This is a genomic window from Nocardia sp. NPDC004340 (assembly GCF_053602575.1).
In genome coordinates this window covers 677,118-903,340 of the sequence record NZ_JBSGDW010000003.1, presented here as the reverse complement: position 1 = coordinate 903,340, position 226,223 = coordinate 677,118, and the positions used below count along the sequence as shown (strand labels likewise).

The following is a 226,223-nucleotide window of genomic DNA, read 5'->3' as shown; positions in this document are numbered from 1 at the left end:
CGTGCGCAAGTATCTGGGCGACGTGGTCCGCGCGGTCGCCGAGATTCCCTACGACACGCACCTGGGCTCGGGCGGCCCGGTCACCTGGCGGCGGCTGGCCCCGCCGACCCGCGCCGCCTACCGGCAATTGGTCAATCTACTTCGCTAGCCGCACAAGACCATTCGGTTCGTTTGCCGGGTCGGCCCGCGGCGCGAGGGTTGCTGGCAAGATTGCCCCATGAATGCCTACGACGTGACGGTGGGTGGCCCGCGCATCTCGACCGCCGGGGCCTCCGCGCAGGAAGCGTTCGACCTCTGGGCGTCCATCCTGAGCGAATCGATGATGAAATGCTCGATGGAACCGCTCGCCGACGACCCGTTCCACGGCGTCCTCGAGCCCTGCGTGCGCTCGGAACCGATATCGATTGCCCGAGTGGCGAATTCGGACACCCTGGCGCGCCGCACCCAGCGCCACATCGCGGCCTCCGGCGAGCCGTACGTGCTGGCCTGCCTGACCACCGCGGGCGTCTGCGACGTCCGTTGCGGCGGAACATATCTGCGCTCCCCGGTGGGCACCATGTTCCTGGTCGACGGCGAGCGGCCGCAGGAGGCCATCACCACCGGGTACGAGGGCATCCTGATCCGGGTCCGGCGCGACCTGCTGCTGAGCGCCGCGGGGTTGCGTGACGACCAATTCCCGCTCGCCAGACGATTGCAGCCGATCGGGCACGAAGCCCTGGTGATCGACTTCTTCCGGCGGCTGGTGCACCTGTCGCCCGCGGCGCTGGGCAATACGGCCATGTTGAACTCCGGCATCGGACTGCTCGCGGCCGGACTGGCCCTGGGCGGCGACCACCTGCCCGACGAATCGGCCGCGAACGCTCTCCTACGCCAGCGGGTGATCGCCTTCCTGAGGGCGCACCTGGGCAACCCGGAGCTGACACCCGACCGGATCGCCGTCGCCTGCGGACTCTCGCGGCGCAAGCTGTTCCGGCTCTTCGCCGATATCGACGGCGGGCCCATGATGCTGCTGCGCCGCATGCGCGCCGAGCGCGCCCGCGAACTGCTGGTCGCGGCCCCCGACCGCACCATCGCGGCGATCGCCGTCGCCTGCGGCTTCACCGGCGACCGCAACTTCTATCGCGTGTTCCGTGCCGAGACCGGTCTGACTCCTCGCGAATACCGCGACCACGTGCTGTCCGTGCGCCCGGCGGTGCATCCGCCGGTGGGTGTGCCGCTGGGTAGCTTCTCGGCGTAATGGCCTGTCGCCGATCGCATGTCACTCGTCGGCGTTGGCGTGTCACCCATTGGAGGTAGGGATGACCGCTAGATTGCTGTGGGACTGCTGAAAGATTGCGGAGTATTAGCGTGACTCCTATTTCGTGCGGCATCAGAATGAACGGACACGAGTAACCGCGGGAGTGCTGATTTGCTGAAGCTCGGCAGGACGACGACGGCCCCGATCGCGACCGTGCGGGCCCGGGTGCCCGTGGCACTGCGCCGCGGAGTCGACTGTGTGGCAGAGGTCGTCACGTTCGATCACCTCGAGGATCCCGGCGAGCACGTGGCCTTCGTCGTCGAACCCCCGGCCGGGGCGGTGGGAATTCCCTTGGTGCGGGTGCACAGTGAATGATCTGGGTGTCCGAATGGTCCGTTAGCATCGAATGGTTGCTCGGGTACGCGCCATCCGTTCGATCGTCGGGATTCGGCAGGTAGGTGGGATGCGGGTGAGTTCAGGTGCGAAATCGTGTATCCGCGCGGGCGGCGCTGCGCAATTCCGCCGAGCTGCCCCGGCTGCGCACCCTGGCGCTGCTGCGATTGGCGCACGGGCACGCGGGGCGAATGGAGGGCAGCGAATCCGATCGGGCCATCGGACAGGCCTGGGAGGCCACCGCCGATTGCGTGGCGGGGGACGGTGATCTGGCCGGCTATTGCACACCGGAGTTCCTTCGCATGGAAGCCGCGAACAGCTGGGTGCACCTGGGCAAGCCGGAAGCGGCGGTGGAGACGTTGCTGAAAGCGCTGCCGCTGTGGCAGATCGAGGATCGCCGCGATCTGGGGCGGGGTCTGGCCCTGCTGGCGGTGGCGCAGGCGCGGACCGGTCAGGCCGATAGGCGCTGGAGGCGGCCCGGCACGCGCTCGTGATCGCCTCAGAGACGCACTCCAGCCGGACCCTGCGGCAATTGCACCGGCTGCCCGAGGATTTGACCGGTGCCGGGGGCGCCGACCAAGCGCGGGAGTTGCGCACTATTCTCCATCGCACGCTGCGTGCGCAGCGCTGATAATGCGAGGATAATTTGCTGAAAATTAGCAGAATGTCGGACTCGGGTGTCACCCGAGGTCGCACCGGCTGTCGCCAGATGTCGGTCGAAGCGACCTTTGCGTTTCGGTGGCTACTCTGACATGCAGAAACTGTTAGCGTTGATCTTGTTCGAATGCATCTCACGAGACATGGATTCGAGGACAGATGAAGAATGCCGGTAAGTTGCCAACCCTGGGTATCGCCGCCCTGCTGCTGACCTTCATCGGGCTGCTGCTCATCGGGCCCGTCGCCGCCGGATTCCTGATCCAGGCGAGCGCCGGGGGACCCGCCGACCTCACGACGTTCGTCCCGCTGATCGCGATGGCGCTCGTGGTGGCCTTCGCGCTGGGTGCGGGCGGGTGGATGTTCTGGACGCTGCTACGACGCTGAGATCGATTGCGGGATCACGGATCCGCCGTCACCACGGCCACCACAGCGGCCACGGTGGGGACCGCCAGGCAACCGTGGAGGACGACCACCCGGATCGGGAGGTCGGCCTCCCGGTTCGCCCGGCGAGATCGCCTCAGGCGAAGTTCTTTTCGATCAACTGGGTGACCACCGAGGGGTAGCGGTCGGGGAAGTCCATGGGCACGATGCCGTAGTGCGCGGCCTGGCCGCGGTGCGCGGTGAGGTAGGCGTCGACCTTCGGCATGATGGCCGCGGCATTGTCCTTGGGCCAGGCGTTGTCGGCGAAACTGGTGAAGTTGATGTATTCGACGGTGTTGGCGGGATCGCCGGCGGCTTTGTCGAAACAGTCGCGGACGTAGTCGAATTTGTCGCCGCCGGAGGAACCGAAGTTCGAGGAGCCCGAATCCAGTCCGGCCAGTCCGCGGTCCTTGTACCGGTCCTGCAAATAGATGCGATCGGTGCTGAACACGCCGTTGTCGCCACCCGGCCACTGCAGACAGCCCAGGGAGTTCGCGAACTGCGCGATGAGCACGATCCGGCCGCGCGCCTCGCCGAGTGTGGGGAAGCGGTTCTCCAGCCAGAACAGCGAGCGGTAGCCCTTGGCGTCCAGGTATCCGTTGAAGATTCGCTCGAAGTTCGAGCCCACGTCGTTATTGGTGCCGTCCTCCTTCTTGACCCGCATGATCAGGACCTCGCCCGGATTGCGGGCCAGGAAGGTCCGGCACTGATCGAGCACGGTGTCGAAGGTGATGCCCTGGTAGAAGCCGCTGTGGTAGACGCCGAAGGAATCGGCGGTGTGGTCCTGCAGGCCGTTGCAGCGCATGTCGAGGAACCGGATGCCGTGGGAGAACTGGTCGGGCAGCGACCAGTTCTGGGTGTGCGACCATTCGGTGCCGTTGGCCGGATCGGTGGCGCAGGAGTCGTGGGTGCCGGGAATGGTGAGACGCAGCAGCGGGGTGGTGTCGGCCAGCGCCGCCATCCACGCCTGCGGGGCTGCCGCCACGGTCCGGGCGTGCGGAATCGCCTGGGCCGCAGCGCCGGTCAGGCCGGTGGCGACCGTGCCGGCGACGGCGGCCAGGGTGGTGCGGGCGAAGTCTCGGCGCGTCAGGCTCATAGAGCGGGGAGCCTAACCTGGACGACGGTCCAAGATCACCGAATTGCTCGAATCGGTGTGGGTCAGCCTTGTTCCGTGCTCAACGTGATGGTCGTCCAGCCGCCCACATGGATGCGATCGCCGTCCCGCAGGGGAATGGCGGTCTTGGGCGCGATCGGGGTCGGACTCTCGTTGATGCAGGTGCCGTTGGTGGACCCGAGATCGGTGACGGTCAGCGTGCCGCCACTGATATGGAGGATCGCGTGCGACCGCGACACCGCGATATCGGCGGGCGCGACCGACAGATCGATATCCGGGTGCACGCCCTGCGAGACACTGCGCTTCCCGATCAGGATATTGGGCCCCCGCAACGGGATTCGGCGATCGGGGTAGTAGTCGGGGAAGTCGACCCGGTCCAGGTCCGGACCCTTCTGAGCCTGCATGCGCGCGTAGTGCCCCGGATCGGCGGTCACCGTCGCCACCCAGACCGGCCCGCCGTTCGGGTTCTCCCGGGTCTCGCCCTCGGTTTGCGCGGTCGACCCCTCGGGCTCCCCGACGGTCCCCGCCGACTGCTCGTCCCCGCTCGACGCGGTCGGCGCGGGCGGTGGCGGCGGCAGCGCCGAATCGTGCCCGCAGTTCTCACAGAACCGCCCCTCGGCGGGCACCCCGCAGGACGGGCACAGCGCCGGAGGCGGTGCGGCGGTGGCCGGCCCGTCCCCGACCGGTGCGCCACAGGTGTCGCAATAGTCGCTGGCGGTGGTCTCGTGCCCGTCGGTGCAGAACGCCATCACGGCTCCTTGCGGACGCGGGCCGTCTTCGTGGAGCGCACGTCGAGGGCCATCTCGTCGGCGGGATCGACCTTGTTGCGCAGCCGGATGGTGCCGGTGCGCTCGTCGACCACGTCGACCACACTGAGCAGCAGCTTGGCGGTGTTCTCATTGCCGGACTCGGTGGCCAGGTGGTACGCGCGCTGGAGTTTGGCGGTGGCCGTGGCGAAGTCGCCCTGCTTGCGCGCGGCCAGGCCCTCCTGCACGGTCTGAGCCAGTTCGGCCTGCCCGGTGTAGTGGGCGACGCGGCGGCTGATGATCGCCGACTTGTCGGTGTCGGTGGTCCAGGCCGCCTTGACCAGACCCTGCCCGAGGATCTCGCCGTCGGCCAGCACGCTCACCCGCGCGGTCAGCTTCTCCCGACCGGCTGCGGCGGGCTCCACATCGAGCTGCACGTGGTAGTCGCGATCCTCCGCGCCCCACGAACCCAGCGCGTACTCGCCGATCTGCGGACCCGCCTCGACGCGGCGCGCGGTGAGGTCCTCGATGAACGGCGCGACCTGCTTGATGAACGCGATCCGCGCGCCCACCGGCGTCCACACCCGCAGCGTGAGCTCCGGAATCGCCTTCTCCATGGAGGTTTCCATCATGGCCGCGAAATCCTGGGCCAGCTGGTCCGCGGTCTTCACGATGTCGACGGTGCCGTGCAGCGCGGAGGCGATGGCGCGCAGCTCGTTCACCTCCCAGTCCGCGCCGACGCCGCGGCAGTCGCAGGTGAAGACGCCCGTCGACAACCGGATCTCCTCGGCCAGCCGCTCCGGCGTCTCGTGCTCGTTGCGGCCGTCGGTGAGCAGGATGGCGTGCACCATCGCGTCCGGATGCTGCTTGGCGATCAGCCGCGACAGGCCCAGCCAGGTGCCGATGGCGGTGCCGCCGTGCGGGGACAGCTTGTCCAGGGCGCGACGGGCATTGGCGCGCTCCTGCCGGCTCGCCACCGCGGACGCGCCGCTGTGCGGGTACACCACCTGCGCCTTGTCGGTGCCCTCCACGATCGCGAACCGGGTGCCGTCGGGCATGACGTCCAGGGCGGCCAGGGTGGCCTGGCGCGCGCCCGCGAACTTGCCCGCGCCGCCCATCGAGCCCGAGGTGTCGATGATCAGGATCTCGACCCGGGGCGCGGGCGCCACCGATACCACCAGATCGTCGGTGGCCTCCACGGTCACGATGGCGTCGACCGTGCGCGCGCCCTCGGCGAGGAATTCGTTCTGATCGACGGCGACCGAAAGGCCTTGGTTCTCAGCGGAAGTCACGGGGTGTCTCCTGACGGTGCGAGGGAGGGGACGGGGACGAGCGCGACGGTGATGTTGTCCTTGCCGCCCGCGCCGAGCGCGTGCTCCACCAGGGCGCGCGCCGCGAGCAGGGCGGGCTGCGAGCTGGTGAAGCGGGACAGGGCCGCCGCCTCGGGGAGGTAGTTCCACAGGCCGTCGCTGCACAGCAGCAGAACGCCGGGTTCGCTGGTGCGCAGGGTGCGCACGCAGCTGGGGGACCACTGGTGCTCGGAATCGGCGCCGAGCCAGCGGGTGAGCACGTGCGCGTGCGGGCCGTCCATCGCGGTGGCCGCGTCCAGCAGGCCGTTGTCCACCATGGCCTGGGCCAGGGTGTCGTCGACGGTGAGGCGTTCGGAGTCGTCACCCGGGCGCAGCCAATAGGCCCGGCTGTCACCGACGTTCGCGACCGTGACGGCCGCGCCGCCGTCGGGCTGGAACTGCACGATCGCCGAGACGTAGGTGCAGGATGGGGACTTGCCGTCCGGGGTGCCCACGGCCTTGACCGCGTCGGCGGCGGCGGTGAGCCCGACCAGGGCGCAGTCCTCGGCGGACCGGCCGGCCGCGAGCGCGGCCAGGGTGGCGTCCAGGCCCGCGCGGACCGCCGCGCCCGAGGCCGCCTGCGGATCCTCGGAGGTGGACACCCCGTCGCAGACCGCGATCACCGCGGTGGCGGGACGATCCGGCGACGCGCTGTCGAGCACGGCCGCGGCGACCGCGTCCTCGTTGCGGGCATGCAGCAGACCACGATCGGTGACCAGGCACGCCGTGCCCAGATCCGCCTCGAAGCGATCGCGCTCCGGGCCCAGCTCACCGCAACTGGCGCAGTACCCGTCCGGATCGAAAGCCGTGCCCCCGCAGCCGTGGCAGTCGGGCGCGGGACCCGCCGCGAAACCGGTGCCGTCGCCGCCCTCGCGGCGCGCGTTGCGGGCCGCGTCGGCCACCGGCACCGTGGAGCCGGACCCGGGCCGGAACTCCGTGGGCGGCAGCGCGATCAGCCGGACCCCGAGTTTGCTCCCACACGCCTCGCAGAAGCGGTCGGTGTCCGCGGCGAAGGTGCCGCAGCGCGGGCAGCGGGCCGTCACAGCAGCGTCCTCGGGCGCACGGCATTGGCCTGTTCCACCAGGGCGATGCGCTCCCACATGTCGTCGGTCTCGTGCGCGAGATCGCGATAGCAGCGTTCCAAACCGGTCCGTACCCCTTGTTGATCGAGCGCCACCCCCAGCAGCGGGGAGTGGTCGGTGGGCACCCTGCCCAGGCGCAGCCAGCGCAGCGCCGCGTCCAGGACTCGCAGCCGGGCCTGGGCGGCACGGCGTTTCGAGTCCAGGGTCAGCTTGCCGATCCGGGTTCCGGCGTCGCGCACCAGTTGTTCGGTGAGCTCGGCGGGATCGTTCACGGCCAGCAAGGTCTCGACGGCGGTGACACCCGCCTCGGTGTGCACCGCCGAAGCGGCGTCGACCTGGTCCAGCACCGCGACCGCGCCCGGGCCGTCACCGGCCGTGCGGCGCGAGCGGGCGGCGCCGAAGGCCGCGCTGGTGAAGGTGCGGTCGGTACGCCACACCAGGTCGTAATAGGTTTCCGCGCGGGCGGCTTCGGCTTCGGCGCCGTCGGCGGCCAGCAGCTCGGCGGTGACGGCCAGGGCCAGCTTCGGGGCGGCCTCACCCGGCAGCGCGCTGTAGAGGGCGTCGAATTCGGCGGTGGCGGTGGCCCAATCGCGTTGCAGCAGGCGGGCCTGACCCGCGAACCAGGTCAGCCGCCAGTCCCCGGCGAGGGTGGACTCCACCTCGTCGAGGCGGCGCAGGGCGTCGTCGGCGTCACCGAATTCCAGTGCGGCGCGGATCAATCGGAGCGGGATCTCGACCGACTCGGACTGGCCGGTGACCACCGACTGCAGGCCCGCGTTGATCTCGCGCTCCAGGTCCTCGGGGGTGACCGCGCTGGTCGAGGCGAGCAGGGCGGCGCCGCTGTCACCCGGATCGATCAGCGGGACCGGCAGCGCGGCGATGATGTCGCGCGGGTCGTCGGGCAGCCGATCACCGACGCCGAACACCCCGCGCGGCGGGCCGAACCGGGTGGACAGGCCCGGCCGGGGCCGTCCGTCCTCGCGGGCCAGCACCTCGCGCAGCACGCCGGTGAGCTGATCGCCCATCTCGGTCATCGAGGTGAACCGCGCGTCGGGGTCGATGTCGGTGGCGCGCAGCAGGAATCGGTAGAGCGATTCGTGGCGGGCCATCAGCGGTTCGGCGTCCGGACCGGGCAGCGGGCCCAGCTCGTTGTTCACCGGCGGGATCCGCATGATCAGCGCCGCCAGTGTGCGGCCCACCGTGTACACCTCGGAGGCCACGGTCGGCCCGGTCCGGGCGATCTCCTTGGCCTGATAACCCGGTGTGCCGTAGATGGTTTCGGTCTGATCGTGCAGGCCGATCACCGCGCCCAGGTCGATGAGCTTGAGCTGCTCCTCGGTCTGCATCACGTTGTCGGGCTTGAAATCGCAGTAGGCCAGGCCGCGATCGTGCAGGTACTCCAGGGCGGGCAGCATCTCCAGGATGTAGGCGATGGCGCGCGCGGGCCGCAGGTACTGCTGATCGGCTGTGCGCTGCTCGCGCAGGATCTGCTTGAGCGACTTGCCGCCCACGTACTCCATGACGATGTAGCCGACCGGCTTGCCGTCGGGACCGGTGTCCTCGGCGAAGTTGTAGATCCGCACGATGTTCGGGTGATCGACCTGCGCGAGGAACCGCTTCTCGGCCACCGCCGCCCGCATGGCGTCGGCGTCACCGGTATTGAGCAGGCCCTTGAGCACCACCGGGCGGTTGTCGACCTTGTGGTCCACCGCCAGGTAGATCCAGCCCAGGCCGCCGTGCGCGAGCGGGCCCAGCACCTGGTACTGGCCGCCGACCAGATCGGCGCTCGACAGCTTCGGGGTGAAGGAGAAGCGGGTGCCGCAGTGCGCGCAGAACCCCTCGGCGCGGCCCGGCTCGCCATTGCGGCTGCGGCCCACCGGGCGGCCGCACTTGCCGCAGTCACGGTGGTGCTCGGGCACTTCCGGGTCGGCGAGGACCGCTTCGGTGGGATCGCGGCGGGGGACCGAGGGGACCTTCACCATGCCCGCGCCCAGGCGGCCGCGGCTCGCGCCGGAGGAACCGGAGCGGCCGGTGCGGACCGAACGCCCGCTGCGGGAGGCCCGGCTGGTGGCGGTGGATCCGGTGCCGGTGGTCGCGCTACTGGCCTGCGCGGTGGTGGCGAGCGCCGAGACCGGGGCGGGAGCGCTGCCGCAGACATCGCAGTAGCCGTCGAGAATCGTTCCCGTGCAACCGGGTTCGGTGCAGCTGTCGGACGCCGCGCCGCTCGCGCCGGCCGGGATGCCCGTGCTCGTGACCGGGCTGCCGGTCGCCGCACCCCCGGTGCTCGGTGTGGCCGCCCCCGGGCTCGGGGCGGTGCCGCAGACGGTGCAGTACCCGTCCTCGATGGTCCCGGTGCAGCCGGGCTCGGTGCAGTTCATGATCGCCTCCCCGATTTCTGCGCGATGAGCTGGCGGTAGTCCGTGATGGCGCGGGTGACCGCGGCCAGGTCGCAGGGCCGGCGCGCCAGCAGTCCGGCGGCGATGCGACTCGAGGCCAGCACATCCTGTTGCTCGCTGACCCCCAGGCGCGCGGCCTTGGCACGATAGGAGCTGAAGCGTCCCTTCAGTTCCAGTCGCCGGTCGAGCAGCCCCTGGGCCAGTTGCTCGTTGTGGGTCGCGGTGTCGAGGGCGGCGGCGATGCGCTGGCGCAGCTCCCACAGCGCGGCCGGGGTGGGCTGCTCGGCGTCGAGCGCGGTCAATTCCGCGCTGTAGACGGAGCTGTCGTCGGCGTGGCGGGGCAGGGGCGCGGCCAGGATGATGCTCTCCACTTCGGCGCGCGCGTGGTCGGCGCGCTCATAGGTCTTGCGCAGCACGTCGATCAGCGTCCGCACGCGTTCGACCGCGGTGTCCCAATCCGCGGACATGGCCCGCAGATCGGCCAGGACGGCCGCAGCCTCGCGCATGCGGCGCGACAGCTCGGTCAACCGGCGGTCCAGGGCGTCCGGCGCCAGCGCGAGCGGATCGGTGGCGACCTGGACCGACAGTTCGTCGAGATCGACGGCCAGCGAACGCAATTGCGGCATCGCCGAGCCGGCCCGATCCAGTTCCGCGCGCAGCGGCGCGACCTCGGCCATCACCCGATCGTTGACCGCCTCCACGGCCTCGAGCACCCGCACCACGACCGGGAAGGCCGCGTGCATGCGCTCGAGCAGTTCGGCGATCCCGATCAGCTGGACCTGTTCGCGGGGCCCGCCCAGCGCGCGCTGCGACATGGGTATCGCGGTGCGCGCCAGCTCGATCGGCTGCCCGCGCAGCAGCCGGGTCAGCTCCTCGCGGTCGAGGGCGTCCAGTCGCCGCCGGGCCCGCGCGGACCGCGCGCGATCCAGCACCGTGCCCAGGCGGCCGAAGTCCTCCCACAGCAGTTCCAGCGCCGCGCGGGCCGGAGCCCAGCGCTGCTCGGTCACGCCGGTGGGCGGGAACCGCCGCAGCAGGACCAGACCGGGATGCTTGTCCAGTTCCACCAGGGTCGCGGCGATGATCTCGATCTCGCGGGCGCGCTCGGCGATGTCGCGATCGATCTCGGCGACGCTGAGAATGTGCCCCGGATTCGGTTGCATGGCCGAGCTCAATCGCTGTACTTGGGCGCCGGGGGACCGTTGGACGGCCCGAGCACGCTCAGCCGCTTGTTGTAGAGCCGCTGCCAGGTGCCGTCATTGCGCACCCGTTCCAGGACGCCGTTGACGAAGCGCACGAAATCGGTGGCCTGCTGCTGGATCCCGATGGCGTAGTTGTCCGAGGCCATGGCGTCGCCGACCACCTCGAGATTCGGGTCCTGGATCTTCAGGCCGTACAGCAGCGGCAGGTCGGTGCTGGCGGCGTCGACCTCGCCCTGTTGCAGCGCGGTCAGGCAGTCCAGCCAGTTGTCGATGCCGATCACGATGGGGCGCTGCGGGAGTGCGAAGACCGCGTCGAGGGTGGTCGAGTTGGGGATGCCGCACACCTTCTTGCCGCCCAGGTCGGCGGCCGAGCGGATACCCGAGCCCTTGGTCACCAGAACCCGCTGGTCGGTCTCGAAGTAGACCGTGGAGAATTGGATGTCCTTGCGGCGCGCGCAGGTCGCGGTGAAGCTCTGCACCACCATGTCGACCTGACCCTTGGTCAGTGCCTGCACCCGGTTCGCGGTCTCGATGGGCTTGAGCTCCACCCGGTCAGGATCGCCGAACAGGTCCCGGGCCACCTCGTGCGCCAGATCGATATCGAAGCCCTCGATCTCGCCGGTCGCCGGATTGCGGTAGCCGAACAGGAATTCGTTCTGGTTCACCCCGACCCGGACCTTGCCGTTGGCGACGATGGCCGCCATGGTCGATCCGGCCGGCATGGAACCCGGCTGCGGCTGCGCGCCCTGCGGCCGCAGGCTCGCGGTCGGGTTGCAGGACTGGTCGATCCGCTGGTTGGGGCCGGCGGTCAGCACCTTCGCCCCGGCGGGCAGCCGGTTGTCGGGAGGCAGCTGGAAGGGTGGGGCCTCCGGCGTCGAACCGCACGCGGCGGCCAGCAGCGCCACCGCCGCCAGCACCATGATCCGCATCCGCTTCACAAGAACTCCTTCAACCGTGGCCACACCCCGACGACGATCGAGCCCGCCGCCGCCAGCAGCAGCGCCAGCGTGCCCAGGGGACTCAGGGTGAGAGCATTTCCGGCCGTGTTCACATCGTCGCGCACTTCCTGGCGCGTGCGCTCGAGTTCGGTCTTCAAGGCGGCATCGAGCGCGGCGAACTGCGCGGCGGATCCGGTGCCGTCGGCCTTCACGGTCTGGTCCACCGCGCCTCGATAGTTATTGCTCAAATAGGCGGCCACTTCTTTCTGATGGCCGTCCTGCCAGCCGGAGAAGGCCTTGGACGCGGGTGAGTCCGCGCTCACCAGATCACCCAGATCGGCGCGCAGTTTCGCGCTGCCCGCGGCGAAGCGGTCCTCGCTGGACTTGCTGTCGCTGCGGGTGATCAGCTGCAGGGTCTCCTCGGTGCGGGCCTGCTGGGCCAGAATCCGGGCCTGCGCGATCTTCTCGAAGCGGGCGGTCGCGCCGGTGTTGATCGACGCGGAGGCCGCGATGGTGGTGGTCAGAATCCAGAGCAGGGCGATCGTCGTGAGGCCCGCGGCGGCGACCACGCCCGGATTGATCCAGCGGTTGGTGCGGTTCACCAGCAGCCAGGAGCCGTAGCCGCAGGCCGCCAGCAAGAGAACCAGCAGGCCCACGCTCCACAGCGGCAGGCCGGTGATGGCGCGCTGGTCGCGGTGCAGTTGATCGAGGCGGATGCCCTCCAGCTCGGCCGCGTTCGTCAGCAGCGAGCCCTGCATGAGGGCCGAGGCCTGGCGCAGGTAGGCGGAACCGACCGGCAGGCCCTGGCGGTTATTGGCGCGGGCCGCCTCGACATAGCCGGTGTAACTGGGCAATTCGGACGAGATCTTGGCGAGGATGGTGCGCGTCTCGTTGTCCGAGGCGCCGGTGGTGGCCTCGGCCAGCGCGGCCGCCGCGTCGGTGAGCGCGTTCTCGTAGCGCATCCGGACCTCGGGCGACTCGATGCCGCCGGACAGGTACGCGGTGGAGGCCGCAGCGTCGGCGGTCGACAGCGCCACATAGAGGCGTTGCGCGGCATTCGCCAGCGGCTCGGTGTGCGCCAGCACGGTGTCGTGGCGAGAGAGCTTGGCGCTCTGCTGATTCGCCGTCACCAGGCCGCCGATCAAGGCGAGCAGGGCGAGGGCCGCGCCCACCGCGCCGATGACACCCGGTGCGGTGCGCGCCAGGCGTCGCGTCCATTCCGCGGCATTGCGAATGGTCGCCGGTAAGCGACTCCTCAACTCCGATTCCCCCGTTCGACGGGCCGGTACTCCCCGTATGGCCAGATCGTACGGGAGCGATCGCATGCTGTCGATCGAGTTCCGAACGGTTGGAATTCGATTGTTCGGGAGCCGATTTCGAATGTCCGCGCATTCGTGACCGGACCGTGAAATCCAGATTTCACCGCTGGTAATCGCCGGGAAACGTTCCGGCGCAACGGGCGATTCACTTGGTGTGACTCAGACACCTTATGTCACAACGTCATCAGTTCCGGACTGATGCCACCGTATCCCAATTCCCGCAATCCGAGACTTCGAATATCGGGAAGCGGATGAGTTTCGGGGTGTGGCCGACTTTCGGGCCGCTGATGCCGACGCCGCTGCCCGGCGCGGCATGCCGGTTCAGGCCGGAAGGGCGATGTGCGGGTCGTTCGAGCGATAGGGCTCGGCGTCGGGGCCGGTGGCCAGGCCGCGCAGGATGGTGGCGATCGCGTGGTGGATGGCCGCCTCCCGGTCGGCGTCGGTGGCATCGGCCAGGGGGGCGTCGATGAGGAGCGTCGCCAGGCCGTGGACCGCCGCCCAGGCGGTGAATTCGGCGCCGGGGCGTTGGCGGGGATCCATGAAGCCCACGGTGACCAGGGCGTCCAGGCCGACGCCGATCAGCAGGAAGATCGGGTCCTCGGTGACGTCCTTGTCGATGTCGATGTCGGTGGTGCAGAAGGCGGTTCGGAACAGGCCGCGTTCGCGGTCGGCGTACTCGATGTAGGCGCGGCCGGCGGTCGCCAGCCGGGCGATGGCGGTGGCGGTCGGGTCCGGTTGTTGCGGAACGTCTTTCATCGCCGTGTCGAGGGCCTCGAACAGCGCCTCGGCCGCCCGATCGTGGACCGCGGCCAGCAGCTCCTCCTGCCCCTTGAAATGGCGGTAGGCGGCCGTGGCCGTCACGCCGACCGCACGGGCCGCGGCGCGGACGGTGACGGCGGTGGGCCCGCCGATCTCGGCGAGCTCCGCGCTGGCGCGAACGAGGGCGTTGCGCAGGTCCCCGTGGTGATAGGGGGCCTCGCGACCGGGTCGTTGCGGCGCGTCTTCAGTGATGGCCACGACATTGATGTTGACACCTGTACAGATTCGGTGGCAAGTTAACACCCATAAAGTTCACACCCGTCAACATTCGTGTCTGCACGAGGGGAAGCAACCATGAGCGCAGTGCTGGGGAGGATCGGCGACTTCGCCTTCCGACGCCGTGGCCTGGTCGTCTCGATCTGGATCGCGCTGCTGATCGCCGTGATCGGTGGCGCCGCCGTCGGCGGTGGCCACCTCGACGACCGGTTCACCGTGCCGGGGGCCGAATCGCAGCACGCGCTGGACACCCTGGCCGAGACCGCGCCGGGCGCGGCCGGGGCCACGGCCCAACTGGTCTTCACCGCGCCGCCGGGTCACCTCATCTCGGAAGCGCCCTACCGCGCGGCCATCGCGCACACCCTGGAGGCCGCCGGCACCGCGCCGGGCGCGGTCGGGGTCACGACGCCGCAGCAGGCGGGAACGATCTCACCCGATCAGCGGACCGCCATCGGGATGGTGTCCTTCACCGGTGATCGCTCCCAGGTGAGCGAGGACGCCCGCACCACCGTCGAGCGGTCGGCGGACTCGGCGCGGGACGCCGGACTGGACGTGTCGGTCGGCGGCACCGTGTACGGCGTCGGCCAGATGCAACCGGGAATCACCGAAGTCCTCGGCCTGGGTGTGGCCGTGCTGGTCCTGCTCATCACCTTCGGATCGCTGCTGGCGGCCGGGATGCCGTTGCTGTCGGCGATCTTCGGCATCGCCGTCACGGTGGGCGGGCTGCTCGGGGTGGCCGCGGTCGTGCCGGTGTCCTCGACCGCCCTGACACTGGCGCTCATGCTCGGGCTGGCGGTCGGGATCGACTACGCGTTGTTCATCCTGTCGCGGCATCGGTCGCAACTGGCCGCGGGGCTCTCGCCCCGGGACTCGGTCGTGCGGGCCAATCAGACCGCGGGCAGCGCGGTCGTGTTCGCCGGAACCACGGTGATCATCGCGCTGGCGGCGCTGAGCGTCATCGGGATTCCGTTCCTGACCGTCATGGGCCTGGCCGCCTCGGGCGCGGTGCTGGTCGCCGTCGCGGTGGCGATCACGCTGCTCCCCGCGCTGGCCGGATTCGCTGGTCCTCGGCTGGCGCCGCGCACCGGGTCGCGGGCCGAGCGCCGGGCCGCGGCCACCGGCGCGGACAGCATGGGCGCGCGCTGGGCTCGTCTGGTCACCGCGCGGCCGATCCTGACGGTGGTGGCGGTGGCGGGTGCGCTGATCGTGCTGGCGATTCCCGCGGCATCCCTGCGAATGGCGCTGCCCGACAATGGATCCGCGGCCGCCGTGACCGGACAGCGACAGGCCTACGACACCATTGCCGAGAAGTTCGGTCCCGGATTCAACGGCCCGCTCGTGGTGGTCGTCGACGCTGGCGGTGATACCGGAGCGGCGGCCGCGCGGGTGGCCGAGACCGTGCGTGGGCTGCCGGATGTCGCCTTCGTGGCGCCGCCGCAGCCGACGCAGCGGACCGGGCAGTCGCTGCTCATGGTCGTTCCGGCGAGTGCGCCGGAATCCCGGCACACCGCCGACCTCGTGCACGCGATCCGCGGCCAGGCGCCCGCCGCGGTCCCCGACGCCCGGGTTGCCGTCACCGGTGACACGGCGGTCACCATCGATGTCTCGCAACGGCTTTCGGCGTCGCTGCTCCCGTTCCTCGGCGTCGTGGTCGGGTTGAGTCTCCTGCTGCTGGTCGTGGTGTTCCGCTCGATCGCGGTGCCGGTGAAGGCGGCGCTGACCTTCCTGCTGTCGGTCGTGGCCGCGCTCGGGGTGACGGTGGCGGTGTTCCAATGGGGTTGGGCGGCGGATCTTCTCGGTGTCGCCAAGACCGGTCCGGTGGTGGCGTTCCTGCCGATCATCCTGGTGGGCGTGCTGTTCGGGCTGGCCATGGACTACGAGGTGTTCCTGGTCTCCGGGATCCGCGAACAGTGGCTGCGCGAGGGCGACGCGACGGCGTCGATCGTGGAGGGCACCCGGCACAATGCCCGGGTGGTCACCGCGGCGGCCACCATCATGGTCGTGGTCTTCGCCTCGTTCGTGCCCACCGATGACGCCATGATCAAGCCGATCGCCTTCGCGCTGGCGGTGGGCGTGCTGGTGGACGCGTTCGCGGTGCGGCTGACCCTGGTCCCCGCCGTGCTGGCCCTGCTGGGCCGGGCCGCGTGGTGGCTGCCGCGCCGCCTCGACCGGATCCTGCCGGAACTGAATATCGAAGGGCCGCAGGAGGAACAGCCGGTGCGGCGTGCGGAAGAGCGCCTGCCCGAGCCGGTCTCGGTCTGACCGGGCGGAGGGTCAGGCCGGCTGCCACAACTCGATTCGATGGCCTTCGGGATCGGTGACCCAGCCGAATCGGCCCACACCCTCCATGTCCTCGGTCCCCTCGGCGACGTTCGCGCCCTGGGCCCGCAATTGCGCGAGCATGGCGTCCAGGTCGCGGACCCGGAAGTTGAGCATGGTCTGCTGGTCACGGGAGCCGAAGTAATCGGTGTCGGCCGGGAAGGTGGAGAAGACGGTCATGCCGGGTTCCTGCCGCCACAGGCCGTGCTCGTCGGCGTCGAGGCCGAGGTTCTCCCGATACCAGGCGCCTAGGGCCTCGGGGTCCTTCGCGCGCAGGAAGTAACCGCCGATGCCGAGCACTCGTTCCATGAGGCCATCTTGCCGGGCCGGGGGCAGGGGAGGCGACTGCCACTCCGGGCGATTCGGTGCATCAGTGTGCGAGCGGGGAGGCTTCGAAGGCATGGAGGAGGGGACCGGCGAGCAGGCCGACGACGACGGAGCCCGCTGCGGCGAGGTAGGCCGTGACGCGGGGGATCGGTGCGGAGTCGGGCAGGTCCGCAGGTCCCTTCAGCGCCGGGATGATCCAGCGGAGGTAATAGAAGAGGCTGGCCACCGCATTGAGGACGGCGATCACCACCAGCCAGCCCAGGCCCGCGTCGAACGCGGCGGTGAAGACGGTGAGCTTGCCGAGGAAGACGCCCGTCGGCGGCGTGCCCACCAGGCCGAGCAGACAGACCACCAGCGCGACGAGAAGTCCGGGCCGGGCGCGCAGCAACCCGGTGTAGTCGGAGAGCGTGCGCAGCTGGGGGAGTGCGCAGACGACCGCGAACGCACCGAGATTGGTGAGCGCGTACGCGGCGAGATAGAGGAGGACGCCGCCGAGGGCCAGGGTGGAGCGGTTCGCGGCGGCGACACCGACCAGCAGATAGCCGACCTGGGAGATGGTCGAATAGCCGAGCAGGCGGCGGACATCGGTTTGGAAGAAGGCCGCGAAATTGCCGAGCGTCATGGTGGCGGCCGCGATCACCGCGATCAGGATGCGCCAGTCCAGGTCCCCGGCGTCGAGGACTTCGGCGGCGAGCCGGTAGATGGCCACCACCGCACCGAGTTTCGGCACCGTGGTGACGAGGGCCGCGACCTCCGGGCGGGTGCCCTGGGTGACATCGGGAACCCAGAAGTGGGCCGGGACCGCGCCCGCCTTGAACAGCAGTCCGCCCAGCACCGCGACCGCGCCGATCCCCAGCGCGGCGCGCGGCGCGGCGGCGGCCGTCTGCGCGATCATCGGGTAGGCGGTCGCGCCGCCCGCGCCCAGGACCAGGACCGCGCCGAAGAGCATGGTGGTGCCGAACAGCGCGCCGAACAGGTAGAACTTCAGGGCCGCCTCGGTCCCCAGCGCGTCCTTGCCGAAGCCGGTGAGCGCGTACAGCGGAATGCTGGCCAGCAGGTATGCGCTGACGAGAATCAGCAGGTCGGTGGCTCCGGCGAGCAGGATTGTGCCGACCCCGGTCAGGGTGAGCAGCACGATGAACTCGGATTCCCTTGCGGCGGCGCGAGTTCCGGGTAGCGACAGGGCGAGCAGGATCAGCAGGGAGGCCGCGACGGTCACGCGGATGGCATCGGTGCCGACGTCGATGCTGTAGCTGCCGTCGAAGATGATCTTCGCCGGGTCGTTCCAGACCTTCACCGTCAGGACGATCGCGGTCACCGCGCCCGCCACGGCCAGCAGGCGCACCGGCCATTGCCTGTCCCGGGGCAGGAAGGAACCCAGGACCAGTCCCAGGACCGCGGAAAGCGCCAGCGCCGCTTCGGGAATCAGGGTGAGCAGGTCCTGGACCATCATGTCCTCGGACATCGGTCCGATCCCGCCCATGTCAGCGCACCACCAGGACACCGAGGGTGCGGGCGGCGGGTTCCACCACATCCAGCAGCACGCGCGGCGTGATGCCGATCGCCACCGACAGCACCATCAGGGGAATGGCCGAGATCGCCTCGGGCGCGGTGAAATCGGTGAAGCTCGCCTCCGTGCGCGGGACGCCGAGGAACAGGCGCTGATAGGCGCGCAACAGCAGCGCCGCCGTGATCAGGATGCCCGGGAACGCCAGCGCCGTGAACACCGGTGCGGGAGCGAAGGATCCGACGAAGATCTGGAACTCGGCGATGAATCCGGAGAAGCCCGGCAGGCCCAGCGAAGCGAAGAACGCGGCCGCGGTGACGGCGGCGAACACCGGCGCCTGCCCGGCGAGTCCACCGAACGCGTCGAGGTCGTAGGTGTGTCGGCGTTCGTAGAGGACTCCGGCGAGCAGGAACAGCGCGCCGGTGATCAGGCCGTGGCTGACCATCTGCGTGACCGCCCCGGTGATCGCGAGGGTGCGCGCGTGCTCGGAATTGCCCGCCACCAGACCCGCCGCGCCGACGGCCAGCACCACGTACCCCATGTGATTGACCGAGGTGTAGGCGATCATGCGTTTGACATTGCGCTGCGCCATCGCGACGAGCGCCCCGTAGAGCACGCTGATCACGCCGATGACCACCAGGACCAGGGCATAGCGCCGCCACGCCTCGGGCAGCAGCGGCATGGCGATCCGCAGGAAACCGTAGGTGCCCAGCTTGAGCAGGACGCCCGCCAGGATGGCCGAGCCCTCGGAAGGAGCCTCGGTGTGCGCGAGCGGCAGCCAGGTGTGGAACGGGAACGTGGGCGTCTTGATCGCCAGGCCCACGACGATGGCGGCCAGCGCCACCGCCCCGCGAGCCGTATTGCCCGCCAGCGGATTCGCCGCGGTCAACTCGACCATGTCGAAGGTGTGCGGGTCCGCGGCCAGGTACAGCACGATGAAACCCAGCAGCAGGGCCAGTGAACCGATGAAGGTGTAGAGGAAGAACTGCAACGCGGCCTGCCGGGCCCGCTCGTGACCCCAGCCATTGATCACGAAGTACATGCCGACGATCGTCAGATCGAAGAACACGAAGAACAGCACCAGGTCCAGCGACACGAACACGCCCAGGCACACCGACTCCAGGAACAGGAACAGGGCCGCGAACCAGCGCAGTCGATCCCGGCGACGCCAGGCGTAGCTCGCGCAGGCCAGGAACAACACGGTGGTGAGCGAGACCAGCGGGAGGCTGAGGCCGTCGACGCCGATGTGGTAGCCGGAGCGCAGCGTGGGGATCCAGGTGTGGTGCGCCTCGTCGGCGAATTCGCCCGCGGTGGGCGGGTTCCGGGTGAACCCGATCCACAGCGCCACCGTCAGCGCGACCTCGATGACGCCGACACCCACCCACGCGGCGTGGACGACGCCGTCACTCAGCCGGGGCACGGCGAGCAGGGTCGCGCCCGCCAGCAGCGGCAGGAACACCAGAACGCTGAGCACGTTCACCTCGTCTCTCGTCGGGGCGGGGTCACCGCAGCACCATCAGCACGACCGCCAGCACCATGAGGGCGACCACCGCCTGCGCGTAGTACTGGTGCACCAGACCGGTTTCCGGGCGGCGCGCCCAGCGGCCCAGGTCGCGGGAGGCGGTGGCGATGCCGGACACCGTGGCCTCGATCGCGCCCTCGACGCGGCGGTCGACGGTGCGGGCGGCGGCCAGGCCGGAGGTCGCGGCGAGCTGGATGCCGCGGGCGAGGACGCGGTCGTCGAAGGCGGCGAGGAGCTTCGCGAGCGCGAGAGTCGGTGTGGCCACCAGTTTCCGGGCGGCGGCTTCCAGACCGAGCCAGTTCGCCGGCGCGGCGGGGGCGGGCAGGTCGCCGCGGCGGCGGATCAGCGTGGCGACGACGGCCACCGTCAGGATCGCGACCGCGCCGGACAGGACGAGTTCGGACCACGTGGTGGCCGGGGCCGCGCCGGTGTGCACGATGCGGGCGAACCGGTCGTGCACGCGGGGCGCGACGGCGACGCCGCCCGCGATCACGGCGATCGCCAGCGCCGCCAGCGGCAGCCACTCGGCCGGATTCACCGTGCGGGTACCGGGTTCCTCGGTGTCCCAAGCCTTCTCGCTGTCGGGGGTTTTCGGCAGCCACACCAGGGTGAGGGCTCGGGCGGCGTAGACCGCCCCCAGGATGGTGGCGGCGAACCCCGCCACAGAGAGCGGAGTCGAGATCTCGCGGCACACCGCGAGCACGGCGTCCTTCGTCGGCCACAGGGCGAACGGCGGCACGCCGGCCAGACCGAGTGCGCCGATCGTGAAGGGCACGCCCACAAGGGGATACGCGCGGGCCGCGCCACGCAGCCCGGCGAGCTGCTTGGTGCCCAGGGCCGTCAGCCATGCGCCCGCCGCCAGGAACAGCAGGCTCTTCACTGCCGCGTGCGCGACCAGATGACCACTGCCCGCGGCGATTCCGCCACCGTCGGCCGTCACGTCGGCGGCCCCGCGCGCGACCATCGCTCCCGACCCGGCGGCCAGCACCATCAAGCCGACCTGGGCGCAGGTGGAGGCGGCGAGCAACTGCTTGAGATCCCGCTGGCACACCGCGACCGCGCCGAGGGCCACCGCCGTCAGCGCACCCACCCACGCGGTCACCGGACCGGCCCAGCCGGTCGAGGCCAGCAGCGGTTCCAGGCGAATCAGCAGGTACGCGCCCGCCGCGACCATGGTCGCCGAATGCAGCAGGGCCGACACCGGACTCGGGCCCGCCATGGCCCGCGACAACCAGAAGCTGAACGGCAGTTGCGCCGATTTGCCCAGCGCCGCCAGCACGATGCCCGCCGCCGCGGCGTCACGCCAGCCGTGTGGCAGGGCGGGCAGGGCGTCCAGCGCGAGCGCCGCGGAACCGCCCGCGAGGGTCGCGCCGGCGGCCAGGTACATGCCGAGATCGCCGGTGCGGGTGGTCAGGAACGCCACCAGACCCGAGGCCGCGCGCTGTTCGTCGCGCCAATGGAAACCGATGAGGGCGTAGGAGGCCGCGCCCATGAGCTCCCAGGCGAACAGCAGGGTGAGCAGGGTCTGCGCGGTCACCGTGGCGAGCATGGCGGCGGCGAACATCAGCATCAGGCCGTGGAATCGAGCCCGGGGTTCGTGCGGGGCAAGATCACCCGCGGCGAAGAGCAGGACGCAGAGCACGACCGCGGCCACGGTGACGATCAGGACCGCCGACAGCCCGTCCACGCCCAGGCGGATCGGTGCGCCCGTCAGGAACGGGGCCGAGACCTCCTCGCGGTGAACGGCATTCGTGATGGCCAGGCCCAGTGTCGCTACGGCGACCGTCACCGCCGCCGCGGGGGCGATCCGGTCCGCGCGGCGGCCGCACAGCAGCAGCGAGACTCCGCTCAGCACTGGAACCGCGATCAGTCCCCACAGCACGGGCTCAGCCCTTCAGATCAGCGGCCGAGTCGACCATGTCGACATCGCGGGCCCGGAAGATGGCCGTGGTCACCGCGAAACCCGCCGCCATCTCCACCGCCATGGCGGTGACCGCGACCAGCACCAGGACCTGGGCGTCGGCGGTGGGCCAGGCGAAGTACCAGAACGCGGCCGCGGCCACGATGACCGCGTTGATCATGAGTTCCAGGCCCATCATGATCATGACGATGGACTGCTGGGACAGCACTCCGAACAGTCCGACACTGAACAGAGCGGCCGCCAGGACCAGGAATTCGGGCAGATTCACCGGCCGACACCTCCGTCGACGGGATCGTCGGGGACCCGGCGGTCGAGCCGATCGCCGAACCGGTCGTAGCGGCCGCGATGGGTGGCCAGCACCACGGTGGCCACGATCGTGGTGAACAGCACCAGACCGACGATGATCATCACCAGCATCTCGGAACCCATGATCGCCTCGCCCAGCGACGCGGTCGGGTCCGGCGGGAGTGGGCGGTCGCGGGTCGGCCAGTCGACCAGCAGTGCCACCGCGGTCAATGCGGCGAAGACGGTGGCCGAGATGGCCAGCGCGCCTGTGCGGTTGTGCACCATGGTCATGGGCATCAGACCCGCCGGGTTCATCATGTACATGATCATGAAGACCACCATGATCAGCATTTCCATGATCATCATCAGGATGATCAGGACGCCCAGGTAGGCCAGATCCACCAGCAGCACCGTGCCCGCCACGAACACGAACGACAACAGCAGCGCGAAGGTCGCGCGCGCCATGGAATCCACCCGGAACACCGCGATCCCCGAAGCCACCGCGCCCGCCGCGCACAGCCAGAAGATCACCTGGGACCACACGTCGCGCCCTCCCGTCTCACAAGGCCAGGACCGAAACGACCAGGGCCTGCAGCAGAATCAGCGGCAGCAGCACGATCCACGCGACCTCCATGTAGCGCGACATCCGCATCGCGGGGAACCGGCGTCCCACCCACAGCAGCACCGCCAGCACGGCCACCGTCTTCACCAGCGACCACAACCAGCCCGGCAGCCACGGCCCCGCGCCGCCACCCAGGAACAACGGCACCGCCATGGCCGACCCGGCGACGAAAAGCGCCCGGCGGGACAGGGTCACGAGCAGCCGATCCGGACCCGACAACTCGGCCACCGCGCCACCGGCGATATCCCGGCCCAGCGCGCCGGCGAACGGCGGACTGAACGACATCGCGGGCACCGACAGCAGATAGACCAGGAACGCCACCGGCATGGTCACCACGAACCACTGATCCTGTTGCGCGGCAACGATATCGGCGACGCTCAGCGACCCGGCCCCGACCGCCGCGCAGATCAGCGCGAACATGTGCGGCAACTCGTAAGCCAGCCCCTGCGCGACGAACCGATACCCGCCGACCAGTGAGAACGCCGAATTCGCACCCCACCCGGCCAGCCACACCGCCGCCCACGACCCGATCTCGAGCGTATTGAACCACGCCAGGCTCACCGTGGAATCCAGCACCACACGATCGCCGATCGGGACCAGCGCCGCAGCGCCGATGGCAGCCACGAGCAAGACGAAACCAGCGGCGCGCCCCAGCAATACATCCGACCCGACGATCCGCCTCCGCTGCTGGACCAGGCGCAATGCCACCGACCGCAGCGGTGCGACGGCCGCGACCGCAGCGTCCGCGCCGGAGACTCTCGCCCGAGCCAACGCCTCCGCGGTCTCCACACCCCATACGAGCACCAGCACCAGCACCGGCAGAACCGCGGCCATCCACCACGGCGCGAGCTCAACCATGCGCGACCCCCGCCCCGGCCGCGTCCCACACGGCCACATCGACATCCACCCCGAGCCCCGCCACGATCAACCGCGCTTCCCCCAACTCCGCCCCGGTCAGCAGACGCGGGAGGTGTTCCACGATCCACCGATTGCGCGCCCGTTCAACCGTGACGAATTCCTTTGCCTCCGAAGAGAAATCGGCGACCCGCCCACCCCCGGCCGCCTCGGCCACCCAGGCCAGCAGCCGATCATGGGTATCACCCACCAACCCCGGCGGAACCCCCTCGCCCCCATCGACCTGCCCGACATCCCGCAACGACCATCGCAGCACCCGAGATCGGGCAACCCGCCGCGCCCACCGATCCAGCCCCGCATCGACCGCGAACAGATTGCTGTCCAACGACTCCGGCGACTGATCCATCGCCCCGTGCCCGTGCTGGTGCGCGCCCGGACTCCCCAAACCCGCCAGCACGTCATCCCGGAACCGCCGCCCCGCGGCCGCGGCGTCCTCCCACCCGGCCACCTCCAGCAACGTCGCCACCACATCCAACGCCCGCGCGGCCCGCCACCCCCGCAACTCCCGTTCCCCCACCGCCTCCCCACCCTCGGCGCGCAACCACGGACGGAGCCAATACGGCTCACCCCCGTGCCCCGCCCCCACCACCGAAACCGTCACCCCCGAAACCACATCCCCCTGCAGCCGCGCCCCCACCACCAACCCACCCGGCCAATCCACCAATACCGGCCCCAGCGAAACCGTCAACACATCCAGCGCGAGACCGTCCCGATCGGCCTCCCGATCCGCCATCGCCAACCCACCCGGCAGTGGCATCCCACCCCCATGTCCGCCATGTGACTCGTGTCCACTGTGGTCCGCATGCCCGCCGTGGTCCATATCGCCACCGTGCGCGCCATGGTCGTCGGCCCCACCCATGGCCATCGAATGCCTGGCGTGCGCGTCGGGCATGTCATGTGCGGAGTGCTGTTGGTGGGAGGCGTGCTCGTCGTGCTCCGCATGCGCACTGTGGTCGGCCATATCCCCGGGCGGCTCGTGGCCATGGTGTTCGCCGTGCTCACCCGGTGATGCCGCGCGGAGCGAGCGTAGGTCTGTCGCCGCTGTGGTGAGAGCGGCTGCGGCCGAGGCCGGGTCGGTGATGTCGATGCGTAGTCGAGGCAGCGGCATGGCCTCGTGGATTCGCGCCACCGCAGCCTCGAACTCACCCCCGCCACTTCCGGAGACGACCAGAAGATCTGCGGCAGCCGGGCTTTCGGCCTGCCGCCACCCGTTCTCGCGCAGCGCCCGCTCGATCGCGAGCCGAGTCTCCGTGCCCCCGGGCGCGACCGCCACCAGCGGAACCACCGCGATCCGCCGCCGAAGCCACCCGTTCACGTCCATCGCAGCGCCCCCTCCCGCCACGCGTACAGCACCGCGACCATCAGCACCGCCAGGAACCCGAACATCTCCACCACGGCGGAGGCCCCGATCTCGCCCACGACCACGGCCCACGGATACATGAACGCCATTTCCATGTCGAACGCCAGGAAGACCATCGTGATCGTGTACCAGCGCACATGAAATCGCGACACCGCGTGTTCGACAGCCGCGGCCCCCGACAGATAGGGCATCTGTTCGACAGCCTCCGGGGCAACCCGCACCGCCCGAGCGCCCGCGAACAAGACCCCGGCCGACACCGCCACCACACCGATCAGAACAGCCAGATTCGCCACCACGCGCCCGACCACCTTCCGTGCCCGTCGCGAAGCAGACTACTAGCCGACTACGTAGTTATCCGGCATTGACGAGGGTGGATCGCGGCCGGGTCGCCAGGGTGGCCGGCTCACCGGATGGGCAGGGCGGCGAGGATTTCCTCGGTCGTGGCGGTGACTCCGAGGCGGGGGAAGATCTTCTCCACCGAGTGGGCGTGGGAGGCGGGGTCGCGGTCGGAGGTGGCGTCGGTGGCGATCACGACGTTGTAGGCGTGCTCGTGGGCGGCGCGGGCGGTGGATTCGACGCCGATGCTGGTGGCGATGCCGCCCAGGACGATGGTGGTGATGCCGCGGCGGCGCAGTTGGAGGTCGAGGTCGGTGCCGTGGAAGGCGCCCCACTGGTGCTTGGTGATTCGGATGTCGGGTCCAGGAGAGTGTCCGTCACAGCGGGATCCTTCGGTGGGAGTGGGGGATGGGTTCAGTCCTCGACGAGGCGGGCCAGCAGGGGGATCGCGGCGATCAGCGAATCCTGTTCGGCGGGGGAGAGTTTGGTGGTGATGGCGGTCGCCAGCCAGTCCTCCTTGGCGTGGTGGGCCAGGCGCAGCAGGCGTTCACCCTCGGCCGACAGGGACAGCAGGATCTGTCGTTGATCGGTGGGGTGCGGGGCGCGGGTGACCAGGCCGCGGTCTTCGAGGGCGGCCAGGGTGGTGCGCATGGACTGCGGGCGCACCCGCTCGGCGCGGGCCAGGTCGGCGACCGAGAGGGGGCCCTCGTGGCCCAGGCGGCTCAGCGCCACGGCCTGGGAGGGTGTCATCTCGAAACCGGCTCGCGCCGAGCGGAGTTGGCGCAGCAGCCGACTGGCCACGACGCGGAGTTCGCCCGCGGCGGCCGCGACGTCGGCCGATGGACCGGCCTCTGCGTTCGAGCTCACCCTCCCAGGGTGGCGCAAGGCAGGAAGACTGGCAAGTTTACCTGTCGAGTTTACTGCGGGTGATCGAGTCGGACAGACGGGTGCGGAGGAACGCGGTGATGTCGGTGCGAGCCGCCTTGGCTTGCGGCACCAGGCCGGGCAAGGCGATGAAGGCATGCGGCGCGCCCGGGTATTCGGACAGCTGGACGGGGATGCCGAAGTCGTGGAGGCGTTCGGCGTAGCGGCGGCCCTGGTCGGCCAGCGGGTCGAGGGTCGGGATCACGACCAGGGCGGGCGGCTGGCCGGTGAGGTCGGCGTACAGCGGCGAGAGCGGGTGCGGGTCCTCGCCCGGCGGGACGGCCAAGCGCCGGAACAGTTTCAGTCGCGGCAGATTCAAGGTCGGGGTCTCGGCGTAGCGGGTCATCGTCGGGTAGTCGAACATGGTGTCGGTCAGGTCGAAGGCCGGGTTGATCAGCACCTGCGCCAGCAGGGGCAGGCCGCTCGCGGCGGCGCGGATCGCCGTCAGGGCGCTGATCAAGGCGCCGCCGCTCTCGCCCGCGAGTATGACGCGCGCCGGGTCGATGCCCCATTCGCCGGGGTGATCCAGGATGTGCCGCAACACATCCCAGTCGTCGTCGACGGCGGCGGTCAGCGGGGTGTCCGGCGCGATCAGGCGATGCTCGACGGAGACGATCACGGCGGGCAGCTCGGCGGCGAGATGGCTGTTGCCCCAATCGCATTGGGCCGCGGTTCCCGCGAAGCCGCCGCCGTGGACATGGAGGACGAGCGGCAGGGCGTTGGCGTGCTCTCCGACCGGACGGTAGACCCGGATCGGGACCACGCGATCGGGGAACGTCACCTGCTGCCATTCGATGCTGACGCCGCGCGCCGGTAGCCCGGTGACCACGCGCATGAACTTCGATCCCGCCAGCCGATTCGCCCCCGCCACGTGGGCGGTCAGCTCCTCGGGCGTGAGGGACTCCCAGTCCGGGTCCTTGCGCAATGAGTGCAGGATGCGGATTCCGCGCGGTGGCTGGTCGTATTTGCCGGGCCGGGTCTGGTTTTCACCGTCGTGTCTGGACATGGATCCCAGCATCGGCGGGCGTCGCCGGGGTGTATTGAAGAAATGTTCCCGGCGCGACTCAGCGCGCGCCCGCCCGCCCACGCGACCGGGTCGACCGCCAGCCACGGCGCGTCCGCGAGGGCCGTCGGCGTCAGTCCCGCGAAGGTCATCGTCTCCCGGCTGAAATGCGATTGATCGGCGTACCCGCTCTCCGCCGATACCCGCGCGGCGCTGCTCCCCGCGGCTAGTCGGTGGGTGGCGTCGTCGAATCGGACCAGCTGCGCGGCCCGCTTGGGCGTCAGGCCGATCTGGGTTCGGAAGCGCGACCACAATCGCTTCCGGCTCCACCCGATCTCGTCGGCCAGCGCTTCGACGCGAATCTGACCGCCGCTGAGGATGATTCGCCGCCAGGCGTAGCGCACCTCAGGGTCGACCGCCGGTCCGCTCCGGTGCCGCGTGGTCAGGGCGTCGTCCAGGATCGCGAATCTCTCGTCCCAGGAACGGCTCTCGTGCATGCGCTCGCGCAGCAGTTCGACCTCATGCCCCCACAGCTCGTCGAGCCCGATCACGCCACCGGATACCTCCGGCGAGCCGCCCAGCGTCGCGTACGCCACCACCGGCGACAGCCGCACCTGCAGCAGATCCACGGTCTGCGCCTGCCCGTACACCCCGATCGGGCACAGGCCCACCACACCGCTGCCCGCGACCCGGCTCCCGCCGGCATCCTCGACCATCGCCATGTCCCCGAGATCGATGAACATCGTCACCGCCGGGAACGGCACCACCGGCAGATGGTCCGGGCCCGCCGCGCGCCCCTGGAACCCGGCCATGCTGACCCCGGGGCAGCGGCCCGGCAGTGTCGGCACGGTGACATCCACCAAGGTCCCGGCGACAACGACCGAATCGGCAGCCATGGCCCCATGGTACGAGCCGCCCGCGCCGAGGCCGGAAACGCGATGGCCGATTCCCGCCGGTCATCGCCGATCGGCTGCGACAGAGTAGGGAGCGGAAACGAACGAGACGACACAGGAGGAAGCGATGAGCGTGTACACGACAATGGCCAGCCCGGTCGGCGAGCTGCTGCTCGCGGGCGAGCGGCGCGGGACCGGGGTGGAGCTGACCGCGGTATCGATGGCGGGCAGCAAAAGCCTTCTGGTGGAAGGCGACTGGGAGGCCGACCCGGATGCCTTCGCCGACGTCGTCGACCAGCTGACGGCCTACTTCGCCGGGGAGCGGGACAGTTTCGACCTCCGGATGGGCGGCCGCGGCACCGATTTCCAGCGCCGGGTGTGGCAGGTCCTCGACCAGATCCCGTACGGCGTCACCGTCACCTACGGGGAGATCGCGAACCGGATCGGGGCGTCCCGGGCGGCGGTGCGCGCGGTGGGCTCGGCCATCGGGGCGAACCCGCTGCTCATCGTGCGGCCCTGCCACCGCGTGATCGGGGCCGACGGGTCGCTGACCGGCTACGCCGGCGGCATCGAACGCAAGCAGCTGCTGCTGGAGCTCGAGCGGGCCGCGTGATGACCGCCGTCCTCCGCGGTATCGCGTCCGGGGTCGCCGACCAGGACTGGGCGGCCCTGGCCGGTGAGCTCGACGCGTACGGGCACGCGCTCACCGGGCCACTGCTCACCGGAGACGAATGCCGCACGCTCGCGGCGCTGTACGACGTGGACGACCACTTCCGGTCGACGGTCGACATGGCCCGGCACCGGTTCGGCTCCGGCGAGTACCGCTACTTCACCCACGACCTGCCCGAGCCCGTGGCGGAACTGCGGGCCGCCCTCTATCCGATGCTGCTGCCCATCGCCCGGGACTGGGCCGCCCGGCTGGGACGGCCCGGCACCTGGCCGGACCGGCTCGAGGACTGGATCGCCCAGTGCCACCGGGCCGGGCAGACGAAGGGTTCGCAGATCCTGCTGCGCTACGGATCCGGCGACTGGAACGCCCTGCACCGGGACCTGTTCGGGGACATGGTGTTTCCGCTCCAGGTCGTGATCGGGCTGGATGTCCCGGGTGTGGACTACACCGGCGGGGAGTTCCTCATGGTCGAGCAGCGGCCCCGCGCCCAATCCCGTGGCGCGGCAATGGCCTTGCCGCAGGGGCACGGTCTGGTCTTCACCACCCGCGACCGTCCGGTCCGCGGCTCCAGAGGCTGGTCGACCGCGCCCACGCGTCACGGCGTGAGCCTGGTGCGATCCGGGCGGCGGAGAACCCTCGGCCTCGTCTTCCACGACGCCTGACCATGGGCGACACGGAGTACGTCCTGCTCGGCGCGGACGGCCGCCCCTACCGCAGCCGCACGCCCGGCGCTCTGGGCGGCCACCGCCGCCTGAAGATCTACGGCCGCCTCGACTGCCCGGCTGCCCTGCGCGCCCTGGCCCGCGGCGGCTACGTCTCGCATCGCGTGTTCTTCGCCGACGAGCCGACCGCGATCGCGGCCGGTTACCGCCCGTGCGCGGTGTGCTCCCGGCCTGCCTACCGGGAATGGCGCGCCGGCCGGGCCGGGTGAGCCCGTCCACCTCGACCAACAATCAAGACCGGTCGGTACCTATACGCTGGACCCCATGCCTGCCACCGTCGTCCGACAGGGAATCATGGACGAACCGCTGTGGTATCGGCCGGACCGTTAGTCGCTCGGTGACGTGGAAACCTATTCTGGGGACGTGAGTGTGGAAACCATCGGTGAACCGGGACCCTTGCCGCGTGGCCGGCACGGGCTGACCCGCGAGCAGGTGGAGGCCTCGCAATACCGGCGCTTGTGCACCGCCGTCCTGGAAGCGGTGGGCGAGCTCGGCTTCGCGGCCACCACCGTCGCCGATATCGTGACCCGCGCCCAGGTGGCGCGCCGCACCTTCTACTCCGTCTTCGGCGGCAAGGACGAATGTTTCGCCGCCGCCTACGATCTCGCGGTCGGGGCCGCGCTGGAACAGCTGAAGGAAACCGTCACCGGGCTCGAAGGCGTCACCTTCGCGGACCGGGTGCGGATCTCCTTCGAGATCTATCTCGGCTTCCTCGCCGTCCAGCCCGGCGCGGCCCGCGCGCTGTATGTCGAAACCCTCGCGGCCGGACCGGGACTGGTGGCCCACCGGCTGCGCGTGCACGAGCGGTTCGCCGACTACATCATGGCGGTGGCGCAGGTCGGGGTACGCGACGGCGATCTGGTGGCGGAACCGGATCGGGAGATGGTGGACATGCTGCTCGGCGGGATCGACGACCGGGTGCGCGCCTGCCTGCACACCAAGGGCGCGCAGGCGCTGCCGGAACTGGTGCCGCTGTTCACCCGCACCGCGGTCACCATCGCGAGCACCCCGGCGCCCTGACGGCTGTTCCCCGCCACAATCCTCGGGCAGCCCGGACGGCACACGCTGTCACCTGGCACAACGCCGGTGACACGGGCGGTGGCCCGCTCTTACGGTCGCAAGGGAATTCGACGCGTTCGGTCGGGTTCGAACCGTAGGGGAGAGTTCATGAGACCGACCATCCGTACCCGCGGGAGCGCCGTGTTCGCCACGGTCACCGCGTTCGCCGTGGCCTTCGCCACCGGTGTGGCCAGCTCCGAACCCGAGGCCGTGCCCGATGCGGGCAGCTCCTCGGGCTCGGCGGTGGTCAGCACCGCCACCGACACCGTGGGCGTGGGTCCGGAGATGTCGGCCTATCTGGCCGCTTTCGCGTACGGCCTGACCCACCCCGACGCCGCGCCGCCCGGCGCCAACGACTGGAACTGCAAGCCGAGCGTCGAACATCCGCGGCCGGTGGTGCTGGTGCACGGCACCTGGCTCAATACCTACGACAGCTTCGCGTTCCTGTCGCCGCGGGTCGCGCGGGCCGGATTCTGTGTCTTCGCCTTCAATTTCGGCCGGGAGACGCCCCTCGGGGGCGGCGGCATCGGGCCGATCCTGCCGGGCCGCTTCGGCGTCGGGCCGATGGGGGATTCGGCGAAGCAGCTCGCGGGGTTCGTGGATCGCGTCCTGGCCGCCACCGGCGCGCCCGCGGTGGACGTGATCGCGCATTCGCAGGGCGGGCCGGTCACCAGCCAGTACCTGAAATTCGAAGGCGGCCAAGGCAAGGTGCGCAAGGTCGTCAGCTTCGGCGCAACCAGCCACGGCACCTCGCTGCTCGGTATCGCCACGCTGGGCCGGGTGATCACCAACCTCGGGGTGAACATTCTCGGCTTCTATCAGCCGCTGATCGGCCAGGCCAATACCGAGCAGGTCGTCGGCTCGCCGTTCTACGCCAGGCTCAATGCCGACGGCGACACCGTGCCCGGGGTCGAGTACACCGCCGTCGGCACCCGCCACGACGAGATCTCCAACCCCTACGAGTGGACCTTCCTCACCCCGGGCCCCGAGGTGAGCGTGGAAAACATCACGCTGCAACAGGATTGCCCCGAGGACGTCTCCGACCACCTGACCGTCATGTACTCGCCGCGGGCGGCGTCGATCGCCCTGCGCGCCCTCGACCCGGCCGCGCACCCGGCCCTGGTCTGCACCTTCAACCCCTGGATGATCGGCGGCAGCGGCCACATCTAGCCGCTGCGGTACGGAAAGGACGACGATGACGATCGGCGATGCGGTCGAAACGAGCAGTGTCACAACAGAACCGGAGGCGATCGGCGGACGACCGCTGCTGCCGGGGGAGGATCCGTTCTATCGATCGCCGATCGACCCGGCGTCCGTCGCGCCGGGCACCATCCTGCGGTCGCGGCCGGTACGGCTGGCCCTGTTCGGACGCATTCCGCAGCGCGTCCGAGCCTGGCAACTGCTCTACCGCAGCACCGATCTCGACGGCGCGCCCGAGGCGACGGTCACCACCGTCCTGCTGCCCTGGGACGCCGATCCGGCTGTGGACCGGCCCCTGGTTTCGTTCCAATGCGCCATCGACGCGGTCGCCCCGAAATGCTTCCCCTCCTACGCTTTACGGCACCGCGCCCGCGCGCTCGGCGCCATCCCGCAGGTGGAGTTCCCGCTCATCGCCGCGGCCCTGGCCCGCGGGTGGGCGGTGTCGGTGCCCGACCACGAGGGCCTGAACGGCCACTTCGGCGCGGCCCGCGAACCCGGCCACCGCGCCCTCGACGGCCTGCGCGCGGCCCTGCGCTTCGAGCCGCTGGGCCTGGGGCCGCGGACCCGAATCGGGTTGTGGGGCTACTCCGGTGGCGGACTGGCCACCGTGTGGGCCGCGGAGCTGGCGGCGAGCTACGCGCCCGAACTCGACATCGTCGGCGCGGTCGCGGGATCACCGGTGGGCGATCCGGCCGAGGCGTTCGTCCGGCTGAACGGCTCACCCTTCGCCGGGTTCGCCATGGTGTTCACCTCCGGCCTGCGTCGCGCCTACCCGGAACTCGACGGCTGCGTGCGCGGCCTGGTGTCGCAGGAGTACCTGAGTCTGCTCGACGACGCCGAATCCATCGCCACCTTCCCGCTGCTGGCCCGCTACGCCGGGCGAAACGCCAACCGGCACATCCGCGGCGGGCTCGGCGCGCTGCTGACCCGCCCCGAGATGCGGGCCGTCCTCGACGACATCCGCCCCGGCGCCCAGGCTCCGGCCATGCCGCTGCTGGTCGTGCAGGGCGTCAACGACGAGGTGATCGCGGTCGCCGACGTCGACGCCCACGTGCGGCGCTACCACGAGCGCGGCGCCCACGTGCGCTACCTGCGCGACCGGCTCAGCACCCATCTGCCGTTGCAGTTCATCTCCATTCCGGTGATGGTGGAATGGCTGGCCGACCGCCTCGCCGATCGCCCGCTACCGCCGTCCGAGGTGCGCACGGTGTGGTCGGTCGCCGCCTCCCGCCGCGCCGCGCGCGAGCACGGTCATTTGGCGGCGCTGGTCGCGACCATGGTCTCGGGCCGCCCGATCCGCACCCGATCGGACTTCCGATAACTGCGCGCCACCAGCGCCGACCGCAGATACCACAGCCCCGACGGCTGCGCCGGATCGAATCCGGTCAGCTGCCCGATCCGCTTGAGCCGATTGTCGACGGTATTGGTGTGCACGCCCAGCAAACGCGCCGTATGCCGTCGACTCAGGTCGTTGCCGATATGGCGGCGCAAGGTTTCCAGCAGTTCCGGATGCGCGTCCAGCGGGTCGAGCAGGGTGCCGAGGTATTCGCGAGCCGGGCCGGGGCGGGTCAGCTGGTATTCCATGGCCAGGTCGTCGAAGCGGTGGAGACCGGGCACGCATTCCAGGCGGTGCACCATGTCGAGCAGTTCGTGCGCCTGCTCGGCGGCCTCGGGGATGCGTGGCGTCTCGGCGTGGATCACCGTGGCGGTCACCGGAACCTGTGCGGCCGTGGACAATCCGGAGATCAGGTCGGCCAGTTCGTCGCCGGTCGCGGCGGAGGCGGGGAGCAGCACAGTGCCGCCGTCGGCGCTGAGCAGCGACAGCGCCCGGCCGTCGCCGCGGCGGGCCAGCTCGGACTGGATGCGCCGCAGCTTGCGCCGCGCTACCACCTCGCCGTCCACGCGGGTGTCGGATTCCCCCGGATGCGGCGGAATGCTCAGGGCCAGCACGTGATACGACTCGTCGATCTCGATGCCGCCCGCGCGCGCCATGGTGGAGGCGGGATGTCCGGCCAGCAGCGCGGAGGCCACGGTGTGCACCGCCGTGTGGTGTTCGGCCACCACCGCGCGGTGCTCGCGCACATAGGCCACCGCGAAGGTCGAATCCACCATGGCCAGCACCTCGAACAGCCGGCGCGCGGTCACCGCGAGCCGGGCGTAGTCCTCGGGGCCGGTGGCGTCGACGATGAGATCGAAGCCCAGGGCGAAGCCGTCGTGCACCGCCCGGTGGATGGTGCCGATCGGAATGCCCTCGCGCGCCCAGTCCGCGCCCGCGCGTTGCAGCCGTTCGATCTTGGCGCTCACGTCCCGGCCCTCGAGGACGCCGGCGGCCAGTTCCAGGCAGGTGCGGGTGACGGTGGTGACCTCACCGCGCAGCGCGTCCCCGGGCAGGGTGCCGCAGCGGGCCACGTGTTCGGCGAAATGCGCGACGAGGGTGGCCGAGAGACCGCGCGCGTCACGCAAGGGTCCGGAAATCGGTGCCGCCGTGAGGGGTTGCGTTGCCTTGATCATGCGCGTTGCCTCCACAGCAGTCTGGGAACGCTGGCGTTCCTACTGGACCGTAACTGTAGCCGGGGTCACGTTTCGCGGCAATATGCGTGACCGGTCCTCACAACGGCGAATACCGCACTGCGCGTTGGGGCGACAGTGCGGTCATCGCGGCGGCGGTGTGGCCGTAGGTGTCTCGCCGCTACCGGATCAGCTGGTCAGGCCCGCGAAGAAGGCTCGGATGTCCCCCGCGAGCAGGTCGGGCACCTCGAGTGCGGGGAAGTGGCCGCCGGAGTAGAACTCCGACCAGTGCACGACATGGTGGGCCTGCTCCGCGAAGCGCCGAATCGCGTAGTCGCCGTTGGCGAACACCGCGACGCCGGTCGGCACCGTGCCCCTCGGCTTGGGCATGAACATGGTGTGGTCGTGGAAGCGCTCGAAGTAGTAGTCGGCGACGCTGCGCGCGGTGTCGGTGAGCCAGTAGACGGCCACGGTGGTCAGGATCCGGTCGCGGTCGATGGCCTGCTCGGGCAGCTCGTGACGTTCGTCGGTCCACTCCTGGTACTTCTCCACGATCCAGCCCAGCTGTCCCACGGGCGAATCCGCCAGCAGCTGCGCCAGCGTGTGCGGGCGGGAACCGGCCAGGTTCATGTACGCCGAGCCGTCGTCCTGGAACCGCTTCATGCCCGCGAGTCGTTTCCGGTCGGCCTCGCCGAGCGCGGCCATATCCGCCGGATCGCCGGTCGGGAAGGTGACCAGGGCGTTCACGTGCACACCGATCACGTGGTCGGCGTGCTCGCGGGCCAGACGCGGGGCCACGAACGCGCCGTGATCGCCGCCCTGCACGCCGTACCGGTCGTAGCCGAGACGCGCCATCAGCTCGGCCAGGGCGGCGGCGACTTTACCGTCGTGCCAACCGGTTTCGGTGAGCGGGCCGGAGAAGCCGTGACCGGGCAGGGTCGGGATGACCAGGTGGAAGGCCGGGGCGTCGGGGTCGCCGTGGGCGGCCGGATCGGTCAGCGGGCCGATCAGGTCCAGGAAGTCGGCGGGGGTGCCGGGCCAGCCGTGGATCAGCAGCAGCGGGGTCGCGTCCGGGCGGGCCGAGCGGATGTGCAGGAAGTGCAGGCGCTGGCCGTCGATCGTGGTGGTGAATTGCGGGTGCGCGTTGAGGGCGGCCTCCACCGCGCGCCAATCGAACTTCTCGGCCCAGTAGGCGGCGAGCTCGCGCAGGTAGGCGGTGGGCACGCCGCGCTCCCAGCCGGTGCCGGGGACCTCGTCGATCCAGCGGGTGCGGGTCAGGCGGTCGCGCAGGTCGTCGAGATCGGCCTGCGGGATGTCGATGCGGAAGGGGTGGATGGCGCGGTTCTCGGTGTCGCTCATGCCATCGAGTTTTCCGATAAAGACCGGGTGGCCACATCACGATAATTCGTTATTTTGTGTCCCGGCTGGGCGAAATGCGAAGGTGCGGCATGATCGTGGCGTGGTGAGTGTCCCCGGCAGCAGTGTCCTGGTCGGTCGCGCCGCGGAGGTGTCCGCGGTGGTCGAGGCGGTCGGTGATGCCGGCACGCAGACCGTGCTCATCGCGGGCGAGGCCGGGATCGGGAAGTCCCGCCTGGTCGCGGAGTTCACCGAACGACTCGGCGGCGACGCGCTGGTACTGCTGGGCCGATGTCCCGAACTCGGCGCCGCGGGTGTCGCCTACGCGCCGTTCCTGACCGTGCTGCGCGGACTCGTCAAACGACTCGGCGGCGAGGCCGTGGCGACGCTGCTGCCGCCACATCCGGCGCTCGCCAACTGGCTGCCGCAGCTGGCCGTCCACACCGGCGGCGCGGCGCCCGAGGCCGATCGGATCCGGCTGTTCGGCGAAATCCTCACGCTGCTGGAGCAATTGGCGATGGCGCGGCCGGTGGTGCTGGTGCTCGAGGACCTGCACTGGGCCGACGACGCCAGCCGGGAACTGCTCACCTTCCTGGCCGCCAATCTCGCCGACGCCAATGCCCTGCTGGTGGGCACCTACCGGCCGGGCGAGGCGGGGCCGCTGCGCGGACTGGTCGCCGAACTGCGCCGCAACCCGGGCGTGCGGGTGCTGGAACTGCACCCGCTGACCCGGCACGAGGTCGGCCGCCAGCTCGCCGCCCTGCTCGGGCGCGAACCCGGAAGCGAGCTCATCACCAAGGTTTTCGACCGCAGCGGCGGCAACCCGCTGTTCGTCGAGGCGCTGGGCCAGTGCCCCGACGAACTCCCGGCCGACCTCGCCGACCTGCTGCTGGGATTCCAGACCGGGCTGTCCGCGCAGGCGCTCGCCGTGGTCGCCCCCGCCGCCGTCCTCGGCTCGCCGATCCACCACGACCTGCTCGCCGCGACGGTCGACCTACCCCCGGACGAACTACCCGGAGCGCTACACGAACTCGTCGACCGGCATCTGCTGCTCACCACCGACACCGGCTACGAATTCCGCCACGGCCTCATCCGCCAGGCCATCTACGACCACCTGCTCCCCATAGAGCGCACCCGCCTGCACACCCGCGCCGCCGCGGCCCTGCACGCCCGCGGCGACGCCCTCGACCCCGAATCCCACGCCGACCTCGCCCGCCACGCCCGCGCCGCCGGAGACCTCGACCGCGCTCTGCGCGCCTACTGGTCCGCCATCGCCGGAGTCCCCGCCACCCACCCCGAACGCCTCCGCCTCCTCGAACAAATCCTCGCCCTCTGGGACCGAGTCCCCGCCCCCACCGAAATCCTCCCCACCACCAAACTGTCGGTCCTGGAACAGATCGTCGACGTCGCCGTCGCCTGCGGAGCCACCGAGCGCGGCATCGCCGCCGCCGACGCGGCCCTCGCCCTCCTGGCCCCCGCGGCCGCCGCCGCACCCGCCACGCTGCCGGTGTGGAGCCAGGACGACCCGGTCGGCGAGCTCTCGGCAGCCCTGGACCGTGTGACCGTCTCCGGCGGCAACGGCGAAATCGACTATGCCGGTGCCGATCCCGAGCGGTCGGCCCGAATGTACCGGCGACGGGCCTACCTGCGTGCGACGACCGGGGCCGGGCCGGGAGCGGACCTCGAGCGGGCGCTGGCGCTCATGTCGGACGCGCCGGACAGCGTGGAACGAGCCGAGGCGCTGGTGCAGTCGGCGGCCGCGCGAGTCTTCCAGGGAGACGCGGCCGGGTCGGCGGCCCACGCGCGAGAGGCATTGGCCATCGCGCGGCGAATCGGCGCGGACGCGCTGGTCGCGCGAGCACACGCGCATCTGGGACTGGCGGGCGCTGCCGCCGCCGGCGGCTCGCTGGAAGCGGAATCGACCGAGGATTGGGCAGATTTCGGGTCCGGAGAGCACACGCGGAGTGGTGGCGCGGACAGCGAAACCGAATGGGCGCTGGAGCATTTCGCGCAGGCGCATCGGGCGGCGGCGCTGGCGGGGGATGCGCGGATCGTGGTGGATGTGGCCACGTGGGAGTCGGCGGTGCTGGTGGGGGCGGGGCGGTACGAGGCGGCGATCGCGGCGGTGCGGCAGGGGTTGCGGGCGGCGCACGAGTCGTTCCGGTTCGCGGAGTCGGCGCCGATTCTGTTCGTGAAGTGGGGGCAGGCGCTGGCGGCCTTGGGTCGGTGGGACGAGGCGCGGGCGGTGGTCGACGAGACGCAGCTCGAGCAACTGCCGCCATTGAGCCGGGCGGCGTTGCTGGTGTGCTTCGGACGGATCTCCTTGGCCACCGGGGATTTCGGGGCGGCTAGGGAGGGAGCCGTCACGGCCGCGCGGCTGCTGGGAGACAGTCGATGGGCGGCGCAGTATCGATTCGAACTGGCGGCATTGAACTCCACACTGGCGTTGGTGGGAGACGACGAGGGCACGGCGGCGACGGAGTTGATCCGGGTACTCGAAGGCGGCGACGGGGTCGGCACGCTGTTCGCGCATCCGCACGAGGCGTGGCCGCTGGTGGTGCTCGGCGCTCGAATCACCGGAGCGCCACCGGAACTGCTCGCACTGGGGGACACGCTGCCCACGGCGTCGCCGGTCGATGCCGCCCAGCGTGCCGCGTTCACGGCGCACCTGGCGGGCACCGCGGCCCGCTGGTCGGAGGCCGTCGCGGCCTGGCGCGGCGTCGGACGTCCCTACGATGTGGCCATCGCGCTGCTGGGTCTCGCGGAAGCGGCTGCGGCCGAATGCAATCGGGTCGAGGCGGTGTCGGCGCTGCGGGAGTCGCTCGATATCGCCGCCGCGCTGGGCGCGGTCCCGCTGGCCGCGGCCGCCACGGCGGTGGCCGAGCGAGCTCGCCTTCCGCTCGACGGATCCACCGAGCGGGCCCCGAAAGCCAAGAGCGGCACCATGTCCGGCCGCTACGGCCTGACCGCGCGTGAGCTGGACGTCCTGCACCTGGTCGCCAAGGGCCTGAGCAATCGCGCGCTGGCGGCGGAACTGTTCATCAGCGCCAATACCGCCGGCGTGCACGTCTCGCGGATCCTCACCAAGCTGGGCGTCGCCAGCCGGACCGAGGCCGCCGCCTTCGCCCACGAGCACGGTCTGCTGACCGCCGGTGAGAACGACTGAGGGTCAGGGCAGCCGGGGCGGCATGCCGAACAGATCGAAGATCTCGTCGAGCTGGTAGACGATCAGATTGGTGATGAGTCCGTCGCGCACGGTGAAGACCTGCAACGTGTGCCGCTCGTACCCGTCGCCGTCGCGGGAGTAGGCCGCCAACCCGGGCTGGCCGTTGGCCCACACCGGCTCCAATCGCCAATCGGAGCCCTTCCACTCGAACACCCGCGCCATGAACCCGACATACGCCGCGCGGCCCAGGTACCAATTGAGCATGGGCGGCATCTCCATGATCACGTCATGGGACAGCAGCTTCTCGAGGGCGCTGAGGTCGGCGTTGCGGAAGGCGGTGACGTAGTTGTCCACCACGGCCCGCTGTTCAGCCCGCTCGGTCACCTCGTCCTCGCGAATACCGTTCTGGCCGAGAGTCTTCCGCGCTCGCTGCAAGGCGCTGTTGACGGCCGCCGGAGTCATGTCGAGAGCCTGTGCCACATCCGCGGCGGGCCAGTCCAGCACCTCGCGCAGCACCAGCACCGCCCGCTGCCGCGCGGGCAGCTGCTGCATGGCGGCGACCAGGGCGAGCCGCAGACTGCCCTGCGCCACCGCGGCGTCGGAGGGATCGCCGAGCAGCACATCCGGAATCGGTTGCAGCCAAGGGATTTCCCCGCCGTGCACGAGCTCCTCGCGCGGATCGTCGCCCGGTGCGTGCCCGAGCCCCGACGGCATGGGCCGCCGCCCGCGCTGTTCGAGCGCGGTCAGGCAGGCATTGGTGGCGATCCGGTACAGCCAGGTCCGCATTCCGGCCCGGGTCTCGTCGTAGCTGTCGCGGGAGCGCCAGGCCCGCAGATAGGTTTCCTGCACCAGATCCTCGGCGTCCTGCACCGACCCGAGCATGCGGTAGCAATGGGCCAGCAATTCGCGCCGATATCGGTCGGTGCGCGCCGCGAAGTCGGTGTCCGCCATGCTCTCACTCCTCGAAACCCGGCCCCCACCGGTCGAAACAGGGCCCTGCGGAACTTTCTACACCGCGAGCGATGAATCGGGCACACCTCGCCGGTAGGTACTCGTGAGCCGCCATACCGGGCGGCCGTCGACCGAGGAGTAACCATGAACGACACCGCCGTCCGCGAGACCACCGACCGCGACGCCGTCCTGACCGTCCTGAAGGACCTCTACGTCGCCTGGGCCGCCAATGACGCCGACGCCTTCGTCGCCGACTACGACCCCGACGCCACCTCGATCCTGCCGGGCGTGTTCCGCAGCGGCCGCGCGGCGGTGTGGGACGGCATGGCCGCCGGATTCGCGGGCCCGCTGCGCGGCTCCAGCGTCCTGGACGAACCCCAGCAGGTGCGGTTCCCGGCGCCGGACACCGCCGTGGTGGTCAGCCGCGCCGCCATTCTCATGGCCGGTGAGACCGAGGCTCCGGCCGACCGCTGGGTGCTCGCGACCTGGACCTTGGTCCGGCGGGAGGACCGCTGGCTGATCACGGCGTACCACAACTGCGCCGCCTGATCCGTCGCCGAAAACACCGGTGGCACATCGGCACGGGAGGTTCCGTGTCGATGTGCCACCGGAAGGTGTTGCTACGGAACCACTTCCACGATGTCGCCGGGGTTCAGGTAGTTGAAGAACTCCCGCGCGCCGTCCGGGGTCATGCGGATACACCCGTGCGACTTCTTGTCGACCGGTCCGATGTGGAAGGCGATGTCGCCGTTGAAGAAGACCGCGTACTCCATCGGGGCGTTGTGCATGGTGCTCCAGTGGAACGGCTTCTTGAACGCGACGTGGAAGACGCCCGGCGGAGTCTCGTAACCGGGCATGCCGTGGGAGATGGGGGTGGGGCCGAAGATGACCTTGCCGTTGTCCATCAGCCACGCCTCGTTGGTGCTGAGCTTGAGGCAGGCGCGCGCGCCGGCCGTCGCACACGGCGCGTTGACATCGCCGGGGGCGATGCCGGGGATGATCGCCGGAATACCGGGCACATCCGGTCCACCGGGCCACAATGGTTCGGCCTGCGCGGGCGCCGCCGCGAGTCCTGCGGCCGCCACACCGGCGAAGACCGCCGATCGCGCCGCCAAACCGAGGGAACTTCTGCTGCTCATCGCGTTCGACCCTCTCCTAGCCTTGCCCACCGCCCTGTTCGAACTCGCCTGCCAGGGCGAAGGGACGCTTCCGTTGACACAAGCACGGGACCAAGGGGTACCGGTAGATCATTCTGACTGGTGCCGCGGGCGATTCGCGGGATAAACCGCGTCAGGCACGCCGACACGCCCGTCCGAAATGCACGGCACGCCGAATCCGCCCCGCTCCCGGGTGTGGCGGCGGGGTCATTTGACCGGCGGCAGAGTGCGTTCCTTCGGGTCGACGCCGGTCGGCCGGTGCGCGCCATTGTTGGGAATGTTCGGGCGCGGCGCGTTGGCTGATCCGCGAATCTGCTGGTCGTCGGGCGGATTGTTGCAGTAGTTCCAGCGTCCGAAGGTGCGGTCGGTGGCGAGGAACGCCGCCACCGCCGGGACCGGGTACTGGCACCACGGCCGGGTCCAGATGTCGACGATGGTGTAGAACTCGCCGTCGTGCGCGGGCACGCCCATGGCGGAGGTGCCGATGACCAGGGCCGGGAACAGTGCCCGCACCGCGGGCAGCCGCAGCAGCGCCGCCTGCACGATGGCCTGCATGGTGGTGGCCAGGCTCTGGATCGGATCCAGGTTCCGGTCCAGGGTGCGGTCCAGGACGGCGATCTGCTCGGGCGCGCGATCGAGCAGCCCGCGCAGTTCGCGGTCGGCGGCGCGGGCCTGTTCGACCAGGATCGACGAATTGCGGGTCAGCGTGCCCAGATCCGGCTGCGCGAGCGAGGTGGTTCCGGCGATGACCTGCAGGTTCTGCAAGAGGCTGACGGTCTGCGGCAGTCGGTTGTCCAATCCGGTGGTGGCCACGCTCAAGCCCTCGATGAGCCCGCGCAGCTGATCGGGTCCGCCGCCGAGCGCGATATCCAGCTGATCGAGGATCACGCCCACTTTGTCCGGATCGATCGAGGCGATGAGTTCATTGCTGTTGGTCAGCGTCTGCCACACCGGCGTCGGGGTGGTGATCTTGCTCGGGTCGAACCGCACCACCTGCCCGTCGTGCAGGAACGGCGGCGCGTCGGTGTGCGGTCGGAAATCGATGTACTGCTCGCCCGCGGCGGACAACGCCGCCACCGCGATCTCGGTGTCGGCCGGAATCTGGTATTTCCTGTCGATGTCCGCCGTCGCCGCGATCCCGGCCCCGCCGTCGATGATGTCGACCGATCGGACCGAACCGACCCGGAACCCGCGCCAGGTCACATCGTTACCGGCCTGCAAACCGCCGGAGCGATCCAGTTGCACGGTGACCGAGTAGGTGTTGCCCGGTCTGTGCACCCGGGCCACCGAGATCAACAGATATCCGGCTCCGACCGCGAGTAGCACGATCAGAGCCAGATTCGAGTAGAGCAGTTTATGTCCGCGCAGCACGCTCAAGAGGCCCGCCTCCACCGCTGAATAGCAGCCAATAGGGTTCGATGCACAGCAACTACCAGGCGAAACTGCGCGCTATCTAACCACAGTCGGGCCGCTGAACCCGGCGGGGCGGGTGGTCCGGGCGGGGCGAGTTACAACCTCACCCCTTTCGCAGCGCGCCCAGGTGCGCCTCGATGGCCTTCACGGCCTGGCCGACCCCGTCCTCGGCGGCGATCCGGGCGGCCACCCGAGTCGCGTTGTCGCGCAGCGCGGTATCGGTGGTGGCGCGCCGGAGGGCGTCGGTGAGCCGGTCCTCGGACATCTTCGAGTACGGAATGGTCGCCGGGCTCACGCCCAGATCGATGAGGCGCTGCGCCCAGAACGGCTGATCGGCGTAGACGGGCGCGCCGATGGCCGGGACGCCGGCGCGCAGGCCCGCGGCGGTGGTGCCCGCGCCGCAGTGGTGAACCACCGCGGCCATGCGCGGGAACAGCCAATCGTGCGGGGCCTCACCGATGGTCAGCACGTCGTCGCCGCTGACGTCGAGGTTGAGCCAGCCGCTCTGCACGACGCCGCGTACCCCCGCCCGGCGCAGGGCCCCGGCGATGATCCGGCCGGTGCGGGCGGTGCCTTCCTTGCTGTCGGCCATGCTGCCGAATCCGATGAACACCGGCGGTGGACCGGCGGCCAGGAATTCGGTCAGTTCGGCGGGGGGTTCCCAGCCGTCGGGGCGCGGCGGCCACCAGTAGCCGGTGACCTCCAGCCCGGCCCGCCAATCGGCCGGGCGCGGTACGACACTGGGGGAGTAGCCGTTGAGCATCGGCCAGCCCGCCGCGGTCCGGGCCCGGCGCAGGTCGTACACCGAGATCGGCGGCAGCCCGAGTTCGCGTCGGAAGAAGGCGACGGTGCCGGCGTAGAAGCGGTCGTTGAACCAGGCCCCGAAATCGGCGGCCAGCCGGTTGCCGTGCGCGCCGAAATCGTAAGCGCCGTAGCCGGACGGCGCGTGTTCGGCGGTGGCGGACAACGGCTGGAACCGCAGCCCGATCGAGGGGATGCCCTTGGCTTCGGCCAGTGCCAGGCCCGCGTATTCCGTCGGCGGCGGCAGCAGCAGGACATCCGCGGGCTCGTCGAGCAGCGCCCGGATCATGCCCAGTCCGAGACTGCGAACTCCCTTGGGGGAGGAGAACTTCCAGCCCGCGGAGAGTCGATTGACATCCGGATCGGTCATGTCGATGTCGATATCGTGGGTCATCTCCCGGAACTCGAGCCCGCATCCGGTGATCTGCTCCGCGAACAGGGTGTGCGCGGCCACCACCACCTCGTGCCCCGCGTCGCGCAGCCCCACACCCAGCCCGGTCAGCGGCGCGATATCGCCGCGACTGCCGATGCCGACCAGAATGATCCTGCTCATCGGACCTCCACACTCTCGATAATGGTCAGCCAGCGGGTGACGATGGCCCGCATCCGATCCGCGCCGATGCCGCCGTCGGGGGAGTGCACCGAATAGTGCACCTGTTCCACGCCTTCGGGCTTGCTGGTGCCCAGGAACAGGCTCATGTCGAACATCCTCAGCCGGGCCTGCTCCCGCGAATGCGCGTCCGGAATCCACACGCCCACGTCACCGAGGAAGTTGAAGTAGAACTTCGGCGAGTTGAAGGTCAGGAAATGCGACCAGCTTTCGGGGTGATGCCAGCGCAGCAGCGTGAAATCCTCGGGATGCGTGGGATATCCGTCGAGGGCGTCGTGCAGCCGGTCACCGAGGGTGCCGGTGGCGGGGCGCAACAGCCACGGGTAATCGTCGGAGATCCAGGCCACCGTCCGCGACAGGTCGGTGCCGGGCCGCAGGCGACTGTAGCGGCCGTGCTTCTGCACGGTGATGGGCCGGGCCACGCCGGTCGCGTCCTCGATGGCCAAACCCAGTGTGACGAGCAGGATCCGGGTGTAGCTGGCCCCCAGCGCTTCGGGCAGTTCGACCAGCAGGCGCTGTGCCAGCGCGCCGTCGATGACGCCGTCGAAGTGCGCCGACTTGGGGGTGGCGGGCCGGTCCAGGGTGGTCGGTTCGATGTCCGAGGCGGCCAGCCAGTAGTCACGCTCGCCGACCCGGGTCTTCGCGTACTCGTCGAGGAATTCCGCCCACTCAGATCCGGTGATCGGTTCCGGCGGCAGCGCGATCTCCTCGCCCGCTTCCCATTGCCGGGCGTAGGTGGCGATGTCCTCCCACAGCACCCACATGGAGATGCCGTCGATGGCGATGTGGTGGGCGGTGAACAGCAGGATGTTCACGTCGAAGGAGCGGGTGAGCAGCACCGCGGTGACGATCTTCCCGGCGGTGGGGTCCAGCCGCAGATTGGCGGCGGCGGACTGCTCCTGGATGAGGGTGGTGAGCGCCTCGGCGTCGAGGTCCTCGATGTCGATGGCCCGCACGTCGACGCGGGCGGGGTCGATGACGCCGCCGGATTCGGGCTCGATCTCGCAGGACGCGTTCTCGCCGTAGCTGTATCGGCTGCGCAGCGATTCGTGGGTGTCGATCAGGGTGTTGATCAGCTTCTGCGCGTCCTCGAGGCCCATGCCGACCGGAACCGGGCAGGGGATGGTGACACCGAAGACGGCGGGATTCTCGTCCCAGGTCAGGAACTTCTTGGCGGCGGCCGTCAGCCGCCCGGGGCGCAGATCTGTCATGAACTTCCTCTTGCCGGTTGTCGGGTCATCGAACGGTGGTGAGGGACAGCACGTCCTCGCCCAGCAGGCGCAGGCTGTCCCAGCCCGCCTCGATCGGCAGGCCGCCGATCAGCGGGTTCATCAGGATCTCGGTGCGCCCGGCCGCGATCTGGTCGCGCAGCTGCGCCGGGGTCAGGATCTCCAGATAGCCGTGGGCGCGCAGGGACTCGACCGAATCCGGCACGGCGTCGTGCGGGCGGTGAATGCCCTCGCGACCCCACGACGCGTACTCGCGGATCTCGGTGAGAATGTGCGGGGCGAAGTCGTGCCAGGCCCGATCCGGGTCCTTGTGTAGCAGGGTGTGGCGGCTGTCGGGCTCGGGCTTGTGGATGTAACCGCTTGTGCCGCAGCGGATCAGCTCCCGCTCGTAGAGCTCTTCGACCTCCGGTGCGGGCAAGGGCAGCGCCAGTCCGAGCCCGAAGCGCGCGGCCCGCCGGGCGGTCGCCGGGCTCATTCCGGCGATGAGCAGATGCGGATGCGGCTTGCTGAACGGCTTGGGCGTGACATCGAAGGACTGCCCGCCTCGGTGGACAGGCTCGTCGCGCCAGGCCGCGAGCATGATCTCCAGCGCCTCGTCCATGAGCTTGCCGCGGCGCGTGAAATCCCTTCCGAGCGAGGCGTATTCGGCCGGTCGATACCCGATCGCGGCGAGAATGGTCAGCCGCCCGCCCGCGAGATTGTCGAGCACCGCCAGATCCTCGGCCAGCCGCACCGGGTCGTACAGCGGCACGATCAACGCCCCGATGCTGATCCGGATCCGCTCGGTGCGAGCCGCCACCGCCGCCGCCATCAGCAGCGGGGCGGGCAACCACCCGGTGCCCGACCCGTGATGCTCCTCGACATTCACCACCGCGAACCCGACCCGCTCGGCGTACTCGGCCATCTCGAGCGCGGCCCGATACCGCTCGTGATTCCCGGCCCGAGGGTCGTCGACATTGGTCATATTGAGCTTGAGCGCCGCCACCACGTTCATGCCAAGCAATATCGAATGACCCAGTGCCCCAGGACAACCTGCGGAGAAGCCCCAGTCAAGTGCCGTGCCCGGGGGTGCCACCACCGGCAGAGGTGCGCGGCGTGGCGCTGCCACCGATGGGGGTACTCGCCGGTGTGGCGACTACTCCCGGGGTTCGTCGAGCAGGCCGAGTTGCGCTGCGCGCGCCCCGATCTGGAAGCGACTGCGCACGTCGAGGCGGATCATGAGGTCGGCGATGTGGCGGCGGTAGGTGCGCAGGGACATATCGAGGCGGCGGGCGGCGGTCTCGTCGATCAGGCCCAGGTTGAGGGTGTTGAGGACCCTTCGGGCGGTGGGGCTCAGGTCGATGGGGTCGGTGTGGACGCGGCCGGCGAGGCCGTGGCCGGATTGCCAGCTGAGCAGGGCGAATTGGTGCAGGGCACGGAGCAGGGCCGGTTCGCGGACCAGGTAGGCGTAGGGGTGGTCGGCTCCGGCGCCGCTCCACAGCACCGCGACGGTGCGGTCGAGGATCAGGACGTTGTGGAAGTCGTTGTCGGTGACGCGGATCTGCGCGCCGAGCGAGGATTGGCGCAGCAGCGGTTGGTGGTCGCGGATCTCCAGATAGTCGGGGGAGTAGAGGAGCCGGACCTCCTTGCCCGCGGCCAGCAGGTCGTCGACGACCACCTGACCCAGGCGGAGATGATCGGTGGAGTGGGTGGGGTTCGAGACCGCCACCACCGCCTCGCGCCGGGCGCAGCGGAGCAGGTGGTGGACGTCCTGGTCCCAGTGCCCGTCCTGGCTGAACCGGACGATCCCGGTGGCTGGCTGCCCGGTCACGCCGGTCGGCTGTCGCTGCATCACTTCCCCGATCCTGGCAGGTGACCGGGGGCTTCCCTGGAATCTGGCAGCTTCCTGCCAGCGGGGCGGATCCGGCCCGGCCGATTCCTACCTTCCATTTATGCACATCAGTTTGAGCGAAGAACAGCACCGCCTGCGCAAGCGGCTGCGCGAGTATTTCGCCGACCTCGCCACCCCCGACGTGCGGGCGGCGCTGCGGTCGGGGCCGGGCGGGGAGCACGGCGACGGAACCGTCTACAAGGAGGTGGTGCGCCGGCTGGGCGCGGACGGCTGGCTGGTGCTGGGGTGGCCGGAAGAGCATGGCGGACAAGGACGTTCGATGCTCGACCAGCTCATCTTCCTGGACGAGGCCGCGGCCGCCGGCGTGCCGCTGCCGTACCTGACCGTGAACACCGTCGGGCCGACCATCATGCGCTACGGCACCGAGGAACAGAAGGCCTACTTCCTGCCGCGGATCGCGCGGGGCGACCTGCATTTCTCCATCGGCTATTCGGAGCCGAACGCGGGCACCGACCTGGCCTCGCTGCGCACCCGCGCGGTGCGTGACGGCGACGAGTGGGTGGTCAACGGCGAGAAGATGTGGACCAGCCTCATCGAATACGCCGACTACATCTGGCTGGCCGCGCGCACCGACCCGGCGGCGGGCAAGCACGCCGGGCTGTCGATCTTCATCGTTCCGACCACCGCGCCGGGGTTCTCGTGGACGAAGGTGCACACCATGGCCGGTGTCGGCACCAGCGCCACCTACTACTCCGATGTGCGGGTGCCCGCGGCGAACCTGGTGCACGGGGAGAACCGGGGCTGGGCGCTGATCACCAATCAGCTCAATCACGAACGGGTGGCGCTGGCCTCGGCCGCACCGCTGGAGGAGTCGCTGCGGCAGGTCGTCGCGTGGGCGCGCGCCACCACGCTGCCGGACGGGACCCGGGTCATGGACGCCGAATGGGTGTGTCTGCACCTGGCCCGCGTGCACGCCCATACCGAGTACCTGAAGCTGCGGAACTGGCGGACCGCGTGGGCCGCCGATCGCGGCGAGCTCGGTCCGGCGGACGCCTCGGCCACCAAGGTGTTCGGCACCGAATTCGCCATCGAGGGCTACCGCCTGCTCATGGAGGTGCTCGGGGCCGCGGCCGTGGTGCGCGCGGATTCCCCGGGCGCACTGCTGCTCGGACGACTCGAACGGTTCCATCGCACCGCGCTCATCCTGACCTTCGGCGGCGGGATCAACGAGGTGCAGCGCGACATCATCGCCAAGAACGCCCTCGGGCTGCCCGTCACCCGCTGAGCCGAACACAGGAGCAGGACAATGGATTTCGAATACACCGAGGCGCAGCGGGACCTGTCGGGACTGGCCCGCGAACTGCTCACCGACTGGGCCGGACGGCATCCCCGCCCCGATGACACCGGGTTCGACGCGGAGCTGTGGGGCGCCATGGCCGGCGCGGGACTGCTGGACGCGGCGCTGCCCGAGAAGGCGGGCGGCGGCGGGTACGGGCTGCTCGAACAGTGCAGCGTGCTGATCGAGATCGGCCGGACCGTCGCGCCCGCACCGTATGCCACGAGCATCGCCGTGGTCGCGGCGGCGCTGGCCGAATTCGGCGACCACTCGCAGGTGCGGCGCCGGCTGCGGCCGATATTGCGGGGTGAGAGCACGCTCGCGCCCGCACTCGCCCGGGACGTCGCGTCGTTCGAGGCCGAGCGCGGCGAGAAGGGCTGGCGGGTGCGGGGTTCCCACTCGGTGGTCGCGGCGGGAGCCTTCGCCGACGGCTACCTGATCGAGGCTCGAAGCGGGGCGGACTCGGTTCTGCTCCTGGTGGATCGGGAGGCCGAGGGCGTCACGGTCACCCGGCAGCACGCGGTCAACGGCACCGACGCGGCCCTGCTGGAACTGGATGCCGTCCTGATCCCGCGGGCCGACGCGATCTCAGCGCCCGAAGCGCCCGCGTGGGCCCGTCGCCGCGCGGCCCTGGCTGTCTGCGCCCACCAGTTGGGCGTCCTCGAACGGGCGCTGGAGATGACGGCCGAATACGCCCGCACCAGACAGCAATTCGACAAGCCGATCGGCGCGTTCCAGGCGGTGCGTCAGCGCCTGGCCGACGCCTACATCGATGTCGAGGCCGTCCGCCTGACCCTGTGGCAGGCCGCCTGGCGGGAATCGCACGGCCTGGCAGCGGAATCCGAGATCGACGTGGCGAAGTTCTGGGCGTCCGAGGCGGGTCACCGCGTCGCGCACACCGCCGTCCATGTGCACGCCAGCACCGGCATCTACCTCGACTATCCGATGCAGCGCTATTTCACGGCCGCCAAACGAGCCGAGTTCGAATCGGGGACGGCCACCGCGCACCTGCGCGGCCTCGGTCTGGCCCTGGATGTCCCGGTGTGATCGCGGGTGATGCGGTGGAGCCGTCGCCGCGGTGGGCGACGGCCGTCCGACCCGCATGAACCGAATGCGCACCCCTCGTGACGCACGCGGACATGACCTCATCGCGCGCGGGAACCCCGGAGGTTGCAGCTCCGGGGCGCCCGCGTGGATGCAGGTTCCCACGGGCCGATAAAAAGCGAATAAACGTTCTCTATGAGGGGTCGGGCCCTGGTGAGAACAGGGTCGCGGGGGTCGGGGCGGGCAGTCCGGCGCGGCGGAAGATCTCGGCGGCGTCGGCGTGCTCACGGGCGGCGACCTCGGCGTCGCCGGTGCGGGCGGTGGCGCGCAGGAACAGGGCGCGGGCCCGGTCGAGGGGGTCGGCCGCCTTGCTCAGCAGTCGCAGGGCCTGGGTCGCCTCGGATTCCGCGGCGGCGTCGTGCCCGGCGCGCAGGTGGATCTGGGCCAGCCGGGTCCGCGCCCAGCCCTCCCACAGGCGCACGCCGTTGCGGTGGGTCATGTGCACCGCGTCGGCCGCCAGCTCGAGCGCGAGCTCGTGGTCGCCGAGCATGGAACGGGTGGCCGCCAATTCGTGGGTGGCCCAGCCCAGTGCGACCGCGTTGGACGACTCCTGGGCCAGCGCGATGGCCCGCTCGGCCACCGCCACCGCCTCGGCGTACTGCCCGGATTCGCACAGGGTGCGGGTGGCCAGCGCCAGGATCCAGGCTTCCAGCGAGCGGTCGTCGAGCGCCCGGGTCCAGGCGATGGCATTGGCGTAGTGCCGGTGCGAGTCCTTGGTATTGCCGACGCGCCGATCCGCCACCCCGAGCAGGATCTCGGCCAGCACCTGCAACCGCCGCTCGGCGTCGTCGGCGGGCTGCGAGATGGGTTGCAGGAATTCGAGACTGGCCTCGACCTCGCCGAGCCCGATCTGCATCATGGCGCCCAGCGCCACCCGCAGCCGCCGGGAGCTGGCGTGGTCGTCGTCCCGGACCGCGGTGTCCAGCAGGGCTTTCAGGCCGTCGGCGAGTTCGCGGGCGCGGCTGCCGGTGTCCATCAGCTCGGCCATCACCCAGGCCAGATCCGCGGCCAGCGCCACCGCCCGGCCGCCCAGCCGGGCCGCCTGCCGGTACAGGGCGATGATCACCGGGCGCTCGATATCGTTCCAGGACTGGCCTTCCGCGCCGCCGGCGAAGGTGTGGCCCGGGACGGTGGTGGGCACCAGCAGCAGGGTGGTGTTGCTGTAATCCAGTGCGCCGAGCAGGTTCTTGGTGCTGGCCAGGTAGTAGTCCAGCAGGCGGGCCACGATCTCGGCCTCGCCCTCACCGGCGTCGTGGCTGCCCGCCAGGCGTGCGGCGAACAGTCGCAGCAGGTCGTGGAAGCGGTAGCGGCCGGGCGCGGGAGTCTCCAGCAGGCTCAGATCGACCAGGGATTCGCACACCAGCTCGGCCTGGGGCACCGGGACACCGAGCAGCGCGGCGGCACCATCTACCGGGAAGTCGGGTACATCAGCGCGCGCGAGGGTGCGGAAAGCTCTGGCCTGCTCGGTGTTCAGCTGGCCGTAGCCGAGCCGGAAGGCGGCCTCCAGGGTGAGGTCGCCGGTCTGGAGCACCTCCAGCCGCTGGTTCTCGTCGGCCAGCCGCGCGACCAGGGAGGCGATGGTCCACTGCGGCCGCACCGCGAGCCGCGCGCCGACGATCCGCACCGCCAGTGGCAGGCACGCGCACTGCTCGATCACCGCGAACGCCGCGTCCTGTTCGGCGGCAACGCGTTCGGCGCCGAGGATGCGGGTCAGCAGGGTCATGGCCTCGACGGGTTCGAGGACGTCGAGGCGGGTGCGGCGGACCGCGGGCAGCTCGGTGAGCGCGGAGCGGCTGGTGATCAGGACCGCGGTGCCGGGCGTGCCGGGCAGCAGCGGCGACACCTGGGCGACGTCGCGGGCATTGTCGAGGACCATGAGAATCCGCTTGTCGCTCAACAGGGTTCGCAGGTGCGCGGCCCGATCGTCGACGGCGGGCGGGATATCGCCCTCGGCGACCCCGAGGCCGCGCAGGAATCCGCCCAGGGCGTCGCCGGTGGGCAGCGGGTCGGGGTCCACGCCGCGCAGGTTCACATACAGCTGGCCGTCGGGGAATCGGTCGCGCACCTGGTGGGCGACGTGCAGGGCCAGGGTGGTCTTGCCGACCCCGCCCATGCCGCCGACCGCGGAGATGGCCACCGCCGGCCCGCCGCCGGTGAGCTGGGCCGCGATCTGCTCGGCCACCCGGGAACGACCGGTGAAATCGGCGATGTCGGGCGGCAATTGGGCCGGGGCGAGCCGGGCGGGGGCCGGGCGCGCCACGCTCGGCAGGTCGGCGCGCAGGATGCGGGCGTGCACCTCGCTCAGTTCCGGGCCGGGCTCCACACCGACGCCGTCGACCAAAGCGCGGCGGGCGCGGCCGTATTCGTCGAGCGCCTCGGCCTGTCGGCCGCAGTGGTAGAGCGCGGTCATGAGCAGCGCGCGGAAGCGTTCCCGCAGCGGATGCTCCTCGATGAGCGGGCCCAGTTCGGCGACCGCCTCGGCGCTGCGGCCGGTTTCGATGTCGAGGGCGAGCCGGTCCTCGAGGATGGACAGCCGCCACTGCTCGAGCCGGGCGCGCTGGCGTTCGGCGTACGGGCCGGGCAGACCGCCGAGAGCCGCGCCCTGCCAGCGGGACAGCGCCGAATCGAGGGTGCCGCGGGCGCTGTCGGGGTCCTCGTGCCGCAGTCGTTCGGCGGCCGCGACCTGGCCCGCGACGTCGTGAATGTCGGTGCGGCCGGGCGGTAGTCGCAGCACGTAGCCGTCGCCGACGGAGACCAGCAGGCTGGAGGGTCCGCGATTGGCGCGGTCGGGTTCGAGTTCGCGGCGGAGTTTGGCGACGTGGGTGCGCAGCGCGGGGACGGCGCGCAGCACCGGGTCCTCGCCCCAGATGCCCTCGACGAGTTCGGCGGCCGTGACCGCCTTGCCCTCGCGCAGCAACAGTGCGGCGAGCACCGCCCGCCGTTGTGGCGGGCCCAGATCCAGGGGCGTGTCCCCGCGCCATGCGCGGACCTCGCCCAGTACCGAGAACCTCAGCAAACCGACCTCCCCGTTCGGCAGTCTAGAGGGGCCGAGCCGCCGTCGATCAGCCGCCTGTCCTGCACCGATCCTCACCTTTCGTCGCTCCGGAACCGGGCCCGCCGCCGCAGACCGCCTACATCCTGCGCGCCACCGGGCCGATTGGTGGGCCATTGGCCGGTTCCAAGCCGCCGGACCGACTCTGATCGTGGGCGACGAACCGGACGCCCCCGAATCCCTGGAGGCATCCCATGCGGTTGAAGTCCGCCGCCGTCATCGCCGTCTGCGCCCTGTCGCTGGGCATGGCCGCCTGCGAGGCAGGGCACACGTCCACCGGTCCCGGCGGCGTCGGCACGCCCGCGGTGACCGGTGACCCGATGGTCGACCAGCAGCGCGGCCGCTAGCACTCGTGGCCACCACCGAGTGATCGACTGTCGCCGAACCGATATCGCGCGGTCGTCCGCCACGCCGATCGAAACCGGACGGCCCCTATCGGTGCCCCGTAATCTGGGGAGGTGGCAATCGGTGACACGTCGCGCGGTGCGGCGCGGCCCGGAATCGCGTTGGCCACGGTCACCGCGGTCCTGTTCGTGACCTTCCTCGACACGACCGTCGTCAGCGTGGCGCTGGCCGACATCCGCTCGGATCTGAGCACCGATGTCCAGCTGCTGCAATGGGTCGTCAACGCCTACACGCTGGTGTTCGCGAGCCTGATGCTCGCCGCCGGATCACTCGGCGACCGGTGGGGCCGCAAACGGGTGATGGTGATCGGCCTGGTGATCTTCGGTGCGGGATCGGTGATTTCGGCGCTCGCCACGAGCGTGCCGGTGCTGATTCTCGGGCGGGCGGTCATGGGCGTGGGGGCGGCCGCGTCCGAGCCGGGCACGTTGTCGGTGCTGCGGCAGGTGTTCCCCGACGCCCGAATCCGCGCGAAGGCGCTGGGAGTGTGGGCGGCGGTGTCCGGGCTGGCGCTGGCCGCGGGGCCGGTGCTCGGCGGGGCGCTCGTCGGGGCGTGGGGGTGGCGGTCGATCTTCTGGTTCAACCTGATCATCGGGGTCGTGGTGCTGGCGGCCGCGCTGCGGTACGTGCCCGAGAGCGCGGATCCGCAACCGGGGCAGATGGATTGGCTCGGATCGCTGCTCGGCGCGATCTTCCTGAGCGCGGTGATCTTCGCGGCGATCACGGGGGAGAGCCAAGGGTATGACGCGCCGTCGGTCATCGCGCTGTTCGTGGTGGGGGCGGTCGCGTTCGTGGCGTTCCTGATCGTCGAGACACGAGTCCGCAACCCGGTCTTCGATTTCCGGTATCTGCGGCTGCCGCCGGTGCGTAGTGCGCTGGTGGTCGCGTTCGCGGTGTACTTCGGGGTCTTCTCGATCTTCTTCTTCACCGCGCTCTATCTGCAGGTGATGATCCACTATTCGGCCGGGCGCACGGCGGCGGTGTTCGCGCCGATGGCGGTCGCCATCGTGGCGGGGTCGCTGGCGGCGGGGTTCTGGGTGGCGCGCAGCGGGGCGCGGATGCCGATGATCGTGGGGTGCGTGCTGGGGGCGGGCGGGATTCTGCTGACCCGGCATTCGCTGGACGGCACGGTCGAATTCACGCCGCTCGCGATCACGCTGGCGGTGGCCGGGCTCGGGTTCGGGATCGCGGTGGTGCCGTTGACCTCGGCTGTGTTGACCGGGGTTCCCGCCGAGCATTCGGGGATGGCTGCTGCGGCCACCAACACCATGCGGCAGGTAGGCGCGGCCGTGGGGGTCGCGGTACTCGGGTCACTGGTCAACGGGTTCCTCACCGCCGACCTCCGCGCTCGTATGACCGAGCTGGGGCTGCCGGACAACCTGCAGCCGATCGCCATCGACGCGGTGGAACGTGGGCGCATCCCCGCAGGCGTCGACCTGGCCACAGCGCTGAAATACGCCCCGCACGTGAACGAGGTTCTGCAGACGGCGACGGTCGCCTTCCATCACGGACTGGATGTGGCACTGCTGGTTTCGGCCGTGATGATCCTGGTCGCGGCGGTCTTCGTAGCCGTCAGCCGCTTCGGTCCGGTACGAAAATAACTGGCGCGAGACAGCTTCCGCCGGGCAGCATGTCTCGCATGTTCCCGCAGTCCATCGCCGCATACCCCGCAGTCGCGGGTGCGATGGCTGCTGCCCTGGTGGCATCCGCATTCGACGGCGCACGACGCTGACCTTCTCCGGGACGTCCCGGGACCTCAGACGGGGAAGGTCGGCTCGCTGCTGAGGTCCCCTCGAACATCCCGGATGGAGAATTCATCATGGCCAAGCAGGCCTATGTCCGCACCAAGCCGCACCTGAACATCGGCACCATGGGTCACGTCGACCACGGCAAGACCACGCTGACCGCCGCCATCACCAAGGTGCTGGCGGAGCGCGGCGGCACCGCCTTCGTGCCCTTCGACCGCATCGACCGGGCGCCGGAAGAGATCGAGCGCGGCATCACCATCAATATCGCCCACGTCGAATACGAGACGGCGACACGGCATTACGCGCACGTGGACATGCCGGGGCACGCCGACTTCGTGAAGAACATGATCACCGGCGCGGCCCAGCTCGACGGGGCCATCCTGGTGGTGTCGGCGGACGACGGCGTGATGCCGCAGACCGCCGAGCATGTGCTGCTGGCGCGGCAGGTGGGCGTCGAGCACATCGTCGTCGCGCTCAACAAGTCCGACGTCGCCGACGGCGAGCTGCTGGAGCTGATCGAGCTGGAGGTGCGAGAGCTGTTGTCCGCCAACGGCTACGACGGCGACGGCGTACCCGTGGTGCCGGTATCCGGGCTGCGGGCGCTGGAGGGCGACCCGCACTGGTCCGACCAGCTGGTGCGGCTGCTCGACGCCGTCGACGAGTACGTGCCCATGCCGGAGCGCTACCTCGACGCGCCGTTCCTCATGCCCGTGGAGAACGTCCTCACCATCACCGGCCGCGGCACCGTGGTGACGGGGGCGGTGGAGCGCGGCGTGGTCCGGATGGGCGACAAGGTCGCGGTGCTGGGCTACGGCGGCGCGATCGAGGCCGTGGTCACCGGCGTCGAAACCTTCGGCCGCACCATGGAATCGGCCGAGGCCGGCGACAATGTGGCGCTGCTGCTGCGCGGTGTACAGCGTGGTCAGGTGGCGCGCGGCCAGGTGGTCGCGGCGGTGGGCAGCATCGCCGTGCACACCGGGTTCACCGCGCGCGTCCGGCTGCTGACCGCCGCGCAGGGCGGCCGGCGCACGCCCATCGCCAGCGGCTACCGCCCGCAGTTCTTCGTCCGCACGGGCGACGTCTCCGGGCAGGTGACGCTGCCGGAGGGGCGCGCCATGCCGGGCGACACCGTCGAGTTGGCGGTGACCCTGGACCGCGCGGTCCCGCTGGAACCGGGGCTGGGATTCGCTGTGCGCGAGGGCAACCTGACGGTCGCCGCGGGCACGGTGCTCACGGTCGACGGGTAGGCGGCGCGTGAGAGTGGTCGAGGGCGGATCGAATCCGTCCTCGACCACGATCACCCGATGTGGATGTGCGCCTCGTTCCACTGGGAGCAGTCCGAGGACCCGTACCAGTGGGTTGTGCAGCCCTGAACCTTCACCGTGTACGTGGTGTTGCTGTGGGCGTTGTTGATCGTGGTGGAACCGTAGCGGCCGCTGCCGCGCTCGTACTGCGACTCCGCGCGGCCCGGGCGACCCCAGCGGAAGTTGTAGACGTCGTAGCTGTGATCGCCCTTCCAGGCGACGTGGATCACCCCGTCGCGAGCCCACAGCTCGGTGATGCACGGCCGGTCGTACGGGCAGCCGATGACATCGCCCTCGAACGTGCCGGGACCGGCCGAAGCCGTCGCCGGCAGCATGGTCATACCCAGCGCCGCGATCGGGACCGCGGCCGCCATCAGGAACTTCTGCTTCATACCGCGAGGGTCCGCGCACCCGCCAACCCGCGACCAACGAACCACTAACGGCCGAGGAATGGCCGGGATTCTCTGGTCCGGCGCCGCGATCGTCCACAACCATGGGTCCATGGAACGAGGGCACTACGGTGACGATCATCTGGCATTCGCCGAGCTGGCGAGGGGATTCGTGCGCAAGGAAGTCGCGCCGCACTACCTGGGATGGGAAGAGGCCGGGATCGTGCCGCGGTCGGTGTTCGCGCGGGCCGGAGACCTGGGTCTGATCGGGTTCGCGGTGCCGCAGAGCTACGGCGGGCTGGGCGTCGCGGACTTCCGGTTCAACCAGATCCTCATCGAGGAATTCATGGAGGCCGACTGCGCGGGAGTCGGCCTGAACTTCGCGCTGCACAACGACATCTGCACGCCGTACCTGGTGGATCTGACGACCGAGGAACAGCGGGAGCGGTGGCTGCCGGGGTTCGTGGCGGGAACCCGGATCGCGGCCATCGGCATGACCGAACCGGGCGCGGGATCGGATGTCGCCGGAATCCGCACGGCGGCAGTCGATATGGGCGATCACTTCGTGGTGAACGGTGCGAAGACGTTCATCACCAACGGCATCAACGCGGATCTGGTGATCACGGCGGTCCGGACCTCCGCCGAACGCCACGCGGGGGTGACCGTGATGGTGCTCGAGCGCGGCATGGAGGGCTTCGAGCGTGGCCGCAACCTCGACAAGCTCGGTTTGCACTCGCAGGACACGGCCGAGCTCAGCTTCACCGATGTCCGGGTGCCCAAGGAGAACGTGCTCGGGGAGGTGGGGCGCGGATTCACTTACCTGATGCGGAACCTCCCGCAGGAACGGATGCAGATCGCCGTCGCCTGTCTGGCGCGAGCCCGGGTCGCTTTGCGGAGGACTATCGAATATGTCGGGGAGCGTGAGGCTTTCGGGCAGCAGATCGGGGCGTTCCAGAACACCAAGTTCACGCTCGCCGACGTGGCTACCGAGGTTTCGGTGGCGGAAGCGTTCATCGACAAGTGCGTGCTGGAGTTGAATGCGGGGCGGTTGACGCCTGCTGATGCCGCCAAGGCCAAACTGTGGGCCTCGGAGATGGAATTCCGGTGCATCGACCGGTGCCAGCAGCTGTTCGGAGGCTATGGGTACATGCGCGAGTACCCGATCGCGCGGATGGCTGCGGATGCGCGGATCACTCGGGTGTACGGCGGGACTTCCGAAATCATGCGGGAGATTATCGGACGGGATTTGCGGCTTACCGAACGGTCGTAATATTTCGTTGGAGATCTGAAAAGACTTGCTACACATGGTAATTCGATGACGGGTGAAGGGTGCAATTGATAGAATAGAGGCATGAAATTGGGCGGGCCGAATCTCAGCGAGGACATCACGGTGGGCGATGCCACCGGTGTGGTGTTCGATGCTGTGGACGTCCTGCTCAATGACTCCCTGGATCCGATCTCGGATGAGGATCTCGTGGAATTGATGCGGGATTGGGAGACCACACGCCGTCGGATGGCCGCGTTCGAGCACAAGCTGGTTCGGGAGATCGAGACTCGGAACCTGCCCGAGAAGGCGGGGGTGAAAAGGGTTTCGAAGTACCTCGAACAGACTCTGCGCCTCGGCCACGCCGAAGCGTGCGCGCGGGTGCGTGCCGCGGAACAGCTCGGGATGCGGCAGACCGGCGGCGAGGTGTTGGAGCCCCGGCTGCCGTGGACTGCCGCCTATCAGCAGATGGGCATGGTGTCGGTGGATTCCGCGCGGCGGATCGTGCAGATCATGGACCGCATTCCCGCCGAAATCGACGTCGAGGACCGGGATCTCGCCGAATTCGAGTTGGCGAGCTTCGCCGCGCAGTCCACGCCGGATGACCTGCCCAAGATCGGTGACCGGATCCTCGGGTACCTCGACCCGGATGGCCGGTTCACCCGGGAGGTGGATCGGCAGCGGCGTCGTGGGCTGACGCTCGGCAAGCAGGGTGTGGACGGGATGTCGGTGATCAGCGCGCAAGTGACGCCCGCGCTGCGTGCTGTGCTGGACCCGATCTTCGCCAGCCTGGCCCGGCCGGGCATGTGCAATGGTGATGATGCTGAAAGCCCTTGGACCACAGAAGGGCTCGACGACGAAGCCCTTGCTGGGTTGGAGCGTGCCGCACGGCGAGATCCTCGTACGGCCGCTCAGCGCAACCACGATGCGCTGCTGGCGTTCCTGCGCCCCGAAATGGGTCCGGAGAACACCGGTCAGCACCGGGGCCTGCCCGTCTCCACGATCATCACCATGTCGCTCGCGGAGGTCGAGGCCGCCGCGGGTGTTGCCACCACCGCCTCGGGCGGGACTGTTCCGCTGGAAGAGGCTTTGCAGCTCGCCCAGAAGTCCAAGCCGTTCCTGGCGATCTTCGATCACGCCGGACGCCCCCTGCACCTGGGCCGCGCCAAGCGCCTCGCCAACGCCGCCCAGCGCATGGCCCTGATCGCCACCGAACGCGGTTGCACCCGCCCGGGCTGCAGTGCCCCCGCCACCTTGACCCAGGTTCACCACGTCACCGAATGGAACAAGGGCGGCAAGACCGACATCGAAAACCTGACCCTGGCCTGCGATGCCTGCCACGCCCTGATCCACGACGGACCGGGCGGATGGAAAACCGTTGCCATGCCCAAGGATTCAGAACACGCGGGCCGCACCGGCTGGATACCGCCAGCTCACATCGATCCCAGCCGAACCCCGCAGGTCAACGACCGCCACCACGCGGGCGAGCTGATGGCCGCCTCCCTCGCGCGCCTCCGCGACCGCACCCGCCCACCGGTCAAATGGTGGTCACGCCGCTGATGCCAGTCCGAGCCTCACCAAAGGTGGGGCCCTTCGGGCTGCGTCCACCAACCCATCCCTTCGTTTTCCCCGGGATGACGCGCGGCTGAGCCGTGAGTGGGGCTGGTAGGTGAGGGGGCCTCGCAAGCTCGGCCACCCTCTTCCTTCTCCAGGCGTCTTTTGTCTTTGGTCTCTTTTGTCTTTGGTCTCTTACCGTTTGAGCCCTTGAGCCGCTGCAATCACACGCTCCATAACGCCCCGCGGAAGCACCCGACGAATCGCGAACATCAATGGCGCATTGCTTCCCACCGCGTACAGCGGCTTCGGCCGATCGGAGTTCACCGCCGCCACAATGGTTTCCGCCACCTGGGCAGGCGCAATGCCTTTGCTCATCTGAGCATCGAGGCGAGCCATGAATTTCGTGAAGTCCGCGGCATGCGGCGACCCATCGGCGATGTACTTGGCCCGACGCTCACTCAGCCCGGTATCGATCTGACCGGGTTCGACGGTAGTGATCCAAACACCGAACGGAGACTCCTCGAACCGCGCGGCGGTCGCGAACCCACGCACGGCCGCTTTGGTCGCCACGTAGGACGAGCGGTACGGCATCGGAAAGCTCCCGAGCATGGAGCCGACCATGACGATCCGCCCATATCCACGCTCACGCATGCCGGGCAACACCGCCTGGGTCAACGCCACAGGCCCGAAAACATTGAGCTGGAACAGTCTTTCGATCGCTTCACGGGGCAGGTCGGACAGCGGCCCGGCCTGACTCTCCCCGGCATTGTTGATCAGCACATCGATCGCCCCGAGCTCGGCCGCGAACCGCTCGATCGACTCCAGGTCGGTGATATCGAGCGCGCGGTACTCGACGCCCGGCGCCCGGTCGGCCTCGGCGAGGTTGTCGGGATTGCGGCTGGTGCCGATTACCTTGTGTCCGCGGGCCGCGAAGGCCGCGGCGGTGGCCTTGCCGATGCCGGAGGACGCGCCGGTGACGACCACGGTGCGGGTCGATGAGCTGCTCATACCGTGCACGTTATCGGGTGCGTCGGCAGCGTGCTTGGCGGCGTTCGGAGGCGCATTCGTCGGTAACCGAGCGAATGCCGAGCCAGATGCCGACGCCGAAGGCGGGGGCCGCGAGCATGGGTAGTAGCAGGATCGCGGTGGAACTCATGGTGGGCAGACCTCGATTGCTGGTCGTCGTCCGAACCGGTTGTGGGTGAATCGCACCGGCGCATCGGCTGTTACGTGACGAATCGTGTTCCGCGCGTCGCGCGCATCACCGCTGTGCGATCAAAAATGTCGGATGCGCCACACCGGGCGGTCTCTCGTTGATATGTTGCGCCAACCCGATGGGGAACAGACATTTGGGTCGGGAGTAGTCGAAGAGGACAAAGCGCACATGCTCGACTGGGATCTAGCCAGGCACACGGCCGGCGTGCACATTTTGACCCGGCTCGCCAATGAGAGAGGGATGCCGGCGGGGGAGTGCCTCGCCGGAGCGGGACTGGCGCCTGAATCGGTGGTCGAACAGACCACGGAAGTGACGGCGCGGCAAGAACTTGCGGTGGTGCGGAATCTCCTCGCCCGGTTCGGCCGGGAATCGGGACTGGGCGTGGAGGCGGGGACGCGATATCACGTGTCGCTGTCGGGGCCCTGGGGTCTGGCCCTGCTGGCCAGCCGGACCATGCGGGACGCGATCGTGGTGGCGCCGGGATACGTCGAGCTGGCCTTCGCGTTCGGGCAGGTGACCTTCGAGGAAGTGGATGGTGAAGGGCGGCTGCGGTTCGACGACCGGGACGTTCCCGAGGACGTGCGCGGCTTCCTGGCCGAACGGGTCCTGGCCGGAATCCAGATGCTCGGCCGTGAGCTGTACTCGGTGAACGTACCGGTACGCCGCGTCAGTTTCCGGCACGCCGCACCGCCCGATACCAGCCGCTACCGGTCGGTTTTCGGCGTCGAGCCGCTGTTCGGAACCAGCGTCGACGAACTCGCCTTCGACTCGTCGTTCCTGGACGTCGTCCTGCCGCAACCGACCGAACAGGCCCGCAGCACCTGCGAGCAGATGTGCCAGGAACTGCTGGCGCGCCGCTACGTCCGGTCCGGTTTCGCGGCCGTCGTACGCGGCGTCCTCATCCGCGATCCGGGCGTGATCCCGGATCAGTCGGCCGTCGCGGCTGGGCTGTTCGTCAGCCCGCGCACCCTGTCGCGTCGGCTCAACGAGGAGGGCACCTCGTTCCGCGCCCTGCTCGACGAGGTGCGCCAAGCCCTCTCGGAGGAACTGCTGGACCGCACCGACATGACCACCGAACAGGTGGCGGCCCGCCTGGGCTACGCCGAGGCGGCGTCCTTCATCCGCGCCTTCCGGCGCTGGCAGGGCTGCCCACCGCAGGAGTACCGCGCGCGAGGGCGCACCCCGGAACTCGTCTAAGGCCTCACCCCTGCGCGGGCAGGAAGCTGCCCGCGTGCAGGGTGGTGCCGAATCCCGGTGCGAATTCACCGTATTCGTAGACGACGCGGCCGCCGACCACGGTGGCCGCGACCGCCCGGTCATTGCGATTGACCATGCGCTGCAACCCCGTGACCCCGGGGAACGGCGCCTCGGCGTACGCGCTGGACGTGCCGTCGAACCCCGCCGGATCGACGACCGCGATATCGGCGCGCCCGCCGACCCGCAGGCGCCCGGCGTCCAGGCTGTACCAATCGGCGAGCTCGCCGGTGAGCCGGTGGATCGCGGTCTCGATCGGCAGGAACCCGCGCTGCTGCGCCCGCTCCAGCATCCGCACCCCGAAGTTGTAGAACGCCATATTCCGCAGGTGCGCACCGGAATCGGCGAACCCGACCTGCATCATGGGCGAGCGCTGCAACCGGTCGAGCACCTCCTCGCGGTCATTGGCGATGACGGTGCGCCACCGCAAGGCCGGGCCGTGCTCGACCGTCAGATCCAGCATGGCGTCGGCCGGATCGATGCCGCGTTCGTCGGCGACCGCGCCGAACGACTTCCCGACCACGTCCGCGTCGGGGCAGGCGACGATCACGGCGTCATAGAGGTCGCGGTTCCAGACCCGCGGCCCGTACTTCTTGGCCAGGTCCTTGCGGAACCGTCGGCGGTAGTCCTCGTCGGCCAGGAGTTCGCCGCGCTTCATGGCGTCCCGGATATTGAGCGCGGCGCTGCCGGAGCCGAACTCCTCGAACACCACCAGATCCACCCCGTCGGCGTACACCTCGAACGGCACCGGCAGATGCTGCCACCGGAACCGCGCTCCGCCAACGGTATTCGCGATCCACGCCGACGCCATGGCGGCCCGCGCGGTGGTGCGGTCGGCCTTCACGTCCATGCCCGCGATGAGCGTCGTCTTGAGCGGCGCGCGGAACCGGCCCGCGCTCTGCGCGAAGTAGTTCACCAGTTCGGCGCGGCTGGTCAGGTTCGGGGTGCTCTGATGCACCCGGCCGCGCCGCCGCAGCACGGCGTTCAACGCCCGGTACTCCCGCCACGTCGCGTACGTGGACGGCAGCTGCCGGGTCGGGAACCGTACGCCCTCCAGCTTCGAGAACGAGCTGCGGATCGTGGACAGCCCCAGGAATCCGGCATCCAGCGCCGCCTCCAGCATGGCGCACATGCGGTGCAGCTCAGCGGGCGTCGGGCGGACTTGCGCGTCCACGGACCGGCCCAGGCCCATGACCGCCACGCGCATATCCGAATGTCCCAGGAAGGCGGCGACATTCGCGCCGAGCGGCCGGTCGGCGAGCGACTTCCGGTACGACTGCGGATCGTCCCAGTCCTTGTGCTCCTTGACCGCCGAGTGCACCGCGTCCCACGGCAGCGCCTCGACGCGCGCGAACAGGTCGGCGCAGTCCTCGGCCTCGGAGTACACCGTCGACAGCGAGCAGTTGCCGAACACCACCGTGGTGACACCGTGCCGCACCGATTCACCCAGGCCGGGACTGCCCAGCACCTCGGCGTCGTAGTGGGTGTGGACGTCCAGCATGCCGGGCATCACCCATTTGCCGGTGGCGTCGACCGTCCGCTCCCCGTCGGGCAGTCCGCCGCCGCCCTCGATGACGGTCACCTTGCCGTCGGTCACCCCGACATCGGCCCGCACCCCGGGCCCGCCCGTCCCGTCGTACACCGTGCCCCCGCGAATCACCAGATCGAACCGTGTCATCGCAGTTCACCCCCGTGGATCGGTCCCGCCCCGTGGCGGGTGGCTTGTACACGTTATAAGTGCAGTATCCGCCTGTGGCAGGTCACCGTGGCGAGAACGCGACGGTGGCCGTGGGCGCGCGGTGGTCGGGGCCGGGGAGACGGAGTACGGACGCGGACGCCGGGGTGAGGCCGCGGACCAGGAGGTGGTCCAGGCGGGCCAGAGGTCGTGACGTGGGCCAGGTGAAGCCGGGACCCGCGCCTGGCAGTGACTGTGCGTCGATGAAGCCGGGGGCGAAGGAGCGCCAGTTGCGATCGGTCGACGCGGTATTGAAGTCGCCCGCCACCAGAATCCGCGCGGCCGGGTCGGCCACCAGCCGGCGGGAGAGTCCGGCCAGCCCGGCGTCGCGGGTCCGTGTGTCACCAGGGCGGAGCGACGGGAGATGGACGACATAGACCACCAGCTCGCCGTACGGGGTGTCGACCGTGGTGCGCAGGCCACGCTGCCAGCCGATCCCGACATCGGCGACCGTGGTCCCCGACGTCGGGTAGCGGCTCCACAGGGCGACCGTGCCACGCTCCTCGCTGTACGGGTAGGACAGGTCGAGGATCCGATGCACGGCGGCACGGTCCGCGCCCGCGAGCTCCTGCACCGCCACCAGGTCCGCACCGGTCGCGGCCAGCGCGCGGGCTGTGGTCAGCGGGGTGGTGTTCCCGGCGTACAGGTTCTGCGAGACGACGCCGAGGGTGTCCGCCGTCGGTGTGGCAGCCGAGGCCGTCGGGGCCCACCAGGAGCCGAAGGTATAGGCCCACACCAGGATCGGGGCGATCGTCGCGGCGGCTCCCGCCGGGCAGCGGCAGATCAGCGCGAGGGCGGCCAGGACCGGTGCGAGCAGGATCAGCCAAGGTGCCGCAGTGTCGAGCAGGACACCCGACCCCATGATGTCGGGCACCCGGTCGTGCGCTTTCACCAGCAGGGTGAGAAGCGCTGCGGCGGTGACGAAAACAGTGGTGCGGATAGGTTTCATCGGCCGGGGCACAATCTGCGCGGGCTGATGTCACCCTTCAGCTGAGCGTCGACGCAGCCGCCCGGCAAGCCGTCGACCTCCCTCGTGCCGAAATTGGCGGTGACGGTGAGTTCGTCCTTGCCGAAGACCGTGCGCTGCACGAGATGGTCATCGGTCACCCAGCGGAAGTCGGTCATCGGCAGCGTCGCGGCACGGTCGTGCAAGGGCGCGAAGAACTGCTGCAGCCGTGCGATCTCGGGGCCGTGCTCGGTGAGCGTGGCGCGGTCCAGCACGAAGTTGAGCGGCGTGTTGTCGAGGATCGCGGTCAGCGCGCGCATCGTCTGCTGTTGCGGCAGTTTGTAATACGACAGCTCCCATCGGTCCACATTGACCAGCGAGTCGTGCAGGACCGTCTCGTAGAGCGGCACCCGGTAGACCGGATCGAACATGGCGATCGCCAGGTCGGCGGGCAGGTCGACCGGTTGGAAGAACATCTTCGGCGCGTTGTCCGGGTACCAGGCACCCCAGGTCTGTTTGTCGCGCTGCGCGCGCCACAGGTTGTCCGACACCGGGGTCTGGGCGCCGTGGTCGAAGGCGAGCACCGGCGCGGACCAGGCGGCGGCCGACTCCGAGCCGAGCACGGTCTTGCGGTTTTCGGCCAGCCAGCGCATCCGCGCGAGGCGATACTCCCGGTCTTGGCTCTGGGTCATGGGGTGCGCAGGGGAGTGGTCGTCGAAGAACTCGCCGGCGGCGTCGACGTCGAGGAAGTACGTGTCGGCCCCATTCGCGGTCATCGCCGCGTACCGGCTCTCGTACAGGTGCGGATTCTCCGCCAGCACTCGCGAACTCAGATAGCAGCCGCGACCGCCGAATCCGGTCTCCGGCGTGCCCTGTTCGTCCCGGACGCAGCCGTCGGGCCACAGGGTGCCCGGCCAGCGTGAGGACGGGTTGTCCGCGGTGGCGGGGTCCTGCGCATTGGCCCACGAATCGTAAGGGCCCGCAAGGTATCCGGCGTCCCTGGCCGCGGTGATGGCCGTCGAGGACATGGGGTCGTCGCCGGCGTCGTAGCCGAGCCACATGCGCGACAGGCCGAGGTTCTTCATCTGCTGTACCGCCTCGGGCGTGCGGCCGTCACCCCACAGGTAGGCGTGGAAAGCGCCCTCGAGCTTGGCGACCTCGGGATTGATGGCGATCTTGTCACGCAGGGAACGGAATTCGCCGTGCCGCAGGAGCCAGCCGCGATAGTCGCGGGCCGCGGCGACCGGGGACGCGTCGGTGAGCGCGAAATCCACCGTGTAGTCGCGGGTACCCGCGTGATCGGCGAAATCGTGGGCGCCGCGAGCGATCAATCGTCCCTGGTCGGAGGCGACTGTGAGCGTGCTGCCGATGTCGGTGGGCACGATGTAGCCGACGCCGCGGTCGCCGACGCTGTAGCCCCAGAACGGCATGGTCAATCCGGAAGTCAGCGGCAGTGATTCACCGATCAGGCCGGTGTCGGGGCCGTTCCAGAAGGTGTCGCGCACCGGCAGTGACAGGCCCTCACCGCGCGGGATCTGCACCGCGGCCGCCGCCGAATCCGTACCCGTGATCGGCCACCGCAGCGAGCCGTCCCGGTCGCTGTGCACGGTGACCCGCAGCCGTCCGTCCTCGGCCGTCGCCGACACCGCGAGCGCGCGATCCGGATAGGTCCAGGTCGCCGTCGATCCGTCGACCTCGACCGGACCGGTGGTCCCGAGCGTGTCCTCCGCAGGCGCGGACAGCGTGTACGTCGTGCCGTCGGCCCGTGCGGTGACGGTCAGATTCGTGGTGTCCACCTCGGCCGATCCGCCGTCGATCGAGATAACCACACTATTGCCCTTCACCTGCGGTGCGGGGATTGTGGCGGCCTTCCCGCAGGCGGTGAGCCCGGTGGCAGCGACCCCGAGCACAGCCAGCGCGGCGGGCGCACGAGGGGGAATCCGAAATCTCATGGTCCCCACGCTCACGGACAGGGATGAGAGTCCGATGAGAAAGCCCTGGTGGCGGTCGTCCGTATGATCCGTGGGATGCGGGTACTGGTGGTCGAAGACGAAGCCGCGGTCCGGGACGCGCTGGTCCGCGCCCTCGCCACCGAGGGCTACGACAGTCGCGGCGCCGCCGACGGCGCGACCGCGCTCACCGAGGTTGCCCGCTGGCAACCGGCCGTCGTCGTCCTGGATGTGCTCATGCCGTTCATGGACGGGCTCACCACCTGCCGCACCCTGCGCGGACGCGGCGACCGCACCCCCATCCTCATGCTCACCGCCCGCGACGCGGTCGCCGACCGGATCGAGGGCCTCGACGCGGGCGCGGACGACTACCTGGTCAAACCCTTCGACCTGGACGAACTGCTCGCGCGGGTGCGGGCTCTGGTGCGGCGCACCTACCCCGACGACGGTGCGGTGCTCTCGACAGCAGACCTGGTACTGGACACCACCGCACAGCGAGTTCGGCGCGGAGACCGCGAAATCGAGCTCAGCAGAACCGAATTCGCGTTGCTGGAGGTCTTGCTGCGCAATGCCGGGCAGGCGCTGCCCCGTGAGACGCTCATCGATCGCGTGTGGGGGCGGCAGTCGTCGAACTCGCTCGAGGTCTACATCCGATACCTGCGACGCAAGATCGAGGCGGACGGGGAGCCCGCGCTGATCCACACCGTGCGCGGCGTGGGATACCGGCTGGGCCCGTCGTGACCCGGCCCGGGCACGGAGTGTGGGCACGACTCGGGTTGCGCGGGCGGATCGCCGTATTCTTCGTGCTGGCAATGGGTTTGGCCCTGGCGGGGATGGCCGCGGCCGCCTATGTAGTGGCAGGCCACGAGCTGAACAGCACCCTCGATGTAGGCCTGCGCCGCCAAGCCACCCGCATCGTGCGGCAGTTTCCGGTGGAGCCGACCGTCGCGGCGGTGTCCGGCCCCTGCGAGTATCTGGCGGCTCCGAGCTGCGTGCAGGTGGTCGGAGCGGACGGGCAGATCCGATCCGAGCATCTGCCGGGCAGCTCTCTCCCCGTGGACGACGAAGTTCGCGCTGTCGCAGCGGGTTCCGAGGGCGCGTTCTTCCGGGACCTCACCCTCGACGGCTATCCCATGCGGATGTACACCACCCAGCTCGAACCCGGCGCCGCCGTGCAGGTGGCGCAACGCTCCGATTTCGTCGACAACGGCCGCCGGCGCGTCGGCCTCGCCCTACTCGCCGCGGCGGCCGCCGGGCTGCTGCTGGCCGGCGCGATCGGCACCGTGCTGGCCCGGCGCGCCCTCGCACCGGTGGCCGCGCTGACCGAGGCGGCGGAAGAGGTGGCCAGAACCCGGGATCCGAGTCACCACATCGCCGTCACCGGCTCCGATGAGTTGTCCCGGCTGGCCGTCAGCGTCAACACCATGCTCGACGAACTCGACGGCGCGCTCACCGCCGAACGTCACTCCCGCACCGCGCAACAGCGACTCGTCGCGGACGCCTCGCACGAATTGCGGACCCCGCTCACGGCCTTGCGCACCAATATCGACCTACTGGGCCGCGCCGACCGCCTGACCCCCGAGCAACTGGACGAGACCGTGTCCGCGCTGAGCGTGCAGTCCACCGAATTGTCGGGACTGGTCACCGATCTCATCGATCTGGCGCGGGCCGACGACCCCGACGCCGTTCCCGAATCACTGGAAGACCTGCGCCTCGATTTGCTGACCGCAGACTGTGTGGCAACGGCTCGAAAGCATTGGCCCGGAATAATATTCGCTGATGATCTGCGTCCCGTGACCGTGCAGGGTGCCCCGGCGCGACTGGTCCGGGCGGTCACCAATCTCCTCGACAATGCCGCCAAGTTCAGCCCGCCCGGTGGCACCGTCAGCGTGACTGTCGCCGCGAACCGAATCTCGGTGCGGGACAACGGTCCCGGCATCCAGCCCGATGATCTGCCGCACGTCTTCGACCGCTTCTACCGGTCCTCCGCGGCACGTTCCACTCCCGGCCACGGCCTCGGGCTGGCGATCGTGGCACAGGTGGCGGCGCTGCACGGCGCGAGGCCCGAGATCGAGTCCTCGCCCGGCAGCACCGTTGTCACTCTGTCGTTCCCGTCGGACGACCAGGCCTAGGCCTTGGTCACCTTCGGCGGGGTCCAGCTGCCATCCGAGATGGCCTGCTCGGGCCAGTAGGTCCGCAGGATCATCTCGAAATCACCGGGGGGAGTGGGGAGCCAGTTGGCCTCCTTGTCCGCGCCGGGCGACGTCTGCTGGAGGTAGAGCGTGATCCCGCCGTCCGGGTTGCGCACCAGGTTCGGCAGCATCGGCGAATTGATCAGGTAGCGATTGATCGGATTCTCCACCAGCAGGATCTCCGGCAGCTTGTACATGGTCACCGACCAGAACGCCTTCACCGGCGGGAGCTTCCCGTCGGGGAAGGTGAGGGTGTAGTTGTCGGCGCCGTTCAGCTTCGCGCCCGTGGTGTCGTTGGTGAGCGGGAAGTACATGGCCTCCGCGCCCGGCAGACCCAGGATGCCCATGACCGCACCGGCGAAGCGGTACAGGTAGTTCCCCTTCAGCTGCTCGGCGGACCCGAACAGCTGACCGGAGTTCACCTTGCCCGTCTCCAGCTCGTTCTTCTGGAAGTTGTGCAGGTCCGACCAGGCGTCGGCCATACCGTCCTGGAACGCCTTGCGGTCATCGGCGCTCAGCTTCGCGGGATCGAAATCGCCGTCCGGGCCGATGCCGATCTTCGCGAACCGCTCGCGCATCTCCTTCTCGTTCGGCTGGACCGGCGCGTACTTCAGGGTGAAGTTGAGGACTTTGAAGAAGTCGAGCGAGGTCTGCTCCTCCTCCGGAGTCAGCGGCTTGATGAAGTCGACCGTCGGCGCGGCGGCCGGCACCGCCTTGTTCTCGAACGACGACAGCGGCTTGACCTGGTACTCGGACTGGATCTTCTTGACGTTGTCCAGATCGGCCGGATCGAACAACTGGGTCCGGTACAGCACCATCGAGAAGTCGGTCGCCGAGGTGATGACCTTGTCCACCCCGGCGGGCTTGTCGCCCTTCCAGCCGGGACCGGCGAGCAGGTAAGTGCCGCCGCCGTTCCCGGTGGTCCGGCTCCCGAGCAGGTCATAGACGTAGGTGTAGTTGTCGATGAACTGGACCGAGTAGTAGCGCTTCTCCTCGATCGGGGGCACGGTCAGCACCAGCGGCTCGGTTCGCAGGTCAGCGACCAGGAACGAGTACGGCGTGTCCGAATTGGGCGTTTGGACCGCCGTGTCCGCCGGGGTGAAAACCCGGGCGATGCTGTGCAGCTGGTTCCAGTCGCCCATGTACTGGCTGCTGTTCTTGTCCACCACATACGAATTCTCGATGCGGTACATGTCGACCATCGGAAAGCCGTAGGTATAGGCCTCCTTGGCTATCGCGCGCACCTCGTCCGAACCGGTAGCGTTATCGTCAGACTTGGTTCCGCAACCGGCGGCCACCGCGGTGACCGCCGCGACGAGACAAACGGCTGAGACCTTCCAGAACCTCATTCGCTCTCCCACATGTCATGACTCCATTTCGCCGGAGCCGACTCCGGCATGTGGAGACGCTACCGATCGGAATGACAGGGGAGTTGAACATTTGTGGGCGTGGCGCGGCAACCACTCTAGGGTGTCGATGCGCCGCAGAACGGTTCACAGGATGCCGGAGCCTCCGGCACGGTGCTGGTGGGCTCGTCGAAATAGGCGAGGCTCACCAACATTGCGACAGTGATCCCGAAGAACAGGACTGTCGCGGAAGCGATCGCCACCCATGCCCAATTGAGTCTCGGGAATGTGATGACCGGGGTCCCGTCATCGGCCACGACGAACAGCACCGCCGCGCTTGCCGGGGATCGACGCAGTTGTAGCAAAACGGTGTTACGCCACCAGTTTCCGACCATGGCAGCACACGACCTCCGCAGAAGTTTCGGTGTGATATTGCCGTGAGTACAGCAACCACCAGGCTACGCCCAAAAGGTCTTGATAGCCATAGGCTATTTCTCGAAATACGCGGTTGCGGCTGAGTAGTTCTGCGGTGTTCTCCGATCGGTCACCGAACGAGGATGAAAACCGTTGTCACAACCATTGATCCGGGAGGGCCATGAACCCCGATGCGCGACGACCCCGTGGACTGGGCAAACGGGCTTGGCTCACAACGCAATTGGTCCGCCGGACGCTGCGCGCCCTGGCCTGGTCCCGCTTCGTCCAAGTCACCGTGCTCAACCGCGATCGGGTGCCCGTGACCGGTCCGGTGATCATCGCGAGCAACCACATCTCCCTGCTCGACGCGGTCTTCCTGTGGGGTGCGCTGCGGCGGCGCGCGGTGGCCATCGCCATGGCCGAGCTGTGGACCTGGCCGGTCGTCGGATGGTTGGTGCGGCTGCTGGGCCATATTCCGGTGGTCCGGCGCGACCCCGACTCCGGGCGCACCGCGGTGAGCCGCGCGGCGCAGGTGCTGCGCTTCGGGGGTGTGCTCATCATCTACCCGGAGGGTCGCCTGGTCCCGGCCGGCGAGCGAGAACCGTACAAATCGGGCGTTGCGACGCTGGCCATGGCGACCGGTGTTCCGATCATCCCGGTCGCCACGACCGGCACCGACGGGGTGCTACCGATGCGCCGCGGGAACACCGGCCAGCGATTCAACCGCCACCATCCAGTTACCATCCACTTCGGAACACCCATCGACCCAGCGGAATTCGATAACCCCGAGAAACTCCTGGATGTTCTGCGGCACGAAATCGAGAGCCTGCGCGGCTGAAAAACGATGCGCTCGAGCGTTTTACGGCACGATCGCGTCGGCCTCGATTTCGACCAGCAGCGCGGGATCGATCAGGCTGCTCACTTCGACCATTGTCGCCGCCGGGCGGATCGCCGCGAAGACTTCACCGTGCGCCTTGCCGACCTCTTCCCAGCGGGAGATATCGGTGACGAAAATACGGGTGCGCACGACATTCTCGGGTGTCGCACCGACTTCCGCCAGCGCGGCCACAATTCGGCGCAAGGCTTCCCGGGTCTGCTCGGCGATATCGTTTCCGCCCACCGCGCCGCCGTCCGGATCGACCGCGGTGGTTCCCGCGACCGAGATCCACGGGCCGACCCGGACCGCGCGCGAATAACCCACGATCGGTTCCCACTGCGCGCCGGAGGAGACATTCTGTCGCTGCGTCATGCGCCCCATTGTGCATCGATGATCGCCGGAAGTTGTTGCCGCCGTAACTTGCCCGCGGTGGTGCGCGGCAGTTCCGGGACGAAGACGATGTCCCGCGGCACCTTGTAGCCGGCCAGCGTCGTCTTGATGTGCCGTTGCAAGGTGCGGGCGTTCACCCGCGCGCCCGGCTCCAGCACGACGGCCGCGACGAGCCGCTGCCCGAAATCGTCGTCGGGCACCCCGACCGCACCCGCGTCGGCCACCGCCGGATGCGCCAGCAGCGCCTCCTCGACCTCCTGCGGGAAGACGTTCTCCCCGCCGGAGACGATCATGTCGTCGGAACGGCCGTCCACGAACAGCCTGCCCTCGGCATCGAAATGGCCGAGATCGCCGGAGTCCATGTGCTGTCCGACCATCTCCTTGGTCCGGCCGTCGCTGTAGCCGTGGAACAGGCTCGGGTTCTTGTTGACGATCCGGCCGGTGACGCCGGCGGGCAGTTCACGGCCGTCGCCGTCGACGATGCGGATATCCACGATCCCGGCGAGCGGGCGGCCCACGGTGCCGGGCGCGGCCCGCAGATCCGCGGGCGTGGCGAAGGTTCCGGCACCGGTCTCGGTGGAGGCGTAGCCATTGAACAGCACCTCGCCGAACTCGTCCTGGAACGCGGTGGCCAGCCACGGCGGCAGGGGAGCGGCCCCGCACACCATCATGCGCAGGCTCGACAGATCGTGGCCGCCGCGCACCTCGGGCGGCAGCGCCATCACGCGGCCGAGCATGGTCGGCACCACGCACACGATCTGCGCGCGATGCCGCTCGATATCGGCGAGCAGGGTCGCGGCATCGAAACGCTCGTGCACGACCACGGTCGAACCCAGCAGGAACGCACCGGCGGTGGCCAGGAACCCGTAGGTGTGATGCAGCGGCGGCGCGATCACCATGGGCTGACCCAGACGCGGGATCGGCGCGACCCTCGCGAGATCGCCGATGGCCAGCAGTATGCGCGGGCTCATCGATCCGGCCGGGCCTCCGCCGAAGGTGCGCGGCGCGCCTTTGGGCACCCCGGTCGTTCCGCCGGTGAGCAGGATCAGCGTGCCCCCGGACGCGGGCTCGCGCACCGGCGGCCCACCCGCCGCCACCAATTCCGCCACCGTCGGCAGGCCACCGGCCGCGCCCCGGACCACCACGCGCCGCCCGCCGTACCCGGACTTCTCGATCTCGTCGTGGAATTCGCCGTCGTAGAGCAGCAATTCGACGCGCTCGCGATCGAGCACCTCGCCGATCTGCGGCCCGGCGAAACCGTAGTTCAACGGCACCAGATCCGCCGAGAGCCGCGCGGCCGCATAGGCCGCCAGTACGAATCCGCGATGGTTGCGGCACAGCACCCCGACCCGCTGGCCGCGCCCGATCTTCCAGCGCGCCCGCAGCGCCGCCGCCAGTTGCCGCACCTGCCGATCCAGCTCGGCCGCGGTGATCGGGCCGTCGTCGTCGACCATGGCGGGCCGGTCCGGGAACCGCGCCGCGAACAATGACAGCGCCGTGGCCAATCCGACCCCGTCGCGTAATGCCATGGCCAGCTGTGGAATCCGGGTCGGAGGCAGCTGTTCCAGCACGCCACTGGCCGGAATCCACCCGGCCACCGTGACCGCGTCGTCGAGCAGATTGACCGTGCGTTCCAGGCGGCCGAGCGGACCGGCCCAATCCACCGGACGGTTGTTCCAGTTCCCGGCCTTCGCGTACAGCGTCAGCATGCGTTGCGCTGCCGGGGAACTGTCGAGCGCGTACGACAGGGGCGCGCCCACCCGCTCCCACCACGGGCGAATCGCCAAGGGGCGGTCCACGATCGCCCGGCACACCAGGCTCGCCGCCTCCTCGGTCGACATGCTCGGGGTGTAGCGGTAGATCCGATAGGGGCCCAGCATCTCCGAGCGCACCAATTGCAGGTGGACCGTGGTGACGTCGATGCCGTCGGCCCGCAATTCCGGTGCGGCGCCGCGCATCCAGGAATTGAACGCCGACTTCGACGCGATATAGGCGGTCCAGCCCACGCCGGGGCCGTGCACTCCGGCGGTGCTGATGTTGACGATGTGGCCCTGCCGCCGGGCCCGCATGGACGGCAGCAGGCTCATGACCAGCCGCGCGGGGCCGAGGAAGTTGATGCGGGCGGTGTCGTCGATATTGTCCCAGCGGTCCAGGGAATCGGAGAGCCAGCGGCGAATCGACTTGCCCGCGTTGTTGACGAAGACGTCCACCCGCCCGTGATCGGCGAGCACCCGCTCGATCAACGCGGCGCAGGCATCGGTGTCGGACAGGTCCGCTGGATAGGCGTAGACCCGGCCCGGGAAATCCGCTGTCTCCATGCGCAGTTCCTCGAGCAGGGCCGCCCTGCGGGCCACCGCGAGCACGGTCGCCCCATTCGCGGCCAGCCGCAGCGCGGTGGCGCGCCCGACACCCGAGGAGGCCCCGGTCACCAGGATCACCGAACCGGTGACGGCCGGTGCGAGACGGCGGTCGCTGATGCCGTAGCCGGCCGCGCCGAGCGCGATCCGGACCGATTTCGGCAGTTCGATCATGGGCACGGATCCTCGAGAGCGGGAACGGTCAGGCGGGCAGACGGCCGAAGTCGTAGTCCGAGAACGGGAATCGGTGATGCGCCCGGCGCGCCGAGAAGAACCCGGTGGGCCGGATGTACGTCGAGTCGCCCTGCGAATTGCGGTAGTAGGTCGGCACGTGCGCGTTCAGTTCGGCCAGGTAGTAGCGCATGGCCGCGCCGTGCCGGTAGACGCGGCGGTGATAGGCGTCGTGCGCGTCCTGGCGCACCGTCACACAGGTCGCGCCGCGCCGCCTTGCCTCGGAGATGGCGCGCACCGCGTGGGCCGCGGTCATCTCCACGAAGGCGTGCCAGCCGCTGCCGGTCCACGAATACGGGCCGACCAGGGTCCACCGATTGGGCAGGCCGGGCAGCGCCACGCTCTCGTAGGCCTGCAGGCCGTTCTCGGTGAAGTACTTGCCCAGATCCAGGCCGTCGCGGCCCACCACCAGACCGGGCGTGTAGGTCTCCGGATCGGAGAAGACGTGATAGCCGGTGGCCAGCACGATCATGTCGAACTCGCGCTCGACGCCGTCGGTGGTGCGCAGGCCGTGCGCGGTGAACCGCTCGATCGGCGTGGTCACCAGGTCGACATTGTCGCGATTGAAGGCGAGCAGGTAGCCGGTGTTGAGGGTCGGGCGCTTGGCGATCGGGCCGTAGTCCGGGGCCAGGCGTTCGCGAATCTCCGGATCCCGCACCATGAGTCGCAGCAGGCCGCGATAACCGCGGATGGCGGTGGCGTCGATGGCGCGGAGCGCGGGGCGGACCACGGGCAGCGGCGCGCTGGACATGGTCCGGAGGGCGGCGTCGACCGCCACCAGCGCCGCACCGTGCACGCCCGCCTGCACGCCCGGGACGCGCAGCGCGAGCCGCACCGCGCGCGGGATCCGCGGGTTCGGTTTGGGCAGGCACCAGACCGGGGTGCGCTGGAAGACCGCGAGGCTGCCGACCTCACCCGCGATGGCGGGGGTGATCTGGACCGAACTCGCCCCGGTGCCGATGATGGCGACCCGCTGCCCGGCCGGGTCGTAGCCGTCGTCCCAGTCCGAGGGGCGCTGGATGCGGCCGCGGTAGTCGGCGAGTCCGGGAATCCCGGGATCCACCTTGGGGCTGATGAACGCGCCCACCGCGCTGACCACGAACCGCGCGGACAGCACGCTGCCGTCGGCGAGCCGCAGCGACCAGCAGTGCCGGTCCTCGTCCCACTCCTCGGCGGCCACCTCGGTCCCGAACCGCACATGCGGGTACAGCCCGAAGCGGCGGGCCACCGCGAGGTGATACCGCTTCACCTCCGCGCCCGAGGCGAACAGCCTGCTCCAGTCCGGATTTCGCGCGAACGAGTACTGGTAGGCCAGCGACGGGATATCGACTTCCAGTCCGGGGTAATGGTTTTCGTGCCAGCTGCCGCCGACCTCGTCGGCGCGCTCCAGGATCACGAAGTCGCGCACCCCCGCCCGCTTCAGCTCGACCCCGGCGGCGATCCCGCCCGGGCCCGCACCGATCACCACGACCTCGTGGTCCGGAGCCGAAAGCCGCTCTGCGCCCATCACTCCAGCGTAGATCTGTCTGGGACAGTGATCAAGGGGTGGGTGCGCAGCGATCCATCACCGCGCTCAATTCCGGTGACCAGCGCAGGATCTCCGCGCGCATCGGACCCGTGGTGCCCAGTTGCGCGACCAGCCCGAGCAGCGTGATCAGCGCGCGCTGGAACGGCATCAGATACGCGGGGACGCCGAGCTGCCGGTAGGCATTGTCGAGCTTGGGGCTGAGGGCATCCCGGGTGCGGCCACGCAACCAGTCGGTATCCACCCGGAACGTCTCGTGGCGCAGCAGTTCGGTGAACGGCAGCAGCTTCGCTGCCAGCGCCGCGCTGTCCAGGCCTCGCTCCGCGTCGGTGAAACCGTGCCGCTGGGTCACGGCGTCCAGGTCGGCCGGGCCGCCGTGGATGAGCGCGTCGGCCAGATCGTGCACCAGCGCCGGGAACTGCGCGGGCGGCCAGACCGGGCACGCCCCGAAATCCACCACACCCAGACGGCCGTCGGGCAGGGCCCGGAAATTGCCCGGATGCGGGTCGCCGTAGAGCAGGCCCGACTTCGGCGCGGACGACCAGAAGAACCGGACGGCCAGCATGCCCACCCGATCCCGCTCGGCCCGCGAACCGGTGGTGATCAAGCGCGACAGCGGAATCCCGTCCAGCCACTCCGAGACGATCACGTCCCCGCGCTGGGCCACGACCCGCGGCACCACGAAATCGGGATCACCGGCGTACGCGTCCGCGAAACGCCGCTGGTTCCGGGCCTCGGCCTCGAAATCCATTTCCGCGCGCAGCGATTCGGCGAGCTCGTCGACCACCGCGTGGCCGTCGACGTGCGGGGCGAACACCGATGTCAGCCATGCCAATCCGCGCAACTGCCGCAGATCGCTGTCGATCGCGGCCCGCGCGCCCGGATACATCACCTTCACCGCCACCGGGCGGCCGTCGTGCCAGACCGCGCGATGCACCTGCCCGATACTGGCCGAGGCCGACCGGCGATCGTCGAACTCGCGGAAATTGTCGCGCCAGTCCGGGCCGAACGACTCCGCCAGCACCAGGTGCACCGTGCGCGGCAGCATGGCGGGCGCGGCATCCTGCAGACGGCCGAGCGCGATCCGGTACGGCTCGGCCAGTTCGGCGGGCAGCGCCAGCTCGTAGACGCCCAGGATCTGCCCCAATTTGGCGGCGCAGCCCTTCAATTCGCCGAGTACGTCGGCCATGTGCTCGGCGGTGCGGAGCTGGATCTCGCGATCGATCTCGCCGGCGGGCCGGCCCAGTACGCGCCGGCCGGCTCCGGCCACCTGCCGTCCGGCGAACGACAGCGGGACCGCCGCCAGTTTGGCGGTGCGAACCGCCTTGCGGGCGGGCGGATTCCCGCCGATATCGATCCCTGCCCGTCGAACGCTCATCGATCAACCAACCCCTCGAGCGCGTTTCGAGCGAACGCGCACGAGCGAGTCTGCCACGAAGTGAAACCGTGTGGTGTGAAAATCGGAACGGCTCGGTTCGAGTGGTCGAAAGCTGGATCGCGCGATGGAAATCCGCAGGTCGAGACGGTTACGGCTGACGGGAAGCGACCACCGCGAGGTCGATGAGCCGATGCGCGCGGGCCACCTCGGCGGGCGTGAACGGCTCCCCGGTACGCAGAAAGGTCATGGCCGCACGGTCGGATTCGGCCTCGACTTCGAGCAGCGTGCCACCGGGCACGCGGGCCGGATCGGGATCCGGAAGGTATTGCGCGCCCAGCAGTTCCGCGATGGCCAGCGGCAGCTCACCCGGATCGGCGGCCACCCGCCCGGCCAGGCCCAGCGCCCGGGTCTGGCCGTCGACCAGGGTCAGCGCCGACGCGGGCCAGATGCCGATCGCCACGCCACCCGCCTTGGCGACCGCGTGGGTCAGGCGCTGCGGCAGCACCTCCGCGGGGGTGGAGACCACCAGTTCGTCGAGCACGCCGTTCTCGAGATGGTGCACGTGCATCGCGAGGATATTGGCCCGCCGATCGGCCAGCTGCTTGGCCAGCAGTTCCAATCGCCCGGGCTTGTTGTCCAGGCGCACGCGGATGCGCCAGAGTCGCTCGGCGCTGTCGAGGCGGTGCCGGTGCCGCAGTTCCGGGGCGTGCAGCCAGCGGCTCAGGTACCGCATCGCCCCCGGCTCGACCACCCAGATGACCAGGATGGTCGCGGTCACCGCCAGAATCGCCACCGTCGCCAGGTACGGCAGCTCGAGATGGATGACCAGGGCGTGCAGGGCCAGTTCGACGGGAAAGACCGCGGCGAGCTTGGCCAGGGCCAGCCGGGTGCGCGTGGGATGGGGCAGACGACCACAGACCTCGCATGCCAGTGCATGTATCTCGGTTTGCCTCATGTTCACCACAGTGCGCGACGCAGGTTTCCGCACTGTGGTGCGGTGTAAAGACGGCATGACAAGTCGCGGCGAAGCTGTTGTGGCAGCTCACAATTGGGTGAAGCCGGACACAGCGGCATTCGCGCTGTGCCGCGCGGCACAGATTTGCCTCGCGGCTATTTCGGCGGCAGCGTCTTGGCGTAGCCGACCCCGAGGCGCACCCACTCGTCGAGCGCGTCGTCGTCGGTGACCGTCTCGGCGGTGACGCGTAGCCACCCGGTCATCTTCTTGCCGCCCATCTCCATGGGCTCGACCGCACCGGCCCGCAGGAGGTCCCCGGCGGTGTCCGGGTCGGCGCGCACCAGCAGCCCGCCCTTGCCGCTGGCCGCGACGGCCATATTGCCGCCCACCAGAAACGCCAGGCCGCCGAACATCTTCTTCTCGATCACATGGGCCACCTCGGGCCCGAGGGCGTCGCGGATCCGGTCGGCCAGCTCCTCGTCGTATGCCATGACCACAGTGTGACCCCACCCACCGACAATTCTGGGGACCCGACCCGCCGATGACCGGGGCGAAGTCCGGGCGGACCCGGAGAGACCGCTCCGGTAGGTGTGGAGTCGCGCCGGGGAGGTATACCGCCGATGTGGAAGCCCCTCCTACAGTCGGTGTCGAAGAGGAGTTCCTCCTCGTGGATCCGCGCACCGGCGCGCCGGTCGGCAAGAATGCCGACGTCGCCCGGACCGCGGCGGATCTGGGCATGGACCTGCAACTGGAGATCATGCGCTGCCAGGTCGAGACCACCACCCGCGTGCACACCACCACCGACGACCTGCTCCGGGAGCTGCGGGAGCTCCGCCGCGCCGCGGCCGTCTGTGCCGAGAAGAACGACGCGTTGCTGCTGGCCGCCGCGGTACCGCCCTCGGTCCCCGAGGAGCTGGCCATCACCAGCACCCCGCGCTACAGCCGCATCGCCGAACGATTCGGCAGGCTCGCCCGCGAACAGGGCCTGTGCGGCTGCCACGTGCACGTCGCCGTCCCCGGCCGCGCCGAAGCCCTGCGGGTCAGCAACTTCCTGCGCCCCTGGCTGCCGGTCCTGCTGGCCCTGACCGCCAACTCCGCCATCTACCGCGGCTGCGAGACCGGTTACGCCAGCTGGCGCAACATCATGTGGCGGCGCTGGCCCAGCGCCGGTCCGCCGCCCTACTTCGCGTCGGTCGCGGAGTACGAGGCGGCGGTGGAATCCATGCTGGCGCTCGGCGTGATCCTCGACCGCAAGATGATCTACTGGGACGTCCGCCCCTCCTGCACGTTCCCGACGGTCGAGGTGCGGGTCAGCGACGTCCCCGCCACCGTCGAGGAATCAGCCCTGTTGGCGACCCTGGTCCGAGCCGCCGCCATGACCGCCGATACCGCCGAACCCCGGCCCCCGGTCCCGGAACCCGCACTCCGCGCGGCCTATTGGCGCGCCGCACACGAGGGCCTGGACGGCACCGTGATCGACCCCGTGACCGGCCGCCCGATCCAGGTCCCCGAACTGCTGGACCACTTCGTCACCCTCATCCGGCCCGCCCTCGAACACCTGGGCGACCTCCCCTTCGTCACCGACACGATCACCGCCCTCCTGTCCCGCGGCAATGGAGCGCGACGGCAGCTCAACGCCTTTCGCGCCCGCGGCGACGTCTCGGACGTCGTGGCCGAACTCGCCGACGCGACCCTGTACACGTGCCGGTAGACCCGACGGACGACCGGCGTTCGGGTACGAGTGCTGGGATCGATTCGGATGTCGGGGATTACGGGAGGGGCTGGTCGTCGACGATCATGTCGTAGTTGACCTTGGTGCCCTCCACATTGGTGGTCTTGGCGGTGAAACCCCAGCGGGTGCCGTCGTTCTCGGTGACGACGCAGCGGATGGAGGCGCCGGTGGCGCCGCGTAGCAGGCCGTTGCAGGTGGAGGACTGGGGCGACATGCCGAACTTCTGGCGGTAGGTGTCGGCGATGGTGGACGCCACGTCGTCGGGGGCGACATAGGCGTCGGCGAAGGTCAGGTCGTAGAAGACGTCGCTGCCGTCGACCTTGGTGACCTTGGTGTCGATCACCCAGTTCTGGCCGTCGGCCGCGGTGACGGTGCAGGTCTGGGTGGCGTCGACCTTCGCGGCCAGACTTCCGTCGCAGGCCACCGATTTCGCGTCCTCGTGCGCCTTGTCCTTGTAGAAGCTCGAGGCCTTGGTCTGGACATCGCTCTTGTTCACGGACGAGGAACCGGCGGACACGGAACAGCCCACCGCGAGCAGGGGAAGGGAGGCCAGCGCCAGAACGGCTGTCAGTTTTCTCATGGACAACTCTAGGCGCGGAATCGTCCGGAAAATCCTGGAAACGAGAAGCGCTCCGCCGCTTTGGGGGACGGATTAGGGGCTCCGGCAGTGATCCGGTCCGGTCTGCGCGGGTGACCGGCTCGGACCACTGCCGAAGGATCAGCCGACCCGGGAGCGCCACTCCTCCAGCTGCGGGAGCTCCGCGCCGATGGTGGTGGATTCGCCGTGGCCGGTGTGCACCAGGGTCTCCGGCGGCAGGGTCAGCAGCCGGTCCGCGATCGACTCCACGATGGTGCCGAAATCGGAGTACGACCGGCCCGTCGCACCCGGACCGCCGTGGAACAGCGTGTCACCGGTGAACACCGCACCCAGGTCGGGGGAGTAGAAGCAGACCGAACCGGGCGCGTGGCCCGGCGTGTGCAGCACGTGCAGCTCGGTGCCGCCGACCGCGATGATCTGCTTGTCCGCCAGCTCGCCGTCGGGGCTGACCTGCGGGTGGGTCTGCTGCCACAGCACCATGTCCTCGGGGTGCATGAGGATCGGAGCGCCGGTGGCCCTGGCCAAATCGGGCGCGACCCGGACGTGGTCGTCGTGCGCGTGGGTGACCAGGATGGCCTTCACCTCGCGGGTGCCGATCACGTCGAGAATGGCCTCGACATTGTGCGGGGCGTCGATGACGACGCATTCCAGATCGTCGCCCACCACCCACACATTGTTGTCGACGTCGAAGGTCTCGCCGTCGAGGGAGAAGGTGCCGACGGTCACCGCGTGGTCGATGTGCGCCATCAGAACACCACCACCGAGCGCAGCACGTCACCGTGATGCATCTTGGTGAAGGCGGCCTCCACCTCGTCGAGCGCGATGGTCTCCGAGACGAAACCGTCCAGGTCCAGGCGGCCCTGCTTGTAGAGCTCGATCAGGTACGGGAAGTCGCGCGAGGGCAGGCAGTCGCCGTACCACGAGGACTTCAACGACCCACCGCGCGAGAAGAAGTCGATGAGCGGCATCTCGAGCGTCATGTCCGGGGTCGGCACGCCGACCAGCACCACGGTGCCGGCCAGGTCGCGCGCGTAGAACGCCTGCTTCCAGGTCTCCGGGCGGCCCACGGCGTCGATCACCACGTCCGCGCCGAAGCTGTCGGTGAGTTCCTGAACCCGTTCGACCGCATCCTCTTTGGCGGCATTGACGGTGTGGGTGGCGCCGAAACCGGTGGCCCACTCCAGCTTCCGCTCGTCGATGTCGACCGCGATGATGGTGGTCGCGCCCGCCAGCTTGGCGCCCGCGATCGCGGCATTGCCGACACCGCCGCAGCCGATGACCGCGACCGAGTCACCGCGGCTCACGCCGCCGGTGTTGATGGCCGCGCCCAGGCCGGCCATCACGCCGCAGCCCAGCAGGCCCGCGGCGGCGGGGGACACGCTCGGGTCCACCTTCGTGCACTGCCCGGCGTGGACCAGGGTCTTCTCGGCGAACGCGCCGATGCCCAGGGCCGGGGTGAGCGGGGTGCCGTCGGTCAGCGTCATCGGCTGAGCGGCATTGAAGGTGTCGAAACAATACTGGGGCTTGCCCTTCCGGCAGGCGCGGCACGAACCGCAGACCGCGCGCCAGTTCAGGATGACGAAATCGCCGGGCTCCACATCGGTGACGCCCTCGCCCACCGATTCCACGATGCCGGCGGCCTCGTGCCCCAGCAGGAACGGGAATTCGTCGTTGATGCCGCCCTCGCGGTAATGCAGGTCGGTGTGGCAGACACCGCAGGCCTGCACCCGGACCACGGCTTCGCCGGGACCCGGGTCCGGGATCACGATCTCGGTGACTTCGACGGGCGCGTTCTTCGAGCGAGCGACAACGCCGCGCACAATTTGGGACAACGAAATTCCTTCCTGGCTAAACGCAATGCCTCCGACTATTGCATCCGGTTCCGCCCACGTCATCTATTACCCCGGGTCACGCACAATGAATCCCCTTGTGTCCGATCACAAGAACAGTGTCCTATCACAGCAGCGATTGCTCCGCGGCCTCGGCTATGGTCGCGGCGACGACTGTCAGGGCGGGTGAATCCAGTCGCCATTGCTGCCAGTACAGCGGCACGTCCACGAAGACCTTGTCGTCCAGCGGAACCAGGCCGTCCTCGGGACGGATCATCAGGTCGGGGATCATGCCCCAGCCCAGTCCCACACGCACGGCGTCGTTGAACGCGGCCGAGGACGGGATGTAATGACGCGGCGGATCCACCGGCTTGCGAGTGTAGTGGCGGACCAGGCGGAACTGCAGATCGTCCTTGCGATCGAAGAGCACTACGGGCGCGTGTGCGAACGCCTTCGCGTTCGCGCCGTCGGGAAACCAGGTGCGGGCGTACTCGGGATGGGCCATCGGGCGATAGCGCATGGCTCCCAGACGCCGCACGGTACAGCCCTGTACGGGTGCGGCGGTGGAGGTGATGGCCGCCATCACGGTGCCGTCGCGCAGCAGGCGGGTGGTGTGCTCCTCGTCCTCGCGATGGATCTCGAACGAGAGTCCGGTCGCGCCGGGCTGGAGCGCGTTGGCCCGGCCGAGCGCGGCCACCACCCAGGTGTGCAGTGAGTCGGCGTTCACGGCGATGGGAATGACCACCGGCCGATCGGCGGGCTGATGCGCCTCGCCGAGTTCGCGGGCGGTGTCGCCGGTGAGCAACTGGATCTGCCGGGCCAGGCGCAGTACGGCCAGCCCGGATTCGGTGGGCTGCACCGGTTTGGTGCGTTGCACCAGGATGCGGCCCGCCGCGTCCTCCAGCGCCTTGATGCGCTGGCTGATTGCCGAGGGTGTGACACTGAGTTTGCGGGCGGCCGCGTCGAAGGTGCCTTCCCCGATGACCGCGTCGAGGGCGCGCAGTTGGTCGAGCTGCAGATCCACGGTAAGAGATTCTAATGGCACCTCAGAATCTTTAGCTGGCCTGGTGCTGGACGGTTGCCTACTTTCGAAGGGTGAACGCATCATCGGCGGCCCTGGCGGCCATCTCGGGACTCGGCTTCGGACTCTCCCTCATCATGGCGATCGGCGCGCAGAACGCCTTCGTCCTACGACAGGGGATCCGCGGCGAACACGTCCTGCCGGTGGTCGCGGTGTGCATCGGCTCCGATGTGGTGCTCATGACGCTCGGCGTCGCGGGCTTCGGCGCGATCGTGAACTCCGCGCCGATGGTCATGACCGTCGCGAAGTACGCGGGCGCGGCCTTCCTGCTCGGCTACGCGGCGCTCGCCGCCAAGCGCGCGCTGTCCGCGTCGGCGCTGTCGGCGGGTGGCGGCGCCCCGATCGCGCTGGGCGCGGCCATCGCCACCTGCCTGGCCGTCACCTGGCTCAACCCGCACGCCTACCTGGACACGGTGGTGCTGCTGGGCTCCTTCGCCAATACCTACGCCACCCCGGACCGCTGGTTCCTGACCGCGGGCGCCATCGCGGGCAGCCTGATCTGGTTCCTGTCGCTGGGTTTCGGTGCGCGCCTGCTGGCCCCGGTCTTCGCGAAGCCGAAGGCGTGGCGGGTGCTGGACTCGCTGATCGCGCTCGTGATGACCGGGCTCGCCGTCGGTTTGCTGGTGAGCTGACCGCCGCGGTCAGTACACCTGCTTCCACACCCCGATCGGGCTGTTGCTGTTGTCGGCGGGCAGGCAGTAGACGGCCCGGCCGCTCGAGGACTGGGCGATGCCGTCCTTCTTGAGATTGCAGACCTGGCCGGGCTCGTGCTTGCCCGAGGTCAGGGTGCCGGGGCTGTCCCACACGTACGACGGGGTCGAGCTGCCGCCGGGGCGGCGGGTGCAGACCAGCTGGCTGCCGCCGCTGGTGTAGCCGAAGCTGCCGGCTTCGCCCGCGTTGCACGGGGATCCGATCGCGGGCCGGGTGATGGGCAGCCAGTGCGGGCTCGCCCCGCCGGTGGCGTCGCAGGTCAGGACGGTGCCGTCGGAGGTCGTGGCGGTCATGCCGACCTGCTCGCAGGGCATCTGGATGCCGACGACCGGACTGACCGTGGTGGTTGTCGTCGAGGTCGTGGTGGTCGTGGTCGAGCTCGTCGTCGTCGTGGTGGTGGTCCGCTCGGGCGCGGTCGTGACGTCGGCTTCCTGGGCGGCGGTGGTCGGGGTCGGCCGCACGGAGGTGGTGACCAGGACCCGGGCCGGGGCGGTGGTCTTGGCGGCGTTCGGGGCGGCCTCCCAGCTGCTGTGGCCGGAGACGAGCAGGCCCACGATGGCGAGCAACGACACCGCAATTGTCGCGGTCAGACCGATGATCACGTACCGCGTGGTCTGGGTTCCGCCCAGCAATCCGGCCAGTCCGCCGGGGCGGTTCGCGGGCAGTTCTACCTGGTCGTCCTGCACCGCGTCGAAGACCACCGTGTCCTGCGTCCACAGCTCGTCCTGTGGGTGATAGCCCGGTGGTATCGAATTGCCGCTCATGCCAATAACTCTCGTTCGGTGGTCCCGCTGTGATCACCGGGCACACAGAGGGTAAACGGCGAGTGGGCCCGCGCGATAGCCGAAGTTTTGGCGGCGGCGCCCGATCAGCGACGGATGTCGGCCAGCCGCACCGGGGTGCCTCGATGCCGGGACAGTTCGCAGGCCTCGGCGATATAGAAGGCCTCCAGGGCGTCCGCGGGCGGGCACGGATTGGGCACCTTCCCGGTGACCACATCCACGAAGGTCGCGAGCTCTTCGACGTAGGCGCCGTGGAAGCGGTCCATGAACCCCGGATAGACCGGCAGCGCCGAGGGCGGGTAGCCGGGTTCCACCGAATGCAGCGGGGCGCGCTCGTCGAGGCCGACGATGGCGTTGCCGGTCGAGCCGAGCACCTCCAGCCGCACGTCGTAGCCCGCGCCGTTGTAGCGGCTGAGCGAGACATTGGCCAGGCAGCCGTCGTCGAGGCGCAGCACCACCGCGGCGGTGTCGACGTCGCCGGACTCGGCGAAGAACGCCTCCCCGCGATTGGCGCCGGTGGCGAAGACCTCCACCACCTCGCGCCCGGTGACCCAGCGGATGATGTCGAAATCGTGGACGCCGCAATCACGGAACAGCCCGCCCGAGCGCGGAATATAGTCCGCGGGCGGGGGCGCGGGGTCCAGGGTGGTGGCCCGCAGCGTGTGGATCCAGCCCAGGTTCCCGGCGGCGATGGCGGCGCGGGCGGCCCGGTATCCGGCGTCGAAGCGCCGTTGGAAGCCGATCTGGACTGGGACCTCGGAGCGCTCGAGGTGCTCGACCACGCGCAGCGTGCCCAGAATGTCGGCGGCGATGGGCTTTTCGCAGAAGACCGGGATGCCGCGGTCGACGGCGGCGGTGATCAGGGCCGGATGCGAGTCGGTGGCGGTGGCGACGACCAGGCCGTCGATGCCGGCGTCGAACAGCGCGTCGATATCGGGCGCGTATTCCAGCCCGAGCTTGTCGGCGGTGGCGCGGGCGCGCTCGGCGTCGGCGTCGGTGACGATGACCCGGGCCACGCCTGGCAGGGTCGCGAGGGTCTCGGCGTGGGAGGTTCCGATGCGGCCGGTGCCGGCGAGGCCCACAGTGATCGGGGACATGGCGAAGCTCCTGTCAGTCGCGGTGCGGGGTCAGACTCGGGGTGGTGCGGTGGTGGAGCGGACGACCAGGGACGGCTCGAGGCGCTGGCGCACCGGCTCGGTCCGGCCTTCGCGCAGGCGTTCGGTCAGTGCCGTGAGGGCCAGCCGCCCGATGCGATTGCGCGGCTGGTCGATGGTGGTGAGCGCGACGTGCCGCAGCGCCGCGAGCGAGGTGTTGTCGTAGCCGACGATCGAAACGTCCTCGGGCACACGCAGACCCGCCTCTTCGAGCGCGGCGGCCGCGCCCACGGCGTTGAAGTCGTTGCCGCACACCAGTGCGGTGGGAAAGGTGCTGGGGGAGAAGATGTTCAGCAGTTTGCGGACGGCGGCCGCGCCCGCGGTGTCGGTGTGCTCGCTCGGGATCACCATGGGTTCGAGGCCGTAGCGGGCCATGGCGGCGGTATAGCCCTTGCGGCGCGGCGGGGCCGCGAAGGCCGCCCCACCGTCCAAATGCACGATGCGCCGATGGCCCAGTGTGACAAGGTGATCCACGGCCAGCGCCGCGCCGAGTTCGCCGTCGTCGTTGACGGTGTCGACCGCGGTGCTGGTGGAGGTGCGCGAGACCAGCACCACCGGGCAGCGCGCGGCCGCGTCGCGGATGGCGGCGGCGGGCAGCACCGGTGACAGCAGGATCACCCCGCCCGGGCGGAAGGCGAGCAGGCTCTCCAGAGCGGCGCGTTCGCGGCCCGCGCTGCGGCGGCCGGTATTGAGGATGAGTTCGAGCCCGTCCTCCTGGGCGGCCTGGTCCATGCCCTCGACCACGTCGGCGAAGAAGGGATTGCGCAGGTCCGACACCATGACGCCGACGATATTGGAGGTGCGGCTGGCCAGCGAGCGGGCCATGGCGTGCGGCTGGTAGCCGAGTTCGGCCGCGGCCGCCAGCACCGCGTCGCGGCGGTGGGCGCTGACCTTGGGGGAGTTGCGCATGACCAGCGACACCAGGGCCCGGGAGACGCCGGCGCGGGCGGCGACATCCTCCATGGTGGGTCGGGTCATGCGACGCACGCTACCGCGTGGTCGCGGGCCGGGGCAATAGAGCGCTCTAATCGGACTTTTCAGCCACCGCCGGTTCTCGTGATTCTCCCTGCAAGGCAGTGTTTTCCGAGCGTGCTCGCTACTTTTCGGCGCATGTCGGGATCTTGACACCCGAGTGAGCCGGGTTACATTGTTGGAGCGCTCCAATCGCGAGCCTCACGATGGCCAACGACGGGTCTGGGAAGTGCCGATGACCGAACCGCTCCATCCCTTGCGTCCATTACGAATCGCCGCCGCGCCGATCTCCTGGGGAGTCTGCGAGGTCCCCGGCTGGGGGCATGTCCTCGACCCGGCCACCGTCCTGGCGCAGATGTCGGGCCTCGGCCTGTCCGCCACCGAATTCGGGCCGCCCGGATACCTACCGGACGATCCGCTCGAACTACGGAAGACCCTGCGCGACTACGGTATTGCGCCGGTCGGTGGCTTCCTCGCCCTCACCCTGCATCGCGAACCGAGCCATGCTCTGGAGATCGCGCGCTCGGCCGCCGCACGGTTCGAGGCCGCCGGTGCCGAGGTGCTGGTGCTGGCCGCCGCGACCGGGGAGCACGGCTACGACGCCCGCACACCCCTCGACGATCGCGAGTGGCGCACACTCCTCGAGACCGCGGCCGCCGTCGGCGACATCGTCGTCGAACACGGCCTGCGCCCGGTGCTGCACCCGCACGTGGGCACCCACGTCGAGACGTCGGCCGAGGTGGAGCGCTTTCTCGCCGACTCCGATCTGGACCTCTGCCTCGACACCGGGCACCTGCTCATCGGCGGCACCGACCCGGTCGGACTGGTCCGCCGCCACCCCGATCGCATCGGGCACATTCACCTCAAGGACGTCCGCGCGACGATGGCCGCCGAAGTACGCGGCGGCACAGTGGAATACAGCGAGGCGGTCAAGCGAGGTCTCTACGTTCCGCTCGGCGCGGGCGATGTCGATATCACCGCCCTGATCCGCGAGGCGCACGCCGGTGGCTACCGCGGCTGGTACGTGATCGAGCAGGACACCGCGCTGGACCCCGGCGAGACCGCCGAGGGCCCGACGGCGGCCGCTCGGCAAAGTCTGCGACACCTGGCCGAGATCGCCGCCGGTCTCGCCTCGGCTCGGATCTAGTGGGAGGTGACGACGATGATGTCCGCATTCTCCCGCCTCCGCCGCCTCCGCCGGCTGCGTCTGACGCCGTGGCTGGCCGCCGCGGCCGTGCTCGCCGCCTGTAGCGGCCCGGGTTCCGACGCCACCGGTCCCGGCGCGGCGCCCGTCACGGTCGGCACCGTGCGATCGGTGGCGGTGGTGACGCACGGCTCGCCCGGCGACGCTTTCTGGAACGTGGTGAAGAACGGCGCGGAGGCCGCCGGGAAGGATCTCGGCATCCGGGTCGAGTACAACTCGGCGGGCGATCCGACCCAGCAGGCCAAGCTCATCGACAATGCCGTCGCGCAGGGCGTCGACGGGCTGGTGGTGTCCATGGCCAATCCGGACGCGCTGCGGCCCTCGGTGGAGAAGGCGGTGGCGGCGGGCATTCCGGTGGTGACCATCAACTCCGGTGAGGCCGAGAGTGCGAAGTTCGGGGCCATCGGGCATGTCGGCCAGAGCGAACGCCAGGCCGGTGAGGCCGCGGGCAAACGCCTCGCCGACGCCGGAAAACACAAGATGCTGTGCGTGATTCACGAGGCGGGCAATGTCGGGGCCAATGAGCGGTGCGCGGGCGCGATCCAGGGCTTCGGGTCGGCCACCACGCTGCAGGTCGACATCAACAATCCCACCGATGTGCAGTCCCGCATCAAAGGCGCGCTCGAAGCCGATCGTTCCATCGACGCGGTGCTGACGCTGAACTCGCAGATCGCCGCCCGCGCGGTGGACGCGGTGAAGGAGTCGAAGGCGAGCACTACCGTGGCCACCTTCGACCTGAATTCCGATGTGGTGAGCGCGATCCGGTCCGGAAACCTCTTGTTCGCGGTGGACCAGCAGCAGTACGAGCAGGGCTATCTGCCCGTGGTCATGCTGAAGCTGTACAAGTCGAACCTCAATACCGTGGGCGGCGGGCATCCGGTGCAGACCGGGCCGGCGTTCGTGGACAAGACCACCGTCGATGCCGTCGCCGCGCTGGTCGGCCGGGGTACGCGGTGAACGGGCCGGGAGACGCCGACATGACTACGACGACAACGACATCCGAGACCTCGGGGACCGCGGTGGCCCCGCCCGACCGGCTCGCCATCCTCAACCGGCTGGTGGCCCGCCCCGAGGTGGGCGCGTTGCTGGGCGCGGTGGTGGTGTTCGTGTTCTTCACCATCGTCACCACCAAATTCCTGAAGCCCCTGGGCATTTCGACGTGGCTGGACGACGCCTCCACGCTCGGCATCATGGCGGTGGCCGTCGCGCTGCTCATGATCGGCGGGGAGTTCGACCTGTCCACCGGCGTGATGACCGCCTCCACCGCGCTGATCACCGGACTGCTCGCGGTGCACGCGGGCTGGAACGTGTGGCTCGCGCTGGCGGTGTCGCTGGTGTTCGCGCTCGCGGTGGGGGCGCTCAACGGCTGGGTGGTGATGCGCACCGGGCTGCCGAGCTTCATCGTCACGCTGGGCACCTTCCTGGCCTTGCAGGGCCTGAACCTCGGCGTGACCCGCTGGGCCACCGGTACCGTGCAGGTGTCGGGGGTGCGGTCGGCGGACGGATATCAGTCCGCCGGTTGGGTTTTCGCCTCCACCACCAAGATCGGCAGCGCCAGTGTCCAGGCATCGGTGGTGTGGTGGATCGTGGTGACCGCGGTCGCGGCGATCGTGCTGACCCGCACCCGGTTCGGGAACTGGATCTTCGCGGTCGGCGGCTCGCTGCCCACCGCCCGCGCGGTCGGCGTGCCCGCCACCCGCACCAAGATCCTGCTGTTCATGACCACCGCGTTCGCGGGCTGGATCGTGGGCGCGTGCAACCTGATGCGGTTCGCCAGCGTGCAGGCCAATCAGGGTGTGGGCCTGGAGTTCCAGTACATCATCGCCGCCGTGATCGGGGGCTGTCTGCTCACCGGTGGCTTCGGGTCGGTGGTGGGTGCGGCCGTGGGCGCGCTCATCTTCGGCATGGCGCGGCAGGGCATCGTGCTGGCGGGCTGGAACAGCGACTGGTTCATGTTGTTCCTCGGCGTGCTGCTGTTCTCGGCGGTGCTGGTCAACAACGCATTCAAGAAGCGAGCCGAAAGGGTACGCCGATGACCGTGCCATTGATCGAAACCGTCGGCATCGGAAAGAGTTACGGCGGCGTGGTCGCGCTGCGCGAGGTGTCGACGGTGGTGAACGCGGGCGAGGTCACCTGCGTGCTGGGCGACAACGGCGCGGGCAAGTCGACGCTGATCAAGATTCTGGCGGGCGTGCACCAGCACGACAGCGGGGAACTGCGGATCGAGGGCCGCGAGCTGCGATTGTCCTCGCCCCGTGAGGCTTTGGACCTCGGCATCGCCACCGTGTACCAGGATCTGGCGGTCGTGCCGCTGATGAGCGTGTGGCGCAATTTCGTGCTCGGCTCCGAACCGGTCACCCGTTACGGGCCGTTCGAGCTGCTGGATCGCAAACGCGCCCAGGACATCGCCCGAAAAGGGCTGGCGGACATGGGGATCGACATTCCCGATCTGGAACAGCCGGTCGGAACGCTCTCCGGCGGGCAGCGGCAGTGCGTGGCCATCGCCCGCGCGGTGCACTACGGGGCCAAGGTGCTGATCCTCGACGAGCCGACCGCGGCGCTGGGCGTGAAGCAGGCCGGGGTGGTGCTGCGGTATGTGGTGCAGGCCCGCGACCGTGGGCTGGGGGTCGTGCTGATCACCCACAATCCGCATCACGCCTACCCGGTCGGGGATCGGTTCCTGCTGCTCAAACGCGGGTCCGCGCTGGGCAGCTACGAGAAGTCGCAGATCGACCTCACCGAGCTGACCCGGTTGATGGCGGGCGGCGCGGAACTCGAGGCGCTGCAACACGAATTGGAGCGGGTGGTGCCGTGACCGAGCTCGAGGCCCTGACGATCGGCCGGGTCGGCGTCGACCTGTATCCCGAGCAGAGCGGGGTGCCGCTCGCGCAGGTGCGGACCTTCGCCAAGTTCCTCGGCGGCACCGCCACCAATGTGGCGGTGGCCGCGGCCCGGCTGGGGCGGCGGACCGCGGTGCTGACCAAGGTCGGGCCGGACGGGTTCGGCGACTTCGTCCGCGACGCGCTGGAGGGGTTCGGCGTCATGTCCCGGTATGTCGGGACGGCGGACGGGCTCCAGACGCCGGTGGTGTTCTGCGAACTGAACCCGCCCGCCGACCCGCCGCTCATGTTCTATCGGTCGCCCATCGCGCCCGACCTCACCCTCACCGAGGATGAGATCCCCTGGGATGTGGTGGATTCCGTGCCGCTGCTGTGGGTGACCGGCACCGGCGTCAGCGCCGAACCCGGTCGCACCACCCAGCGCGCGATCCTCGAACGCCGGGCCCGGCGCGGGCACACCGTGCTGGATCTCGACTATCGGCCCATGTTCTGGCCGGACGTGGACACCGCGCGCGCCGAGATCGGCTGGATGGTCGATCACGTGAACGTGGTGGTGGGCAATCGAACCGAGGTGCAGGTGGCGGTCGGCACCGCCGATCCCGACGAGGCCGCCGACCGGCTGCTGGCGCGCGGGGTGCGGCTGGCCGTGGTGAAGCGCGGCGCGGAGGGCGTGCTCATCGCCATCGAATCCGAGCGCTGGACGGTGCCGCCGTGCCCGGTGCGGGTGCTGTGCGGACTCGGCGCGGGCGACGGCTTCGGGGGCGCGCTGATCCACGGGCTGCTCGCGGGCTGGGACCCGCACCGGGTCGCCGCCTACGCCAATGCCGCCGGCGCGCTGGTGGCGTCCCGGCTGGCCTGCGCGGACGCCATGCCGACCGACGCCGAGATCGAGGAGATGCTGTGCACCTGAACGACGCGCGCTGGTACGACCTGCTGCGCACCCGCGCCACCGACCCCGAGGCCATCCGCCGCGCCTACGCCGACCGGCGCCGCCGCCCGAACCTGCTGTCGGGCACCGGGACCCTGTTCCTGGTCGCCGCCGACCACCCGGCTCGGGGAGCGCTGGGCGTCGGCGCGGACCGCACCGCCATGGCCGACCGCCGCATGCTGCTGGAACGCCTGCTCATCGCGCTGGCCGATCCGGCCGTGGACGGGGTGCTCGGGTCGCCCGACATCGTGGAAGAGCTGCTGCTGCTCGACGCCGTCCACGACAAGATCGTCATCGGGTCCATGAACCGGGGTGGGCTGGCCGGAGCGGACTGGGAGATCGACGACCGATTCACCGGGTACGACGCCGAATCCTTGGTGAAGTATCGCCTCGACGGCGGGAAAATGCTGCTGCGCCTGGTGGATTCGGATCCCGGCACCATCCCGACCTTGGAAGCGTGCGCCCGCGCGGTGTCCGAACTGGCCGAGCACGGGCTCATGGCCATGGTGGAGCCGCTGCCGTACGCCCGGGACCACAGCGGGGCGCTGGCCATGCACAAGGATTCGGCCTCCCTGCAACGCGCGATCACGGTCGCCTCGGGGCTGGGCGTGACATCCGCGTACACGTGGCTGAAAATCCCCGCGCCCGACGATGTGTCGGTCTTCGACGCCACCACACTGCCGGTGCTGGTGCTCGGTGGCGCGCCATCCGGGGAGCTGGAAGCGGACCTGGCGTCCTGGGGTGCGGCATTGCGTCACGATGTGGCGCGCGGCCTGGTGATCGGGCGTAGCCTGCTGTACCCGCCCGACGGGGATGTCGCGGGTGCGGTGCGGGCGGCGGCGCGGGTACTGGAGGCGGCGCGATGAGCGGCCACGCCCGGGCGGCCACGCACGGCGGGAGGGGAGATGACTGATCTCCATCGGCGGGCGGGAGCATTGGCTGACGCGGGTGATCCCGTGTTGTTGACGCCCGAGGTCGCGGGGTGGTCTTACGCCGGGCTCCGTGTGCTGCGGCTGGCGGCGGGGGAGCGGCGGATGATCTCCACCGGGGAGTTCGAGGCGTTCGTGCTGCCGCTGGCCGGGGCGTGCACGGTGCGGGTGGACGGGATGACCTTCGAACTGGCCGGGCGGGATTCGGTGTTCACGCGGGTGACCGACTTCGCCTATGTGCCGCGCGACGCCGAGGTGGAGCTGTCCACGGTGGACGGTTTGGAGGTCGCGCTACCGATGGCGCGCTGCGGCAGGCGGCTGGAGCCGAAATACGGTCCGGCCGAGCAGGTTCCGGTCGAGGTGCGCGGCGCCGGTCCCGCTACCCGGCAGGTCACCAACTTCGGCACGCCCGGCGTGTGGGATCACGCCGACAAGCTCAATGCTTGTGAACTGATCACCCCGGACGGGAACTGGTCCTCCTATCCACCGCACAAGCACGACGAAGCCTCCGAGTGCGAGGTCGTGAACGAGGAGATCTACTACTTCCGCATCGCGGGGCGCGACGGAATCACCACGAGCCCTGAAGGTTTCGGATTCCACCGCACCTACACCCCTGACGGTGCGCTCGACGAGAACGTGGCCGTCCGTGACGGCGATGTCTTCCTGGTGCCGCACGGCTACCACGGTCCCTGCGTGGCCGCGCCCGGCTACCCCATGTACTACCTCAACGTGCTGGCCGGCCCCGCGCCCGAACGGTCCATGGCCTTCTGCGACGACCCCGCGCACGCCTGGGTGCGGGCGAGTTGGGCGTCGGAAGCGGCGGACCCGCGGTGCCCGGTCACCTCCCACGAAGGACGGCTCGGATGAAGCTCACGACCGCGCAGGCGCTGGTGGCCTGGCTCGTCGCTCAGCGCTCGGAAACCCTCGAAGGCGTCGAAGTGCCGTTGTTCCCGGCGGCTTTCGGCATCTTCGGGCACGGCAATGTGCTGGGGTTGGGGACCGCGCTGGCCGAGCATCGCGACGCGCTGCCGTTGTGGCGCGGGCACACCGAGGAGGGCATGGCGCTGGCCGCTGTCGGGCTGGCCAAGGCCACGCAGCGGCGACAGGTCGGGGTCGCGACCTCCTCGATCGGGCCGGGCGCGCTGAACATGGTGACGGCCGCCGGTGTGGCGCACGCGAATCGGCTGCCGGTCCTACTGCTGCCCGGTGACACCTTCGTCAGCCGGGCCCCCGATCCGGTGTTGCAGCAGGTGGAGCATTTCGGCGATCCGACCGCCACCGTGAACGACGCGTTCCGGCCGGTGAGTCGCTACTTCGACCGCATCACCCGGCCCGAGCAGCTGATCGCGACACTGCCGCAGGTGGCGCGGGTGCTCACCGATCCCGCCGACACCGGGCCGGTGGTCCTGGCCCTGCCGCAGGATGTGCAGGCCGAGACCTACGACTTCCCCGACGCGCTGTTCGAGCCTGTGGTGCACCATGTTCCGCGCCCGCGACCCGATCGGCGCGGTGTCACCGAGGCCGCGCGCGTACTGCGGGCCGCTGAGCGTCCGCTGCTGATTCTCGGCGGTGGCGTTCGGTATTCGGGGGCGGGTGGTCAAGCGCTGGAATTCGCTGAGCGGCACGGGATTCCGGTGACCGAGACCACCGCCGGGCGCACGCTGGTGCCGCACGACCATCCGCTGTTCGCCGGTCCGCTCGGGATCACGGGCGCGGCCTCGGCGAATACGCTGGCCGCGGCGGCGGACGTGGTGCTGGCCGTCGGTACTCGCCTGCAGGACTTCACCACCGCGTCGTGGACGGTGTTCGCGCCGGAAGTCCGTTTCGTGCACATCAATACGGCGCGGTTCGACGCGGTCAAGCACGGGGCGCTGGCGGTGGTCGGAGACGCCGACGCGACTCTGCGGGATCTCGGACCCGAACTGGGGGAGTGGTCTGCCGATCCCGACTGGACCGCGCGCGCTGCGGCGGTTCGATCGGACTGGGACGCGCGTATCGACAAACTGCGCGCGCCCACGCCCGGGACGCCCAGCTACGCGCAGATCGTCGGCGTGGTGAACGAACTCAGCGAGGCGTCGGACTATGTCATGACCGCCTCGGGTGGCCTGCCCGGCGAACTCGTCGGCGGCTGGCGCGCGACCGGTGGGCTGCCGACGATGGACGTCGAATACGGCTTCTCCTGCATGGGATACGAGCTGGCCGGAGCCTGGGGCGCGGCGATCGCGCGGACAGACGCCGAGGGCCTGGTCACCACCCTGCTCGGCGACGGCTCCTACCTGATGCTCAACTCCGAACTGTTCTCCGCCGCCTTCGCCGGCCACCCGCTGGTCGCGGTGGTGTGCGACAACGACGGGTATGCGGTGATCGGCCGTTTGCAGGAAGGTCAGGGCGGCACGGCGTTCAACAACTTCTACGCCGACTGCCGCACCAATCACGCCACCCCGCCGCGCGTGGACTTCGCCGCGCACGCTCGTGCGCTGGGCTGTTCGGTCTTCACCGCCGTCGAACTCGGCGACTTCCGCGACGCCTATTCCGCCGCCAGAGCAGCCGCACGGACGGAGTCCCGGCCGGCCGTCGTCGTGGTCCGCACCCAGCCCTCCGCGTGGACCGAGGCGGGCGCGTGGTGGGAAGTCGGTGTGCCGCAGCACCTCTCGGGCCGCGCCGAGTACGATCGCGCGAAACCGGGGCAGCTGCGCTACACGCATCCGGCCTGATCGCGGGCGCGACGCGCCGGTCGCCCGAAATCCGGGCATACCGGCGGACGCCCGACCCGCACGCGCGATTTATGGCAGACTCGGCGCAAACACGCGGTCGGTCGATGGGCGATCAACGGTTGTATTGATCGAGGTAGTACGGGGTATGAGAGTTTGAAGGTCGCAATGGATCTCAGCGCCATCGAGCGGCAAGTGGCCGCGGATCGCGGGGCAGCACGGGATCGGACGCTCGAGACGGAGTTGGCCCTGGCCACCTCGCTGTGCGAGCTGGCCCGGGCGCTGATGGCGACCAAGACCGATCCGGATTCGCGGGACCGGTCCGCATCGGCGCTGGAACCCGCGCAGGAAGCCGTGCTCCTCCGTCTGCGCTGGCTCACCAGCGGTCACGTGACCGCCCCGTTCGCCGCCGAGGTGACCGAGGCGCTGCGCCTGTTCGAGCAGGCGGCCCGCACCATCGGCCACCGTGAGCTGGCCACTTCCACCATCCGCAATGCCTGTCAGGCGTATCGGCATGTGGCGCAGACCTATCCTCTCGCCGCGGGCGCGTCGGCCGACGCGCTGTCCAAGTGCAGTGTGTGGCTGTGCCGCCTCGACCCCAAGGCCGCCGTCGCGGCGGGCGAGGACGCGGTGCGGATCCGGGCGAGCCTGTTCGCCGCCGATCCCGACCAGGCCAACCGCTACCTGTCGACCCTGAACACCCTGCTGCGCACCCTCATGGTGGGCCGTCAGCGCAAGCAGGCCCTGGCCATGTACCGCGAGTGCTACGCCAAGGTCACCTCCACGGGTATGACGCAGCGGTTGCGCGAAATCCGGGTCGAGGACATCGGTTTCACCGGCAAGACCGTCACCGCCCTGCGCAAACTCGAATGCGCGACCCTCGAACGCGCGGGTTATCTGACGCAGCAGCAGATCCTCTACCAGACGGCCGGTGACCTGGCGACCATCGAGGAGATCAACTGGCAGCTCGCCTTGGTCGGCCTCAAGCCGATCGCCGCGGGCGCCCTCCCCGACCAGCCCTCCAAGCCGGTCGAGATCAGCACCTCGTTCGGCGCGTTGAGCGTCCGCTGTTCCTCCCGCAATGCCGTCACCCTGGTCCGCGCCGCCATCCTGGCCGCCTACACCGCCGACGGCGCCGAACCGGTCCAGAGCTCCGCCTACCTCGGCGTCGACAAGAAGCACTGGAGCACACCCGAACCCGAACCCAACCGCGCAGAGCGTCTCGGCGAGGACGTCGTCCTCATCGAGAAGGTCTCCGAACACTGGGTCTCGGTCAAAAGCCTCAATTGGGAAGTGGCCCCCGTAGGCCGCCACCCCCTCGCCCTGCGCCTCTCCCAGGAATGGCCGGTGGTCAGCGTCACCACCACCGAGCAAATGTCCTACGAGTTGTGCTGGTACGAGGGCGGCGCCGCCACCCAATACGCCTGCCTCGGCCTCCCCGCCGCCCAAATCCCCTTGGAAAAGCCCCTGGCCCCCTTGGACTTCAAGGCCCTCTCCGACTACGGCGCCGACTACGCCTCCGAAACCCAGGTCCGCTCCGCCTTCGGCAACACCACCATGTTCACCAAACTCACCTGCCTCCCCGGCAGCGGCATCCGCCAAGCCGCCGAAGCAGCCCCCCTCTCCGCCCACGGCACCAACACCCTCTACTTCCGCAACCCCACCGAATCGTGAGATCCACCTGACCTGAGCTGCCGGAGTTCTCGTAGTGGGGCAGACTGTGGCGCATGGTGGCAGATCCGATCGAGCTCGAAGGTAAGCGCGGACACCTACTGGCGCAGCTGACCGAGCTGCGCCGCGCGGTCGCGGAACTGTCCGATGGATACGCAGCCCTCCCGGAGTCAGGTCTGATCATCGACACCGTCGGGACCGGAGCGCTCACCACTCCCGGCTACTGCGTCGCCGGCGCACGGGAAGTACTGGAAGAAGCGCTGATCGAGCTGGACGCTGCCGGTGACGCAATGGAGCGGGCAGCCCAATACACCGCTCGCTTGCGCAGCGTGGTGTTCGACTGAAGAGGCACGCGAGGGAGTAAATCCAGCCGGAGCGGACTAGCCGGAGTTATTTCGGCGGTGTGGCAGACCCGCTGGCTGGAACCGTGGTCGGTGGGGGTACCTGCGGCAGGGGATTGATCAGAACCGGGAACACCATGCGACTCCCGATCGGCTCGGGTGAGGGATCGTCGGGAAACAGCACGAGGCCCACAATGATCAGCACTACTGCTGCGGTAGCGCCGGCGATTGGTCGCACGACGCTTGACCACAGTTCCCACGCCGACTGCGCCAACGAGCCGGATACGTCAGGCATGTCCGCCCCCTACCGCGCTGGAGCCTTCAACGATCAGTCGGCGGGCAGACGTCGTCCGTTACAGGCGGAGCTGAGTCGGCCCTGCGTAAATCGCGACAACCGACACCTGGATTCGAGCTCCAGAACCGGTCGAGGCAGCAGTGGATAGACTTGGCCGTGCCGCTTACCTTTCCATCGCATGCGTTGGCAGTAATCCCGTTGAAGCTCCGGTGGCCTCGCCATCTGGATGGTGTCGCAATGGTGGTCGGTGCGGCGGTGCCGGATGCCTCGTATCCGGTGGCAGGGTTCTTTTCGATGCCGGAGACGCACACACTTCTCGCGCTGCTGTGGTGGTGTCTGCCGATGGGAATCATCGCAACGGTGGTGATTCGCTGGGGTGCCGCGGATATTGCCGCCCATCTGCCACGGCTCGGAGCGTTCGATCTGCCCGCCTATGGCGTGCTCAGCACCGTGCGATATCGGTGGTATGTCACCGGATACTCGATTCTGATCGGCGCAGTCACTCATATCTTCTGGGACGGGTTCACGCATGATCCAGCTGGTGGGCACGGCTGGGGCGTAGCCCGATTCCCTGTGCTGTTGCAGCCAGGCCTGCTCGGTAGGCCCTGGTGGTACTTGCTGCAGCAGACATCGACACTGCTCGGTGGGGTACTGGTGGTCGGGTTGTTCTACTACATCGGTCGGCGTGGATTGCTTCGGGCCTGGCACGGTGACCCGCCGGCCACCCGGCGCGCACCGAAGCGGTTCTGGCTGGCGGCCGGACTGGTCGCCGTATTGAGCTTGTCGCTTCTTCCACTGATGCCTTTGGCATTTCAGCCGTTCGTGGTGGGCGTCCGGCTGCTCTATGTCGGGGCGCTGTCGTTGCTGGCAGGGGCAGCGTCGATGCGTCTGTTCGGTCCAGAATCAGGCAACGATTCCCCGTCGAGTCCAGGGCTGACCGAGTCCCCCGGCACGGGAAGTGGACGATCAACCCGCTGAGGTATCGCCCATGCCCTTTGTCGATCTTGTATGGTGGCCCATCGAGTAGCACACCGACTCGGGGGAATTGTCGTGGAACGCAGGGGATTACGTCGGCATGTCATTGCCGTAGCCGCAGTATCGATGGCGGCCACTGCTGTCGCCGGTCTCGCAGAGGCAAGCCCCGGCATACCGCCGGATACGGCTGTGACCATCAATCTGCCCGCTCCGACCGGTCCCGATGCGGTTGGCGTGACCGAATGGCATCTCATCGATGTCAATCGTGCTGATCCATGGGACACCAGCCGCCGACGCGAACTGATGGTGCAGATCTGGTATCCGGCTGACGATGCCGATCCCGCACCCATGGCACCGTGGATGCCGCCGGGCGGCCTGGAAGAACAGCGCTTCGGTCTCACCCAGGCTGGTGTTGCCTCTGACAGCTGGGCGCTCGCGCCCAGTCATAGTCGTAGCGAAGCGCAGGCACGGGTAGGCCGCGGGAAGTTTCCGATCCTGCTGTATTCCCCGGGGCTGGACGACACGACCGGGCTGAGCACTGCTCAAGCCGAGGATCTCGCCAGCCACGGCTACGTGGTGGTTGCGATCAACCACACCCACGAAGCGTTCGCGGTTCAATTCCCTGATGGACGTACCGAACGTAGTGCAGTACCGCTGGATTCGGCGTTGAACGTCCTGTCCGACATGTTGGTTCCGATCCGCGTCGCCGATGCACGATTCGTTCTCGATCAACTCTCTGCCACAGCCGGGCACTCCACCGATGCGGGTCCTGCACTGCCGCAACACCTCGCCGACGATCTGGACCTGACAAAGGTCGGCATGTTCGGCCATTCTCTCGGCGGGTCGACCACCGCTCAAACCATGCACGACGATTCGAGGATCGCCGCAGGCGTCAATCTCGACGGCCCAATCCTCGGCTCCGTTTCCACCGACGGCCTCGCTCGGCCGCTCCTGATGCTCGCCAGCGACACGTCACCCTGGTTCGGGAACCCGGGCTGGGAACCGTACTGGGCCACCAACACCGGTTTGAAACTGCCCCTTCGCATCGCGGGCACCCGGCACATGTCCTTCACCGATGAACAGGTGATCGTGGCCCGACTGGACACGGCGGGCCTGCTGAACGATGAAGTGAAGAACGTCGCGATCGGCTCGATCGACGCAATCCGCTCGGTCGATCTCCAACGCTCCTACCTCCTGGCCTACTTCGACGCGGTCTTCGGCCGCAGCGACACCAGCCCCGCGGAAACCATCAAGCGGCTCGCGCAGCCCGAAATGCTCCCACATCTCTGACCGTCATTCGTGGCTCGACAGATCCCTCCGACTGGCAAGAAGTACACGAGGTCAGACGGGTGGGGACAGGTCGCTGTCGCTGACGGTGTATGTCAGTGCGGGGTAGGCGAAGTCGGTTTCGTTGTTCTCGCGTCGGCGTAGTTGGAAGAATTCGTGCTGCTGATGTTCGTCGGCTGATGTGAGGCGGGTGCCCTGCGGGAGGTATGGGTGGCCGTCGCGGAAGTGGATGAAGGTCTTCGACGTTCGGAAAGTTACGCCGAGCCATTCGTTCTCGGCTGTATGGGCGGGGTTGTCCAGCACGATTTTGTGCTTGAGCTGCCGGTTCGAGGCGACCGAGAAGATGATGACGCTGTGGTTGGCGAGAGGAATCTCGAACTTCTCGCTGGACCCCTTTCGCTCGAAGATCAACTTCCTTGGTGGGATCGGTTCGGGGTGCCGGTAGGTGGAGAAGAGTGCGATGAACGACTCGTCGGCCAGGTCGAGGGCTTGGTCGGAATGGCTGCCCATCTTGGCGTATGTGTTCGTGTAGGTCTCGATGAGGGCGTTGTTGAACGGTTGCGGGATTCCGGCTCGGGTCTGGATCTGTTGTGCCAGGCGGTCGTGCACCGGCCGGAAGTGCTGCGTCGGGGTGGCGTAGCGGGTGGTGGTGCGGACCAGCGGCACACGGCCTGCCTCGTCGGCCTTGGTGAGTGTTGCGCCTCGCCTGCCCTTTCCGACGTCTTCGAAGAGGGCTGATGTCGAGAGCTGCGCGAATAGGTCCTCCTCGAACGGCAAAGTGTACGAGAGGATTTCGTTCGAGATCTCAGGCCTGAGGGGCAACGTAGTCTCCGGTGTTCATGCTGAAGAGGAATCGGTCGCCGTAGTCGATGAAGGACGAGGTCCTGTTCTCCTCGGCGTACAGCCTCCGCAGTTCGTCCATGCCCTCTTGTGTGGGTGGCTCGAGCTGCACCAAGTCTCCGGCTCTGTCGAGGAATGTCCGGCCGTTCTTGTGAACGGCTTCGGTGTTCGAGCAGCGCACCACGTATCCGAGGCGGGTCGGCAGCAATTCGGCGTCCAATACCGAGGGCCGGATCTCGTGGGTGTACAGGCGGTTGGTGGACAGCGGCATGAAGAAGACGGAGCCCGGGTAGAGCGTCAGGTCGAACTGCGCGGGCAGGCCGGTGCGCGCTTCGGCCGAATCCTTGAGGCGGAAGCGAAGACTGGTCAGCCCGCTGGCATTCTTCACGCCATGGTCGAAGGGGTCTTCAGCCAAGGGTCGCAGCTTGTCGAGTCCTTCGTAGAAGGTGCAGAAGGCCATGATCCCGTTGACGGGCATGTCCTTGGTCTTGTCGGCGTGCGCCGAGATCTTGGCCTTGGACTGCTTCCGCTCCGCTGTGGCGTAAGTGTTGTGGTAGATCTGGGCCAGAACGTGATTCAGCGGTGCCGGGTCTCGAAAGATGGTGGCGGCCTCGCGATTCAGGGCCTCGACGATGCTCGTGTCGGTCGCACGGAAGTTCTCGGTCGGGCCCGAGAGGTTCGTGGAGCAGCGGAGCAGGTGGAAGCGTAGTTCGTCACCGCTGCGGGTTACAGGCGTCAAGTAGATGCCACTCCGATGAGCTGTCCCGGGTTTGGTGGACTCGGTCAGAGTTTGGAACGCGTGCTCCGCGCGGATCCGCCCGAAGTAGTCGTCGTCGAGGTCGAAGAAGCGACGGTAGTACACGCCGACTCCGTGAACGTGCACAGGAATCCGGCCGAGGTCGATGAGGGGCCACGAGTCATCGACATCCTCGCGGTGACCCTCCGCCAACTCCCGGATCATGAACACCCGAGCAGCATCCCGCAGTTGCCGGTCGCTGATCGCTGACACGTCACCACACAGGTAGACACTCTTCCGTACGAGATCAGGTGATCCGGAAACCAGGTCCTCCGGCGTGATCGTGCACCCGAAGAAATCCCTCAGCAAGTCGTTGTCCTGCAATCCGGCAGGCGCGACCAGGATATTGCCCGCATCTTCGATGCGAGCTTCTGTCGTGTCCATCAAGCGATTCCCCCACGGCCCTTCGACGTGACTGCTGATCCGAGTCACCACTCGAACCTAACCGCAAAGTCCGCGTGATCGGTCAGGGGCGGGGTGGTTCGACGCGGACCAGGCCGGATTGGAAGGCGAGGACTACGAGTTGGGCTCGGTTCTGGACGCCGAGTTTCGACATGGCGCGTTGGACGTGGGTGCGGACCGTGAGGGGGCTGACGTACATCTTTTCGGCGATCTCCTCGTTGGAGAGGCCTTCGGCGACCATGGCGACGACCTCGCGTTCGCGGGCGGTGAGGACGTCCAGGGAATCGGCTGCGGTGATGCGGCTTTCGGGGCGGGAGAGGTAGCGGGCGATGAGGGTGCGGGTCGCGGTGGGGGAGAGGAGGGCGTCGCCAGCGGCTACCGCGCGGATGGAGCGGAGGAGTTCTTCGGGGCCGACGTCCTTGCCGAGGAAGCCGCTGGCTCCGGCGCGGAGGGCTTGGGCCACGTACTCGTCGAGTTCGAAGGTGGTGAGGATCATGACGCGGGTGTCGCGCAGGGCGGGGTCGGCGCAGATCTCCTGGGTGGCGGTGAGGCCGTCGGTGCCGGGCATGCGGATGTCCATCACGACCACGTCGGGGGTGGTGGCTCGAGCGAGTTCGACGGCCTCCCGGCCGTTTCCGGCGATGCCGACCACCTCCATGTCCTCGGCCGAATCGATCAGCAGGCGGAAGGTGCCGGCCAGCAGGGCTTGATCGTCGGCGAGCAGTACCCGGATGGTCATGGCGTCTCGTCCTCGTCGTCGGGGGTTTTCGGGGGTTCGAGGGGAAGTTCGGTGGTGACTTCGAAACCGCCGCCTGGCTTGCGGCCGGCGCGCAGGTGGCCGCCGACCGAGACGGCGCGCTCGTTCATGCCGATCAGGCCGTAGCCTTGCGTATTCGATTCCCGGTCGACCGAATCCTGTTCACCGCGAACAGTGTCGGGACCGTCGCCGCCGTCGTCGCTGACGCTGATGGTCAGCAGCAGGCGCGAGTAGACCAGGCGCACGGTCGCGGTCGCGGTGCTCGCGTGCTTGGTGACATTGGTGAGCGCCTCCTGGATGATCCGGTACGCCGTCAGATCCGCGCCCGGCGAGAGCGGTCTCGGCACACCGGTGATCGACAGCGACAGCGTCAAACCGGTTCGCTCGAAAGACGTGAGCAGTTCCGACAGCTGAGCCAGACCAGGCGTCGGTTCGAGCGGGGCATCGGAATCGTCCTCCCGCAGCAGGCCCACCGTGGCCTTGAGTTCGCGCAGCGCCGCGGAGGTGGTGCCGGCCAGCTCGTCGAGCATCTCCTGCGCCTGGTCGGGCTGGCTGCGCAACAGGTATGCGGCAGTGGAGGCTTGCGCGTGCGCCAAGGCCATGTGGTGGGCGACGATATCGTGCAGCTCCCGCGCGATCCGGACCCGCTCCTCGCCGACCCGCTGCCGCGCCTCCTCCTCCCGCGTCCGTTCGGCCAGCTCGGCGCGCGCGTGCAGGGCCGCCAGATAGTTGCGCCGATTGCGCCCGGCCTCGGCGAACGCACCGGCCAGCAGGTCACCGGCGACCAGCGTGATGCGTCCGCCGGTCAGCAGCGGACTGAAGTCGTGCACCAGCGAGGTGAGCAGCAGCGCGGCGCCCGCGATCACCGGCGCGAGCTTGGCCGTGCGCGCATCGGGATACCACAGGCCCAGCGAGTACATGGCGACGAACGCCGCACCCGCGGTGAACACCGACACCTCGAAACCCAAGGCGCCGATCCCGATACCGCAGGCCGTCGTGATCGCCAGGACCGCGCGCGGATACGCCCGGCGCCACAGCAAGGCGATCGAGGCCGCCGCCGACAGCGCGAACACCCCGGGCGAAATCGGCCGGACCGCCACTGGACCCTGTCCGTTCGCGGTGTCGATGAACCGGCTCGCGTAGGTGGCCAGCGCGCACAGCAGGATGGCCACCACCACATCGACCGCCCGGCTGTGCCGGCGCGGCCATTGCGACCATTCGGCGGTCATCGGCGCTCCTTCTCGTCGTCGAGAACAGTATTCGGCAGGTCCCGAACCGACCGGTAGGCCGCCCGCTCGGGACGGCCTACCGATACCTGTCGCAGATCCGGCCCGCGGCTCAGGCGCGCGCGGATTCGAGCTCCCGCTCCGGTTCGGTGGCCACCGGACGATTCAGGCTCTCGCCCTCCACGTCCACGTTGGGCAGGATCTTGGCCAGCCACCCCGGCAGCCACCACGCCTTGTCGCCGAGCAGCGCGAGCACCGCCGGGACCAGCGTCATACGGACGATGAAGGCGTCGAAGAACACCGCCGCGGCGAGCCCGAGGCCCATCATCTTGATCATCGGTTCCCCGCCGCCGATGAATCCGGCGAACACCGCGATCATGATGGCGGCCGCGGCCACCACCACCCGGCCGCTGTGCCGGAATCCGGTGACGATGGCCTCGCGGGCGCTCTCGCCGTGCGCGAAGGCCTCCCGCATCCGGGTGACGAGGAAGACCTCGTAATCCATGGCGAGACCGAACACCACGCCGATCAGGAAGATCGGCATCATGCTCATCACCGGTCCGGTCTGGTGCACGCCGATCAGACCGGCCAGCCAACCCCACTGGAAGACCGCGACGATCACACCGAAGGCCGCGCCCACCGACAACAGGAAGCCCAGGGCCGCCTTGATCGGCACGGCGATCGAACGGAACACGACCATCAGCAGCAGGATCGCGAGCCCGACCACCACGGCGAGATAGGGGAGCAGTGCGTCCGACATCTTCTGCGAGACATCGATATTCATCGCGGTCGCACCCGTGACGAGCATGGTCGCGCCGGTCGCCGCCCGCAGACCGCCGGCCTCACCGCGCAGGGTGTGCACGAGGTCCTTGGTGGCGGTGGTCGAGGGACCGGTGGCGGGCACCACGGTGATCATGGCCGCGTCACCGGCCTGATTGAACATCGCGGGCGACACCGACACGACACCCTTGGTCGCGGCCAGCGTGCTGGTCGCCTGTTCCACCGCGGCCTGCGGGTCACCGACGCCCTTGACATCCAGTGCGACCGTGAGCGGCCCGTTGAAGCCGGGCCCGAAGCCCTCGGCGAGGGCGTCGTAGGCGCGGCGCTGCGTCGTGGACGTCGGCTGCGATTCCTCACCCGGCATCCCGAGTTCCAGGCTCGTCATCGGCAGCGCGAGCGCGCCCATGCCGACCAGCCCGATCAACAGCACGGCCACCGGACGGCGGACGACGAATCGCGCCCAGCGCGTGCCCATCCCGGGCCTGTCCTCCTGCATCGACGCGGCGGGCAGACTGTCGCGATCCGGCTGCTTACGGAAAGCCTTGGGTAGCACCGCGTTCTGGAAGAAGCCCAGCAGTGCGGGCAGCAGCGTCAACGCGATGGTCACGGCGACGGCGACGGTGCCCGCAGCGGCCAATCCCATCTTGGTGAGGGCCGGAATCCCGACCACGGCCAGTCCGGCGAGCGCGATCACCACGGTGAGCCCGGCGAAAACCACCGCGGATCCGGCGGTTCCGACAGCCCGTCCCGCGGCCTCCGCCGCGCTGTACCCCTCGGCGCGTTCGGTGCGGTAGCGGGACACGATGAACAGCGCGTAGTCGATGCCGACCGCGAGTCCGAGCATCATCGCCAGGGTCGTTGTGGTGGTGGACATCCCGATCGCCACGATCGCGGCGATCCCGACGCCGATCCCGACCAGCGCGGTGATCAGCGGCAAGCCCGCCGCCGCGAACGCGCCGAACGTGATCATCAGCACGACGGCCGCGATGGCGATGCCGATGGCCTCGGTCGCCCCGGCCATCTCCGGCTTCGCCTGGAGCGCGGACCCGCCGATCTCCACGGTGACCCCGGCGGCCTTACCGGTGTCCATCGCGTCGGTCAGCGCGGCCTTCGTCGCATCGGTGAGGTTGTCACCGGTGGCGCCGTAGCTGACGGTCGCGTACGCGGTGGTGCCGCTCTTGCTGACCGCGCCCGTCTGGAACGGGTCGAGCACGCCCTTCACCTGCGTGCCGCCCGCGACGTCGGCGACGATCCGCTCCACCACCGCCTTGTTGGCGTCGGAACCGATCTGCTGCCCCTCGGGCGCGACGAACACGATCCGCGCCTGCGCCCCATCGGATTTGGTGCCCGGGAACCGTTGCTCCAGCAGATCGAACGCCTGCTGGGACTCGGTCCCCGGAATCGAGAACGTATCCGGTGGCGCGGGCGGCGCGCTGGCGGCTCCCACCACCAGCGCGGCCATCAGCCCCACCCACAGCAGCACGACGAGCCGCCGCTTCTCGAACGCGAACCGGCCGACCCGGTACAGGAATTTCGCCATGTAGCCATGCTGGTTCGACGCCTTTGTAGTCGGCATCGTCCCGGTGACGGCAGTCCGGTGTACTGCGAACGCAGTACCCGCGCCCGCTCGCTACTCGATTGGCAGAACCTCGGCCGGACCCGCATGGGGCGGGTGGGCTGGATCAGGCGCAGGGCTGGGTTCCGGCGGCTGCTACCTGGAGCCAGATGTCGCCCGCGTAGCCGGGCAGGACGATGCCGTCGGGGAAGCCGGCCAGGGCGCCGGTGTCGTACTGGCCGCTCAGGTGGTGGTAGCCGGTGGTGGTGGGGGTCCACTTCATGGTGACGGAACTGCCGTTGATCGTCGTGGTGCCGGTGGCCGTGTTGTTGTCGTCGAACCAGGCGTTGCGGGTCGGGACGCCCGAGCTGAGGGTTTGCAGGACGCCCGAGCCCGACGAGGTGACCAGGGAGGCCGGAATACCGGACATGGTCACGGTCAGGGTGCAGCCGACCTCGGGGGTGCCGTGGACCGTGGTGCAGGGCGAGGAGGAGGCGCCGCAGGCCTGCGGGTCGGTGCTGCCGGTGCCGCTGACCTGGACGGTGGCGGAGCCCATGTTGGTGTACGGCGGGAGGGTCGTATCGCCGTTGCCGTAGCCGAAGCCGAGGACGTGGGTGCCGGGGGTCCGCGGGGTCCACTGGAAGGTCCAGGTGGAGGTTGTGCCCATGCAGGGTTGGCCCGCGATGCTCGACTTGCCGTTCCAGCTGGAGCGGACGGTGACGCCGTTGGAAGTGTCGGAGAGATCACCGCCTGTGCAGTCGGAGACCGGGACGACGACATTGTAGGTCTGGCCGACCTGGAAGTTGCTGCCCTGCACGGTCATTCCCGTGCCGGTGACGTCGGCGTGGGCGGCCGGTCCGGCGGAGAGCGCGGTCAGGGCGGAGGCGGTGGCGGTGATTCCGGCCGCGGCGAGGGTGCGGACTGAAGTACGCATGATGCGGGGGTTCTCGATTCGGCAACGCTGATTAGAGCGGGATGATCCTTTGCGAATAGCACTGTTCACCGATCGGCGACGGGCCGCATGCCCCGGGTTTTCGGGGCCGTGATTCGGGCCCGCGACCGGGACGCGCGGGTTATGGATCGGCGGTCGTGGCTATGGTTCGGCTACCGGCGTAGATTCTGATGAACGCTGCTCAGCCCGTCTTCTTCGGCGAAGGGACCCGGTGATGAGTGTGTCTGCTCGATGGCGCGCAGGTGCGGAGCTGATGGTCGCGCTGAGCCTGGTCGTCGGCGGGTGCGGGTCGGATCGGGGTTCGGGCTCCGGCAGTCCGGCTCCGCTGTCGAAGGAAGCCGAGCAGATCACCGATATCGTTCGCGCGAAGCTCGGCGAGCTCGATCTCACCGCGGCGGTGTTCGGCGCCTGGCGTGACGGTAAGGAAGTGGTCGTCGGCGCGGTGGGCGACTCGCCGCTCGGTGTTCCGGCGACCACCGATATGCAGTTGCGGGTGGGTCAGCCGATGGAACCGATGGTGTCGACCGTGCTCTGGCGGCTGGACGAGAACGGCACGCTGAAGATGGACGAGCCGATTGCCCGATGGCTGCCGAATTTTCCACGCGCCGAACGCATTACTCCGAGAATGCTCGCCAGCAGCACCTCCGGAATCTCCGACTATGTCACCGATCCGGAATTCCTGAAACGATTCGGCGACAACCCGTTTCACACCTGGAACGCCCAGGAGTTGTTCGACCTGGCCAATGCCCGCCCACCGCTGTTCGATCCGGGCACGAGTTTCGCCTACGCCCACAGCGATCTGGTCGTGCTCGGCGAAGTTCTGCAGAAGGCATCGGGAAAACCCTTGGGCGAGCTGATATCCGACTACGTCCTGGTCCCGCTCGACATGAAGAAGAGCAAGGTCATGCTCACCGCCCAGGTGGACGAGCCGATCCTGCACGGCTACACCGATGAGCGAAAGATCTTCGAGGACGCCACCTTCTGGAATCCGACCGCATTCCTGCACAGCGGCAATATGAACTCCACCGTCACCGACGTCGGCCGCTGGGTCCGCGCCCTGGGCAAGGGAGAAATGCTCCCCGCGGACCGGTTTCAGCAGATGATGGCTCCCTCGACCGCCGGACTCGGTCCGCTCACCGCGCAGAAGTACTTCGCGTTCGGCGTTCCGCACATGGGCGACTGGCTGTTCATGAACCCGTCCTACGGCGGCTACAACGGAGTCGCGTTCTACGACACCAGGACCGCCACCACCGTCGTCGTCTACGCCACCCTGGGCGCCACCGCGAACGCCGACACGAACAACGCGATTCCCATCGGCACTGCCCTTGCGACCCTTCTGGTCCCGGACCGCCCGCCCCCGATTCCCTGATCGAACAGTGCAATTCCGAATAAAGGACAACCCTCCGAAATAATCAATTGTTTTGTTTTCCGTAACAAGTAGCGCCAGAATGCGATTTGCTCGAGGACAACACCAATTCAGGAGGTCGGAATGCAGTCTGCGAAGCGGCTTGCTGCCAGTGCCGTCGTCGCCACCGCAGCCGCGGGCATGGTGCTCGCCGGTGGCGGAACGGCCCAGGCCGACGATGTGCCGGTGTGGCAGGCGAATTGCCACCTGTACAACATCTTCAATACCGGCGGAATGTCCAATTGCGAGTTGCCGACCTGGCATCAGGTGAAGCTCACCTGTGTCGCCTGGCCCGTCCCCTTCACCTACTGGAAGTACGGGCCCATGCAGTACGGGCAGAACCAGTCGTGGGCCAGCTGCGACTCGTTCAACGCCTTGGTGAACGTCGAGATCGTTCAGGCCTACCCCTGATCGAACGAAAGACCTCGGGATCGCGTCAGGCGATCCCGAGGTCTTTGTCGTCGCGGTCCGGTGATCAGCGACCGGTGCGCAGGCGGTACTCGATCGCGTAGCCGAGCTTGCCGGGCTTGGCGTCGGAGTACGGCTTGGAGATCTTGCCGAACTCGCCCTTGTCCTCGGCGCTGCCGCCGTTCCACGCCGGGAGCACATCCAGCTGCGAGGCGGTCTTGCCCTCGGCCACCACGGTGTTCGGGCCGAGCGCGACCTGCGCCTGGGTGACGGTCTTCAGCGCGGCCAGGTAGGCGGCGAAGTCGTTGCGGTTCCAGTCGCCGCCGACCTTGTTGTCGCGCATCCACGCGCCCCAGTAGAACTCCTCGAAGGGCAGGGTGCCCTCGTGGAAGCCGATGTCGCGGGCGAAGTACATCATGCTGCGGTACTTGTCATCGGCGAAGTTGGCCAGGCCCACCGACTTGGGGAGCTGGTGCTCCTTGATGGCGTTGCCGTTGACGTCCTTCAGCCACGTCCAGCCGTTGGCCTTCATGGTGTCCCAGAACTTGCCGTCGGGCAGGGTGCTCAGGTTGCCGAGCACGCGCAGGCGCACGTGAGTGTCCGCGCCGCCGTCCGGGGTCTCGAAGAACGAGGTCAGGGTGTGGTGGCCGTCGGTGAGGTACAGCCGGCCCTGGGGGCCGATCACCACGGTCTTCATCGGCGCGATGGAGTCGGCGGTCTCGGAGCCGATCGCCACCTTGCAGGTGAACGAGGACGAATCCTTCAGCTGCGCGCCCGGGTTCACGGTGGCGGCGGCGACCTGGCCGTTGGCCTCGCACCAGTCGTCGAACTTCTTGTTCACCGCGTCCTTGCCGAGCGTGTAGCGGCCCAGCTTGTAGAACACCTCGTCGTAGCCCAGCGACGGCTGGGTCGGTAGCACATCGCCGATGCGGACGTCGACCAGATCGTCGGTCTTGGCGCACAGGTAGGCCGCGCCGGGGGTGGACCGCTGGTCGTGGTCGCAGAAGGAGGGCCGCTCGCCCGGATCTCCGGGAGCGGCGACCGCGACGGCACTGGTCAGGGCCATCAGCGCGCCCGCGAACGCGGCGACCAGGCGGCCCCGCGCGACGGTGGTGTTCGACATCGAATCCTCGAATTCATGCGGTGATACAAGCCGCATTACGGTGACCAGCGCCGATGACCGGCCCACGATGTCCCGACGGCCAGATGCTGTTGTCTCGGCCAACAATTGGTGAACGGGCGCGACGCGGGTGTGCGGGCGCTGAGTCCGATAACAGTGATCTGAGTCACTCATGGCCGCTACCCTGTTGTCACCCGGTTGCTCGCGCCGCGAACCAAGGGCCTGTGGCTGCGCGAAACGCCGTGGGAGAAAGGCGTCTCGAACATGAGCAGCACACCGACCGCGGTGCCTCCGGCCGCGGAATTCCCCCCGCCGACGCTGGTCACCGGACTCTGGCAGCGCAAGCTCCCGCACTATCCGGAAACGCCCGCCCGGTCCTGGTATCTCTTCCTCGTCGTCGTGGTCTCCGTCGCGCTGTACTACCAGCTGTTCGTGTCGGGAGCCGTCGGCAACCAGCTGATCGCCGATTTCCACCTGACCTTCCGCTACTTCGTCGGGATCTTCATCATCGGCGCGGCCTTCGGCGCCGTGGCCTCGGTGGTGACCGGCGTCCTGGACCGCTGGGGCCGCGCCAATATCGTCGCCTACGGCACCGTCCTGACCTCGCTGCTGACCCTGTTCGCGCAGCCGCAGTGCACGACCAAGGAATCGTTCCTGGCCATCTACTGCGTCATCAGCATCGTCGAGGGCGCCGTGCTGGTGGCGACGCCCGCGCTGGTGCGCGACTTCTCCCCGCAGCTGGACCGCGCCTCGGCCATGGGCTTCTGGACCCTCGGGCCGGTGCTGGGCGCGCTCGTCACCACCGAGATCTCCACCCACACCCTCGACGCGCACCCGGACTGGCAGTACCACTACCGGCTAGCGGGTGTCATCTGCCTCGCGATCTCGCTCGTCGGCCTGGTCGGGCTGCGTGAGCTCAGCCCCCGGCTGCGGGATCAGATCATGGTGTCGCTGCGGGACAAGGCGCTGATCGAGGCGCGGGCGCGCGGGCTGGATGTCGATGCGCTGGAACGCAATCAGTGGAAGCAGATGATGCAACTCGACATCGTCGGCTCGGCGCTGGCCATCTCGATCTTCCTGGCGTTCTTCTACACGATCGTGTCGTTCCTGCCGGTCTACATGGCGACCAATTTCGGGTTCACCGCCGCCCAGGCCAACGCGCTGGGCAACTGGTATTGGATCGCGAGCGCCTTCTCGCTGGTGATCACCGGCATCGTGTCGGACAAGATGAAGGTCCGCAAACCGTTCATGGTGTTCGGCGCGATCATCAGCATCATCGGGACCTTCGTATTCCTCGGCTACACCGACAAACCCGGCACCGACTACTACACCTTCGCCATCGTCATGAGTTTCACCGCGGTCGGTACCGGCATCGCCTACTCGACCTGGATGGCCAGCTTCACCGAGACCGTGGAGAAGCGGAATCCGGCGGCCACGGCGGTCGGGCTCGCGGTGTGGGGCGGCGTGCTGCGCACGGTGGTGACATTCGTGCTGCTGGGGCTGCTGCTGGTGGTGACCGCGGCGGGCACGCTGGTCAACTACGGGCCGCGGTTGCAGGCCATCAACGCCAAGTACCACGAGGAGATCGCGACCATTCAGACCGTCGGCGAGGACACGCTCACCGCCCTCGGCAAGAACCCGAACGACGTCGGCGCGCAGGTCGCCGCGCTGGTGAAGCTGACCGGGGATTCCCCGGCCGATATCAAGACCACGGTCGAGCTCAACGCCAAGTACCCCGAGGAACTGGCCACCCTGCAGGCCATCGATCAGAAGGTGCTGGTCAAACTCCTGACCGACCCCAATGACAAGGCCGCCCAGGCTACCGCGGTCGGGCAGGTCGCCCAGAAGTTCGGCATCCCGCCGGATCAGGCCGGAGCCCGGATCGCGGCGGCCGGGAAGGTGCCCGTCGATCAGCTGGCCGTGGCCTCCCAGACCGGCCCGGCCCTGACCGCCGCGAGCGCCAAGCTCAAGGCCGTGAGCGCGATCCCCGCCGACGACCTGGCCTACCTGTCCGAGCACGGCAAGGAAGTCCAGCAGGCGCAGAAGGATTCACCGCAGCAGTGGAAGACCTGGTGGTGGATCTGCCTGATCGCCCAGATCTGCTTCATCCCGTTCGTGTTCATCATGGCCGGGCACTGGAGCCCTCAGAAGGCCGCGGAGGAGGCAGCCGAACACGACGCGGCAGTCCAGCGCGAGCTGGCCACGCTGCCGCAGTGATGTCGGCCGGGGAGTGATGCGGATTCTCGCACCGCTCCCCATGGCCGCCGCGCTCGCCGACCTCCCGGTCCGAGGCTTACCCCCGGTCCCTGATCACAGCGGCGCGGGTTCGGTCGAGGCGATGCGATCGACCAGCGCCGCCAGGGTTTTCGTGGAGGTGGTGTTCGCGATCTCGGTCAGCCCGCTGGCCGTCAGCGTCTGATCCATCACCTTGCGGGTCAGCAGGCCGCGGCGGGTGGGGAAGACGAGCACGCGGCGGCGATCGGTTTCGTCGACCTTGCGGAGCACCAGGTTGTCGGCGATCATGGCGTCGATCAGGCGGGTCAGAGTGGCGGCGTTGAGCAGGGTGGCATCGACGAGTTGCGACATGGACAGGCCCTCCGCGCCGGCCACCGCGGTGAGGACATGCCAGCGCGCGGCCGAGGATTCGCCCAGGCACGTCGCGATCGCCCGGTCCAGTTCCTGTGATGCCCGTCGGACGAGCCGGGCGAGATCGTCCAGAGCGGCGAGGGCGGTGCTGTCGTCCACACCCAGCACTCTACAGCGTCACCTGAAATGTTTTCACCTGCAAATACTGGGAGGGTTCGCTCGGCGCCGGTCGATTACCGAAAGCGGCGGCAGGCGAACCGATTATGGTCCCGCCTGCCGCCGGTACCGGTCAGTCGACGGCTCTCGCGGGGATCAAATTCAGTTCGACCGCGCCGACCGTGTCGTCGTATGCCGGTTTCTGGCATTGCTCGGCACAGTTCTTGGTCAGGGTGCAGCTCAGGGAGGACACCGGCCCGCCGTGGAAGGGGCAGTCGTGCACCATGTCGGGGAGTTCGTAGCGCTTGCCGTCCACCACGTCCAGCAGCGTCTGTCCGGCCCACAACGGTTCCTTCTCGATCTCCTCGCGCAGTGGATTCGGCCGAGCCAGATAGTATTTGCCGCCGGTGACCAGGGCGATGATCGGGGTCAGCGCCATGGCCACGGCCAGGGCCAGGTAGGGCGACCAGGCCTGCAGCAACGCGCCGAACCCGCCGAAGTAGGCCACGATCGACAGACCGGACCCGGCGAGCATGGATACGAATCCGACCGGGTTGATCGGACACAGGTAGGCCCGCTTGAATTCGATGTAGGGCGGACTGATCTTCAGAATCCCCTTGTTGATCACCAGATCCGCCACGATCGCGCCCACCCAGGCGATGGCCACGTTCGAATAGAACCCGAGAATGGTGTTGAGCACGGTGAACATATTGCCGAGCATGAGCGCCAGCGCGATGGCGATGTGCAGGGCCAGCCACACCACGCGCCCCGGGTGCAGGTGCAGTACCCGGCTGAAGAAGTTCGACCACGACAGCGAGCCCGAATAGGCGTTGGTGACATTGATTTTGATCTGCGACAGCAGCACCATCACCGTCGCGATGGTCAAGGCCACGGCGTGATTGTGGATGAGTGCGCCGTACCCGCCGAGGAACTGCTCGATCGGTTCGGTCGCCCGCGCGAAGCCGACCTGCCCGGCCACATAGAACGCCAGGAACGCGCCGCACAGCTGCTTGGCCGCGCCCAGGATCACCCAGCCCGGGCCCGCCGCCAGCACCGCCGACCACCAGCGCCACGCGGAGGTCTCCGACTTCTCGGGCATGAATCGCAGGTAGTCGACCTGTTCGCCGATCTGCGCGATCAGCGACAGGGCCACGCCCGCACCGGCTCCCACTCCGATCGCGGTCACCCGGGCGGTGCCGCCGTCGCCGGCCCAGGACACGAAGCCGTCGAACCCGGACGGGTCGCCGACGGCGATGGTCACCAGTGGCGCGGCGAACAGGATCAGCCACAGCGGCTGGGTCCACACCTGGAACTTCGCCAGCGCCGACATGCCGTACAGCACGAGCGGGATGATGATCAGCGACCCGATCACATAGCCCAGCGGTAGCGGTATGTGGAAGGCGAGCTTCATGGCCTGCGCCATGATCGAGCCCTCCAGTGCGAAGAAGATGAAGCAGAAGCTGGCGTAGATGAGGCTGGTCAGGGTCGAGCCGAAGTATCCGAAACCGGCTCCGCGCGTGAGCAGGTCCATGTCCAGGTTGTATTTGGCGGCGTAGTAGGCGATCGGGATGCCGGTCAGGAAGATGGTCGCCGCCGCGACCAGGATGGCGACGATCGCGCTGGCCGAGCCGTGGGTCACCGCGATGGACGCGCCGATCGAATAGTCGGCGAGATAGGCGATGCCGCCCAGGGCGGTGATCGAGCACGCCATCGGACTCCAGCGGCGGAAGGACTTGGGCGCGTAGCGCAGTGAGTAGTCCTCGATGTCGTCGCGCGCGGCCCAGGTCTGGAACCGCTGCCATCGGGTTGTGCTCATGTGTCGTTCTCCTCGGTGTCGAGGCTCCTCGGGGCCTCGGGTACGCAACGAGAACAGACCATATGTCGAATAGTTTCATTTGAAGATAGTGCAAATGAAACTTAACATCCCGGATACCGGCGGGATATCCCGTAACTACCAGTTAACCCAGTGGTTTCGCCGCCGCGATCCGCAGCGCTCCGTATCGTGGTCAACTGAAATAGCTACATATGAAAACAAAATCCGGCGTGGCCGCCGGAGAGAAAGGAGCGCCCGCGTGCCCAGTTACGAGTTCGCCTGCCGCGACTGCGGCGCCTTCGACCGCGTGCACTCCATGGCCGACGTGCCGGCCGAGTCGCCCTGTCCGCACTGCGGCCGGCCGGCGCGGCGGCGGATCGGCGGCGGTGTGCTGTTGCACGGCTCGACACCGGCCATGCGGTTGCTCGACGCCACCGCGGCCACCGCGTCGCGACCGCCGGTGGTGTCGGCCCCGCCCGGCGGCGGCCGCACCCCGGTCAGCCGAAACCCCCTGCACCGCAAGCTTCCCCGTCCCTGACACCGAGGAGTCCACCCATGCCCGAACTGCAGTACCCGCTCGATTCCACCAAGAAGTTCACCGACCAGAAGTTCGTCGGCCACAACCGCTGGCATCCCGACATCCCGCCCGTCGTCACCGTCACCCCCGGCACGGAGTTCCGGGTGCATGTGCGCGAATGGTTCGACGGCGCGATCCGCAACGACGACTCCGCCGACGACGTCCGCGACGCCCCACTGAGCACCGTGCACTGCCTGTCGGGCCCGTTCGCGATCGAGGGCGCGGAACCGGGCGACCTGCTCATCGTCGACATCCTCGATATCGGCCCGATCCCGCAGGAGGACGCGGGCCCGCTGGCCGGGCAGGGCTGGGGCTACACCGGCATCTTCCCGACCGACAACGGTGGCGGCTTCCTCACCGAGCATTTCCCCGACGCGTACAAGGCCATCTGGGATTTCAGTGGCCACACCACCACCTCGCGGCACATTCCGCGCGTGAAGTTCACCGGTATCATGCATCCCGGGCTGATGGGTACCGCGCCCTCGGCGGGGCTGCTGTCCACCTGGAATTCTCGCGAGGCCGCCCTCATCGCCACCGACCCTGAACGCGTGCCCCCGCTGGCTCTGCCGCCCGAACCGCGTGACGCCGTCCTGGGCGCCCTGTTCGGAGCCGAATACGACCGTGTCGCACGGGAAGCCGCCCGCACCGCCCCGCCCCGCGAGAACGGCGGCAATCAGGACATCAAGAACCTCACCCGCGGCAGCCGCGTCTTCTATCCCGTCTTCGTGCCCGGCGCGAACCTATCGGTGGGGGACCTGCACTTCTCCCAGGGCGACGGCGAGATCACCTTCTGCGGCGCGATCGAAATGGGCGGGTTCATCGACCTGCGCGTGGACGTCATCAAGAACGGGATGCAGCTGTACGGCGTCACCGAGAACGCGGTGTTCCTGCCCGGCAACGAAGGACCGGTCTACTCCGAATTCCTCGCCTTCTCCGGCACTTCGGTGACCCTCGACGGCGAACAGCGGTACCTGGACTCGCAATTGGCGTTCGAACGGGCCTGCCTGCATGCGATCGACTACCTGACGAACTTCGGCTACTCGCGGGAGCAGGCGTACCTGCTGCTCGGCGCCGCTCCCGTGGAAGGCCGATTCTCCGGCGTGGTCGACATCCCCAACTCGTGTGCCACCGTCTACATCCCGACCGCGATCTTCGACTTCCCGATCACTCCCAACGCCGCCGGGCCCGCCCGCATCGACCCCGGTATCGGAGCCCCCCGCTCCACCCGCTGATCGCCCAGCGGGTGGAGCTGCCGCAGTGCGGGCTCAGCCGGGGAGCAGCGTGGTGTCGCGCACCGCTCCCCGGTCCGCCGAGGTGGCCAGCAGCGCATAGGTTCTGAGGGCGGGGGAGACCTGCCGTTCGCGGTGCCGCGGCCGGTAGCCGCCGGTCGCCTCCAGTTCCGCGCGCCGCCTGGCCAATTCGGCGTCGGGCACGTCCATGGTGAGGGTGCGGGACGGGATGTCGATCGTGATCGAGTCGCCGTCGCGCACCAGCGCCAGCGGGCCGCCCGCCGCCGCCTCGGGGGAGATGTGGCCGATCGAGCAGCCCGAGGAGCCGCCCGAGAAGCGGCCGTCGGTGATCAGCGCGCATTCCCCGGCCAGGCCCAGGCCCTTCAGATACGACGTCGGGTACAGCATCTCCTGCATGCCCGGCCCGCCGCTGGGACCCTCGTAGCGGATGACCAGCACGTCACCGGACTTGATGCGGCGCGACAGGATCGCCTCGACGGCGTCCTCCTGCGACTCCACCACCAGGGCCGGACCGGTGAAGGTGTGCATGTGCGCGGCCACGCCCGCCGACTTCACCACCGCGCCGTCGGGGGACAGGTTGCCGCGCAACACCGCCAGCCCGCCGTCGCGGGAGAAGGCGTGCGCCACATCGTGAATGCACCCCTGGGCCGCGTCCAGGTCCAGGGAATGCCACCGCTCGGACTGGGAGAAGGCGGTGGCGGACCGCTTACCGCCCGGCGCGGCGTGGAACAGGTCGAGCGCCGCCGCGGACGGCCGGCCCCCGCGCACGTCCCAGTCGTTCAGCCACGTGACGAGTGAATCCGCGTGCACCGCACGCACATCGCGGTGCAGCAGCCCCGCTCGGTCGAGCTCGCCCAGCAGCGCGGGGATGCCGCCCGCCCGGTGCACGTCCTCCATCAGGTACTCGCCGTTGGGCGCGACCTTGCACAGGCAGGGCACCTGCAGCGACATCTTCTCGATCTCGGTGAGGGTGTAGTCCAGACCCGCCTCGTGCGCGGCGGCGAGCAGGTGCAGGACGGTGTTGGTGGAGCCGCCCATGGCCAGATCCAGGGCCATGGCGTTGTCGAAGGCGTCGCGGGAGGCGATGTTCCGGGGCAGGACCCCGGCGTCGTCCTCGTCGTAGTAGCGGCGGGTCAGCTCCATCACCGTGCGCCCGGCGTCGCGGTACAGCTCGGCGCGGGCGGTGTGGGTGGCCAGGGTGGTGCCGTTGCCGGGCAGGGCCAGGCCGAGTGCCTCGGTCAGGCAGTTCATCGAATTGGCGGTGAACATGCCCGCGCAGGAGCCGCAAGTGGGGCAGGCGTTCTCCTCGATGAGGGCGAGGTCGGCGTCGGAGACGTCGGGGGAGACCGCGTCGGCCATGGTGGTGATGAGATCCAGGCGGCTGCGCACGGTGCCGTCGACCAGCACCGCGCTACCGCCCTCCATGGGGCCGCCGGAGACGAACACGGTCGGGATGTTCAGCCGCAGCGCGGCCATCAGCATGCCCGGGGTGATCTTGTCGCAGTTGGAGATGCACACCAGAGCGTCGGCGCAGTGCGCGTTCACCATGTATTCGATCGAGTCCGCGATCAGGTCCCGCGACGGCAGCGAGTACAGCATTCCGCTGTGCCCCATGGCGATTCCGTCGTCGACGGCGATGGTGTTGAACTCGCGCGGGATGCCGCCCGCGGCGCGCACCGCTTCGGACACCATCCGCCCGACCGGCTGTAGATGGGTGTGGCCGGGCACGAACTCGGTGAAGCTGTTCGCGATCGCGACCACCGGCTTGCGGCCGATATCGGCCGACGGGACTCCGCTGGCGCGCATGAGCGCGCGGGCCCCCGCCATGTTCCGACCGTGCGTGACCGTGCGTGAGCGCAACTCGGGCACGACGCCACCTCCTGCTTCGCCTCGACCATCCGCAACCAAACGGTTGCAACTGAATGGTTGGAGTTTGCCACAGCCGCGAGCCCAACCGCAACCATCCGGTTGGAGATGGTTGGATGGACCCCATGGCGTGGGATACCGAGAGAACCAGACGACTGCTGCTCGAGGCGGCCGTCCACGAGTTCGCCGAACGCGGGCCCGACGGCGCCCGGGTCAATGCCATCGCGACCCGCGCCGGCATCAACAAGGAACGCATCTACCAGTACTTCGGCGACAAACGCGGCCTGTTCGAAGCCGTCCTCACCGACCAGCTGGAACAGCTCGCCGCGGCCAGCCCGCTCTCCGCCGGCACCGCCGGGGACCTCGCCGAGTACGCCGGCCACGTCTTCGACTTCCACCACACCCACCCGCAGTTCCTGCGGCTCATGTACTGGGAGGGCCTACAGCCACAGGCCGGCGAGCTGCCCGCGGAGTCGGCCCGGGCCTCGCACTACGCCGACAAGGTCGCCGCGTTGGCATCCGCGCAACGGGCCGGGACGCTGCCCGACGATGTCGCGCCCGGCTATCTGCTCTACGCCGTCGCGGCGCTGGCGGCCTGGTGGTTCGCCGCGCCGCAGGTGGTCCGGATGATCCTGGGCGCGGACACCGACAATCCCGAGACCCTGCGCGCCGCGCTGGTCGCGCTGGTCCGCCGCCTCGAGGTCCGGGACTAGCGTCGCATCAGATCACGCAGCTCGCGCACGATGTCGTCGGGCGCTTCCTCGGCCATGAAATGGCCGCAACCGACGGTGCCGTGACGTAGGTCCGGTGCCCAGGCGCGCCACAGGGCGGCGGCGTCGAAGCCGAGGAAGGAACCCCAGTCCTGCTGCAGCACGGTCACCGGCATGCGCAGGGTGCGGCCCGCCTCGCGGTCGGTCCGGTCGTGCGCGAGATCGATATTCGCCGAGGCGCGACAGTCGGCCACGATCGACGGGACCGCCGCGCGGCAGGCGGCGAGGTAGGCCGCGCGGATCTCGCCGGGAATGGCGTCGGGGCGCTGGGTCCAGCTGTCGAGGAAGTGGCCGAAGAAGGCGTCCGGGCTCGCGCCGATGAGCTGTTCGGGCAGTCCGGCCGGTTGGGCCATCAGGTAGAGATGGAAACCGATGGCGCCGGTCACGCCGTGCAGGACATCCCACATGTCGAGGGTCGGCAGCACATCCAGCGACGCCAGGTGGGTGACGTGCCCGGGATGATCGAGCGCGGTGCGGATGGCGACCAACGCGCCCCGGTCGTGCCCGGCCAGCGCGAAGGTCTCGTGGCCGAAAGCCTGTGCCAGGGCGACGATGTCATTGCCCATGGTGCGCTTCGAGTACGTGTCGCCATCACTGTCAAGGGGTTTGTCGCTGTCGCCGTAGCCCCGCAGATCCGGGCAGATGACGGTGTGGTCGGCGGCCAGGTCCGCGGCCACGTGCCGCCACATGAGATGGGTCTGCGGGAAGCCGTGCAGCAGCACGATGGGGCTGCCGGATCCGGCGACCGCCGCATGCAGTGCGACTCCGTCGGCGACGGTGACGCGCTGGTAGTCGAATCCGGGGATGCGCGGGCTCATGGTGGTCCTTTCCAGGTGGTGCTCGGTACCGGCCGAGCTTGTCGCGACCCGCTCAGCAGCCGGTCAGCATCGGCTCAGTGCCGGGTTCGCCGGACCCGGCGATAGAGTCGGCGGACGTGGTGACCTTCGGGGTTCTCGGACCGCTCCGGGCCGAGAACGCGCACGGACCGCTGGCCCTCAAGGGCCCGCGGCACCGAGCCCTGCTGGCTCGGCTGCTGATCGCGCACGGCCGCGTGGTCCCGGTCTCGCAACTCGTCGGCGATCTCTGGGAGCGGCCGCCTCGCGACCCGACCGGAACCATTCAGACCTTCGTCTCCGACCTGCGCCGCGTCCTCGAACCGGAGCGCCCGCCCCGCGCGCCCGCCCGGCTGCTGGTCACCTCGGCGCCCGGGTACGCGCTGCGAACCACCGACGGCCAGGTGGACGCCGATCGCTTCGCGGCACTGACCCGCGCCGCCGCCGCGAACGCGCCCGCCGACCCGGCCGCGGCACTATCGGATCTCGAAACGGCCCTGGGTCTCTGGCGGGGCCCGGCGTACGCCGAACTCGCGGACCGGTCCTGGGCGCGGGCCGAGATCGTCCGGCTCGGCGAAGCGCGTTCCCAGGCAGTCGAACTCCGCGCCCGGGCTTTGAGCGACCTCGGCCGCCAGACCGAGGCGGTGCTCGCGCTCGAAGCGCACCTGCACGAGCATCCGCTGCGTGAACCGGCCTGGCACACTGTGGCATTGGCGCACTACCGGTCGGGTCGCCAGGCCGACGCGCTCGCCGCGCTGCGCGCTGTCCGCCGCGACCTCCGCGACGAACTCGGCGTGGATCCGGGTCCGGCCCTGCGTCGCCTGGAAGCCGACATCCTCGCGCAGGCACCGCATCTCGATGCCCAGGCATCACATCTCACCGCTCGGGCAACGCAGATCGACGCTGCGGACACATATCTCGGCGATGCGGCTTCTGTCGAACAGCACCGTGCCGCCGCCGCATCCGTGGGAACAGCTGTCGGCGGATCGGTGCTCGGCGGCGCGAGTGCGGCCCAGGCGAGCCCAGGCGCTCGGGGGATCTTCGTGGGACGCTCGGACGAACGGCGGCGGATCGCGGAGACGGCGGCACGGATCGTGACGACCGGCCGCGCGGAGCTGGTGCTGGTTTCGGGGATCGAGGGCGCTGGGAAAACCGCTCTCGCCGAGACGGTTTCGGCGGTGCTGGCCGAGCGCGGCTGGATCGTCGCGTGGGGATCGAGTCCCGCGGATCGCGGCGCGCCACCGAACTGGCCGTGGATCCGGATCGCGGCCCGGCTCGCCGCGGCGGGGTATGCGGCGACGGTGTCTACGACGGACACGGCGTCGAATGCCGAGACGCCAGCCGAGATCGCCGGCGCGAACAGCGGGATCGCGGACCCGGCGGTGGAGCGCTTCCGGGCCCGGCACGCGGCCGTCGACCAGCTGGGCATGGTCGCCCGCAACGCGCCGGTGCTGGTCGTCTTCGACGACCTGCACTGGGCGGGGGAGGAGACCCTGGAACTGCTCACGGCGTTGGCGACCACACCGGTCTCGGGTCCTGTGCTGCTGGTCGCCACGTATCGCGGCACCGATGTGGAGCCGGGGCTGGCGGCGGCGTTGGCGCGCCTGGCCCGGGCTGAGCCGGTACGCGTGCAACTGGGCGGACTGGACCGGGAAGCGGTCGCGGAGTTGGTCCGCGAGGTCGCGGGACCCGGGATCGACGCCGGTGCGTTGCGCCGGATCGACGCTCGCGGACAAGGAAATCCGTTCTACCTCCGGGAGCTGGCGCGGCTGTGGCGCGACGAGGGCGCGACCGCTCTGGCCGCGGTCCCCGCCGGAGTCCGGGATGTGGTGCGGCACCGGGTACAGCGACTGGCGGAGCCGCACCGGGCGGTGCTCGAGCAAGCCGCGGTCGCCGGGCCCGAGCTCGACTTCGAGGTGCTGACGGCGCTGACCGGTGACGAGCAGCTCACCGATGTGGCTGTCACCGCGGCCCTGCGTGCAGGCTTCCTCGACGAATCCGAGACGGCGGGAACATCTTTCGCGCACGCCCTGGTACGGGAGGTCGTCTACGGCGATATCCCCGGACCCCGCCGCTCGGCATGGCACGCCAGGATCGCGACGCTGCTCGAAGCGACCGGCACGGCCGATCCCGCCGTCCTGGCACACCATTTCGGCCGCGCGGCGACCCGCGCGACCGCCGCCCGCGCCGGACAGTACGCGCGCCGCGCCGCCTCCGCCGCCGAGCGGGTGTTCGCCCCGCACGAGGCGGCCCGGCTCTGGTCGGACGCGGTGACCGGGTACCGGCGCGCCGGGGATGTGCGGGCCGGACTCGAGGCGACCATGGGCCTGGTGCGCGCGCTGGCGGTGATCGGCCGGCTTCCGGAGGCGGGCAGCTCACGGGCCGAGGCGATTCGATCTGCGGCCGAACTCGGTGATCCCGAACTGACCGCGCGGGTGATCGTCGCCTTCGACGTCCCGACCGTCTGGACCGAGCCCGACGACCCGGAGCTCACCCGCACCGTGGTCGCCGCCGCCGAACGAGTCTTGCGCGAGATGCCCACCGCCGACCCGGAACTGCGCTGCCGGCTGTTCACCACCATCGCCCTCGAACTACGCGCCACCGACCCGGCCCGGGGCCGCGCCGCCGCGGAGTCCGCCGTAGCACTCGCGGCCCACCTGAACAACCCCACGCTGCGTGCCCTGACCCTGAACGCCCGCTTCCTGAACACCTTCGACCGCGCGGGCCTCGCTCCCGAACGCGCCGCCCTCGGCGCGGAACTGATCGCCGTGTCCCAGGCCGCGGGTCTGGTCACCTTCGAAGTCCTGGGCCACCTCGTGCGCATCCAGGCCCTCAGCGCCACCGCCGATTTCGACGCCGCCGACCAGCACGCCGAGGCCGCCGACGCCCTCGCCGACCGCTACGAACTCCCGCTGGTGCCCTTCTTCACCCGCTGGTACGCGGCCCTGCGCACCTCGATCACCGCAACCCTGCAGGAGGCCGAAGCCGCCTACCGCTCGGCCAGCGCCGCCCATTCCGGCACCGCCATGCCGGGCGTCCAGCGCGGCCTGCTCCCCTTGGCCCTCCTCTGCCTGCGCCTGCGCCACGGCGAACCGATCGCCCGCGAGGATCTCTCCGACCTGGGCGCGCACGCCCCGTGGGTCCGCCCCTTGGTCCTGCTCGACCGGGGCGACTCCGCCGCGGCCCGGGCCGCCCTGCTGGCCTTGCCCGCGCCGCCCCGCGATCTCTTGTTCGAACTGCGCCTGTGCCTGCTCGCCCGAGCCGCCGTCGCCCTCGGCGAGCAACCGTTGATCGCGCGTCTGCGCGACCAATTGGCGCCGGCCGCGACCGAATTGGCGGGAGCGGGCACCGGCCTGCTCACCCTCGAACCGGTGTTCTACTACCTGGCCCTGCTCGATCGGCACCTCACCTGAGGCAGGGCCCGGCTTCAGGCGACCAGGGCGTCGGCGAGGGCGGTGAGGACCGGGGCGCAACCGGTGTCGAGGGTCAGGGCCGCGAGATCGTCGGCGCGGGTGCGGCCGCGATTGACGATGACGACCGGGCGGCCGGACTTGGCGGTACGGCGGGCGAACCGCAGGCCCGACATGACCGTGAGCGAGGAGCCCACGACCAGCAGGGCGTCGGCGTCGTCCACCAGCTCGAACGAGGCGGCGACGCGCGGCTTGGGCACGGATTCGCCGAAGTAGACGATGTCGGGCTTGAGGAGCCCGCCGCAGGTCAGGCAGTCGACCATGCGGAAGGAGGAGGTGTCTGCCACCACGGCGTCGGCGTCGGGGGCGACCTCGAGGCCGTCGAGCGGAACCGATTCGGCGAAGCCGGGATTGGCGGCCTCGAGGCGGTCGGCCAGGGTCATGCGCGAGGTCAGCGCCTCGCACGACAGGCAGCGGACGCGGGCGTAGACGCCGTGCAGGTCGATCACCCGGCGATGCCCGGCCTTGGTGTGCAGCAGATCCACGTTCTGGGTGAGCAGCCCGGTCACGATGCCCGCGCGCTCCAGCCGGGCCAGCGCGTGATGCGAGGGGTTCGGCCGGGCCGCGTCCATGCGCCGCCAGCCGACGTGGTTGCGGGCCCAATACCGTTGGCGGAACACCGGATCGCCGACGAACTGCTGATAGGTCATCGGGGTCCGCGGCGGCGCGCCGGGGCTGCGGTAGTCGGGGATGCCGCTGTCGGTGGAGATGCCCGCGCCGGTCAGCACCGCGACGCGGCGGCCGGAGACCAGCTCCAGCAGTCGCTCGAACCGCTGCGGGGAACCGGGATCGGGCATGTGGCCAGCCTACGACCCGCCCGCGCTGTGCCGCCGGTCACGTCGTGTCACACCCGCGGGGCCCGCGTCGTCATCAAGGCAGGACGCCACCGCAGCGGCGGCGCGAGACGAAGGAGATGGTCATCATGGCGAAGACGGTTCTGGTCACCGGCGGCACGGGCACCCTGGGCAGCCTGGTCACTCCGCTGCTGCGGCAGGCCGGACTGGATGTGCGGGTGCTCAGCCGCAGCGCGCACGAGGCGAAGGACGGCATCGAGTTCGTGGCCGGCGACCTGGAGACCGGCGCGGGCATCGCCGAGGCGGTCGCGGGCGTGGACACTGTGCTGCACCTGGCGGGCACCACCAAGGGCGACGGCGACAAGACCCGCGTCCTGGTCGACGCCATCAATGCCGCCGGGGCGTTCCCGCACCTGGTCTACATCTCGGTGGTCGGCGCGGAGCGGGTCCCGGTGGAGAGCGCCATCGACCGGCAGGTGATGGGCTACATGGCCTCGAAGCGCGACGCCGAACTGGTGGTGGAGAACTCGGGCCTGCCCTGGACCACGCTGCGCGCCACCCAGTTCCACGATCTGCTCTTCACCATGGTGTCGGCCATGGGCAGGATGCCGGTGGTGCCCGCGTTCGATTTCCGCTTCCAGCCCATCGAAACCGGTGAGGTGGCAGCGCGATTGGTGGAACTGGTGCAGGGCGAGCCCGCCGGACTGGTCGAGGAGATCGGCGGCCCGCGCATCTACACCATGAAGGAACTCGAGCGCAGCTATCTGGCGGCCACCGGCCGTCGCCGCCCGGTGTTCACCGTGAAGGCCCCCGGCAAGGCGGCCCGGGTGTACGCGACGGGCGCGAACCTGACCCCCGAGCACGCCGTGGGGCAGCGCACCTGGGAGGACTTCCTGGCCGCCAAGCTGGCGACCGCGTGAGGGACGCGAAATCCGGTGTCAGCGCGGTCCGTTGGTGTTGAGATACACCACCGGACCGTCGCCGAACCGGCCGTGCGCGTTCATGTCCAGCAGCGCGGCCATGGCCTTGGCGGTGTAGACCGGCTCCAGGGTCATGTGCTCCCGATCGGCAGAGAGCGCCTGTGCGGTAGCGGCTTCCGGCATCGGATAGCCGTAGCCCGGGCCCAGATACTCGGTCACGATATCCAGATTGCCCGCGGGGGAGATGTTCTCGGGGATCCGCGCGCCGCGTGCGCGCAGCAGCTTCGCGCATCGCCCGGCCAGCCCGGTCAGCGTCGGCTCGTCCAGCCGCAGGGTGTCGTTGACGACCACGCCCACCACGTGGGTCTGCAGCCCCGCCAGCCGCAATCCCAGCGACAGCCCCGCCGCCGTCCCGCCCGAACCGACCGGGATCACGATGTGACTCGGTTCCGGCAGTTCCCCGGCCCGGACCTGCTCGGCCAATTCCAGTGCCGCCTCGACGTATCCGATCGCACCCACCGCCGACGACCCGCCCGCCGGCAGGAAGTACGGCGGCCGGAATCCGGTGAAATGCCGCGCCAGCAGGTACGGCGCGCTCAGGATGGTCCGGGCCTTGGAGTGGGTGAAGTGCAGCTCCGCGCCCGAGTCCCGCAGTCGCTTCAGCTGGGCGCGCACATGGTCGTCCTCGGGCTGATCGATCAGTGCCAGAACGGTTTTCAGTCCGTGCTCGCGCCCGTAGAGCGCGGTGGCCAGCCCCCAGTTGGTGCCGAGCCCGCCCACGGTGACGATGGTGGTGCGGCGCTGCCGCAGCGCGTCGGGCAGCAGCCATTCCAGCTTGCGCACCTTGTTGCCGCCCCAGCCGCCGTCGCCGAACACGCTGTCGTCCTTGAGCCAGATCTCCGCGCCGCCCTTGCAGGCGGTGTCGAGGGCGTCCAGTCGTCGCACCGGTGTGGGGCTCGTGCCCAGTGCCAGGTGCGGCAGATTCGCCTCGAGTTCGGGATGGAGGCGGTACAGGTGCGGCATCACCACTCCAACCTATCGATTGTCCAGTTACTCGACGAGTGTGGCGGGTAGCACAGGGACGGAGCATCCCTGCTGCTAACTTCTGAAAAGCTATTAGATACGGCAAGGAGAATTCATGCCTGGTGTAACCGATCGCGTCATCATTGTCACCGGAGCCGGTGGCGGTCTGGGTCGCGAGTACGCGCTGCTGCTCGCCCGCGAAGGCGCTCAGGTCGTGGTCAACGACCTCGGCGGCGCGCGCGACGGCTCGGGATCCGGGCACAATATGGCCGACGCCGTGGTCGAGGAGATCCGCGCGGCCGGCGGCACCGCGGTCGCCAACTACGACAGCGTCGCCACCGAAGAGGGCGCGAAGGCGCTGGTGCAGACCGCGATCGACAGCTTCGGCGCGGTGCACGGCATCGTGAACAACGCGGGCATCCTGCGCGACATGAGCTTCGTGAAGATGACCCCCGAGGCCTTCGAATCCGTGCAGCGAGTGCACCTGTTCGGCTCGTTCTACGTCACCCACGCCGCCTGGCCGCACTTCCGTGAGCAGGGCTTCGGCCGCGTCGTCATGGCCACCTCCACCTCGGGCCTGTACGGCAACTTCGGTCAGGCCAACTACGGCGCCGCCAAGATGGGCCTGGTCGGCATGATGAACACCCTCGCCATCGAGGGCCGCAAGTACGACATCACCGTCAATGCCGTGGCGCCCATGGCCGCCACCCGCATGACCGCCGACATCGCCTCGGAGGCCATGCTCGAGAAGCTGCCGCCCGCCCAGGTCGCCCCGATCGTGGCGCACCTGATGGGCGAGGACTGCACCGACTCCGGCATGGTGCTGGTGGTCGGCGGCGGCTCGGTGCAACGCGCCCAGTTGTTCGCGAACAAGCCCGTGTTCTTCAGTGAGGTCCCGAGCGTGGATCAGGTGCGAGAGAATTGGAGCCGTATTACTGATATGTCCGACGCTCAGCCCGGGGTGAACCCAGCGGGCTGAGCCTGCTCTGAGGAGCCTCGCCATGAGCGAGAACGCGTGGGACGCACTGGTTGTCGGAGCCGGAGCGGGCGGGCTGTGCGCGGCCGCCCGGCTCTCGCACCGGGGCTATCGGACCCTGGTGGCCGAACGTCTCGACCGAGTCGGCGGGCGGGCTTCCACCGCCGAGTTCGACGGATTCACCATCAACACCGGCGCTGTCGTCATCGAACTCGGCGGCATCACCGAACAGACCTTCGAGGAGGTCGGGGCGAAATTCGAAGTGCGCCCGGCGGATCCGCCGATCCTCTACCGGATCAACGGCCGCGACGTGGACATCGCCACCGGCGGCTGGGGACTGCTCATCTCCCAGCTGACCCGCCACGGCGCCCAGCTGCTCGGCGGGTCGGCCCGCGCGGAGGGGGAGTTGCCGGATCGGGAGCTGTCCACCGCCGACTGGGTGCGCCGCTACACCAAAAACGATGCGGTGCAAGGCATCTTCCGCAATATGTGCGGTTCCATCTTCGCGGTCGGCTCCGAGGAGCTGCCCGCGCGGGTGTTCCTCACCTACTTCACGCGGAAGGCGGCGTTCAAGAAGTTCGGCTTCTGCCCCGAGGGCACCATCGGCATCTGGAAGGCCCTCGCCGAGGTGGTGGAGCGCAATGGGGGAGAGGTCCGGCTCGGCAGCGAGGTGCGGCAACTGCACGTCGAGGGCGATCGGATCACCGGGGCGCGGATCAGCCACGACGGCGAAATCTCGGACATCACTTGCGCTTTCGCGGTGAGTGACATCGGGCCGTCGGCCACCATGGATCTGGTCGGCCCGGAGCACTTCCCGTCGGACTACGTGGGCAGCGTGCTCCAGCGCGACCTGCCCTGCGCCATGATCTCGGTCAACTTCGCCAGCCGCGAACCGCTGATCGACGCGCCCGGGCTGCTCAGCTTCGCCCGCACCCGGCGGCTGTGCTACGTCGCGAACTTCACCGCGACCTGCCCGGAGATGGCGCCCGAGGGCTGGCATCTCTACGTCGGCGCCGGCGTGCCCAAACCCTCGGTCGGCACCTTCGACGCCGAGGCCGAGACCGCGCTCGTGCTCCAGGATCTGCGCGAGGAGATCCCGGGTTTCGAGCGGGCCCGCATCCTGTCCATCGCCGTCACCCGCGACGACTGGCCACCCCAGCGGGCCGTCGCCGGATACGACCTGCCCCACGACACCCCGATCGCCAATCTCTGGAATGTCGGCGACGCGGTCAAGGAGTACGCCAACGGCGGCATCACCGCCTGTATGGAGACGGCGAAGATCGTCGTCGAGGAGATAGCGGACAGCGGAATCGGTCGTTCCGGAACCTGACGGTTCTCAGTCCGGCGCTGAAGTCTCGGGGAGGCGGGACCGCATGCCGGGCAGTCGATCCACCATGGCCACAACGTAATCCGCGACGATGCCGATGAGTACCGGTCGCTCGACCTTCAGGCCGCCGTCGAGCCACACCAGGATCAGCTCCGCCGCGCCGCCGGTGATGAGCTGGGCCAAGGCGGTCAGTGCGGTGTCGTCGCCTTCGGGAATGTCGAGCAGCACGCGGGTCTGCTCGATGAGCAGCTCGGCCACCCGCCGCATGCCCTCGAAGCGGCGGCGCATGAGCAGTTCGGACCCGTAGGCCTGGGCGAAGGCGATATTGGCGCGGCGCGGGTCGTCGGTGACGCCGATGATCAGCGCCGCCACCCCGGCGCGCAGTTTGGCCTCCGGGTCGCCGGGGGTGTCGGTCATGGCGGCGCGGGCCTGTTCCAGGGCCTCGCCCTGCACCTCGTCGAGCAGGGCGGTGGCCAGCGCGTCCAGGTCGGTGAACGATTCGTAGAAAAAACGCGGCCCCACCTTCGCCTGTTCGCACACCCCGCGCACCGTGAGTGCGGCCAGCCCCTGCGTGCCGACGATGTCGAGGGCCGCGTCCAGCAGCCGTCGGCGGCGCTGTTCGCGCCGCTCGTCGGTGGTGGTGCCGCGATAGGTCCCATTGGCAGCTCGCGTCACCCTGTCAGCTTGGCACAGAAATCGGGAAACGACCGTTTACGGAAACTAACGTTTCCGCTACCGTGGAGGCATGGCTGTACGAAAAGCCGTGGTGAATCATCGAATTCAATGCCGGGCCGCCGGGGTGCTGCAGCGGTACCCCACCGTGCCGCGACCGCTGGCCGCGCCGCCACCCGGCAGCGGGCTGAAACCGGTGATGGGCGATTACGGTCCGCCCGGCATCGGCTACGTGGTGAGCACCCTCGCCGATCCGCTGACCTTCAGCCGGGAGCGCATGCGCCGCTACGGCCCGGTCCAGTGGATGGGCGTGTTCGGCCGGCAGGTGGTCGGCATCGGCAGCCCCGCCGCCACCGAGGAGGTGCTGCTCGACCGCAAGCATGTGCTGTCCGCGCAACGCGGCTGGGAGTTCCTGATCGGCCCGTTCTTCCGCGGCGGAATCCTGTTGCGCGACTTCGACGATCACAGCTACCACCGGCGGATCCTGCAGCAGGCGTTCACCCGGCCCCGGCTGATCGGCTACCTGGAGCTGACCACGCCCCGCATCGTGCGCGGCGTCGACTCCTGGCTGCCCGCCCCCGACTTCCCGCTCTACGACCACGTCAAGCGGATGCTGCTGGAACAGGCCACCGTGGTGTTCGCGGGCGCGGAACTCGGCCCCGAGGCCACCGCCCTCTCCCACGCCTTCGAGGACGCGGTACACGGCGGCAAGGCCATCGTCCGCACGAATATGCCCGGCGGCGTGTGGAATCGGGGCCTGCGCGGCCGCCGGCTGCTCGAGGACTACTTCCGCCGCGAGCTGCCCGCCAAGCGGGCCGGTGACGGCCAGGACCTGTTCAGCGTGCTCTGCCACGCCGAGACCGAGGACGGCGAGTCCTTCACCGACGCCGACATCGTCGACCACATGATCTTCGTGATGATGGCCGCCCACGACACCAGCACCCTGGCCATCTCCATGCTGGCCTACGAGCTGGGCCGCCACCCGGAGTGGCAGGAGCGGCTGCGCGCGGAGTCGACGGCGCTGGGCAAGCAGACCCTCGACTACGCCGACCTGGACCGGCTGCCCGCCCTGGAGATGGCCTTCCGCGAGACGCTGCGCATGTACGCCCCGGTCGGGCAGATGGTGCGAGAAGCCCTGGAGGACACCGAGATCGCGGGCTATTTCATCCCCAAGGGCGCGCTGCTCATGGTCGGTCCGTACTCCATGATGCGCAATGCGGAGTATTGGCACGATCCGGACATCTTCGACCCCGAGCGCTTCGATCCCGCGCGCGCCGAGGACAAGTCGCACCGCTTCGCCTGGCCGCCCTTCGGCGGCGGCGCGCACAAGTGCATCGGCCGGTACTTCGGCGGCATGACGGTCAAGGCGACCATGCACCGGATGCTGCTCGGGTACCGCTGGAGCGTGCCGTCCGGCTACGAGGTGCCCCTCATCGCCGGAACCGGACCGACACCCGCGGACGGACTGCCGATCCACCTGCGTCGCCTCTGAGGCCGTCCCCGGGCCGCCCCTGACACGATGCCGCGCGGCTCACCGCACGTCGCGCGGAATCCCGAGTTCGATATCCAGATAACGTAATTCCGGATCCCGGCGGCGACCGTTGCGGAAGGCCCGGAACACCAGATCCTGCGGATGCCCGACGGTGAACACCTCGGTGAAGGTCTTCACCGTCCGCCGCGGCGCGCCGCACAGGCTCGGATTGAATCCGGCCTTGGCCAGCGGCCCCTCCCAGATGAGCGCCGCCCCGCCGGGCACGCTGTGCGGGGCGAAGCTCCAGCCCAGCTCGCGCATGCGGCGGTCGAACTCGCTCGCGCCGAGTCCGGCCACGTCCCAGCCGCTGGCCTCGTTGAAAAGCTGCCTGCCGTGCAGGAATTGGACGAAGCACGGGTCCGGGCCGGGGTGCGGGGTGCTGAGGTTGATGACGCCGTCCCAGGGCAGGGTGGTCAGCGCCCAGGCCAGCCGCGCCTCGAAATCGTCCCAGTCCGTGCACACCACGGGCTTGCCGCGTTCGCTGGGCCGGTCGGCGGGCAGGCCGTAGCTGCCGGTGCCGGGCGCGTCCATGCTCCAGGTGGCGAAGCGCAACCGGCCGCCGTCCATCCCGAGCCCGTCGCGCAGCACGGTGACCACGGATTCGGCGACGCCGCGGCGGTGGTCGACCGATTCCTCGCGCTGCCAGCCGGTGCTCCACTCCCGCGCCAGGCGGGGCTGCTGGTGCACGCGCTGCATGGCCCGCCACTGCGGATCCGGTGCGGTGGCATCGGATTCGGACGGCAGCGGGACCGGATCCCAGGTGCCGTCGGACTGCTCGCCGATCACGCGGAGCAACCGGTCGGCCTCGTCGGCGTTCTCCGGGACCGCGACCAGCACCTCGATCTCGGTGCCCTGTTGCGCGAAATGCGCTCGGCGGCCGGTGAGTTCGTCACGGACCTGAATGAAACGGGGATTCCAGCCGAGTCCCGATTCGTCCGCGTCCTCGTCCTCCTCGAGAAAAAACGGCATCCACTGAATCAGCACATCCCATCCCTGCGAACCCACCTTGCCTCCCTCCGGGGTTCTCGCCAACCTACCCGCCGGTCACCGTCCACGCCCGCCGTTGGGTACCGGTCGGGCTCGGGCTGTGGTAGAACCTGTTCTAGTTTTTCACCTGAAGGGCCACGAATGAACTGGTACACCGGCAATACCGTCTACGACACCGTGCTGACGATCGCCTTCGGTTTCGCTGCCTTCGTCCTGATCGGGGGCCTGTTCCAGCAGAGCCCGTACGGTCGGTTCGCCACCGCCAAGCTCGGACTGAACCTGAACCCGAAACTCGGCTGGTGGTTGATGGAGATTCCGGCCACCGTGGTCTTCGCGGTCGCGTACCTGAGCGGGCCGCACCGTTTCGAGCCGACTTCCCTGGTGCTGGCGGCCATCTGGATTCTCCACTACGCCAACCGCGGCTGGTTCTTCCCCCTTTCCATTCGCCAAGTGCCCGGCAAGACCAGCAGTTTCAACATCTCGGTGCTCGGCATGGGCATGTTCGTCACCGCCATGCACGGCTACCTCAACGGCGCGCTGTTCAGCCACGACTACTTCGGTCAGTACGGCACCGGCTGGTTGACCGACCCGCGATTCATCATCGGATCGATCATCTACCTCAGCGGTTTCGCGCTGCTCACCAGTTCCGAGTGGATCGTGCGGAATCTTCGCGATAAGAACAATCCGGGCGCAACGGAATACAAGATTCCGTTCGGTCTGGGCTTCCGATTCGTCACCAGCCCCACGTATCTCGGCGAGCTCATCGCGTGGGCCGGGTTCGCCATCCTCACCTGGGCGCTGCCGGGCGTGGTCATCTTCCTGATCACCTTCGGCAATCTGGTGCCCCGGGCCTTCGCCACCCACACCTGGTACCGCGAGAAGTTCTCCGACTACCCCGCGGAGCGAAAGGCCCTGGTGCCGTTCGTGATCTAGCGGCCGTGCGGCGCGGTCTCACCGACCGTGCCGCAGCGCCTTGTCGCGGTACATGGCGGTGTCCACGGCGTGCATGAGCTCGTCGACGGCGGTGGAGTCGGTGTCCACCAGCGCGGTCCCGATACTCGCGCCCACCCGCACCGACAGTCCCGCCACATCGAAGGGGTCGCGCAGCGCGGCCAGCAGGTCCTCGGACACCGAGTCCAATTCCTCCGGGCCCGAGCAGCTTTCGACCAGCACGATGAACTCGTCGCCGCCCAGCCGGGCCGCCACCCCGTGCGGCGGCACGGCCTGGCGCAGCCGCTGGGCCACCTCGCACAGCACCTGATCGCCCGCGGTGTGGCCGCGGCGGTCGTTGACCTCCTTGAAGCCGTCCAGGTCCAGGTAGCAGACGCCCACCTGGCCGGTGGCGGCCGCGAGCCGGTCGAAGAACAGCAGCCGGTTCGGCAGACCGGTCAGCGAGTCGTGGTGGGCGTCGTACCAGAGCCGGTCGGCCAGTTCCTTGCGGTCGGTGACGTCCACGGTGACCCCGACCAGGAAGCGCGGCTTGCCATCGCTGTCGCGGACCACCGTCATGGACAGGTCGATGATGGTGTGCGAACCGTCGGGTTTGGTGTGTTCGGTCTCGAAGCGGAAGCGGTCGATCTCGCCGGACAGTAAACGCTGGAAGAGACCGAACGCCTCGCCGATATTGATCGGGCCCAGTATGTCGGCCACCGGACGGCCCGGCATCTGCCCGGCCGGGACGCCCAGGGTCTCGGCCATGGCGTTGTTGACGTCGACCACCTGCCCGGTGGTGATGTCGACCGTGCCAATGCCCACCGACGCGCCCTCGAAGATGGCCTGGAAGCGGGCCTCGGACAGCTGCCTGCGGGCGTCGGCCTCGCGCGCGGCGGTCAGCGCCGCGGTCAGGGTCTTCTCCTGTTCCGACAACGCCACATTGCGCAGTCCGGCGGTGAACTCGGCCGCGAACTCGGCGGCCAGCTCGATCGCGCGATCGCGCACCGGCCAGTAGTCCTCGCAGCCGGGGTCCGGGCAGGCGTCGGTGACCAGGTCCTTGCACAGCACCAGGACCGACCGGTGCACGGTCAACGGATCCCGGTAGTTGGCGCCCACCAGGGCGCGGGCGGCGTCCCGGGCCACCGACATGTCCTCGGTGCCGCGCACCGCCGCGATCAGCCGGTCGCCGAACCCGTCGAGCAACTGCTCGACCTGCGACCGGGTGATCGTCGGCGCCACCGCGCCCTCGAGAGCGTCGGCCCATCGGACCGCCAGCTCGTGTGCTCCCACCGCCTACCCCCTGCCCCTGCCTCGTGCCCCTGCTCAGGCCTTGCGGCCCACACCCGCCAGACCGAGTGATCGGCCGGGCGCCTCGTGCTGGTCACGGTCGGATTCCGGCCGCCACAACGGCAATTCCACCACACCCGGCTCGATCGGCTCCCACTTGCCGAACAGGGCCGCGATTTGCTCGCGGGTCCGGAACTGCAGGCCGATCCTGCTGACGTCGCGCGAGTTCTCCACCAGTTTGGCGGCGTCGTCGGGGCGAGTGGCCGAGGTGAGGTGCGACAGGGCCAGGTAGCTGCCGGCCGGCACCGCGTCGTAGAGGGCGTCGACCTTGTCGGCGGGGGCGTAGTCGTCGCTCATCAGGTGCAGGACCGCGATGAGGAGAACTCCGACCGGCTGGTCGAAATCGATGATGCCGGTCCCGCGGGCCTGGGCGAGCAGCGCCTCGGGCTCGCGCAGATCGGCCTCGATCGCGGCGGTCCGGTCATTGCCCTTCAGGATGGCGCGCGCGTGCGCCACGGCCACGGGGTCGATATCGGCGTAGAGCACCCGGCACTCCGGGTCGATCGCCTGCGCCACCTCGTGCACATTGCCCGCGGTCGGGATGCCCGACCCGATGTCGAGGAACTGCCGCACGCCCTGGTCCACCAGGTACCGCACCGCGCGGCGCAGGAATGCGCGATTGCTCAAGGCCAGTCGCGGCAGGTCCGGGACCAGCGCTTTACCCGCCTCCGCGGCCTGCCGGTCGACCTCGAAGTTGTGCGAGCCGCCCAGCAGCGCGTCGTACATGCGCGCCGGGCTCGCCCGGTTCATGTCGACGCCTTCCGGTGCCCATTCCGGTCTGTCCATCCCCAAACCCTCCTAGCCGCAACGGTCGAACGCCCGCCGGTGGTACGAGCGGGCCGAGATCCGGGCAAATCCGGTGTTTCCGATCACCCGGACGGTGCAAACCGAATGGTAGTCCCCGTTGGCCAGAATCCTTGCAGCGATACCACTCTCGCCCTGAGGTGGGACAATGCTCACCCGGCGGTTGACGCCGCGCAGGTGCTGTGCGTGAGCGGCGGCACACACACCCCCGACACGTCGGCCAGCAGCAGGCGCGCCCCGAGGACCAGCGAGCACAGCGCAATCGCGCCGAAGGCCAGCACCCACAGCAGGCCCGGGATCCTGGTCAGGTGGGCCAGCTGGTCGGCGTCGGAATTCGGCTCGTGCGCGCGATTGCGCTGCAACTCGATCACCGGGCGCACCGCGGCCAGCAGCAGGAACCAGGACGCCGCGTACGCCAGCGCCGCCTGGGTGGTGTCGCTGCCGAACCAGGACACCGCGAACACCACGCCGCCGGTCACCAGCAGCGACAGCAGGCCGTACCAGTTGCGGATCTTGAGTAGCAGCACCAGCAGCAGCGCGATGGTCAACCACAGCATGAGGGTGATGCGGTGCGCGCCCAGCAGCGCGGCGTAGGCCAGCCCCAGCAGCGCCGGCGCCGGATACCCGGCCGCCATGGTCAGGATCATGCCGAGCCCATAGGGTTTGCCGCTCGACACGGTGAGTCCCGAAGTGTCGGAATGCAATCGGATGCCATTGAGGCGGCGGCCGGTCAGCAGCGCGGTGAACGCGTGCCCGCCCTCGTGGGCGATGGTGACCGCATTGCGCAGAATGCGCCACGTCGGGCGGAACGCCACCAGTATCAGCGCCACCACGCCGGTGCCCACCACCAGCTGCCACGGCGGCGGGGTCTGCGTCGTGGACAACCGGTCCACGATGGTGCTGCCGCGCTGAACGAATTCCGCTGTATCCACGGCCGCACCCTACCGATTCGGCGCGGACCTGGCGATCCGGTCCCAAATCATCGCGTATGCGACAGACTTGCTGTGGGCCGGGGCCGGAGCGAATCGATTGTCAGGGGAGCGTGAGATGTCCGAGTCAGTGCAGAGTTACCCGAGTGCGGCGCCGGTTGGGGTGGACACCACACGCGCCAGCATTGCCCGCGTCTACGACGCCGCATTGAACGGTAAGGACAATTTCGAAGTCGACCGCGCGGTCCTGGACCAGGTGCGCGAGGTCGCGCCCGGGGTCGCCGAATTGGCCTGGGCGAACCGGGATTTCCTGATCCGCGTATGCCGCTTCCTGGCCAAGGAGGCGGGCATCGACCAATATCTGGACCTCGGTTCGGGGCTGCCCACCGCGGAGAACACCCACCAGGTCGTGCAGCGCGTGGACCCGGGTTCCTCGGTGGTCTACGTGGACAACGACCCCATGGTGCTGGCGCACGCGCGCGCCCTGCTGGCGGGCAATCCGCGCACCACTATCGTCGAAGCCGACATCTTCCGTCCGTTCGAGGTGGTCAAACACCCCGATATCCGTGAGGAACTGGACTTCAGCCGTCCGATCGCGCTGTTCCAGATCGGCACCCTTCACCACTACGCCGCCGACGATGTCGCCGCCGTGATGCGCAGCTACCTCGATGTGCTGCCCTCCGGCTCGTATGTGGCCATCGCCCATTTCCTCGACCCGGAGACCGCCGAACACAGCGACTTGGCGCGCAAGATGGAGGAGAAGTTCGTGCACAGCCCCATGGGCTCGGGCCGCTTCCGCACCCGCGACGAGATCCACGCCCTGTTCGGCAATCTCACCATGATCGAACCCGGCCTCGTCCTATGCGACGAATGGTGGCCCGACGGTCCGCAACTCACGCCGCTGAGCCCGGTCCGCCACTGCATCGCCGGCGGCGTCGGCTTCAAGCCCTAGACGGCCGCGAGGCGGTCGGCGAGGATGCCCGCGCGGGCGAGCTGGACCTTGCGGGCCTGACCGGAGGCGAAGGCCATGAGGCCGATGGGGGTTCGCAGGCGCAGCTCGTCGTCGACGCGGGTGCCCTCGGCGGTGGGGGTCAGGTCGAAGCGGTAGCCCATGCGGACGCCGCCGGGGCTGTCGACCTCGCCCCAGACCGCTGTCCCGGGTGTGCCGAGCAGGGCGACGCGAATGCGGTTGTCGTGCTTCAGGCCCAGGAAGCGGAAGCGTTCGACGGCGAGGTAGGAACCGTCCTGGACGTCCTCGACGGCGACGACCAGCGGGGAGAGACCGATGTAGTTCTCGGGCCGGATCAGGTGGTCGTAGACGGCCTCGGGGGAGGCGGGGACGGTGAACGTGTTACGGATGATCTTTTCCGGCATGTCCGCACTCTAGCGGTCACCCGCGGCGGGGGGATCGGGGCCGGAACCGGTCGTGCGGCATCACGATTCGGCGGGGCCGGTCTGGGCCAGCAGGCCGTCGACACAGGCGCGCAAGCCCTGGCCGTAGGTGTCGCGGGCGGCCAGGGCGGGCCAGCGTTCGCCGATCGCGGCCAGCCGGGGAACGCGATCGGGATCGAGATCGCCGAAGGCGGCGCGGCCGGAGGCGGCCGGGCCGCCGCGGCGCTGGGAGTGGGTGCGGACCAGGATCTCGCCGACGGTGTAGTACCAGATCGAGCGGAAGATGTAGGCGGCCTGCTCGGGGGTGCGGCCGCTGGATTCGGCGGCCGCGAGGATGGATTCGACCGTCCACAGCGCGGATTCGTCGAGCAGGCCGACGAAACCGTCCACGGTGAGGACCTCCGCGGCCCAGGGCCAGCTCGCCAGCAGATCGTGCATGGCGGTGGCGGCCGCGACGATCCGGTCCCGCGGATCCTCGGGCAGCTCCGGGCGTTCGGTCTGATCGGCGTAGTGGTTGAGCAGCAGGACCAGCAGATCCTCCTTGTCCTGGACGTGGCGGTAGACCGTGGTCGCGCCGATTCCGGCCTCGGCGGCCAGGCCGCGAATGGTGAGCCGCTCCCAGCCGTCGCGGTCGATCAACCGGCGGGCCGCGGTCAGGATCTCCGTGCGGGACGTGACGGGCGGGCGGCCGGTGCGGCCGGAGGAGGCGGTCGGTCGGGACATGTCTGCCATCATGCCCTGTTCCGCTCTCGACAGCGTGACCTGCGGATGCTACTTTCGGAACGTGTTCGCAAAGTCGTCGACGGGCGTCGGCGGCTCGTCCCGGAGGAGCTTCCCGTGCGATACCTGATCCTGGCGGCGATCGCCGCCCTGTCCTCGGCCGCGGCGACCGGATCGGCTGTGGCGCAACCGGATACCGGAGGAGCGCCGGGCGCGGTCGTATCGTCACGGCCCCTTGACGCCGGCGAACTGATTCCCGGCGCGGCGAGCGGGTATCGCATCACGTACCGGACGACCGGCCAGAACGGCGAGGCGGAGGTCAGTGGCGGCACGATCTATGTGCCCGAAGGCGCGACCCCGGCGGGCGGTCGGCCGATGGTGTCGTGGGCGCACGGGACCAGCGGCATGACGGCCGGCTGCGCGCCTACCATCAATGGCGGCATGGCGGACAAGTTCGACGAGACACCGCAGCTGTCAACGTATCTGGCGCGCGGCTACGTGGTGGCCGCGAGCGACTACATCGGCCTGGGCGCGGACGGCGTCTACGAGTATCTGGCCGGGCGCGCGGCGGGCCACGCGGTCCTCGACATCGTGCGCGCGGGCCACGCCGTGGATGCCGGGTTGTCCGAATCCTTCGTGCTGGCCGGGCATTCCATCGGCGGGCAGTCGGTGCTCGCCGCGGCCGGGATGGCCGCGGGCTACGCGCCGGACCTCGATCTGCGCGGCACCCTCGCCTACGCGCCGACCAGCAATGTCGAGGACATCATCGCCGTGCTGAGCCGTCCGGGCGTGCCCGTGCTCCCCGGCCTCGACGGCCTGCACGCCCGGCTCGTCATGATCCTCGCGGGCCTCGATCACGCCCGCCCCGAACTCGGCGTCACCCACTACCTGTCACCGCACGGCCACGAAGTCCTCGCCATCGCGCGGGCCGGAAACGATTGCCTGGCTTCCCTGGAGGCGGCCGTCACGGGCAAGTCGGTCGGCCAGTTGTTCACCACCTCCCTGCCCGATTCGGTCATTTCGGCGCTGCGGGACTACCTGTCGGTGCCCGCCACCGGGTACTGCGGTCCGGTCGTCCTGCTGCAGGGCGGATCCGACACCATTCAGCCCGTTCCGACCACCGTGCTGCTGCAACAACAGCTCCGGTCGGCCGGTACGGACAGTCAATTGGTGCTGCACGCCCCCGCCACCCACTTCACCATCCTGAAATTCGCCGACTCCGAGGCTCAGGACTTCTTGAACCGCGTGCTCCCGCTCCGATAATCCTGACTTTTGGGCGGTTTCCCTCCGGCAGCATCGGGTAAGCGAACATTGCGGGGGAAAGATCGCGATGGGGGCTGGATGGGTGGTGAGTGATGAGTGAATCGCCACTGGGTGATGGCAAGGCGCGCATACGCACCGACAACGCGGAGCCGGAATCACCGCGATTGTCCGGTGACGTGGGGGTACGGGTGCGTGCCGACGCCGGACACCTGGAAATGTTGCGCGCGATAGCCGAAACCGTCATGCTCACAGCCGATTTCACCATCGACGTGGCCATCGACATGCGGGTCGCGCTGGATCAGGTGGCGACCGCGATGATCCTGGCGGCCGTGCCGTCGGCCGGACTCGACTGCGAATTCCGTTACGACGAGCAGCGGGTCCGGATTCGGGTGACGTCGGTGATCGGCACCGGTGGCGGCCTGATCGAGCACAGTTTCGGCTGGCACTTCGTGGAATCCCTGACCGATTCGATAACTGTCGACACCGACGAGTTCGACGTCGTACAACGCGGATACCCGGTGGTCGTGGAATTCACCCGGCAACGGAAGGACGACGCGGAGCCGGAATGAGGCGATACACCGTGAGGCGCCCGGCCACCGTCATGTGAATCCGGGTGGCCGTGCCGATCACCTCGCCGTCGGCGGCGAGGGGTTCGCGCGTGGTGAGCCGGACGGTCAGCTCGGGCCGGCGGCATTCGCCGTACAGGCGGGTGCGACCCAGGGCCGCGAGCCCGGCCGCCAGGATGATCCGGGGACGGGACCACGGCCCGTCGGCGCGTAGCCATCGGATGTCGAGCAGCCCCGCCGCGAGATGGTCGCGAACGGCCGGGGTGGAGCGCCGCGGATGATAGGAACCGTTGCCGAAGAACAGGACCCACACCCGGCGGCGCTCACCGTCGACCTCCACCGTGAGGGGCCGGGCCCGGCCCACCGCGGCCACCGACGCGGCCGCGAAGGCCAGCCGCCGACCCCATCGCGAACGCCATCTCCGCCGCAGCCGCACCATGTCCGGGTAGGCGCCCACACTCGCCACGTTGAGCACGTGCCGGGTGCGCTCTCCGTCCTCGTCGTCGAAGCGGACGCGCGCGATGTCGACGTCCACGGCATCGCCGGATTCGACGGCCGCGGCCGCCTCGGCCGTGTCGCGCACACCCAGATCGCGGGCGAAATGATTGCGGGTGCCCGTGGGGAACACCGCCAGGGGCAGACCGCGCCGCAGGGCGACCGTGGCCGCCGCGGCGAGGGTGCCGTCACCGCCCGCGACACCCAGTGCCATCGGCCGCGGAACGCAGGCGCGGAACGCCAGTTCCAGCCGCCGGGCGGGATCGTCGCCCGGTTCGGTGCGGACGAGGGTGGCCGCGGGCAACAGCGCCGCGAGATCCTCGCACGGATCGACGGACGGATCACCCGCTGCCGGGTTGACCAGCACCAGCAGGCCGTTCCCGTCGGCAAGCGCGGGCGTGCCCTGGTGCCGCTCGCGGGCGGTCGCCGGTGCCGGGGCCGGCCACCAGTGCCGGGTGGCCAGGGCGATGGTCGAACCGATCACCGCGCCCGCGAGCACATCACTGCCCCAGTGCACGCCGGTATGCACCCGCGAGTAGGCGACGAGTCCCGCCAGCGGGACGAGACCCGCTGCGGCCCGGGGACTCTCGACCGCGACCGCCGTGGCGAACGCGGCCGCCGCGGCACTGTGGCCCGAGGGGAACGACGACGAGACGGGCCGCGGGTCCAATCGCCGAGATGCGGGCAGCAGCTCGGCGGCGGGGCGGCGGCGCGTGATGATCGGCTTGAGACCGCCGTTCACGATCGCCTCCGTGGCGGCGAGGGCGGCGACGCCACGGATCGCGGCCCGCCGGTACTCGCCGCCACGGGTTCCCAACGTGAGGGCGATGACCAGCCAGAGCGCGCCGAAATCCGCGCCGCGGGTCAGCCGCAGCAGGCCCGAATCCAGCGCGGAGGCGGGTATGCGCGCGACCGCGGCGGTGACGGCGCGATCGATGCGGCCGACGCGGTGGAACCGTCGCGCGAGTCCTGCCATCGGCGAGGACAATTCGCCGGCCGCTCCGGAAAACGGCTGCGGCCGGCCCACTGTCGTGTGACGGGTGAAATGCATGCTGGTGTAGGGGAGTTCACCAATCGCTGACCGGATCACCAATAGTGGGAGCGTCGGCCGATCGGGCGTCCGGCCGCGCCGAGGAGCCAGGCGACCGCGCCGATCAGCATCAGGATGACCCCGATGGTGGTGAGGATATGGATGCCGAAGATAATTCCCAGGATCAGTATTACGAGGCCCAGGACGATCATGATTATTCCTTTGTGGGGAGCGATTGTGACATTCCCGCAGTTCCCGCTGAATCGGCCGTCAAACGCCCCTGGAGCACGGTGAGGCGTCGCATGGGTCCGTGCGAATCATTCTGTGGCAATACGTCTCTGACCTGGCGGATCGCGCGATGATGCGGTGAACGCCGCAGTCGGCCGGTGAAAACGGGTTCCCCAGCGGCCGAAATGGGTACACCATTGTTATGCAGTTCAGCCGAATACGGGGTGATACCGATGACGGGTGACAGCTATGACGATATCGAGCCGCTGCTGAAACAGCTTGCCGTCGCCGTGGAAACCGATGCTCCCGAGCGAAAGGCCTTGCGCGAAGAGGCGATCGACCGGTGTCTGCCACTGGCCGACCACATCGCGCGCAAGTTCTCCGGGCGCGGCGAGGCGTTCGAGGACCTGGTGCAGGTGGCCCGGCTCGGGCTGGTGCAATCCATCGACCGGTTCGACGTCGAGCGTGGTTCGCGGTTCCTGTCCTTCGCGGTGCCCACCATCATGGGCGAGGTCAGACGGTACTTCCGCGACAGCACGTGGGCCGTGCGCGTACCGCGCCGGGTCAAGGAGACCCAGATCCGCGTCGGCGCCGCCGTCGAAATCCTCGCCCAGCGCCTGGGCCGCATGCCCAAGGCGCGCGAACTGGCCGCCGAACTGGAGGTGGACCAGTCCGAGCTGACCCAGGCCTTGCTGGCCGCCAACGCCTACCAGAGCTCGTCGCTGGAAGCCGCCTGTCCCGATGACGGGGAAAACACTCCGCTGGCCATGCTGGACGCGCTGGGGGCCGAAGAGCCCGGCTTCGAACACGTCGACCAGTACCTCGCCGTCTGCCCGCTCATCGCGGAACTGCCCGAACGGGAGCGGCGGGTGCTCACCATGCGCTTCTTCGACTCGATGACCCAGAACCAGATCGCGCAGCGGCTGGGGGTCTCGCAGATGCAGGTGTCACGCATCCTGGCGAAGACCCTCGGCCGGCTGCGCGCCGAGGCGCTGGCCATCTGATCAGAATCCCGCCAGACCCGAGGCCAGATCCGGCATCCGGATCGCCTGCACCGCCGCGTCCCGCACATCCGGGCACGCGGCGGTGGTGGTCTGGTCGATGACCGAGCGATTGCGCATCACCGCGATATTCACGCCATTGTTGCGCAGCGCCCAATCCTGCACGGTGATATTGAATTTCAGCCGGGCCTCGGTGGGGCCCTCGGCGCGCCACTTGTCGACTTCGGGCCGCATCATGTCGCACAGCTGCTTGGCGGCGTTCGCGGAGATGGTCGGTGACCCGGAGCCCTGCTGCGGCGAACCGGTTCCCGGCACACCGGGTTCGGTGCTGTTCGAGCAACCCACGGCGAGCGCGGCCGCCGTCACGGCCACGACCGCCCAGCGGGCGCGAGAATGCTGAGATGCCATGACGGAGGCCCCTTTCAGTGCGCTCGGTTGTCTTCAGCGTCGGTGGTCGGCGGCGGTGCGGGCCGCGTCCGCGAGCCGCTCACCGCGCCGCTTGGCCTTCTCGGCGAGGTGGCCGCCCTGGTCGCGGGCGGTGTCGAGGAGATGACCACCACGGTCGGCGGCGACGTCGCCCCATTGTGCGCCGAGTTCCCTGGCCGAACCCGCGAGTTGGGTGCCGCGATGCTGGGCCGCCTCGGCCAGTCGCTCGCCACGATCGTGCAGTGCCGCAACGAGTTCGGGTCCGTGCTCGCGGGCGGATTCCGCGAGCTGCGCGCCGCGGTGCTGGGCAGCGTCGGCCAGTCGCTCGCTGCGATCGTGCAGCGCCGCGGCCAGTTCGGGTCCGCGTTCGCGGGCGGTCTCCGCCAGGTGCTCACCGCGGGTCCGCACCGCCGCGGCGAGTTCGGGTCCGTGGACCTTCGCGGCGTCGGCGAGCCGGGTGGGGGCGGAGTCGTCGGCCTGCAGCTTCTCCAGGGCCCGGCGGCCACGCCAGCCGAGCGACGGTTTGCCCTGCCGATCGGTCGAGGCGATGAGCAGTCCGCCGAGCAGGCTCACGTCCTTGAGCAGCGCGTTGCGCCGGGCCGAACGCCGTTCGGGGTCCTCCTCGGTCCAGAACCCCGGTTCGGTCAGGGCCGCCGGGATCACGGTCGCGGCGAGCACGGCGGTGGACAGCCGGGGCAGTTTGCCCAGGGCCAGCAGCGCGCCGCCGCCGACGCGGACCGCCGCGTTGATCCGGACCAGTGTGGCCGGATCGTCGGGCAGATAGGCCGCGAGCTTGGCCGGCAACCGCTGCTCGCCCTGCCGCACCGCCTCGTTCGCGGTCTTGATCCGGGGATCGGGGTGGGTGAGCGTGTCGATTCCGTCGGCGACGAAAGCGGTCGCCAGCAGGGGGTGGGCAATGCGTCGCAGCATGGTGATTCCTTTCCGGAAGGCTGTCTCAGCAGGCGCTGATGTCGTCGCTGTTCCCGGCGTCCTCGTCCTCAAACGCGAGGTCGCGCGCCGCGAGCCGGGGGATGAGGCCACCGGCCAGGACGTCTCGCACCTGACGCGGCGAAAGCCGGTGTCGCACGGTGAAAGTGGATTCCTTGCTCATATCGAGCACCTCGAGCGTGGTGACGCGGGCGATGGCGTGCAGATCGAGCAGTCGCAGCACGTCATCGCGGTCGATACGGTCGTAGTCGGTGGGATCCTCGAATTCGAGGGCCAGGACACCGAAGTTGGCCAGGTTCTGCCAATGGATGCGGGCGAAGGATTTGGCGATGACCACCCGCAGACCGAGGTAGCGGGGTGCGATGGCCGCGTGCTCGCGTGAGGAACCCTGACCGTAGTTCTCGCCCGCGACGACGATGTGCCCGGTGTCGGAAACCCGCTGCGCCCGTTCGGGATAGGTCTCGTCGATCGGGGTGAAGGCGAACATCGCCAGCTTGGGGATGTTGGATCGGTAGGGCAGGGCGCGGGCTCCGGCGGGGGAGATCGCGTCGGTGGAGATATCGTCGCCGACCTTCAACAACACGGGCGCGATGATCCGGTCCGGCAGCGGTGTCAATTCCGGCAGGCCGGAGATATTGGGCCCTTTCACCGGCCGCACCAGCCGTGCCCGCTCCGGCTCGAGCGGGGGGACCAGCATCGCCGTATTGACCGAGGCCCGCACGGGCAGTTCGAGTTTCGGGTAGTCCATGCCGACCGTGCGCGCCCACTCCCGCGGATCGGTGATCACACCGGTGAGCGCTGAGGCGGCCGCCGTCTCCGGCGAGCACAGCCAGACCGAGTCCTCCTTGGTGCCCGAACGGCCCGGGAAATTGCGCGGCATGGTGCGCAGCGAATTGCGGCCCACCGCGGGGGCCTGGCCCATGCCGATGCAGCCCAGGCATCCGGCCTGGTGGATGCGCGCACCCGCCTCGATCAGGTCGGTGACCGCGCCCATCCGGGTCAGATCCGTGAGGATCTCCCGGGAGGTGGGGTTCACGTCGAAACTGACCTGCGGCACGGTCTGCCGCCCGGCCACCATGGCCGCCGCCATGGCGAAGTCACGCAGTCCCGGATTGGCGCTGGACCCGATCACCGCTTGCGCGATCTCGGTGCCCGCCACCTCGCGCACCGGCACCACCGCGCCCGGCGACGACGGTTGCGCGATGAGGGGTTCGAGCGTGGACAGGTCGATGGTCTCCTCGATGTCGTATTCGGCGTCGGTGTCGGCGGCCAGTTCGACCCAGTCGTCCTCGCGGCCCTCCGCGCGCAGGAAGGCGTGGACGGCCTCGTCGCTCGGGAAAACCGTGGTGGTGGCGCCGAGTTCGGCGCCCATGTTCGCGATCACATGCCGGTCCATCGCGGACAGTCCCGCCAGGCCCGGCCCGTGGTATTCGATGATGCGCTCGATCCCGCCGCTGACGCCGTGCCGGCGCAGCATCTCCAGGATCACGTCCTTGGCCGAACACCACTGCGGCAGTTCGCCTTCGAGCCGGATACCCCAGATCTTCGGCATCCGCAGGCGCAGCGGCTGACCCGAGATGGCCAGCGCCACTTCCAATCCGCCCACGCCGATGGCGAGCATGCCCAGCGAGCCCGCCGCCGGCGTGTGCGAATCAGATCCCGCGAGCGTCTTGCCCGGCACCCCGAAACGCTGCATATGGGTGGGGTGGGAGACGCCGTTGCCCGCCTTGGAGAACCACAGGCCGAAGCGCTGGGCGGCCGTGCGGAGATACTCGTGGTCCTCGGCGTTCTTCTCGTCGGTCTGCAACAGATTGTGGTCGACGTACTGGACGCTCACCTCGGTGCGTGAGCGATCGAGGGCCAGGGCCTCGAGCTCCTGCATCACCACGGTGCCGGTGGCGTCCTGGGTCAGCGTCTGATCGATCCGGATCGCGATCTCGGTGCCCGGCGTCATCGCACCCGACACCAGGTGCGAGGCGATCAGCGTGCGCGCCAGATTGCCGGGCATGACGTGTGACTAGCCGCTGGTGGCCTGCGGGCCGACGACGAAGGTGGCGTTGCCCGTCGCATCCAGGCCCGCGTCGAGAATCTTGTCGTCGAAGAATTCCGCGGACCGGCGGTCCATGTAGACCCGCGCGCCTTCGGCGGTCAGGACCGCGTCGTCCTCGGACGGCCCGTCCGTCACCGCGAGCTGGAAACTCTCGGCGTCATCCGGCGTGGTGATCCGCAGTCCGGCGTCGCGCGGGGCGCCTTCCCCGGAGGTGATACCGCGTACCGCCTCGACGGCAGTGGGGGTGAGCATCAGCATAGGTCTTCCTTCCGCTGTCGTGAGTGCCGGACGGACTGCCGGCAGTCGGTCGAATAACCGGCTGCGCCGGACCGAAACGTCTCAGCGGTGGCTGCGGGTCCGGAATCGGATCCGGGGGGCGGGGGATCGGCGGGCCTGGTGTCGGCAGGGGCAGGGGCGGAACGGGCTCCGGGACAGGTTCGCCCGGCTCCAGCGGTGGGACCGGTTCCGGCGGTCGCACCGGAGGAACCGGGGTTCCGTCCGACCCGATACCGGATCCGACGTTCTGAGGTTCCATACCGCCCGCATACCCGGCGACGCCCGAGGTATTCGGTTCCGGACATGCTCGCGGAATCATGGCGATCACCGGGGATTCATCCGATAATCCGACAAAGGGCCCATTCTTGGTAGGAGGCCGGGCATGACCACGGAAACTTCTCGGGGGCATCGCCGCCGGACCCTCCTCGCGATGGCCGCAATTCCGGCGGCGGTCGTGCTGGTGTCCTGTTCCAGCGGAGGCGGGCCCTCGGCCACCACCACCGCCGCGCCGGGCGGCGCGTCCACGACCACCGCACCGGGCAGTTCCGCGCCGGCGAGCAGCGGGTCGGGCGCCCCCACGACCTCCCCGGCCGCGGACTTTCCCTACCAACCGCTGTGGCCGTTCCGCGACAGCGCCGAAGCCGCGGCCTGGCAGCGGGACGCCGGGTCCGGGCATCAACCCTGGCATCTCGACCCCGCCGCCACCGCGCAGTCCTTCACCCAGCACTACCTCGGGTTCTCGAGCTTGGACAAGATCGTGAAGGTGGCCACCGACGGGGACCAGTCGCGGGTCAGCGTCGGGTTCGACAATCCGAACGGTGTGCCCGTTGTCGCGGCCGTCGTGCATCTGGCCCGGATGGGGCACGGTGACACCGCGCCGTGGGAGGTCGTCGGCACCGACGACACCACCTTCCAGCTGACCACGCCGCGCTACGGCGGCGCGGTCTCGTCGCCGGTGGCCGTGGGCGGGACCATTACCGGCGTGGACGAGAGCATCCGGGTCCGGATTCTGCGCTCGGATCGGGATCAGCCCGTCGGTCGATCCGCTCCGATTCCCGCGGGCGGTACCGAATCACCCTGGAGTGCCACGGTGTCCGTGTCCGATGCTTGTCCGGCCACGCTCACCATCGTCGCGGCCACCGGAGGTCACGTCACCGACGTCGAACGGTTCACCATCACTGGCGTTCGCTGCTGATTCGCCACGGAATTAGCTGTCGGAGAACCGGACTCGGGGAACTAATCGGGCGTCGCTGTGCCACCGGGGCCGACTTTGCGTGCCTAAGTTGATCTTTCGCGCCACATTTGCGCCGCGGGTGTACCAGAATTGGTGGTCCCTCTTCGAAAGGTTGACTCGTGCCCAAGCACTTGATCACGGTGGCGGCGATAGCGATGGTGGCGGCGGCGATCACGGGATGCGGCGATCACCGCAGCACCCCACTGGTCCCGCCGTCCCCGACCAGCGCGGTACCCGTCCTCGGCGGCGGTCGCTTGCCGGACGTGATCGACATGCCGACGACGACCCCGGCATCGACCGGCCGGACCACCACGACCCCCAAGGCCGGCTGACGGTCCGGTTCCCGCCGCTCGGCTATTTCTGGTAGCCGAGCGCGGTGCTGCGCACTTGATCGACGTATACGGCGGAGTGGTTGTACGCCAGGATGGCCTGCCGCCAGCCGCGCGCCGTGGCCAGATCGCCGCCCGCCGCGCACAGGTATCGACCGGCCGCGAGGGCCGCATCGTCGATATTGTCCGGGCTGCCCGAAAGGCCGCTGGTGGCAGCCGGTTTGGCGGCCTTCAGCGTGGGGGCGAGGGTGTTGTAGCCTACGGCCGCGTGGACGCCCCAGCGTTTCCAGGTGTCGGGGATGAACTGGAACGGGCCCATCGCGCGCGCGTACACCGTATGACCGGCTCGGGTGGTGGCATTGAGGTCGACGATCTGCGCATTGCCACCGGTGCCGTCCAGCGCGATCCCTCGGATCGGCGGGCGCACCGATCCATCGGCGGCGATGGTCGCGCCGCCGAAACGGGCGTGATTGCTTTCCACGCGGGCGATACCGGCCAGGGTCACCCAGCCGAGATGGCAACCGGGCTGGGCCTTCGACATGGCCACTGTCGCATAGCCGTACGCCTGTAGGGCCCGCATCGGGATGCCGCTCGTTTCGGAACGCGCACGCGCCCACTCGCGGAGCTGGTCGATCGGAGACTCGGCCGCGTCGAGGCGGATCGCCGGAATCGACTCGCTCGCACGCGGCGGCAGCGGATCGGACGATTCGCCGGAGACACCGCAGCCCGCGAGGACTGCCGCGACCGCGGCCACCAGCAGCGCCGGACGCGCTGTCATCGCCATCGGTGCTACTTGGCCGGGAGGGGCTTGGGCGTGGTGGGAGCCACTGTCGTGGTCGTCGCCGCCGGGCGGTGCGTCGTGGTCGGCGGTTGCGCGACCGTCGGGCGGGCCGAGGACGGAACCGGCTTGGGCGCGGTCGTTTTGGTGGCCGTGGTCGACGGCGGGGTGCTGCGGCGCGGTGTCGTCGGCTTGGCGGACGGGGTGGTCGTGCGGACCGTGGTCGGGGTCGTCGTCGCCTTGGCCGGTGTCGGTGCGGGCGGGACGGTGGTGGTCGTCGTGGTCGCAGGAACCGGGGTCGTGGTGATGGTCGTCGTCGGTGCCCCAGGGACAGGGGCTGTCGTGGTCGTCACGGCGGCGGCAGGGACCGGGGTGGTCGTGGTGGTAGTCGTTGCCGCGACGGGCATCGGCGTAGCCGGGTCGGTGGTCGTGGTGGTCGGCGTGGGAGTCGTCGTCACCGTGGTGAGGCCGGGCGTCAGTGTCGTGACGACGTCGGTCGGCGGGGAGACCTGCGCCGAAATCCCGAGACTCGCACTCACATTCACATTGATGGTCGGACCCGACGACGGGCTCGTGGTCGGAGTGTCGGTCGTCGTCGTGACCGGCGTGCTGGTAGCGGGGTCGGTGGTGTCGGGACTCGGTGTCTCGGTCCCGGGCACGTCTCCGCCGTCGGGAGTGTCCGCGACCGGCATGTCGTCCGGCACGGTCCCGTCCTCCGGCGTCTCGGTCACGTCCGCGAGCTCGGTGACCGGCCCGGTCTCGGTGGCCGGGTCCGCCTCGGTGGAGGTATCGGAGACCTTCGACGACGCCACGACTGTGCCCGCCCGGTCGTTCTGCGGCGAATCCGCCGTGATCGCGACCCCGCCGACCGCGAGCGCGATCAACGCCATGGTGGCCGCTGTATTGGGCAGATACCGGCGCGCGTCGCGCATCGTCACCACGAATCCTCCTGGAACATCACCGACCTGGCCTCTGCCAGGACCGGCATATCCTGGAGGCGCCTCGTAGCGCCGAACCCAATGTTCCGGAGCTACAGGATGTTCCACGGGTGAACAGATCGACACATGTCGAATGATCAGGCGCGCGAATGCATCTGACTTAAACCTGTTCCACCTTGATCCACCAGGTCTTCGCCGCCGAACCCGTCGAGCGAGCCATGGGAATTGATGTGCGAGCGAAAACCGTGGTGGATTGGGCGCTCTGGGGAATTGCTACCCGGCGGTGGCGTCGCCGCCCTCACGGGCGGCGGCCACGGCGGCCTGGTGGACGGCCTCGGCGAGTTCCTTCGAGTTGGCGGGGACGGGGCTGCCCGCCACCGTGTACCACTCGCGGATTTCATTGTGTTGCACCGTGACCAGTGCGAGGTTGTCGGTGTCGGACCAGAAGGTGCGGAGGGTGATCTCACCGTCGAGGGTTCCGGCTTCCTCGGTGCGGATGCCGCCGGGGCCGGTTGTCACGGTGGTGGTCCAGTCGAGCTTTGTCATTGTTGAGCCCTGCTGTATAGGTGTCGGCTATCGCGGGAGAGTGTACGCAGAAAAAGGCGGCGCCTATCCCGAAATTGGATTCGGAATAGCGCCGCCCTTTTATCGCGGTGACCACGGCGAAAGCCTCAGGACCCGTTGGTATTTCAATGCGGAATTGTCGATTTCCGCACGACCGAACTCATGGCTGTTCGCCGATATTGCCGATGACCTGGTTGAGGTGGGCGCGGCCGTCGCTGAGCTGGTAGGTGACGCCGGCGATGGCCAGGCGGCCCGCGTCGACGGCCTGCGAGATGATCTGCGAGCGCTCCATGAGAACGTGCGCGGTCTCGGCGACGTGGCGGGCCTCGAGCTCGTCGACGGTGCTCAGACCCTCGCGGCGGCCCAGCAGGATCGATGGGGTGACGCGCTCGACGAGGCTGCGGATGAACCCGCCGGGCACCGCGCCGCCGTCCAGGGCGTCCAGGGTGGCCTTGACCGCGCCGCAGCTGTCGTGGCCGAGCACCACGATCAGCGGCACGTTCAGGACCTGTACGCCGTACTCGATGGAACCCAGCACCGAGGAGTCGATGACGTGACCCGCGGTCCGGACCACGAACATGTCGCCGAGGCCCTGGTCGAAAATGATCTCGGCGGCCACCCGGGAGTCACCACAGCCGAACAGGATGGCGGTGGGGTGCTGGCCCGCGACCAGTTCTTCGCGGTGACCGGAGCCCTGGGAGGGGTGGACCTGACTGCCGGACACGAAGCGGTCGTTGCCGTCGCGGAGCGATTTCCAGGCACTGATCGGATTTGAGTGGGGCATATGTCCGATTCTGCACGCTGATCATGATCCGCGTCGACCGGCCCTGCGTTGCGGGACGGGCGAGCCGGGCCGCCGGACCGTACTGTCGCATCGATCAGGCAACCATCGATCAGGAGGCGGGGTGCGGGCATGACGACGTCGATCGTGTTGTTCACCAGGGATCTGCGGGTCCACGACAATCCGGCGCTGGCGGCCGCCTGCCGCGAGGACAAGTCGGTGGTTCCCTTGTTCGTTCTGGACACCGATCTGCTGGCCCGGATCGGGGACGCGGCGAACCGGCTGCGGTTCCTGTGCTCGGCGCTGAGCGAGCTCGACGACGAGCTGGGTGCGCGGGGCGGGCGGCTGGTGGTGCGGCACGGCCGGGTGGTCGACGAGGTCGTGCGGGCCGCGCGCGAGGTCGGGGCGCAGGCGGTGCACCTCGCGGCGGACGGCACCCCGTACAGCCGGAAGCGGGAGGACGCGCTGCGGGAACAGCTTTCGTCGGCCGGATGTGAGCTCCGTGTGCACGGCCGCTCGATCACCGCCGTGGATCCCGGTGCGATCCGGCCGGATACCGGACGCGGGCATTACGCGATCTTCACGCCGTACTTCAACCGTTGGCTGGAGACGCCACTGCGTCGTCCGGTGCCGCCACCGGTCACCGTGACCGTGCCCGAGGTGGAGAGCGAGGCGATCCCCGGCGCGGCCGATCTCGACGCGGGTCCCGGGTCGCCGCATTTGGCGGTCGGTGGTGAGACCACCGGTCGAAAACTGCTCGAGCAGTGGCTGTCCGGCCCGGTCCGCCGCTACCAGGAGGAGAAGGACGTCCCCGCTGCCGACGGCACCTCGCGCCTGTCGCCCTACCTGCATTTCGGCTGCCTGTCCGTCACCGAGATCGTGACCCGCACCCCCGCCACCGACCCCGGCGCCCTCGCCTTCCTCCGTCAGCTCGCCTGGCGCGACTTCTACCACCAGGTCCTGGCCGACGAACCCCGCGTCGCCGTGGCCGACTACAAGGCGGTGTCAGCCGAGCCCTGGCGGTCCGATCCGCGTGGCGTAGCGGCCTGGCAGGCCGGGCAGACCGGCTACCCCATGGTCGACGCGGGCATGCGGCAACTGCTCGCCGAGGGCTGGATGCCGGGCCGGGCCCGCTTGATCGCCGCCAGCTTCCTGGTCAAAACCCTCCGCGTGGACTGGCGCATCGGCGCCGAGCACTTCGAACGCTGGCTGGTCGACGGCGACGTCGCCAACAACCGCCTGAACTGGCAGTGGATGGCCGGAACCGGCACCGACACCCGCTCCAGCCGCGTCCTCAACCCCCTGCGCCAAGCCGACCGCTTCGACCCCGAAGGCGACTACGTCCGCCGCTGGCTCCCCGAACTCGCCCAACTGCCCGGCGCCGAGATCCAACGCCCGTGGCGGGCGGGCGTCCTCGCCGCCGACTATCCGCCACCGATCGTCGAATTCAACGGGATGTGAACGCGACCGTCGGAACGGTGACCGCGAGGGCGACGCACCGGCACCACGACGCCCTCGTGCATGCTGGTGCGGTGCGAGCACTGGTGGTGGAGGACGAGGAACGGCTGGCTCTCACCCTGCGACGAGGCCTCGAGCTCGAAGGCTTCGTCGTACAGCTCGCCGCCACCGGCACCGACGGACTCTGGTGGGCGCTCGAGGACGATTTCGATGTGATCGTGCTCGATCTCATGTTGCCGGGACTCAGTGGCTACGAGGTCTTGCGGAGGCTGCGGGCCCACGACGTGGCGACCCCGGTACTGATGCTGACCGCCAAGGATGGCGATTACGACCAGGTGGACGCCCTGGACCTGGGCGCTGACGACTACCTGACCAAACCGTTCTCGTTCGTGGTCCTCATCGCGCGTCTGCGCGCGCTGCTGCGCCGGCGCGCACCACAGCGGCCGACCATCCTGGTCGCCGGCGACCTCACGCTGGATCCGAGCCGCCGGTCCGCCCACCGTGGCGACACCGAATTGGTGCTGACGCCCAGGGAATTCGCGCTGTTGGAGTATTTCCTTCAGAACAAAGGCATCGTGCTGACCAAGACCGACCTTCTCCGGAACGTATGGGACGCCCACTACGACGGCCCGGGAAACGTGGTCGAGGTCTATGTGGGCTACCTGCGCAAGAAGATCGACGCGCCCTTCGGGCAGGCCAGCATTCAGACCGTTCGGGGCGCCGGTTACCGACTTCTCGACCCGGACGCCGGGCCGGCCACCGGATCCGGGGTACCGGAACACGCTTGACCGTCAATCGACTGCGGGCAGATCGAGAATGAATCGTGCTCCGCCGGAGGGTGATTCGGTGACGACAACGGAACCGTGGTGCGCGGCCATGATTTCTGTGACTATCGCCAGGCCGAGACCCGATCCGCCGCTGGTTCGCGCGCGGTCGTCCTCCAGGCGCACGAACCGGTCGAAGATCCGAACCCGTTCCGTAGCGGGAATTCCCGCTCCGTCATCGTCCACGATGAAACGAGCTCGCCCGTCGTGGCGGCCGAGGTGAAGGATCACGGTGGAGCGGGCGTGGGCGGCGGCATTGTCGACCAGATTGCGAAGCGCCCGCTTCAGGCGCAGCCGATCGCCGAGGACGCGTACCGGCTCCACGACGGTCCGGACCGTCACGGTGCCACGCAACCGGAGCGCGGCGGCTTCCTCGGCGACCAGGTCGTCGAGATCGACCTCGCCGATCCGCAATTCGAGACCGTGTTCGTCCGCGGCCGCCAGGGTCAGGAGATCGTCCACCAGATTTCGCATGCGCTCGGCTTCCGGTAGCAGCGTCGCGTCGATCAACTCCTGGTTGAGGGCTTCCGGGCGGTGACTGGCCAATTCCAGTGCGGCGGTGAGCGTCGCCAGCGGGCTTCTCAACTCGTGCGACGCGTCGCCGACGAACCGCCGCTGCGCTCGGTGACCGGCTTCGACGCGTGCGAGCATCTCGTTCATGGTTCGGGCCAATCCCGCTATTTCGTCGCGAGTCGGCGGGATCGGCACTCGTCGTGACAGGTCGCTGGCCTCGATCCCGGCGACTCGGGTCCGAATGTCCTCCACCGAGCGCAGGGACCGGCCGACCAGTAGGTAGGTCGCGGCGGCGGCGGCCGCGACCACCGCGGGGGCGCCCAGTGCCAGCAGCGCGGCGACCTTCTTCACCGCACGCTCGCTGTTCTCGGTGTCGGCCGCGACCAGCACGGTGAAGGTCCCGGCCGAGGTGTCGGCCGTCCGGGCCACGATGCGCCAATCCTCGTCGTAGCCGGCGGCCGCGGGCAGATCGTTCGCCGCTGTGATGGGCAAGCCGGTCAATGGCGTGGGCAGCGCGTGGCGCGATGCCGCGACCTGGTGTGCGGTCGAATCGAAGACCTGCACGGCGGCGATCTGACGGTCCGCGTCGAGCAGTGTCTCGGGCAGCGCGGTCGCCGGCTCGCGCCGCAATTCCGCCGCGATCTGATTCGCCCGGAATTCGGCGGCCGTGTCGACCTCGCTGATCAGGGACCGCTGCAGCACCCACAGCATCGCCGCCGCGGCGACGGCGACGACCGCGCCCACGACCAGCGCGGCCGCCAACGCGGATCTGAGGCGCAGGCCCCAGCGTGCCGGCGCGAGCCACCTCGTGAGCCCTTTCACTCGCTCATCATCGGACACGGCGCCGGCTACGAGAAAACGATCTCAGCGTGTTCTCAGCGATCGGCTGGCAGGCTGCGTGGCGACCTGCTCGTTCGCCTCCATCGAGATGGGAAATCCGGCATGGACTCGGCGTCCGCCCGTACCGATTACAAGCTTCCACAGATCACCGCGCTGTTCTGGATTCTGAAGATCGCCGCCACCACTCTCGGCGAGACCGGCGGCGACCTGATCGCGCAGACGCTGGACCTGGGGTACGCCGCCGCCTCGGTGCTGTTCCTGACGATCTTCGCGGTCAGCCTGATCGCGCAGTTGCGGGCGCGTCGTTTCCACCCCGCGCTGTACTGGACGGTGATCGCCGCGACCAGTACCGCGGGCACCACCATCTCCGACTTCCTCAACCGCGGGCCGGGCTCGGGAACGTCCACCGACGGCGGGCTCGGCTACGGCGCCGGTGCGGCCATTCTCGTCACCGGGCTGGCCATCGTCTTCGCGGTCTGGAAGCTCAGCGGACAGACCTACGACGTCACCGGCATCAGCAGTGTGCGCGGCGAAATCCTGTACTGGACAGCCATTCTGCTCTCCAACACGCTGGGCACCTCGCTCGGCGACTACCTGTCCGACACCAGTGGCCTCGGATATTGGGGCAGCGCCGCCCTCATCGCCGCGATCATGGCGGCCCTGCTCGCTGCCCACTACCTGACCCGCGTCTCCGGTGTCCTCCTGTTCTGGCTGGCCTTCATCCTCACTCGCCCGCTCGGCGCCACCGTTGGCGATCTGCTGTCCAAACCCCACGTGAAGGGCGGTCTGGGGTTCGGAACCTGGGGCACGTCCGCCGTGCTGCTCGCCGTCCTGGGCGCCGGAATTCTGTACGGCTACCGCCGAATCCGTAGGGAACGAGGCACCGTGGAATCGCCGCGACCGTCGACAGCGAGGAACAGCGTCGTAATCAACGGGAAGTGAACCCGATTCGGCGCGTACGGGTGAGTGCCGTATTCGCGGCGACGCACGCCAGGCCCGCCGCCGCGAGGGCCGGATGGACTATCCGGTCACGCATGTCCACGGGGATGAAGCCGAGCAGATCGGCGGGGTTGAGCGCCTCGCTGATGGTCGCGAGCAGATAGGTCGCCGCGACCAGGGTGACGGCGGTGCGGGCGATGCGCGGGCGGAGCAAACCGGCGAGCAGTACGGCGGCGAGTAGCAGCTGCCAGGCCGCTCGCCAGCCCGTGCCGGGCATCGAGAACTGTGGTCCGGCCGCGAGAGTCGTGGTGGCGCGGACGGTCAGGAAGATCGTGACGAGCAAGCAATACCAGGTGGTCGGTCGTAATCGACTCATGGTGAAACCCGTTCTGCAGGTGCGTGACTGCCCGTTAATGCCACGGTGGCATTAACGGGCACCACTATACTGCCACTGTGGCAGTAGCGAGCGGTCGAGAACCGCGCCGTCGACGGCAACCGCAGGAGGCCCGCGCCGAGATCCTGGACGCGGCAACGGAATTGCTCCGGACGCGCCCCGCGCACGAGGCGACGGTGGCGGCGATCATGGAACACACGACGCTGTCCCGAAAGTCGTTCTACGTGTACTTCCGTGATCGCTCCGAGCTGCTCACCACCCTGATCCAGCCCCTGCGCGCCGAGGCGGACGCGGGGCTGGCCGACTGGCGGAACTCCGACGACCCGGTCGCCGGGGGTCGCGCGGCCCTACTCGCCGCCGCCCGGACCTACCGCCGCCACGGCGCGGTCCTGCGCGCCATCTTCCGGTCGGGAACCGCCGACCCGGAGGTGCGCTCGGTACGAGACGGCCTCGTCGCGGCGGTGGTCGACGTGGCGACCGAGAAGATCACCGAAGTCGGTGCGCCGCTGCCCGATCCCCGCGGCAGCGCACTCGCGTTGGCCACCATGAACATCCACATGCTCCTCGACCTGCGCCCGGACGCCGACGACGCCGAGCTCACCGAACTCGTGGACGTCCTGTCGACGATCTGGGAACGGACCCTCGGGGTGCACCGCTAGCTTTCGATCTACGGCCGGGCCGCGGAGGTCACTCGTGGATGCGTTCGTGCACGGTCAGCAGGATGTGATCGAACGCCGACACGGTTCCGGGCTGCGCGGGCGGGATATTGGGCAGTTCGCGCAGGAGTTGTTCGGCCAAGGAGCGGAGTTTGGTGTTGGTCTCCTGGGACCGCCACACCAGCAGTTTGAAGGCCTGCTCGTCATTGATGCGGTACATGCGCATCAGCACGCCCTTGGCCTGCTCGATCACGGCTCGCGCCTCCACCATCTCGGGCATCCGTTCTTCGAGCGCCTCGCGCTGAGCGCTGATCAGGGTGCCGGCCAGATCGATGTAGAACCCCGCGGTGCCGACCGCGCGCCCCTGGTCGAGGATGCGGTCGGCGACCACCATGACGTGGTGTTCGTGCCCGTGGGTGTCGATGAACCGGTGCCGGCTCGAGAACGGCTCGCCCAGTGAGACCGAGCGGGTGATCGCCTCGGCGACCTTGCCGCGATCCTCGGGATGTTTGTGGGCGAGAAGGAGTTCGGTGGTGGGCTCGATCTCGCCGGGCGTGTAGCCGTGCATGCGGTACAGCTCCGCGGACCACTCCCAGCGCTGCGTGGCGAACCAGAACCGGAAGCTCCCCGTCCGCGGGCCCGGATACTTCCCCGCGGCCCACACCAGCGATTCCGCGGGAAGTTCGGCCGAAGACTCCATCGCCCCATTATCCGCCTCGCCGCCTGATCAACGCCATCGCCCGGCAGCCGATTTCCTCGCCTCGAAACGAATTGACCGACAGCCTGTTTCGGGTGCGAAGACCCGGGTAGGTCCCGAATGTCCCTGAAATCGATATACGGAGGTATATCCCATGTCAGAGCCGACAAGAGCGGCCCCCGGGAAGGCATCGAAGGCGTGGTCGAGGGCGTCAAGGGCGCGGCCAAGGAAGCCGCGGGCAAGGTCTTCGGCAACGAGGGGCTGCGCGAGGAGGGGCGCGCTCAGCAGGACAAGGCCGAATCCCAGCGCGACGCCGCCAAGCGGGAAGCCCAGGCCGAGAAGGACCGCGCCCGAGCGGCGGCCGAGGAACAGCGCCAGCGCGCACAGCAGCACCGATGACCCGGTGACGACAACGAAATCCCCTGGCCCGCATCGGAAGCGGCCGGGGGATTTCCCATATCCGTCCCTTCCTCCGGAACGTCGTGGAATGCCCCCGTTAAACACGCGCTTCTCGGGGTATTCGCCCGTCAGGAGAAGGTGATGAGAAATGAGAACTTTCACTAATGACCGTCGAGTGTGGCGCGGCGGGCGACGTACGCGTGCGAGCAGCCTGATGCTGCTGGTGGTGGTCGCCTGGCTGATCATCGGAGCCGTGGCCGCCGGGCAGCGGCACTATTACGACAGCGCGCCGACGAACTGCGCGAGCGCCGGAACAATCGCGGTGACGATCGTGGCGGGTCCGCTGAACTATCTCGGTCTGAACCCGAAGATCGCCGACTGCCACGTCGATGTGCCGCAACCCAGTCAATAACCTGGTATTCGCCTGTGTCCGGCCCAGCGGGGTACTGCTCGACAGCCGCGCCACCAAGACTTCGGTCATGGCGAACCGTTGCTGAGCGAGTCAGGCTCGGCCGAGCGCGTGGGCGAGCTGCGCTTTGGACATTCCCGAGCGGCCCTTGATGTTTCGCTGCTTGGCCTCGTTGTACAGCTGGTCCTTGGTCGGGCCCTCGGGCCCGCGCCGGCCGGAGCGTTCGCCGCCGCGCTGTTGCGGTGACTTGCCCTGCAAGGATGTGCGACTGGCGGTCCTGGTCTCGCCCGCGCGGGCACGATTCTTGTTCACGGTCCGCGCACCGATCTCGCGGGCCCGGGCCGGGCGTTCGCCACGCTCCTCGGCGGAGTCGCGGATGTGCTCGTACTGTCGTTCCTCTTTCTTCGTCCATTCCTTGGGCATGGGACTTCTCCGATGCTGTGTCTCCGCTCCGTGAGCGGGTACGCCGAAGGCATCAGCACTCGGCGAGGAGGGTAGGGACATGGTCGCAGTACCCGGAAGCGGCGGGCCGAACCCGGCGATCGGGGTCGATTCGCCACACGATCGGGCGTGGTGAGGGATGCCCGAGCGCCAGGATTCGACGGTGTCGGACGACCAGGGGTTGGCCGGGCAGTCCGGTGCGCCGGGCCCTCGCGGTTCGATGCGCGACGCCGTGCGGCCCGGTCTGCTGATCGGGGTGGTGGGAGTGGTGTTCGGGGACATCGGGACCAGTCCGATCTACACGCTGCGGACCGTGTTCGATCCATCGGATCCGCATCCGGTCCCGGCGGAGCCCGCGAACGTGTACGGCGTCGCGTCGCTGGTGTTCTGGTCGGTGATGATCATCGTGACCGTCACCTACGTGCTGCTGGCCATGCGGGCCGACAATGACGGCGAGGGCGGGATCATGGCACTGATCACGCTCGTTCGGCGCTTCGCCGCCCGCGGCCGCCGTCCCGCCGCGCTATTGGCGGCCCTCGGAATCTTCGGCGCGGCACTGTTCTTCGGCGACAGCATGATCACCCCCGCCATCTCGGTGCTGTCCGCTGTGGAGGGGATCGAGGTGGTGGAACCGTCTCTGGCCAAGGCGATCGTGCCGGCTACGGCGCTGATCATCGTGCTGCTGTTCGTCTTTCAGCATCGCGGTACCGAATCGGTGGGCCGGCTGTTCGGGCCGGTGATGGTGGTGTGGTTCCTGGCGATCGGCGCCTGCGGGATCGGCGGAATCCGCCAGCATCCGGCGATTCTGAAGGCGCTGTGGCCGGGCTACGCGCTCGGCTTCCTCGCCGGGCACTTCACCATCGCGTTCTTCGCGCTGGCGGCCATCGTGCTGGCGGTCACCGGAGCCGAGGCGCTGTACGCGGATCTGGGGCACTTCGGCCGCCGATCCATCACCACCGCTTGGCTTTTGCTGGTGCTGCCCGCCTGCGTGCTCAGCTACTTCGGGCAGGCCGCCTTGATCCTCGGGACCCGCGCCCACGTGGCGAGCCCGTTCTTCCTGCTGGTCCCGCACTGGGGTCGGCTGCCCATGGTCGCCCTCGCCACCGCGGCGACGGTCATCGCGTCGCAGGCGGTGATCACCGGCGCGTATTCGGTGGCCTCCCAAGCCGCGCGGATCGGCTACCTGCCGCGACTGCGCATCGCGCACACGTCGGAGTCGACGCCCGGGCAGATCTACGTGCCGTGGGTCAACTGGTTGTTGCTGGTCGCGGTACTGACCCTGGTCCTCGCCTTCCGCAGTTCGACCGCTCTGGCCTTCGCGTTCGGCATGGCGGTCACGTGCACGATCACCATCACGACGCTGCTGCTCGGCTACCTCGCCCACGCGATGTGGCGACTACCGCTGTGGCTCGTCATCGTGGTCTGGACCCCGCTACTGACGGTGGACCTGCTGTTCGTCGCCGCCAACCTCACCAAACTCCTGCACGGCGCCTGGCTGCCGCTGCTGATCGGCCTGGCCACATTCACGGTCATGACGACCTGGCAACGTGGGCGCACCGTGGTGGCCGACGAGCGCGACCGCCTCGAGGGCTCCCTGCGCGAGTTCGTCGACGAGTTGTGGCACGACCCCGCACGATTGACCATCGTCGACGGCACCGCCGTCTTCCTCAACCGAGGCAAGCAGAGCGTCCCCCTGGCCTTGCGTGCCAATGTCGAGCACAACAGCGTCCGCCACCGCCACACCGTCATCGCCTCGGTGGAAACCGAACCCGTTCCCCGCATCTCACCCGACGACCGGGTCCGCATCGACCACCTCGACTACCGCGACGACGGCATCTTCCACGTCACCGTCCGGGTCGGCTACATGGAACCCCCCGACGTCCCCGCCGCCCTGGCCGGACTCGACACCGACGAGACCGAGGGCGAACTGGACCTACCCCACGCCTCCTACTTCCTCTCCGAAGTGGAACTCCGCCCCGCCGACCACCCCACCATGTCCCGTTGGCGCACAAGGCTCTTCATCGCCACCAGCCACCTCTCCGCCGATGTGGCCGACTATTTCCGCCTGCCCCGCCACCGCACGGTCACCCTCGGCGAGCGCATCGAGGTCTGACGAACCGTCACGGCTGGGAGACGCGGGTATCGGTCCAGTCGACCAGATAGGGGGTGTTGGTGAGCGTCCAGCCCGATCCCCGCGTCGTCCGGACCACCCTCGCGCTGCATCGCGCGGTGGTGGAACTCGCGTCGGAGCGGCCGATCTCCCAGGTCACGGTGGCCGACCTGGCGACACGTGCCGGCGTCACCCGCGCCACCTTCTACAACCGATTCGCCCGTCCGCGAGAGCTTTTGATCGAGGTGCTGTGCGCGGATCTGGATCGTGGACATCGGCTCGAAGCCGAGCATCACGTGGAGGGGCAGTACACCGGCCCTGAATTGACCCGGATGGCGACCGACGAGGTCGCCGAACACGTCCTACGCTTCGAGCAGGTCTACCGCCGCATCTTCGAGGATCGAGCCGACCACGTCGTGCACGAGGCCCTGGTACGCCACTTCGCCGACTACGCCCTCGCCCACATTCGAGATCGGGACCCGCGCGACCTGCCGGCGGCCGACTACCAGCTCATGGCCCAGTTCCTCGCCCACGGCTTCGCCGGTGCCCTCACGGCCTGGCTTCGCGACGACCGCATCACCAAACAGGAACTCGTCGACGCCGCGGTGGCCTGCGCGCCGGCGTGGTGGAGCTAGGGAGGTAGCACCGTGATCGACCACGTCTACATTTCCGTTACCGATATCGACCGGGCGCTGGCCTTCTACACCGCGGCCCTCGCTCCCGCGGGCTGGCGGGCGTTCGGGAACTACAGCGCCGCGTCCGGGCCGGCGAACGTGCCCGACCTCTTCGGGCTCGGGGATGCCGACTACATCTCCGGAGCGAGGGTCGGATCGAGTATCTGGCTGCGACAGCGCTTTACCGGCGAAACGGGCCTCTACCTCGGCATCGTCTGTGACAGCGACGAGATGGTCGATGCGGCCTACGCCGCAGCCATCGGCGCCGGGGGAATCGACGAAGGTGAACCGGCCGACCGAACCTATTTCGCGCGCGGCTACTACGCCGCCAATGTCCGCGATGCCGACGGCAACCGCCTGGAGTTCGTGCACAAGGCCTGGAACCGGTCATAGGTGTATCTCGCGGCGGGGTGGGTACCCTGAGGTCACGGTTGAAAACCAGCAGCCCAGCCTGTGCCCTGCGGCAGGGGCGTCTCATGATGCGACGGCCTCAGGCTCGGGCACGCCGCATGAATACGGACAAGGATCTGATCCTGATGCCGACTTCATTCATCGTCGCTGGTGGACCGGCGATCGTCGAGCGGCGCGGACAGCACGCGCTACTGGGAATCACGCACAGCACACCATCGCCGACCACGACGGTGGTGACCGCCACCGGCGAGATCGACTACTTCAACGTCGGAGAATTCCGCGGACACCTCGATTACGCGATCGCCACCAGTACTCGGCTCGTGGTGATCGACCTGTCGCGGCTGACCTTCTTCGGCATCGCCGGGCTGCAGGCCATTCTGGATGCCGACGACCACGCTCGTGGCCGCCGGCGAGTACTGCGGGTGGTCACCGGAACTCGGTGCGTGGACCGGCTGCTGGAGGTCTGTGGCCAGGACTCCGAGCTGGAAATCGCACGGACGATCGGCGCCGCCTGTACGCCGATGCCCTGAGTGGCGTAACACCGCGAGTCCGGGCGTCCGATCTGGAGTCCAGGCAGCCGAACAGCTTCGGTAGCCGCGTCTGGATCGCGTTGCGCCTCGCACATCGAAGTGATTGACGAGTCGACATCTCCCGGTCCGCTGACAGAACGGGCTGGGAGATGTCGGAAGTCGCGGTGCGCCTTGCGGATCGGCTGATCACCAGTAGTGAGCGCGGCCGCCGATCGGCCGTCCGGCCGCTCCGAGCAGCCAGGCAACCGCGCCGATGAGCAGCAGAACGACGCCGATGGTCGTGAGGATGCCGATCCCGAGAACCAGCCCCAGGATCAGCAGAACGAGGCCCAGGATAATCATGACAATTCCTTCGTGGAGACAAGTCTGGCCTTCACGCAATTCCCGGCGTATCGGTCTTCAAACCGTTCGGGAAGCCGGGAAGTTCGTTCGGGGAAAGGGTTGAGACGTCCGCACGCGGGTATTGCGACGGTGCCTGAATGGAGAGGTCCGCGCGAATCGCGAATCCGAGGGCGAGAGGAGAGATCGGTGTCAGTAGAACTCGACGGTGTTCGCGTCCTGATCGTCACCTCCAATACCGGGGTGGAGCGGGACGAACTACTGGTTCCCCGAGACCAATTACGCGCTCGCGGCGCGCACGTGACCCACGCGGCCGCGGAGGATATCGACGTGCACACTTTTCGGCACGACCTCATCCCCTCCGAACCCGTGCGGCCCGACATGTCGCTGAACGATGTGAATCCCCGTTCGTTCGACGCCATGGTGATTCCGGGCGGCACGGTCAATGCCGACAAACTCCGAACCAATGCCACGGCACGAGAACTCGTCCGATCCGCGATCGCCGCCGACCGCCCGGTCGCGGCCATCTGCCACGGCCCGTGGCTGCTGGTCGAGGCAGCGGTGGTGACCGGCAAAACCCTCACCTCCTATCACTCGCTGCGCACCGATCTGGTCAACGCGGGGGCGACCTGGGTCGACGCGCCGGTCGTCCGCAGCGACGCCGAAGGCTGGACCCTGATCACCTCCCGCAAACCCGACGATCTCCCCGATTTCATCGACGCCATCACCGCGGAATTCAGTGTCCGCACATCCTGACAGCAATCGCCGGTCTCGTTGCGGCGCATCACGGTTCATCGACGAACTCGAGGTCGGCGCGGAAGGTGTCTATGACCGGTGCGAGTTCGCGGGCATTGGTGATTAGGTCGACGTGTCCGCCCGGGTGCAAGTGCAGGGTCGGGTGCGGGAGCAGGCGGGCCATGATGCGCGCGTTGGCGATCGGGATGATCGGGTCGTCGGTGCCGGCCAGGATGAGGGTGGGCTGCCGGATGAGCGGGAGGGCGAACAGACTGGTCCAGATGGAGCCCGCCAGCAGTTGGTGGAGGTAGCCGATGCGTGAACCGGCCATCAGCTGACGGTCGAAGAGCCGCGCGACCCGGGCGGCGTCGTGGCGGGCGGTGCCGCCGTAGAGGTCACCGGCGATCCGGGCGGCGTACCCGTGGTCGAGAAAGCGGCGCGGGGTCAGCATCTTCAGCAGGATGCGTGGACGGCCCGGGACCATGAGGGCGCCGGTGCCGGTCGAGACCAGGATCAGGGCGCGGCACCGGCGCGGATACTGGAAGGCGAACTGCTGGGCCAGCGCACCGCCCCAGGACAGACCCAGGATGTCGACCTGCCCGGTAAAGCCGAGCCGGCTCAACAGATCGCCCAGGACCGCAGCGAGGTACGGAAAGCCGTACGGGAGTGGCGAATCGGGCGATCCGCCGGTGCCCGGGACGTCGAAACGCACGACCGTGGTCTTCGGGTCCAGGGCGGTGACCAAGGGATCCAGCACCTCGAACGCCGCCCCGATCCCATTGCACAGCACCAGGGGAACACCCTCGCCGCGACGCACCGTCACCCGGATCTGTTGTCCCAGTGCGGCGATGAGACGGTGCGACGCGGCCTCACCGGAGTCCGGAGTGCTCACGGGTAGAGCACCACGACGTCGGCGACGCAGGCGGGACGGGTGCGCCCGTCGATCTCGTAGGTGAGTCCGAAGACCGCCTCCACTCCGGAAGTCTTGCGCTGGGCGGCATTCAGCGTCACCACCGCCCGGATCCTGGAGCCCACCGGCACCGGCGCGGGGAAGCGCACCTTGTCGAGCCCGTAGTTGAGCGCCGCCGTGAGCTCGCGGATCTCGAGCACGTCGGCGATGGCGACCGGTGCGAGGGAGAGCGTGAGGTAGCCGTGGGCGATGGTGCCCTGGAACGGCCCCGAGGCGGCGCGCCGCGGGTCGGTGTGGATCCATTGGTGGTCTCCGGTGGCGTCGGCGAACAGGTCCACTTGCGACTGGGTGACGTCGATCCAGTCGGTGGTGCCGAGTTGCTGTCCGGTCAGGCCGATCAGGTCGGCGGGGGAGTCGAGTCGTGTTGTCATGGCGTGTCTTTCAGTGGGCGAGCACGTAGGTGCCGGGGGCGGGTTCACGGGGCGGGAGTTCGGCGGATCCGAGGGCGGCCGGTGCGTCGCGCTCGGGTCCGCTGCGGTCGGCGAGCCAGCCCGCGAAATCGGGCCACCACGAATCGGACCGCTGCTCGGCGTCGTCCACCCAGGCGGTCGGATCCGCCGCGTCGGGCGCTCCGATCCGGTAGGCGGCCTTCGGATTCCCAGGCGGGTTCACCAGGGCGGCGATATGGCCACTGGTGGAGAGCACGAACCGGGAGTCCTTGCTGCCCAGCAGTCGTGCGCTGCGATAGCAGGCCTGCCACGGCGAGATATGGTCCGCGAGCCCGGCGACCACGTAGCTGTCCACGGTCACCGTCGACAGGTCGACAGGTGTGCCGAGCATGCTGACCGCGCCGGGGACGGTGAGCGAATTGTGCACCCCCATCAGCACCATGTCGCGGTGCAGGGCCGCCGCCATCCGGGTGGTGTCGGCGTTCCAGAACAGCACGTCGAAGGCAGCGGGCGCGCGGCCCTGCAGGTAGTTGTTGACCCAGTACCGCCACACCAGGTCGGTGGGGCGCAACCAGGCGAACACCTCGGCCAGCGATCGGCCATCGAGGTAGCCCTTGCGCTGAGAAGCCGCGATGGCCACCTTGGCGGTCTCCTCGTCGATAGCGGCGGCCGCGAATCCAGCCCGGGCCTGGTCGAGAACGGTCACCATGAGGGTCAGCCCGGCCAGACGGTGGTCCTGCCCGATCGCGGTGAGATGGGCGGCGGTCATGGCCGCGAGAATGCCGCCCGAGCACGACGCCTGCAGGTGGGTGCGGTCGCTTCCGGTGATCGTCTCGACGGCGCCGAGCGCGTCGATGATCGCCTGCCCGTAGGTGTCGAAGCCCCAATCGCGTTGCGCGGCGGTGGGATTGCGCCACGATATGGCGAACACCTGCTGCCCCTGCGCGAGGAAGTACTCGATCATGCTGCGGTGCGGCGCGATGTCCATGATGTAGAACTTGTTGATCACCGGCGGCACCATGAGCAGTGGCACCGTCCGCACGCGCGGAGTCCGCGGCGTGTACTGGATGAGCTCGAAGACCTCGGTGCGCAACACCACCGAGCCCGCCGTGGCCGCGACGTCCGAGCCGACGGTGAACGCGTCGGGCTCCACCATGGCGGGAACCCGCGGCGCACTGGCCATATCGCCGGCGAAGCGCCGCAGCCCGCGGATGGCGCTACCGCCTCCGGTCTCCACCAACGCCTTCCAGCCCAGCGGATTCAGCAGCGGGTTGTTGCTCGGTGACAGTCCCTCGAGGATGTTGTCGATCACGAAGCGCATCCACTGCTCGTCCTTCCAGTCCAATCCCGCGTCGGTGAGCAGCTCTTCGGCGGTCTCACCGGCGGCCAGGTAGGCCTGCATGCTGCGTTTCAGGATCGGATTGCCCTGCCACGCGGGATCGGCGAAGCGTTTGTCCGCCTTGACCGGAGCCCGCCGGGAACGGCCGAACGCGATATCGGTCAGTTCGTGGCGCAGGGCGGACGCCCGCGCCCCGACCACGCGGGGCCGCTGAGCCAGGTGCACCGCCAGCCGGGCCCAGGAGTTGTTGGGCAGCATGCGCCGGCCCATGCCGAGGGCCGATCCGGTCAGCAGCAGATCCAGCGGCGTGGCCAGTTCGTCGGCCGGGTTCGGGCCGTCGGCGTGGTCGAAATGGGTCACCATGAGTTCACTTCTCCTCGAATTCGGGGGATTCGGGGCGTGTGACGGCGTTGTCGTGTGCTGTCCCCGCGTTGGTTGATGCCGAGAAAGGTAGGCCGCGCGAGAGCGGCTGCCATTGTTCCGGGAAGACGAAGATCGGCTCCGGACTTGTCTCCGGCTCGCGGTGGTCAGCCCTGATGCGGCCGCAGCACCGCCGGGCCGTACCAGTGGCAGAGCAGCAGGGCGAGTTCGACGTCGAGCCGATCCGCGGTGATCGGCCGGCCACGGCGTTCGATGGCCCGCCCCACGCGGTACTTCACCGAGTTGAAATGCAGGCCGAGTTCGCCGGCCGCGGCCTTGAAACTCGAACCGGTGCACAGGAAGACGCGCAGCGTCTCGCGCAGGCGCTCGTCATGGTCGGTGTCGAGAGCCAGCTCGCCCAGCACCTCGTCCACCCAGTCGCGGGCGTCGGCGAGGTCGCCGCCGAGCAAGGCCGCCGTCATCAGGCCCGGCTCCGAGGCGGCCAGCAACGGATTCGGCAATCCGCGGGCCAGAGCGACGCTGTGGACCCGCTCGGCCTGCGCGTGGGAGGCGCGGAACCCGTCGAGACCCGGGCGCGCGGGACCGATCGCGATGCCGGGCGGATGGGGTCGACGGGAGACCCAGGTACGCACTCTCGCGACCAGGTCGCCGGGGTCGGTGCGGTAGGGAAGCCACGCCCACCCCCCGGCGGGGTCGGTCCCGACGAACAGTGGACTCGACTCCACGCCCAGCTCCTGGCCGAGCTCGCGCACGAACTGCTGCAGCCGCGGGATCTCGTCGTCCTCGGAGCCGGAGACCCACAGCACGAGCGCCACGTGATGCCAGCGCAGCGGATACCGGATGGTGGTGGACACGGCGTCGGTGTCGACGGCCTTGCGGCTGGTCAGCAGCTCGCGGACGCGGACCGCGCGCAGACTGTTCCGGCTCTCCAGCCAGCGCTCGCGTTCCTCGTCGTAGATCACCACGACCTGCTCGGTGATGCGGTCGATGTACTCGAACAGGATCGCCGACATTCGCTCGATGGCGGTGACGCGTTCGGCCGCCGGAATGTCCATGGCGTGCAGCTCGGCGAACACGATCTCGATCATGCGGCGCTGTCCGAGCCGATACGCCCGCACCAGCGCGTTGGACGGAACGCCCTGCTGCGCGAGGCGTCTGGCGTATTCGACGGCCGCGCCGGGCGCCTGGATGCGGTCCACCGGGATGTCGTGGCGCATGGCGTGCAGCAGAGTGTCGACATTGGACTCGACGCTCGCGCCGAGCAGATCCACCGTGCGGGAATCGCCGCGCAGATCCAGGATGTCGTCCTCGAGCGCATCGCGGATGGCGGCGCTCACCTGCGTCACCCTGGTGCTCAGCCGGGTGGCGATCGCTTCCACATAGCGGCCCACCGCGACATCACCGTCGCGCCGCGCAATCGTCACCCCTCCACGGTAGTTCCGGCAGCCCGCGGTGGCGGCGGATTCGCCGGGCGGTTTGTCTCTTGGCGACAAGGGCGGGCAGGAAGTTCGTTCACGCACGACGGTGGCGTGAGGCACGCCGATTCCTACCGTGGTCGGCATCGATTTCCCTCCAGACTCAGCGCTTCCCTCCCGGCAAGGACACCGCTCATGAATCTTCAGGCATTACCCGACCGCAGAGCCGCCGCCGATCCGACCGCCCCGGCCCTGGCCGACGATGGCATCGCTCTCGACAACACCGGCTTCCTGACGGCGGTGCGGCGGGCCGCGGCGACCCTGCACGGCCACGGCGTCGGCGCGGGTGACGTGGTCGCGGTGAAACTGCCCAATACCGCGGATCTGGTGGTAGCGCTGTTCGCCGCGTGGCGGCTGGGCGCGGCGGTCACGCCGGTGAATCCAGCGCTGGTCGCTGCCGAGATCGCCTACCAAGTGGCCGACGCCGGGGCGAAGGCGCTGATCACCGACACGGTGTGCGAGGGGGTGGACTGCGAGATCGTGCCCGTGGGCGAGCTGCTCGCGGGTCCGGGTCTCGACGCCGCGCCGGTCGACCCGGGTCCCGACGCGCTGGCCCTGGTCATCTACACCAGCGGCACCACCGGGCAGCCCAAGGGCGTCATGCTCGACCACGCCAACCTGCTCGCCATGTGCGGCATGGTCATCGACGCGCTCGCCCTCGACGACACCGACCACAGCCTGCTCGTGCTGCCGCTGTTCCACGTCAACGGCATCGTGGTGAGTGTGCTGTCCCCGCTGCTGGCGGGCGGGCGGGCCACCGTGGCGGGCCGGTTCGACGCGCGCACCTTCTTCGAGCGGATCGAAAAGGCCCGGCCCACCTACTTTTCCGCCGTCCCGACCATGTACGCGATGTTGGCCGGGCTGCCCTCCGACGTCCGGCCGGACACCTCGTCGGTGCGTTTCGGCATCTGCGGGGCCGCGCCGGCGAGCGCCGGGCTGCTCGCGGCCTTCGAGGCGCGCTACGGCATTCCGATCGCCGAGGGCTACGGCCTGTCCGAGGGCACCTGCGCCAGCACACTGAATCCGATTGCCGGACACCGTAAGCCGGGAACCGTCGGACTGCCGCTGCCGGGTCAGCGCGTCCGGATCCTGGGCGCCGACGGCGGCGACGCACGGGCGGGGGAGTCCGGAGAGGTCGTGATCGCGGGGCCGAACATCATGCGCGGCTACCTGAACCGTCCGGAAGCCACCGCCGCCACGGTGATCGACGGCTGGCTGCGTACCGGCGACATCGGGCGACTGGACGAGGACGGCTACCTGGTGCTCGTGGACCGCGCCAAAGACATGATCATCCGCGGCGGCGAGAACATCTACCCCAAGGAGATCGAGACCGTCGTCTACCAGCTGCCCGAGATCGCCGAGGCGGCCGTGGTGGGCCGGCCCCACCCCGTTTTCGGCGAAGAGCCGATCCTGTTCGTCGCGCCGATCGGCGGTGTGATCCTCGACTCGGACCGGATTCACCAGCACACCCGCACGGGACTGGCGAAATACAAGCTGCCGGTCGCCATCACGATTCTCGGCGAACTGCCCAAGAACGCGGTCGGCAAGATCGACAAACCCGCGCTCCGTCACCTCGACGCGCAAACGCGTTGATTCCCGACACTATTCAGCAAGGAGCATCGTCATGGGATTCATCGAACCCGATCTGCCCGCCGTCGAACCCGAACAGTTCCTGCGGTTGCCGCTCATGGAGCGCATGCGGATTCTGGCCGTCAACTGGGCCGAACACGGCTTCGGCTCACCGCGCATGGTGCACACGATCTACATCCTGAAACTGATCGTGCTGTACGCCCTCGGCGGCATCGTCGTCGCCACCACCACCTCGCACCTGCCCGCGTTCTGGCACGTGAGCCAGTGGTGGAACCAGCCGATCGTCTACCAGAAGGCCATCCTGTGGACCGTTCTGCTCGAGAGCATCGGCATCGCCGGGTCGTGGGGTCCGCTGGCGGGCAAGGTGAAACCGATGACCGGCGGCATCCTGTTCTGGGCACGGCCGCGCACCATCCGGCTGCGGCCCTGGGCCTGGGTGCCGTTCACCGCGGGGGATCGGCGCGGCTGGTTCGACATCACCCTGTACGCGGGTCTGCTCGTCGGTGTGATCGTCGCGTTGGTCTCGCCGGGCGTGCACAGTGATTCGCTGTCGGCGGCGGTGCCGGACAACACCTCCGGTCTGGTGAATCCCGTGTTGCTGATCGCGCCGATCGTGCTGCTGATCCTGAATGGCTTGCGGGACAAGACGATCTTCCTCGGTGCCCGCGGCGAACAGTACCTGCCCGCGCTGTTCTTCTTCGCCGTGCTGCCCTTCGTCGACATGATCATCGCGCTGAAGCTGCTCATCGTGGTGGTGTGGGTGGGCGCGGGCGTGTCCAAGTTCGGCAAGCATTTCGCGCTGGTGGTGCCGCCGATGGTGAGCAACAGTCCGTCGGTGCCGTTCACCTGGTTCAAACGCGCGCACTACCGCGACTTCCCGCGCGATCTGCGCCCGTCCCGCATCGCCGACGTGATGGCGCACGTGGGCGGCACCACCGTCGAGGTGATCACCCCGCTGGTGCTGCTGTTCTCCACCAACCGCTGGCTCACCCTGGCCGCGGTCGCGGTGATGGTGGTGTTCCACCTGTTCATCGTGTCGACCTTCCCGCTGGCGGTGCCCCTGGAATGGAATGTGCTGTTCGCCTACGCGACGGTGTTCCTGTTCCTGGGTTTCCCGAACTGGCAGGGCTACGGCCTGTTCGACATCTCCTCGCCGTGGCTGGCGGCCGCCCTGATCGCGGGGCTGCTGTTCTTCCCGATTCTGGGCAATTTCCGGCCCGACAAGGTTTCGTTCCTGCCGTCGATGCGGCAGTACGCCGGAAACTGGGCCTCGGCGGTGTGGGCCTTCACGCCCGGCGCGGAGGGCAAACTGGATCGGGTGACGCGCACCGCGAAGAACCAGGTCGACCAGTTCGTCGAATTCGGGTACGAACCGCAGTGGGCCGAGGTGACCATGCAACAGGTCACCGCCTGGCGCACCATGCACAGCCAGGGTCGAGGCCTGTTCTCGGTGCTGCTGAAGAACCTGCCCGACATCGACTCCCGCACTGTGCGCGAAGGCGAATTCCTGTGCAACTCGGTGATCGGCTTCAACTTCGGCGACGGCCACCTGCACAACGCGGATTTCATCGCCGCTGTGCAGCGCGAGGCTTGCTTCGAACCCGGAGAGGCGGTCGTCGTGTGGGTCGAGTCCCAGGCGTGGGGCAGCGCGGTGCAGCACTACCAGGTCATCGACGCGGCGCTCGGGGTGATCGAGCGCGGCACCTGGCGGGTGGCCGACGCCGTGGCCGAACAGCCGTGGCTGCCCAACGGGCCCATCCCGCTCACCGTCACCTGGACCACGCCGAACGCCCGGCCCGTGGCCGAGATGCGAGACCGGTGCCAGGATCACGGACACGGAGCGCTGGCATGAGCACCGCGACCGTCGTCGGCGGCGGGCCCAACGGACTCGCCGCCGCCGTGGCCCTCGCCCGGGCAGGCGTACGGGTCACCGTGCTCGAGGCCGACACCGAGGTCGGCGGCGGCACCCGCACCGTAGAAGCCATCGTCCCGGGCCTGCTGCACGACCAGTGCTCGGCGGTGCACCCCATGGCCGTCGGTTCGCCGTTCCTGGCCGGTCTGGGGCTCGAAGACTACGGATTGTCCTGGTGCACACCCGAGATCGACTGCGTGCATCCGCTCGCCGACGGGCGGGCGGGAGTGCTGCACCGCTCGGTCGAGGACACCGCCGTCGGGCTCCGCCGCGACCGACAGCGGTGGAAAACCCTGTTCGGCAAGCCTTCCGCCCGCTACGACGCCCTGGCCGAGGACATCCTGCGACCCCTGCTGCGGATCCCCACCCACCCGCTGACCTTGGCCCGCTTCGGCGCACCGACCCCACTGCCAGCCTCGGCTCTGGCCCGGTACTTCCGGACCGAGGAGGCACGCGCTCTGTTCGGAGGTGTTGCGGCGCACGCCTTCCGGCCGCTGCACCTGCCATTGACCTCGGCGATCGGCATGGGCATCCTCACCGCGGGCCATCGATACGGCTGGCCCGTGGCCGCGGGCGGCTCGCAATCCATCACCCGGGCACTGGCCCTGTTGCTCTCGGACCTCGGCGGCAAGATCGAGACCGGCGTCCGCGTGCGGACCGCGGTCGAGTTGCCGGAAGCCGACATCACCATGTTCGACCTCGCGCCGGAATCGGTGGCCGCGATCCTCGGCGACCGGCTGCCATCACGAATCGCCAACGCCTACCGGCGATTCCGGCGGGGACCCGGCGTCTTCAAAGTCGACTTCGCGGTGTCCGACGGCGTGCCCTGGACCAACCCCGACGCCCGCCGCGCCGGCACGGTCCATCTCGGCGGTCCCTACGCCGAAATCGCTGCCGGGGAGCGCGACACCCACGCCGGACGTCTGCCCGAACGCCCGTTCGTCCTGGTCGGCCAGCAGTACCTGGCAGACCCGCAACGCTCGGCGGGCGACATCCACCCGGTGTGGGCCTACGCGCACGTCCCGCACGGCTACACCGGCGACGCCACCGCGGCGATCATCGCCCGCATCGAGCAGTTCGCACCCGGCTTCCGCGATCGCGTCATCGGCTACACCGTCCGCCCCACCGGCGAGTTCGCCATCCACAACCCGAACTTCACCGGCGGCGACATCATGACCGGATCCAAGGACATCCGCCAGCTCGTCTTCGGCCCCCGAATCACGCTGTCCCCGTACACGATGGGCATCCCCGGCATGTACATCTGTTCCGCCGCGACACCGCCCGGACCCGGCGCGCACGGCATGTGCGGCGCGAACGCCGCCGAGGTGGCGCTCGCCCACCTCAAAACGCGGTGAGGGAGCGGCGGGCACGAAATCGTGAGCGGCAGATTCGCAGCGGCCGTGTTAGCGGCGCAGGTCGTCGGCCTTGCGGTTCCGCGATTTGGCCACCAGCGCGAGCAGGCTGTCGCGGGGCAGACGTCGCGGGCGGCGAGAAGTTCTTCGCCGGGGCGGGGCGGCGGTGGGGACCTACTGAACAGGGCCCCGGGAATTGTCACGCCGGTGTCCCCACACCGGATACCGCGTGCGCGGCAGGTGGCGGGTCGATACCGACTGAGAAGCGCAGCGCATTATGACGGCGGAGCTCTGCCGCCGAATGCGTAGAAGCAGACCCAGCGCCATCAGGAAATTGCCGGGATTCGAGTAGTGCGATACCCGCGCCGAAGGTGCGAATCAGCGCCACACTGACGACGAGTTACATCGTGGCCGTAGTGCACGATCCGCTGCACCACCCTTTATGCGGAGGACTCGAGCCGTGACGCGAATATTTCTGAGCCATTCCAGCCGGGACAACCGAGCCGCGATCGCGCTCAAGCAGTGGATGGCCGAACAAGACCCTACGCTCGCCGACGAGGTGTTCCTCGATCTCGATCGCCGAAGCGGAATTCGGCCGGGCATGAGGTGGAAAGACGCGCTCACCCTGGCGAATGCCCGGTGCGAGGCCGTGGTCTGTCTGCTGTCGCGTCACTGGGAAGCCTCGCCGGAGTGCCGGACCGAGTTCCGCACCGCCGAGAGCCTGCACAAACCGATTTACTGCCTGCGGCTGGAGGAGCTCGACAGCCGTGAGGCCGCCGGTGACTGGCAGCAGGTCGATCTATTCGGCGATGGGCCGACAACGGCGGTGCGGATCGAATCCGGGGACGTGGTTGAGTTCCGGACCGAGGGCCTGCGACGACTCTGGGATGCCTTGCAGGCGGCCGGAATCAGCGCGGAGCACTTCCCGTGGCCGCCTGCCGAGGACCCGACCCGTGCGCCGTATCGCGGGTGGGAGCCCTTCGACGCCGCGGACGCCGCGGTGTACTTCGGTCGCGACACCCAGATCGTGCGCGGCATGGACACACTTCGCGGCATGCGTTCGACGGGTGTGGAGAAGCTGTTCGTCGTGCTCGGCCCATCGGGTGTGGGCAAGTCGTCGTTCCTGCGGTCCGGACTACTGCCACGGCTCGCGCGCGACGATCGCCGATTCCTGGTACTCGACATCGTCCGGCCGGAGCGGGCGGCCATCACCGGGCCTCGTGGGTTCGCGCATGCCGTGCACACTCTGGCGGCGCGGTTGGGCGTGCGGGCGCCGACGCTGGGCAGCATCAAGGATGCCTGCATGTCGGACGTCGGCGCGATCCGATCGATGCTACTGCGGGCCCGCGGCGCGGCCACCGAGCGTCAGCTCGACCTCCCCGCCGTCCCTCCGACATTGGTGCTGCCGATCGATCAGGCCGAGGAGCTGTTCAATTCCGACGCCGGTCCCGAAGCCGAACGACTGCTGCGGATTCTGGCGGAGCTGATCGGTGACGCGGATTCGCCGCTGGACCTGATCGTCGCAATGACGATCCGGGCCGACCGCTACGAACCGCTGCAGACCGCCCCTGCGCTCGCGACGCTGCAGCGGGCGGTGTTCGACGAGTTACGGCCGCTCATGCCCGCCGAGTTCGCTGATGTAATCCGCGGGCCCGCCGCCCGTGCGACGGAATCGGGTTCGCCGCTGCGGGTACACCCCGACCTCATCGAGCGGCTGTTGCGGGAGTGCGAGGCCAGCGCCGACCCGCTGCCACTGCTCTCACTCACGCTGGCCAGGCTGTATACGGACTACGGCAGCAGCGGCGAGTTGACCGTGGCGGACTACAAGTCAATGGGTGGGATGGCGCGCGTCGTCGAATCGGAGATCGACTCGATTCTCTCCCGCGACGAGGCAACACGAGCGGGTGAGCTGCAGTTGCTGCACGAGACATTCGTCCCTTGGCTGGCGAGCATCGATCCTGACACCGATCAGCCTCGGCGGCGGGTCGCCCGCTTGTCCGAGCTGCCACCGGACGCCCGGCCGCTCATCGACGCTTTTGTGGCGAGACGGCTGCTCATCAGCGACGATCGGGAGGGTTCGACCGTCGTCGAGGTCGCGTTGGAAAGCCTACTGCGCCACTGGAAGACGCTGGCCGATTGGCTGCGCGACGAACGGGAAGACCTCCAGGCTGCCGACTCCATCGAGCGGGCCGCCGACGGCTGGGAACGCAGCGGGCACGACGATGCGTGGCTCCTGCAGGGCACCCGCCTGGCCGACGCCGAAGCCCTCGTTGACAAGCCCCGCTATGGCGCGCGGCTCGCCGACGCGCACACGTACCTGAGCGCGTCGCGGGCGCGTGAGGATGAGCAGGCCGACACCGAACGGCGCCGCAAAGAGGCAGAGCTGGAGACGGCCATCAGTCACGCAAAGGCGCTGCGCACGCGCGCGCGGATCCTGCAGGCGCTGCTGGCCACGACACTGGTCGTCGCCTTGGTCGCCGCAGTCAATTTCGTCGGGGCACGCAGCGCGGAACGGGAGGCGCAGGGCCGATTCCGGGAGGCGACCGCCGCTAGGCTCGTCTCCGACGCCGGCCTCATGCTGAATGGCGGTAAAGGCCGAGACGATGTGCGTGCAATCGAGCAGGTGCTCGCGGCACAGCGGATATCGTCGAGTGCCGATCCCGGTGCGCTACTCCGCACCGTAAACGCACTGGCGCCGACCGAGAAAATCATCAAGACAGGTCTGCCATACAAGCCAACCTTCCTTCCGCCGGTCGAAGAAATCAGGCGTGCGGTTGAAGTCGCCGAACCTGTTATGAGCGTTGCACTCAGCCGCGACGGTCACCGCATCGCAACCGGCGGAACGCAACTGCGTGTGTGGGACGCCGATACAGGCGCGCGTGTGGATCTCCCATTCCGCACGGAACATGGAGCGGGTGCCGTCGCATACAGTCCGGACGGGCGCACAATCGCGAGCACCCCCCTCGGGGAGGGCAGCATCCAACTGTGGGACGCCAACACGGGAATGACAGTCGGGGAATCCATCAGCACCGGAAAGTCGCCCGCGGAAGCCGTGGCATTCAGCCCGGACGGCCATCGTGTCGCGGCTGCGGGCACCGACGGAACGATCGGGGTGTGGGATGTGGCGACCCGCCTGCCGCGTCCGGTGCTGAAGGGCCACGACGGTGTCATCCACAGTATCGCGTTCAGCGGCGTCGGCAATCGACTGGTCTCCGGCGGCGCCGACGGAACGGTCCGGATCTGGGACCTCGACACGGGAGAACAGGTCGGTGAGCCGATGCGGCAACGGACGGAGATTCATTCTTCGACACCGGATCGGAACGGGGTCATGGCCGTGGCGTTCAGTGGCGATGGTCACCGCGTCGCGTCGGGCATACCCGGCGGAATCACCGAGTCGATCGCGCTTTGGGACGCCGAATCCCACCAACTGGTCGGGCAGCCCCTGGAGGGCCCTTTCGGCGCCGTGACCAGTCTGGCGTTCAGCCCGGACAGCCACCGAATCGTCTCGGGAGGGACCGGCGACAGCGTGCGCCTCTGGGACGTCGAGACCGGTAAGCAGATCGGACCCGACCTGCGCGGGCACACCGGAGCCGTCAAGAGCGTCGCCTACGGCACCATCGATGGGCGCGGCCGCATCGTCTCGGCGGCCTGGGACGGAACGATGCGGGTGTGGCGCGACGACCGGCAGGACGGCGCCGGATTTGAATGGGACCAATCGCGCCTCGCGTCCGTCGGTCCCCCGGGCGGACGCATGGTGGTGATGGCACCAGACGGGCGGCGCATGATGGTGGCCGACCCGAGCGGCGTCGGCATGTCGGTGGTCGATCTCGACCGCGGCACCATGGTGAGGGCGCAGGCGTCCAGCCGCCACGGCACTGTCGTCGATGCCGACTACAGCGAAGACGGCCGCCGCATCGCAGTCGGCCTCGATGACCAGTCGATCGTGGTGTTCGACGCCGACTCCGGGCAGGTGGTTCGCACCATAACAACAGGTTTCGGCGGCGCGATCTCGACACTCGAACTCAGCACTGATAGTCGTCGGATCGCTGCGGGCAGCGAGGACAAGTCGGTGAAGGTATGGGACGTCGAGTCCGGAGAGCCGATCGGCGCACCACTGACCGGACTGGCAGGGGCCGTGAAAAAGCTGGCGTTCAGCCCGAACGAGGACCGGCTCGCGGTCGCGGATGCCGACAAGTCGGTGTGGATCTGGGACCTGGATTCCGCCCGCCTCATCGGCGGGCCATTGAAAGGTCAGAAGTGGAATGTCCAGTACCTCTCGTTCGGCGCCGACGGACGGCGTGTCATCGCCGGCGGCGGAGGCTCTGTGACCTTGTGGGATGCAGACTCCGGACGGCAGGTCTCGCGGACCGACGCAACCTTCACTGTCGACCAGTTTGCGATCAGCCCGAGTGGGCGGTTCTTCGTCGTCGCACAGGGCCTCGAGCTTCAGCGTTTCGACGCACTCACCGGCAACCGGATCGGCGGACCGATGCAAGGTCATACCGATGCGATGGTCACGGGCCTCGCGGTCACACCCGACAATCGGTACATCCTCTCCGGCGGCGCGGATCAGACGCTGCGATTCTGGAGTGCCGACACTGGCGAGCCGGTCGGAGATCCGCTGAAGGGCAGCAATGGCTGGATTCTGCAAATCCGCATCGCGCCCGATGGTCGGACGGTGCGTACCGTCTGGCAGTCGGTCAACGGCTCGCAAACCGGTTTCCACGTGTGGCCCGGCCCTGCGGCCTGGGTGGACGAGCTGTGTTCGAAACTCACCGCCGAGGTGACCGATCAGCAGTGGTCCGAATGGGTATCGGACAAGATCGGATACGAGCCCACATGCCACAAAAGCGCACCCGCCCACCCCTGATGGCGCGAATTGCTGTGCCACAGTACCGAGGATCCCAGTGCCCGTTCTCGGTGCGTTCGCTGCCGCGGCGGTGAGCGCTTCTCGCCGATGGTCTTGAACCGGCCGGATCATGCTGGACGACAACTCGGCGATGTCTACTACGTCGCGCCTTGTTTCCATGAACAGGCCGATTTCGACGAGGCCTACCTCAATGGTGAGGTACTCGAGAGGTCCGTGATCGTTCCGCCGAGCGAGTTCGGCGACAACGACGGCACGCATCGGTACGTGACGAACGTGAATACCGGACAGTCGACAGTGCTGTCTCAGCCTCGCCCACCGCGGCGTCCCGCTGAGGGGTTGGGCGGTAGCCAGGGCCCTACGTCGGTGAAGGGTAGCTGGAGAAGGCCCGGCTGTTCTTTTCCATGACGTCGGCACCATAGCCCTTTACTAGCGCACCTTGCCGGAATGGGTCTCGGTGGTCGGCGCGGACCTGGGCGCACCGATCGGAAGTTGACTGAACGTTCCCTGACTCAATCCGGCTGCTAGATCAACGATGCTGGCGCAGACGAAACCAGACTCGGCGGACACCGACCGATCGCGCAGATGTTCGGATCGATCGTCGAAGCTGCATACCCGGGCGATGTTGAAATCCGGTTCCACGCAGACTTGCTCAACTCTATTGTTGCCGGGCACAGTGTTTCGCTGGCGAAGATTCCCTCCGCACACCGACCGAGGTGGTACAACGAATGACGGCAGATCGCGGATCGTTTCGCTGGTCGGAGTCGAGGAAGACGTTTGTCGGGCCAGAGGGTGTGTCCGTGATCGTGCCGAGTAGCAGCGACGATCACACACTGGATTTCGACCGATGCCGACGTGTGTGGATGCGCGACATCGATGCCGCCCTTCTCGACACAGAACGGACCGCTGGGTCCAGAAACGCACACCGAGAATCGGCAACATTGGAAATCGGTTTCAAACCGGCAGACGTACGCGTACGGCGCTCGGCTTGGGCAGCGAGCTATGTCGGTGACTGTGACGACGTGTTGGTGATCAAACGTAAGAACCAGGCACTTACCGCCGAGATCGGGGTGATCGTTCCGGCTTCACTCGTGCGCGATGCGACGACGGTGGAGAGCCTGTTGCTGCCGCACCTTGCACGCTTCGGGCTGACATTCGTTGCGCTAAAGCTGTTTCCGAAGGAATCCAACAGCGAGAACTGCGAGGTACAGGTGCTGCCCGACCTGGACTCGACGCTGGAGGAGCTGGTGTATGCAGCGTGCCTGCTTCGTGATGTCGTCATGGCCTCACCAGTGTTTGCCTCGAGCGAGGAGCTGTTCGCTTGTCTGGAACGAGGAGATGTCGACTCGCTCATCGGTGTCGCGGAATCGTCGGTGCTCGATGCCAAGCGAACTCACTACGCGAAGAGGGAGAACGGGCACCTCGAGTTGGCCATCGACGTTGCTTCCTTTACTAATTCGGGCCAAGGTGGAGTGCTCGCGATAGGGATACGCACTGTCAAGGACGTGCTCGGGCGCGATATCCTCGCGGAGGTCGGCGGCTGCGACATCGACCGTGGCGCGGAGGCACGGTACCGAAAAGCGATCGATACGTTGGTGTTTCCAGGTGTCGAGGGGTTACGGATGTGCCGTACGGCCAGCGCTCTGGGGGAGGTGTTCGGCATCTTCGTTCCACGGCAGGATCCTGCAAAACTGCCGTTCATCGTCCTGGGGGGAGACAAGCGCGACGCAAAGCACAGCTCGGTTGTCTTCCAAGTTCCGGTCAGAACAGGGGAGTCCAATCTTCCAATGCGAGTTGAAGCAGTTCACAGCGCATTGAGAACCTGGACTTGACGTACTGACGGCTCGCGGGCCGTGAAAACAGTCTTGCAAGCGCGTCAGAACGGGCCTACAGAGGCGTCGTGTACCCGTCCGGTGCGGGCGGTGATGGCCGCGGCCAGGATGGTCGCCGTGGCGGCGGCCATCGCGGTGGCGGTCCAGCCGAACCAGCCGACCGCCGCCGCGCCGAACGCGGTGCCGAGGCTGCCGCCGATGAAGTAGACGACCATGTAGGCGCTGTTGAAACGGGCCGGGCTGGTGGGGTCGATGGCCAGGACGGTGCTCTGATTCGCTACCTGGGCGGCGAACAGTCCGGCGTCGAAGAGGCCGAGGCAGAGCAGGGTCAGCGCCGTGTTCGACAAGGTGACGGCGAGGATCGCGGTGCCGGCGATCGCCAGCGGCAGGCCGAGCAGAATCACCCGGCGTGCGCCGATGCGATCGGTCCAGGTTCCCGCGATTCGGGTGGCGATAATGCCGAGGAGTCCGGCGAAGGCGTACAGACCGATCCGTTCGGGGGAGTACGAGAACGGCGGCTGGGACAGGGCGACCGCGAGTCCGGCCCAGATCGCGCAGAAAGCGAAGAACCAGAGGGAGCCTCGGATCGCCGCCAGGCGCAACGCCGGATGCCGGGTGAACAGGGCGGGCATGCCGCGCAGGGTCGCGAGATAGCTCGAGGTGGCCGTGCTCGCCGCCGCGGGCAGGGCGACGCGGGCGGCGACCGCACAGGCGACGCACGCCGCGGCGAACACGAGCAGCATTCCCCGCCATCCCAGGAGATCGGTCAACCAGCCGCCGATGATTCGGCCCGCGAGGATGCCCGCCGAAATGCCTGCCGTCACGATCCCGAGCACCGTGGCCCGCTCGTGCGAGGCCGCGAATCTTCCCGCGACCGAACTCAATTGCGCGCCGATCGAGGATCCCGCCCCGACGAGGCCCACCGCGAAACCGAGCAGCCACGGCGAACCGACCGCGGCCGTAGCGGCCAGAACCGCTGCCAGCACAGCGAATTGAACCGAGACCACCGCGCGCGCCGCGTACCGATCGACCAGCGGCACCAGCAACGCCAGCCCCACCAGGTATCCGATCGGCCCACACGCCAGGGCCGTGCCCACGGCCGCTGTCGAAGCATGCAGCGATCCGGCCAACTCGGCGATCGCGGGATGCAGCGGATACATGCTCGCGGTCCCGAGCGCGGCCGCGAAGGCCATGAACCACACCGTGGGTGTCCGCAGCACCCGTTCCCGCGAGGACGGAATGACATCGAGTTCCATGATTCCGACGCTAGAAACACCGTGATCACGCGTCCGGCGGAAATCGGACCCTATAGTTCCCGCGACTCCGGGCGCTACCGCCGGGCGAGAACCGCAGGTCGTCCTGCTGCGCTACGGCATCGGACGTGACCATGCGTTGACCTTGACGTTCATTGGTTCATGGCGTATCCCTCTGGGTACAGCTACCGATGTAAGCGGTACGACGGCGCGTGGGGAGAGGTGGTCCAGGTGTCGATGCGTCCTTCGTGGCCGGCGCGGCTGTGGCGAGTGCGCCCGTGGAACCCCAGTCCGCTGATGCGTGTGTCGGATCGGGCGGAGGTGGTGTTGCGGACGCTGGCCGTGGTGGTGGTGGCCGCGGCGGTGCCGGTGGCGGGGGCGGTGGGGACCGTCAGTTATACGGGGGCGGAGGCCCGGATCGTGGCGCAGGACTCGGGGAAGGTGCGGGTGGTGGCCACGGAGACCGCGGATGCGGTGCGGGTGCCGGATTCGGATCGGTACGCGACGCATCAAGTGCGGTATCAGGCGCCCGTGCAGTGGGACAACGGCGGGAAGATCGCGACCGCGACGGTGGATGTGCCGGGGCCGCAGGTCGCGGGGGCCACGGTGACGTTGTGGACCAAGAACGGGCAGCCGACCGTCGCGCCGTCGCGGCCCGGGTCCGCGGCCGCGGAGGGGATCGGGACCGGGCTGGCGATACTCGTCGAAACCTGGTGTGCGGCGGCGGCGACCGTGTGGTTCACCGGGACCGTGCTCGACGCCCGGCGGTATGCGCGCTGGGAGCGGGAGTGGCGCGGGATCAATCGGCCGATCGGCAAGGACACGCTGTAGCTCTCGCGACTGCCAGGGAATCCCCAGTGCGAGTTCAGTATTCGCCGCTGACGAGATTCTCCGGCGGCTCACCCGCGAGGTAGCGCGCGATCTCGGCGGTGGCGATGGTCCAGCCGCGCTCCAGGTTTCCGGTGCTGCTGCCGCCGACGTGCGGGGTGAGCAGCAGGCCCGGTGCGTCCCACAGCGGGTGGTCGGCGGGCAGTGGCTCGGGGTCGGTGACGTCGAGAATGGCGCGCAGGCGGCCGGATCGCAGTTCGGCGAGCAGGTCGTCGGTGCGGACCACGGGGCCGCGGGCGGCATTGACCAGGATGGCGCGGTCGGCCATTCGGGACAGGAAGGCGGCGTCGACCATGCCGATGGTGTCGGAGGTGACCGGAACCATGAGGATGACCGCGTCGAAATGCGGGAGCAGGGCGGGAAGTTCGTCGATGCCGTGGACACCCGGACGGGCTCGCGTACCGACCAGTTCGACCGTGGTGCCGAAGGGCAGCAGCATGCGCTGCATTTCGGTGCCGAGGTCGCCCGCGCCGACGATCAGAATGCGCTTGCCGTGCAAGGTATCCGTGCGGTGCTGGGTCCAGCGGTGTTCTCGTTGGGCGAGCGCGAATTCGGTGAATTCCCGGTAGACCGTGAGCAATCCGGTGATCGCCCACTCCGCCGTGCTGGCCCCGTGCGCCCCGCGACCCGTGGAGATCATGACGTGCTCGGGCAGCCGCCCCACCCAGGTTTCCGCGCCCGCCGTGAGCAGCTGCACCAGGCGCAGTTTGGGCAGCGCGCGGGCCAGTTCGAGATTCTCGGGGCGGCTGGCCAGGAACGCGGGCACGAACACCTCGGCCTCGTCCGCCCCGGCGGGGAGCGGTTCGCCGAGCGTGTAGCGCAGCGGCCGCGCACCGGGCAGCCGGGAGACCGCCGCGAAGCCGTGTTCGTCGGGCACCAGCACCGTCACCGTCATGAAAACGACGCTAGCCGACCGGGCGGGATCCCGGTCGGCGTGGTGGCACCGGACCTCGGTGTCCGGTCTATGACGCGGGTGCGCGAGTCAATAGCGCGGGTGCGCGAGCCAGCGGGCGGGCGCACCCATCAGCCACTGGAACAGGGCGACGGCCATGGCGATGATTCCGAGCGAGGACAGAGCCGGGGTGGCGAGAAGCCAGCCGGCGTCGAGCAGCGCCAGGCCGAGCACGACGAACATTCGGAGGGTTCCTATTTGGCGGCGGATTCTTTCGGTGCGGGGGACCCGCTCGGACGACCGAGGAACCGGTTGACCGACCAGTTCGGCTTCGAGAGGGCACGTTTCGGCGCCATCTTGGCCAGGGGAACCACCGGCTTCCGAGGTGGCTCCACGGTACCCGCGGGCTTGGACGGGGGCGCTGGTTTCGTGAGTTCCTTTCGCGCGGCGGCCATTTCCCGCCGCGACTGACGCAGCTCGCGCCGCGCCACCTGCCCGCGCCGTGAGGTGGTCCAGATTCCGGCCAGTAGCAGGATCGTTCCGGCCGCGCCGGCCGCGCCGATCGCCATCCCGTACGCGAACAACAGTCCGCTCGAGCCGTGATAGGTGTGATCGAATACGGTGAAGCCGTTGGGAAGTGCGTGCGAGTCACCGCTGTTGGCCGCGACCCCGGCCACACCCACGGTCACAGCACCCAGCAGAGCGATGAGCCCGATGATTGTGAACATATCGGGGCAATGCCCGCTGTCGCCCAGGCCAAACCCCGATTCGGCAGGTTGTCCGGCGAGTCCTGCCCGTTTGTCCGCCGAATCCGTGGCTATGCCCGGAATACGAACTCACGCACTAGGAACGGGAGCGACCCGATGTCGACCTACACATACGAAATGCCGCACTTCGCCTCCGAGGCGACCCTCGCCGAACGTGCCCTGCGCGGTATGGATTCCACCAGCGCGGTCACCGTCGATCAGGCGGCCGAGACCATTACGGTCACCTCCTCGCTCACCTACGGCGAGGTGCTCGACGCCATCCGGGGCCAGGGCCTGTCGGCGAAGTAACGCCCGGCCCGGTAACCCGCGGGGCCCGCGGACCATAACGAACCGGGCGTCCCCGGCGTGCCGCGGCGGCGGGAAGGCAACTCGATAGCAAACTCGCGGGCATGTCCCGTTCGCCCGGATATCGGCGCGGATAGCGGCCCGGGTGGCCGCCTCGGTCCGCCGCGGCCCGTCGCCCATGCTGGCGACCGGGGGACCGCCGCCGGGCGGGCCCGGGTGGGCGGTGGAGATGAAGTGGGACGGGGTCCGCATCATCGCGATCCGCGAGGGCGGGGAATGCGCGCTGCTCAGCCGCAACGGCAATGACGTCAGCGCGGCCTATCCGGAGATCGTGACGGCGCTGAAAGACCTGTCCGGCAAGGGATCTCTGATCGTGGACGGCGAGATCGTGGCGCCGGACCGCGAGGGAGCGCCCTCGTTCGGGCGGTTGCAGCGGCGCATGCACGTGGTGCGGCCGGGGGAGCAGCTGATCGCCGAGGTTCCGGTGCGGTTCTTCGTCTTCGACGTGCTCCGCGTGGACGACCTCGACGTCACCGGCGAGACCTACCTCCAGCGCCGGGAGCGGTTGGCCGATCTGCCGCTGAACGAACCGCTCTCGGCGCCCCCGCACTGGCTCGACGTGGATGCGACGCAGTTGCTGGAGGTGGCGCGGGAGCATCGGATCGAGGGCATCGTGTCCAAACGGACCGATTCGGTGTATCTGCCCGGCCGCCGGTCACCGGCCTGGATCAAGACGCCGCTGCGGCAGAACACCGAGGTCGTGGTGGCCGGGTGGACGCCGGGCGCGGGCGCGTTCGGGACCACGTTCGGCTCGCTGATCATGGGCGCGCACGACGAGACCGGTCGGCTCGTCTATATCGGCAATGTCGGCACCGGGTTCACCCAGGCCGCCCGCCGCGTCCTGCGCGGCGCACTCGAGGGGATCGCCATCTCCGCAGCCCCTTTCGACCCGCCGCCACCGGAAGCGGCAGGGGCGGGCTGGCACTGGGTGGATCCGATCCTCGTCGCCGATGTCGAATATCGCGAATACTCCGGCGAACGCCTGCGCATGCCCAGCTGGAAGGGGTTGCGCACCGACAAACCGCCCGCCCTGGTCTCGGTCCCGCCACGGCGCTGACACCCGTGCGAACCTCGCGATGGGGCAAGGCAATTGGCGTTATCGGTAGCGATCGACCACAATCGGAGGGATGGGCGGCGTAGGGGCACGGAAGCTACGCGAGCTTTCGGCTGCCGATTCACTGAAACGACTGGCGGGCGCGCAATACGGGCGAATCGTCTACTCGCGCCGGGGACTTCCGATCATCCGGCCGGTCAATCACATCGTCGAGGAGGATGTCGTCGTGGTGCGCGCGCACCTGGGCGCCAGCCTGCTGCGCGGTGACGGTCAGGTGGTGGCGTACGAGGCCGACTCGTTCGACGAGCACACCCGGCAGGGCTGGAGCGTGATCGTCACCGGGGTGGCGCGGGTGGTCATGGATCCCGAACAGGTGCAGCGCTACGAGACGCTGCTCGACCCGTGGATCAATATGCCGATGGACCATGTCATCCGCATCGAGGCCGAGATCGTCACCGGTCTGGAGCTGATCGACGAGGGCGACTGGACCGCGCCCCAGCGCCCCGCGCCGCGCTGATCCGGCACACCGCACCGCGCTGATCCGACACCACGCGCCGGGGTCACTGTGAGCCGCGGACCACTCCGGTAGCGTGACACGCCGTTGGATCGAGCGTCGCAATTCGTCGGCAAGCTCGACGCGGCCGGTGTCTCGCAGGTGCGAACAGGGGGGGTTCCGGCCGCCGGCACGCGGAAGGAACACCATTTGACAGCCTCGGAACGGCAGCTACCGGACACCGGCGCCGCACCCACGGACGAGGGATATTCGCGCGGCCTCTCCCCGCGCACCATCCAGATGATCGCCATCGGCGGCGCGATCGGCACCGGCCTGTTCTACGGCGCGGGCGGCGCGATCCAGAAGGCCGGTCCCGCGCTCATCCTGTGCTACCTGGCCGCCGGTCTGGCCATCTTCGTGATCATGCGGGCGCTGGGCGAACTGCTCACCTACCGCCCGGTCGCGGGCAGTTTCGCCGACTACGCGCACGAATTCCTGGGCCGCTTCGCGGGCTTCGCCACCGGCTGGACCTACTGGGCGGTCTGGGTGGCCACCTGCATGGCCGAGATCACGGTGGCCGGGAAGTACGTGCAGTACTGGTTCGACATTCCGCAGTGGGTGACCGCGCTGGTGGTGCTGGGCATCATGTTCGTCGCCAACCTGGTGTCGGTGCGACTGTTCGGTGAGGGCGAGTTCTGGTTCTCCACCATCAAGGTGACCGCCATCGTCACCATGATCGTGCTCGGCCTGGGCGTGCTGATCTTCCACTTCGGCCACGCCACCAACCCGACCGTCACCAATCTGTGGAACGACGGCGGCGTGTTCCCCAACGGCTTCGGGCAGGCGCTGCTCGCCCTGCAGATCGTGGTCTTCGCCTATGTCGGCGTGGAGCTGGTGGGCGTGACCGCCGGTGAGGCCCGCGACCCCAAGCGCACGCTGCGCAAGGCCATCAACTCGCTGCCGTTGCGGATCGGCCTGTTCTATGTGGGCGCGCTCGTGGTCATCATGTCGGTGTCGAGCTGGCGCACCTTCCACGCGGGCCGCAGTCCGTTCGTGGAGGTCTTCGAGCAGATCGGCATTCCGGGCGCGGCCGGGATCATCAACTTCGTGCTGCTCACCGCGGCGCTGTCGTCGTGCAACTCGGGCATCTACTCGACCGGTCGCATGCTGCGCAGCCTGTCGCAGCGTCAGGACGCGCCGCCCGCGCTGGCGAACCTGAGCGGCCGGTCGGTGCCGGCGGCCGGTATCGCGGTCTCGGCGGCGGTCATGGTGATCGGCGTCGCCGTGAACTACTTCTCGCCGGACAAGGCGTTCGGCTACATCACCTCGGTGTCCACCATGGGCATCATCTTCGTGTGGGGCATGATCCTGATCTGCCACCTGATCTACCGGGTCCGCGTCAAGCAGGGCGTGCTGGCGGGCAGTGACTACCGGCTGCCGGGCGCCCCGATCACCACGGCGCTGGCGCTGGCGTTCCTGGCGCTGGTCGTGGTGCTGCTGTTCTTCACCGAGGACGGCCGCAGCGCGCTCGTGGTCGGCGCGGTGTGGGGTCTGCTGGTGTGCGCGGCCTACCCGTTGATGGCCCGCAAATCCGCGGAAAACGCTGTCCACCAGTAACTCCGGACGGGTTCGAGACGCCCGCCCCGCCACCTACAGGTGGCCGGGCGGGCGTCGTCGTTTCGCCCCGGGTCTCATTCCCTGTGCGAGGTAATGAAATCCGGGCATGCTGAGCGCGCGGCGGGCGTAGCTTGCTTGGTGCAGGCTAGTTCCAGGGGTGAACATGAACGATCCGCGACGCTACGTTGTCATCGGCGGGGGACTGGCCGGATTGGCCTCCGCGGTCTGGCTCGCCGAAGCCGGGAAACAGGTCACGCTCCTGGAACGCCGCGGACGGCTCGGCGGGCGCACGCACTCGCTGGAAGTCGCTCCGCTGCGCGACATTCCCGACAACGGCCAGCATGTGATCGCCAGCGGCTACGAGCATCTGTTCCGATACCTGACCAGCGTCGGCACCCGGCAGTACGTGAGCTTCCCGCAGCAGGGCGTGCTGCGCTGGCCCGGCGGGCGCACGGCGATCATGGGCACCACCGGATTTCCCGCCGTGCGCGCCCTGCTCGGCGCCCACCCCGACGCGAGCGCCGCCGACCGGGTGCGCGCGGCCTCCGCCACCGTCAAGATGGGCTGGCAGAGTCTGCGCCAGCCCGGCGATCTGGCCGACCTCACCACCGACCAATGGTTCCGCCGCCTCGGCATGCCCGACACCGCCCGCGAGGCGCTGTGGGACTGGCTGGCCCTCGGCATCGCCGCCGAACCGGTGCGGCAGGAATCGGCCAAGGTGTTCGCCGACGTGCTGGCGACCGGAATCCGCTTGGGCGTCAAGCGGATGCGGCCGGTCACCATCGGCTACCCGACCACCGACCTGGACACCCTGTTGGTCTCCGGCGCGCAGCGGGTCTTCGACCGGCACGGGGTGGACGTGAAGTACCGGGCCGTGGCGCGCCGCATCCACATCGCCGACGGCACGGTCACCGGCGTCGAATTGGCCGGGGGCGAGGTGCAACCCGCCGATGCGGTGGTGTGCGCGGTCCCCAACTCCTACATCGGCGGACTGCTCGACGAGCTGCCCGAGCACGACCGCATCTATTCGGCCGCCGACAAACTCGGGTACACGCCGATTGTCAGCACCAACCTGTACCTGGACCGCGCGCTCGGCACCAAGGCCGCCATGGAGGCCCTCATCGGCGGGACCGGTGTCATCGACGAGGTCTTCGACCGGCAGCGCATGCACGGGCGCGGGACGCTCAACGGCTGGCTGTACTGCCTGACCACCAGTGGTGCGTACGAGCAGATCCACAAACCGCACCACGAGGTGGTCGACGAGCAGATGGCGCTGTTGCGGCGCTACTACCCGGCCGCCGAGGAAGCCAAAGTGCTGCACGCGCAGGTGGTTCCGATGCCGCGAGCCACGTTCTCGCAGGTGGTCGGCACCGACGGGTTGCGGCCGGACCAGGCCACCTCGGTGCCCACGCTGGTGCTGGCGGGGGATTGGACCCGGACCGACTGGTCGGCAACCATGGAGAGCGCGGCGCAGAGCGCGGCCAAGGCCGTCGGCCTGCTGCTCGCCCTCCCCGCCGTCCGGACCCAGAATCGGCGCAAGGTCATGCGGCGCTGAGGCGGCGAACCATCACTCGCGTTCGGCTCGCGACACGGGCTCGCGGAAGTAGTTGAGGATCAGCCGGGTGATGTCGGCGAGGAAGCGCTCACGCGGAATGGGCGGGCCGTCCAGCAGATAGCGGATGGTCAGATGCTCGACCGTCCGCACCAGCATCCACGCCGCCGCATCAGCATCCACCTCGGCCGGAATCGGGTACTGCCGCATGGACAGCGCGACGCGGGCCAGCTCGCCGATCTGCTGCTCGAACGCCACCACCGGGCCCGCCGCCGACAGCCGCGGCGTCTGCTCCACCACGGCCCGCAACAGCTCACGGTCATTGCCCAGGGCATCCATCAGATACGAGATCGTCTCCGGCACCGACACTTCCGGCGGACGGCCGATATTCGACAGCACTCGTGCGCGGACCCGCTCGGCCACCTCGCCGGTGTAGCGCTCGATCACCGCGGCCACGATCGCGTCCTTGTTCGGGAAGTACTGATACAACGAGCCCGGACTGATATCCGCTGCCGCCGCAATGCGATTGGTCGACGCGCCGTCGTAGCCGTGGGTGATCAGCACCCGCTGGCCCGCGTCGACGATGCGGGCCACCATGGCGCGCGAACGATCCTGCTGCGGGGTCCGGCGCGGCGGCGGCACCGGTGATTTCGGGGTGCGGCGTTTCGATGTCATGGCGATTCGTGCGAGATCCGGAAATGCGAATTGAAGGCGAGCGAAAAGTCGTGTCAGCGTTGGGACATGGTGTCACACAACGCGGTGTCGGACCAGGGGCCGTGGGAGATCCGAGAGCCCGCGGGCCCGCTCGGACCGGACTCGCTGACCTGGAAGACCTTCGGGTCGCTGTACTTCCTGCCCAGCGCGCTGTTCGTCGGGATGGTGCAGAACATGCACCCGGGGCTCGGGGCGGGAGTCGAATTCCATTCCGAGATCCATGACGAGTTCTATCAACGGATTCTGCGGTCGCTGTACCCGATCTATGGGGTGGTGTTCGACGGCGAGCGCGCCGGGCGGACCGCACGGGAGATCGTCGGCTATCACCGTGACATCAAGGGCGTCGACGGGCAGGGCCGGCGATACCACGCGCTGGACCCGGGCACCTTCTACTGGGCGCACGCGGTGTTCTTCGTCCAGAACCTGCGTGCCGCCGACTTTTTCATGGGCGGCCTGAGCGAGGCTCAGCGCGTACAGCTCTGGCGCGAGCACTATCGCTGGTACGAGCTGTACGGCATGAGCATGCGGGTGGTGCCGACGAGCTGGCCCGCCTTCCAACGTTATTGGGCCGACATGTGCCGCGACACCCTGGAACCGACCAAGGCCGCCCGCGACGTCTTCCACCTCGTCGACACCGTGCCCGTACCACCGTTCCCGCTGGTGCGACGGCTGCCGAAACCACTGTGGGAACATCTCGTCCGGCCGGCGGGCGGGCAGTTCTATCGGTTCGTGACGATCGGGCTGTGCGATCCGGAGATTCGCCGGACCATGGGCTTCACCTGGACCGACCACGACCAGCGGCGGTTCGAGCGCCTCTGCCGGACGCTGTCGGCCATGAACCGGGTGACACCCGACGCGGTCAAGTACTTCTTCCCGCGTATCCACGCCGCCCGCCGCCGAATCGCGGGGAGACGCCCGGCCTGGCTCGCGCCGCCCGAGGCACCCGAAGTGCTGTGGCCCGCCGCCGGACACCGCGCCGAGGGCAAGCACTACTGCCCGGTCCACGCCGATCGGGGCTCGGACCCGATCACCAGATTCCGCCAGCTGACAGGGTTGTGACGCCATGACTCACCCGTACGACTATTACTACCGGCCGGGGATGCCGCTGCGCCCGGCGCCGCCGCGGGCCGTGGCCTCCGACCTGTGGTTCGAACCGCGGAAAGCCCTGCTGGGCGCGTGGATCGACGTGCGCCGCGAACCCGTCGAGACGCCACGCACCCGGCTCATGGCCGATCATCTGTGGCAGGGCGACGAACCGATGGACGCGCTCGTCGCGGCGTTCGGCCGCCTCGGCTCCGCGGGCGGTCGCCGCATGCTGAACCAGGCCCTCACCCACGGCATCGACAGCCTCGACGACCCGCTGCCGGAACTGGTGAATCTGTTCGCGCTGCTGGACGATCCGCCCGACTGGTACGACCCGGACCTGTGGGAATACGGTCGCCGGCTCTGGATCAACGTATCGCTCGCGGGCAAGATGGCGATGGGCGTGCAGGACTTCATGGGCACCTTCGTCGGTGCGGAAGTCGCCTCCGCCGTTGGTCAGACCGGGCGGTTCGTGCGGGATCCGTACCGGCGCGGCCTGGAATCCTCGGTCTGGTTTCGCAGCGTCACCGCACCCGGAGCCCTGGACCGCCGCAACCCGATCTTCCACGACACCGTGCGGGTTCGGCTCATGCACGCCCAGGTGCGAGCCATGCTCCGGCGCACCTGGGGCGATGAGCATTTCGCCGAGCACGGCAATCCCATCTCCAACGCCACCACCATGGGCGCGGCGGTCACCTTCGGTCTGTCGCCCATCTGTTTCGACCACGCCCACGGGCGGCACAGCACCACCCGGCAGCTCGACGCGGTCATGCACTACTGGGCCTATATCGCGCACGTCTTCGGTGTGGCCGACGAACTCATCCCGCGCACGGCGGCCGAGGGGATGGAGCAGGCCGACTACATGGTCGCCACCGCGGGCGTGGCTCCGCAGTGGACCGCAGCCATGGCCGGGGCAGCCACCCGGCGCTTCACCACCGGCACACCGATCGGTCGCCTCCAAATCGCCGCCACCGCACCGCTGCTGGGCGCAGTTGCCTATTACAGCGGCGCGCCTCTGGTCCGGGCTCTGCTCGTGGACACGCCTTTGAATTCGGTCCCACTGCAACCCTTCTCGCGGCTCACCGCGCTCGCCGCGGCCACACAGGTCCGGCTCCGCGCGCTCGATGACCGGCTGCCCGGCGCTCGCGCCCGCATGATCCGGCGCGCCCGCCACATCGACCCCATGTGGGACCGCAACACCCGCGTCGCGCGCTACCTCGCCGCCCGCGCCGGCATCCGCGGCACTCCGTTCGACCACCACGACAGCACCGCGGACACCGCGCGCTGCCCGGTGTGATCGGTCAGCCCTGCGACCCCACGATGCCCAGATACACGACCATCACCGTGAACAGGAACCAGCCCACGCCCTGCCAGATCGGCCACGCCCGCCCGGCCCGCCACGCGCGGAACGCCAGCACCAGCGCGAGGATGCCACCGGCGAGCAGGACCCCGCCCGGCACCAGGCCCACCACCACTTTCGAGGTCCCGTCGCACAGCACCGATCCGGCGTTCAAACAGCTGTCCCGGGCCGACGCCCACACCAGCACGATCACGCCGGCTGCCAGGGCGATCCCGAGCACGCTCAGGACATAGCGGGTGGCCTGCCGCAGCATCTCCGGATCGTTCCACCGCTTCTCCACGTCGTTGACCATCGCCGCACCTCCTCACCCTGGCGTTACCCGTTCCGCGCTGGATACCACCATGATCGTCCCCGCGACGGCGGCGTGGCACGCCCCGACCAGCCGATCAGGGGTGTGAAGTACGGCATTCTGGCGAAAACCGCTGGCCGAGGCGGTGGGGTCGTATGTCAGCATCGAGGCATGCCCCACTGGATTCAGGTGCTGCCCGCCTTCGCCCTCGCCTCGCTCATCCTGGCCGCGCTGCCCGGACCGGCCACCGCGCTGTTCCTGCAGCGGTCGGTACGCGACGGTCGGGCCGCGGGGCTGGCGGCCGTGGTGGGCAATGAGATCGGCATCTTCGGGTGGACGGTCGCCGGAGGCGCGGGACTGTCGGCGCTGCTGGTGGCCAACCAGATCCTGAACGTGGGCATCCACCTGATCGGCGCATTGGTCCTGATCTGGCTGGGAATCCAGGCCTGGCGTGGCACCCGCGGCGATCGCGGGGCCCGGGCCGACGACGCCTTCGGTGCGGCGCTGACCGCCGCGCTGCCCGGCGGCCGCACGCCCGCGGCCGCCTTCCGCGCCTCGCTGATCTCCATCGCGGCCAACCCCAAGGCCGCGGTCTTCGGCCTGACGATCCTGCCGCAGTTCCTACCCGGCAGCGGCCCGGTGCTGCCGACGGTGTTCATCCTGGCCGCCATCCAGCTGGTCATCGACACCTTGTGGTGCGTCGGCGTCGTCCTGGCCGCGGACCGCGCCGGAACCTGGCTGCGCCGCACCGGCATTCGCCACCGCATCGAACGCACCCTGGCCGCGATCCTGGTCGCGCTGGGCCTGGGCCTCGCGGCCGACGCCCGCTGACCTGACCCGCACCGGGCCGCCGAGCCCAGGTCAGCGGGGTGCGGCAGGCGTCGACAGGAAGTCCCGGCCGCCGACGTAGACCGTGTGGCCCAGCGGCGCGTCCAGGGTGGTGGCGTCGGCGACGGCGGTGGCGAATTCCTCGACCGTCGGCAGGTCGCCCTGGTCGCGACGCTCGGTGACCGCGTCGGGGTCGCGGCGTTCGAGCAGTCGCACGATGATGGTGCCGTCGATCATGTCGCCGGACACCACGGTGAAACCGATTCCGCGGTCGGCGAATTCACCGGTCATGGCACGCAGCGCGTCCTCACCGGCCCGCTTGCTCGCGGCGATCTGCTCGTAGCCCGGCGGGGCCTGGCGGGTGGGGGAGAAGTGGGCCTGGTGGCTGGTGACGAACACGATCCGGCCGCCCGACGGCAGATGCGGCAGCGCGAGCGCGGCCAGCCCGGTCTGGGCGTCGCGATTGAGCAGCATGGCGTAGTCGGGCGCGGCATCGCGCTCCAGACCACCGGAGGCGTTGAGCACCAGCACATCCAGGCGGCCGAACTCGGCCACCACGCCCTCGACGAGCGCCCGCGCGCTCTCGGGATCCGCGATGTCCGCGCCCGCCACCGATGCACTGCCACCCGCGGCCGCGATCTCGGCGGCCAGCGTCTCGGCCCGCTTGCGCTTCTCCCGGTAGTTCACGACCACGTGGTCGCCCCGGCCCGCCAGCACCCGCGCGGTCTCCGCGCCGATCCCGCGGGAGGACCCGGTGACCAGCACGATGCGCTGCCCGGTCCCTGTCGTCGTAGTCATGCGCGACCTCCATCCACCAGAGTGCTTCTAATTCAGAAGTACTACATTGGTACTTCGAAATGAGAAGCGCAAGTCAGCCACCGCCCGCCAACAGCCGCGCCGACGACTCGGCCACCCCGCTCCTGGCCGCCATGGACCTGCTCGGCCAGCGCTGGATCCTGCGCGTGATCTGGGAATTGGAGCCGGGCGCACTGGGCTTCCTGGAACTGCGCCGGCGCATGGGCAATTGCTCGTCGAGCATGCTGTCGGTGCGCCTGCAGCGGCTCGCCGACGCGGGGGTCGTGCTCAAGCGGCCCGACAAGTCCTACGAGTTGACCACCGCCGGTACGGAGTTGGGCCGCGCGCTGGAAGGCGTGTGGGAGTGGTCGGAGCGGTGGGCCGACAATCTCGAGGGCACACGCGACACCGAAGGCGGGTAAGGGCTCGGCGGCGCCGGTAGATCAGACCCGGTCGCCGGATCCGGTGATGCCCCGCCGGATCTCACCCGGCGTGTGCTCCTCGCGCGGTACGGCGCGGAAGCGCGACGAATGCAGCTGCCAGGGCACGCTGGTCACCATCACTCCCGGCTCGAACAGCAGCCGCGCCTTCAATCGCAGCGAACTCTGGTTGTGCAGCAGGTTCTCCCACCAGCGACCCACCACGTATTCGGGAATGAACACGCTGACCACATCCCGGGGCCGCGACTTGCGCTGCCGCTTGATCTCGTCCAGCACCGGCCGGGTGATCTCCCGGTACGGCGATTCGATGACCTTGAGCGGGATGCCGACCCCGAAGCGCTCCCAGTCCCGAGCCAGGTCGCGGGTATCGGCGTCGTCCACATTGACCGTCACCGCCATCAGCGTGTCCGGCCGGGTCGCGCGCGCGAACTGCACCGCCCGCTGGGTCGCCTTGTGCCAGCCCGACACCAGCACCAGCGCGTGCACCCGCCCCGGCAGCATCTCCGTGTCGTGCGGATCGATGGCCAGCTCGCCGCGCACCGACGTGTAGTGCCGGTGGATCAACCACATGATGACCACCAGGATCGGCATGGCGATGACCACCAGATACGCGCCGTGGGTGAACTTGGTGATCATCACGACCACCAGCACCACGCCGGTGAAGCACGCGCCGAAGGCATTGATGAAGCGCGCCCGGTGGATTCGCAGCCGCTCGCCGGAGGTCTGCGCGGTCCGCAGCTCCCGGTTCCAGTGCCGCACCATGCCGGTCTGGCACAGGGTGAACGAGGTGAACACACCCATGATGTAGAGCTGGATGAGCCGGGTGGTGGACCCGTCGAAGGCGTAGATGAGCGTCCCCGCCGCCACCGCCAGCAGGATGATGCCGTTGGAGAAGGCCAGCCGGTCGCCGCGGGTGTGCAGCTGGCGCGGCATGTAGCGGTGTTGCGCGAGAATCGAGTTCAGCAGCGGGAAGCCGTTGTAGGCGGTGTTGGCGGCCAGGATGAGGATGAGTGCCGTGGTGACCATCAGGTAGTAGAAGGCGAGCGAATTGCCGCCGAACACGGCCGCCGAGATCTGCGCGATGACGGTCTTCTGCGCGTCGTTGTGGCAGTCCCCGGCGAATCCGATGATGTCGCAGGTGTTCTCGGTGACCCGGGTCTTGGTGATCATGGCCAGCGCCGTCACCCCGGAGAACATGGCGATGGCGATGACGCCCATGGCGGTCATGGTGCGCGCGGCATTGAGCGCCTTGGGCTTGCGGAAGGCCGGCACCCCGTTGGAGATGGCCTCCGCGCCGGTGAGCGCGGTACACCCGGAGGAGAAGGCCCGCAGCAGCAGGAAGGCGACCCCGGCGGTGGACAGCCCCACCTGCTCGGCGTGGATCTCGTAGTGGGCGCTTTCCGCGACCGGGGTGTGCCCGAGCAGCGTCTGGCCGAGCCCGACCACGATGAGCACGAACACCCCGAGGACGAATCCGTAGGTGGGAATCGCGAAGGCGCGGCCGGACTCTCGCACGCCGCGCAGGTTCATGGCGGTCAGGAAGATGATGAACCCCAGGTCGATGACCACCCGGTAGGCGTTCAGGTCGGGCACCGCCGAGATGATGTTGTCCACGCCGGCCGACACCGACACCGCCACGGTCATCACGTAGTCGACCAGCAGCGCGGCCGCCACCACCAGGCCGGGCAGCGCGCCGAGGTTCTCGGCCACCACCTCGTAGGACCCGCCGCCGGACGGATACGCCTGCACCACCTGCCGATACGACAGCGCCACGACGGCCAGCAGGACCACCACGCCCGCCGCGACCACCGGGGTCAGGTGCAGGTAGGCCAGCCCGCCCAGGGTCAGGATGAGCAGGATCTCCTGGGTGGCGTAGGCGACCGAGGACAGCGGGTCGCTGGCGAAGATCGGCAGTGCGAGCCGCTTGGGCAGCAGGGTCTCGCCGAGCCGATCGCTGCGAAACGGCCGTCCGAGCACGAGTCGTTTGGCTACGTCGATCGGTGAAACCACGCTCGCAGCCTAGGTCTGGAAACCGGTCGAATCGGAGCCCCATGCCGTAGAGAATTCGTAAAGATACCGAACTGTCCGGCCCCGCTGCCTGCGGATTCGAAGACTTGTGCGGTTGATCGAACAACCACCTAGACTGTCTGGGACGTAATCGAGGGTTTTTGGAGAGGTGACACGATGGGAGACCGGACGGTCGTCGCCGACGTTGCCGACGAATTGGCGCGCCGCGTGGCATCCGGGGAGTACGAGCCCGGTGGTCTGATGCCGTCCGTCCGCCAGGTCGCCGAGGAGTTCGACCTCAATCGTGCGACAGCGCAATTGATTCTGGGCCGGCTGGAGTCCTATGGCTTCGTGGACGCCCACCGCGGCAAGGGATTCGTGATCCGCGATGTGCGCTCCGAGGGCGGTGTGGACGTGTACGGGCGGCTGTTCCGGCTGTCCATGCCGGAACCGGAGATCGCCGCGGAGATGTTCGGCAATATCGTCGACGAGGAACGCGGGATCGCGCTCGAGGCGCTGCTCGCTTACACCGGCAGCGAACGCCCGCTCGATCCGGCCGAACTCAAGGCCGAGATCGACGAACTGGAAACCCTTGCGCGCGGCACGGACCCGGACCCCCATCGGATGCTGAGCATCGAACTCGGGCTGCTGCGCCGGATGCTCACCGCGCTCGGCCTCTCGGTGCAGCGCGCGGTGCTCAACTCGATCGGTGAGATGGTGCTCGAGGTGCCGGCGGCGGTCGAGGCGTACTTCGCGGTCTCCCCGGATCTGCACGTGCTGGTGTGGCGGGCGCTGGTGGCGGTGTGGGAATCCGACGCCGGTCCGAGTGAGGCGCAACTGGCGCTGTTCGAGGATCTTTTCGGCATGTACCACCGGAAAGTGGTGGCGCGCTTCGAGGAACTGGTCGGTGCGGCCGGATCCGGCGCCGCCGGTGTGGTGGCCGCGACCGCGTGAGTTCGGGCCGACGGGTCGGTCTCGTCTCAGACAACCCCTCTTGGCAGAGTTTTCGGTAATTTTCAGCGCCCGAATTGGGAGCTATTGACCGATTACCGCGTTCATGATGGTGCCCGCGCTCGTCGCCACGATGCCGCCGACGAGCGCGCCGGCCACCTGTTTGGGCGACTGTAAACCGCTGCCGCTCCACTTTTCCCACGCGAAGCGACCGCCCGCGTAGGTGATGGCGAGGACTCCGGAAAGCAGCACGAACCAGGTGAAATACCGGACCAGCCGCATCAGCTTGTCGGCCGCGGGCGGGGTCTCGGGCGTGGGATCGACGATCTGCGCGTGCTGAATCTGGGTCAGCAGCTCGTGGGCGGCAATAAGAAGAAACATCTCGGCGCTCTTCCACACGGGGGCAATTCACCCTCCGGGGTACTCGCCGGACCCACTGTCACGCAAGGGAAGTCGTGTTCTTGTTCGTCATCGGGCATCGACGCGAACGCAATAGTGCGTGCGCCCGATGCGATCAGTCCACGTCGTTGTCGGCGGACAGGTACGCTATTGCCGCCAGATACTGCCGGCAGGCGAAGTGCTGGTCGTGCGCGCGGAGGACGGCCCGGGCCTGGCGGTAGGTGAGGGTGCGTGGTTCCGCCTCGCAGTCACCGGATTGGTCGCCGCGAGCGGCGGCATCGGTGGGACGGGCGAGCATCTGCGTCATGGGATGCCTCTGGCCGAGTGGGGGATTGGTGCACCGAGTTTAGGAGCTCGGATCGTGCAGATGCAAGCACATCTGCACGCTCGTCACGGGTCTCGAGGAGAGATTCCGGCGTCACGTGACCTTTCGGACATAGGGTTCCGGAACAATCGGGCGAACGGGACGAACTGACCCGAATTCTCCGCTCCCCCTTCGCAACTTCGCTCTTGGGCGCGGGTTCCAAGATCAAATCTGTTGTGTTGCAAAGGATGTGCCTCCCCGAGGCCATCGATCATGGGCTACCTGCGTGCTATCGTCGTGCTTGCGGTTGCAACTGTAAGTACATCTGATCGAACAATTGCAAGTACTGGGACCACCGTCTGCGGGCGGTACTGGCAAGGAGTCTGAAATGACGGACATCTCGGCAACCTCGATCGATCGCTCGAATCTCTTGTGGCGCAAGAGCACCTTCAGCAATCCCAGTGGAAACTGCGTGGAACTCGCCCCGCTGGCCAACGGGCAGGTCGCAGTGCGCAACTCGCGCGACCCCGAAGGCTCGCTGATCGTGTACACGCGCCCGGAGATCGATGCGTTCCTGCAAGGCGCGAAGAGTGGAGAGTTCGACGACCTCGCGCGCTGAGCGGTAGCATTGGCAATCGGCGCGGTGGTTCGCGACTAGCCGTTGTGAGTCCACTGCCGGCAAACCCGAGCATCGGAGTGGACCTCATGATCGCAGAACCCCTTGCCCACCTGCAGGCGGATTCCGCTGTCGCCGAACGCGGCCCGACCGCACTGCGGATCGCGGTGGGCAGCCAGCTACGAAAGCTGCGGGAGTTCAACAAAATCACGCGGGAGGCCGCGGGTGAACACATCCGCGGCTCCCACGCCAAGATCAGTCGCCTGGAACTCGGGCGAACCGGATTCAAGGAGCGCGATATCCGGGATCTGTTGACGCTGTACGGCGTTGACGATCCCGGCGAGCGCGAGCAGTTCCTGGACCTGGTGCGCAAGGCGAATCAGCCGGGCTGGTGGCACCGCTACAGCGATCTGCTGCCTTCCTGGTTCGAAACCTATCTGGGGCTCGAGCACGCGGCGAAATCCATTCGCACCTACGAGGGACAGCTGGTTCCGGGTCTGCTGCAGACCCCCGACTACGCTCGCTCGATCGTTGCCCTCGGGCACGATGTGGATGGGGAGCGCCGCGTCTCGCTGCGCCGGCGTCGGCAGGAGCTACTGACCCGCGATGGCGCGCCCAGCTTCTGGGCCGTGCTCGACGAGGCGGTCCTGCACCGTCCCGTGGGCGGGCCGGGCGTGCTGCGCGGTCAGATCGAGTACCTCATCGAGATCTCCAAGCGACCGAACGTCACCATCCAGTTCCTGCCGTACGGGGCGGGCGGCCACGCGGCTGCGGGAAGCTCGTTCACCATGCTCCGCTTCGCCGAGTCCGAACTGCCCGACATCGTGTATCTGGAGCAGCTCACGAGCGCGCTGTACCTGGACCGCCGTGAGGACCTCGAGCTGTACCGGCAGGTGATGGATCAGCTGAGCGTGCAGGCGGAGCCGCCGGAGCGCTCTCGCAAAGAGCTGGCGAAGATCGCCGAGAAGCTCGACTGACCGCCGCGCTGGTCCCTAGGACCGGCGCCGGCTGCCCTGCGGATACCCCCGCAGACGGATAAGGGGCCCCTCTCGGGGCCCCTATCAGCGTGTCGCGGACCGGGTGGGTCTGCGGCACGGCCGGATTCGGTTACTGCCTGATGAAGCTGGAAGCGATCCGCCAGAATGCCTCCGGCTGCATATGGTGCAGATCCCAGTCGTTCACCATGGCGTGAGCCGTGGTGACGATCCGCTCGATGTCAAAATCATACCGAGTGGCCGCTCCAGTGGATTCGACCTGGCGGATGACGAAAGCGGTTGCCGTCTCGCGTGAATAGGTTTGCTCCGGCTGACTTCTGTCGGCAAACCCGAGTCGGCTGAGGTTGATTGGCTGATTCATTCGAACGCCCCTGACGCCAGGCCGACGGCTGACCGTGGGCGAAGAATCGCCGGTGATTCACCGCTCGGCTCTCTGGTTGTCCCCTTATTGGTGCCTTGCAACGACGAGTCTATGACCGTGCGTTGCGCAGATGCAAGTACATCTGCAACATCGAATTCGCAGTGTCAGAGTGCTTTTCGGGATGCTATGAGTTTGCGAAACCATGGTTGGCGAAAGGTTGTAATGCGCCCCGAACAGGGCTTTCCCAGTACTTCCGATCGAAAGTTCTGGAGGGGAACGACTGTTCCGCTTTATCCAGGAATTCGCTGAAGATCAAATATCGCCGTGATCAGCCCTGTTCTGGGCCTTCGCAGCTTTGATCCGGTCCTGTTCGAGGACCATCAGGCCGATTCCGAAACGCAGGCAGAGCGCCCCGGTGAGCCCGCACAGCACGCTCCAGGCGAGCTCACCGTACCCGGCGGTGGTCAAAGTCAATGCGATCGACACGATTCCGGCGGCGGTCAGAATCGGGCCCGGCAGATTCTGGATGGCCGGTGGTCGATAGGGGGTCCGGTCCGGCGGCCGGCCGGTGTCGCCCGGCCGATTGCGGGTGCCGCCGCGAGGAATGTGGGCGCCACCCGGCGGAATGTGGGCGACGGGGTAGGCGTACGGAGTGACAGGCAACATCACTGTCCTTTCTCCGGAAGTAATGCAGAACCGATAACAAGCGGATACCCGGCCAGGTGCGGCCGAATCACGCGGTATTGCTCCCTGTGCACAACCACCCCCGGCCGCGCGGCCATCACAACAGGCCCGCCCGCACACCGTCGTGGCCGTCAGTGATGCCCAGATCGTCCAGCAGGCCGAGAAACGCGCCTGCGTAGGGTGAGACCGCGGTCCCGGTCCTGACGAGCTCCCAGTCGACCTGTGCGCGCAACTCCCGTGCGATGTGCAGCAGCCGCGTGAAATCCAGCCGCTGCGGATCGGCCACGGTCAGTTCGTCCACCAGGAAGTCGGCCACCGTCACCACGGGCGCCGCGATCGGCCCGATGGGCAGCCGCTCGGCGCGTGCCAGCAGCGCGTCGGTGACGGGCCGGTGATCGGTGCCGAACACCAGATCCAACCGCACCCCGCCGTCGTAGAGCGTGGCCCGCTCGGCCTCGGTGCCGTGCGGCGGCCGCAGGCCGGCGGCGGACAGCAGGAGCACCCCGCGCGGCAGGTCGGCCGGGCGCAGCAGCACGTCGACCTCCGGAGGCGTGTCGGTCACCGGACCGCCACGGGCGTACACCGCGCACTCCCCGGTGAGGGCGCAGGGAATGTCGTTGTCCTGCAGGGTCTGTACGGCGAGGGTCAGGGTGTCGAGTAGCCGGTCGATGGCGCGGACCATGTCGATGGCGTACCCGTGCCCCGGCCCGCTGAATCCGCGACTCGATCACCCACCCAGCGGGCCCCGGATTGAAACGGGTTTTACGCCTGTGTTAGCTCTGGGAACAGTGGATTGATCGATTCGAGTGGACGGGAGCCGGTGCCGTGGTGGATGTGCCCGCGTATTTCGACGAGGTGGACGGCGGGTTCTTCCCGACGTCGTTCGCGGCCAGCCAGTGGTCCTCGGCGCAGGTGGTCGGGCCGGCCCTGACCGGCCTGCTGGCGCGCGAGCTCGAACGGACCCAGGCCACCGAGGGTTTCGTACCCGTCCGGCTGACCGTGGACCTGTTCAGCGCCGCCCGCTTCGAGCACACCACGACGCCGGTCGTGCGGGTGCGCGACGGCAAGCGGATCCGCGTCGCCGACGTGAGCGTGGTGCAGGGCGGCACCGTCGCCGCGCGCGCCACCGCCGTGCTGCTGCAGCCGTCCGAACAGCCGCCGGGGGAGCTGTGGCGGCGGGAGCGGGAACCGCAGCCGCCCTCGCTCGAGGTCGCCCCGCCCTCGGCGCAGCCGCAGACGCCGCTGTTCAACAGCGGTGAGGGCTCGCCGGTCTGGAACTCGGTGCCCACCGACCACGAGAACGCCGACCGCAAGCGCACCTGGCAGAACCCGATCCGGGTGGTGACCGGGGAGGAGCTGAGCCCGTTCGTGCGGGTCGCGGTGGTGGCCGAGGCGACCAGCATGATGACCAACTGGGGCGACAAGGGCATCGGGTTCATCAATACCGATATGACGCTGGGCCTTTCGCGGCAGCCCGAGGGCACCGAGATCGGCGTGGAGGCCGACAGCCACTTCAGCGAGCACGGCCTGGCGGTGGGTGTGGCCACGCTGTTCGACCGGCTCGGCTCGTTCGGCAGTTGCATGGTGACCTCGGTGTCCAACGCGGGCCGCCAGATCAGCAACGCCCAGCTCGACATGGTGATGCGCAAGCGGCTGTAACCCGCTCGCGCCCTCGGCAATCGGTCCGCGAGATCGCGGATCGATGACGGGATGGGCGTGACACGCGGTCCGGTCAGGGCACGGACCGGTCTCGAAGTGGCGTCGAACCGACCACTCCCGAGTGTCGCAGTGGTGCTTCCCCGTAGGCTTCGCGGACCACCGACCGACAGATCCGTGGGGGGTGTTGTGTCGCGCCGCTTGCGAAGACTGGCCGCCGCCTTGACGATCGGCTGCTGCGTGATCGTCACGTACTGCGCCGCACCGGGTTTCGCGCAACCACCCGAGCCCGGAACCGCGCCGAACCCGCCCGGCATCTCCCTGCCCGATATCCAGCGCTGGATCGATCAGCTGCTCCCGGCGCCCGCTCTCCCCCCGGCCCCCGTGGAGTCGCCGCTGGTCGACACTCCGGAGCTGGCACCGGATCTGGCGGCGCTGCGGGCCGCCACCATGCCCGCGCCGATCGGTGATCCCTTCATCGACGACTGGCCCGCCGGCCTCGACGCCCTGGACCCGGGCGGCATGGTCGCGGTGCGCGACGTAACCGCCACGGCCGCACCGACTCTGATCGTGCCGGTGCGCCAGGTGCTCCAGTTCAAGTACCGCACCAACGACTCTCACGACGAGCCGTCCTACGCGATCGCCAGCCTGGTGCTGCCGGTCGGGGAGTGGACCGGGCCGGGACAGCGGCCGGTGGTGATGAACAACCTGCCCATCGACGCGCTGGGCCGAGACTGCAACCCGGGATACACGCTCGCGCACGGGTTTACCCGGGCCGCCAACCTGACCGGCTACGCCCTGCCCACCACCCAGCTGGCGCTGTTGCGCGGCTACGGCGTGCTCATCACCGACCACGAGGGCCCGCGCATGGCCTACGCCGAGCCGACGGTGGCCGGGCACGCCATCCTCGACGCCATCCGAGCGACCCGCGGTTACCTGCCGGATGAGCTGGGCGAGAGCAGGTTCGGGATGATCGGGTACTCCGGTGGGGCCATCGCCACCAACGGAGCGGTGAAGCTGATGTCCGAGTACGCCCCCGAACTGTCGGAGGTGGTGGTCGGCGCGGCGCTGGGCGGGGTGCCGGCGGACTTCAGCATCCTGGCGCGCTCGATGAACGCCAATCTCGCCTCGGGGGTGTTCCTGGGCGCGGTGTTCGGCATCGGCCGCGAGCGGCCCGAGATCCTGGCCCGGATGAACCATCTGGCGCAATGGGTGACAACCTCGCAGCTGATCAACAGTCAGTGCAGCGAGGTGTTCGGGATCCCGGGCGTGCTGCAGCTGCCCATCGACATCGCCGCCAATATCCCCGATCCGCTCGACAGCGAGCTGGCGCACCAGATCTATGCCATCACCCGCATGGACGGCAAGAAGTCACCCGTGCCGCTGTTCATCTTCAACGGCGAACAGGAATTCTGGGTCCCCGCCGAAGGCGCGAAGAACCTCTACCGCGAGCAATGCGACCTGGGCGTGCCCGCCGTCTACCGCAGCGTCCTCGGCGAACACTTCATCGCCGCCTTCACCGGTTACCCCGAATCCCTGACCTGGCTCGACGAGAGATTGCAAGGCGTACCCGCGCCCAACGAATGTTGAACGCGGGCAGCCCTTCTCACATCGGGAAGAGGTTGTGCTTGCGCGGGTTGGGCTTGCGGACCGCGTTCTTGTCGCGCAGCAGGCGCAGGGCCTTGCGGATCTCGAGGCGGGTGGCCGAGGGCTCGATGACCGCGTCGATGTAGCCGCGTTCGGCCGCCACCCACGGGTTGTCGATGAGCGCGTTGTAGAAGTCGACCATCTGCTTGCGGACGGTCTCGCGCTGCTCGGGCGGGGTGGCCGCGAGGGTCTTCTTGCCGGTGACGGTCACCATGCCGTCGGCGCCGATGACCGCGATGCGGGCGGTCGGCCACGCCAGATTGATGTCCACGCCGAGCTGCTTGCAGCCCATGACCGCGTAGCCGCCGCCGTACGCCTTACGGGTCACGATGGTGACGATCGGGACCGTCGCCTCGATCAGCGCGCGGAACATGCGGCCGCCGCGCTTGATGACGCCGTTGCGCTCCTCCTCGACACCGGGCAGCACGCCCGGGGTGTCGACGACGTAGACGAGCGGAATGTTGAACGCGTCGCACAGGCGGATGAAGTACGCGCCCTTGTCCGAGCAGGCCGCGTCGAGCGCGCCGCCCAGCACCATGGGCTGGTTGGCGATGACGCCGACCGGGCGGCCGTCCACCCGGGCGAAGCCGGTGATCAGGTTCTGCGCGGCCGCTTCGCCGACCTCGAGGAAGGCGCCGTCGTCGAAGATGCGCAGCAGCACCTCGTGCATGTCGTAGCCCTGGCGATCGGAGTCCGGGATGATCCGGTCCAGTTCCCGATCGGAGTCGGTGATCTCGGGCTCCAGGCCCGGGTTGATGACCGGCGGCTCCTCGATGCAGCTGCTGGGCAGGTAGCTGAGGTACTCGCGGGCCCAGTTGAGCGCGTCGACCTCGGTACGGGCCACGTGGTGCAGCAGGCCGTTGCGGGCCTGCACGGCCGCGCCGCCCAGCTCCTCGGCGCTGATGTCCTCACCGGTGATGCCCTTGATGACCTCGGGGCCGGTGACGAACATGTAGGAGTCGTCGGTGGCGATCAGCACGTCCATATTGACCGGGCCGTACACCGAGCCGGCCGCGCACTTGCCGAACATGACCGCGACCATCGGCACGAAGCCCGACAGGTCCTCCTGCAGCCGGCACATGGTGGCGTACCAGGCCAGGGCGGTCACGCCCTCCTGGATGCGGGCGCCGCCGGAGTCGTTGATCACCACGACCGGGCAGGCGTTCTTGTACGCGAACTCCATGACCAGCCGGACGCGGCGGCCGAAGGTCTCGCCGACCGAACCGCCCTGCACCATCGAGTCGTGGGAGATGACCACGACCGGGCGGCCGTCGATCAGGCCGCGACCGGTGACCACGCCGTCGCCGTAGAGCGCGTGCGGCTGGCCCGGCGAGCGCATGAGCGCGCCCATTTCGACGAAGCTGCCCGGGTCCAGCAGTATGTTCACCCGTTCTCGGGCGCTGGCGACGCCTTTGGCAAGTCGTTTCTGGATACCCTTCTCACCGGTCGGTTCCTCGGCGATCTCCAGGAGCTTGCGCAGTTCCGCCAGCTTTTCCGCTGTACCCGTCATTACGTAGGTCTTGCCTTTCACCTTCAATGGCCGGGCTCGATCGGCGCCCGCGTCGAGCCGGATCGCGACTCGACCGCCCACGGTACCGTGCGGGTCCCCTTCCGAACCAGCGAACGCCTGGGTAATGTGCCCGGTCTCGCGCCGGTCGAGCTTCGGTCTCATGCCGCGCCAGGCCCCGCCCGTGACGCGAACTCCGCCGCCGTCAGCGATACACTGCCGCCCGTGAGCTCACCTATGACTGTGCGATCGGGAACGCCCGAGGTGATCCGGCCAGACCTGGACACCTTCGGATTCTCGGAGTGGCGGCGGACCGCGGTCGTCGGCGCGGTGCTGGGCGGCTCGGTGGTGGCCGGTGTGCTGCGTGGGGGCCTGCGACCGGCCAAGCGCAAGCGGGCCGCGGCCGAGGGCGTGGTGAACGGTTTCGAGACGCTCGGCCCGATGTTCGTGAAGCTGGGCCAGCTCATCGCGTCCTCGCCCGGCGCCTTCCCGCGCGAGCTGGCCGACGCCTGCCTGCGCTGCCTCGACGACGTCCCGCCCTTCGCGGCCGCGGACGCGCGCGCCATCATCGAGGCCGATCTGGGCAAGCCGATCTCGGAGCTGTTCCTCGAGTTCGACGACGAACCGCTCTCGGCCGCCTCCATCGCCCAGGTGCACGCGTGCGTGCTGCCCGACGGCCGCCCCGCGGTGGTGAAGGTGCAGCGGCCCGAGATCGCCCGTCGCATGATCGTGGACCTGCGCGCCGCCATGAAGCTGGCGCGCGCCCTGGAGAGGCGGTCGGAGAACGCCCGGGTCGCCAATACCCAAGCGGTGGTGCGGGATCTGTACGAGGCCACGGTCGCGGAACTGAACTTCCTGATCGAGGCCGAGAACCAGGCCCGCGCTCGCGAGCACCTGTCGGCCTTCGGCGACAACACCAATGTGGCCGTGCCCGAGGTGTATTGGGACTTCTGCGCCCCCCGGGTGCTGTGCATGGAGCGCATGCGCGGCATGCCGCTGGACCGCTTCGACGACATCCGCGAGGCCCACCCGGAACCGGAACTGCTGATCCGCCGCCTGGTGAAGGCGTGGATGGAATCGGTTGCGGTGCACGGGGTCTTCCACGGCGACGTGCACGCGGGCAACCTGTGGCTGCTCGACGACGGCCGGGTCGCCATGCTCGACTTCGGCATCGTGGGCCGGATGGAGGCCGAGTGGCGCGAGTTCGTGCGCGCGCTGTTCTACGCCAGCTCCATCGACAACGACTTCCGTCCGGTGGCTCGCGCGCTGCGCGCACTGGACCTGGTCGCCGACGACAGCGGCGACGACGCCACCATCGGCCGTCAGCTCGCGACGGCGCTGGGCCCCGTGCTCTCGGGCAGCCTGGACAAGCTGGATCTGGGCCTGGTCTCGGCGCGGCTGCTGGAGTTCGGCAAGCGCCGCGGCGCGTCCGGCCCGCAGCAGCTGGTGCTGATGGGCAAGCAGCTCGGCTACTTCGAGCGGTACGCGGTAGCGCTCGCGCCGGGCTGGAAGCTCGGCCGCGACCTGTACCTGTTCCGCAATATCTTCCCCGCCGAGGTGGCCGCCAAGGCCGCCGCGGAGAACATCACCCTGCCGACCGACTGACAGCGGGCCCGAGCGGGCTGTCGGCGGTCTGTCAGCGGCGGCCGTCATCGTTCTTTTCGTAGCCGGAAACACCCGTTCCGGCGCCGGAGAAGGAGAACGACGATGTCGAACAAGAACGTGCTCGCGGACCTGATCTCGGGCCACCTGACCGAGGCCAGGACCCGCGCCGAGCGCAGCATGCGGGCCGCGTCGGTGGCCCGGGCCGGTGCTCTGGCCCAGGCGGCCGCCGACGAGCGGGCGATGCCGGCGCACCTGACCCGGGCCGAGGTCAAGGAGTTGCGTGCCGAGGCGCGGGCCCAGGCGAAGCGGTTGGTCGCGGATCTGACCGCCCGGGGGTGAACGCCCGGGCGGGTCTGGCAAGCCTGAGAGAAGCGTCAGGAAACCCTCAGGCTACGACCAGATTCGCCCGGCAATGTGGATGGCAGACAGTGTCGGGCGAGCGTGCGAGGTGCGGAATGGTCGAATTCGAGGTCACCGGAACCACTGTGACGGCGCGGGTCACCGGTGCGCACAAACTGCTCGCGCTGCGCGACCACGTGAGCTTCGACCTGGCCCAGGTCACCGCCGTCGCGCCCGCCCCCGTGGATCTGCGCCCGCCGTGGCTGCGGACGCCGGGCACGTTCTTCCCGGGCGTGATCGCCGCGGGCATCTTCCGCGGGAAGGGCCGCAAGGAGTTCTGGGACACCCGTTTCGACGGTCACGGCGTGCTGATCGAACTGGCGGGCGCGGATTTCACGCGCCTGGTGGTGGATGTCGCCGAACCGGCCGCGGAGCTGCGGCGGTTGTCGTCGGCCCTGGCGGCCTGAATTCCCCGTAGAACCCGAATGGCTCGTGCCGCGGACCCGATTTCTGGCGGGCGCGGCACGAGCCGGTCTGGGTGGACTTTTCGGGGGTAGTGGTGGACGAAGATATCAGGGAGTCGGGCAGAGGAAGGCACCGGCGGGCGGCGGGGCCGGGACGATCCGCTCCGGGGCGACTCCGGCGGGTCCGGCCGGGCCGTTGGGCGCTACTGCTCCGGGAGCCGCGGGGGTCCCGACGTCGCCGGATCCCCATGCCGCGGACGGGTTCATGGTGAATACGGCCGCACAAACGAACGCACTGACGAGCAGGCCGATCGCTTTCTTTTGCGTCATGTCGTACGACGCTACAACCAGCTCCGAGCAATTGGTGGTATTGCCGAATCACCGGAATGTCGCGACCTGCTGATCGTGTGGATAGTTCGGTGAATTCCACTGTGGCACAGACAAACTAATCGGTCGGAACGGCGTGTTTTCAGTCCTTTGTGTTATGGACTGTGCCAGACCACGTTTCGGTTACGAACCGGCGTGTCTGAGGGTGTTTCGTCCGCTTCTATTGTGGACTGCCGGGAGGACCCGACCGGGAGGGATGCACGATGGCTGCTGGACCTGGTTCGAGGATCGCCGTCGCGGCGGCGCTCATGCTGGCGGTTTCCGCCGCGGTGACCGCGAACGCGCCGATGAGCGCGGCCGTGGGCACCTGCGGATCGAGCCTGGGGGACTACCGCGGGGAATTCGCCGTCGAGGGTGAACCCGGGACCGTGCTGAGTTTCGACGGAGCGGGCGGTCTCACTTTTCACAGCGCCCGGTTCGGGAACGGCGAGGGCCTGTACGCGGTCATTCCGTCGGGCGGATTCACCGCCACCCTGCGCATGGCCGACAGCGGTGAAGACGCGGCGCGGCCCGAGAATACGACCTCGATGGTCAAGAGCACGATCCTCCTCTGCCCGACCCAGGGAACGCAGGTCGGGAATTTCCGCTCACTGGATCAGAGCAGCCGCCGGTTCGATTATGTGAGGTCCGCCTGAAAAGCCGGTGACGGCAATGGTTTACCGGGTGAATCGGAGCGTGACGAGCTGGAAAGGCCGCAGGCGCAGTCGAATTCCCTCCTCGGCGGATTCCGTGACGTTTTCCTCGGGTAAAGGCCGCTCCAGCAGGTCGCAGCGGCGATAACCGGTGTACCCGAAATCCGGTGTGAGCAAAGCGGTCGCGCGACCGCCGCCCGCTTCGTAGAGCCGGATCACGACATCACCGGATCCGTCCTCGGCCAATTTGACGGCACTGGTCACCACGTCGTCATTGTCGACGGTGAACAGCGGCGCCACGGGTTCGGCGACGCCCGGGGTGACCGGCGGCAGATTGATCCGGTACCCGGAGCGCACGGCATCCGTGATCGAGGCGCCCGGCAGCAGCGCGTGCCGGAAATGGTGTGCGCCGTGGTCGGTCTGCGGATCGGGAAACCGCGGCGCGCGCAGCAGGGACGCGCGGACGGTGATGGTGGTGCCGCCGTCGGGCCGCACCGCGCGGGTCAGATCGTGGCCGTAGGTGGAGTCGTTGACCAGGGCCACGCCCCAGCCGGGTTCGGCCAGGTGGATGAAGCGGTGATTGCAGGCCTCGAACTTGGCGTACTCCCAGCTGGTGTTGGTGTGCGTGGGCCGGTACAGGTGCCCGAACTGGGTTTCGGAGGCGTAGCGGTCGGCGTGGATGTCCAGGGGGAAGGCGAGTTTGAGGAACTTCTCCGTCTCGTGCCAGTCGACCGTGGTGGCGATCTCCAGCGCCCCGGTGTCCGGGCGCAGGGTGAGGACCTGCTCGACGGCGGAGGAGCCGAAGGAGCGGCCGATGCGGAGGGAGACGTCGGTGGTGGCGCCGGACTCCGCGACCAGGAAGTCCACCTCGGTGAGGTCGGTGACGGTATTGCGATAGAACTGGTCGACATCCCAGGCGTCCCAGGAGTTCGGGTAATCCTGGTGCAGCTGGAGCAGATTGGCGGCCGCGCCCGGCGGCAGGGTCTCGCGCCGCTGCCCGAGGTCGTAAACCGACACGACCAGTCCGCGCGCGTCGACCTCGACGCGGGTCCGGTCGTTGGCGAGCACGAATCCGCCGTCCGGCCGCTCGGTCACCGTGGCGCCGCGGCCGGGCACCACCGGTCCCGCGCCGCCGGCCGGGACGCCCCGCCAGGTGTGCGGGGCCGGGTTGAAGACGTGGGAGCCGGACCGTTCCCCGCCGAGCGCCCATTGCGCCCGTTCGATGATGGCCGAGAGTTCGGCGGCCACCCGCGCGTACGTCGCCTCGGCTTCCCGATGCACCCACGCGATGGACGAGCCGGGCAGGATGTCGTGGAACTGGTGCAGCAGCACCGTCTTCCAGAGCCGGTCCAGGTCGGCGACGGGGTACTCGAAGTCGGTGCGGACGGCCGCGGTGGCCGCCCACAGTTCGGCTTCCCGCAGCAGGTGCTCGCTGCGCCGGTTGCCCTGTTTGGTCTTGGCCTGACTGGTCAGGGTGGCGCGGTGCAGTTCCAGATACAGCTCGCCCACCCAGACGGCGGCGTTCGCGTATTCGGCCTCGGCGGCGGCGAAGAAGTCGGCGGGCCGCTCCCAGGTCACCTTCGGTGAGCCCTCCAGGTCGCGCAGTCGGGCGGCGCGCGCGATCATCTCCCGGGTGGTCCCGCCGCCGCCGTCGCCCCAGCCGGTCGGGGCAAGGGACCGGTTGGCGCGGCCCTTCTCCTTGAAGTTCTTGGCGGCGTGGGCGATTTCGCGGCCCTGCATGGAGCAGTTGTAGGTGTCGACGGGCGGGAAGTGGGTGAAGATCCGGGTGCCGTCGATGCCCTCCCACAGGAAGGTGTGGTGCGGGAAGGTGTTGGTCTGGCTCCACGAGATCTTCTGGGTGAGAAGCCATTTGGATCCGGCGGCCTTGATGATCTGTGGCAGTCCGGCGGCGAAGCCGAAGGTGTCGGGCAGCCACGCCTCGTCGTTCTCGACGCCGAATTCCTCGAGGAAGAACCGTTTGCCGTGCACGAACTGGCGGGCCATGGCCTCCGAGCCGGGCATGTTGGTGTCCGATTCCACCCACATGCCGCCGGCGGGCACGAAGCGTCCGTCGGCCACCGCCTCCTTGACCAGGGCGTACACCTCGGGCCGGTGCTGTTTGAGGAAGTCGTATTGCACCGCTTGGGACATGGTGTAGATGAAGTCGGGTTCGGCGTCGAGCAGCGCGGTCATATTGGCGGTGGTCCGCGCGACCTTGCGCACGGTCTCGCGCAGCGGCCACAGCCAGGCGGTGTCGATGTGGGCGTGCCCCACCGCGGAGATCAGGTGCGCGGACGGCACGGCCGGGCGCGCGAGCACCTCGGTCAAGCAGGCGCGGGCGGCCGCGGCCCCGGCGTTCACCTTCTGCAGGTCGATGGCGTCGAGGGCGCGTTCGATGGCCCGCACGATGTCGTACCGGCGAGCGGGGTCCTCGGGCATCTCGTGCATGAGCTCGCCGAGCACCTCGAGATCCTGGACCAGCTGCCACACATCGTCATCGAAGACGACGAGATCCATTCGCCCCAAACGGTATTGGGGACCGCTGCCCGCGGTGGCGAGGTCGCCGAGCCCGGTCGGCCCGAAGAACGGGATGATCGGGTTCGACGCCGCCTCCACATGAAACAGCACCTGCTCGCCGCCGCGCGCCGGGGCGGCGATCCGCACCCACTGATTACGCGGATGCAGCCCCTTCACCGGTGTCCCGTCGGGCCGATACACCAGACCCTCGCACTGGAATCCGGTCTGGTTCGCATCGAACCCGAGGTCGATGATGGCCTCGACGGTGCGTCCCGCCCACTCCGGCGGGACCGTGCCCTCGACAGTCAGCCAGCTGGTGCCCCAGGGTGCGCCCCACGGGGTGCCCGGCGCGGTCGGCGTGCGCGGCGCGGCGATCCCCTCGGCCACCGGCACCGGTTCGCCCGGCGCCTCCCAGATCGACACCCGCATCGGCGTCGATTCCGGGTATACGGCGGGTTTGATGCGGTCGAGCACCCGCCCGAGCCTGCCCTCGATCAACCGGCGGTCATCGTGCATAACGGTGGCTCCCATCGGGCGTGGGTGGTGACCGGCGAACCGTTTCTCGCCCGACTCTAGCGGCCTCGAAGCCCGCCTCCGGGAATGATCGGGCCGTCGGCGCGGGCAGTGCGGCTCCGTTGCCTCGGCAAGCGAATGCCGATCAGGAACCAGCGGCGGACCCCTCGGTCCACTTGGCCATCCAGGCGGTGTTCTCGGTGGCGATCACCGATTCGCAGGCGGCGACGAACGCGGGCCAGTCGGCGTGGACTCCGGCGGCCCAGTCGTCGGCGAGAGCGCGGAGGCGGTGGGCGGTGGTGAGGTAGGTCATGGCGAGGTAGTCATAGCGCTGGGCGGTCAGGTAGGCGGCGACATTGGCGGTGGCCGTGGTCAGGACCGCGACCCAGGGGGCCAGGGCGGTGGGGCCGGTGCCGGACGTGATGGCCGCGGCGGCCGCGACGAGCGCGGTCGCCATGCCCAGCGCGATCGCGAACCGGCGCCACCGCGCCGCGTACCGCGTGTATCGGCGGGCCGTCGGCCGGTAGTAGTCGATCTGCCCCTGGATTCGTTGCCGGACATAGGTTTCCGGCGTCAATGCGGTCGGAGGTGGGGTCGGCTGGGTGGCAGCGTCGTCGACGTACGGCAGCAGATCCGCGGCGGCCGTGACGATTTCGGTCATCTCGTGGCGTAGGGCGTCGACGCTGGTATGGGCGCCCGCGCGGAACTCGAAGGTCAGTCGTTTGAGGCCCTCCGACGTCGCCCGTGCCCGCGTCCACGCCCGGATGGCATCCGGGGTCAGGTACTGGAATCCGACGAAAGCGGCAAGGGCCAGGCACACCGCGCCGACCGCCGCGACGCAGGTCCGTGCCACACCGCCCGAATACGCTACCGTCGCAGCCGCGGTCGTGCACAGCGCGCCGATAGTGCTGGCTGTGAACGCCGTGATCCGTGCGCGATCGAGGCGGCGCTTGAGCCGGCAGGCCGCCTGTGACCAGCGCAGCCGGTCGGCCCAGATCTCGGCGACGACCTGATCGTCGTTCCCGCTCACGTGCCGGTGTCCGAGGCGACCGGCAGGCTGTCGCAGGCCTTGCGGTAGGGGATATCCGGGGACACCCACTCGTTCCACTCCTTGTGGCTCATATTGGCGGTGAGTTTGTCGCACAACCGGTCCGGCCAGGCGGCGGGACCGGGCCAGAGATGGATGATTGCGTGTCCCTCGGCGCTGAACGATGATCCGATTGTCGCGAGTCGGCGGTCGTCGGGGCTGACGGCGAGTGCCCTGATGGTGTCGGCCGGGCCGACCATCGGTCGGCCGACCGGAAGCCCCGATGTCGCGCCCCAGATCCGGACCGACTTGCCGGACCCCGCGATCACGTATCTGCCGTCGGCGCTGAACGATATGGCCGTGATGGCTCTCGTGGGATCGGTGATCGAGTCACTGATCAGCTTCCGGGAATCAGCATCGAACAGCCGGATGGACTCCGGGCTCGCCGAGGCGATTCGCCGGCCGTCGTAGCTGTACGTCAGGAATTCCGCATTGGTGGTGTCGGAGATCGGCTCGCCGACCTGATGATGGGTGTCGGCATCCCAGACCTTGATTTTGCCAAGTCCGCCATTGGTGATGAGGTGCCGGCCGTCCGGGCTGAAGGCCACGGCGTTGACAATCGAATGCTCGTCGATCGGTGTGCCGATCTGGGTTCCGGTTCTCGGATCCCACAACATCACACTGAGATCGAGTCCGAAGGAAGGGGACGTCAGGTCGTAAGCCTGGAAGCCGTCGGTCAGAAGATTGGCCGGCAACACTCCGCCGACGGTGGCCAGCAGGGTTCCGTCCGGACTCAGCACCGAGCTCGACGTCTTCTGCGCGCCGATCTCCCGTTCGGCCACAGGTGCACCGGTCTTCGCGTCGAACGTCGCGACGGTGTAAATGGGGATCAGATCATAGGAAGTGACAGCGATCCGATCGGTCGGTCTCTTGTATGCCGTCTCCACGGTAATGATGCGGGCGCCGTCGTGGCTGAAGACCGCATTCACAGGTACCGCGCCGTCCCTCCTGATGCTCGGGACGAGGGCTCCCGTCGCGGCGTCCCAGATGCGAATGACGCCGGGCAGACTCGAACTTGGATCATTCCGGGTGCCAGCGGTTACCAGGCGGGTACCGTCCGCGCTGTAATGCACCGACATCACCGATGTATCGCCCGCTGCGATCACTGTCCCGATGGTGGCCGCGGTGTCAGCGTTCCACACCCGGATGGTTTCGTCGCCGCCTGACAGCACTCCGTGTCCATCGGCGGTGAAGCCGACGCCCTTGACGCTGCTGTGATGTCCGGTCATGGGGGTGCTTGTCGGCTGCCGAGATGCGACGTCCCACAGCCGAATCGTTCCGTTCGAGCTGCCGGAGACGACATTGCGCCCATCCGGGCTGAATCCGATCGCATTCACCGCATCGTCGTGACCGCTGAGCGCAGCCCCTGCCGGCTGGAGGGTTGTCGCGTCCCAGAAGTGCACGAGATTGTCGTACCCGCTGGATGCGATGAGGCCACCGGCCGGAGCGACAGCGACAGCCAATGCGGTCTTGTCTTCCTGGTCCGGGGTCTGCGCGACCGTCGTGCCGGATTCGGTGTCCCAGAGTCGCAGGCCGGAATTCGTCGTGGTGACGATACGGTTTCCCTCCGGCAGAAAGGCGATACGCCAGGCCATGTCTGTGAGTTGGATCGTGCGAAGCTGTTGTCCCGCACCGACATCCCATATCTGGATCGCGCCCGGGAACACGCTTGCGGCCAGATGACGTGCGTCCGGGCTGAATGCCACCGCTACGACCGCCCCGTTTCCGGTCTTGAACGGGCCGGCGATTTGCGAACCACTCTGGACGTCCCATATCTGGACCGTTCCGTCATTGTCCGCGGCGGCGAGTCGGCGACCGTCCGCGCTGTAGGCCAGGCCGTTCACGGCACTCTTGTTGTTCGTGGTGAGTAGCGGGCCTGTGGTCTGGCCGGTAACGCTGTCCCGTAGTTGTACCGTCGCCTTGCTCGCTGACGCCGCATGCCGCCCATCGGGACTGACGGTGAATGCCGTGACAGTGTCATGTGCTGGTGTACCGAGTATTTTCATCTCGGCAGATGTCGTCGAAAGCGCGTCGAGGACCGCGCCGTCGTCGGGGTGTGATCCGATCCGACGCGCGGCGAGGATCTGCTGGATGGCTCGCGTGTCACCACCGGGCCGGATCCCGGCGAGCATGGCTTGCCCTTCGGAGACCAGGCGCAGGGCGGTCGCTTCGTGCAGCCGCCGATCGGCCTCGTTCTGTGCCAGCGTGGTTCGTACCGCGAAGAATCCGGCGACCAGGGCCGCGATGACGGTGAGTGCCAGGACCGCCCGCAGGATGTGCGTCCGTCGGCGCAGCCCGTCGGCGTAGGCGCGGGCGTCGTTCAGTTCCTTCTCGCGCCGCTGCCGTTCGGCGGCGTCCTCGGCGTCCTGCCGTTGGCGGGAGGCGGTGAGGTACTCGCGCGCGCAGGCCAGGCGATCGGCGAAACCCGGAGTGGCGGAGACCTTCTCGGCCTCGCTCAGCCGGGTGCCCTCGATCAGCCAGGCGTCGTCGCGGCCGCTGGCCTCCCATTCGGTGGCGGCGCGGTCGAGGCCGTCGGCGGTCCGCAGATCGGCGGCCTCCTCGCGCAACCATTGGGCGAGTGCGGGCCATTCGCTCAGCAGGCTTTCCAGCGCGACCTCGATGGTGGTCTCGCCGCGGCGTTCGTCCTGGACCAGCAGGCGGTGGTCGACGAACGCGGCGATGAGCGGGCGGCTGGTGGCCGGCAGGTCGGCGAGGCGCGCGATCCGCCGCAGCGGCTGATCATTGTCCGCGGCGATGGTGGCGAGCCAGGGCACGAAGGCCGCGCGCAAGTGCGCGAGTTGTTGTTGCTTCTCCGAATCGTCCTGGGCGAGTATGGAATCGATCTCCGATTCGACCACGTGCGCCATCCCGCCCATGGCCGTGTAGTCGGCGCTGGTAAGTGCGCCGGCGGCGGCGTAGTCGAGGTAGAGCCGCCACAGTGTCAGGGACAGCAGTGGCAGTGGGTTGGCGCTGTCCGCGCAGTCGGCGAGCAGTCGTTCCACGAGATCCTCGCGCACCGCGAGCCGATTGCCCGCTGCGGTGGCGCGCTCCGCCGGCCCTTGGATGACCTCGGCGAACCGCGCCGGCTGCAGGGGTCGCAACTCGTCGAACACCACGCTCTTCACCGAGGCGAGGGCGGGTGAGGTTTGAAGCGGTTCGTAGCGATCGGCCCGAATGGTCAGTGCGACAATGATATCCAGGCCGTCGTCGACCAGATGGGCGAGAAGCGACTGGAACAGACCGGCCTCGCGGCCGGCTTCACTGCCGAACAGCTCCTCGGCCTGATCTACCGGGAGCACGATCGTCGGAGGCACGGTGTCGCTGGAATCAGGCGTCGCCGCCGTCGCGGCGTCCCGCGCTTCCCGCAGCCAGATGGTGACCTGCGCGGGGTCGGCCGCGCAGGCCGCCTTGATCGCACCGAGGGTTGGTTTCGCCAGTCTCAGCCGCCGGCGCACCGCGTACAGGGATGCGGCCAGGCCGACCGGGCCGGTGACCGCGTCCCGTTCGGGGCGGATGATGTCGAGCACCAGGAAGTGCCTGTCGTCGCGCCGCAGGCGGGGGAGTAGTCCGGCCCGCAGGAACGACGATTTGCCCGTGCCCGACGGGCCGAGGATGACGAACAGGTTCTCCACGTGGGAGGCCCGCATGCCGCGCAGCATGTCCAGGCCGCGCACGATCTGCGCGTCCCGGCCGAAATACACGGCCGCGTCGACCGCTTCGAACGGGGCCCACCCCCGGTAGGGCGCCCGCCCGGAGTCATCGTCCGGCGGCCACTCGAAATATTCGGCTCCGATTCCCGCTTCCAGCAAACCCCGCCGCAGCAGTCGAAGCCCGTCGGTCGAGAATTCGACGGGCGGGCCCCCGGTGACGGGTATCGCTGTTGTCGGTCCGGTGGGGAAGAGGTCGCATTGCTGCCAGTCCCGGGTGGATTCGCGGCTCACGAACGGTTCCAGGCGGGCGGCGAAGATCCGCTTGTTTTGGTTCTCCGCAGTCCGCGCCTCGGCGCGGCATTCCGGCGAGGAATCCCAGTTCTCCGACAGCAGGCAGATCACGGCCTCGCAGCGGGAATTGGCTCGGACCAGGGCGTCTTTCCATCGAACTCCGGGGGCTATCCCCGTGTCCGGGTCCAGATCGAGGAAGATCTCGTCGGCGAGAGCGGGGTCCTGTGCGACGAGCCAGGCCTTCAGCGCAATGGCCTGCCGGTTGTCCCGGCTGGAATGGCTGAGGAATATGCGCGCCATTCCTCGAGTGTTGGCGCTTCCGCCCGCAACTTCATGAGTACCGCATTACTCGCATTCAAGGTGATGGCACGCGCATGTTCGAACAATCGATCTGCCGAGCGCGCAAGGGCCGTTCTGAGTAATGGGGGCTACCTCTCGGATATCACGGTGTGGGAGGGATCAGGCCGTTGGCGCGGACCGATACGGGGCGGCTGCGGCCTGGCGGGCGACGCGCAGCAGCGGGACGCTGAGGATGCCGGCCAGGCGCGTGTACGGCCAGATCGCGATGATCGCCACCACGATCAGTCCACGTGCCTGGTAGAGGAGTGGTGCGTGATCCATGCCGGAGGGATCGGGGTGCAGGGCGAGCAGTGAACGCGCCCACGGGAAGAGGGTTTCGGCGGCGCGGTAGCGGCCGTCGGTGGCGGTGCCGTCGAAGGTGACCAGGACTGCCGAGAGGAGTGCGGCGCTGAGCAGGGGCAGCGTGAGCCGGTCGAGGGGGGTGACTCGGTGTCGTATGTCGGCGGAGATCAGTGGGGGGATCAGGATCAGTGCCACTCCGGCGACGGTGACGGGCGCGGCCACGATCTGGACCGCCGACAGCAGCACGTGAATGTTGTGCTCGGGCCGCATATGTGGTCCCGAGGCGAGCATCTCCGCAACCCGTACCGCGAACACCACGGGGAATCCGATGCGTACGGCCGCGATCCCGATCCGTTGCGCCTTGTCGATGTGCGGCCCGTACAGATAACCGCGGAAACCGTCGCGCCGGTACCGCCATAGGTGCCCGACCGCGCACGACACGACAGCCGCATACGGCAGTACCACCCAGATCGCGATAAGCATGCCTTCAACCCACATTCGGTCGGCACCGACAGCATTGGCCGAGCAACTGTCGCACGCCGGCGTGCGCCGGAGAAGTGTCGATTCGTGCCAACTCCGCGCAGCGGACGGCGCGCTATTGCCAGAGGTGGGACATCATGTGCGGGTACCGAACCGGTCGGAAGTCGGTGAAGTTGATGTCGCGGACGTGGGAGAAGTCCGACCACAACAATTTCCCGCCCGGGAGCCGCGCGGGAAGTCGCACTCGCGCCCGCACCCGCCGCAGTTCGTCCTCGGTCGCGGCGCGTCGGGGCCCGGCGGTGCCGTAGAGCCGGACTCCGGGCGGCGACGGGAAGCGCGCGGTCAGCAATGAACGGAACCAGAACAGTCCACGGCCGTTCACGGCCAGCAGGCAGACCCGCGGATCGCGGTCCAGGTTGCGGCCCAGCGCCTCGGCGTACTGGTCGAAGTAGAAGCCGGTCGTGTCGTCGCGCAGGAACACCGTGCCGATCGGTGCGATGGTCGGCGTGCCGTCCGGATCGGTGGAGGCGAGGGTGCAGTGGGCGGCGCGAGATACGGTCTCGCGGATGCGATCCCAGTTCTGTTCGAGGGTCACGACCGGTCCTGTTCGATAGGGGCTGACTGAACGATTCGAGAGTAGGTGGATGCGGGCGGTCGGCATGTGAGGGCGGTGTGCCGCAATTGCCGGGACAGGGGCGGGTGGGTAGCGCATGATGGCGGCATGGGTTCAGATGCGGCGCGGCGGGCCGTACTCGAGATGGTTTGTGACACTTTCGCGCCGGGGGACGGGGGTGAGGTGGCGGCGGCTTCCGCGTTGGGGGTCGTCGACACGGTCACCGAGTTGCTCGGACGCAATCCTCGGGAGGCGGAGCGGCGGCAGTTCGAACTGCTCATGCGCGTGTGGGATTCGCGGGTGTTCGGGGCGCTCAACGGGGCGGGGTGGCGCAAGTTCTCGCGGCTCGGCGCCGAGGAACGGGAGCGAACGCTGCTCGCGATGGCCAACTCCCGGATCGAGCAGAAGCGGGCGCTGTTCCAGGCGTTGAAGGGGGCGGCGGTCACCTCCTACTACCTGACGCCGGGGCCGACCGGGGTGAATCCGATGTGGGAGAAGATGGGCTTCCCGCCCGCGTTCGGCCCGGTGGAGGGTGCGAAACGCGGGCTCAGCCCGGAGCGGCCGGATTCCGACACGACCGTCGTGTGCGATGTGGTCGTGATCGGGTCGGGCGCGGGCGGTGGCACGGCCGCGGCGGTCCTGGCCCAGGCGGGCCTGGATGTCGTTGTGCTGGAACGCGGCGACTACCTCGACGACCCGGACTTCGGGATCGGCGAGAAGGAAGGGTTCCTGAAGCTGTACGCGCCGGGCCCGGCCGTCACCGCCGAAGGTCAGCTGAGCCTGGTGGCGGGCAGCGCGCTGGGCGGCGGCACGGTGGTCAACTGGACCACCTCCTTCCGCACCCCGGACGACGTGCGCGCGGAATGGGCCGGGCTGGGTGCGAGCCAGTTCGCCGAGCAGGAGTACACCGACGCCCTCGACGCGGTGGTGTCCCGGCTCGGGGTGAACCTCGACCATTCGCCCGCCTCGCGCCGCGACGAGATCCTCGAACGCGGCCTGCGCAAGCTGGACTGGCACGTCGAGCCGCTGCCCCGCAACGTCCGTGACTGTGATGCCGGAATCGAATGCGGGCGTTGCGGTTTCGGCTGCCGCATCGGAGCCAAGCAGTCGGCGGTCAAGACCTGGCTGGCGGACGCGGCCGCGGCGGGCGCACGCCTGTTCGTCGGCACCGACGTGCGGCGCATCGAGGTCAGCAATGGCACCGCGACCGGCGTGGAAGCCGTGACGGCGGACGGGCATTCGGTGTGGGTGCGCGCCCGCGCGGTGGTGGTCGCGGCCGGGGCGATCCAGACCCCCGCCCTGCTGCGCCGCTCCGGCCTGACGAATCGTGCCATCGGCGACTATCTCCGGCTGCATCCGGCCACCGCGGTGTTCGGCGTCTTCGACGAGGAGATCCGCCCGTGGGAGGGCGGCCTGCAGACCCGCTACTCCAAACAGGACCGCGACCTGGACGGCAAGGGCTACGGCGTCATCTACGAGACCGGGCCCATGACCCCGGGCATGTCGGTGGGCTTCCAGGCCTGGACGGGCGCGGCCGCGCATCGCGACCGCATGCTGAAACTGGCCAATACGGTGGCCGTCGGCGTCATCACCCGCGACCGCGACCACGGCTCGGTCGAGACCGACAAGCAGGGCGAGGCCGTGGTGCGCTACCGGCTCTCGGCCCGCGACGCCGCCCACATGCACACCGGAATCGTCAATGCCGCAAGCATTCTGGAGGCGGCGGGCGCGCAGCGGATCTCCTCCGGACACCAGGCGGGCGTCGGCTACGCGCCGGGCGTCGAGGGCAGCCACGAGGACTTCGCCGCCCGGGCGGCCGCCGCCGGGTACGCGCCGGGCCGCTGCTCGATGGGCGCGCTGCACATCATGGGCTCGGCCCGGATGGGCGGTTCCGCCGCGGATTCGGCGACGAATCCCGACGGTGTCACCTGGGATGTGCCGAATATCGTGGTGGCCGACGCCTCCTGCTTCCCGACCTCGTCGGGGGTGAACCCGATGGTCAGCATCGAGGCCATCGCCTACATGAACGCGACCCGCCTGGCGGCGCGGCTCGCGTAGCCCGATTCGGCGGCGCGGCAGGCAGTTTCGCGTGCCGCGCCATCGCTACAGCACCGAGCCGTAGGCCCCGACGATCACCTTGTTGATCTGCCCCACGGCTCGGTCGATCGGCCCGGTCGGCTGGAACAGGTGACTCAGCGCGAGCCGGACCAGCACCTCGGTCATCGAGGTCAGTTCGGCGTCGCTCATCGCCGGCAGTCCGTACTGCGATCGGATGCCCGCCGAGAGTGCGGTGACCGCGCGGCCCAGCACCGGCTCGGTCTCGGTCATCAGCACCGGCAGCAGTGAACTGTCGTTCTCCGATCGTCCGGCCAGCACCGCCTTGATCAGTGTGTTGTCGGCGCCGGTCCGCAGCGTGAACTCGGCCGCCGCGGTCATCCCGGTCGCGACCTCGGTCGGATGCGCGGCCAGGCATTCGGCGATGCCGACCAGGAAGCCGTCGACTTCCTGCTGCACCACCACTTCGGCCAGCTCGTGCTTGTTGGCGAATTCCTTGTAGAGCACCGGACGGCTCACGCCCACCTCTTTGGCGAGCCGCGACATGTTCACCGCGCCCCAGCCCTCGGTGATGACGATGCGCCGGCCCGCTTCGATGATCCGCTCGCGCAGCAACAGCCGCATCTCGGTCTGGAAGTTCGGTGCTTCAACCACGTCCCGATCGTACATGGGCTCAACTTTCGTCTCGTCGTTGACAGACTGGATCACAGTGTATCTAATGAATACAGTTCTTGAGAAAGTGTAAACGCTAGGAGTACGGCAATGACGACGTCTCATTTCAGCGCGGAAGAGGCCACGGCACGCCCGCAGTGGCGTGACCGCAAGCGCTATCTGTGGCTGCTCGGTCTCGTTCCCCCGACGGCCTTGTTCCTGGCGATGGCCTTGGTCTGGGCCTTCAACGAGTTCGGCTGGACCGCGGTCTCGCCGGTGTGGTGGTGGATCGGCCCGCTGATCGTGTACGTGCTGCTGCCGATCCTGGACCGCTTCTTCGGCCCGGACGGGCAGAATCCGCCCGACGAGGTGATGGAGTACCTCGAGAACGACAAGTACTACCGGTACTGCACCTACGCCTACATCCCGTTCCAGCTGCTGAGCCTGACCGTGGCCTGCTACTTGTGGACCGCGAGCGACCTGTCCTGGCTGGGCGTCGACGGCGGTCTGGGCCTGATCTCCAAGCTGGGCCTGGCGCTGAGCATGGGCGTGATGGGTGGCGTCGGCATCAACACCGCGCACGAACTGGGCCACAAGAAGGACGAGCTCGAGCGCTGGCTGTCGAAGATCACGCTGGCCCAGACGTTCTACGGCCACTTCTACATCGAGCACAACCGCGGCCACCACGTCCGCGTCGCCACCCCGGAGGATCCGGCCAGCGCCCGCTTCGCGGAGACCTTCTGGGGCTTCCTGCCGCGCAGTGTGTGGGGCAGCCTGCGCTCGTCGTGGGAGCTGGAGGCCAAGCGCCTGGAGCGGCTCGGCAAGCGTCCGTGGACGCTGCGCAACGACGTGCTCAACGCGTGGCTGATGTCGGTGGTGCTGTTCGGCGTGCTGGCCGCGGTGTTCGGCCCGGCGGTGCTGCCGTGGCTGGTGATCCAGGCGATCTACGGTTTCGCCCTGCTGGAGACGGTGAACTACCTCGAGCACTACGGCCTGATGCGGCAGAAGACCGCCAGCGGCCGCTACGAGCGCTGCACCCCGGAGCACAGCTGGAACTCCGACCACATCGTCACCAATATCTTCCTGTACCACCTGCAGCGGCACAGCGACCATCACGCGAACCCCACCCGCCGCTATCAGATCCTGCGCAGTATGGACGGTGCCCCGAACCTGCCCAGCGGTTACGCGAGCATGATCTCGCTGGCTTACTTCCCGCCACTGTGGCGCAAGGTGATGGATCACCGCGTGCTCGAGCACTATTCGGGTGACATCACCCGCGCCAATGTCCAGCCCCGCAAGCGCGACCGCGTGTTCGCCAAGTACGGGGTGGTGGCGTGATGGCCTCCTACCGCTGCCCGATCTGCGATTACGTCTACGACGAGGCGAAAGGCGCGCCGCGCGAGGGCTTCCCGGCGGGTACCGCCTGGTCCGCCGTCCCGGACGACTGGTGCTGCCCCGACTGCGGGGTGCGCGAAAAGATCGACTTCGAACCCGCTTCCGCTCAGAAGGGACACTGACATGAGCACCGACTTCAAACTCTTCCGCTGCCTGCAGTGCGGCTTCGAATACGACGAGGCGCTGGGCTGGCCCGAGGACGGCATCGAGCCCGGCACCCGCTGGGATGACATCCCCGACGACTGGTCCTGCCCGGATTGCGGTGCGGCCAAGAGCGATTTCGAGATGGTCGAGGTCAGCCGCGCGTGAGCGGGCGCATCGTCATCGTGGGCGCGGGCGTGGCCGGGGCCACCGCCGCGCGCACCCTGCGCACCGAGGGCTACACCGGGGAGATCGTGCTGCTGGGCGCGGAACCCGTGGCGCCCTACCGGCGGCCGATGGTCTCCAAGGAGCTGCTGGCCGGCGCGGTCGAGGACCGGCGGTCGCTATTGCATCCCGTCGACTTCTGGGCGGGCAACGACATCGACCTGCGGGTGGGCGTGCCGGTCGAATCCATCGATCCCGGACCGGGTCTGGTGTGGCTGGCCGACGGGACCGCCATCGGCTATGACTCGCTGCTGCTGACCACCGGCGCCCGGTCGCGGCAGCTGGCGGTGACCGCGGACCGGTCCGTGGCGCCCGACGCCGCGTTGCCGGTGCACACCCTGCGGGGCCGGGCCGAGGCCGAAGCCCTGCGGGCGACGCTCGGGCGGGATCCGTCGCTGCTGATCATCGGGGCCGGGCTCATCGGCTGCGAGGTCGCCGCCACCGCGCGGGGTCTGGGCGCGGAGGTCACGGTGCTCGATGCCGGGACCGCGCCGCTGGAGCGGGTCGCGCCCGCCGTCGTCGGCGACTACATCCGGAAGCTGCACGCGGACAACGGGGTGGCCATCTCGACCGAGGTGCGGCTCTCGCACCTGGCCTACACCGGCAACGACGTGGTCGCCGTGGCGGAGGACGACCGCACCTGGACCGCCGCGGCGGTGCTGGTCGCGATCGGGTCTGTCCCGGACACTCGGCTCGCTGTCACCGGCGGGCTGGCCGTGGACGACGGTATCCGGGTGGACGAGCGGTATCGCACGTCGGCTCCGGGGGTGTTCGCCGCGGGTGACGCGGTGAATCGACTGGATCCGAAATCGGGTGGCTACCGCCGCGAGGAGCATTGGAACAGCGCGCAGGCGCAGGGCGCGGCCGCGGCGCGATCGATGCTCGGACTGCCCGCGCTGACCGCGGAGGTGCCGTGGGGCTGGTCGATGCAGTATGGCCGGAACGTGCAGTTCGCGGGCATGATTCAGGCCGAGGACCAGCTGATCGTGCGGGGGAGCGCGGAGTCCGGTGACGCGACGGTGCTGGCGCTGCGCGACAGCCGTCCGGTCGGTGTGGTGGCGATCGCCCGCCCGGCGGAGTTCCGGGTCGCGCGCGACCTGATCGGGCGGGGAGTGGCGCTGGACGCGGGGGCGTGCGCCGACGAATCCTTGCCGCTGGCCGAGGCGCTCGCACTGTCCGGACAGTCGTGAGGGCAGACGCCCGCAGTTGAGCTAACACCTCGCAATATCTGAAATGCCACCGGACCAACCGAATGGTCCGGTGGCATTTCGCATTTGCCGACCCATTGCTGAAAAGTGCTGGTAATACGTGCTATTCGCGCAGCGCGCGTATCTTTCTCCGCTTTCGCGGCCCCTGTCAAGGCCCTGGTTATTTCGGTGAAGACTGACACGTCAGTCCGAAATCTGTATTACTGTCTCGGTCAGTCGGAACCGGGTCAACAGAGGGACCGGTCGGCATCGACCAAACAGTAGGGGCTGTGGGGTGGTGAACATTGGTCGAGAAAGTTGCTCGGGGGCCGGAATCGCTATGGCAGGCAGTCGAATTCGTACTCTCGGGGCTGCGCACGTTCGGCCGCACCATTCAGCTGGCGATCGCGGCGTTCCGATTCCTGATCCTCGATATCGTCAAACTTCGCCATCCCTGGCGTGACACTCTCCAGCAGGGCTGGTTCATCGTCAGCGTGACGGCGATTCCCGCTGTGCTGGTGTCGGTTCCGTTCGGCGTGATCGTGGCGGTGCAGGTGGGGAGCCTGACCCAGCAGGTCGGCGCGAGCTCGGTGTCCGGCGCGGCCGGCGGCCTCGGGGTCATCCGGCAGGGCGCGCCGATGGTGACCGCGCTGCTGCTGGGCGGTGCCGCGGGGTCGGCCATCTCCTCGGATCTGGGCGCACGCACCATTCGCGACGAGGTGGACGCCTTGCGCGTCATGGGAATCGACCCCGTGCGGCGGCTGGTCGCCCCGCGGCTGGCAGCCATGATCGCGCTGACGCCGCTGCTGTGCATGCTGATCATCTTCATGGGCGTGTTCACCGGCTACGTGATCGCCGTCGGCTTCCAAGGCGTGACGCCCGGCTCGTACCTGTCGGCGTTCGCGGCCTTCGCCAAGATGAGCGACCTGTGGGTGGCGATCGTGAAGTCGATCATCTTCGGCGTCATCGTGCTCGTCGTGTCGTGCCAGCGCGGGCTGGAGGCCACCGCCGGCCCCAAGGGCGTGGCCAATGCCGTGAACGCGGCGGTGGTGATCGGCGTGATCGCCGCCTTCGGCGTGAATCTGGTGATCACGCAGCTGGTGTCGATGTTCATCCCGACGCAGGTGGGCTGATGACCCAGGTACCGGCGAAGTACACGCCACTCGGAACCGCGGGGCGGGCGATCGGCGCTTCGGCGCAGGCGCCGATGTCCCTGATCGAATCCCTGGGCCACCAAGCGACTTTCGTCTACGAGGTGCTGGCTGCCGTCCCGCACACGCTGCGGGTGTACCGGCGGCAGACCATGCTCATCCTGTCCGACATCACCTGGGGCTCCGGCTCGCTCATCGTCGGCGGCGGCACTGTGGCGGTGCTGGCGTTCCTGGGCATCGCGGTCGGCGGGTCCATCGGCGTGGAGGGTTTCACCGCGCTCAACATGGTCGGGATGGGCCCGCTGACCGGGTTCGTCTCCGCCTACGCCAATACCCGCGAGATGGCGCCCATGGTGGCGGCCATCGGTTTCGCGGCGCAGGCGGGCTGCCGGATGACGGCCGAGATCGGGGCCATGCGCATCTCCGAGGAGATCGACGCGTTGGAGGCCATCGGCATCCGGCCCATGCCCTTCGTGGTGACCACCCGTGTGATCGCGGGCGCGATCACCATCGTGCCGTTGCACCTGCTGACCCTGATCCTGTCGTACCTGTCGTGCGCGACCGTGGTGAACGTCCTGCACGGGCAGTCCTCGGGCACCTACTACCACTATTTCGACGCCTTCCTGCAGCCCGGCGACGTGATCGCCTCGCTGATCAAGGCGACGATCTTCGTGGTCACCATCATTCTCATCCACGGCTACCAGGGCTTCTACGCCTCGGGCGGACCGGAGGGCGTGGGCCGGGCCTCGGGTCGCGCCATTCGCGCCAGCCTGGTGCTGGTGGTCATCCTGGACATGATCCTGACGATCGTGATCTGGGGCCTGGATGTCGGCATCCGGATCTCGGGGTGAAACATGGCCGTCTTCAAGGATCATTCCGGCCGTAGCGCCGGACCGTGGCTGCTGCGATTGCGCGGTCTGGTGGTCGCCGTCGTCCTCGTCACTGTGACGATTGTCGTGAGTTCTTATGCCCGAGGCTCTTTCGCGGATCGGTTCGAGGTCACCGTGGACGCGGCGACCCTCGGCGAGGGGCTGGCGCCGGGCGCGGAGGTGAAGTTCCGCGGGTACGCGATCGGGACGGTCGCGACCGTCGAGACCGTGGGCTACGGGCATCAACGCATCGGATTACGGATCGACCGGCGACAGGCCGACGCGCTGACCGACGATGTCACCGCGCGGTTCACCTCGTCGAACGTGTTCGGTTCCAGCGCCATCGAATTGGTGCCCGGCACCGACGGCAAGAAGCTGCGTGAGCACGCCGTCCTCCAGATCGGGGAGGGCGCCACCAACGCCACCGTCGCCGGAGTGTTCCGGCGGGCGGCGCGGTTGACCCAGGTGCTGGATTCGGCGGCCGTGCACCGGCTGTTCGATCTGATGCTCGACAATGCCGCCAGCATGGGCCCGGTGCTGCGGTCGTTCTTCGAGACCGCGCGCACCCTGGCCGACGGACAGCAGAACAGCCTCGCGCACTACCTGCGCATCGGCGGCGATATGACCGGCGCGTTCCGGGACGTGACGCCCGCGGCCGGGCACGCCATCCTCGCGGTGCTCGAGCAGAGCGCCTACTTCGGGGATCCGGAGAACCGGTCGCGCACCAACCGGGCCACCAATGGCGTGAACGACGCCGTGCTGGTGGGGATCTCGAATCTGCTGCAGCAGAACAATCCGGAGCTGGAGAAGATCCTCGACGGCATTCTCGACGTGGCGGTGCCGATCAGCGTGTCCGTGGGCTCGGTGGCCGCGGCCCACAATCGGGTCCCGAACCTGCTGCGGGCCATGGACGGCGCCTTCCCTGTGGTCGACGGCCGGGTGCAGCTGCAGGTGGAACTGATCGCGAAAACCATGCCGTACCTGGCGGATTCACTGGGGGGAGGGGCCAAATGAGCGAGGTCACCAGATCTGCTCTCAAGCTGGTCGTGTTCCTGCTGGTCGTGGCCGGGTGCACCACC

At 68.8% G+C, this 226,223-nt stretch carries 214 protein-coding genes (2 of these 214 cut by a window edge); 100 read left to right on the top strand and 114 right to left on the bottom strand.

From position 1 onward, the window contains the following. From ACWEOI_RS16285 to ACWEOI_RS16270, 4 genes are all read left to right on the top strand, one after another. Positions 1-148: the 3' portion of a MinD/ParA family ATP-binding protein gene (locus ACWEOI_RS16285; protein WP_433666452.1), read on the top strand. It extends 719 nt beyond the left edge of the window; 148 of the gene's 867 nt are visible here — the last part of the coding sequence; its start codon lies beyond the left edge, outside the window; its stop codon occupies positions 146-148. 69 nt (positions 149-217) lie between these two features. Beyond that, entirely contained in the window at positions 218-1,237 is a 1,020-nt protein-coding gene (locus ACWEOI_RS16280) for an AraC family transcriptional regulator (protein ID WP_452360083.1), read from the top strand. 479 nt (positions 1,238-1,716) lie between these two features. Further along, on the top strand, positions 1,717-2,124 hold the full coding sequence (locus ACWEOI_RS16275) for a hypothetical protein (RefSeq protein ID WP_452360082.1): 408 nt from the start codon (positions 1,717-1,719) through the stop codon (positions 2,122-2,124). A gap of 322 nt (positions 2,125-2,446) precedes the next feature. Continuing rightward, positions 2,447-2,671, top strand: coding sequence for a hypothetical protein (locus ACWEOI_RS16270; RefSeq protein WP_433666448.1), 225 nt, complete (start codon positions 2,447-2,449; stop codon positions 2,669-2,671). Positions 2,672-2,804: 133 nt separating this feature from the next. Here the strand turns inward: ACWEOI_RS16270 and ACWEOI_RS16265 are convergent, their stop codons facing one another. The 9 genes from ACWEOI_RS16265 to ACWEOI_RS16225 all read right to left on the bottom strand — a co-directional run bounded on the left by ACWEOI_RS16265 (position 2,805) and on the right by ACWEOI_RS16225 (position 13,867). Further along, complete coding sequence (locus ACWEOI_RS16265; RefSeq protein ID WP_452360081.1) at positions 2,805-3,803, bottom strand: phosphatidylinositol-specific phospholipase C; 999 nt, start codon at positions 3,801-3,803, stop codon at positions 2,805-2,807. 62 nt (positions 3,804-3,865) lie between these two features. Continuing rightward, on the bottom strand, positions 3,866-4,570 hold the full coding sequence (locus ACWEOI_RS16260; protein ID WP_433666446.1) for an FHA domain-containing protein: 705 nt from the start codon (positions 4,568-4,570) through the stop codon (positions 3,866-3,868). Continuing rightward, positions 4,570-5,859 carry a vWA domain-containing protein gene (locus tag ACWEOI_RS16255; RefSeq protein WP_433666445.1) on the bottom strand — a complete coding sequence of 430 codons (1,290 nt, stop codon included), beginning with the start codon at positions 5,857-5,859 and terminating at the stop codon, positions 4,570-4,572. The genes ACWEOI_RS16260 and ACWEOI_RS16255 overlap by 1 nt, the downstream gene beginning before the upstream one ends. Beyond that, the gene (locus ACWEOI_RS16250; RefSeq protein WP_433666444.1) at positions 5,856-6,959 is read right to left on the bottom strand and encodes a zinc ribbon domain-containing protein; all 1,104 of its coding nucleotides are present in this window, start codon (positions 6,957-6,959) and stop codon (positions 5,856-5,858) included. Before ACWEOI_RS16250 ends, ACWEOI_RS16255 begins: the two co-directional genes overlap by 4 nt. Then, a complete protein-coding gene (locus ACWEOI_RS16245; RefSeq protein WP_452360080.1) occupies positions 6,956-9,376 on the bottom strand; it encodes a tetratricopeptide repeat protein in 2,421 nt (806 codons plus the stop codon). Before ACWEOI_RS16245 ends, ACWEOI_RS16250 begins: the two co-directional genes overlap by 4 nt. Continuing rightward, positions 9,373-10,554, bottom strand: a complete 1,182-nt coding sequence (locus ACWEOI_RS16240) for a hypothetical protein (protein ID WP_433666442.1) — start codon at positions 10,552-10,554, stop codon at positions 9,373-9,375. Before ACWEOI_RS16240 ends, ACWEOI_RS16245 begins: the two co-directional genes overlap by 4 nt. A gap of 8 nt (positions 10,555-10,562) precedes the next feature. Further along, entirely contained in the window at positions 10,563-11,522 is a 960-nt protein-coding gene (locus ACWEOI_RS16235) for a glutamate ABC transporter substrate-binding protein (RefSeq protein ID WP_433673404.1), read from the bottom strand. A 5-nt stretch (positions 11,523-11,527) separates the two neighbouring features. Next, positions 11,528-12,790, bottom strand: coding sequence for a hypothetical protein (locus tag ACWEOI_RS16230; protein WP_452360079.1), 1,263 nt, complete (start codon positions 12,788-12,790; stop codon positions 11,528-11,530). A gap of 381 nt (positions 12,791-13,171) precedes the next feature. Further along, positions 13,172-13,867 (bottom strand): TetR/AcrR family transcriptional regulator, encoded by a 696-nt coding sequence (locus ACWEOI_RS16225; RefSeq protein WP_452360078.1) that lies wholly within the window; start codon positions 13,865-13,867, stop codon positions 13,172-13,174. Positions 13,868-13,963: 96 nt separating this feature from the next. Between ACWEOI_RS16225 and ACWEOI_RS16220 the strand changes: the two genes are divergently transcribed. Beyond that, positions 13,964-16,147: an MMPL family transporter gene (locus tag ACWEOI_RS16220; RefSeq protein ID WP_452360077.1), complete on the top strand. Its 2,184-nt coding sequence runs from the start codon at positions 13,964-13,966 to the stop codon at positions 16,145-16,147. Between the two features lie 12 nt (positions 16,148-16,159). Here the strand turns inward: ACWEOI_RS16220 and ACWEOI_RS16215 are convergent, their stop codons facing one another. The 13 genes from ACWEOI_RS16215 to ACWEOI_RS16155 form a co-directional block, all read right to left on the bottom strand. Continuing rightward, positions 16,160-16,513 carry a VOC family protein gene (locus ACWEOI_RS16215; RefSeq protein ID WP_433666438.1) on the bottom strand — a complete coding sequence of 118 codons (354 nt, stop codon included), beginning with the start codon at positions 16,511-16,513 and terminating at the stop codon, positions 16,160-16,162. 61 nt (positions 16,514-16,574) lie between these two features. Next, positions 16,575-17,996: an NADH-quinone oxidoreductase subunit N gene (locus ACWEOI_RS16210; RefSeq protein WP_452360076.1), complete on the bottom strand. Its 1,422-nt coding sequence runs from the start codon at positions 17,994-17,996 to the stop codon at positions 16,575-16,577. 19 nt (positions 17,997-18,015) lie between these two features. Beyond that, complete coding sequence (locus ACWEOI_RS16205; protein ID WP_452360075.1) at positions 18,016-19,512, bottom strand: complex I subunit 4 family protein; 1,497 nt, start codon at positions 19,510-19,512, stop codon at positions 18,016-18,018. A gap of 28 nt (positions 19,513-19,540) precedes the next feature. Then, positions 19,541-21,442 carry an NADH-quinone oxidoreductase subunit 5 family protein gene (locus tag ACWEOI_RS16200; protein ID WP_452360074.1) on the bottom strand — a complete coding sequence of 634 codons (1,902 nt, stop codon included), beginning with the start codon at positions 21,440-21,442 and terminating at the stop codon, positions 19,541-19,543. Between the two features lie 4 nt (positions 21,443-21,446). After that, complete coding sequence (gene nuoK, locus ACWEOI_RS16195; protein WP_357084349.1) at positions 21,447-21,749, bottom strand: NADH-quinone oxidoreductase subunit NuoK; 303 nt, start codon at positions 21,747-21,749, stop codon at positions 21,447-21,449. Further along, complete coding sequence (locus ACWEOI_RS16190; protein ID WP_452360073.1) at positions 21,746-22,309, bottom strand: NADH-quinone oxidoreductase subunit J; 564 nt, start codon at positions 22,307-22,309, stop codon at positions 21,746-21,748. Before ACWEOI_RS16190 ends, nuoK begins: the two co-directional genes overlap by 4 nt. 16 nt (positions 22,310-22,325) lie before the next feature. Beyond that, complete coding sequence (locus ACWEOI_RS16185) at positions 22,326-23,246, bottom strand: complex I subunit 1 family protein (RefSeq protein WP_452360072.1); 921 nt, start codon at positions 23,244-23,246, stop codon at positions 22,326-22,328. Next, positions 23,239-24,624, bottom strand: a complete 1,386-nt coding sequence (locus ACWEOI_RS16180; protein WP_452360071.1) for a hypothetical protein — start codon at positions 24,622-24,624, stop codon at positions 23,239-23,241. The genes ACWEOI_RS16185 and ACWEOI_RS16180 overlap by 8 nt, the downstream gene beginning before the upstream one ends. Next, positions 24,615-24,959 carry an NADH-quinone oxidoreductase subunit A gene (locus ACWEOI_RS16175; protein WP_452360070.1) on the bottom strand — a complete coding sequence of 115 codons (345 nt, stop codon included), beginning with the start codon at positions 24,957-24,959 and terminating at the stop codon, positions 24,615-24,617. The genes ACWEOI_RS16180 and ACWEOI_RS16175 overlap by 10 nt, the downstream gene beginning before the upstream one ends. A 107-nt stretch (positions 24,960-25,066) precedes the next feature. Beyond that, positions 25,067-25,348, bottom strand: coding sequence for an isochorismatase family protein (locus ACWEOI_RS16170; protein ID WP_433673403.1), 282 nt, complete (start codon positions 25,346-25,348; stop codon positions 25,067-25,069). A gap of 65 nt (positions 25,349-25,413) precedes the next feature. Continuing rightward, complete coding sequence (locus tag ACWEOI_RS16165) at positions 25,414-25,866, bottom strand: MarR family winged helix-turn-helix transcriptional regulator (protein WP_452360069.1); 453 nt, start codon at positions 25,864-25,866, stop codon at positions 25,414-25,416. A 37-nt stretch (positions 25,867-25,903) separates the two neighbouring features. Continuing rightward, a complete protein-coding gene (locus tag ACWEOI_RS16160; RefSeq protein ID WP_452360161.1) occupies positions 25,904-26,848 on the bottom strand; it encodes an alpha/beta hydrolase in 945 nt (314 codons plus the stop codon). Beyond that, on the bottom strand, positions 26,803-27,822 hold the full coding sequence (locus ACWEOI_RS16155; RefSeq protein WP_452360068.1) for a helix-turn-helix domain-containing protein: 1,020 nt from the start codon (positions 27,820-27,822) through the stop codon (positions 26,803-26,805). The genes ACWEOI_RS16160 and ACWEOI_RS16155 overlap by 46 nt, the downstream gene beginning before the upstream one ends. Before the next feature lie 124 nt (positions 27,823-27,946). On the opposite strand from ACWEOI_RS16155, the gene ACWEOI_RS16150 reads away from it, so the two are divergent. The 6 genes from ACWEOI_RS16150 to ACWEOI_RS16125 all read left to right on the top strand — a co-directional run bounded on the left by ACWEOI_RS16150 (position 27,947) and on the right by ACWEOI_RS16125 (position 32,791). Next, a complete protein-coding gene (locus tag ACWEOI_RS16150; protein ID WP_452360067.1) occupies positions 27,947-28,432 on the top strand; it encodes a methylated-DNA--[protein]-cysteine S-methyltransferase in 486 nt (161 codons plus the stop codon). Next, positions 28,432-29,151, top strand: a complete 720-nt coding sequence (locus ACWEOI_RS16145; RefSeq protein WP_452360066.1) for a 2OG-Fe(II) oxygenase — start codon at positions 28,432-28,434, stop codon at positions 29,149-29,151. Before ACWEOI_RS16150 ends, ACWEOI_RS16145 begins: the two co-directional genes overlap by 1 nt. 2 nt (positions 29,152-29,153) lie before the next feature. Then, the gene (locus tag ACWEOI_RS16140) at positions 29,154-29,420 is read left to right on the top strand and encodes an Ada metal-binding domain-containing protein (RefSeq protein ID WP_433666425.1); all 267 of its coding nucleotides are present in this window, start codon (positions 29,154-29,156) and stop codon (positions 29,418-29,420) included. A 154-nt stretch (positions 29,421-29,574) separates the two neighbouring features. Next, entirely contained in the window at positions 29,575-30,231 is a 657-nt protein-coding gene (locus ACWEOI_RS16135) for a TetR/AcrR family transcriptional regulator (RefSeq protein WP_379274619.1), read from the top strand. Between the two features lie 147 nt (positions 30,232-30,378). After that, positions 30,379-31,440, top strand: coding sequence for an esterase/lipase family protein (locus ACWEOI_RS16130; RefSeq protein ID WP_452360065.1), 1,062 nt, complete (start codon positions 30,379-30,381; stop codon positions 31,438-31,440). 25 nt (positions 31,441-31,465) lie between these two features. Continuing rightward, positions 31,466-32,791, top strand: a complete 1,326-nt coding sequence (locus tag ACWEOI_RS16125) for a lipase family protein (RefSeq protein WP_452360064.1) — start codon at positions 31,466-31,468, stop codon at positions 32,789-32,791. Here ACWEOI_RS16125 and ACWEOI_RS16120 read toward each other — a convergent pair. After that, positions 32,722-33,981 carry a helix-turn-helix domain-containing protein gene (locus ACWEOI_RS16120; RefSeq protein WP_433666422.1) on the bottom strand — a complete coding sequence of 420 codons (1,260 nt, stop codon included), beginning with the start codon at positions 33,979-33,981 and terminating at the stop codon, positions 32,722-32,724. The two genes, ACWEOI_RS16125 and ACWEOI_RS16120, sit on opposite strands and share 70 nt — an antisense overlap. Before the next feature lie 186 nt (positions 33,982-34,167). Further along, the gene (locus ACWEOI_RS16115) at positions 34,168-35,337 is read right to left on the bottom strand and encodes an epoxide hydrolase family protein (RefSeq protein ID WP_452360063.1); all 1,170 of its coding nucleotides are present in this window, start codon (positions 35,335-35,337) and stop codon (positions 34,168-34,170) included. A 100-nt stretch (positions 35,338-35,437) separates the two neighbouring features. Here ACWEOI_RS16115 and ACWEOI_RS16110 point away from each other — a divergent pair, with 100 nt between their 5' ends. Next, a complete protein-coding gene (locus ACWEOI_RS16110) occupies positions 35,438-38,500 on the top strand; it encodes a helix-turn-helix transcriptional regulator (protein WP_452360062.1) in 3,063 nt (1,020 codons plus the stop codon). Between the two features lie 3 nt (positions 38,501-38,503). Here ACWEOI_RS16110 and ACWEOI_RS16105 read toward each other — a convergent pair whose 3' ends face one another. Continuing rightward, positions 38,504-39,451, bottom strand: a complete 948-nt coding sequence (locus ACWEOI_RS16105) for a sigma-70 family RNA polymerase sigma factor (RefSeq protein ID WP_452360061.1) — start codon at positions 39,449-39,451, stop codon at positions 38,504-38,506. Positions 39,452-39,595: 144 nt separating this feature from the next. Between ACWEOI_RS16105 and ACWEOI_RS16100 the strand changes: the two genes are divergently transcribed. Next, positions 39,596-40,000, top strand: a complete 405-nt coding sequence (locus ACWEOI_RS16100; RefSeq protein ID WP_452360060.1) for an SgcJ/EcaC family oxidoreductase — start codon at positions 39,596-39,598, stop codon at positions 39,998-40,000. A 71-nt stretch (positions 40,001-40,071) separates the two neighbouring features. On the opposite strand, the gene ACWEOI_RS16095 is transcribed toward ACWEOI_RS16100, so the two are convergent. The 6 genes from ACWEOI_RS16095 to ACWEOI_RS16070 all read right to left on the bottom strand — a co-directional run bounded on the left by ACWEOI_RS16095 (position 40,072) and on the right by ACWEOI_RS16070 (position 46,492). Then, on the bottom strand, positions 40,072-40,590 hold the full coding sequence (locus ACWEOI_RS16095; RefSeq protein WP_357084405.1) for a L,D-transpeptidase: 519 nt from the start codon (positions 40,588-40,590) through the stop codon (positions 40,072-40,074). A 225-nt stretch (positions 40,591-40,815) separates the two neighbouring features. After that, positions 40,816-42,000 (bottom strand): MlaD family protein, encoded by a 1,185-nt coding sequence (locus tag ACWEOI_RS16090; RefSeq protein ID WP_452360059.1) that lies wholly within the window; start codon positions 41,998-42,000, stop codon positions 40,816-40,818. A gap of 124 nt (positions 42,001-42,124) precedes the next feature. Next, the gene (locus ACWEOI_RS16085; protein ID WP_452360058.1) at positions 42,125-43,375 is read right to left on the bottom strand and encodes a glycosyltransferase; all 1,251 of its coding nucleotides are present in this window, start codon (positions 43,373-43,375) and stop codon (positions 42,125-42,127) included. Next, on the bottom strand, positions 43,372-44,643 hold the full coding sequence (locus ACWEOI_RS16080; protein ID WP_452360057.1) for a condensation domain-containing protein: 1,272 nt from the start codon (positions 44,641-44,643) through the stop codon (positions 43,372-43,374). The genes ACWEOI_RS16085 and ACWEOI_RS16080 overlap by 4 nt, the downstream gene beginning before the upstream one ends. 25 nt (positions 44,644-44,668) lie before the next feature. Beyond that, on the bottom strand, positions 44,669-45,655 hold the full coding sequence (locus ACWEOI_RS16075; protein WP_452360056.1) for an LLM class flavin-dependent oxidoreductase: 987 nt from the start codon (positions 45,653-45,655) through the stop codon (positions 44,669-44,671). A gap of 141 nt (positions 45,656-45,796) precedes the next feature. Then, positions 45,797-46,492, bottom strand: coding sequence for a hypothetical protein (locus ACWEOI_RS16070; protein ID WP_452360055.1), 696 nt, complete (start codon positions 46,490-46,492; stop codon positions 45,797-45,799). 100 nt (positions 46,493-46,592) lie between these two features. On the opposite strand from ACWEOI_RS16070, the gene ACWEOI_RS16065 reads away from it, so the two are divergent. Continuing rightward, on the top strand, positions 46,593-47,777 hold the full coding sequence (locus ACWEOI_RS16065) for an acyl-CoA dehydrogenase family protein (RefSeq protein ID WP_452360054.1): 1,185 nt from the start codon (positions 46,593-46,595) through the stop codon (positions 47,775-47,777). Positions 47,778-47,798: 21 nt separating this feature from the next. After that, entirely contained in the window at positions 47,799-48,875 is a 1,077-nt protein-coding gene (locus tag ACWEOI_RS16060) for an acyl-CoA dehydrogenase family protein (protein ID WP_452360053.1), read from the top strand. 190 nt (positions 48,876-49,065) lie between these two features. Here the strand turns inward: ACWEOI_RS16060 and ACWEOI_RS16055 are convergent, their stop codons facing one another. Continuing rightward, positions 49,066-51,948 carry a BTAD domain-containing putative transcriptional regulator gene (locus ACWEOI_RS16055; protein ID WP_452360052.1) on the bottom strand — a complete coding sequence of 961 codons (2,883 nt, stop codon included), beginning with the start codon at positions 51,946-51,948 and terminating at the stop codon, positions 49,066-49,068. Between the two features lie 230 nt (positions 51,949-52,178). On the opposite strand from ACWEOI_RS16055, the gene ACWEOI_RS16050 reads away from it, so the two are divergent. The 3 genes from ACWEOI_RS16050 to tuf all read left to right on the top strand — a co-directional run bounded on the left by ACWEOI_RS16050 (position 52,179) and on the right by tuf (position 55,381). Further along, on the top strand, positions 52,179-52,331 hold the full coding sequence (locus ACWEOI_RS16050; RefSeq protein WP_433666409.1) for a hypothetical protein: 153 nt from the start codon (positions 52,179-52,181) through the stop codon (positions 52,329-52,331). 111 nt (positions 52,332-52,442) lie between these two features. Beyond that, complete coding sequence (locus tag ACWEOI_RS16045) at positions 52,443-53,987, top strand: MFS transporter (protein WP_452360051.1); 1,545 nt, start codon at positions 52,443-52,445, stop codon at positions 53,985-53,987. A 218-nt stretch (positions 53,988-54,205) separates the two neighbouring features. Further along, positions 54,206-55,381: an elongation factor Tu gene (gene tuf, locus ACWEOI_RS16040; protein ID WP_357084438.1), complete on the top strand. Its 1,176-nt coding sequence runs from the start codon at positions 54,206-54,208 to the stop codon at positions 55,379-55,381. Between the two features lie 50 nt (positions 55,382-55,431). Here the strand turns inward: tuf and ACWEOI_RS16035 are convergent, their stop codons facing one another. After that, positions 55,432-55,830 carry a hypothetical protein gene (locus ACWEOI_RS16035; protein WP_452360050.1) on the bottom strand — a complete coding sequence of 133 codons (399 nt, stop codon included), beginning with the start codon at positions 55,828-55,830 and terminating at the stop codon, positions 55,432-55,434. A 109-nt stretch (positions 55,831-55,939) separates the two neighbouring features. On the opposite strand from ACWEOI_RS16035, the gene ACWEOI_RS16030 reads away from it, so the two are divergent. Together ACWEOI_RS16030 and ACWEOI_RS16025 are read left to right on the top strand one after the other, a co-directional pair. Then, positions 55,940-57,097: an acyl-CoA dehydrogenase family protein gene (locus tag ACWEOI_RS16030; protein ID WP_452360049.1), complete on the top strand. Its 1,158-nt coding sequence runs from the start codon at positions 55,940-55,942 to the stop codon at positions 57,095-57,097. An 81-nt stretch (positions 57,098-57,178) separates the two neighbouring features. Next, on the top strand, positions 57,179-58,651 hold the full coding sequence (locus tag ACWEOI_RS16025) for a DUF222 domain-containing protein (RefSeq protein WP_452360048.1): 1,473 nt from the start codon (positions 57,179-57,181) through the stop codon (positions 58,649-58,651). 189 nt (positions 58,652-58,840) lie between these two features. Here ACWEOI_RS16025 and ACWEOI_RS16020 read toward each other — a convergent pair whose 3' ends face one another. Beyond that, complete coding sequence (locus ACWEOI_RS16020) at positions 58,841-59,656, bottom strand: SDR family oxidoreductase (RefSeq protein WP_452360047.1); 816 nt, start codon at positions 59,654-59,656, stop codon at positions 58,841-58,843. Between the two features lie 10 nt (positions 59,657-59,666). Beyond that, positions 59,667-59,804, bottom strand: a complete 138-nt coding sequence (locus ACWEOI_RS16015; RefSeq protein ID WP_379280525.1) for a hypothetical protein — start codon at positions 59,802-59,804, stop codon at positions 59,667-59,669. A gap of 132 nt (positions 59,805-59,936) precedes the next feature. Here ACWEOI_RS16015 and ACWEOI_RS16010 point away from each other — a divergent pair, with 132 nt between their 5' ends. Continuing rightward, positions 59,937-61,061: an AraC family transcriptional regulator gene (locus ACWEOI_RS16010; protein WP_452360160.1), complete on the top strand. Its 1,125-nt coding sequence runs from the start codon at positions 59,937-59,939 to the stop codon at positions 61,059-61,061. A 4-nt stretch (positions 61,062-61,065) separates the two neighbouring features. Here the strand turns inward: ACWEOI_RS16010 and ACWEOI_RS16005 are convergent, their stop codons facing one another. From ACWEOI_RS16005 to ACWEOI_RS15995, 3 genes are all read right to left on the bottom strand, one after another. Beyond that, positions 61,066-62,796, bottom strand: coding sequence for an N-acyl-D-amino-acid deacylase family protein (locus ACWEOI_RS16005; RefSeq protein WP_452360046.1), 1,731 nt, complete (start codon positions 62,794-62,796; stop codon positions 61,066-61,068). 82 nt (positions 62,797-62,878) lie between these two features. Then, entirely contained in the window at positions 62,879-63,802 is a 924-nt protein-coding gene (locus ACWEOI_RS16000; protein ID WP_452360045.1) for an endonuclease/exonuclease/phosphatase family protein, read from the bottom strand. After that, entirely contained in the window at positions 63,799-65,751 is a 1,953-nt protein-coding gene (locus ACWEOI_RS15995; RefSeq protein ID WP_452360044.1) for a glycoside hydrolase, read from the bottom strand. The genes ACWEOI_RS16000 and ACWEOI_RS15995 overlap by 4 nt, the downstream gene beginning before the upstream one ends. A 75-nt stretch (positions 65,752-65,826) precedes the next feature. Between ACWEOI_RS15995 and ACWEOI_RS15990 the strand changes: the two genes are divergently transcribed. Together ACWEOI_RS15990 and ACWEOI_RS15985 are read left to right on the top strand one after the other, a co-directional pair. Continuing rightward, positions 65,827-66,489 (top strand): response regulator transcription factor, encoded by a 663-nt coding sequence (locus tag ACWEOI_RS15990; protein ID WP_452360043.1) that lies wholly within the window; start codon positions 65,827-65,829, stop codon positions 66,487-66,489. Between the two features lie 71 nt (positions 66,490-66,560). Beyond that, on the top strand, positions 66,561-67,880 hold the full coding sequence (locus ACWEOI_RS15985) for a sensor histidine kinase (RefSeq protein WP_452360042.1): 1,320 nt from the start codon (positions 66,561-66,563) through the stop codon (positions 67,878-67,880). Here ACWEOI_RS15985 and ACWEOI_RS15980 read toward each other — a convergent pair. Further along, positions 67,877-69,289, bottom strand: coding sequence for a DUF1254 domain-containing protein (locus ACWEOI_RS15980; RefSeq protein ID WP_452360041.1), 1,413 nt, complete (start codon positions 69,287-69,289; stop codon positions 67,877-67,879). The two genes, ACWEOI_RS15985 and ACWEOI_RS15980, sit on opposite strands and share 4 nt — an antisense overlap. Before the next feature lie 116 nt (positions 69,290-69,405). After that, positions 69,406-69,681 carry a hypothetical protein gene (locus ACWEOI_RS15975; protein WP_433590717.1) on the bottom strand — a complete coding sequence of 92 codons (276 nt, stop codon included), beginning with the start codon at positions 69,679-69,681 and terminating at the stop codon, positions 69,406-69,408. A 200-nt stretch (positions 69,682-69,881) separates the two neighbouring features. Between ACWEOI_RS15975 and ACWEOI_RS15970 the strand changes: the two genes are divergently transcribed. Further along, positions 69,882-70,538: a lysophospholipid acyltransferase family protein gene (locus ACWEOI_RS15970; protein ID WP_452360040.1), complete on the top strand. Its 657-nt coding sequence runs from the start codon at positions 69,882-69,884 to the stop codon at positions 70,536-70,538. A gap of 21 nt (positions 70,539-70,559) precedes the next feature. Here the strand turns inward: ACWEOI_RS15970 and ACWEOI_RS15965 are convergent, their stop codons facing one another. From ACWEOI_RS15965 to ACWEOI_RS15940, 6 genes are all read right to left on the bottom strand, one after another. Beyond that, a complete protein-coding gene (locus ACWEOI_RS15965) occupies positions 70,560-70,958 on the bottom strand; it encodes a RidA family protein (RefSeq protein WP_433666396.1) in 399 nt (132 codons plus the stop codon). After that, the gene (locus tag ACWEOI_RS15960; RefSeq protein ID WP_452360039.1) at positions 70,946-73,498 is read right to left on the bottom strand and encodes an SDR family NAD(P)-dependent oxidoreductase; all 2,553 of its coding nucleotides are present in this window, start codon (positions 73,496-73,498) and stop codon (positions 70,946-70,948) included. The genes ACWEOI_RS15965 and ACWEOI_RS15960 overlap by 13 nt, the downstream gene beginning before the upstream one ends. Positions 73,499-73,526: 28 nt before the next feature. After that, positions 73,527-75,062: a flavin-containing monooxygenase gene (locus ACWEOI_RS15955; protein ID WP_452360038.1), complete on the bottom strand. Its 1,536-nt coding sequence runs from the start codon at positions 75,060-75,062 to the stop codon at positions 73,527-73,529. A gap of 31 nt (positions 75,063-75,093) precedes the next feature. Then, a complete protein-coding gene (locus tag ACWEOI_RS15950; RefSeq protein ID WP_433666393.1) occupies positions 75,094-76,458 on the bottom strand; it encodes an AarF/UbiB family protein in 1,365 nt (454 codons plus the stop codon). A 148-nt stretch (positions 76,459-76,606) separates the two neighbouring features. Next, a complete protein-coding gene (locus tag ACWEOI_RS15945; RefSeq protein ID WP_433666392.1) occupies positions 76,607-77,413 on the bottom strand; it encodes an amino acid-binding protein in 807 nt (268 codons plus the stop codon). 155 nt (positions 77,414-77,568) lie between these two features. Then, positions 77,569-77,904 (bottom strand): TfoX/Sxy family protein, encoded by a 336-nt coding sequence (locus tag ACWEOI_RS15940; protein WP_433666391.1) that lies wholly within the window; start codon positions 77,902-77,904, stop codon positions 77,569-77,571. 131 nt (positions 77,905-78,035) lie between these two features. Between ACWEOI_RS15940 and ACWEOI_RS15935 the strand changes: the two genes are divergently transcribed. Continuing rightward, positions 78,036-79,124: a carboxylate-amine ligase gene (locus ACWEOI_RS15935; protein ID WP_452360037.1), complete on the top strand. Its 1,089-nt coding sequence runs from the start codon at positions 78,036-78,038 to the stop codon at positions 79,122-79,124. A gap of 58 nt (positions 79,125-79,182) precedes the next feature. On the opposite strand, the gene ACWEOI_RS15930 is transcribed toward ACWEOI_RS15935, so the two are convergent. From ACWEOI_RS15930 to ACWEOI_RS15915, 4 genes are all read right to left on the bottom strand, one after another. After that, positions 79,183-79,725 (bottom strand): DUF4333 domain-containing protein, encoded by a 543-nt coding sequence (locus ACWEOI_RS15930; RefSeq protein WP_452360036.1) that lies wholly within the window; start codon positions 79,723-79,725, stop codon positions 79,183-79,185. A gap of 138 nt (positions 79,726-79,863) precedes the next feature. Further along, positions 79,864-80,490, bottom strand: coding sequence for an MBL fold metallo-hydrolase (locus ACWEOI_RS15925; RefSeq protein ID WP_452360035.1), 627 nt, complete (start codon positions 80,488-80,490; stop codon positions 79,864-79,866). Beyond that, positions 80,490-81,575 (bottom strand): S-(hydroxymethyl)mycothiol dehydrogenase, encoded by a 1,086-nt coding sequence (locus ACWEOI_RS15920; protein WP_357277906.1) that lies wholly within the window; start codon positions 81,573-81,575, stop codon positions 80,490-80,492. Before ACWEOI_RS15920 ends, ACWEOI_RS15925 begins: the two co-directional genes overlap by 1 nt. A gap of 124 nt (positions 81,576-81,699) precedes the next feature. Then, positions 81,700-82,596 (bottom strand): ArgP/LysG family DNA-binding transcriptional regulator, encoded by an 897-nt coding sequence (locus ACWEOI_RS15915; protein ID WP_433666387.1) that lies wholly within the window; start codon positions 82,594-82,596, stop codon positions 81,700-81,702. A gap of 134 nt (positions 82,597-82,730) precedes the next feature. Between ACWEOI_RS15915 and ACWEOI_RS15910 the strand changes: the two genes are divergently transcribed. After that, positions 82,731-83,285 (top strand): LysE/ArgO family amino acid transporter, encoded by a 555-nt coding sequence (locus ACWEOI_RS15910; protein WP_357085875.1) that lies wholly within the window; start codon positions 82,731-82,733, stop codon positions 83,283-83,285. A 9-nt stretch (positions 83,286-83,294) separates the two neighbouring features. On the opposite strand, the gene ACWEOI_RS15905 is transcribed toward ACWEOI_RS15910, so the two are convergent. From ACWEOI_RS15905 to ACWEOI_RS15895, 3 genes are all read right to left on the bottom strand, one after another. Beyond that, on the bottom strand, positions 83,295-84,128 hold the full coding sequence (locus tag ACWEOI_RS15905) for a hypothetical protein (protein ID WP_433666386.1): 834 nt from the start codon (positions 84,126-84,128) through the stop codon (positions 83,295-83,297). Positions 84,129-84,232: 104 nt separating this feature from the next. Then, a complete protein-coding gene (locus tag ACWEOI_RS15900) occupies positions 84,233-85,243 on the bottom strand; it encodes a Gfo/Idh/MocA family protein (RefSeq protein ID WP_433666385.1) in 1,011 nt (336 codons plus the stop codon). Positions 85,244-85,273: 30 nt separating this feature from the next. Then, on the bottom strand, positions 85,274-86,278 hold the full coding sequence (locus ACWEOI_RS15895; protein WP_379275271.1) for a LacI family DNA-binding transcriptional regulator: 1,005 nt from the start codon (positions 86,276-86,278) through the stop codon (positions 85,274-85,276). A 229-nt stretch (positions 86,279-86,507) separates the two neighbouring features. On the opposite strand from ACWEOI_RS15895, the gene ACWEOI_RS15890 reads away from it, so the two are divergent. From ACWEOI_RS15890 to ACWEOI_RS15835, 12 genes are all read left to right on the top strand, one after another. Next, positions 86,508-87,419 carry a TIM barrel protein gene (locus ACWEOI_RS15890; RefSeq protein ID WP_452360034.1) on the top strand — a complete coding sequence of 304 codons (912 nt, stop codon included), beginning with the start codon at positions 86,508-86,510 and terminating at the stop codon, positions 87,417-87,419. Between the two features lie 18 nt (positions 87,420-87,437). Beyond that, positions 87,438-88,433, top strand: a complete 996-nt coding sequence (locus tag ACWEOI_RS15885) for a sugar ABC transporter substrate-binding protein (RefSeq protein ID WP_452360033.1) — start codon at positions 87,438-87,440, stop codon at positions 88,431-88,433. 20 nt (positions 88,434-88,453) lie between these two features. Continuing rightward, positions 88,454-89,512: an ABC transporter permease subunit gene (locus ACWEOI_RS15880; protein ID WP_433666382.1), complete on the top strand. Its 1,059-nt coding sequence runs from the start codon at positions 88,454-88,456 to the stop codon at positions 89,510-89,512. Continuing rightward, complete coding sequence (locus ACWEOI_RS15875; protein ID WP_452360032.1) at positions 89,509-90,291, top strand: ATP-binding cassette domain-containing protein; 783 nt, start codon at positions 89,509-89,511, stop codon at positions 90,289-90,291. Before ACWEOI_RS15880 ends, ACWEOI_RS15875 begins: the two co-directional genes overlap by 4 nt. Continuing rightward, positions 90,288-91,226: a 5-dehydro-2-deoxygluconokinase gene (gene iolC, locus ACWEOI_RS15870; protein WP_452360031.1), complete on the top strand. Its 939-nt coding sequence runs from the start codon at positions 90,288-90,290 to the stop codon at positions 91,224-91,226. Before ACWEOI_RS15875 ends, iolC begins: the two co-directional genes overlap by 4 nt. Further along, complete coding sequence (locus ACWEOI_RS15865) at positions 91,217-92,110, top strand: Cgl0159 family (beta/alpha)8-fold protein (protein WP_433666379.1); 894 nt, start codon at positions 91,217-91,219, stop codon at positions 92,108-92,110. The genes iolC and ACWEOI_RS15865 overlap by 10 nt, the downstream gene beginning before the upstream one ends. Before the next feature lie 39 nt (positions 92,111-92,149). After that, positions 92,150-93,040, top strand: coding sequence for a 5-deoxy-glucuronate isomerase (gene iolB, locus ACWEOI_RS15860; RefSeq protein ID WP_452360030.1), 891 nt, complete (start codon positions 92,150-92,152; stop codon positions 93,038-93,040). Further along, positions 93,037-94,887 carry a 3D-(3,5/4)-trihydroxycyclohexane-1,2-dione acylhydrolase (decyclizing) gene (gene iolD / locus ACWEOI_RS15855; RefSeq protein ID WP_452360029.1) on the top strand — a complete coding sequence of 617 codons (1,851 nt, stop codon included), beginning with the start codon at positions 93,037-93,039 and terminating at the stop codon, positions 94,885-94,887. Before iolB ends, iolD begins: the two co-directional genes overlap by 4 nt. Before the next feature lie 165 nt (positions 94,888-95,052). Continuing rightward, positions 95,053-96,558: a hypothetical protein gene (locus tag ACWEOI_RS15850; protein ID WP_452360166.1), complete on the top strand. Its 1,506-nt coding sequence runs from the start codon at positions 95,053-95,055 to the stop codon at positions 96,556-96,558. Positions 96,559-96,611: 53 nt separating this feature from the next. Beyond that, complete coding sequence (locus ACWEOI_RS15845; protein WP_433666375.1) at positions 96,612-96,899, top strand: hypothetical protein; 288 nt, start codon at positions 96,612-96,614, stop codon at positions 96,897-96,899. 448 nt (positions 96,900-97,347) lie between these two features. Next, the gene (locus ACWEOI_RS15840) at positions 97,348-98,169 is read left to right on the top strand and encodes a DUF4184 family protein (protein WP_452360159.1); all 822 of its coding nucleotides are present in this window, start codon (positions 97,348-97,350) and stop codon (positions 98,167-98,169) included. Positions 98,170-98,355: 186 nt separating this feature from the next. After that, positions 98,356-99,456: an alpha/beta hydrolase gene (locus tag ACWEOI_RS15835; protein ID WP_433666372.1), complete on the top strand. Its 1,101-nt coding sequence runs from the start codon at positions 98,356-98,358 to the stop codon at positions 99,454-99,456. A gap of 51 nt (positions 99,457-99,507) precedes the next feature. On the opposite strand, the gene ACWEOI_RS15830 is transcribed toward ACWEOI_RS15835, so the two are convergent. The 6 genes from ACWEOI_RS15830 to ACWEOI_RS15805 form a co-directional block, all read right to left on the bottom strand. After that, positions 99,508-100,119, bottom strand: coding sequence for a hypothetical protein (locus ACWEOI_RS15830; RefSeq protein WP_452360028.1), 612 nt, complete (start codon positions 100,117-100,119; stop codon positions 99,508-99,510). A 139-nt stretch (positions 100,120-100,258) separates the two neighbouring features. Then, the gene (locus ACWEOI_RS15825; RefSeq protein WP_452360027.1) at positions 100,259-101,473 is read right to left on the bottom strand and encodes a hypothetical protein; all 1,215 of its coding nucleotides are present in this window, start codon (positions 101,471-101,473) and stop codon (positions 100,259-100,261) included. A gap of 82 nt (positions 101,474-101,555) precedes the next feature. Then, positions 101,556-102,230 (bottom strand): response regulator, encoded by a 675-nt coding sequence (locus ACWEOI_RS15820; RefSeq protein WP_433666369.1) that lies wholly within the window; start codon positions 102,228-102,230, stop codon positions 101,556-101,558. After that, complete coding sequence (locus ACWEOI_RS15815) at positions 102,227-103,477, bottom strand: sensor histidine kinase (RefSeq protein ID WP_452360026.1); 1,251 nt, start codon at positions 103,475-103,477, stop codon at positions 102,227-102,229. The genes ACWEOI_RS15820 and ACWEOI_RS15815 overlap by 4 nt, the downstream gene beginning before the upstream one ends. A gap of 109 nt (positions 103,478-103,586) precedes the next feature. Continuing rightward, complete coding sequence (locus tag ACWEOI_RS15810; protein ID WP_452360025.1) at positions 103,587-105,794, bottom strand: MMPL family transporter; 2,208 nt, start codon at positions 105,792-105,794, stop codon at positions 103,587-103,589. 142 nt (positions 105,795-105,936) lie between these two features. Then, positions 105,937-106,743 carry a hypothetical protein gene (locus tag ACWEOI_RS15805; RefSeq protein WP_433666366.1) on the bottom strand — a complete coding sequence of 269 codons (807 nt, stop codon included), beginning with the start codon at positions 106,741-106,743 and terminating at the stop codon, positions 105,937-105,939. Positions 106,744-106,975: 232 nt separating this feature from the next. Here ACWEOI_RS15805 and ACWEOI_RS15800 point away from each other — a divergent pair, with 232 nt between their 5' ends. Continuing rightward, positions 106,976-108,130, top strand: coding sequence for a serine hydrolase domain-containing protein (locus tag ACWEOI_RS15800; RefSeq protein ID WP_452360024.1), 1,155 nt, complete (start codon positions 106,976-106,978; stop codon positions 108,128-108,130). A gap of 120 nt (positions 108,131-108,250) precedes the next feature. Beyond that, the gene (locus ACWEOI_RS15795; RefSeq protein WP_433666364.1) at positions 108,251-108,577 is read left to right on the top strand and encodes a hypothetical protein; all 327 of its coding nucleotides are present in this window, start codon (positions 108,251-108,253) and stop codon (positions 108,575-108,577) included. A 64-nt stretch (positions 108,578-108,641) separates the two neighbouring features. On the opposite strand, the gene ACWEOI_RS15790 is transcribed toward ACWEOI_RS15795, so the two are convergent. Then, a complete protein-coding gene (locus tag ACWEOI_RS15790) occupies positions 108,642-109,697 on the bottom strand; it encodes a ParB/Srx family N-terminal domain-containing protein (protein ID WP_452360023.1) in 1,056 nt (351 codons plus the stop codon). A gap of 261 nt (positions 109,698-109,958) precedes the next feature. Between ACWEOI_RS15790 and ACWEOI_RS15785 the strand changes: the two genes are divergently transcribed. Continuing rightward, a complete protein-coding gene (locus tag ACWEOI_RS15785) occupies positions 109,959-111,911 on the top strand; it encodes an MFS transporter (protein ID WP_452360022.1) in 1,953 nt (650 codons plus the stop codon). A gap of 93 nt (positions 111,912-112,004) precedes the next feature. Here ACWEOI_RS15785 and ACWEOI_RS15780 read toward each other — a convergent pair whose 3' ends face one another. Continuing rightward, positions 112,005-112,439: a MarR family transcriptional regulator gene (locus tag ACWEOI_RS15780; protein ID WP_433666361.1), complete on the bottom strand. Its 435-nt coding sequence runs from the start codon at positions 112,437-112,439 to the stop codon at positions 112,005-112,007. Positions 112,440-112,569: 130 nt separating this feature from the next. After that, positions 112,570-114,252 (bottom strand): cytosine permease, encoded by a 1,683-nt coding sequence (locus ACWEOI_RS15775; RefSeq protein WP_433666360.1) that lies wholly within the window; start codon positions 114,250-114,252, stop codon positions 112,570-112,572. Between the two features lie 256 nt (positions 114,253-114,508). Here ACWEOI_RS15775 and ACWEOI_RS15770 point away from each other — a divergent pair, with 256 nt between their 5' ends. Both ACWEOI_RS15770 and fmdA read left to right on the top strand, forming a co-directional pair. Next, positions 114,509-114,787 (top strand): FmdB family zinc ribbon protein, encoded by a 279-nt coding sequence (locus ACWEOI_RS15770; protein WP_379275419.1) that lies wholly within the window; start codon positions 114,509-114,511, stop codon positions 114,785-114,787. A 17-nt stretch (positions 114,788-114,804) separates the two neighbouring features. After that, a complete protein-coding gene (gene fmdA / locus ACWEOI_RS15765; protein ID WP_452360021.1) occupies positions 114,805-116,058 on the top strand; it encodes a formamidase in 1,254 nt (417 codons plus the stop codon). Between the two features lie 33 nt (positions 116,059-116,091). Here the strand turns inward: fmdA and ilvD are convergent, their stop codons facing one another. Continuing rightward, positions 116,092-117,945 carry a dihydroxy-acid dehydratase gene (gene ilvD, locus ACWEOI_RS15760; protein WP_452360020.1) on the bottom strand — a complete coding sequence of 618 codons (1,854 nt, stop codon included), beginning with the start codon at positions 117,943-117,945 and terminating at the stop codon, positions 116,092-116,094. A gap of 122 nt (positions 117,946-118,067) precedes the next feature. Here ilvD and ACWEOI_RS15755 point away from each other — a divergent pair, with 122 nt between their 5' ends. Beyond that, positions 118,068-118,655, top strand: a complete 588-nt coding sequence (locus ACWEOI_RS15755; protein ID WP_433666357.1) for a TetR family transcriptional regulator — start codon at positions 118,068-118,070, stop codon at positions 118,653-118,655. Here ACWEOI_RS15755 and ACWEOI_RS15750 read toward each other — a convergent pair. Continuing rightward, a complete protein-coding gene (locus ACWEOI_RS15750; RefSeq protein ID WP_452360019.1) occupies positions 118,652-119,530 on the bottom strand; it encodes an alpha/beta fold hydrolase in 879 nt (292 codons plus the stop codon). The two genes, ACWEOI_RS15755 and ACWEOI_RS15750, sit on opposite strands and share 4 nt — an antisense overlap. A 77-nt stretch (positions 119,531-119,607) precedes the next feature. Between ACWEOI_RS15750 and ACWEOI_RS15745 the strand changes: the two genes are divergently transcribed. Then, positions 119,608-122,958, top strand: coding sequence for a BTAD domain-containing putative transcriptional regulator (locus ACWEOI_RS15745; protein ID WP_452360018.1), 3,351 nt, complete (start codon positions 119,608-119,610; stop codon positions 122,956-122,958). Between the two features lie 14 nt (positions 122,959-122,972). Here the strand turns inward: ACWEOI_RS15745 and ACWEOI_RS15740 are convergent, their stop codons facing one another. Then, positions 122,973-123,812, bottom strand: a complete 840-nt coding sequence (locus tag ACWEOI_RS15740) for an NAD-dependent protein deacetylase (RefSeq protein ID WP_433666354.1) — start codon at positions 123,810-123,812, stop codon at positions 122,973-122,975. Between the two features lie 125 nt (positions 123,813-123,937). Between ACWEOI_RS15740 and ACWEOI_RS15735 the strand changes: the two genes are divergently transcribed. Next, positions 123,938-124,729, top strand: coding sequence for an SDR family oxidoreductase (locus tag ACWEOI_RS15735; RefSeq protein WP_452360017.1), 792 nt, complete (start codon positions 123,938-123,940; stop codon positions 124,727-124,729). An 18-nt stretch (positions 124,730-124,747) separates the two neighbouring features. Here the strand turns inward: ACWEOI_RS15735 and ACWEOI_RS15730 are convergent, their stop codons facing one another. Further along, positions 124,748-125,752, bottom strand: coding sequence for a 1-aminocyclopropane-1-carboxylate deaminase/D-cysteine desulfhydrase (locus tag ACWEOI_RS15730; protein WP_452360016.1), 1,005 nt, complete (start codon positions 125,750-125,752; stop codon positions 124,748-124,750). Positions 125,753-125,867: 115 nt separating this feature from the next. On the opposite strand from ACWEOI_RS15730, the gene ACWEOI_RS15725 reads away from it, so the two are divergent. Together ACWEOI_RS15725 and ACWEOI_RS15720 are read left to right on the top strand one after the other, a co-directional pair. Continuing rightward, entirely contained in the window at positions 125,868-126,731 is an 864-nt protein-coding gene (locus tag ACWEOI_RS15725; RefSeq protein ID WP_452360015.1) for an SDR family oxidoreductase, read from the top strand. A gap of 22 nt (positions 126,732-126,753) precedes the next feature. After that, positions 126,754-128,058 (top strand): FAD-dependent oxidoreductase, encoded by a 1,305-nt coding sequence (locus ACWEOI_RS15720; protein WP_433666351.1) that lies wholly within the window; start codon positions 126,754-126,756, stop codon positions 128,056-128,058. 6 nt (positions 128,059-128,064) lie between these two features. On the opposite strand, the gene ACWEOI_RS15715 is transcribed toward ACWEOI_RS15720, so the two are convergent. Then, positions 128,065-128,730, bottom strand: a complete 666-nt coding sequence (locus tag ACWEOI_RS15715) for a TetR/AcrR family transcriptional regulator (protein ID WP_452360014.1) — start codon at positions 128,728-128,730, stop codon at positions 128,065-128,067. Positions 128,731-128,800: 70 nt separating this feature from the next. Between ACWEOI_RS15715 and ACWEOI_RS15710 the strand changes: the two genes are divergently transcribed. Further along, the gene (locus tag ACWEOI_RS15710) at positions 128,801-130,219 is read left to right on the top strand and encodes a cytochrome P450 (RefSeq protein WP_452360013.1); all 1,419 of its coding nucleotides are present in this window, start codon (positions 128,801-128,803) and stop codon (positions 130,217-130,219) included. Between the two features lie 39 nt (positions 130,220-130,258). Here ACWEOI_RS15710 and ACWEOI_RS15705 read toward each other — a convergent pair whose 3' ends face one another. After that, positions 130,259-131,227: a TY-Chap domain-containing protein gene (locus tag ACWEOI_RS15705; protein WP_433666349.1), complete on the bottom strand. Its 969-nt coding sequence runs from the start codon at positions 131,225-131,227 to the stop codon at positions 130,259-130,261. A gap of 159 nt (positions 131,228-131,386) precedes the next feature. On the opposite strand from ACWEOI_RS15705, the gene ACWEOI_RS15700 reads away from it, so the two are divergent. Further along, on the top strand, positions 131,387-132,178 hold the full coding sequence (locus tag ACWEOI_RS15700) for a 3-oxo-5-alpha-steroid 4-dehydrogenase (RefSeq protein WP_433666348.1): 792 nt from the start codon (positions 131,387-131,389) through the stop codon (positions 132,176-132,178). A gap of 18 nt (positions 132,179-132,196) precedes the next feature. Here ACWEOI_RS15700 and ACWEOI_RS15695 read toward each other — a convergent pair whose 3' ends face one another. The 3 genes from ACWEOI_RS15695 to ACWEOI_RS15685 form a co-directional block, all read right to left on the bottom strand. Next, on the bottom strand, positions 132,197-133,468 hold the full coding sequence (locus ACWEOI_RS15695; protein WP_452360012.1) for a diguanylate cyclase domain-containing protein: 1,272 nt from the start codon (positions 133,466-133,468) through the stop codon (positions 132,197-132,199). A 33-nt stretch (positions 133,469-133,501) separates the two neighbouring features. Beyond that, the gene (locus ACWEOI_RS15690; RefSeq protein ID WP_452360011.1) at positions 133,502-134,311 is read right to left on the bottom strand and encodes an SAM-dependent methyltransferase; all 810 of its coding nucleotides are present in this window, start codon (positions 134,309-134,311) and stop codon (positions 133,502-133,504) included. Between the two features lie 170 nt (positions 134,312-134,481). Continuing rightward, the gene (locus ACWEOI_RS15685; RefSeq protein WP_357084602.1) at positions 134,482-135,261 is read right to left on the bottom strand and encodes a M50 family metallopeptidase; all 780 of its coding nucleotides are present in this window, start codon (positions 135,259-135,261) and stop codon (positions 134,482-134,484) included. A gap of 115 nt (positions 135,262-135,376) precedes the next feature. On the opposite strand from ACWEOI_RS15685, the gene ACWEOI_RS15680 reads away from it, so the two are divergent. Further along, positions 135,377-136,210 carry an SAM-dependent methyltransferase gene (locus ACWEOI_RS15680; protein ID WP_433666345.1) on the top strand — a complete coding sequence of 278 codons (834 nt, stop codon included), beginning with the start codon at positions 135,377-135,379 and terminating at the stop codon, positions 136,208-136,210. On the opposite strand, the gene ACWEOI_RS15675 is transcribed toward ACWEOI_RS15680, so the two are convergent. Together ACWEOI_RS15675 and ACWEOI_RS15670 are read right to left on the bottom strand one after the other, a co-directional pair. Further along, the gene (locus tag ACWEOI_RS15675; RefSeq protein WP_433666344.1) at positions 136,207-136,632 is read right to left on the bottom strand and encodes an SRPBCC family protein; all 426 of its coding nucleotides are present in this window, start codon (positions 136,630-136,632) and stop codon (positions 136,207-136,209) included. The two genes, ACWEOI_RS15680 and ACWEOI_RS15675, sit on opposite strands and share 4 nt — an antisense overlap. 60 nt (positions 136,633-136,692) lie before the next feature. After that, positions 136,693-137,373 (bottom strand): TetR family transcriptional regulator, encoded by a 681-nt coding sequence (locus tag ACWEOI_RS15670; RefSeq protein WP_433666343.1) that lies wholly within the window; start codon positions 137,371-137,373, stop codon positions 136,693-136,695. Between the two features lie 114 nt (positions 137,374-137,487). On the opposite strand from ACWEOI_RS15670, the gene ACWEOI_RS15665 reads away from it, so the two are divergent. After that, complete coding sequence (locus ACWEOI_RS15665) at positions 137,488-138,633, top strand: lipase family protein (RefSeq protein WP_452360010.1); 1,146 nt, start codon at positions 137,488-137,490, stop codon at positions 138,631-138,633. Positions 138,634-138,725: 92 nt separating this feature from the next. Then, on the top strand, positions 138,726-139,202 hold the full coding sequence (locus ACWEOI_RS15660) for an anti-sigma factor (RefSeq protein WP_433666341.1): 477 nt from the start codon (positions 138,726-138,728) through the stop codon (positions 139,200-139,202). On the opposite strand, the gene ACWEOI_RS15655 is transcribed toward ACWEOI_RS15660, so the two are convergent. Together ACWEOI_RS15655 and ACWEOI_RS15650 are read right to left on the bottom strand one after the other, a co-directional pair. Further along, on the bottom strand, positions 139,165-140,670 hold the full coding sequence (locus ACWEOI_RS15655) for a phosphatase PAP2 family protein (protein ID WP_452360009.1): 1,506 nt from the start codon (positions 140,668-140,670) through the stop codon (positions 139,165-139,167). The two genes, ACWEOI_RS15660 and ACWEOI_RS15655, sit on opposite strands and share 38 nt — an antisense overlap. Positions 140,671-140,780: 110 nt before the next feature. Continuing rightward, positions 140,781-140,936 carry a hypothetical protein gene (locus tag ACWEOI_RS15650; protein ID WP_433666339.1) on the bottom strand — a complete coding sequence of 52 codons (156 nt, stop codon included), beginning with the start codon at positions 140,934-140,936 and terminating at the stop codon, positions 140,781-140,783. A 249-nt stretch (positions 140,937-141,185) separates the two neighbouring features. Here ACWEOI_RS15650 and ACWEOI_RS15645 point away from each other — a divergent pair, with 249 nt between their 5' ends. Further along, the gene (locus ACWEOI_RS15645) at positions 141,186-141,956 is read left to right on the top strand and encodes an RNA polymerase sigma factor SigF (protein ID WP_433666338.1); all 771 of its coding nucleotides are present in this window, start codon (positions 141,186-141,188) and stop codon (positions 141,954-141,956) included. Here the strand turns inward: ACWEOI_RS15645 and ACWEOI_RS15640 are convergent, their stop codons facing one another. From ACWEOI_RS15640 to ACWEOI_RS15625, 4 genes are read right to left on the bottom strand one after another with little or no spacing between them, the layout of a single operon-like run. Continuing rightward, positions 141,957-142,361, bottom strand: coding sequence for a hypothetical protein (locus ACWEOI_RS15640; protein ID WP_452360008.1), 405 nt, complete (start codon positions 142,359-142,361; stop codon positions 141,957-141,959). A 33-nt stretch (positions 142,362-142,394) separates the two neighbouring features. After that, a complete protein-coding gene (locus tag ACWEOI_RS15635) occupies positions 142,395-143,309 on the bottom strand; it encodes a DoxX family membrane protein (RefSeq protein WP_433666336.1) in 915 nt (304 codons plus the stop codon). Positions 143,310-143,334: 25 nt separating this feature from the next. Next, a complete protein-coding gene (locus ACWEOI_RS15630; protein WP_452360007.1) occupies positions 143,335-145,335 on the bottom strand; it encodes an aconitate hydratase in 2,001 nt (666 codons plus the stop codon). 9 nt (positions 145,336-145,344) lie between these two features. After that, complete coding sequence (locus tag ACWEOI_RS15625; RefSeq protein WP_433666334.1) at positions 145,345-145,629, bottom strand: hypothetical protein; 285 nt, start codon at positions 145,627-145,629, stop codon at positions 145,345-145,347. Between the two features lie 406 nt (positions 145,630-146,035). Between ACWEOI_RS15625 and ACWEOI_RS15620 the strand changes: the two genes are divergently transcribed. Further along, positions 146,036-146,848 carry a hypothetical protein gene (locus ACWEOI_RS15620; RefSeq protein ID WP_452360006.1) on the top strand — a complete coding sequence of 271 codons (813 nt, stop codon included), beginning with the start codon at positions 146,036-146,038 and terminating at the stop codon, positions 146,846-146,848. A gap of 158 nt (positions 146,849-147,006) precedes the next feature. Further along, positions 147,007-147,219 carry a hypothetical protein gene (locus ACWEOI_RS15615; RefSeq protein ID WP_452360005.1) on the top strand — a complete coding sequence of 71 codons (213 nt, stop codon included), beginning with the start codon at positions 147,007-147,009 and terminating at the stop codon, positions 147,217-147,219. A gap of 22 nt (positions 147,220-147,241) precedes the next feature. Here ACWEOI_RS15615 and ACWEOI_RS15610 read toward each other — a convergent pair whose 3' ends face one another. From ACWEOI_RS15610 to ACWEOI_RS15595, 4 genes are all read right to left on the bottom strand, one after another. Continuing rightward, positions 147,242-148,000: a murein transglycosylase gene (locus ACWEOI_RS15610; RefSeq protein ID WP_452360004.1), complete on the bottom strand. Its 759-nt coding sequence runs from the start codon at positions 147,998-148,000 to the stop codon at positions 147,242-147,244. A gap of 5 nt (positions 148,001-148,005) precedes the next feature. Next, complete coding sequence (locus ACWEOI_RS15605) at positions 148,006-148,932, bottom strand: hypothetical protein (protein WP_452360003.1); 927 nt, start codon at positions 148,930-148,932, stop codon at positions 148,006-148,008. Positions 148,933-149,205: 273 nt separating this feature from the next. Then, positions 149,206-149,478: a hypothetical protein gene (locus tag ACWEOI_RS15600; protein WP_452360002.1), complete on the bottom strand. Its 273-nt coding sequence runs from the start codon at positions 149,476-149,478 to the stop codon at positions 149,206-149,208. A gap of 178 nt (positions 149,479-149,656) precedes the next feature. Beyond that, positions 149,657-150,280 carry a carbonic anhydrase gene (locus ACWEOI_RS15595; protein WP_433666328.1) on the bottom strand — a complete coding sequence of 208 codons (624 nt, stop codon included), beginning with the start codon at positions 150,278-150,280 and terminating at the stop codon, positions 149,657-149,659. A 129-nt stretch (positions 150,281-150,409) separates the two neighbouring features. On the opposite strand from ACWEOI_RS15595, the gene ACWEOI_RS15590 reads away from it, so the two are divergent. Together ACWEOI_RS15590 and ACWEOI_RS15585 are read left to right on the top strand one after the other, a co-directional pair. Beyond that, entirely contained in the window at positions 150,410-151,738 is a 1,329-nt protein-coding gene (locus tag ACWEOI_RS15590) for a cryptochrome/photolyase family protein (RefSeq protein ID WP_452360001.1), read from the top strand. A 71-nt stretch (positions 151,739-151,809) separates the two neighbouring features. Beyond that, positions 151,810-152,523 (top strand): response regulator transcription factor, encoded by a 714-nt coding sequence (locus tag ACWEOI_RS15585; protein ID WP_452360158.1) that lies wholly within the window; start codon positions 151,810-151,812, stop codon positions 152,521-152,523. Positions 152,524-152,526: 3 nt separating this feature from the next. Here the strand turns inward: ACWEOI_RS15585 and ACWEOI_RS15580 are convergent, their stop codons facing one another. After that, positions 152,527-153,894 (bottom strand): sensor histidine kinase, encoded by a 1,368-nt coding sequence (locus tag ACWEOI_RS15580; RefSeq protein WP_452360000.1) that lies wholly within the window; start codon positions 153,892-153,894, stop codon positions 152,527-152,529. A gap of 120 nt (positions 153,895-154,014) precedes the next feature. Between ACWEOI_RS15580 and ACWEOI_RS15575 the strand changes: the two genes are divergently transcribed. Next, complete coding sequence (locus tag ACWEOI_RS15575; protein ID WP_452359999.1) at positions 154,015-154,854, top strand: COG4705 family protein; 840 nt, start codon at positions 154,015-154,017, stop codon at positions 154,852-154,854. Here ACWEOI_RS15575 and ACWEOI_RS15570 read toward each other — a convergent pair. Further along, positions 154,841-155,227, bottom strand: a complete 387-nt coding sequence (locus ACWEOI_RS15570; RefSeq protein WP_433666324.1) for a DUF4383 domain-containing protein — start codon at positions 155,225-155,227, stop codon at positions 154,841-154,843. The genes ACWEOI_RS15575 and ACWEOI_RS15570 overlap by 14 nt on opposite strands. A gap of 77 nt (positions 155,228-155,304) precedes the next feature. Here ACWEOI_RS15570 and ACWEOI_RS15565 point away from each other — a divergent pair, with 77 nt between their 5' ends. Continuing rightward, complete coding sequence (locus tag ACWEOI_RS15565; protein WP_452359998.1) at positions 155,305-155,904, top strand: TetR/AcrR family transcriptional regulator; 600 nt, start codon at positions 155,305-155,307, stop codon at positions 155,902-155,904. 28 nt (positions 155,905-155,932) lie between these two features. Here ACWEOI_RS15565 and ACWEOI_RS15560 read toward each other — a convergent pair whose 3' ends face one another. Continuing rightward, positions 155,933-156,601 (bottom strand): PAS and ANTAR domain-containing protein, encoded by a 669-nt coding sequence (locus ACWEOI_RS15560; RefSeq protein ID WP_433666323.1) that lies wholly within the window; start codon positions 156,599-156,601, stop codon positions 155,933-155,935. Positions 156,602-156,718: 117 nt separating this feature from the next. On the opposite strand from ACWEOI_RS15560, the gene mbp1 reads away from it, so the two are divergent. Together mbp1 and ACWEOI_RS15550 are read left to right on the top strand one after the other, a co-directional pair. Continuing rightward, positions 156,719-156,997, top strand: coding sequence for a microaggregate-binding protein 1 (mbp1, locus tag ACWEOI_RS15555; protein ID WP_452359997.1), 279 nt, complete (start codon positions 156,719-156,721; stop codon positions 156,995-156,997). Positions 156,998-157,211: 214 nt separating this feature from the next. Beyond that, positions 157,212-157,409: a hypothetical protein gene (locus ACWEOI_RS15550; RefSeq protein ID WP_433666322.1), complete on the top strand. Its 198-nt coding sequence runs from the start codon at positions 157,212-157,214 to the stop codon at positions 157,407-157,409. A gap of 90 nt (positions 157,410-157,499) precedes the next feature. Here the strand turns inward: ACWEOI_RS15550 and ACWEOI_RS15545 are convergent, their stop codons facing one another. Further along, positions 157,500-157,829, bottom strand: coding sequence for a plasmid stabilization protein (locus tag ACWEOI_RS15545; RefSeq protein ID WP_433666321.1), 330 nt, complete (start codon positions 157,827-157,829; stop codon positions 157,500-157,502). A gap of 238 nt (positions 157,830-158,067) precedes the next feature. Between ACWEOI_RS15545 and ACWEOI_RS15540 the strand changes: the two genes are divergently transcribed. From ACWEOI_RS15540 to ACWEOI_RS15525, 4 genes are all read left to right on the top strand, one after another. After that, complete coding sequence (locus ACWEOI_RS15540; RefSeq protein ID WP_452360157.1) at positions 158,068-159,960, top strand: potassium transporter Kup; 1,893 nt, start codon at positions 158,068-158,070, stop codon at positions 159,958-159,960. Between the two features lie 59 nt (positions 159,961-160,019). After that, positions 160,020-160,592: a TetR/AcrR family transcriptional regulator gene (locus ACWEOI_RS15535; protein ID WP_452359996.1), complete on the top strand. Its 573-nt coding sequence runs from the start codon at positions 160,020-160,022 to the stop codon at positions 160,590-160,592. Positions 160,593-160,604: 12 nt separating this feature from the next. After that, positions 160,605-161,024, top strand: coding sequence for a VOC family protein (locus ACWEOI_RS15530; protein WP_452359995.1), 420 nt, complete (start codon positions 160,605-160,607; stop codon positions 161,022-161,024). Between the two features lie 143 nt (positions 161,025-161,167). Then, entirely contained in the window at positions 161,168-161,572 is a 405-nt protein-coding gene (locus ACWEOI_RS15525; RefSeq protein WP_433666319.1) for an STAS domain-containing protein, read from the top strand. 186 nt (positions 161,573-161,758) lie between these two features. Here the strand turns inward: ACWEOI_RS15525 and ACWEOI_RS15520 are convergent, their stop codons facing one another. Beyond that, positions 161,759-161,914, bottom strand: a complete 156-nt coding sequence (locus tag ACWEOI_RS15520) for a hypothetical protein (protein ID WP_433666318.1) — start codon at positions 161,912-161,914, stop codon at positions 161,759-161,761. 186 nt (positions 161,915-162,100) lie between these two features. Between ACWEOI_RS15520 and ACWEOI_RS15515 the strand changes: the two genes are divergently transcribed. Then, the gene (locus ACWEOI_RS15515) at positions 162,101-162,667 is read left to right on the top strand and encodes a type 1 glutamine amidotransferase domain-containing protein (RefSeq protein WP_433666317.1); all 567 of its coding nucleotides are present in this window, start codon (positions 162,101-162,103) and stop codon (positions 162,665-162,667) included. Positions 162,668-162,695: 28 nt separating this feature from the next. Here the strand turns inward: ACWEOI_RS15515 and phaZ are convergent, their stop codons facing one another. The 4 genes from phaZ to ACWEOI_RS15495 all read right to left on the bottom strand — a co-directional run bounded on the left by phaZ (position 162,696) and on the right by ACWEOI_RS15495 (position 167,149). Then, complete coding sequence (gene phaZ, locus ACWEOI_RS15510) at positions 162,696-163,538, bottom strand: poly(3-hydroxyalkanoate) depolymerase (RefSeq protein ID WP_452359994.1); 843 nt, start codon at positions 163,536-163,538, stop codon at positions 162,696-162,698. Further along, positions 163,535-163,987: a MaoC family dehydratase gene (locus ACWEOI_RS15505; RefSeq protein ID WP_452359993.1), complete on the bottom strand. Its 453-nt coding sequence runs from the start codon at positions 163,985-163,987 to the stop codon at positions 163,535-163,537. The genes phaZ and ACWEOI_RS15505 overlap by 4 nt, the downstream gene beginning before the upstream one ends. A 10-nt stretch (positions 163,988-163,997) precedes the next feature. Then, positions 163,998-165,707, bottom strand: coding sequence for a PHA/PHB synthase family protein (locus ACWEOI_RS15500; protein WP_452359992.1), 1,710 nt, complete (start codon positions 165,705-165,707; stop codon positions 163,998-164,000). Between the two features lie 164 nt (positions 165,708-165,871). After that, entirely contained in the window at positions 165,872-167,149 is a 1,278-nt protein-coding gene (locus ACWEOI_RS15495; RefSeq protein ID WP_433666313.1) for a helix-turn-helix domain-containing protein, read from the bottom strand. Between the two features lie 186 nt (positions 167,150-167,335). Here ACWEOI_RS15495 and ACWEOI_RS15490 point away from each other — a divergent pair, with 186 nt between their 5' ends. The 4 genes from ACWEOI_RS15490 (at position 167,336) to ACWEOI_RS15475 (ending at position 176,924) form a co-directional block, all read left to right on the top strand. Next, positions 167,336-168,793: a class I adenylate-forming enzyme family protein gene (locus ACWEOI_RS15490; RefSeq protein WP_452359991.1), complete on the top strand. Its 1,458-nt coding sequence runs from the start codon at positions 167,336-167,338 to the stop codon at positions 168,791-168,793. A gap of 31 nt (positions 168,794-168,824) precedes the next feature. After that, positions 168,825-170,642, top strand: coding sequence for a DUF3556 domain-containing protein (locus tag ACWEOI_RS15485; protein WP_452359990.1), 1,818 nt, complete (start codon positions 168,825-168,827; stop codon positions 170,640-170,642). Further along, entirely contained in the window at positions 170,639-172,057 is a 1,419-nt protein-coding gene (locus tag ACWEOI_RS15480) for a phytoene desaturase family protein (protein WP_452359989.1), read from the top strand. The genes ACWEOI_RS15485 and ACWEOI_RS15480 overlap by 4 nt, the downstream gene beginning before the upstream one ends. A gap of 457 nt (positions 172,058-172,514) precedes the next feature. Then, positions 172,515-176,924, top strand: coding sequence for an nSTAND1 domain-containing NTPase (locus tag ACWEOI_RS15475; RefSeq protein ID WP_452359988.1), 4,410 nt, complete (start codon positions 172,515-172,517; stop codon positions 176,922-176,924). A gap of 426 nt (positions 176,925-177,350) precedes the next feature. Here ACWEOI_RS15475 and ACWEOI_RS15470 read toward each other — a convergent pair whose 3' ends face one another. Further along, the gene (locus ACWEOI_RS15470; RefSeq protein ID WP_433666308.1) at positions 177,351-177,563 is read right to left on the bottom strand and encodes a hypothetical protein; all 213 of its coding nucleotides are present in this window, start codon (positions 177,561-177,563) and stop codon (positions 177,351-177,353) included. A gap of 221 nt (positions 177,564-177,784) precedes the next feature. Here ACWEOI_RS15470 and ACWEOI_RS15465 point away from each other — a divergent pair, with 221 nt between their 5' ends. Continuing rightward, positions 177,785-178,753 (top strand): hypothetical protein, encoded by a 969-nt coding sequence (locus ACWEOI_RS15465; RefSeq protein WP_452359987.1) that lies wholly within the window; start codon positions 177,785-177,787, stop codon positions 178,751-178,753. Positions 178,754-178,797: 44 nt separating this feature from the next. Here ACWEOI_RS15465 and ACWEOI_RS15460 read toward each other — a convergent pair whose 3' ends face one another. After that, positions 178,798-180,009: an MFS transporter gene (locus ACWEOI_RS15460; RefSeq protein WP_452359986.1), complete on the bottom strand. Its 1,212-nt coding sequence runs from the start codon at positions 180,007-180,009 to the stop codon at positions 178,798-178,800. 159 nt (positions 180,010-180,168) lie between these two features. Between ACWEOI_RS15460 and ACWEOI_RS15455 the strand changes: the two genes are divergently transcribed. Continuing rightward, positions 180,169-180,837, top strand: a complete 669-nt coding sequence (locus ACWEOI_RS15455; RefSeq protein ID WP_452359985.1) for an Rv1733c family protein — start codon at positions 180,169-180,171, stop codon at positions 180,835-180,837. Positions 180,838-180,871: 34 nt separating this feature from the next. Here the strand turns inward: ACWEOI_RS15455 and ACWEOI_RS15450 are convergent, their stop codons facing one another. The 3 genes from ACWEOI_RS15450 to ACWEOI_RS15440 all read right to left on the bottom strand — a co-directional run bounded on the left by ACWEOI_RS15450 (position 180,872) and on the right by ACWEOI_RS15440 (position 182,514). After that, on the bottom strand, positions 180,872-181,789 hold the full coding sequence (locus ACWEOI_RS15450; RefSeq protein ID WP_433666304.1) for a 2-hydroxyacid dehydrogenase: 918 nt from the start codon (positions 181,787-181,789) through the stop codon (positions 180,872-180,874). An 87-nt stretch (positions 181,790-181,876) separates the two neighbouring features. After that, positions 181,877-182,029: a hypothetical protein gene (locus ACWEOI_RS15445; protein ID WP_357084681.1), complete on the bottom strand. Its 153-nt coding sequence runs from the start codon at positions 182,027-182,029 to the stop codon at positions 181,877-181,879. A gap of 11 nt (positions 182,030-182,040) precedes the next feature. Next, a complete protein-coding gene (locus ACWEOI_RS15440) occupies positions 182,041-182,514 on the bottom strand; it encodes a hypothetical protein (RefSeq protein WP_433666303.1) in 474 nt (157 codons plus the stop codon). A 135-nt stretch (positions 182,515-182,649) separates the two neighbouring features. On the opposite strand from ACWEOI_RS15440, the gene ACWEOI_RS15435 reads away from it, so the two are divergent. The 5 genes from ACWEOI_RS15435 to ACWEOI_RS15415 all read left to right on the top strand — a co-directional run bounded on the left by ACWEOI_RS15435 (position 182,650) and on the right by ACWEOI_RS15415 (position 187,617). Next, positions 182,650-182,841, top strand: a complete 192-nt coding sequence (locus ACWEOI_RS15435) for a hypothetical protein (protein WP_452359984.1) — start codon at positions 182,650-182,652, stop codon at positions 182,839-182,841. 142 nt (positions 182,842-182,983) lie between these two features. Next, entirely contained in the window at positions 182,984-183,955 is a 972-nt protein-coding gene (ligD, locus tag ACWEOI_RS15430) for a non-homologous end-joining DNA ligase (protein WP_452359983.1), read from the top strand. A gap of 70 nt (positions 183,956-184,025) precedes the next feature. Further along, the gene (locus ACWEOI_RS15425) at positions 184,026-184,469 is read left to right on the top strand and encodes a pyridoxamine 5'-phosphate oxidase family protein (protein ID WP_433666300.1); all 444 of its coding nucleotides are present in this window, start codon (positions 184,026-184,028) and stop codon (positions 184,467-184,469) included. A gap of 186 nt (positions 184,470-184,655) precedes the next feature. Beyond that, entirely contained in the window at positions 184,656-186,062 is a 1,407-nt protein-coding gene (locus tag ACWEOI_RS15420) for an amino acid permease (RefSeq protein WP_452359982.1), read from the top strand. A gap of 163 nt (positions 186,063-186,225) precedes the next feature. Beyond that, positions 186,226-187,617 (top strand): hydroxysqualene dehydroxylase, encoded by a 1,392-nt coding sequence (locus ACWEOI_RS15415; RefSeq protein WP_452359981.1) that lies wholly within the window; start codon positions 186,226-186,228, stop codon positions 187,615-187,617. A gap of 12 nt (positions 187,618-187,629) precedes the next feature. Here ACWEOI_RS15415 and ACWEOI_RS15410 read toward each other — a convergent pair whose 3' ends face one another. Continuing rightward, positions 187,630-188,289 (bottom strand): TetR family transcriptional regulator, encoded by a 660-nt coding sequence (locus tag ACWEOI_RS15410; RefSeq protein WP_433666297.1) that lies wholly within the window; start codon positions 188,287-188,289, stop codon positions 187,630-187,632. 66 nt (positions 188,290-188,355) lie between these two features. Between ACWEOI_RS15410 and ACWEOI_RS15405 the strand changes: the two genes are divergently transcribed. Continuing rightward, a complete protein-coding gene (locus ACWEOI_RS15405; protein WP_452359980.1) occupies positions 188,356-189,387 on the top strand; it encodes an oxygenase MpaB family protein in 1,032 nt (343 codons plus the stop codon). Between the two features lie 4 nt (positions 189,388-189,391). After that, a complete protein-coding gene (locus ACWEOI_RS15400; protein ID WP_452359979.1) occupies positions 189,392-190,708 on the top strand; it encodes an oxygenase MpaB family protein in 1,317 nt (438 codons plus the stop codon). A gap of 4 nt (positions 190,709-190,712) precedes the next feature. Here ACWEOI_RS15400 and ACWEOI_RS15395 read toward each other — a convergent pair whose 3' ends face one another. After that, positions 190,713-191,063, bottom strand: a complete 351-nt coding sequence (locus ACWEOI_RS15395) for a hypothetical protein (protein WP_433666294.1) — start codon at positions 191,061-191,063, stop codon at positions 190,713-190,715. Between the two features lie 168 nt (positions 191,064-191,231). On the opposite strand from ACWEOI_RS15395, the gene ACWEOI_RS15390 reads away from it, so the two are divergent. Continuing rightward, a complete protein-coding gene (locus tag ACWEOI_RS15390) occupies positions 191,232-191,891 on the top strand; it encodes a LysE family transporter (RefSeq protein WP_433666293.1) in 660 nt (219 codons plus the stop codon). Positions 191,892-191,921: 30 nt separating this feature from the next. Here the strand turns inward: ACWEOI_RS15390 and ACWEOI_RS15385 are convergent, their stop codons facing one another. Further along, positions 191,922-192,686 carry an SDR family oxidoreductase gene (locus ACWEOI_RS15385; protein WP_452359978.1) on the bottom strand — a complete coding sequence of 255 codons (765 nt, stop codon included), beginning with the start codon at positions 192,684-192,686 and terminating at the stop codon, positions 191,922-191,924. A gap of 59 nt (positions 192,687-192,745) precedes the next feature. On the opposite strand from ACWEOI_RS15385, the gene ACWEOI_RS15380 reads away from it, so the two are divergent. Next, positions 192,746-193,105 (top strand): winged helix-turn-helix transcriptional regulator, encoded by a 360-nt coding sequence (locus tag ACWEOI_RS15380; protein WP_452359977.1) that lies wholly within the window; start codon positions 192,746-192,748, stop codon positions 193,103-193,105. A 21-nt stretch (positions 193,106-193,126) separates the two neighbouring features. Here the strand turns inward: ACWEOI_RS15380 and ACWEOI_RS15375 are convergent, their stop codons facing one another. Beyond that, positions 193,127-195,133: an APC family permease gene (locus tag ACWEOI_RS15375; protein WP_452359976.1), complete on the bottom strand. Its 2,007-nt coding sequence runs from the start codon at positions 195,131-195,133 to the stop codon at positions 193,127-193,129. A 174-nt stretch (positions 195,134-195,307) separates the two neighbouring features. On the opposite strand from ACWEOI_RS15375, the gene ACWEOI_RS15370 reads away from it, so the two are divergent. Next, positions 195,308-196,084 (top strand): GntR family transcriptional regulator, encoded by a 777-nt coding sequence (locus ACWEOI_RS15370; protein ID WP_433666289.1) that lies wholly within the window; start codon positions 195,308-195,310, stop codon positions 196,082-196,084. 81 nt (positions 196,085-196,165) lie between these two features. On the opposite strand, the gene ACWEOI_RS15365 is transcribed toward ACWEOI_RS15370, so the two are convergent. Further along, positions 196,166-196,462, bottom strand: a complete 297-nt coding sequence (locus ACWEOI_RS15365; RefSeq protein ID WP_433673397.1) for a hypothetical protein — start codon at positions 196,460-196,462, stop codon at positions 196,166-196,168. Positions 196,463-196,595: 133 nt separating this feature from the next. Beyond that, positions 196,596-196,787, bottom strand: a complete 192-nt coding sequence (locus tag ACWEOI_RS15360) for a hypothetical protein (RefSeq protein ID WP_452359975.1) — start codon at positions 196,785-196,787, stop codon at positions 196,596-196,598. A gap of 385 nt (positions 196,788-197,172) precedes the next feature. Here ACWEOI_RS15360 and ACWEOI_RS15355 point away from each other — a divergent pair, with 385 nt between their 5' ends. Continuing rightward, positions 197,173-197,403 (top strand): DUF397 domain-containing protein, encoded by a 231-nt coding sequence (locus ACWEOI_RS15355; RefSeq protein WP_357277604.1) that lies wholly within the window; start codon positions 197,173-197,175, stop codon positions 197,401-197,403. A gap of 86 nt (positions 197,404-197,489) precedes the next feature. After that, on the top strand, positions 197,490-198,377 hold the full coding sequence (locus ACWEOI_RS15350) for a Scr1 family TA system antitoxin-like transcriptional regulator (protein WP_433666288.1): 888 nt from the start codon (positions 197,490-197,492) through the stop codon (positions 198,375-198,377). Positions 198,378-198,507: 130 nt separating this feature from the next. On the opposite strand, the gene ACWEOI_RS15345 is transcribed toward ACWEOI_RS15350, so the two are convergent. From ACWEOI_RS15345 to ACWEOI_RS15335, 3 genes are all read right to left on the bottom strand, one after another. Then, entirely contained in the window at positions 198,508-198,756 is a 249-nt protein-coding gene (locus tag ACWEOI_RS15345; RefSeq protein WP_213554958.1) for a hypothetical protein, read from the bottom strand. Positions 198,757-199,068: 312 nt separating this feature from the next. Next, complete coding sequence (locus ACWEOI_RS15340; RefSeq protein ID WP_433666287.1) at positions 199,069-199,422, bottom strand: hypothetical protein; 354 nt, start codon at positions 199,420-199,422, stop codon at positions 199,069-199,071. Between the two features lie 115 nt (positions 199,423-199,537). Next, positions 199,538-200,122, bottom strand: coding sequence for a hypothetical protein (locus tag ACWEOI_RS15335; RefSeq protein WP_433666286.1), 585 nt, complete (start codon positions 200,120-200,122; stop codon positions 199,538-199,540). Positions 200,123-200,265: 143 nt separating this feature from the next. Between ACWEOI_RS15335 and ACWEOI_RS15330 the strand changes: the two genes are divergently transcribed. Both ACWEOI_RS15330 and ACWEOI_RS15325 read left to right on the top strand, forming a co-directional pair. Next, positions 200,266-201,099 carry an acyl-CoA thioesterase domain-containing protein gene (locus ACWEOI_RS15330; protein ID WP_452359974.1) on the top strand — a complete coding sequence of 278 codons (834 nt, stop codon included), beginning with the start codon at positions 200,266-200,268 and terminating at the stop codon, positions 201,097-201,099. 198 nt (positions 201,100-201,297) lie between these two features. After that, positions 201,298-202,686, top strand: a complete 1,389-nt coding sequence (locus tag ACWEOI_RS15325) for a lipase family protein (RefSeq protein ID WP_452359973.1) — start codon at positions 201,298-201,300, stop codon at positions 202,684-202,686. 16 nt (positions 202,687-202,702) lie between these two features. Here ACWEOI_RS15325 and ACWEOI_RS15320 read toward each other — a convergent pair whose 3' ends face one another. Then, complete coding sequence (locus ACWEOI_RS15320; protein ID WP_433666284.1) at positions 202,703-204,253, bottom strand: carboxyl transferase domain-containing protein; 1,551 nt, start codon at positions 204,251-204,253, stop codon at positions 202,703-202,705. A 234-nt stretch (positions 204,254-204,487) separates the two neighbouring features. Here ACWEOI_RS15320 and ACWEOI_RS15315 point away from each other — a divergent pair, with 234 nt between their 5' ends. From ACWEOI_RS15315 to ACWEOI_RS15305, 3 genes are all read left to right on the top strand, one after another. Further along, the gene (locus ACWEOI_RS15315) at positions 204,488-205,855 is read left to right on the top strand and encodes an AarF/UbiB family protein (RefSeq protein WP_433666283.1); all 1,368 of its coding nucleotides are present in this window, start codon (positions 204,488-204,490) and stop codon (positions 205,853-205,855) included. A 102-nt stretch (positions 205,856-205,957) separates the two neighbouring features. After that, positions 205,958-206,194, top strand: coding sequence for a hypothetical protein (locus ACWEOI_RS15310; RefSeq protein WP_433666282.1), 237 nt, complete (start codon positions 205,958-205,960; stop codon positions 206,192-206,194). A gap of 116 nt (positions 206,195-206,310) precedes the next feature. Next, on the top strand, positions 206,311-206,661 hold the full coding sequence (locus ACWEOI_RS15305) for a hypothetical protein (protein ID WP_433666281.1): 351 nt from the start codon (positions 206,311-206,313) through the stop codon (positions 206,659-206,661). A gap of 105 nt (positions 206,662-206,766) precedes the next feature. Here ACWEOI_RS15305 and ACWEOI_RS15300 read toward each other — a convergent pair whose 3' ends face one another. Then, a complete protein-coding gene (locus ACWEOI_RS15300; RefSeq protein ID WP_433666280.1) occupies positions 206,767-206,988 on the bottom strand; it encodes a hypothetical protein in 222 nt (73 codons plus the stop codon). 260 nt (positions 206,989-207,248) lie between these two features. Here ACWEOI_RS15300 and ACWEOI_RS15295 point away from each other — a divergent pair, with 260 nt between their 5' ends. After that, positions 207,249-207,680 carry a hypothetical protein gene (locus ACWEOI_RS15295; protein WP_433666279.1) on the top strand — a complete coding sequence of 144 codons (432 nt, stop codon included), beginning with the start codon at positions 207,249-207,251 and terminating at the stop codon, positions 207,678-207,680. A gap of 21 nt (positions 207,681-207,701) precedes the next feature. On the opposite strand, the gene ACWEOI_RS15290 is transcribed toward ACWEOI_RS15295, so the two are convergent. The 5 genes from ACWEOI_RS15290 to ACWEOI_RS15270 all read right to left on the bottom strand — a co-directional run bounded on the left by ACWEOI_RS15290 (position 207,702) and on the right by ACWEOI_RS15270 (position 217,452). Continuing rightward, a complete protein-coding gene (locus ACWEOI_RS15290; RefSeq protein WP_452360156.1) occupies positions 207,702-210,710 on the bottom strand; it encodes an alpha-mannosidase in 3,009 nt (1,002 codons plus the stop codon). Between the two features lie 142 nt (positions 210,711-210,852). Then, entirely contained in the window at positions 210,853-211,737 is an 885-nt protein-coding gene (locus ACWEOI_RS15285; RefSeq protein ID WP_452359972.1) for a DUF4231 domain-containing protein, read from the bottom strand. After that, the gene (locus ACWEOI_RS15280) at positions 211,734-216,035 is read right to left on the bottom strand and encodes an nSTAND1 domain-containing NTPase (RefSeq protein ID WP_452359971.1); all 4,302 of its coding nucleotides are present in this window, start codon (positions 216,033-216,035) and stop codon (positions 211,734-211,736) included. Before ACWEOI_RS15280 ends, ACWEOI_RS15285 begins: the two co-directional genes overlap by 4 nt. A gap of 159 nt (positions 216,036-216,194) precedes the next feature. Then, positions 216,195-216,860, bottom strand: a complete 666-nt coding sequence (locus ACWEOI_RS15275; protein ID WP_452359970.1) for a respiratory nitrate reductase subunit gamma — start codon at positions 216,858-216,860, stop codon at positions 216,195-216,197. 112 nt (positions 216,861-216,972) lie between these two features. Continuing rightward, entirely contained in the window at positions 216,973-217,452 is a 480-nt protein-coding gene (locus ACWEOI_RS15270; RefSeq protein WP_452359969.1) for a pyridoxamine 5'-phosphate oxidase family protein, read from the bottom strand. Between the two features lie 126 nt (positions 217,453-217,578). On the opposite strand from ACWEOI_RS15270, the gene ACWEOI_RS15265 reads away from it, so the two are divergent. Next, entirely contained in the window at positions 217,579-219,528 is a 1,950-nt protein-coding gene (locus ACWEOI_RS15265; RefSeq protein WP_452359968.1) for a GMC family oxidoreductase, read from the top strand. A gap of 45 nt (positions 219,529-219,573) precedes the next feature. Here ACWEOI_RS15265 and ACWEOI_RS15260 read toward each other — a convergent pair whose 3' ends face one another. Beyond that, the gene (locus ACWEOI_RS15260) at positions 219,574-220,179 is read right to left on the bottom strand and encodes a TetR family transcriptional regulator (RefSeq protein WP_433666272.1); all 606 of its coding nucleotides are present in this window, start codon (positions 220,177-220,179) and stop codon (positions 219,574-219,576) included. Positions 220,180-220,287: 108 nt separating this feature from the next. Here ACWEOI_RS15260 and ACWEOI_RS15255 point away from each other — a divergent pair, with 108 nt between their 5' ends. From ACWEOI_RS15255 to ACWEOI_RS15220, 8 genes are all read left to right on the top strand, one after another. After that, on the top strand, positions 220,288-221,514 hold the full coding sequence (locus tag ACWEOI_RS15255) for an alkane 1-monooxygenase (protein WP_452359967.1): 1,227 nt from the start codon (positions 220,288-220,290) through the stop codon (positions 221,512-221,514). Then, positions 221,514-221,693, top strand: a complete 180-nt coding sequence (locus tag ACWEOI_RS15250) for a rubredoxin (RefSeq protein ID WP_357278151.1) — start codon at positions 221,514-221,516, stop codon at positions 221,691-221,693. The genes ACWEOI_RS15255 and ACWEOI_RS15250 overlap by 1 nt, the downstream gene beginning before the upstream one ends. 1 nt (position 221,694) lies before the next feature. Then, positions 221,695-221,880: a rubredoxin gene (locus ACWEOI_RS15245; protein WP_357084824.1), complete on the top strand. Its 186-nt coding sequence runs from the start codon at positions 221,695-221,697 to the stop codon at positions 221,878-221,880. Next, positions 221,877-223,127 carry an NAD(P)/FAD-dependent oxidoreductase gene (locus ACWEOI_RS15240; RefSeq protein WP_452359966.1) on the top strand — a complete coding sequence of 417 codons (1,251 nt, stop codon included), beginning with the start codon at positions 221,877-221,879 and terminating at the stop codon, positions 223,125-223,127. The genes ACWEOI_RS15245 and ACWEOI_RS15240 overlap by 4 nt, the downstream gene beginning before the upstream one ends. Positions 223,128-223,495: 368 nt before the next feature. Further along, on the top strand, positions 223,496-224,257 hold the full coding sequence (locus tag ACWEOI_RS15235) for an ABC transporter permease (RefSeq protein WP_433673396.1): 762 nt from the start codon (positions 223,496-223,498) through the stop codon (positions 224,255-224,257). After that, the gene (locus ACWEOI_RS15230) at positions 224,257-225,126 is read left to right on the top strand and encodes an MlaE family ABC transporter permease (RefSeq protein ID WP_379273091.1); all 870 of its coding nucleotides are present in this window, start codon (positions 224,257-224,259) and stop codon (positions 225,124-225,126) included. The genes ACWEOI_RS15235 and ACWEOI_RS15230 overlap by 1 nt, the downstream gene beginning before the upstream one ends. Before the next feature lie 3 nt (positions 225,127-225,129). After that, positions 225,130-226,158 (top strand): MlaD family protein, encoded by a 1,029-nt coding sequence (locus tag ACWEOI_RS15225; RefSeq protein ID WP_452359965.1) that lies wholly within the window; start codon positions 225,130-225,132, stop codon positions 226,156-226,158. Next, positions 226,155-226,223 carry the beginning of an MCE family protein gene (locus ACWEOI_RS15220; RefSeq protein ID WP_433666268.1) on the top strand. Its footprint extends 939 nt past the window's final position, so only the first 69 of its 1,008 coding nucleotides appear in the window; the start codon lies at positions 226,155-226,157; its stop codon lies beyond the right edge, outside the window. The genes ACWEOI_RS15225 and ACWEOI_RS15220 overlap by 4 nt, the downstream gene beginning before the upstream one ends.

Coding starts and splice junctions, on each gene's coding strand:
- ACWEOI_RS15910 (WP_357085875.1), top strand. CDS start 82,731: ATGGCGATCGGCGCGCAGAACGCCTTCGTCCTACGACAGGGGATCCGC.
- ACWEOI_RS15335 (WP_433666286.1), bottom strand. CDS start 200,122: ATGGTCCGCGCCATCGACCGGCTACTCGACACCCTGACCCTCGCCGTA.
- ACWEOI_RS16025 (WP_452360048.1), top strand. CDS start 57,179: ATGAAATTGGGCGGGCCGAATCTCAGCGAGGACATCACGGTGGGCGAT.
- ACWEOI_RS15710 (WP_452360013.1), top strand. CDS start 128,801: ATGGCTGTACGAAAAGCCGTGGTGAATCATCGAATTCAATGCCGGGCC.
- ACWEOI_RS15905 (WP_433666386.1), bottom strand. CDS start 84,128: ATGAGCGGCAATTCGATACCACCGGGCTATCACCCACAGGACGAGCTG.
- ACWEOI_RS16030 (WP_452360049.1), top strand. CDS start 55,940: ATGGAACGAGGGCACTACGGTGACGATCATCTGGCATTCGCCGAGCTG.
- ACWEOI_RS15735 (WP_452360017.1), top strand. CDS start 123,938: ATGGCGAAGACGGTTCTGGTCACCGGCGGCACGGGCACCCTGGGCAGC.
- ACWEOI_RS15245 (WP_357084824.1), top strand. CDS start 221,695: ATGAGCACCGACTTCAAACTCTTCCGCTGCCTGCAGTGCGGCTTCGAA.
- ACWEOI_RS15345 (WP_213554958.1), bottom strand. CDS start 198,756: ATGAATCAGCCAATCAACCTCAGCCGACTCGGGTTTGCCGACAGAAGT.
- ACWEOI_RS15880 (WP_433666382.1), top strand. CDS start 88,454: ATGACTACGACGACAACGACATCCGAGACCTCGGGGACCGCGGTGGCC.
- ACWEOI_RS16120 (WP_433666422.1), bottom strand. CDS start 33,981: ATGATCAAGGCAACGCAACCCCTCACGGCGGCACCGATTTCCGGACCC.
- ACWEOI_RS15360 (WP_452359975.1), bottom strand. CDS start 196,787: ATGACGCAGATGCTCGCCCGTCCCACCGATGCCGCCGCTCGCGGCGAC.
- ACWEOI_RS16085 (WP_452360058.1), bottom strand. CDS start 43,375: ATGAGCAGGATCATTCTGGTCGGCATCGGCAGTCGCGGCGATATCGCG.
- ACWEOI_RS15660 (WP_433666341.1), top strand. CDS start 138,726: ATGAGTGAATCGCCACTGGGTGATGGCAAGGCGCGCATACGCACCGAC.
- ACWEOI_RS15945 (WP_433666392.1), bottom strand. CDS start 77,413: ATGAGGCAAACCGAGATACATGCACTGGCATGCGAGGTCTGTGGTCGT.
- ACWEOI_RS16095 (WP_357084405.1), bottom strand. CDS start 40,590: ATGAGCAGCAGAAGTTCCCTCGGTTTGGCGGCGCGATCGGCGGTCTTC.
- ACWEOI_RS15275 (WP_452359970.1), bottom strand. CDS start 216,860: ATGCTTATCGCGATCTGGGTGGTACTGCCGTATGCGGCTGTCGTGTCG.
- ACWEOI_RS16235 (WP_433673404.1), bottom strand. CDS start 11,522: ATGCGGATCATGGTGCTGGCGGCGGTGGCGCTGCTGGCCGCCGCGTGC.
- ACWEOI_RS15520 (WP_433666318.1), bottom strand. CDS start 161,914: ATGATTATCCTGGGCCTCGTTCTGCTGATCCTGGGGCTGGTTCTCGGG.
- ACWEOI_RS15310 (WP_433666282.1), top strand. CDS start 205,958: ATGTCGAACAAGAACGTGCTCGCGGACCTGATCTCGGGCCACCTGACC.
- ACWEOI_RS16220 (WP_452360077.1), top strand. CDS start 13,964: ATGAGCGCAGTGCTGGGGAGGATCGGCGACTTCGCCTTCCGACGCCGT.
- ACWEOI_RS15425 (WP_433666300.1), top strand. CDS start 184,026: ATGGGCGGCGTAGGGGCACGGAAGCTACGCGAGCTTTCGGCTGCCGAT.
- ACWEOI_RS16115 (WP_452360063.1), bottom strand. CDS start 35,337: ATGAGCGACACCGAGAACCGCGCCATCCACCCCTTCCGCATCGACATC.
- ACWEOI_RS16130 (WP_452360065.1), top strand. CDS start 30,379: ATGAGACCGACCATCCGTACCCGCGGGAGCGCCGTGTTCGCCACGGTC.
- ACWEOI_RS15340 (WP_433666287.1), bottom strand. CDS start 199,422: ATGTTGCCTGTCACTCCGTACGCCTACCCCGTCGCCCACATTCCGCCG.
- ACWEOI_RS15280 (WP_452359971.1), bottom strand. CDS start 216,035: ATGGCGCGCATATTCCTCAGCCATTCCAGCCGGGACAACCGGCAGGCC.
- ACWEOI_RS16060 (WP_452360053.1), top strand. CDS start 47,799: ATGGATTTCGAATACACCGAGGCGCAGCGGGACCTGTCGGGACTGGCC.
- ACWEOI_RS16105 (WP_452360061.1), bottom strand. CDS start 39,451: ATGGCGGACACCGACTTCGCGGCGCGCACCGACCGATATCGGCGCGAA.
- ACWEOI_RS15995 (WP_452360044.1), bottom strand. CDS start 65,751: ATGAGATTTCGGATTCCCCCTCGTGCGCCCGCCGCGCTGGCTGTGCTC.
- ACWEOI_RS15890 (WP_452360034.1), top strand. CDS start 86,508: ATGACCGAACCGCTCCATCCCTTGCGTCCATTACGAATCGCCGCCGCG.
- ACWEOI_RS15390 (WP_433666293.1), top strand. CDS start 191,232: ATGCCCCACTGGATTCAGGTGCTGCCCGCCTTCGCCCTCGCCTCGCTC.
- ACWEOI_RS15670 (WP_433666343.1), bottom strand. CDS start 137,373: ATGTCCCGACCGACCGCCTCCTCCGGCCGCACCGGCCGCCCGCCCGTC.
- ACWEOI_RS15480 (WP_452359989.1), top strand. CDS start 170,639: ATGAGCACCGCGACCGTCGTCGGCGGCGGGCCCAACGGACTCGCCGCC.
- ACWEOI_RS15445 (WP_357084681.1), bottom strand. CDS start 182,029: ATGTTCGTCGTGCTCGGCCTGGCGCTGCTCGACGCCGGCTGGCTTCTC.
- ACWEOI_RS16215 (WP_433666438.1), bottom strand. CDS start 16,513: ATGGAACGAGTGCTCGGCATCGGCGGTTACTTCCTGCGCGCGAAGGAC.
- ACWEOI_RS15800 (WP_452360024.1), top strand. CDS start 106,976: ATGAGTGTGTCTGCTCGATGGCGCGCAGGTGCGGAGCTGATGGTCGCG.
- ACWEOI_RS15990 (WP_452360043.1), top strand. CDS start 65,827: ATGCGGGTACTGGTGGTCGAAGACGAAGCCGCGGTCCGGGACGCGCTG.
- ACWEOI_RS16075 (WP_452360056.1), bottom strand. CDS start 45,655: ATGAACGTGGTGGCGGCGCTCAAGCTCAATATGACCAATGTCGACGAC.
- ACWEOI_RS15750 (WP_452360019.1), bottom strand. CDS start 119,530: ATGAGCCCGCGCATCCCCGGATTCGACTACCAGCGCGTCACCGTCGCC.
- ACWEOI_RS15225 (WP_452359965.1), top strand. CDS start 225,130: ATGGCCGTCTTCAAGGATCATTCCGGCCGTAGCGCCGGACCGTGGCTG.
- ACWEOI_RS15785 (WP_452360022.1), top strand. CDS start 109,959: ATGAGCAGCACACCGACCGCGGTGCCTCCGGCCGCGGAATTCCCCCCG.
- ACWEOI_RS16265 (WP_452360081.1), bottom strand. CDS start 3,803: ATGAGCCTGACGCGCCGAGACTTCGCCCGCACCACCCTGGCCGCCGTC.
- ACWEOI_RS15805 (WP_433666366.1), bottom strand. CDS start 106,743: ATGCGTACTTCAGTCCGCACCCTCGCCGCGGCCGGAATCACCGCCACC.
- ACWEOI_RS15460 (WP_452359986.1), bottom strand. CDS start 180,009: ATGGAACTCGATGTCATTCCGTCCTCGCGGGAACGGGTGCTGCGGACA.
- ACWEOI_RS15295 (WP_433666279.1), top strand. CDS start 207,249: ATGGCTGCTGGACCTGGTTCGAGGATCGCCGTCGCGGCGGCGCTCATG.
- ACWEOI_RS15455 (WP_452359985.1), top strand. CDS start 180,169: ATGGCGTATCCCTCTGGGTACAGCTACCGATGTAAGCGGTACGACGGC.
- ACWEOI_RS15655 (WP_452360009.1), bottom strand. CDS start 140,670: ATGGCAGGACTCGCGCGACGGTTCCACCGCGTCGGCCGCATCGATCGC.
- mbp1 (WP_452359997.1), top strand. CDS start 156,719: ATGTCCCTGAAATCGATATACGGAGGTATATCCCATGTCAGAGCCGAC.
- ACWEOI_RS15700 (WP_433666348.1), top strand. CDS start 131,387: ATGAACTGGTACACCGGCAATACCGTCTACGACACCGTGCTGACGATC.
- ACWEOI_RS15550 (WP_433666322.1), top strand. CDS start 157,212: ATGCTGCTGGTGGTGGTCGCCTGGCTGATCATCGGAGCCGTGGCCGCC.
- ACWEOI_RS15540 (WP_452360157.1), top strand. CDS start 158,068: ATGCGCGACGCCGTGCGGCCCGGTCTGCTGATCGGGGTGGTGGGAGTG.
- ACWEOI_RS15635 (WP_433666336.1), bottom strand. CDS start 143,309: ATGCTGCGACGCATTGCCCACCCCCTGCTGGCGACCGCTTTCGTCGCC.
- tuf (WP_357084438.1), top strand. CDS start 54,206: ATGGCCAAGCAGGCCTATGTCCGCACCAAGCCGCACCTGAACATCGGC.
- ACWEOI_RS15305 (WP_433666281.1), top strand. CDS start 206,311: ATGGTCGAATTCGAGGTCACCGGAACCACTGTGACGGCGCGGGTCACC.
- ACWEOI_RS16005 (WP_452360046.1), bottom strand. CDS start 62,796: ATGACACGGTTCGATCTGGTGATTCGCGGGGGCACGGTGTACGACGGG.
- ACWEOI_RS15720 (WP_433666351.1), top strand. CDS start 126,754: ATGAGCGAGAACGCGTGGGACGCACTGGTTGTCGGAGCCGGAGCGGGC.
- ACWEOI_RS15265 (WP_452359968.1), top strand. CDS start 217,579: ATGGGTTCAGATGCGGCGCGGCGGGCCGTACTCGAGATGGTTTGTGAC.
- ACWEOI_RS16245 (WP_452360080.1), bottom strand. CDS start 9,376: ATGAACTGCACCGAGCCCGGCTGCACCGGGACCATCGAGGACGGGTAC.
- ACWEOI_RS15900 (WP_433666385.1), bottom strand. CDS start 85,243: ATGTCCCCGATCACTGTGGGCCTCGCCGGCACCGGCCGCATCGGAACC.
- ACWEOI_RS15790 (WP_452360023.1), bottom strand. CDS start 109,697: ATGTCGAACACCACCGTCGCGCGGGGCCGCCTGGTCGCCGCGTTCGCG.
- ACWEOI_RS15440 (WP_433666303.1), bottom strand. CDS start 182,514: ATGTTCACAATCATCGGGCTCATCGCTCTGCTGGGTGCTGTGACCGTG.
- ACWEOI_RS15680 (WP_433666345.1), top strand. CDS start 135,377: ATGTCCGAGTCAGTGCAGAGTTACCCGAGTGCGGCGCCGGTTGGGGTG.
- ACWEOI_RS15350 (WP_433666288.1), top strand. CDS start 197,490: ATGATCGCAGAACCCCTTGCCCACCTGCAGGCGGATTCCGCTGTCGCC.
- ACWEOI_RS15820 (WP_433666369.1), bottom strand. CDS start 102,230: ATGACCATCCGGGTACTGCTCGCCGACGATCAAGCCCTGCTGGCCGGC.
- ACWEOI_RS16035 (WP_452360050.1), bottom strand. CDS start 55,830: ATGAAGCAGAAGTTCCTGATGGCGGCCGCGGTCCCGATCGCGGCGCTG.
- ACWEOI_RS15405 (WP_452359980.1), top strand. CDS start 188,356: ATGGTGTCACACAACGCGGTGTCGGACCAGGGGCCGTGGGAGATCCGA.
- ACWEOI_RS15500 (WP_452359992.1), bottom strand. CDS start 165,707: ATGGTGACCCATTTCGACCACGCCGACGGCCCGAACCCGGCCGACGAA.
- iolB (WP_452360030.1), top strand. CDS start 92,150: ATGACTGATCTCCATCGGCGGGCGGGAGCATTGGCTGACGCGGGTGAT.
- ACWEOI_RS15630 (WP_452360007.1), bottom strand. CDS start 145,335: ATGCCCGGCAATCTGGCGCGCACGCTGATCGCCTCGCACCTGGTGTCG.
- ACWEOI_RS15385 (WP_452359978.1), bottom strand. CDS start 192,686: ATGACTACGACGACAGGGACCGGGCAGCGCATCGTGCTGGTCACCGGG.
- ACWEOI_RS16100 (WP_452360060.1), top strand. CDS start 39,596: ATGAACGACACCGCCGTCCGCGAGACCACCGACCGCGACGCCGTCCTG.
- ACWEOI_RS15255 (WP_452359967.1), top strand. CDS start 220,288: ATGACGACGTCTCATTTCAGCGCGGAAGAGGCCACGGCACGCCCGCAG.
- ACWEOI_RS15955 (WP_452360038.1), bottom strand. CDS start 75,062: ATGGGCGCAGAGCGGCTTTCGGCTCCGGACCACGAGGTCGTGGTGATC.
- ACWEOI_RS15300 (WP_433666280.1), bottom strand. CDS start 206,988: ATGACGCAAAAGAAAGCGATCGGCCTGCTCGTCAGTGCGTTCGTTTGT.
- ACWEOI_RS15645 (WP_433666338.1), top strand. CDS start 141,186: ATGACGGGTGACAGCTATGACGATATCGAGCCGCTGCTGAAACAGCTT.
- ACWEOI_RS15895 (WP_379275271.1), bottom strand. CDS start 86,278: ATGACCCGACCCACCATGGAGGATGTCGCCGCCCGCGCCGGCGTCTCC.
- ACWEOI_RS15930 (WP_452360036.1), bottom strand. CDS start 79,725: ATGAGAAAACTGACAGCCGTTCTGGCGCTGGCCTCCCTTCCCCTGCTC.
- ACWEOI_RS15975 (WP_433590717.1), bottom strand. CDS start 69,681: ATGGTCGGAAACTGGTGGCGTAACACCGTTTTGCTACAACTGCGTCGA.
- ACWEOI_RS15620 (WP_452360006.1), top strand. CDS start 146,036: ATGACCACGGAAACTTCTCGGGGGCATCGCCGCCGGACCCTCCTCGCG.
- ACWEOI_RS15795 (WP_433666364.1), top strand. CDS start 108,251: ATGCAGTCTGCGAAGCGGCTTGCTGCCAGTGCCGTCGTCGCCACCGCA.
- ACWEOI_RS15570 (WP_433666324.1), bottom strand. CDS start 155,227: ATGAGTCGATTACGACCGACCACCTGGTATTGCTTGCTCGTCACGATC.
- ACWEOI_RS15545 (WP_433666321.1), bottom strand. CDS start 157,829: ATGCCCAAGGAATGGACGAAGAAAGAGGAACGACAGTACGAGCACATC.
- ACWEOI_RS15610 (WP_452360004.1), bottom strand. CDS start 148,000: ATGGCGATGACAGCGCGTCCGGCGCTGCTGGTGGCCGCGGTCGCGGCA.
- ACWEOI_RS15940 (WP_433666391.1), bottom strand. CDS start 77,904: ATGGCATACGACGAGGAGCTGGCCGACCGGATCCGCGACGCCCTCGGG.
- ACWEOI_RS15320 (WP_433666284.1), bottom strand. CDS start 204,253: ATGACGGGTACAGCGGAAAAGCTGGCGGAACTGCGCAAGCTCCTGGAG.
- ACWEOI_RS16015 (WP_379280525.1), bottom strand. CDS start 59,804: ATGAGTTCCACCGCGATCCTGCTACTACCCATGCTCGCGGCCCCCGCC.
- ACWEOI_RS15230 (WP_379273091.1), top strand. CDS start 224,257: ATGACCCAGGTACCGGCGAAGTACACGCCACTCGGAACCGCGGGGCGG.
- ACWEOI_RS15365 (WP_433673397.1), bottom strand. CDS start 196,462: ATGTTTCTTCTTATTGCCGCCCACGAGCTGCTGACCCAGATTCAGCAC.
- ACWEOI_RS15290 (WP_452360156.1), bottom strand. CDS start 210,710: ATGCACGATGACCGCCGGTTGATCGAGGGCAGGCTCGGGCGGGTGCTC.
- ACWEOI_RS15730 (WP_452360016.1), bottom strand. CDS start 125,752: ATGCCGCACCTGTACCGCCTCCATCCCGAACTCGAGGCGAATCTGCCG.
- ACWEOI_RS15625 (WP_433666334.1), bottom strand. CDS start 145,629: ATGCTCACCCCCACTGCCGTCGAGGCGGTACGCGGTATCACCTCCGGG.
- ACWEOI_RS15725 (WP_452360015.1), top strand. CDS start 125,868: ATGCCTGGTGTAACCGATCGCGTCATCATTGTCACCGGAGCCGGTGGC.
- ACWEOI_RS15675 (WP_433666344.1), bottom strand. CDS start 136,632: ATGCCGGAAAAGATCATCCGTAACACGTTCACCGTCCCCGCCTCCCCC.
- ACWEOI_RS16260 (WP_433666446.1), bottom strand. CDS start 4,570: ATGGCGTTCTGCACCGACGGGCACGAGACCACCGCCAGCGACTATTGC.
- ACWEOI_RS15525 (WP_433666319.1), top strand. CDS start 161,168: ATGCCGACTTCATTCATCGTCGCTGGTGGACCGGCGATCGTCGAGCGG.
- ACWEOI_RS15740 (WP_433666354.1), bottom strand. CDS start 123,812: ATGCCCGATCCCGGTTCCCCGCAGCGGTTCGAGCGACTGCTGGAGCTG.
- ACWEOI_RS16000 (WP_452360045.1), bottom strand. CDS start 63,802: ATGAAACCTATCCGCACCACTGTTTTCGTCACCGCCGCAGCGCTTCTC.
- ACWEOI_RS15845 (WP_433666375.1), top strand. CDS start 96,612: ATGGTGGCAGATCCGATCGAGCTCGAAGGTAAGCGCGGACACCTACTG.
- ACWEOI_RS16280 (WP_452360083.1), top strand. CDS start 218: ATGAATGCCTACGACGTGACGGTGGGTGGCCCGCGCATCTCGACCGCC.
- ACWEOI_RS15465 (WP_452359987.1), top strand. CDS start 177,785: ATGCGCGACATCGATGCCGCCCTTCTCGACACAGAACGGACCGCTGGG.
- ACWEOI_RS15600 (WP_452360002.1), bottom strand. CDS start 149,478: ATGACAAAGCTCGACTGGACCACCACCGTGACAACCGGCCCCGGCGGC.
- ACWEOI_RS15965 (WP_433666396.1), bottom strand. CDS start 70,958: ATGGGGCGCATGACGCAGCGACAGAATGTCTCCTCCGGCGCGCAGTGG.
- ACWEOI_RS15400 (WP_452359979.1), top strand. CDS start 189,392: ATGACTCACCCGTACGACTATTACTACCGGCCGGGGATGCCGCTGCGC.
- ACWEOI_RS15885 (WP_452360033.1), top strand. CDS start 87,438: ATGTCCGCATTCTCCCGCCTCCGCCGCCTCCGCCGGCTGCGTCTGACG.
- ACWEOI_RS15485 (WP_452359990.1), top strand. CDS start 168,825: ATGGGATTCATCGAACCCGATCTGCCCGCCGTCGAACCCGAACAGTTC.
- iolD (WP_452360029.1), top strand. CDS start 93,037: ATGAAGCTCACGACCGCGCAGGCGCTGGTGGCCTGGCTCGTCGCTCAG.
- ACWEOI_RS15370 (WP_433666289.1), top strand. CDS start 195,308: ATGGGAGACCGGACGGTCGTCGCCGACGTTGCCGACGAATTGGCGCGC.
- ACWEOI_RS15825 (WP_452360027.1), bottom strand. CDS start 101,473: ATGGACACGACAGAAGCTCGCATCGAAGATGCGGGCAATATCCTGGTC.
- ACWEOI_RS15960 (WP_452360039.1), bottom strand. CDS start 73,498: ATGATCGAACTGCCGAAATCGGTCCGGATCGCGCTCGGCGCGGCCGGC.
- ACWEOI_RS16270 (WP_433666448.1), top strand. CDS start 2,447: ATGAAGAATGCCGGTAAGTTGCCAACCCTGGGTATCGCCGCCCTGCTG.
- ACWEOI_RS15985 (WP_452360042.1), top strand. CDS start 66,561: ATGGGTTTGGCCCTGGCGGGGATGGCCGCGGCCGCCTATGTAGTGGCA.
- ACWEOI_RS16150 (WP_452360067.1), top strand. CDS start 27,947: ATGAGCGTGTACACGACAATGGCCAGCCCGGTCGGCGAGCTGCTGCTC.
- ACWEOI_RS15690 (WP_452360011.1), bottom strand. CDS start 134,311: ATGGACAGACCGGAATGGGCACCGGAAGGCGTCGACATGAACCGGGCG.
- ACWEOI_RS16240 (WP_433666442.1), bottom strand. CDS start 10,554: ATGCAACCGAATCCGGGGCACATTCTCAGCGTCGCCGAGATCGATCGC.
- ACWEOI_RS15650 (WP_433666339.1), bottom strand. CDS start 140,936: ATGATCGTCCTGGGCCTCGTAATACTGATCCTGGGAATTATCTTCGGC.
- ACWEOI_RS15410 (WP_433666297.1), bottom strand. CDS start 188,289: ATGACATCGAAACGCCGCACCCCGAAATCACCGGTGCCGCCGCCGCGC.
- ACWEOI_RS15705 (WP_433666349.1), bottom strand. CDS start 131,227: ATGCCGTTTTTTCTCGAGGAGGACGAGGACGCGGACGAATCGGGACTC.
- ACWEOI_RS16125 (WP_452360064.1), top strand. CDS start 31,466: ATGACGATCGGCGATGCGGTCGAAACGAGCAGTGTCACAACAGAACCG.
- ACWEOI_RS15415 (WP_452359981.1), top strand. CDS start 186,226: ATGAACGATCCGCGACGCTACGTTGTCATCGGCGGGGGACTGGCCGGA.
- ACWEOI_RS16185 (WP_452360072.1), bottom strand. CDS start 23,246: ATGGTTGAGCTCGCGCCGTGGTGGATGGCCGCGGTTCTGCCGGTGCTG.
- ACWEOI_RS16180 (WP_452360071.1), bottom strand. CDS start 24,624: ATGGACGTGAACGGGTGGCTTCGGCGGCGGATCGCGGTGGTTCCGCTG.
- ACWEOI_RS15595 (WP_433666328.1), bottom strand. CDS start 150,280: ATGCCCCACTCAAATCCGATCAGTGCCTGGAAATCGCTCCGCGACGGC.
- ACWEOI_RS15980 (WP_452360041.1), bottom strand. CDS start 69,289: ATGAGGTTCTGGAAGGTCTCAGCCGTTTGTCTCGTCGCGGCGGTCACC.
- ACWEOI_RS16020 (WP_452360047.1), bottom strand. CDS start 59,656: ATGAGCAGCTCATCGACCCGCACCGTGGTCGTCACCGGCGCGTCCTCC.
- fmdA (WP_452360021.1), top strand. CDS start 114,805: ATGCCCGAACTGCAGTACCCGCTCGATTCCACCAAGAAGTTCACCGAC.
- ACWEOI_RS15925 (WP_452360035.1), bottom strand. CDS start 80,490: ATGGCGCACATCGACCACGCGGTGACCGTCGGCACCTTCTCCCTCGAC.
- ACWEOI_RS16210 (WP_452360076.1), bottom strand. CDS start 17,996: ATGTCCGAGGACATGATGGTCCAGGACCTGCTCACCCTGATTCCCGAA.
- ACWEOI_RS15815 (WP_452360026.1), bottom strand. CDS start 103,477: ATGACCGCCGAATGGTCGCAATGGCCGCGCCGGCACAGCCGGGCGGTC.
- ACWEOI_RS15355 (WP_357277604.1), top strand. CDS start 197,173: ATGACGGACATCTCGGCAACCTCGATCGATCGCTCGAATCTCTTGTGG.
- ACWEOI_RS16140 (WP_433666425.1), top strand. CDS start 29,154: ATGGGCGACACGGAGTACGTCCTGCTCGGCGCGGACGGCCGCCCCTAC.
- ACWEOI_RS16145 (WP_452360066.1), top strand. CDS start 28,432: ATGACCGCCGTCCTCCGCGGTATCGCGTCCGGGGTCGCCGACCAGGAC.
- ACWEOI_RS16155 (WP_452360068.1), bottom strand. CDS start 27,822: ATGGCTGCCGATTCGGTCGTTGTCGCCGGGACCTTGGTGGATGTCACC.
- ACWEOI_RS15490 (WP_452359991.1), top strand. CDS start 167,336: ATGAATCTTCAGGCATTACCCGACCGCAGAGCCGCCGCCGATCCGACC.
- ACWEOI_RS15575 (WP_452359999.1), top strand. CDS start 154,015: ATGGACTCGGCGTCCGCCCGTACCGATTACAAGCTTCCACAGATCACC.
- ACWEOI_RS15315 (WP_433666283.1), top strand. CDS start 204,488: ATGACTGTGCGATCGGGAACGCCCGAGGTGATCCGGCCAGACCTGGAC.
- ACWEOI_RS15810 (WP_452360025.1), bottom strand. CDS start 105,794: ATGGCGAAATTCCTGTACCGGGTCGGCCGGTTCGCGTTCGAGAAGCGG.
- ACWEOI_RS15250 (WP_357278151.1), top strand. CDS start 221,514: ATGGCCTCCTACCGCTGCCCGATCTGCGATTACGTCTACGACGAGGCG.
- ACWEOI_RS15450 (WP_433666304.1), bottom strand. CDS start 181,789: ATGACGGTGACGGTGCTGGTGCCCGACGAACACGGCTTCGCGGCGGTC.
- ACWEOI_RS15775 (WP_433666360.1), bottom strand. CDS start 114,252: ATGAGCACAACCCGATGGCAGCGGTTCCAGACCTGGGCCGCGCGCGAC.
- ACWEOI_RS16010 (WP_452360160.1), top strand. CDS start 59,937: ATGCGCCACACCGGGCGGTCTCTCGTTGATATGTTGCGCCAACCCGAT.
- ACWEOI_RS15505 (WP_452359993.1), bottom strand. CDS start 163,987: ATGACAACACGACTCGACTCCCCCGCCGACCTGATCGGCCTGACCGGA.
- ACWEOI_RS15875 (WP_452360032.1), top strand. CDS start 89,509: ATGACCGTGCCATTGATCGAAACCGTCGGCATCGGAAAGAGTTACGGC.
- ACWEOI_RS15640 (WP_452360008.1), bottom strand. CDS start 142,361: ATGGCATCTCAGCATTCTCGCGCCCGCTGGGCGGTCGTGGCCGTGACG.
- ACWEOI_RS15560 (WP_433666323.1), bottom strand. CDS start 156,601: ATGGAGTCTTCGGCCGAACTTCCCGCGGAATCGCTGGTGTGGGCCGCG.
- ACWEOI_RS16065 (WP_452360054.1), top strand. CDS start 46,593: ATGCACATCAGTTTGAGCGAAGAACAGCACCGCCTGCGCAAGCGGCTG.
- ACWEOI_RS15395 (WP_433666294.1), bottom strand. CDS start 191,063: ATGGTCAACGACGTGGAGAAGCGGTGGAACGATCCGGAGATGCTGCGG.
- ACWEOI_RS15380 (WP_452359977.1), top strand. CDS start 192,746: ATGAGAAGCGCAAGTCAGCCACCGCCCGCCAACAGCCGCGCCGACGAC.
- ACWEOI_RS15850 (WP_452360166.1), top strand. CDS start 95,053: ATGGATCTCAGCGCCATCGAGCGGCAAGTGGCCGCGGATCGCGGGGCA.
- ACWEOI_RS15590 (WP_452360001.1), top strand. CDS start 150,410: ATGACGACGTCGATCGTGTTGTTCACCAGGGATCTGCGGGTCCACGAC.
- ACWEOI_RS15435 (WP_452359984.1), top strand. CDS start 182,650: ATGTCGACCTACACATACGAAATGCCGCACTTCGCCTCCGAGGCGACC.
- ACWEOI_RS16050 (WP_433666409.1), top strand. CDS start 52,179: ATGCGGTTGAAGTCCGCCGCCGTCATCGCCGTCTGCGCCCTGTCGCTG.
- ACWEOI_RS16080 (WP_452360057.1), bottom strand. CDS start 44,643: ATGACAGATCTGCGCCCCGGGCGGCTGACGGCCGCCGCCAAGAAGTTC.
- ACWEOI_RS15970 (WP_452360040.1), top strand. CDS start 69,882: ATGAACCCCGATGCGCGACGACCCCGTGGACTGGGCAAACGGGCTTGG.
- ACWEOI_RS15755 (WP_433666357.1), top strand. CDS start 118,068: ATGGCGTGGGATACCGAGAGAACCAGACGACTGCTGCTCGAGGCGGCC.
- ACWEOI_RS16070 (WP_452360055.1), bottom strand. CDS start 46,492: ATGCAGCGACAGCCGACCGGCGTGACCGGGCAGCCAGCCACCGGGATC.
- ACWEOI_RS15950 (WP_433666393.1), bottom strand. CDS start 76,458: ATGAGCGTTCGACGGGCAGGGATCGATATCGGCGGGAATCCGCCCGCC.